The sequence below is a fragment of the Micromonospora sp. DH14 genome (genome assembly GCF_029809455.1).
GTDB lineage: Bacteria > Actinomycetota > Actinomycetes > Mycobacteriales > Micromonosporaceae > Micromonospora > Micromonospora parva.
The window spans coordinates 1-227319 of sequence record NZ_JARVKT010000012.1; the positions used below are offsets into that span (position 1 = coordinate 1).

Genomic DNA, 227319 nt, shown 5'->3' on the forward strand with positions numbered 1-227319 from the left:
GCCGCCCGCGGTGTCGACCACCTCGCCCAACTGGTCAAACGCCGACTACGCGCTTGTCAGCAACAGACCGATCTCCTCGCCGGTTTCTTCGCCAGCACCGGCATGACCCTCGAACCCGAACCACCGAGATAGCCCGAACCTTGGCCCTTCAACCTCTGTAGCAGACGACGCTTATGTGGCTGGCTGTTGCCGGTGACGGTAGAGCAGCATGGCGGCGGCTTCAGCTTGGGCGTGTTAGACGTCGAGTTCGACGATAACGGAGGTGCAGACGTCGGTCATGGCGGCGGAGGAGTGGCCCAGGAGTTCTGGGTATCTTTGAGGTTGGCGCCGGCGGCTTCGAGGTAGGTGGCGGCGCAGTACCGCAGGTCGTGCGGTGAAGCGTTGCGGGTGAGATTGCCGGAGTCCGCCGAAGTTTCGTCTCTCGAGACACCGATCCCACAGGCAACGTCCTGAGCTGGCCCTCTAAGCTGGAGACCTCTTCGGCGGACCTGAAGAGGTCCCAAGGGACAAACAGACCTGCCTCGGCGAAGACGAGCCTCGGTGACGCAGGCCGTCGTCCGGATGAGTCGGGACCTGCCCGCCGTGCTGGGGCCAAGGTCCTATCGGCCTACCTGAAGCCCGCCAGGGCCGCCCAGGCGAGGAGCGACTACTCGGGTTGGACGAGGAGGTCATCAAGCTCCTGACGTGCGAGGACAACTCGATGGTCCTCTGCGCCGTGTATCCGTCCGAGGTCGGCAAGGACTTCCTGCAATCGTCGCACCGCCTGAGCGCGGTTGCCGTTTTGGCGGTGGTATCGCGCAAGGTCCGAGCGCGCATCGAAGACGTCCGGATGATCGGCTCCTAGTGCGCGGATCAGATCCGGCAGAAGGTCTGCGAGAACGTCGATTCCGCCGCTCAGGTTGCCGCTGCGGGCGAGGTATTGCGCCAGACTCTGGCGCGTCGAGAGGGTGTTGGTGTGGTCCGGGCCCAGTGCTCGCTCTTCGGCTGCGAGGATCTCCCGGGTCTGCCGTAACGCTTCACCGGGGTCACCCATCTCGGCGATGATGTGCGCTATCGCTCCTCGCGTGGCGAGCGCATTCATGGCGTCGGGACCCAATTGCTGCTCACGGTCGACGAGGATCCGCCGGTATTGAGCGAGGGCCCCTGGGAGATCCCCTCGTCGTCGCGTGCACGAGGCGAGATTGTATTCCGGCAGTCACATTGCTGGAGGATCCGGTGGTCGGCGACCTGCCCCGCCAGGTCGTCCTCGTCTGCTTCACGGAACGCGCCGGGCGAGTTCGGCTGCGAGTCGCGGCTATCGGTCGCTGACCAGCGCGGATTCTTCGTGCGTCATCGTCGGCGACGGTAGTCGGTAAACCCACTTCGTCGCTCTCATTCCCGCCGCGCGTGTGCGGGTGCCCGGCGTTGTTCACGCTCAGCCGGCCGCCGGCTCGGCGTCCGCTCCGTCGAGCCGCAGCTCGGCTACGAACTCGGAGAAGGTTTCGGCGACCGTTCGCCAGATGTAAGGAGCAGAGCTGGTCCAAACATCGCTGGCGACGACTCGTGGATCAGCCGAACTCGTTCGGTAGTCGAGCGCAATCGCGGTGTCGTCACCGGCGTACTGCGCCACGGCGATGAAGAAGGCGCGGTCGACGTCAAGCCACGGGAGTTCGACCGGACCCGTTGCCGTCGATTCTCGCGCGAATCGGAACAGCTCCGCCATTTCGTCATCCTGGATCAGGCGGTCGAGCGACCGTGACTCCTGATCCATCTGCTCGGTGCTGCCGAGAAAGTCCAACGGATCGTGGAACCAGGGCATGAGCCGAGCGACAGCAGGCTCGCCCGGATGGTTCCACCTGCCCTCCCGCAGGAGAACGAGTAGCAGGTCAGGAACAACGAGACCGCGGACCCGAGCCGTCGCGGAATGGTCGTCGTGCACGCTCGTCCCCTTCGTGGTCGGCGCGGCCCCCTCGTTGTCTCGTCGAGTATCCGCTCATGCCGCAGGTCGGGCCCACGGTTTAGCGAACCGCCCCGGATCATGAACAGACGACGGTGTCGACGAAGCGACCAGAGGCGGTTGGGCAGCGAACGTCCAACGTGGACTAGCGGCGATACCGCGTCGGGCCCGCAGGGTTGGGTGCGCGCCGGTGCAGTCGCCAACCGATGGTGGACAGCCGCAGTCAACGGGACGGCGGTTAGTTCGCGGGAAGCAACCGGCCTGTCTCCCTGCCCTGTGCGTCGAGGAGCACCAGGGTCTGACCGTCGAATCCTGCTCGTCTGGCCGTCGCGAGCCATCCTCCGACCGACACACTGTCGGCGCAGAACATCAGTGTTGTTCCTCTTGCGGTCGTGAGCAGTGTGCCGCTGGTAGCGGTGATCCACCGACCGCCCTCGTCGTTGCAGCCGTCGGATCCGTGCCATTCACCGTCGGTCGTGAACTTCACGTATGCGGCCTTGTGTCCCGTCAGGGGTACCCAGCGACCCGCCAGTCGGTGTCGGTCCACCGGAACTAGCTTCGCCGGTAGGGCGACCGCTGGTGTCAGGGCTCGGCGGGCCTCGTCGGTGATCACTGGCGGTTCCAGTGCCTCGTCGGCCTTGTCGGGCTCGGGGGTCGGTGTCGCCCCGGGGATCAGTCGGGCGACCGGTTGTGCTCGTGCGTCTAGGAGCACGGGTAGTCCTGCGCCGTCGAACTGGTAGGCGGTGACGCGGCGAAGCCATTCGGGGGTTTCTTGACTGGCCTTTGCGCAGCCGGGGAAGCCTTCGACTGCGGCCGTGGTAGCCGTGAAGATATCCGCGAGGAAGGTGCCGTCGCTGCTGGCCTGCCAGGATCCGCCCAGAGTGCCGCAGCGGCTGCCGATCAGGTCCAGCTCGCGGTCCGCGAGGCGCAGGATCGTGCCCGCGCCGGGGTCGGCAACGTCGACGATCGTCCAGGAACCGATCAGTGACGCCGGCGTCAACGGCGCCACAGGCCCGCTGGTTCCCGAGATCGGCTGCGGACTCGCGCGCTCCGGGTGGCTCTGCCTGCTACATCCGGCGAGCAGCACGCCCATCACGACCAGCGTCGCGAGGTAACCCTGTCGTACCACCTCGGCTCCTCCGGTCGGGCTCTGGTCAGGCTCTGGGTCTCGTGTAGCGAGATACCGAACCGCCTGCTCCTGTTCAACGGCCGGGAGGGACATCGGGTGCGCCCGCAGTTCGCGAAAGCCCCACCGGCAGGCCGGACCCGCACGAAGTCGCCGACGCCCAGGGTGGCGAGCACCCGAAGACGACGTTGAGGACGGCTTGCCTATCCACTGTCGCAGAGATGTCGACGTCGAGGTGAGAGCGGCGCTGAATTCAGCGGGCCACGTCCCGGTGATGTGGTCTTCGAATCCGCTGCCTGACGGCGGTGGCTGACTTACCGGGTGGCGTTGGGTCGGGAGTTGTTGGTCGCTCGTCGGCCTCGTGATGTGGTCGATGTTGCGGGGCGGTGGATCGCCGAGGCGTTGGGGGAGCACGGGTTTGTTGGCTGGTAAAGGCTCGGACTGTGCAGCGGCAGGTCGACGGCATGGTGCAGCAGGTTGCCTTGCAGCCCGAGTCGTACAATCGCGCCGGTGGGCTCATCTCGATCTCTACCCATGTGGCGGTGCGGCCATGGCGTGGTCGATCACCAAGCTCAACACGAGCCCCGGTGAACATCAGCTCAGTGCGTGATCGGTCGCGCATTCGTGCAGCTGGCCGCCGTTGAGGGCGGCAGCCGTCGCATGCGTCGTGATCTGCGCGACCTTGGGCCGCAGCCGGTATGGGCGTTACGCTGCGCCGGTGGCAGAGCTACCGCGGACGTGGAGCGTTCCGGTGGTACGGGCGGACTTCACCGATGACGCCGTCTGGATCCAGATCAAGGAGTGGATCGCGGCGCCGACCGAGGAGGGCTTCGGCGCGGACGTCGACTTCATCGAGGACCGCGCGTTGAACGGACTGGACGAAGCCGCCATCGCAGCCGGCTACGCGTCGAGCTACCCGCACGAGTACCGGCATCCGGTGCTGTTCGTGGTCGATGCTGTCGCCGTAACCACGCCAGAGCACCCCGTGCTGGTCATCAACCTGAACTCCGGGGTGGCCGCACGACCGTTCCGGGCGCTGCTGTGGCAGGTGCTGGGTCGAACCCGACGCGTCGGAGCAGTGTCTGCGTCTGTCCGGGGCCGGGCGTCGAAAACTTCTCCAGCGACGAGTTGAAGTCAGTCTCCCACTGCCTCATCGCGCCGTTCAGCAGGGAGGAGCAGTGACGGCCTTCAGCTGCACCAGGGTGGCGTCCCGTAGCGCCATCGCCAGGTCCTGGACGAACGCCTGCCAGGTCGCCGCAGCGAACACCACCACGCCTCGGTTCAGCGACGTCTCCTCGACACGGCGGCCGCGGCCGCCGTCACCGACGGCGCGATGAACGACGACCATGTTCTGACAGTGCTCGAGCGCATTGACGAAGTTGCGCACCGTGTCCTGAACGTCCATACGACCCCCTGTCCGATCTGCGAGAAGCCCTCAAGGCTGGATGGATTCTCGCGCCTACTGCAACGCCGGGCAGACCCGCAGCGGCGCGCGTAGCGTCGCCGGCGTGCAAGTGCTGCTGACCCCCGTGGACCGAAACGGGCGCGGCTGGCGGATCGAGGTGCTCGCCGCGGGCGATATAGGTGGTGGAGGATCATGTTCGGGATGGGCGACGTCGTGGAGGTGCGGAGCCCGGTCGACGTCACGCAGCTTTGCGCCCGGCTGGGCCACGTGGATGTCGTCCAGTTCAGTGAGCCGCTCACCGAGGCTGAGTATCGGTCGGTGGCCATGCTCCTGGGGGATCATCCAATGGTCCCGCTACGTGTCTACGGGTTCGATGACGACCTTGCGACGCTGCGGTTCCTGCGCTGGTTTCCACATGTTCGCCGGTTCAGTGTCGCGGGCCTGTGGCACCTGACCGATCTGACCCCGTTGGATCAGTTGAACGCAGACGTGGAGTTCCTCGACATCGGCGAGACCCGAAAGCCTCTCGACCTAGCTCCGGTTGCCCAGTTTCGTCGGCTTCGCCGACTGCGGGTCGTCGAGCACCGGCGTGGTCTTCACGAGCTGCTGCACGCCAACCCGGGCCTGCGGGACCTGTCGCTGTGGCGGCTCCCCGTCGACCACGTCCTGCCCGTCATTGCCCTGCCACACCTGCACGCCTTGGCTCTGACCCTCGGCTCGTCGACGAACAGCGAATGGCTCACCCAGATCCCCACACTTCGCTACCTGGCACTGCGCCAGGTGCGAAAGCTCAGCGACCTCACACCGGTGACACGGCTGCGCGCGCTGCAGTGGCTGTGGCTGGAAACGCTCACCGTCGACAAGCTTCCGGACTTCAGCTCCAGCACCATGCTGACACGGGCCGAATGCCTCGGGATGCGTCACCTCCGCCACCCGGCAGCCCTCCAAGGCCTCGCCGCGGCACCACAGTTGCGGGAACTCCTGGTCGCAGCGCCGCACCTGCCAGTCGACGCGGTCGTACCCTTCGTTGATCACCCGACACTCGAACGCGCCGAGATCGTGCTGGGCAGCCAACAGCGCGACCGCGACGCCGATGGCCTTCTACGTCTGCCACCACCACGTCCGGACAGGCAGTTCGCCGCGATGCACGAGCTGACCCGCATCCTGTAACCCAGGCTCCTGCACGTCCGCGGGTGGCCTGCCCGCTCGGGCAGCCCCGCAATTCCTGCACCGACCGCAAAGCCCGGACTGGTCGCGACGATCCGAACACTCCCCGGCGCCACCGGTCACGCTGGGTGATGTCGCTGCCTGCGGTGAGCGCCGAGGTTGCTTCTCCGGAAGCGCCTGACTAATCTCAACGCCTGTCTAGTTTTTGATTGCCGGTGCGGCTTCCGCCCTTGCCGGGATCTGCCCGCGACGAACCCACCAGGTTGAGGAATTCGTATGAAGCTGATCGTTTTCGGGGCCAGCGGCGGCACCGGACGCCTCGTGGTCTCCGGCGCGCTCGACCGCGGGTACCAGGTGACCGCGGTGGCCCGCCACCTCGACGGGCTGCCGTCACATCCCGATCTCGCGTTGCAACCCGCCGACGTGCTGGCCGGTGGCCGTCCGTTGCGGGAGATCGCCGCCGGGCACGACGCGGCGATCTCCGCGATCGGCAGCACGGCCCGGAATCCGAACGGCATCTACTCCAAGGGTGGCCAGGCGGTAGTCACTGCGCTGCAGGACGCGCAGGTGCAGCGGTTGATCGTTGTCTCCTCCGGCGGGGTGGAGCCCAAGGACCCCGGGTTGCCCTGGTGGTTCCGGCTGATGATTCCGCTGTTCCTGCGTGAGTTGTACGAGGACATGGGCGTGATGGAGGACATCGTGCGGTCTAGCCGGCTCGACTGGACTCTGGTCCGCGCCGGTTACCTCACCGACAAGCCGGCCACCGGGACGTTCCGGGTCGAGGACGGGAAGAACCCGCCCGGTGGGTCGCGGCTCAGCCGCGCCGATCTGGCGAACTTCCTGCTCGACCAACTCGAGACCAGCCGGTGGAGCAAGGCTGCCCCGACGCTGACCTATTGATCTCATCGTGGGTTCAGTTTCTACGTACGGCGAGAAGGCACGGCGAGGATTTGATGCTAACGACGGCGGAGCATTCCGAGCAGGCGAGCCCGGAGGATCTGCTGACGCTGGGGGAGGTCACCGCCTGTACCCGATGGCGGTCCCCGCTCTGCGTTTCTATGAGAGCGAAGGGCTGATCGGCGCAGAGTGCAGTGAGGGCAACCAGCGTCTCACCGCAGGGACACGCTGCGCCGCGTCTCGCTGATCCTCGTTGCTCGGCGACTCGGCATTCACCTTGCCGGTGAGGCCAGCCGCTGACCCCCGGCACGCCACGCTGCGTGCCGGGGGGCTTCATGACGCGGTGTGCCGTCGCGCAGCTGCCGACAGGGTGAGCGAGAGCAGTTCGAGCAGACGGCTTTCAGCATCATTGCAGCCGAGCAGGTGCCGGCGGTCTTGGGCGCCGACGCGTAGGCGTCAGGCTGGCGGGGCGATGACGTTGCGAATGGCCGGGCCGGCCAGGCGCAGGACGTCGTCGAGGTCGGCGTCGGCGATGTAGGGCATCCGCAGCAGGTAGCGCTGCGCGGCGATGCCCATCATCATGGCGCCGGCCAGGGAGGCGCGCAGGTGGGCCTCCGGATCGTCGACGGTCGCGGCGATCGCGTCGACGACCTCGGTGGTGATGTGACGCCGCAGCAGTTCGGCGGCTTCTTCGCTGGTCATGCTCGCGCGCACGAGCACCGCCATCGGACTGTTCGGGTCGGCGGCCCAGCTGCTCAGCATGCCGTGCATGAAGTTGTGCACGCTCTGCGCCGGATCGTCGGCGGTCAGCTCCGCGATCGGGATGTGCCAGTGCACCGCAGCCCGGAACAGCTGCTGCTTGCTGCCGAAATACTGCAGGATCGACGACTTGTCGACCTCGGCCGCCGCGGCGATCCCACGGATCGTGGTGCGCTCGTAGCCGAGCTCGGCGAACAGGGCGCGAGCGGCCTCCAGGATGCGACGCCGGGTGCGCTCGCCCTTGCGTTCACCCTGCGGCGCCTCTGCGGCGGCCTCGGTCATCGTGCAGCACCCTTCCGTACGTCGACGTCCGATCGTACAAGCCGGCACACCCCTACTTGAAAAACTAGACAACCGTTGAGATATTGTCGCGGCCTCACAAAACTCAACACCCGTCTAGTTCTGGAGTTTCTGATGTCCATCCCCGCACGATCGGCTCCGCCGCGCACCTCCACCCCTCCGGCCCTCGCGCTGATCGTCATCGCGGCCGCGCAGCTGATGGTCGTGCTGGACAGCACGATCACGAACATCGCGCTGCCGAGCATCCAGAAGGACCTCGAGGTGTCCGCCTCCGGCCTGTCCTGGATCGTCAACTCCTACGTCCTGGCCTTCGGCGGGCTGCTGCTGCTCGGCGGGCGCACCGGCGACCTCTACGGCAAACGGCGGGTGTTCCGGATCGGCCTGACCGTGTTCGCTGGCGCGTCCCTGCTGGGCGGCCTGGCCCCGAGCGTGGAGTTGCTGATCGCCGCCCGGGTCCTGCAGGGCCTCGGCGCGGCCGTCATCGCGCCGACCGCGTTGTCGCTGATCGCGACCACGTTCCCCGAGGGTGCCGCCCGTAATCGGGCGATGGGTGTCTACGCCGCGATGTCCGGGCTCGGCGCCACCGTTGGCCTGCTGCTCGGCGGCGTGCTCACCGACTACCTGAGCTGGCGCTGGGTGATGTTCGTTAACGTCCCGATCGGCGTGCTCGTACTGCTCGGTGCCCGCGTGCTGGCCAGCGGCGAGAAGCTGCACGGCGAACTGGACGTGCGCGGCGCGGCCACCGCCACCGGCGGCCTGACCGCCCTGGTCTACGCCATCACCCAGGGCGGCGACCGCGGCTGGACCGACCCCGTCACCCTCGGCATGTTCGCCGTCGCGGCAATCCTGCTGATCACCTTCCTGCGCTCGCAGAGCAGGAACCGGCACCCGCTGCTGCCGTTGCGGCTGCTGCGTAACCGCAACCGGGCCGGGTCCTACGTCACCATGCTGTTCATCGGCGCGGCCATGTTCGCCACCTTCTACTTCCTGTCGCTTTTCATGCAGCAGGTCAAGGGCTACAGCCCGGTTCGTGCCGGGTTCGCCTATCTGCCGTTCAGCCTCGGCATGGGGATGGCCGCCGGGATCGGCTCACGCCTGGCCGGCCGATTCGCGCCACGTACGCTCGCCGGCCCCGGCCTGGTCGTCGCGGCCGGCGGGATGCTCTGGTTCAGCTTGCTCGAACCGTCCTCGTCGTACTTCACCCACCTGATGCCGGCCATGTTCATCACCGCCCTCGGCCTGGGCGCCAGCTTCCTGCCGATGACGCTCGGCGCGATCTCTGGCGTCGACCGCAACGACACCGGCATCGCCTCGGCCATCCTCAACACCGCCCAGCAGATCGGCGGCGCCGTCGGCCTAGCCGTCCTGACCACCGTCTCCACCAGTGCCGCCGATGACAAACTGCCGCACGCCGACGTCGCGTTCTTCCGCGCCCTGGCCACCGGCGACCAGCCCCTGATCCAGCGGGCGGCCGACGCGGTGTCCCACGGCTACACCGTCGCGTTCGCCTCCGCCGTCGGCTTCCTACTGGCCGCGCTGGTCATCGCCGTCACCACGCTCAACGCAAGCCCCCGGCAGCGCACCGAGGACGCGGTGCCCGCACACATCGGCTGACACGCCGCTGCGGTGTCGCTCCTTCGGCGACACGTACGCGGACAACGGACTGGTGGCGGTGTCGAAGTGAGCTGCTGGAGTCCGGTACACAACGGTTCCTGCCCGGCGGAAACGGTGGCCGCCACATGTATCACGACGCCCGAGCTTGCCGATGGAGTCGCTGGGGCTACATCGGCACCTGGCGGAGAGGGCGGACGACGGCTGATGGGGCGGTGTGGAGCGGCTCCGGGAACTGGGTGTTCTCGGTGGCGAGCAAGTTCACGATGCGGGCGAGCATGTCCTTGTCGTGCTCCAGAGAGTGGATGTGCTCCATGGCTTCGGCCAGCCGACGCTGCGGTATCGGGGCATAAGGGCCGTTACTCGTTGCGGGAGATCCTGAACTCGATCTTCCACAGAACCGGACCGGGTGTCAGTGGGCGTATCTGCCGCATGACACCGAACCCACAGGGTGTCCGAGCCAGGCTGAACGCCTGGTCAACCGGCAGATCCTAATCGAGAGCCAACCCGGCCTATTCACCCTCAATCCGGAACGGATATAACCTCCCGGACCGCCCTCTGGCGGCGAGCGGACGAAGTGCGTCGGGATGCTGACGAGTCGTCCTTCTTCTGCCGCTGATAAGGCGCGGCGATCGTGCGCGGTCTCCCCGATCACCCGATGCGGCTGCGGGAGCCAGCGCTGGTGCCCAGCAAGGCCCTGGGCCGGCAGCTAATGGTCGGCGGTCTGGTACGAGCCCGGTTTGGGGGAGCAGGTTGGGAGCAATGGGCTGCCCTGAACGGCCCTGAACTGCGTCCAACGGCATCGAACGGCGCTCAACTGCATCCACCCCTGCCTGCGGTTTCACGTTGCCGCAGGTCAGAGTCGGTGCGGCGTCCTGTTTCACCGCGGAGTGCTCTGCGGTCCCGCGCAATGGTTGACAACTCTCTATGTCGCCTGGCAGGGGAGTGTGTGCAGGTCAAGGCGGTAAGGGGTTGTTGATTGGCTTGGCCTTGCAACTGGGAGCAGATTGGGTGCAGGTTGGCGAAGAGGTCTCCGCGCCCGAAGTGCTCACAGATGCCGGGCGGAGACGAGGGGCTTTGACCTGCGGTTATGGAGATTGAGCGGTGCTCCGTGACCTCCCAGTGGATACCGAAGTGGTCAGGTTCGTTGCTTCCCGCCTGGCTGGTGCCAGCTCTCGTCTTGGAGCCCTCCGGCAGGGCGACCCTCCACCGTGCAGCTGCGTGGTCGCCAGTCGCTCGACGAGCGGCGCGCCTGGGATTAGCGGTGTGCTACGCCGCAGGCCGCCGCGTGGGAGCAACTGCGCTGGACGCGAACGGTCGCCCGGTACTGCCGCGTGATGATTGCCGCCGAGCAGCCGGACGCCAAGGCGGCGACCGGACTTCGAGATCAAGATGTGTCGTGTAACAGTCAGCTTCACCGTGCGACGTCGACGAGCATGGCGAACGCGCATCTGCGGAACCAGTCAGCCAAGGGGGAGACCGAGGGCTAATACGCCTGCCCGGTCATAAACAGCCCGACTGCGCAAGTGATCTGTGAGCTCGATCACCGTGACCAAAGTCGATGCAAGCTGCAGAGTGACAAATTCGAACTACTCAACGTAAGACGGAGCTGCGTTATTGGTCCGAGTTCTGCCGAGATAAACCGATCACAGCTACCGTCCGCATCCAGCTATGTCCGATAGGTGCGATCGTGCAGAAGGTGTGCCTTGATCCCTCTTGGTGACTGCCTTACCGTGGGGAAATCGGGCGGTGACGATGCGCCTACATCGTCACCGCCCTCCGTCCTCACTCATGCCTAAGGGAGGTCACCTATGAGGACAGGTGCAAGGTTACTGCTGTCGGCGCTACTGGTGCTATCGGGCGTCTTGGTGGTTCCTACCGCCGCCGCTGCGAACATCTCAGAGCCGGCGGCTCCGATGCCCGCCACGTCGAGGGTTGACGAGGAGACGGGCAACGCCAAGAAGTCCATCCGGGTAGTCACCCCTAAGAAAAAGGGCGAGATCGCTCGCTTCTCGGTCAGCAACTCCCGCCTTCTCCAGGATCCACCGCTCGGTGGCTGTGACTACAGCGATGTAACCGGCACGATCAATGCCACTTACCTCGATGGAGTCTTGGCAACCACTGAGTCAGATTGGAGCGCCAAGGTATTGTGCTACACCACCGCGCCGGGTCAGTCGATGGCCGGCATCAGTGTGGACTCCACCTGGTGGCACAACGGAGTGAACATCGCCAACGGCAACACGTTCACGTGCACCAACTGCAACCTGGCGAACTCCACCGGCGCTGACATCTGCGCTGGCGTCACCTGTGCCGGAAGCTACTTCGCAGGCTCCCTGGTGACGCTCACACTGCCGGCGGGCTGGCAGTGGACGGGGGTTCCGTCCGATTGCCTGGCTCTATCACCGCAGGCCATTACTTGCTCGGCAGTCAGCAGTGTCGTCACGGTGCCGGCATCGAACTGATCCACCTGCACATACCCTTTCCGCCAGTCGAGCCGATGCTGCTCGGCTGGCGGGAGCAGGTAGCCTAGAGCCGGAAATCTGCGTCAATGCAGGGGGCGGACACATGGACAGACACGAAATCCTTACCGGGTTGATTCGGCAATACTTCGATGCGATGGGAAGCCCGGCCAGTGATGACCTGCTGAACCGTCTTGGAGCGAGCGGAACTGAGGGCTTCGCTCTCGGCCTGGTGGCCGCGTCCGCTCTGCCGCCAGGGGAGCTTAGCCAAGCGCGCGCTGGCCTAGAACCTTTGCTTGAAGATCTCGATTGGCTGGAGCGGCGTCGCGCAACCGCAGCCCGGCCCGAGATTGCCCCGGCGATCCCGGTTAACCGCGCGCTGGAAGGCCACGAGCAGTCTCGCCCTCCTCGCTCCAACGCCACTGAAATACCGATGTTGTTGCACGTTCAATCATTGGCTGGTGAACGGCTCGTCATTGACGATAAGCCCGCCGTGCTTGTCAGTCTGGAGGTCTGGTCCTCGTCCATGAGATTGCGGCTGGCCTACCCGAGCCCGCACCTTCCGGCAGCAGACATATTGCGGAGCCACCGCCCTTGGCGGGCCTGGGACGACACAGGAACACAGTACCGTGAGCGAGGAAGCGAGTCGTCTGACGCTCAGGGGTTTCTCGTGGAGTCCCGAGTGTTCGACGCTCCGCCACCTGCCGAGGCCACGCTCCTGTCTGTCGCAGCCGAACACGCAGCAGGAAACAACCAGTTCACCATTCCGCTCCGCCGGATTGCGTAGCTGAAACATCGCACCCGGCATCCTCGTAGCCGCGCGGCGGAAGGTGCCGGCATCCTGCTCCGTTTTGAGGATCTTTAGCAGCAGCGATGCACGGGCACCGGTCGCCGCAGCGGTGTGGCCGGTGCCGGTTGGTGCGTCCGGAGCTGACCGGGATGGCGGCGGCTCTGTAGAGCCGGGCGAACGGTGCTTCGGAGCGGAGCCGGTTGGGTCGTCGCCTGCCGTGACGAGCAATTGCCCGGCGGTGTAGACGCCGACGCCGGGCAGCGCGGACGAAATCCGGGGCGGTGGCGGTGACCAGGCCGACAGTTCGGTTTCCAGGTCGTCGATCTCGGCTTGTAGGGCCTGCCAGCGGTGGGCGACGGGGTATCTGCTGTCGTATCCCCGTGGTGTGGAGTGCGTGCCATGGGTGTGCTGTACGACTACTTTCGGGCCAAGGTCGACGCTGCGGCTGTCAGGTTGATGAAGGATTTCGAGGGCGGACCGTTGGCTGTCAGCCTCGGCGGCATAGCTGTGGATGTGGTTGATCTGAAGGGCATCGAGCCGACCGTGATCCTCGGCAAGCTTGTGAGCCTCGTTCGACAGGTCGACTGGGATGTGAGCCTGGTCGACCTTGAGTTGTTGTGGAGCGGGGACGAGCAGGACGGGCCGTGGTTGATGTCGCTGGACCGGGCCGCGCGGGACACCCTCGCCTCTATCAGCAATGCCCAGGTGCGGGAGTTGTCGGCGCGATGGGGGCGGATTAAGGAGCTGGCGTGGAGTGGGCCACTGTCTGACGACGAGATGCTGCCTGTGATCGAGAAGGTTGCCGCGCTCGCTCAGCGCGCCCGAGACGCCGGCGAGGATCTGTATTGCTGGTGCTGCCTGTGAGGGGGCGGTGCCGGGCCCGGATAGGGGGAGCAGACTGGGAGCAGCAGGGTGCCCTGAACGGCCTTGAACTGCGTCCAACGGCGCCGAACGGCCCTCAACTGCATCTACCACTGCCTCCCGCTCCACGTTTCCCCAGGTCAGAGCGGGTGCAGCGTCCTGTTTCCCGCGGAGTGCTCTGCGCTTCTGCGTAGCTGTCGACAGCGCTCTATGTCGCCTGTTAGGGGAGTGTGCGCAGGTCAAGGCGGTAAGGAGTCGTTGGTTGGCCTGGCCTTGCAGCTGGGAGCAGATTGGGTGCGGGTTGGCGAAGTGGTCACCGCGCCCGAAGTGCTCACCGATGCCGGACGGAGACGAGGTGCTTTGACCTGCGGTGATGGAGGTCGAGCGGTGCGGCGTGACCTCCCAGTAGAGGTCGAAGTGGTCAGGCGTTGTTGTTCCCGGGAGGGCTGGCGTCGGCCGGCGTCCCGGTTTCGCCTAAGGTCGCGTCGGTGGGCGTGCTGCAGATCGATGTGGAGCGTTGCGGGGGAGCATGCTGGAGTCCGCCGCTGCTCTGACCAGGCACTTCAAGCTGGTGAACTCTTCGGCGAATCCGAAGGCGTCAGCGCTGGCACCGCTGCGGAGGCGGTAGGGGCGGCGGCCGCTCATCTGGGCTTGTGCGGAGCCAGCCGTTAGGGGGTGTTAGCTTACGGCTCCCTTGATCAGGAGAAGTGAGACTTCTAATGCATGACTCTCAGGCCGCCCTCGGTCCCTCTGTTGGTTCGAAACCGCGGCGTCGGTGGATCGGTTTGGCGGCGGCGTCGGTTGTTCTGCTCGCTCTGATGGGTGGCGCCGCGTTTTACTGGCAGCTAGCCGGCCGTGGGGATGAAGACCCGGGGGTGACGGGATGCCGGTCGGCGGGGATGTTGGTTCGCGCCGAGAACGGGCAGATAGCGCCCGCTGATGAGCTGCGGCGATTGGGTGAGCTGTTCGAACGCTCGGCTCACGAGGACGTGAAGTCTGCGGGCGTGACGGCGGTGGGAATGGTGCAGCGTGTGCAAGACCCCCGCAGTACGGGTCCGGGAGGGGACTTCCTTCGCGCCCAGTTGGGTCAAGCCATTCCGGCGATGATCGCTGCCTGCGGTAACCACCAGGTCGCCGTGAAGGCATAGCACGGGTCGGTATCAATTGCCTCTGAGCGGTGGCGTCGGTCCAATGCAGGGCCTTGCGCAAGCATCGATCAGGAAGGGCAGTGGGATTCGCGGGGTTTCTTCTCGCGACGTGAGTGGCGTGGTGCCTCTGCACTCACTCGTTGATCTGAATGTGGGGTGGGGCCGGGCACCGCGGTGCCCGGCCCCCACCCCACGGTGGTTCACCAGTCGCTAGCGATCTGTGCGCGGGTGCTCAGCAGGCCGTTGGCGGCACCGGGGTACATCCAGAGGACCCCGGTCGAGTTCTCCCTGGCGATGACGTCCGGCTTGCCGTCGCGGTTGAAGTCGGTGAGCCCGAATGAGGTGTAGCCACCCCAGCCGATCCCCGCCTGCGTTACGGTGCCAGCCGGAAAGTCGTAGAGCCGCAGGATGCCGGTGCTCGTCAGTCGGGTGTATACGTCTGGTGTGGCGTCACCGATGACGTTGGCGATACCGAACGTTGTGAAGTCCGTCGTCCATCCTTCGCCGATCGCTAGCCTGGTCGCCTTGCCGCCCTTCAGGTCGCCGGGGTAGTTCCACATCTCACCGGTCGAGCTCACGGTGATGACGTCTTGGTATCCGTCTCTGTTCCAGTCGACGACGCCGAAGGGGCGGTAGCTGCACCAGCCGGTGCCGAGGAACGTTGGCTGAGGGCTGAGGTCATCGGCTGTGCCGAGGAAGGCTTGAAGGTTGCAGGAGGTGTTGTCTCGAACCACTAGGTCTTGGTATCCGTCGTGGTCCATGTCCGCGATGCCGAACATGGTGAACTGGCTCCACCCCGTGGATATGAGGCGGGGGGTGGGGTTCAGTTGCGTGTTTTGCTTGCGATACCTCCACAGGTTCCCACTGGTGTCGGCGGCATAGACATCGGTCTCGGCCGTACCAGTGCCGGGCGGCGTCCACATGGTCGCCCCGAACGGCGTGAGAGACCCGGTCTTGGTGGTGTTGCTCGCCCCTACCTGCGTGGCTGTGAGCGCTCGTTTCCACACCTGGAGGTTGCTGATTTTTCCCGCGTAGAAGGCGGTGGGTGCAGCCTGGTACTTGTACCGACCCACCACGAACTTTCCGGTGCTCGGCCAGGTCGGCGTCGCGGTGAACAGGGCGGTGCCCTTCAGCACGCCGTTGACGAAGAGGGAAAGCGTCCGGGTTTCGGCGTTGTAAGTGGCGACCAGGTGCGTCCAGACGCCCAGTGCAGTGCCGGCTGGGGTTACGACCTGCGCGTAGGACCAGCCGCTGTCAGCGTTGCCCATGCCGAAGCGCCAGGTGTTGTCGGCCTCGTTGTTCCAAAGAAGAAAGCGTGACGCGCTTGCTCCATCCTCGGACGCGATGACTCCTCCGGCCGCGGTTGGCTTCACCCAGGCCGAGAGGCTGAACGACTTTGTCGTATCGATCAGGAGCTCGCTTCGTGACAGCTCACCCTTGAGACCGGTGTTCGGGGCCGCTGTTGCGGGGTCCATGTTCAGCATGAGGCTTGGGCTGAACATGTCCCCGCTGCGCCATTGCGCGCCACTGGTGGTGGCGGTGAGGGTCTTGCCGCCGGTGGAGTCGACAGCGCTCGTGGCGGCTCCGTCGCTGCCGTTGGCGGTGCCGTCGTTAAATAGCCAGGTGTGTTGTGAGGTGATCAGCGATTGGGCCGGCTGGGCCTCGATGGGGTTAGGGCTGGTCGTCGGACGCACGAGCCAGGATGTGGCGGTTCCGCTGGCGCCGACGGCCCACAGATCCGGATTGGTGTCGCTGTTGATGTTGGCGGCTCGCAGGGTCAGATTCGCTGCCTTGTTCCAGTTCACGGTAGCGAGGGTGCGGGTGCTGTAGGTGAGTTGGGCGGTGTCGAAGTCGAAGCTGAGGTTGGTCCAAAGGTGCAACCCGCCGGTGGTGCGGTTCCAGAGAAACATGGTGGTGCCGGTAGCGGTTTGGGCGGTGGCGAGTGTCCAGTTGTTCCAGTCGGTGCCACCGGTAGGGGTCAGCGCGGTGGTACGGGTGGCTTGTTGGTAGCCGCCGGGATACCCGGTCGGGTAGTAGGTGAGGTAGTAACCGCTGGTGCTGTTGCCGCTGGTGCCGATGAGGTCCGGGTATGGGGAGTCGACGTGGCGGGTGTCGCCCGCGTTGACGATCTGGATGGGCGAGGTACCGGCTTCGTCGAGGAGTGACTCGCGCTGGATCAGGGCTTGTTGGTCGCCACCTCCCTCCGGCTGAATCACGGAGCCGTCACCGTTGGCGTGCAGCATGACCCCGTTACCCGCAGTGGGGTGGTAGACCAGGATGTCCTGCAGACCGGTGCCAAAGAAGTGACCGGAAAGCACCTGGGAGCCGTCGTAGTCGGCGGCGGTGCTTTCAGTGGCGACGCCGGTGCCCTCTGCGCCGATATTGGTGATGTTCGGGTTGACGCCGAGCCCTCCGTTGTTCTCGGCGAGCCAGAGCCCTGACGACAGGTTGTTGGTCGCTCCTGGGGTGATCAGGTCCGCCTTGCCGTCGCCGGTCATGTCGCCGTCGGGGGCGGCTGCGGCCGGGTCGGCATTGAACATTTTCAGCGCGGTGTCGCCGGCGTTGCCGCCAGCGGAGATGCCGGTAACGACGAGGGTGTTGGTGTATCGGGTGGGCTTAAGCGTGATTGAGGCGTTGCCGGCCGACGCGGCGATGATGATTGGTGGGGCGCTGTTCAGCTGGTAGCTGTAGCTGGTGGGGGTGCTGCCGCTGCTCGGCGCGGTGACCGCGAAGGTGACTGGTTGGCCGACGACGATAGGAGCGTCGGGGGAAGACAGTTCGACCTCGGGCTTGCCGGTGCGAGTGGGGTCGAACGTGAACTTGCAGGTGACCGACCAATCGCTTGGAGTGCGGAAGTCGGTGGCCTGGACCCTCCAGGAAAAGCTGGTCACCACGCCCGTGCCGGGAACCGTGTAGCCCGCGTACTTCCGCAACTCGCTCTGCGGAATGACGAGGACGGCGGTGCTGCCGGAGGAGGCGGTGAGCTTGCTGGGGTCTGATGTGGCGACGCTCGCGCCGTCGCTGGTGCGGGTGACCTTGAAGCTGACGCCGAGAACGCCACCGTTGCGGTCGGAGACCGGCGCGTACAGCGACACCGAGGAATCGCCGACCACCGTTGGTGTTGCCGCCGTGCATGAGGTTGTCGGGGAGGTCTTCAGGCCGGTTGGCGTGTTGGGCTTGTGGTTGTAGAGGATCTCCAACGTGGGACTGTTTTCCTGGAACTCCTTCCAACTCTTGGCGTCGCTGGCCTCATTGGCGGCCTTCATCCAGAGCGTTCTCGTTCCCCTCTTGTCCGCCACGTCCCGTTCTACCTGTGCTTTGACATCGAAGGAGACCGGTAGGGCCTCGCATCCGCTGTATCCGTAGGCGAAGCTCTTGCTGGCCGCGAGCGGGCCGTTGCTTTGGTCGTCCCAGAAGTTCCAGGTCGCGTTTCCCGCGCTGAGCGTCGTGGCTGGGGCGTAGACGTTGACCGTCTTCGCCGTGCAGTTCCACGACCGGGTGTTCGTGATCTTGAAAGTCGCGGAGCTGATTTCGGCGTTGGCGAGTGTGGCGTGCGGGATGGCGAAGTTGATGAGTGTGTTGGAACGTTGCTCTCCGGAGTTGCCGACCTGCATCCGGTTGTACGGGTCGGGCGTGTTCATCCAGTAGTTCGATGATGGGTGCTGGTAGGAGATGCTGGCCCACCCGCCGCGGCCGGATCCCGTGGGCGTCCAGTTGAATGTGGGGTCGATATAGACGGGGTAGACGGTCTTCGTGTCGGTGAGGAGCCTCCGGTCCGGGGTGAGTTCAAGTTTTCCGGTGCTGATCTTCACCTTGATCGGAGCAGTTCGGGCGGTGCGTCCCGGAGTGATGGGGGACGAGGTCGCCGCGCCGCGGGCGGCGGTGCCACCGGTGGCGTCGGCGGAGGAGTCCCACATGATCGGGGCGGGAGCGGTGATGACGGGCATACCGGATCGGTCTCGGCCGGCGATGTTGCCGTCCGCGTCGGCGGAGAGGGCGAACCCGGTGGCCTCGGTACTCATAGCAAGGGTGGTGAGCTGCGGGTTTGCCGCCGCCTCCGGGGTATGCACCACGAAGACGTGGGAGAAGGCGCCGTCCTGGCCCACGGTGACGTTCAGGTCGACGTCGGGAAGCACGCCCGGGTAGGTGGCCGTGGCCCCGGACAGGGTGGGGGTGGGGAGTGGTAGCGGTGCGCCAAAGGTCAGCGCGCGGTCGCCGGAAATCATCTCCGCCAGAGGTTCCGTGCCCCCTGGGGACAGACGGACCTCGTTGGTGGTCAGCGTGGAGGTGATGCTGCCGTCGGCGTGCCGGACGAGCGTTGGATTCAGCGCCTCCCACTTGCCGTCGACCCAGCTTCGGGTCGGCCCGGCGGACTGGGTCAGCTGGATTTGGCCATCAGGCCGAGCGGTGACGACGGATGTCGACGTGCCAGACGCGGTTGCCTCGACTGGCTGGCCGGTGCGTCGAGCCTCAGCTACCGCCTGGTCAATGCCCAGCGACGGGGGAGCGGAGCGTTGCGCCGACTGGGCGCTCGCTGGCTTGGCCACGGCGGGTGCAGGGTTGTGGCAGTTGACGGCGGCGGTGAGGAACAGGCTTGCCGCCACCGCGGATGCTGCTACTCGCGTCCGTTGTAGAGGACGGTTTCCGGGCATGAAGAGGGGTCTCCCCGTGGGTCAGAGGGCGTGCCGGTGCACGCTCAGTGGCGGGCACAGTGAAGCAGCCAGGTCGGCATGCGGGAACGCCGTGCGTCGGACCGGGGTGTCCCTTTAGGGGACTCTTCGGCAGGTCTGACCAACCCCAGACGATCTTTCGTTATGGTCCCGTGACCTGCGCTGCCTCGGGACGTGAAACATTGTTCGCGCCACGGGGGTGTGCGACCTGACACCCTGCGTGGTTTTTGTCGGTCATCACTCAGGCTGGGGTTCGCATGGTCAGGCACGGTGGATCACGGCTGCTGACACAGCGCAGGCGTCTGGTCGCGCTTTTCTCAGTGGCGGCGGTCGCCGCAGGAACGCTGACGGGGACGCCGGCGACTGCGAGCCCGGACGGTCCCGCCCGGCCACCGGTGCCGTCACCGGGCAGGTCGGTCAAGGGTGTCAAGCCCCTGCCCAGCACGTTCGTGACCCCACGCGACGCGGCGAAGAACAACTACCGGCCCACGCGCACCACCTGGCCGAAAGCGGCCGCCGCCCAGGTCGACCTGCTCACCCCCAGCGCCCGTACCTCGGCCCCGGTCAAGACCCACGCCGAGGGCACCCCGGTCTGGGTGCAGCCGGTAACCAAGCCAGGCGCCGCCTACGACGGCCCGACGCACGTCGACGTACGAGTGCTCGACCGCGCGCTGACCGAATCCGCTGGCATCGACGGCGTACTGGTCAGCGTCGCATCCTCGGCGACGCCAGCCTCGACGGCGGTCAAGGACGCATCGGTACGGGTCGGCATCGACTACGACGACTTCGCTGAGGCCTACGGCGGCAACTACGGCCTCCGGCTCAAGCTGGTCCGACTGCCTGCCTGTGCACTGACGACCCCGAAGCTGGCACAGTGCCGCACCGTCGAGCCGTTGGCCGCGACCAACGACGCAGCGGCGAAGACGGTTTCGGCAGAAATCCCGGTCAGTTCCGCGTCGGCGCAGGCCGGCTCGGCGAGCTCTGCCCCCTTTGTTCTGGCGGCGGTGGCCGGCGCTGGCGACGAGGGTGGTGCCGGCGGCACCTACGCGGCAACGGATCTGAAGCCGTCAGGTTCATGGAACGCCGGCGGCAGCACCGGGTCCTTCAGCTACTCCTACCCGTTGACGGTCCCGCCGAGCCGCTCGAAGCTCGCACCGCAATTGGCCCTGTCGTACGACTCGAGTGCCGTCGACGGGCAGACCTCCGCCACCAGCGCTCAGGCGTCCTGGGTGGGCGACGGCTGGTCAACCCCCCGCAACTACGTCGAGCAGACCTTCGTCTCCTGCGAAGACGAGCCGGGTGGCAGCGCCTCGCCAAAGGAAACCTTCGATCGCTGCTACACCGGACCCATCCTGACGCTGTCGCTGAACGGCTCGTCGACGTCAATGATCTGGGATGCCGGCAAGAAGACCTGGAAGCTGCGAAACGACAACGGCTCGGTCGTCACCCAGGTGACCAACTCGAACAACGGCAGCGGCACGTACAACACCGACTACTGGCGGATCACGGAGCCCGACGGCACGACATACGAGTTCGGCCGCAACCGGCTGCCCGGTTGGGTCGCCAACAAACCGGAAACCAAGTCGGTGGACTACGTACCGGTCTACTCGCCGCACGACGGCGACCCCTGCTACAACTCCGCCGGCTTCGCCTCCTCAGTGTGCACCATGGCCTACCGATGGAACCTTGACTACGTCAAGGACGTCCACGGCAACGCCATGGCCTACTACTACAAGCAGGCCACCAACTACTACGGCCGCAACGAGGGCACCACCGACGTCCCCTACATCCGTGACAGCTGGCTCACCCGCATCGACTACGGCTTCACTGACAACAACGCCTTCGGCACCGTGCCGAACCAGGTTGTCTTCACCACCGGTGACCGCTGCCTCTCAGGTACCTGCCAGCCCTTGAACGCCGCCAACAAGGCCAACTGGCCCGACGTACCGTTCGACCTGATCTGCAATGAGGGAACCGACTGCAAGTCCTGGAGCCCCTCCTTCTTCTCCACCGTTCGCCTCACCTCCATCCAGACCCAGCAGTACGACACCGCCACCAGCAAATATCTGCCGGTTGACTCATACGCGCTGGCCCACACGATCCCGCCCACCCTCGACGTCACCGCCCCGACCCTCTGGCTGAGTTCCATCACCCGCACCGGCCACGACCTCACCTCCGGCGGATCGACCACCCCGATCAGCCTGCCCTCGGTGTCGTTCACCAGTGTCAAACTCCCCAACCGGGTCGACACCACAGGTGGCCTACCCTCATTCTTCCGGCAGCGCGTCGAGACCGTGACCACCGAAACCGGCTCGGTCATCACCGCCAGCTACGAGCTACCGGAACCCTGCACCGCGCCCGTCAGCGTCAGTCCGGCCTCGAACACCAAGTCCTGCTACCCCGTGTACTGGACCCCCGAAGGACTCACCGACCCGCTGCGGGACTGGTTCCACAAGTACGCCGTCACCCGTGTCACGGCCACCGACCCAACCGGTGGAGCCCGGATCACGTCGACGAATTACAAGTACCTCAACGGCGCGGCGTGGCGCTATGACGACAATGAAGTGGTCAAGGCCAAGTACCGCACCTACGGCCAATTCCGCGGCTACGGCAGGGTCGAGACCCGCAACGGTGATGGGGTCAACGATCCGTACACGCTGACGACGTCCACCTACTACCGCGGCATGTCAAAGAACAACAACAGCACCGTCGTCAACGTCACCGACTCCGCCGGAGGAGCCCACGAGGACGTCGACCAACTCGCCGGCCGCGAGCTCGAGACCACCACCTACCGTGGCGACGGAGGCCCGGTAGAGACATCCGCAGTCACCTCCTACTGGGTGTCCGAGGCGAGCGCGACGCGGTCCCGCGCAGGCCTTTCCGCGCTGACGGCCAACAAGATGGCGCCGATCCAGACCTGGACCCGCCAGGCAGTCACCACCACCGGCGCCACCACGTGGCGCTACAGCCAAACCGACAAGGCCTACGACACGTCCGTCGACTCGCCGACCTTCGGGCTACTCAGGCACTCCTACGACCACACCGTGCCGACCAACCCGGCCTACGACCGGTGCACCACCACCGAGTACGCGCCCGCCAACGCAGCCAAGAACATCACCGGGCTGATCAGTCAGGTCGAGACCGTGTCGGTGGCCTGCGGCGGCTTCACCCAGGGATCACCCGCCTCCCAGCCCGGCAGCATCAACACCCTCACCGCTCCGGCCGCCGTCAACCGGCCGGCGCAGGTCGTCTCGCACCTGCGGACCTACTACGACGACCCGAGCTTCGCCACGGCTTTCCCGCAGACCACCGCACCGACCGCGGGCAACGTGACCATGGTGCGCAAGGCGTCGGACTACGTCTCCGGCGCCTACGTCTACCAGACCACCGACCGCGCCGAATTCGACTCCTACGGCCGGAGCACCGCGTTCTACGACGCGAACGGCAATAAGACCACCACCACCTACACGGACAACACCGTCGGCCTCACCACCGGCATCTCCACCACCAACGCCGAAGGCCACACCTCCTCCACGACCGTCACGCCGATGCGGAACCTGACCACCGTCGCCACCGACGCGAACCTGGTGTCGACCCGTCGGCAATTCGACGCGCTCGGTCGCATCAAGGCGGTATGGGCGGCAGGCCGTGCCACCAGCAACCCGCCCCACCACCGCTACACCTACACCGTGCAAAAGACCGGACCGACCGCGACGACGACCGAGACGTTGAACAACATCGGCGGCTATGCCACGTCCACGGTCATCTACGACGCCCAGCTGCGGGTCCGCCAGACGCAGACCACCAGCCCGACCACCGGCCGCCTCATCACCGACAACTTCTACGACAGCCGAGGCTGGGTCCGCGCCACCTACAACGGCTGGTGGGACGCCGCCAACAACCCCGGCACCACCCCGGTCTCCGCCACCGACCTGAAAAAGACGGTCTACAACCAGACCTTCAACACCTACGACGGAGCCGGTCGAATCACCCTGACCGAAAGCGCCCGCGACAACCAGGTCGTCTCCTCCACCAGGACCGTCTACAACGGCGACCGCACCACAGTCATCCCACCGGCCGGCGGCACCACCACCGCCACCATCACCGACCCGATGGGCCGCACCGAGAAGGTCCTCCAGTACACGTCGGCGCCAACCCTGAACCGCCCCGCGAACGCCGTCACCGGCACCTACTACCTCACCGGCGGAACCACCGTCGCCACCAGCTACGGCTACGACGAGCACGGCAACCAGTCGAGCCTCACCGACGCCGACAACAACCCGTGGAGCAGCCAATTCGACCTGCTCGGCCGGGTGACCAGCAAAACAGATCCGGACGCCGGAACCAGCAGCACCAAGTACGACGCGGCCGGCAACGTCACCGAATCCACCGACGCCCGTCTCAAGACCGTCTCGTACACCTACGACAAGATCAACCGGAAGACCGGTAGCTACGCAGCCGCCGCCTCCGCCCAGACATCAGCAAACCGGCTCGCGTCATGGGTGTACGACAACGACAACTCCGCGGTCCTGAACATGGAGAACCCCGTCGGCAAGCTGACCACGGTCACCGCCTACCGCCAGGGCGCCGCCTACGTCACGCAGTACAAGGGATTCACCGCATTCGGCGCTTCCACCGGGGAGGCGATCACGATCCCCGCCGCCGACGGAGTGCTGCTCGCCAACACCTACAACTTCGGCCACAAGTACCTCGCCGTAACCGGCAAGCCGTACAGCAACACCTACGAGGCCAAGGGCGGCCTGCCGTCGGAGACGGTCACCTACGGCTACACCAGCGCCTTGGAGTTGCCCAACACGGTCGGCAGCCTCCTGGGGGCCTACGGCAATTCGACCTACTACGACGCCTGGGGCCGGGTCACCGGTGGCGGGATCAACGCGAGCAACAGCCAGGCGACGCTCCTCAACGTCTACGACGAGCACACCAGTCGACTGAAGCAACAGAAGATCACCAAGACGACGACCACCACCAAGGACGTCGGCCAGCGCAACTACGAGTACGACCTGTTCGGCAACATCATCAAGCAGGTCGAGACCCGCTCCGATCCCACCGCAGCCGCTGAAACCCAGTGCTACTCGTACGACTCGCTGCGCCGAATGACGTCCGCCTGGACAGCTAAAGACGGCTGCGCGACCAAGCCGAGCACCGGTAACCGCTCGATGATCGGCAGTGGAATCGGATCCACCAGCGCCTACTGGACCGAGTGGAACCTGGACTCGCTGGGCAACCGCAAGACCCAGAAGCAGTACTCCACCAGCGGCGGCACCGACACCACTACCGATTACGCCTACAACGGCAACGGGAAGAAGCAGCCCCACACACTGACCAGCACCACCACCACCGGCGGCCTGACTGGCACTACCGCCTACAGCTACGACCAATCAGGCAACATGGTCACGCGCAGCGCGGGCCAGGGTAGCCAGACACTCACCTGGGACAACACCGGGGAGCTGACCGCCGTCACCGGCGGCACCGGCGGCACCAGCTCGTTCCTGTACGGCGCCGACGGCAACCTGATGATCCAAAAGGATCCGGGGAAAACCACCCTGTACCTGCCAAACCAGCAGATCACCCTCAACACCACCACGCAGACCCTCACCGGCGTGCGGTACTACCCGCTACCCAACGGCGCCACCGCCATCCGCACAGGCACCGGCACCAACTACAGCTACATGCTCCCCGACCACCAGGGCACACCGAGCCTCTACCTCAACAACACCGCCCAAGTCCCGACCTGGCGCCAGTACACCCCCTACGGCAACCCACGCGGAGCCACCGTAACCGCCCCAGACAACCGCGGCTTCCTCAACCAACCACTCAACACCAACACCGGCCTGACCCAGGTCGGCGCACGCAACTACGACCCCACCATCGGCCGCTTCGTCTCACTCGACCCCCTGCAGGACCTGGCAGATCCACAACAGTGGAACGGTTACGCCTACGCCAACAACTCACCAGTCACCTCCAGCGACCCCAGCGGACTGATCCCGGCAGACTGCGCCGAATTCGACTGCTACGGCTACAGCCCGACCACCGGCTGTCCCGGAGGCTGCGGCACCCCCGAGAACGAAGCATGGGGTGCGAGCAACGGCAGCACTGGAAGCGCGCCCACCAAGCGAAACGACGTCCGGATCCTCGCTCGCACCATCCGCGTGCCCGAGACCGTACCGCTGGAGGAATTCACCCGTCGCTGGAACGAACAGCGCGGCGAATGGTTCGGACGCGAGTTCTTCTCCAACGCTGAATTGCAGGCCAACGACGAACGCGCCCTCGCCATGAACATCTGTCACGAGATGGGCCGCCCTGGAGGGTGCCAACAGTGGATTGAAGACCTCTACAACCCGTACATCGACTTCCTTGCCGCGACCTTGCCTAGCGACGACCTCATTCCAGGTGGAGCTGGAGCACTCGGCGCTGTGGGAAGCGCGGGACGCGGAGCTGGGCCCGCAGGCGGTGGGAAGCCCCCTGCTGCGGGCGGTTGCAAGAGCTTCAGCGGAGACACCCAGGTGCTGATGGCCGATGGCACTACCAAACGGCTGGACGAGATCGACGCCGGCGACGAAATCCTCGCTGCCGACCCGGAAAGCGGCGAACACGGGCCACGGGTGGTCGAGCATGTCTGGGTGCACCCCGACGAACTGATCGACCTTGAAATAGGCGGATCGGTTCTCACCACTACCGGAGACCACCCCTTCTGGAACCACTCCGACCGGCAATGGCAACGGGCCGACCAGCTTGACCGAGGCGACCTGGTGTTAAGCCCTGATGGTCCCATTCGAGCCGTTGGTGGTGTACGCCCCGCGTCGACTCGTTCCGCATTGGCCTACAACCTGACTGTAAGCGGTATTCACACGTACTACGTGCTCGCCGGCAACATTCCGGTACTTGTGCACAACACCAATACGCCGATCGGATGCGGACCCAACGGTGAAGCAATTTATGACATCCCCGCCGGCTCGAGCGGCGGCCCGGGCGCGAACCAGCGAATCCCGCCTCGGATGCTTCGGGACTATGATGTCGGCGTAAACGCCGCACCGGGAAGCACTGCGCCGCTGTGTTCATACTGCCGAACGAACTCGGCGACATCGATCGATCATGTCCAGCCACGCAGCAGGGGCGGCGATCTAACCGACGCGAACACGACCCCAGCCTGCACGGCTTGCAACAGCTCCAAGGGGGCACGGGTTGCCCCCGTTAACCCTCCAGCAAACTACACCGGCCCGTGGCCGCCGCCCTGGTGGCCGTCTGGGATGCGCTAGTGGGCGGTTAGAATTAACGACGTGGACCTGGCGAGCTGAGGCTAACCGCTCATGCTGGCCGGGTTCCCGCCTTTTGGTGGCTCTCTGAGGGGGCAAGTCCGTTGACGGTTGTAGACCATGGTGCAGATAGTGATTCCGCTAACGGAGTGCCGGAGGGAGAACTGTCATGAAATTCGTTACCCACGAGGCGCCTGTTCTCAGGAGTGAGAGCAATTACATCTCCAGGGTGGATCTAGAGCGATTTGGATTCCCAGGCCTGTTTGAGCAGGTGTGGCTCCGCCAACGGGAAGATGGGCTCTTTGAGCTCTGCTGCATCCCGTTTCGTATCTACGGTTTGGCACTTCGAGATGTGGTCCGGGCGACGCCAGATGGTTCTCTTGTGGTCGAAATTGCTCAGCCCTCCGGGGCGAGGGTGCTGAGAGTCCTTCTAGCCCCGGACCAAGGGCATTTGGAGACTGGGCGTCAGAGGATTGAGACTGCCACTCGCGACGCGGGCTTGCTCTTTGAGTGGAGCGGCGACCGCCACATCGCAGTGGACGTCCCGGTCGGTGCAGACGTCGATAGGTTGCTTAGGGTGGTTTTCGAGGAGGAGAACGCTGGGGCGAACTGGGAGTGGGCTGATGTTGAGCCCTTCCGATGACACCCGGCGATGAAGGTCGAGCAGTGCGGCGTGACCTCCCAGTAGAGGTCGCAGTGGTCAGGCGTGTTGCTCCAGGGTGGCCGTCGCCGGCCGGCGTCTCGGTTCGCCTAACGCCACGCCTGTAGGTCTGGTGTGGATCGATGTGAAGCATCGCGGGCGAGCCTGCTGAAGTCCGTCACGGTTCCGTCATTTGAGACGCCGATCCCATGGGCGGCGCCGTGACCAGGCCCTTCAAGCTGGAGACCTCTTCGGCGCACCCGAAGGCGTCAGCACCGACACCTCCGCTCAACAGGCCGGCGCTCACCCTTTCCATCGGCGGCCAGGAATGTGCCCGCTAGCGGCCAGCTAGTTCCCCGCCGCGGTGGTGGTTGGTTAGTTGAAGGGCTTGACCCCTTGTCCGTTGGAGCCACCCTCGACACTGGAACCGTCAGACGGCGTCACAGATCCGGCGACCGAAAACCACCATGTATCCGCCGTACGTTGAGTAAGGCCGGTTCTAGATTCTCGCTGGACCCCGGTGGTCGCGCTACGGCCCCGCCGCGCTGACCTCGCGCGGCATCCGTTCGACGAGGGCAAGATGTTCCGCGGGATCGGGGCTCTCGGCGAGTGGTTGGCCGGCGCGGTCAGCTCGACTGCGGTCTACCTACGCTGCGTATCGGGCGGCCTTCCGGGGTCAAGCCGAAGCGCAGGATGGTTTCGCGCTGCGTGTCGTCGAGGCCGGTGACCGGCCAGTCTCGCAATGCCCGGAGGGCGAAGCCGTCGCCGCACACCACCGCTCGTAGCAGCTCGGCAGGGTCTTCTTCGCGGGCCAGCATTGCCGCCCAGTGCCGGGCACCCCGCCGGCTGAACGTCGCCAACTCTCGCAGGGCCCGTCGATCGCCCCGCCGTTCGTAGAGCATGGCCAGCCGCCGCCGGACGTAGGTGTCGTTGGAGTTGATCGCGTGGTGCAGCAGTCCCTCAAGGTCGTCGGCTTCGAGTAGGGCGTCGGCGCGGTTCCGGGACGGGCTGATGAGGCCGACCTTCAGCGTCGGGGTTGGCGGCGACGGAGGTGTTCGAGGAGGCGGCGGCAGAACCCGGGGCGGTCGGCGTGGCGGCATAGACAGCCGGGACTCAGCCTGTTTCGCCCGCTGCGCGAAAGCCGACGCCTGCGGGAAAAGGAGCCTATCGCGGGCCTCTTGCGCCAGTCGGCTGAATTCTTCCCGGCCGAAGTCGGCCTCTGCCAGCGCGGTCCACACCCCTGCAGGGAGCGGCTCGTAGTGCCGCTGGAGGCGGGCGTAATCCAGCAGTGGATCGAACAGCCGGTACCCGGTAGCGCGGGGCAGCGGCGGCGCCAGCGCCCACACGGCGTCTTCCAGCGGAGTTGTCGCCTTCCGTAACGCTGGCTCGAACCAGTCGTCGATGCTCGGCGGCCGTGTGAGATAGCACGCCGAACAACTCTTTAGCAGGTCACGCACCAGCGGCGCGCCGCCCGGCACGCCGATGCCAAGCCGAGCCAAATCGATCGCGGCGGTCAGCACCGCACTCGTCTGCCGCTCATGCGCGTTACGCCACAGCCCGAGCGCCCACTTGGCGCCCGCGAGTATCTGCGACGGGCTGAAGCCGGTCTGCTGGAGCGCGGCGGCCAGCACCCGGTCCGCGGCGGCGAGACGGGCAGCTTCATCTAGTTCCGCCCCGGTCCAATCCTCACTGACGTGCACCACAGCGCCAGCCCTTCTGGCGAGTTCCCGGAGCTGCCGGGGCGACTCGGTCTCCGGCTGATGCCACATGGTGACAACAACGACCCGCCGTCCGACCGCTCCGCGCTGGTGGAGCGCCGCGAGGGCGATCTCCGCGAGCTGAGGAGGGTTGTCCGTGAGGTCCAGATTATCCAGCCACAGGACGCAGTCTCCAGTCGGATCGTCCCCGTCGCTCAGTCGCTGGACCTGGCGTCGGTCGCGCAGATCCACAAGAAACCAGTCGCCTAGTTCTCGCGACACCGCCTCCCACGCCGAGCGTGACTTACCGGTGCACGACCGCCCCACCACGAGGACCGCACCCGACTCCCGCTGCACCGCCGCGCGCAAGGTGCCCAGCAATGCGTCGTCGTGCTCCCGCGTGACATAGGTCGGAGGCACCTGCGGCTCGCGCCGGCCATGCATCCACAGCGTCAGCGGCGACGTCGACGGCGGCAGGAACGCGGCCGGGTGGACGCCCATCTCCACGGCTTCGCGGTCACGCACCAGTGGCCAGAGCGCAGCGCCAGCCGGCCGGACGGGCCTGTCCAGTACCTGGCTCCGCGGCCGTCCCGCCTCCTGCGGTCGATTTGCCGCCCGGGCGGCCTGAAGCAATTCCCGCCACCAGGGCCACAGGCGTTGCGGGCGCTGAGCCCTGCGCTCAGCGATCGGCTGCAGGTACTCGATTAGAAACTTGATGGCACGCTCACTGCGGGGCACCGACCTGCCGCGGAACCAGTCGCTCAGCGTCTTCTCGTTGAGCGTGATCCCTTGCTCGTCCGCCGCTCTGATCAGCATCTGGCGTCCCGGGAGCCGGGCACCGTCGTACAGGGCTTGCAGTTCCGCGGCGAACCGGACCACCTCCGCTGGCGCCTCCCTGACGATCTTCACGCGCCCGGTTCCTGAACATCAGCGCCGGCTCCGGATCGGATCCGGACCGGACCGGATATCGCCATGCCTGGCCTGCGCATACGTGAACCGTAGCCGAGAGAACCCAACCGGAAAACCTCCCGAAGAGGAGAACAGAAGACGCCAGCCGGCCGGCTTGCTCCCTGTTCCTCCGACTACGGGAGACACCCATGCCCAGCAATACCGGCAACACCCCGAGCACCAGGTGCCAGCTGCTGCTCGCCGCAGTCCGCGGCCTTGCGGCTGGAACGGCCCGCGCGATCGCGAGCTGGGTCATCGAGCAGATCCTCGGCGGGCACTGAGTCGTGCGCGGCGCCGCCCACTCCGGCGGCGCCACGCGCCTTCAACTCGGCAAGCAGGCCGTTGGGCCAGTCTGCACCTCGCCAATGCGCCGCGACGCGACCATCCGTCCGTCGCCGTCGCCGTCGCCGTCGCCGTCGCCGTCGCCGTCGCCGTCGCCGCCGCGGCTGAGGGGCTGACGCCTTCACGGAACCGGCCTGCGTGACGGGAGACCGTGTTCGCCCGTCAGCCGCCAGCGGTCTCATGCGGAGTTTGGGGGAGCGGGTTGGGAGCAGACCGATGCGCTGAACGGCGCTGAACAGCGCTTTCTCCTAGCCCGCTCCCCCGAACCCGGGCTTGTGACCGGGGCGCTGCCGGCAGGTTGAGATGAACGGTCCTGCAGGTTTTCGGCAACGGATCGTGGGTGCTGACCAGAGCGCGTCGGCTGACGCCGGCAACCGGCAAGCGACCGCTAGCCTCGCGACCTGCTCCCACCGCCCGATCCCTGACCGACCGCGCTCTCGATGCCGCGCCTTGTCAGCGGCAAATGAACGCATAGAGGATGTGACCTGAGTGGTTGTCCGAACGGTCGCTAGACAACAGCTCGTGATTTTGGTCGTGTGGGATCACGGTTCACGGAGGGAGACATGCGTGCACCTCGCCAAACGGCTCAAGTGGACGTTTAGTAGCCCACGATTGCTCGGCTTCCTCAGCGTCTTTGATGTCACTGGTCGGTACCTAGAAAGATCTACCCCTGCCGTTGCCCGGCCGGGTCGAGTGGCTCAAGGGTCCGGAACGCCCCTAGCTCCTGCCGACACCGACTTCCCCGGAGCCGTAGCGGCTCTAGAGGCTGCCGTGCGGGGCATGCAGGAAAGAAATCAACAGATGCGTCGGGTCGTCGATGACATGCGCGCTCAGCTTGAGGAAGCTCTACGACACCAGGACCTGCCGACGATCCCTCGCCAACGCGATGAAAGCCCAATTCCCGTGCAGCGACAGCCCGAGGAGTTCTACACCGGTGAGGAGCGCAACTGATGACGAACCCGTCGTCCACCACGCCGGCTGGACCCGAACAGTCAGCGGCAAGTAGCGGTATAGCGCCAAGCGTGGACGCAGCCCTACGAGAGTGGGACGCCCGCTTGGCTGTCGAGAGTCACCGAAGACTGCTCCTCCAAGGCCAACGATATGGGCTTGCCGCACTGACGCTCGTCTTGTCCGCAGTAGTCGCGCTGGCCGCGCTCGGCCAGCCCTGGGTTGCCGGCTTGCTCGCCGGGACGAGCCTGTCCGCCGTTGTCGCGGCTTTTGTCACGGGGGTATACGTCCCACGGCCGTCAGTATCAGCTCTCAACCATCCCAATGAGGCCGCTCAGCCATCAGCTGAGGAGCTGAAATAGGCATTCTTCGAGATTTCTGGTCCCTCTGCGCCGAGACACGCCTCGAACCAGCTTCTTGTTGCTCGCTTCAGGCGTCCTGGCGCCATCAACTTTGGACAAGCAGGTGGGTGCTACACGCGAGCCTCTCCGCGGTGAGTGGCGCCGCTGAGCGGGTTGTTCAAGACATCGGCGCTGCCCTCGGCGGTCGCACCGGAGTCGTGCCCAGCCACTTGTAACGTAACCCGACGCCCTGGCTCGTGAAGATCGCCGGCTGCACTGAGACGGATCTTTACGAGGCGCTGCAGTCATCGCTGTATGCGCACGCAGCCAGCGTGTTCGCAGGGCATAGACCTGCACGAACGCGGTGGGGCCGAAGAAGGCGGAGCTGCGGATCAGAAGGTCTCGGGTTCGGGTTCCTTCAGCCGGTCAAGATGAAGATGCGGTCGGACTGCGGAACCGGCTCGCTCCCCTTCTGCTGGCCGCCGTGCGGTGGTTCGATCACGGGATCCCCATGTCGGTAGGTGCCGATACCTTCCTGTCGTGATGATGGATGGTGTGGGCCGGGTGTCGACCGCAGATGAGGAGGCCCGGTTCTGGAGGTTGGTCGAGTCGGCGTGGGCGATGTGCGGGCCCGAGCCGGCTCGCCTTCGGCAGGAGCTGGTCGGGCGTGATCCAGCAGCAGCGATGACACCAATGGGCTCTATGCCCTCGATGCCTGGATGGATCGGTTTCTGGCACAGCTGCGGTGGCTGTGCGTCGACCTGTCGAGTGCGGAGCTGACGGTAATGGATCGGGTGGTCGAGCGGAAGCTGTATGACCTCGACCGGCAAGAGGTCCATGAGCACACCGACGGCTCGGATGACGGCTTCCTGGCCTGCCGCGGGTTCATCGTTGCGGCAGGCCAGGAGTTCTACAACGCGGTCCGCGCTGACCCGGCGATGGCGGTGATGGACGCGGAATGCGAGACGATGTGCTACTTCTTCGCCCACGTGCACAACGAACGGATCGGCCGCTACCCAAACACCGGCTCGGGCATCTCCCGGGAGCCTGGCCGCAATCCGGGCGGGTGGTGACGAGCGTCCTTCGTCCGGCAGGGGCATCGAAGGGACTCCGGGTTGCACCAGCCGGAGACGGCTGCGGCCGTCTCGTTGGGCCGGTTGGTGGACGCCTGGGGCAGCGGGTCGGGAAGCTTCGGGATGGCGAGGGGACTTACTGGTTGGCGGGGAACCAGTCCAGCAGGTCGTTCGAGGGCGCGCCTATGCGGCTCGGTTGTGGCGCCGGCTCGGCGTAGCTCCTCGACGAGGATCCGGATGTTTGTGCGGGCCATCAACGGCATGACGTTGTCCTTGCAGTCCATGCCCAGCCACGGCCCGGCCACGTCGTCTTGAACGTCGGAGACGCGCGATACTGGCGAGGTGCCCGGCTTCGTTGAGACGAACGTGCGGCTGCCCCCGTGCGCCTTTGAGGCTCTCGAAACTGTCGTGGCAAGGTGGGGCGTCTCGCGAGACCAAGCTGTCCGCCGGTTGCTGGATGAGTACATCGAGGCGCAGGAGGCTCGGGAGGCGGAGGATCGGCTTACCCATATCTCCACGGCGCTTCGTTACCCCTCGCTACGGCCTCGGTGGTCAGGCGATCCGGCTAGCGGATGGCCGGAACCCCGTAGGTTGCGGCTGCGGGTGCTGCCGGAGGTGGTCAACCGATCCCGTTCGATGTCGCTGCGGCTGCCGGGGCAGTCGTTCCGGGGACACCACGACTATCAGGCTCGGGCCTTGACTGACGCCGTCATGACGGCCATCGCCATGCAGGAGCAGTTCTCCGACGACTTCTTGGACGGCTTGCGTCCGCTGCTCCGGCAGAGGGCAGCGCTCGGGCTGTGGAAGTTGGCGGTGGCAGTGACCAGCACAGCGCCTGAGATTGCCGTACATGTGGCTGCAGAAGAAGCGCGGTCACATGTGGGGAACCTTGAAGTGGAGCTGGACGCCGACGCGGCTAAGGCACAGCGCAGGTTGTTGTTGGTGGACGAGGCGCTCGATGAGCAGGTCGCCTGGCATTCAACAGTCCGATTTCATGTGGCGGTGAACATCGCGCGCGACATGCTGAGCGGCCCGCTGGCTGACGACAATGAGCAACTGCTCTACGAGCAGCGGACCGCGTGGGATGAATATCGCGGGGACCTGCGCGGCGGCGGTGTCGACCATGACCGGTTCCTTAGAGGGGTCGGCTCCTACGACTGGTCCGGTCGAGGCGGATCCGCGGTGTGGCGGGCCGAGCGCAGGGTGGAGATGCAGGACTTCGAGGACTGGCTCGTCGCCCTCACTGCGCTCGACCCGGCTACGCGGCGGATACGTCCGCCTGGATGGCTGGTCCGTGTCCCTCCCGGGTGGCAGGCCGTTGCGATGCCCGCCTCGGCCAAGGAGCTGCCGTCGTATACGGCCTGGGCGGCAGAGGGGCGTCTGCTTGCCTTTCCTGTCGGGCACAAGACGGTGATGTGGCCTCTGGCCTCTAGTCTCAAGCCGCCTGGATGGACGCCGGTCCCCGGCATCGAGCCGCTCCTCGCCAACGCCAGAGGACTGCGCCCGGATCAGGTCAGCAGCTTCGTTGAGGCCATCCTGGTGGACTGGAGCGGTGAGCACGCTGACGAGGACGACCCTCTCGCACCGCAGTTCCGGCTTCGCCTTCCCGCCGACCGGGCGTATGAACTGGACCTGATCGACTCGACCGAGCGCCAGAACAGCATGGCTGAGGCGCGCGCCGCGACTCTGCACGACATCTCTGAGATCATCGCCAATCTTCCAGAGCATCTACGGCATCACCGGGATGCGCTGGAGCTGGTGAGGTGCAGCGCCCACAAGTTCGGCCGCTTGGCCAAGCAGCTTGGCATCGAGTTCACACCTACTCGAGCGACGTGGGTGTGGCCGGGACGGTCGGTGGCTGATGAGGTGCTCGCGAAACCCCCGGCGGAGGTGGTGCAGATGCTGACCCACGCGGCTCAGAAGGCCTGCTCCCGGGCACTGCAGGACTCGATGGATGAGGCCTGGCACCGCGCCTTCGACCATCACCCGCCCGGTTACTGGCCGTCAGGCGGAGGCACCACGCCGATCGAGCAGCTCTCAGGTGTGACACCGACCAATACAGACCGCACCCCCTCCTCAATTGAAATGGAGGTCGACGCGGACGTGCCGTTCTGACCGCAGGACGAGCCGGCCGAGACCCCAACCGGTAGGAGTGATGCGCATGAGCAGGGTGGACGAGTCGAACCACGGGTCGCAGCAGCATGACGCGATGTGGGACCGACTCTGGCGGGCTGCCTGTCCCGCACTGAAGGTGATCGCCAGCGGCCTCGTCAGCTGGGCCCTACGCAAGATCTTGGGGTGAGACCCTATGGGCGCCGAGCAGTGAGGGCTCACCACCCGAGTCGCTGCAGCCAAGATCCGGGCGAATGTGGCCTGCGGCCGGGCGTACGCGAGGTACGCCCGGCCCGGGCCGATGAGACCGACCGAGGCTATGCCCGGACTATGAGCGGCTGGACGCCCGGGTCGAGGACGAAGCGGGATGACGGTACGGGACGATCGGCTTGCCGTGGGGGCGAGGCCGCCTGGCGGGACACGGGTCCGCATCCACGATTGAACTCTTCGCCGCCCGCTGATACCGCGGCGGCTCATCACTGGCCAGGGCCTTCTTCACGGTGTTGCGAGACATCCTCAACCGCCGTGCGATGGCCTGAATCGCCATGCCCTCCGACCGCCGCAGCCGCCGGATCTCCGCTGGCCGGGTTGTGTTGCGTTGTTAGCCTGCGTGGCCGGAACCGCAATACGCACTGCGCCTCTTCCGCCCATGGGCGACGCTCGGGCGACGCGCGCCGGAAGGCAGGAACTCCCGTCACTCTCCGTAGATATCCGGCGCAGGCGTCGGCTCGATCCCGCGATCACCCGGTCAGGTGTGCACAAGCTAAGGACATATAGCGAACCCGGGCCCCCGGGACAGGCGGTGACATTGCCACGGATCACCGTTGGCGTTCAAGTGCAGCCCGCATCAACGCGACCAGACTGCTGAGATTCTTGTTGTCGGCCGATTGTAGTGCTGCATAGTAGGCGACACGATCGCTAACTAGGTCAGGTGCGACGCTCGCACTTAGCAACTCCCGCGCGGCTTGATCGACAACTAGACGCGCGAGCCGACCGTTTCCGTCGAGAAACGGCGCGATAGCAACCAGCCCGTAGTGTAGCCGTGCAAGAGAGTAGAGGATGGTGTCGAGATTTGTTCTGGTGGCGCTCACATAGGCGCTCCGCCACCACGAAAGTAGATCCGCCAGCCGAGCTGGAACCTCCTGCGGTGGTGGAGGCACGAATATTGACTCTCGCTGTGATCCCATAATTGCCGTCTGTATCCCACGAAGCTGACCACCGATTACGTCCTGTGGACCTGAAGAAAACATCGCTCGGTGGATCACCAGAAGCATCGAGATGCTCAGCTGTGATATCGCGCTTCGGCCTTCGTCCCACGGGCGATTAGCTTCCTCCGTGTTTCGCAGAAGCTGATAGATTGCATCCTGCCGTTCGGCGCTGAAAAATGCAGCCTGCTCTTCCGGTGACATGGGCCGACGCAGGTACTCAAGCCTCAATCCATATCCAATTGGCGAGTCAAGGAGATGGCGCATCCGCTCCAAATGGAAAAATTCATCAGCCGGGCCGCCAACCGCCTGGAGCGCGGCGCGCTGGCCGACAGTTAGATGCTGATTGATGAAAAAGACTAGACCCGACGCCTGGTTTGACGCCACACCTTTCCGATCTTGAATGAATTTTCCTCGGATCACACTGAATGCTGGCTGGGTCGACGGAAAGTACACGGCCGCGACGAAAAGGCGTCCTCCGCGGCGGGCAAGAATGTCCTTCTTGCCGTCGGGACCGCCCAGAGTCGCCTGGGGATCAATGTCCGAGTATCCGCTGATTTGCAGGAGACCTGCGCAGAGGCGTTCGGCCTGGATGGAGCCGAACCGCCAATCCCGTAGCGTTACCTCGGTTGTCACACCAGAAAGTGTACGGTACCGACCGTCAGGACCCCGCGCCCAGATTCCTCAGCTGGTCAAACTGATCGATGGCCGCGGGGCATTGAGGTCAGCGCCCGTGCTATCGGCCATTGAAGTGCCTGCATGCCAGCTTCACGGAGACGGTAGCGGGCAGCTTGGCGGTTGTTCCCGCCGCAGGACCTCCGAAGTCCTACCCAGAGGCATTGACCAATCTTCTACATGCCCGCCGGACAACAGCAATCCCGGACGACTCGATGCGCCCTCTTCTGCAGCTGAAAATGCGCGTCTGGCTGTCCGTGATCGCCACGCCCTGCGCCCTGCCAGATTGTAGGTGTGTGGAGCATGCAGCCATTGGTATAGGTATTCAGAGCGGATGGTGCCGGCGAGCAGCCTGTGAGGGTTGCGGCGAAGCCGAGAGTGCCTCTAATTGCCCCGAATCAGTGGATTAGCGCCTCGCTCGATCCTCACCGAACCGTTGTTGGTGTATGTCGAGGTCGCTGACTTCGCCCTGCGGCCCGCATCGAACTCCGCAGGATACGTCGGGCTACTCTCTGAGCCATGAGCAATGTGGCCGGCGCGAAGGCAAGCCGTGAAGAAGAGATTGCCTTCCTGGCGCTCGAGCAGGTACTCGGGGTCGACATCAGCCTGGCGGATGCTGGTGCTGGCGACAAGAAGCCTGACGGATCTTGGATTTACCCCGGTAGTCAGCAACGTACGGGCATCGTGGAGGTCACCTCGCCCCCCGCCGCAGAGCTGATGGGTAGATGGGCTCGAGCCAAGAAGAAAGGGCGGCCACAGTTCGAGAGCGGATCGGTCCCCTTGCGCTGGAACGAGCTCACGGAGGTGTGTGCCGAGATGCTTGCGGAGGATTGGGCCCGTGAAAACATCGAGAAACTTGTGGCTCAATCGGCCGATGAACGGCATCTCTTTCTTTTTGCGCGCTCACACAAGGACGGCGGTCACTATTTTTACCGGCTGTCGGATTCATATGACGACGGAATAACTGAACACGTCGATGACCTTGTCCTTCCCATGGGCATTTCGGACGTCTGGTTCCGAGGCCGGGCACAGCGGGATCTCGGCCAACCACATGGCCTAGCGGAACTCCGGTTGGCAAGGTTTCAAGCAGGGGTCGGTTGGCACCGCTACGTGGTGTGGATCGAGGAACTGCACCTGCCTTCCGTCAATCGGCGTATCGCTGATGATGACGTTCCTGCAGATCAGCGATTTCCAAAGGACCGATCTGTCAAGCCAGCCGGTGGCTGAGGCCCGTCCGAGTCAGAAATACAGTGAAGTACCTGAAAAATCTTATAGATTGTGTCTGGCGACTTACTCATCCGCCGCGAGCCGCGCGCTACGGAACGTCAGGGCGCTCGGTCGGGTCGGTGTTCGGCCGGTGGGTGCGGTCGGTGGTCAGCTGGCTGCGCATTCCATGGCCGCTCGATCCACTGATTGGCGTCGATTTAGGGGGTGAGGTTGGGAAAACGTTGCATCGTAAGGGTTTCGTTGGTTAGGTCTGCTGGGGTTCCGCGGGATGTGTCGGGTCCGAAGTGCTCACCGACGGCGGACAGAGACGAGAGTTCTGACCTGCGGCGATGCGATCAAGCGGCTCGGTGTGACCCTCCCAGTAAAGGTCGAAGTGGTCAGGCGTTTCTGCTTCCGGGAAGGCTGGCACCGGTCGGCGCCTCGGTTCGCCTAGGGTCATGTCTGTAGGCGTGCGGCAGATCGATGTGGAGCGTTGCGGCGAACTTGCTGGAGTCCGCCGCAGTTCCGTTATTCGAGACACTGATCCCACGGGCACCGTCCTGAGCAGGCCCTTCAGGCTGGTGACCTCCTCGGCGGACCCGTAGGCGTTACCTGACCCAAGCGGTCATCTTCGCTACGGCTCACGAGACGGTGCCGGCGTGGCGGTGCACAGGGTGCTCTCATGCTACGAACGCGACTCCCGCAGAGCTGTCCTACGTCGATGTATTATGGGATCGGCTTTCGCCCAGGGCTGGGTGGTGGTCCGTTCGTACTATCGAGGCCATGCGACGGTCGGAACCTGTGCCGGTCGGTGTCCAGAGGACGCCGACCGACGTTGAAGGCCACGATGGCCCGCTTGCCGAGTTTTCGGCCTTGCGGCAAGAGATTCAGGAACTTATCAAGGCGCAGCAGCAGCTTCTCTCGCTACAGCTCACCGTCTCCGCAACGATTTTCGGCTTCGCCATCTCTCGCTCAGGGATGAGGGCCTGCTGCTGATTCTGCCGTTCACGTCATACCTGCTGTGTGGGCGCCTGGTTGCTGCACACTTCGGTAAACTCCGGGCGGCGCACTACATCATGGAGGAGCTCAGTGGCAGCATCCCGGGCGGAGTCGGCTGGGAGAGCTGGCTTCGACGGCGGCAGTCACGCGATCCGTACTTTCTCGGTTCCACGCTGCCCCGGCTGCTCACTTTTGTCGCGACCAGTGTGCTCGCCCTGTGCTGGACCTTGGGATATGTCTTTGGGCGTGACGATATCGGAACGTGGCCGAGGATCGGCCCCGTGACGGCCTGGATCCTCGGGATTGCGGCCACCGTCTTCTCAACCATGCTCCTACTGCAGATGGCGAGGCGGGCGACCCTACGAGACCGGTAGCAGGGCAGGAGTGCTCCTGCATCCGCCTACCGTTCAGCCACAGGAAGGGGCCCGGCCCCCTCGCGATGAGAGAGTCGGGCCCGTCCGGCTACTCGCATGCATCGCCTACTTCTGGCACCGCCCGCTGGCCTGCCCCTCGGCAATGACCTTGTCGACGCCCTTGGCGTAGTCCGCCATCGACTCGGCGTCCGGCTGGTACCGCCACTGCCCGTCCTCGTACCGGATCTCGGACATCCCGGCGGCGATCGACCGCTTGAAGTTCACGACCGCCTTGTCCTCGCCCTCAAGCCGGGCCCCGGTGATCTCGAAGGTCAGGCCGGTGATGGTCTTGCACTCGGTGTGCAGGCGGGCGTACTCGTCGCGGGTGATCGCCGCCTTACCCTCCTTGGTCCAGAGGTCCCATGCGCCCTTCCAGTCGCCGGCCGCGTAGGTGTCGTACTCGTTCTGAGCTAGCGCTTTGGCCGCCTCTACCGTCTTCGGCTCCTGCGGCTTGTCGGCCTTGACCTCGACGGAGGCGGCACTTGGGGCGGCGGGGGTGGTCGGCTCGGTGGTGTCCTCGTTCCCGCAGCCAGCGGTGAGTAGGGCCAGTCCGAGGGCTCCAACGGCGATGATGGTCTTGCGCATTCGCGTCTCTCCTGGTCATGGGAAGTGCAGGCCAGTCGGCCAGCGTGGCCGCGATCGGTCGTGAACCGTCGCCGCACGCGGCGGGTCGCGGGTGATCATGGCAGGTAGCTGCGACAGATCAGCGGTGGGGCGTACGGTCGCTGGTCACCAGGGGGCCAGACCGCATCGATGTATGGCTCTGCTGTCGTCGCGGTGGCGTCGGTATGGATCCCGCGAGCTGAGACCCAGATACCAATGGCGAACCTCTGAGGAGGGCCTCCTGAACGGTGACCTCTTCGGCCGAAGAGGTCACCACCACAGCTAGACTTGCGTGAGCTTTAGAGTTGCGGTGAGCGTCAACGGCGGTGGGGCAACGGGTTCGGACACGTTATTTCCCCACGAAGCGTGATTTCTCTTCGTGTTTCGAGCGATCCCCGTCCCGTTGGACGGGGATTTTTGCTGTGGTGGCGAGGAAGCTCCCCGCCGGGGTGAGCGGGTAGATCGCGGTCTCGGCTTCGATGGTCCACGCGTGGTGGTCACACACAATGATCATGTTGTTGGTGCGTAAGTAGGCGGCCAGCTTTTCCGGGTCGGGGCTGCGCAGTGCGGGATGGCGACGGTGTAGCCCGCGGTCGTGTCGGATGCGGTCGAGCAGGTGGTCTTCCCGAATGTAGAGGATCGTCGGTTGGGCGGAGGTCCTGGTGCGGGTGCTCGTGTGTCCGTGGCGGCAGCGGTAGCCGGGTCGGCCGTGGACCCAGTGGGAGTCCATGATCCGGCCGCACACGCCGCAGCAGATCACTCCGGCCAACACGTAGCAGCGGGGGATGCCATCGACTGGGGTCGGCGCGGTATAGATTGCCTGGACGGCGACGAAGTGTTCTTCGCTGACCAGCGGAGTATGCGCGATCTCGCGGGAGATCACCCAGTCAGTGGAGGCGCTCCACCGTTGGATCTCGTGGTGTCGATCGAAGGTTCCCTCGTCAGGGAGGGCATCACGGTCGGTGCGTTGACGGTTCCAGACCTGCCGCCCGGTGTAACGGGGGTTGGCCAGGATCGCCGCGACAGTGGTCAGCATCCACTGGCGGCCGCTGCGGTGGGGGTTACGCGCTGGGTCGGCGCCGGACGGGCATAGGACGCCGTTGTCGTTGAGGGCGCGAGCGATGCTGGCCACGCTCCGGCCGGCAAGCCGCTGCTCGAAGATCCACCGTACGTGGGGTGCGGTGGCAGGGTCGGGCTCCAAGCGGTGCAGGCGCCGTCCCCAGGCGGCGTGGGCGCGGTTCGGATGAGGGCCGGCGTCGGCGAGCCGGTAGCCGTAGGGTGGCCGGCCGCCGAGGTGTCGGCCCTGCATCTCGGCCTGAGCGCGCATGGCCGCGGTGGTGCGATGCCGGGCTCGGGACACCCCCCGTTGGGAGTGCACGCCGAGCAGGTCCAGCAACGCCAGCTGCCGCGGGTTGTCGAAGTCCACCGGCCCGTAGGTTTCCGGCAGCCACAGCTGCACGCCGTGCCGAAGGAGGGTAGGGGTCAACTGTTCAAGCTGTTGGCCGTGGAAGGCGCGCTCGTACTCGCCGACGACGATCGCGTCGAATCCGCGTGCCGCGTCCGTCACCGCGTCGAGCAGCCGTGCCGCCTGCGGCCGGTCCGGCCAGGGCACCCGACGGGAGAGGCCCTCGTCGAAGAACTCCACCACGATCCGGCCATGATCGGCGACCAGGTCTTCGGCGTAGTTACGCTGCCACCGGCACGACGAGGCCCGATCCTGAAATTCGACAGTGGACATTCGACCGTAGAACGCGAACCGCAGTCCGTCCGCGGACGGGGTGAACCGCTGTGGCCGTAACTTCCGCTGCCTGGTAGCCCACGACGCAAGCACGCTCGGTTCCGCAGCTGTCGTCCTCATCGCCGTAGAACCTCCACGATCCGAAGATGTTTGCGGGCGGTGTATGACTGTGGTGCAGATCGGCTTGCGGTAGGCGCACACGGCGTACGGCATGGCTTCAACTCGACGAGCTGAGCACTGTCAAGAACCCCTCTGGCGCCTTCGTGAAGCCCATGCCGGGTACACCCCGGCCAGCCTGGTGGCAACGACGTCAGGAACTTTCCCTCCCTCGCCCCCGACTGTTTAGACATCGACGGTTGTCAGAGGGGTTGCTGATGAGACGACGGACAGTGTTGACGGGCGGTGCGGCCGCGAGCGTGGGCACCCTGATCGGTGGACAGGCGGCTGCGGCCACTCCGCTCGGTGCGAAGGGGCCTCTGCGGGTACGCATCGTCCTCTTTGACGGTGTCGAGGAGCAGGACTTCATCGCGCCGCAGGAAGTGTTCTCGCTGGCCGGGTGGTACAGCAGCAGACCGATCGACACCGGTTACATGGTGCTCGGCAGACCCCGTGTCGTTACCGCCGCGTTCGGCACCCGTGTGACGGTCGACCGCGGCTGGCGGCCTGAGGAGGCGGACCTGATCATCGTGCCGGGTGGCGGCCGTCCGGGGGAGCCCGGCATCTGGGCCGAGATTAACAACGGGGCGCTTCCGAAGGCGCTCGCGGCGGCCCGACGTCCGGGGCTCACCATCTCATCGCTCTGCACCGGTGCGATCATTCTCGCCGCGGCGGGCTTGGTCACCGGCCGTCCCTGCACCACCCACACCGTTGCGAAGAAGGAATTGGCCGCGCGCGGCGGCGTTGTCAAGAACGCGCGCGTCGTCGACGACGGTGATCTGGTCACGGCGGCCGGCATCACCTCCGGCTTGGATCTGGCGCTGCACCTCGTCGCGCGGGAGCTGAACGCGGACGTCGCCGTCCAGGTCGAAGAGGCCCTTGAATACCAGGCGCGGGGCACGGTCTGGACCCGGTGAAGCGTCAGCGGTCGCCGCGCGGCAACCGCTGACGCCCTAGTTTCACCTCGGACGTCGGGCTGGAAGGTCTCCGCGCGAAGTTGACGTCTCGTGCTCACCCACCACCGCCCAACGTGCTTCGTGTGCGACTCCCAGGCCGTCTCGATCTTCGGGAAGGGCCGACCAGCGATCGCAGATGCGCTCAGGTCAGCAGAGTCCGCCAGTAGAACCAGAACTGCTCGCCGATGAGCACGAGGATGATGAGGTACCAGGCGGTGAGAACGACCGTGTGGTAGCGCAGCAGTGTGCTTGCGCGGGGGGCGAACGGCTGCTCATGGTGGATGTTGTACAGGGTGACGTACCAGAAGATGGCGATGGTGACGACCCAGACCACCATGCAGTACGGGCACAGCGCGCCGATGCGGTAGAGGCTTTGGAAGATCAGCCAGTGCACGAAACCCAGGCCGAACGTCACGCCGAGTTGCAGGCCGAGCCAGAACCAGCGCGGCAGTCGGGCGCCGGCCAGGACTGCGACCCCGGTGGTGGTCACCACGCTGAAGCCGACGATGCCGATCAGCGGGTTGGGGAAGCCGAAGGCTGCCGCTTGCGGGGTGCTCATCACCGACCCGCAGGACAGGATCGGGTTGATGCTGCAACTGGGTCGATAGCTCGGATCGGTGAGCACATTAATCTTCTCGATGGTCAGGGTCAGCGCTGCGGCGGCGCCGATCGCACCGCCGACGGCCAGGACCCAGCCGATGATCCGCGCGGCGAACGGCACCGTTGGATCCGGTGGGACGGCCGTCGGGCCGGGAGCAGTCGTGCGCTGCCCGCTCATCCGGCGAGGGCCGCGTCGACGGCGGCCTTGAGCCCCACGTACGTGGGCTGGCCGTCGAAGCGTTGGCCGTTGACGAAGAACGTCGGGGTGCTCTGAACTCCGGCGGCGGTGCCGTCGCTCTGGTCGTCGCGGATACGGGTCGCGGTGGCCGGGTCGTCGCGGTCGGCCCGGAACTTTGCCATGTCGAGGCCGATCTGCTGGGCGTAGCCCTCGAAGACCGCTGACTGGTCCTGCTGCTGCCCACCCCACGTGGACTGGGTCTCGAACAACTTGACGTACATCTGCTCGAACGTGTCCTGTCGCGCGGCGGCCTCGGCGGCGCGGGCGGCGTTCTGCGCGTTGGCGTGCTGTGACAGCGGGAAGTTGCGGACCACGTAGGTGATTTTGCCGGCGTATTCCTGGCGGAGCTTCTCCACACCGGGGAACGCTTGCCCGCAGGAGGGGCACTCGAAGTCGAGGAACTCGACGATGGTGACTTTGCCGTTCTCGGCGGCGGTGAGCCGGTGGCTGTCTGCCCTCACGATCCGGTCGCCGGCCGCTTGCTGGGCTTTGTCGCTGCTGTTCTGGACGTAGACGAAGAGCCCGGCGAGGCCGACCAGCACGACCGCCAGGAGCCCGAAGGTGATCCTGCTGTTGGTACTCACGCGTCGGGTACGCATCGACTTGGCCGCTTTGTTGGCGGCGGCCTTCCTGGCGAGGTCCGATCCGATATTGCCTGCCCTGCCACCGGCGGTGGTCGGTCTCTTGGTCCGGTCGCGCTTCTTGGACATCGGTGGATCCTCCAGCCAGGTCTTCGTCACGCACCGTCCGTTGCTACGAGCCGGTGTTGACTTGTTGGTCGTTCGAGACGGTGCCGGAGTTCCGGCTCATGAGAGGAGCGGTCAGATCCGGACCGTCATCGAGAGGGTCGGAAGGGCGCCGGACGCGGTGTGGAGCGCGAACGACAGCCGCCAGGTGTGGCCGGGAGTGAGTGCCACATGTCCGATCGCGGTATGAGGGGTCAGCGCCAGAACTTCGACGTCGGTCCGTAGCTCGGGAGCGGCGGTGTCCTCTGCCGTGGCCGCCCAGTCGCGGATTTCATCCGCCGGACCACCACCACTGTTCCAGCAGAGGTGCAGAAGGGTGTTGGCCGCGTCACGCTGCAGCCACGCGTGCAGAGTGTGGCCATCCCCGCTGAGGACCACCGACTGCCGCTTGGGGCAGAACGTGCCGTCGTAAGCTGCCTGGGCGTTAACCGCCGGCACGCTCACCGCGGCGACCAGCGTCGCCATGAGGGCGGACACGGCGAGCACGGCCGGCCATCGCTGGTGCCGTTGCGGAATGGCAAGCGCCTCATGACGGTCGCGGGCAGGGGGCGCGCAGCTGAGGACATGCCCGAGGTCCTGCGCCTTCCCGGTGGTGCGGGCGGCGGTCTCGTGACTCACCCGCAGTCCCGGGCCGTGCCGCCGTCCGTGCCGCGTTACCGCTGCGGCGGCCGTGGCAGTGGGGGCCGCCGACCGCCGTCGACGGGTTGGCCGCTGTCGAGGGTTGGGGTAGCAGGGAGCAGGGCCGGTTCGATCGAGGTCCGGCTCCGCGGACTCGCCGGGGAATGACGGCACCTCGGTCTCGTCGATGGAGATTTGCTCAGGTGGCTGGGGAACACGCCGGGTGGCCCTCATGAGCAGGCAGACCGTCACCGCCAGACCCACCGCCAGGATGTGTACCCCCGCCATGCGTCTCCTTCCGCCGCCGCCTCGGTACGGCACAGGCCGGCCGCTGGTGGATCGGCCGACGGTCCACTGGATCCTCACCCACCAGACGCGGGATTCGGCCGCCCAGTCGGCGGCCGGGCGGCCGAACTCCGTCAGTGCGTCAACTGCCCGCTGGCGCCGGGGAGGTGGGGACAGCGGCGGGACGCCGTCGTCGCGACACCGCACCGATGACGACGTCGATGACGAGGAAGGCGAGCAGGGTCAGCCCGAACAATGGCAGCGCCCACCCGATCGCCGCGATCACCGGTACGCCGATGAGCAGCGCCCAGAGCGGCAGACCCCGGACGCCGCCGCGCGCCGGCGGGGTGCCGGCGATCGCCCGGCGGTCGGCGCGGGTGGGCCGGCGCTGCCACCACATGCGGTACCCCCAGACGATGACGCAGAGCAGGCCGAGGGCGAGCGCGGCGAGCAGGATCTGGTTGACCAGGCCGAAAAGAATCCCCATGTGGGCCTGGATGCCGAGGCCGCTCAGTTGCGCCAACAGGGGCCAGTCGGCGAAGTCGCTGCGGGCGGTGACCGTACCCGTGGCGGGGTCGACGGCGACCCTGTCCTTCGCGACCGGCCAGGTGTTGTCGACCTGCGTGACGGTCCAGGCCGAGCCCGGCTCCGCCGCCGGGGCGATCTCGACCGGGCCGGAGAGACCGACGGCGCGGGCGGCCGTCGACACCTGGTCGAAGGTTGCCGACACGACGACGCCACCCGCCCCGGCGGCACCGTGCTCGTGGGCGCCACCGGTCTCGGCTGGCACGGCGGGATCGGCGGTGAGGCTGGTGGAGATTTCCGGAGCGCGGGCCTGGAGCGCGTCGAGGCCGGCGCCGAAGTTCGCCCCGGCGTAGCGGGACCAGGTCAGCCCGGTCGCGGAGAGGAACAGCAGCCCAATGGTGAGCCAGATGCCGGTGGTGGCATGCCAACCCCGGGTGCGGCGGACGCCCTTGCCGGCGGACAGGTCCGGCACGAGCAGGTGCCGGGCGGTGGCCCGGGAGGCGCTGCGCCGACGCCACCACAGGATGACCCCGCCGAGCGCGATCACCCACAGCCAGCTCGCGGCCAGCTCGGAGTAGTGCCGGCCCACCACACCCAGGTGCAGGTTGCGGTGCAGGTCGTCCAGCCAGGTGGTGGCCGGGGTGGACCCGAACCAGGTGGTCAGCTGTCCCTTGACCTGCGCGGTGTACGGGTCGACGTAGACGGTGTGCTGCTTCTCGCCGAGTTCTGGCAGGGAGAACGTCACGCGGGTGGTCTGGTCGCCGTCGCCGGGCTGCACGGTGGCGATGCTGCCGTCGGGGTGCGCGTTTCGTGCCGCTCCGATCTGCTCGGCCAGCGGCAGCGGACGGTCACCCACCTGGGCGACGGTCAGTTGGTCGCCATAGAGGAGTTTGTCGAGTTGCGGGGTGGTGGTGTACGCCAGGCCGGTCAGTGCGGCGACCACCAGGAACGGGGCAACGAGGATGCCGGCGTAGAAGTGCAGCCGCAGCAGCAGCGCGCCGAACGGGGACGTACGCCGAGCCGGTCGGGCCGGTGTTTCGGCGGCTGTGGCGGGTTCCGGCGTCGGTGCGCCGGACAACTCGGTGAGAGACATGTTCGTCCGATCGGAATGTGGCGAGAAGCACCCGGTGGGTGTTCCTCCTGCTGGCATGGTCGCCCGGTGGTTCGTCGCGTCAGCTCCGGCCCAGTGAGGTAGTCGGCCAAATCGCCCCGGCGGTTCCCACCAATGTGGCGGACCTGGATGGGGATCCGGGTCAGCGCTGGTCGGGCCCGGCCTTGCCCCGTGGATCACTGTCGGCTTGCCCTGCCGCGGCGAGGAGCGCGTTGTATCGGGCGAGATCGTCCTCCTCGCCGTTGGCGTCCGCCCGGTCGGCCGCCCGGTCCAGGCGGGCCTGTTCGCGCTGGTCGGCGCGGATCCACTGGCGGATGAGGACGATCATGACGACGACGGCGGGTAGCTCTCCGAACGCCCAGGCGATGCCGGCACCGAGTTTCTGGTCGGCGAGCAGCGACGACGCCCAGGTGGGGTGCACGGCGATGTACCAGTCGGGCGCGATCAGGGTGGTGGTCTGCATGAGGACCAGGCCGAAGAAGCCGTGCGCCATCATCGACGCCAGGTGGATGATCACCAGCAGGGGGTGGGGGAGGCGTCGGCGGCCGGGGTCGACACCAATGAGCACCCAGAACAGCAGATAGCCGGCGACCACGAAGTGGGTGAGCATCGCGAGGTGGCCGAGGTGGGAGCGCATCAGGACGCCGAGCAGGTCGCTGAAGTACAGGCCGAACAGGCTGGCGGTGTAGATGCCCAGGGCGACGAGCGGGTGCGTGAGCATTTTCGTGAGCGGGCTGTGCACCGCGATCAGCAGCCACTCCCGGGCACCGCGTACCTGCGGGTCGGCTGGCCGGCGCAGGGCGCGGAGGGCGAGGGTGACCGGTGCGCCGCCGACCAGCAGGATCGGCACCAGCATCGACAGCACCATGTGTTGGGCCATGTGGGCGCTGAACAGCACGTACGCGTAGCGGGCGACACCAAGGTTGGTGCTCGCGGCGAGCAGCAGCAGCCCGCCCACCCAGCTCGCGGTACGAGCGACCGGCCAGCGGTGCCCATTGGCGTGCATCCGCCGCGCACCAGCCAGGTACCCGCCGATCCCGACAGCGCAGAGGGTCAGGAAGAACATGTCCGGCAGCGGCTGCCCGAGCAGGTTCCCCGCGGTTGGCGCGGCGGGCATCGAGAAGCCGAGCAGTTCGGTGATCGGGTCGGCGTCGATGCCGGAGACGGGGATGGGGGTGGGGCTGCGCGACAGCGCCACCGCCAGCCCGACGGTGGCGGCGAACACGATCAGTTCGCCGGCGGCCAGTCGGCCGAACGCCCGGGGCCTCCCGGCGCGCAAGGCTGGCAGGGTGCGGGAGCGGTGTGCCGCGCCGAGCGCGCCGAGGATCAGCAGGGCGGCGAGCTTGCCGAGGACCAGCCAGCCGTAGCGGGACTGCCAGAGCTGCTCGACCGTGCCGAGGCGGACGGCGGCGTTGGCCAGTCCGCTCACTGTCACGGCGACGAAGCAGCCCAGGGCGAGGCGGCTGTAGCGGGCTGCGGCGTCTGCCAGTAGTCGGCTGCGCCGCACCATCAGCAGGGCGACGAGCCCGCCGACCCACGTCGCGGCGGCGAGAACGTGCAGGGCCAGGCTGGTGACCGCGATCTGATGGTTACCGGCTCCGGCGGAGTGCCCGGTGAAAGCCGGGGGCAGCACCGCGACCAGGGCCAGGATCGTGACCGTCGCGGCTAGCCCTCGGGACACCCCGGCGCGGGCCAGCACTGCCACGGTCAGGGCCAACCCCGCCTGCAGCAGGAGCGACTGGCCTTGCGAGATGGTGGTGGCGAAACTGACGACCGTTGCGGGCTTGAGCGTCTCCAGCGGCTGGCCGAGCAGATCCGAAACCGTCAGCACCATCAGCGACAGCGCCGCCACCGCCCACCCGAGCGCAGAAACGCTCGCCCGCCGCAGAAGCAGGTAGCCGTGCGGCGAGACGCTGCGCCCGTCGCCCGGAAGGAGGAACGCGGCGGTCACCAGCATGCCGACGGTGACGGTGGCGAGGCCGTCGGAGAGCAGGCGAACGACCGGTAGCGTCCACGCTGTGGTCGGTCCCGCGTCGGGCAGGCCCGGGATCGCGGCGGTGAGGGCACCTCCGACCCGCAGGCCGAGCAGCAGCAGAGCGACCCCCGAGGCGCAGATGGCGACAATGGTCAACCAGTCGAACGCGGTGGACCGGGGCCCGCCGGTGGCCATCGTCACCGGCCCCGCTGGTGCCGAGACGATGGTCTGGGCGTTACCCGGATCGTGGCCGGCGAGCTGCTGGGAATCTGTGTCGGACACGTGTTGACCTTGACCTGTGAAGTGGTGACGTGACGCAACCGCGGGAGTGCGGTCCGGTCAGCGACGGGCCTTCCGTCGCCAGAGCAGCCCGCCAACCACCACGACCAGGATGGCCAGCGCGCCGCCGGCGACGAGAACGCCAACGCCCGTCCCATCGTCGTCCTGCACCGACGCGGCGGCGGACGGTGCGTCGGTCGTGGTGCTGACGATCGGCGCGGCGCTGGAGTTGGGGTCGGCCACCGTGAACGGGTACGACCCCTGGACCGGGTGACCGTCGGTGGAGACGACCCGGTAAGCGACGGTGTAGGTGCCGTTGGGCAGCGCCTCGCTCACCTGGACCGACCCCTTCGCTCCACCGACCACCGGGTCGCCCGTGGGTACCTTCCGCTTGGCGGCATCGGTGAGCACGATGGTGGTGAACGTCGGGTCGAGCCGTTCGACGAATTCGAGCACGATCTCGGTAGGGGCGCTGGACAGGGTCGACTCCTGAACCGGCGCCGCCGACCGCAGCGTGTTGTGCGCCCAGGCCGGGCTGGCCGGAATGAGTAGCGCCACGAGGACGGCGAGCATCGCCGCGCCGAGCCGGACGACGGTGGGGCGGGACGGCGGCACGGTCATGGCGACACTCCGGTTGGCGCGATTCATCCGAGCACCTGCTCGCCGACCCATCCTCCCGGTGGACAACCGGGAGGGATGGCGAAGACAGCGGACCCGATCGGGGTGGTCCACTCGTTGAGCAGGTCCCGCTCGGCCAGCCGGCGCTGGATCGGCAGGTACTGCCGGGCGATGTCCGCCTGGTACGAGGTGAAGATCAGCCCGCTGTCCGCGTGACCCTCCGCGGTCGGCACCCCGTCGTAGTTGTAGGGCCGGCGCAGGATCTTCAGCCGATCGTCGGTGACGTGGGCGCGGGTCATGTGGGAGAAGTCGGGGATGACGGTGAGGCCGTCCGGGCCGGTGGCGGCGAAGTCGGGTTCGTCGTGCTCGGCGGTCCCGGTCAGCGGGGCGCCGGTGTCGAGTCGCCGCCCGACGGCGAGTTCACGGTCGGTCCGGCCGAGGAGATCCCAGGTTTCCATGTTCATGCTGATGCGCCGGACGACGAGGGTGGTGCTGTCGCGCAGCCATGCAGGTCCGTCCGGAACCCAGACGGCGCTGTCCAATGGCGCCCCTGGGCGGGGGTTCGCCGTGCCGTCGAGCTGGCCGAACAGGTTGCGCTGGGTGTGGCCGCCCGGCTCGACGCCGGGACTGCGGCGGAAGCCCTGCTGGACCCACCGGACTGTGGCGAATGGCCGGCTGTCCTTGATCAGGACCCGCTGGGCGTGGGCGACGGTGATGGCGTCGTCCGCGCAGATCTGCAGCAGCAGGTCTCCACCGGACCAGGCCGGTTGGAGACGGTCGATGCGGAACGCGGGAAGGTCGCTGAGCGACGCTGGCCGCCGTTCGTCGACGCCGGCGGCACGGTACAGGCCGGGCCCGAAACCGAACGTCACTGTCAGCCGGGCGGGCAGCAGCCCGAGTTCGGCCTCGGTGTCGGCCAGCGCCGGCTTGCCCTGGGTGAGGCGGGCGGCGTCGTCGGTGAGCAGCCGCAGCATCCGACCGAGCGCGGCCCGGTCGGTGTCGGCCCGCAGCGTGAGTGCCACGAACGACGCGTGTGCTTGCGGTTCGGTGGCCACGCCGGCCTGACGGACACCGTGGAACGGCTCGACCAGAGCACCGACGCTCGCTACCGGCGTCGTGTCGGCGGTAGCGACCGATGATGGTCCGGTCTCTCCAGCGCGGGCTGCGGCAACGGCGGCCCCACCGGCCAGTACCCCGCCGGCGGCCAAAGCCCCGCCGGTGAGCAGGCCACGCCTGCTCACCGGCCGGACAGGTGGCGTCTGTGTCACGATGCCGGGCTCATGCTCATCCCCGGCGTGGCGCTCATGCTGGGCATGGGCTCGCCGTGCCCGGGTGCGTAGCTCTCCTGGGCGCCGGTGAACGGCTTGGCCACGGCGCTGAACTGCTGGGTCTTACCGTCGGCGAAGGTCAGCGTGAAGGTCAACTCGTCACCAGCCTGAACGGGCTTGGTGAGGTTCATCAGCATGAGGTGGTCGCCGCCGGGCTCCAGCGCATGCGTGCTCTTGGCCTTGATCACGATGCCGCCCTGCTTGGCCTGCATGACCATCTTGCCGTCCTTCATGGCCATCTCGTGCAGCTCCATCGGCGACAAATCGGTCGTGGCACCCGTCACCGTGACATCCGTGTCGCCGTCGTTGACCAGGGTCCCGAAGGCCGCCGTCATGCCCTTGTCGGCCGCCTTCACCCACGGGTCGCGAATCGCGACCACGCCAGCACCGGCACTGGCCGACACGGACGGGCTCGGCTGCGCGGTCGACGACGAGTCGGATGAGCCGCACCCGGCGGCACCGAACGCCATGAGCGCAGCGACGGTGGGCAGGATGATGGCCGAACGTCGGCGCAATCCGATGGGGCTGGTGGTGCGCATGAATTCTTCCTCCGATGGTTGCTTGCTGCTTCGTTGGTCGGTCGCCGCAGCCCTAAAGTTCCGGGCTGGCACGTAATCGCCGTCACCCGCTCGTAGCCGCTGCGACGGACGCCCCGACGTGGTGGTGGGCCCGTGCGAGCAGGTCAGGCTGCTGGTCGGTCGCCGACCTGCGCGGTGCCCGGGTGCGGTGGCACCAGTCGCAGCCCTGGCGGGGTGGCCGGCGGCTCGTCGCCGGCGGCCAGGTGCCAGGCAGGGCGACCGGTGCGGCCCCGCGTCGGAGGCCCGTCCAGGCGCCGCCTGGTCTGCGACAACGCGACGACGATCAGGTACCCGGCGAGCAGGAAGCCGTGGCTGACCAGCCTGGAGGGTTCCACTCGACCGGTCATCAGGTCATTGACCGAGAGCAGCAACAGGGTGCCGACGAAGGCACTCAGTGTCGGCAGTAGCCCGGTGGGGGGCGTACGCCGGGCCGCCACGAAGAGAAACCCGGCGCTGACGGCGATGTTCCAGGCGGCGGCCTCGTGCCACAGGTGCCCGGAGCCGATCGTGCTGACAGGGTCGTGGACGTGCGTGGCGGACGGCCCGCGGCCGATCTGGGTCAAGCCCAGCACCAACTGAAGCGCGCCGATGAGAGCGAGCCCGGTTCGCAGGGGGAGCACGAGGCGATCTCGCAGTCGTCGAGGCGCGGGGAGCGTGGCGAGGATGACGTGGCTGAGGTCGGGCACGGGCGTGCTCAGCCTGACGCGAGCCCGCCGGGTCGCCGCCGCGGCCTGGTCGTACCACCGCCGGCAGGTCGCGCACCCGTCAAGGTGAGCGTCGGCCCCTGCTTTTTCGGCGGGGGTCTCCTCGCCGTCCAGCTGCGCCGACAGGATCTCACGCCACTGCTCGCACCCCATGTACCGGTAGTCGGTCGAGGGGGCGTCTCGGTTCCCCCGGAAATCGGTGGTGTGGCACAGTCGCGCTGGTCGCCGTCAGCTGGCTGCCCTGCCGTGCTGTCGCCGCACCGGCTGAGGGTTCGCGTTCACCGCGACTACCAGATCTTCCCGAGCGCGGGCGACCCGGGAGCGGATGGTGCCGACCGGGCACCCGCACACCTCAGCGGTCTCGGCGTAGGACAGGCCGAGGATCTGGGTCGCCACGAACGCTTCGCGTCGGTCCGGCGCCAACGAGAACAGGAGATCGTCGAGCACGACCGCACCGTCGAAGGTGCTGCCGCGTGCGTCCGGGGCATCGTGCCAGTCCGACAGTTCAATGGTGCGCGGACGTCTCGTCGCCGCGCGGACGTGATCCACCGTCACCTTCCGGGCGATCCCGAGCAGCCAGGTCTTTGCCGACGAGCGCGCGGCGAACGACGGCAACGAGCGCATCGCCCGCAGATACGTCTCCTGGGTCAGATCGTCGGCCTCGGCGGGGCTGATCAGGTTGGCGACGAACCGCCACACGTACTGCTGGGTCGCCCGGATGAAGCGGGTGGCCGATTCCTGGTCGCCCCGGCCCGCCGCGAGAGCCCAGGCGGTGATCTCCGCGTCGTCGTCGGTCACCTGGTACCTCCGTGTCCGGTTCTGGCCGGCGTGCTGAACACCACGACCCGATCAGGGGTTGACGACGTTGTCGTAGGTTCCGGATGAGCCTACGTCACCGTTCCGCTTATCGATACGGACGAACTCGATCAGTGGATCAATGTGGGGCGACTGTTGTCGCCTTCTGCTCCGTCGTCTCGGCGGCCGTCAGGTTTGTCGGTAGCCAGCGGAACAGGCGCAGGCTGTTGAGGACGACGAGCAGGCTGGAGCAGGCCATCGCGGCGGCGGCGAGCATCGGGGTAACCAGTCCGACGGCGGCCAGCGGGATCATCAAGCTGTTGTAGGCGAACGCCCAGAACAGGTTGACCTTGATGGTCCGCAGGGTCGCCCGGGCCAGGGTCAGCGCGTCGACCACCGCGGTGAGATCCACGGTGCCCGCATGTGCGCGGACGATCGTGACGTCGCTGGCCTCGATGGCGATGTCGCTGCCGGTCGCGATCGCCACGCCGAGGTCGGCTTCGGCGAGAGCGGCCGCGTCGTTGACTCCGTCGCCGACCATGGCCACCGTCGCGCCCTCGCCGCGCCCTCGCCGCGCAGTCGCCGCACGGTGGCAGCCTTTGCCTCGGGCGTGACCTCGGCGATGACCTCCGTCAACCCCGCCTGCGCGGCGACGCTTCGCGCCGCGGCGAGGGTGTCACCGGTCAGCAGGACCGGTCGCAGGCCAAGTTCGCGCAGCCGTCGCACCGTCGGCCCAGCGGACTCCCGCAGCGTGTCGGCCACGGTGATCCAGCCCCGCAGCTCGCCGTCCCATGCCACGTAGACCACCGTGTCCGCCGAGCCCGTCACCTCGTCGACACCGATGCCGTCCAGGGCCAGGAGCCGGGCGTTTCCGACGGTGACCCGCATCTGGTCGACGGTGCCCCGAGCCCCGAGCCCCGGCTCGGCGCGGAAGCCATCGGCCTGCGGCAGGTCCACCCCCTGCTCGGCCCCGGCGGCGATCACGATGGCGTGCGCGACCGGATGCTCGGAACACGCCTCGACCGCTGCGGCCAAGCGCAGCAGATCGCCGCGGCCCACCCCGGGCGAGGGGTGCACGCCGGTGACCCGCATCCGGCCGGTGGTCAGGGTGCCGGTCTTGTCGAGCACGATGGTGTCGATGCGGCGGGCGGACTCCAGCGCCGCCACCCCGCGGATCAACACACCGAGTTGCGCGCCGCGACCGGTGCCGACGAGCAGCGCGGTGGGTGTGGCCAGGCCGAGAGCGCACGGACACGCGACGATCAGTACCGCCACGGCCACCCCCACGGCCGTCGCGGTGGGGGCGAGGACCAGCCAGCCGGCGAAGGTGGCCAGGGCGATCACCAGCACGAACGGGACGAAAATCCCGGCGACCTCGTCAGCGAGGCGCTGTATCCGGGCCTTGCCTGCCTGTGCCTCGGTCACCAGCCGGGTGATCTGCGCGAGCCGCGTGTCGGCGCCGACGCGGCTCGCCCGCACGACGAGCCGACCGCCGGTGTTCACGGTGGCGCCGGTCACCGCCGAGCCCGGGCCCACCTCGACCGGGACGCTCTCCCCGGTGAGCAGGGCGACGTCGACCGCGCTCACACCAGCCTCGACCACCCCGTCGGTGGCGATCTTCTCGCCGGGGCGGACCACGAACAGGTCACCGACCCGCAGGTCGGTGATCGGGGTCCGCCGTTCGGTGCCGTTCGCGTCGAGGACGGCGACGTCCTTCGCGCCCAACTCGGCAAGCGAACGCACAGCCGAACCAGCCCGGTGCCGGGCCCGCGCCTCCAGCCAACGTCCGGCCAGCAGGAAGGTCACCAGGGCCGCGCCGACCTCGAAGTACAGCGGATGGTCGTGCCCGGAGAACCAGGACAGGCTCATCCGCAGGCCCGGCCGACCGGCGGGGGTGCCCACCAGGGCCCAGAGGCTCCACAGGAAGGAGACCAGTGCGCCGAGGGAGACCAGCGTGTCCATCGTGGCGGCGCCGTGGCGGGCGTTGATCAGCGCTGCTCGATGGAACGGCCAACCCGCCCAGGCGACGACCAGCGCGCTCAGCGCGGCAACCACCCACTGCCAGTACGAGAACTGGATAGCTGGTGCCATCGACAAAGCCAGCACCGGGGCGGCGAACGCCGCCGCGACGACTAACCGCTGTTGAGCGTCGCTCGCCGCCGGATCGTCGTTCTCAGCATTGGTCGTGGGCGCGGGGGGCCGGGCGGTGTAGCCCATCGCCGTCACGGTCGCCACCAGGTCAGGCACCGGAACAGCCGAGGTGTGCTCCACCGTGGCGGTGGCGGTGGCGAAGTTGACAGTGGCCCGTACGCCGCCGATCCGGTTGAGTTTGCGCTCGATGCGGTTGGCGCAGGCCGCGCAGGTCATGCCCCCGATCGCCAGGGAGGTGAGTAACCGGTCGACGGTGGTGGTCACGCGGGGGTGTCAGCCAGTTCGAAGCCGGCCTCGTCCACCGCCCGCTGCACCTCGGCGTTGGACAACGCTTCGGCGCTGACGACGGTGACGCTGCCTGCCTCGACATCGACCTCGACGCTCTGGACGCCGGGCAGTGTGGTGAGTTCGGACGTCACGGCCTGGGCGCAGTGTCCGCAGGTCATACCCCGAACCTGGTACGTCGATTGCACGAGAGACCTCTTTCGACTCAGCCGGATCCGCACGATGTGCGGTGAGGAACGGAGGTGACACCTTGCCCCGGTGTCGACCCTGGGTGGCGCACCGCGGATGGTCCTGCGGTGGCATTGCCCGGCTCCGCCCCATGGTACGCGGTGAAGGTCGAAGAGGTTCAACGGATCGTGCTCATTCGCGGGACATGCGATCGAGAACCAACACCGCCTCTCGACGCAACCTGCCGCGCTGGACGTCCCGTTCTCGGGTGGCGAGGGCGGCCTCCAGCACGTGGGCGTCGAGAAGGGGGCGGTGCACGCACAGGCCGGCCGGGCTCGGCGAGAACGACGGCTGCGCGCGTACCAGTCGGAGGCGATGCGCCTTGGCGTTTCGCCCGGTGGGGCTGCGCAGGCGCGGGCCGGGGCCGAGGATCGTGTCCAGCCCGGCGGGGGAGAGCAGCATCGACGTGCCCACACCGACGGATTCACCGTCGGCGAGCCGGCGGGCGATCCGTCCCGAGTGCTCCTGGCTGGAGCCGAGCAGGTCGAGCCGGGAGCGCACGGCCATCCGGAGCCGGTGCGCGACGAGTGGCCCCGTGATCGTCGCTGGTGTCTCGGCTGCGGGTGGCGTCCACTACCGCTCGTAGCGGACCGCTCCGTCGTCGTAGAGAAGTGCCCCGGTGGCCTCCGGCAGGAGGATCGCGGTGGAGTCCGGCGCACGCGTGCCGGCGATCCCGTCACCGAGCCAGAGCCGGAGGACACCGGCCACGTCACCGGCGACGTACGTCCCGTACGGCGTGCGGACGAAGGTGAGGTAGCTGCCGGGCAGTCGAGCGAGCGCGCCGAACGATTGGTGCCGTACGGCATGGCCTACCTGCTCGGCGAGGAGCCGGGGCGGCAGGGGGCAGGCGCCGAGCAGCACCGTCCGGAAGCCCGGAACGTCAACCAGGTGCAGGGCTCGCTGCGGCCACCACCCGCTGAGCCAGGGGTTGCCGGAGATCGGATCGGGCACCACCCGACGGGGACCGGTCGGCCACCGCTCGTCGAGGACATCCGAGGGGCGGTGACTCACCACCCCGCACCGGATGCGGGGCCTGCCGGAATCCAACCTAGGCGGAGGCTACGTCGTCCAGAGCGCCCGAGCGGGCGAGACCGACGATGTCGCTGAGCTGGCCGCCGCTGAGCCGGATGGCGTTGCCGAAGTCATCGGTGATGACGACTCGCTGCTCGGCGGGCGCCTCCGGGTCGATGTACAACTCCGGGCATCCGCAGTTGCAGTTGCCGCACAGGGTGAGGACATGTACCAGGCCGTCGGCTGCCATGTGAGCCTCCACTCGTCGGACGTCGTGTCCACAGGCTAGGGCGCATCGATGCGCTCCTGCCGTGACCGCTCGGCAATTGCCGGCGGGCGGCTATCCCCGCTGAGGCGGGAACCCGGTGGCGCTGCCGACCGACTATCACTGAATGTGTGGGGCGGGCTACCGGCGTGGTTTGCCGAGGGTCCGGTTGAGAAGACCCAACAGCAGCGCTGCCGCACCGAGGACGACACCGGCCACGGCGACAGCCAGCGCGACCCCGGCCGGGCGGTCGGCGACGGCCGCCGGCGGGGCCGCGGTGATCGGCATTCCGTGTTCGTCGACGCCGCCGGCCGCCGCCTGGGTCAGGCGCAGGACGATGGCGGGGTTCTCCGGCTCGGGGCCGCCGGCCGGAGGTTCCTCGATCCACCGTGAGATGACGCCGTCGGCGTACGTCTGGAGGGCCTTGAAGACGATCCGGTCGCCGGTGGTGGGCAGCGGTCCCACGGAGACGCTGAACTCCTGGAACTGGTTGCCGTCGATGGCGTCTTCCGCGGTTGCCGCCGTCCAGGTCACCGAGGTGATCGCCTCGGTGACAGTGGCCGAGCCGACCTTGACCGGCGTGGCGAGCGGGCCGTCCTCGACTGTCGCGCGCCACCCGGCCAGCTTGTGGACCGCCGCCGAGGTGATCGGTGTGCTCTGGGGCATCACGATGCGCACGCTCGTCGTCGCCGCTTCGGCGCGCTCGTTCGGCACCCGGAACGTCAGGGTGGTGAACCCGCCCGGCGCGGCCTGCGCGGGACTGACCGAGACGTGCGCCTGCGCCGGGCCGACCGGCACGATCGCCATCGCCGCTCCGGCGAGCACCGCCAGGGCGATCCGACCCGGTAGGTGCCGTTGCATCGATCATCTCCTTCTGCCTGCGGGTGCCTTCGCCGGCTCTCTGCCGCGGCTATCGCGCGGGGTTCATCATGGCGGGGAGCCCGCCGGGCGGCGTGCTGGGGGTACGCCAGGCGATGTGGCCGTCCGGTCGGACCAGGAGGCCACCGCTGTCGAGCAGGCCGCACTGGTGCAGGAAGGCCGCCCGCGCCGATCGCGGCAGCACGCTGTCGAGGCGGTGGACGGTCAGCGGAAACCCGCCGGCCCGCGCCTGCTCGGCCGCGGTCGAGATCCAGGCAGCTGCCGGGCCGGCAAGCAGGGTGAGACCGTCACCCGTCACCAGGTCGAGGGTGGACCGGGTCTGTTCCCGATCGAGCCAGACGTGGGGGAGGCGGTGACCCGGCCGGGCGGTGGGGACGTAGTCGGCCACCGGATCGGCTGCGGGCGGGTCCGTGCCATCGGCGATCACGGCGGCGGAGGTGTAGTGGTAGCCGAGGACGAGTCCTTCGCTGGGCCGCCCGCGCGGCGGCGCTCCGCTGTGGTGCGCGTCGATGGTGTCGGTCAATCGCAGGTGGCTCTCGGCGGCGCTGGCGAGGGCGACCGGTCGGCGTTCGGGTTCGTAGGTGTCGAGCAGGGCCGGGGTGGCCCAGCCGTGGTGGACGGCGGCGAGTTTCCAGGCCAGGTTGTCGGCGTCGGCGATGCCGCAGTTCATGCCGAAACCCCCGTAGGGGTTGTGACATGCGCGGCGTCGCCGGCCAGGAAGACCGGGCCGTGCCGGAACCGGTCGGCGACCTGCGCCGCGGCGTGCCACACCTGACGGGCGACCACGGTGACCGTCAGGTCGGGCAAGCCTGCGGCGGCGCGGATCAGCCCGATGCAGGCGGTGTCGTCGAGACTGTCGAGGTCAACGTCGTCACCGTCGGCGATGAGGTTGAACAGCCACCGGCGCTGGTTGTCGACGGCGAGGAACGCGCCGTGCAGGCCGGGTTGAGCGATCGTGTAGACGGCGCTCGGCCGGTCGGCGATGTGCTGGCCGAGGTCGGCGTCGAAGAGGATGTTCAGGTTGCGGGAGACATCGGACGGGCCGTTCATCGCGATGCCGAATCGTCCACGAATACCGCTACGGGCGCCGTCTGCGGCGACGAGATACCGCGCGTGCAGCCGCTCGTGGTGACCGCCGACGGACAACTCCACTGTGACTCCATCGCGGTTCACGGTGAGGTCGACGAGTTCGGTGCCGAACCGGATCCGGTCGGGCTGAAGCCGTTGCGCGTGGGCGCGCAGCAGCGGTTCGAGGCGGTCCTGTGAGCAGAGCAGCGTGTAGGTGGGGCTGGGCACCGGCGGTCGAGCGCCGGGGCCGGTGACGATGCGTGTGCCGGACGGGTCGGTGAGGGTGCGGCCGCTGTAGAAGGCCAGGTGCTCGCGCGGCAGGCCGGCAGCGGTGATCTCCTTCTCCAGCTCCCAGGAGTGGAAGATCTCCATGCTGCGGATGCTCAGGGCCCTGCCCTTGGGAAAAGCGGCGGTGTCGGGGTGCTGCTCGACCAGCACGGCCGGGACACCGAGCTGTCCAAGGCGGATCGCCAGGCTCAGCCCGACCGGGCCGCCGCCGACGACGAGCACGGGGATCATCAGGTCTCCTACGGCAGGGGCCGGTGGGGGTGCGACCGCCGCACCCCCACCGGCCGGACCGACCGGCGTCGCTCAGGGTTTGAGCGCCGCGGTCAGTCGTTCAGTGTTGGTCTTGAAAACCCCGAGCAGGTCCAGGTCGGGGCCGGGGTAGTTGACGATGTCGACGCGGGTGGCGCCGGGGATGTCGGGGTTGGCGCCGGGCAGGTGGGAGTTGGCCAGCACCAGGACTGGTTTCTTCGCGGTCAGTTCGGCGAGCTGACTCGGGCTCACCGGCTGCGGCCCGTACGTGCCGGCCACGGTGATCCCGGCGAACTCACCCCAGTACGCCATGAACAGGTGCGACACCGCGGTCGGCGCCGGGTTGGGCAGGGCGGCCTTCGCCTGGGCGGAGAGCTTCGCGTACTCGGTGGTGAAGGTGGAGTTCCAGGCGGTCGCCGCGTCAGCGGTGCCGAACAGACCGGCGAGCCGGGACACCTCCGAGGTGATCTTGCCCGGGGTGTTCTCCAACTGCACGGTCACGAGCTTTCCGGAGCCACCGGCCGCGTCCTTGAGCCGGACGGCGAAGCCGTCGAACTCCGCGTACAGGATGTAGTCGGCGCCGGCGACGGCGGCGAGGTCGCTCGGCTTGGGGTCGTAGTCCGGTGGGTGCTGCACGTTGGCCGGCGCGACCACGGTGATGTCGGTGGCCCCGGCGGCCTTGGCCAGCGCGCCGACCCAGCTTGTAGACGCGACCACCTTAGGCCCCTTCGCTGCTGGCGTCGCGCTGCTGCCCGGTGCCGGGTCGTCAGTGCTGCCACACCCGCTGGCCAGCAGGGACAGGGTCGCCACCGCGGTCAGTGCGGCGGCCCGGATCAATCGCATCGCGTGCTCCTTCAGGAATCAGGTAGGTGAGCAGGGTCAACGTCCCCGCCACCAGGACGAGGACGGGACCGGGTGGTTGGTCGATCAGCAGGGCCACGGCGAACCCGGCGGTGTTGCCGACCACGCCGAGTGCCACCGCCCAGAGCACCATCGACCGCAGCGACCGGCCGAGATTGCGAGCGCCCAGCGCCGGGAGGATGGTCAGCGCGTCGACGAGCAGCGCTCCGGTCAGCCGGATCGACGCGCCGATCGACACGGCGACGACGACGAGCAGGGCGAGCAGCAGCGGGCCGGCGGCGACACCGGAGCACAAGGCCACCTCGCGGTCGAACAGCAACAGGGCGAGTTGCCGGCGCCACCGCCAGAACAGCACGTGCACCACGACGGTCAGCGCGCCCAGGACGATCAGGTCGATCTCGCGGGTGGCGAGGATCGACCCCCAGAGCAGTTCGAACGCTCCGGTGGCGTTGACCCCGGACACCGACAGCACGAGCAGCGCGGCGGCGATGGCGAAGGTCATCAGCAGGCCCATGGCCCCGGGCAGACCGGTCGGCCGCCGGGCGAGGGGGGCGACGCCGGCGCCGGCGAGGGCGCAGGCGGCCAGCCCGCAGAGCATGGGGTCGAGGCCGGTGAGCAGGCCGACGGCGATGCCGAGCAACGCCACGTGCATCATCGCGAACCGCACGGCGATGATGTCCAGGCCGATGATGAACACCCCGACGATCGGGAGGCCGACGGCGGCGATCAGCAGACCGATGGCGGAGCGCTGCACGGCCGGCAGGGAGAGCAGGTCGAGAAAGCCGTCCACGGGATCAGATCACCCGCAGCTTCCCGGCGGCCATCTCGGCCACCCGATCACAGGCCCCGGTCATCGCCCGGTCGTGGGATACCACGATCACCGTCACCGGAAGCTTCGCCAGCAGGGTGGCGACCTGCTCCTGGCCTTCGAAGTCCAGCGCGGCGGTGGGTTCGTCGGCGAACAGCGCCCGCGCCCCGGCGGTGACCGCGCCGAGCGCACGGGCCAGGAACACCCGCTGCAACTGCCCGCCGGAGAGGGTGTGCAGCGGGCGGTGGCCGAGCCCGCCGACGTCGAGCTGACCGGCGGCCTCACGGGCCGCATCTGGGTGCCCGCCGCTATCGAGTAACTCGTCGACGAGCAGTGGGAAGCGGCCCGGCGCGAGGCGCTGCGGCACCCAGGCCACGTCCCGACGGCGCCGCGCCCAATCCGCGCCGCTGCGGGCCGGCTCGCCGCCCACGGTGACCGTGCCCCCGGTGGTGGGGTGCAGCCCGAGCGCGGCCCGCAGCAGGGTGGTCTTGCCGGAACCGTTCGCCCCGGTGAGGGCCACATGTTCGCCGGCGGCCACGTCGAGGTCGACCGCGTCGACCGCGGTACGCCGCCCGTAGCGGCAGGTAACCGATGCGAAGGTGATGGCGGCGGTCACTCGGCCTGCCCAGCAAGGCGTTCACGGAGCCACCGCTTGTCGACCTTGCCGGCGGCCGACAGGGGCAGCGTGTCGAGCACGGCGAGCCGCTCGGGCAGCTTGGCGTGTTCCAACCCGTGCACGTCGGTGAGATAGCCGGCCAGATCGGTGAGCGTCGGGGCGACCGCACCGTCGCGGACGGCGATGCAGGCCGCCATCCGCTCGCCCATCAACCGGTCCGCGACGCCGACGCAGGCGACCTGCCGCACGGCTGGATGCTGAGCGATGAGCAACTCCACCTCGACCGGGGAGAGGTTCCGTCCGCCCCGGATGATGATCTCGTTGCGCCGGCCGACCACGTGCAGGAAGCCGTCGGCGTCGACGCGGCCGAGGTCGCCGGTGCGGACCCACCCACCCTCGACCCGGTAGCGGTCATCGAACTCGGGATCGACGTAACAGAGCGGGCTCATCGGCCCGAGGCCCCAAATCTCGCCGACCTCGCCGGGCGGGACGTCGGCGTCGTCGTCCCCGACGATCCGTACGGTTGCCACCGCCGGGTTGGGCCGGCCCACCGCGTCGTGCACCGCCGTCGGGGGGTCGAGGGGGTCGGTGGTGCAGTTGACCCCGTCGGCGGAGCCGTAGCAGTTGACGAACGCCGCATCGAAGCGGTTTCGGCAGGACTGCACGGTGGCCGGGTCGACCCGCGACCCGCCGGCCACCACCGCCCGAAGCGACGACGTGTTCGTCGTCGGCAGTCGGGGGTGGTCGAGCATCATCGTGAACATCGTCGGCACCCCGAACACCAGCGACGGTTGGTGCGTGTCGATCAGCTCCAGGGCGCGGCCGGCGTCGAAGCGGGACTGCACGAGCAGGGTGCCGCCGTGCCGGGCGATCGTCACCGCGCTACCGGAGGAGCCGAACGACGAGGCGAGGGGCACCAGGAACAGGTTGCGCATCGGCTCGTCACCGTGGTGCAGGGCGGCGATGAACGCACCTCGCCCACCCGCGAGGGCATCGTGCGAGTAGACGATCATCTTCGGGGCGGCCTCCGAGCCGGAGGAGACCAGGATCCGCGCGGGCGCCGACGACGCCGCGGCAACCGGTGCGGCCAGCGGCGGTGCGTCGGCCAGCCAGCCCTCCAGGCTGCCGGGCCCGTCGAGCCCGGCCACCAGCACGGTACGCAGGTCAGGCAGCTCCGGTCGCAGCGTCGCCAGGGCTTCGGCGTAGTGGTGGTCGCCGACCTTGTGCGCGACGACCGCGACCGCCGCCCGGGAGCGGCGCAGCAGGGTGAGGGTGTCGCGGCGGCCCCGCCCGACGGGGTACGGCAGGACGACCGCGCCGATCGCGGCGGCGGCCAGGTCCACCGCGACGGGCCGCCACCCGTTGGGCAGCTGTACCGCGATCACCTCACCGGGCTCGACCCCGTTGCGTTGCAGGGCACCAGCCAGCCGCAGCACCGCGGCCTGTAGCTGCGCGTACGTGGTCTCGCCGTCGTCGTCGATCACCGCGATTCGGTCCGGGTGGGCCGCGGCGTGTTCGGCGAACAGGTCGTAGAGGGTGCGGCCGGGGTAGTGGCCGGCTCGGGTCCACCAGTCGCGCAGCGGGGCGGGCACCAGGTCATGGACGGGTAGGACGGTCATGACGTGAACCTCCACGGTGGGCGGACGAAGGCGCAGCCGTCGATCTCGATCAGGCCGGTGGCAATCGGGTCGCCGGCCAGCTCACCCGGCTCGGGGCACACCCGCACGGCACGCACACCGACCGCCTGCAGCCGGGACACCGCCTCCCGTGCGGTAAGGGTGGCCGTGTCGCCGAGCACCGTCGCTGCGGCGGTGACATCGCTGCCGGCGGCGAGCATGATGTGCCCGTCCGCGACGGGCGTCGGCATATCCCACTGCCCCCACACGGGCCGGGCCGTGGGTAGCGGTCCTTGCAGGACGCCGGCCGCTGACAGCAGCGAGGTGTCCACGCGCTGCCCGCGCCGGTCCCGCTGCCGAGCGACCAGGGCGGCCAGGACTCCTTCGGCACAGACCAGGCCGCCGAGGACGTCCAGCAGGGTCATCAACGACCCGGCCGGCGGGTCGCCGGCCGGGCGCAGTTGTTCGCCGAGCCCGGTGTACGCCTGGGCGACGAAATCGGTGCCCGGCGGCGCGTCCGCACCGCGCGCGCCACCCCAGCCCGAGGCGTACGCGTACACCAGGCCTGGGTTGCTCGCGGTGAAGTCGGTGGAGTCGAGGCCGAACTCGGCGGCTTTGCCGGGCGCCCAGTTGTGCAGGAACACGTCGGACTGGTCGGCAAGGTCCCGTACGGTCGACCGGCCGGAGGCGGAGCGCAGATCCACCTCGACGATTCGTTTGCCCCGGTTGAGTGCCAGGAACCGCGCTGAGCAGTCACCGACCATCGGCGGCATACCGCGCAACGGGTCGCCACCGGCGGGCTCGACCCGGGTCACCTCCGCGCCGAGCAGTCGCAGCACATGCCCGGCGAGCGGCCCCTGGATGCGTCGGCCCGCCTCCACCACCCGCAGCCCGTGCAGCGGGAGCCGGCCCGCCGGCAGGTCCGACAGTGCGCCTGCGGGGGCGCCGGCACTGATCCTCCAGGGTGCGGCGAACCGCCCGTCGGGGTCGGCGTCTGCGCGGCGTGCGGTGAGCCCTCGAACCTCCTGCACGGCTACCCCCGCCTCCTGCGCGCTGGCGCACAGCTCCCGGAACGGCCGGCGGCGGGTGATCTGGTGCAGTGCGGGCGGGATCGGTGCGGCGGCGGTGGCGTAGCGCAGCACGAAGGCCCGCCAGCCCCGGGCCACATCGCCGGGTGTGGCACCGAGGGCGGTCCACCAGTGGCGCCACGGTTCCGGGTCCAGGGTCTCCACCTCGAACGCGACTCCGTCGAGGGACGTGAACGGTGGTGGCACGCCCGGACCGCTCACCGCGCCGGTGTCGTCGGTGTCGCGGGTACTCCCGGCGGCGAGGTACTGCGACACCGTCAGCAGTGCCGCGCCGGCCACGCTCACCCGCACCGACCCGGGTCGCTGCCCCCGCAGCCCTGCCAGAATGGCAGCCAGTGCGCCTTGCGCGGCAACCACACCGGCCACTGTGGACACATAGGTCACGCCGAGGCGGGCTGGTCCGCCGGTCGCCCGGCCGTGTGCGGCCATCAACCCCAGGGCGGCCTGGGCGGTCACCTCGTCCAGTAGCCGACCGGTCGGATCCGTCCAGTCGGTCTGGACATCGACACCGTCCACCCGTAGCGGGCCACCGGGACGGTGGCGCGCGCCGAGCAGGGACAGGTGCTCCACAGCGACCGCGTCCGCCGCTGTCGACGCGTCTCCATCGACGAATGTCCCCGTGAGAGGCACCGTGTCCAGCTGCCCGTCCACCACCAGATCGCTACGCACCGGCATCGCCGACATGCGCTACGTTGATCGCCCGCATACCTCAATAGTCGTGCCACGCATCGAGGTAGTTCCCCGCGATCTTCGGGAGTTTGCCGATGACCGAACCGCTTCCCCGCACCGATCTCGCGGGCCGTGTCCGCACCTTCGTCGCCGACAGGGTCATCCCCGCGGAGACGCTTCTGCTCGCGGGCGGGGAGGCGGGCACGCGGACCATGCGGGCATTGCAGCACGAGGCACGAGAGGCCGGCCTCTGGGCGCTGCCGCTGCCGACGCACCTCGGTGGACACGGTTTGGACCTGAGCGCCTACGCACCGCTGGCCGAAATCGAGGGACGCTCCGATTGTGGGCCGACGGCGCTCGGCTCGGATCTGCTGCTCGATGCCCTCATGCTCGACCGGCACGCCACCGCGACGGTCCGGGAGCGCCACCTCGCGCCGATGACCCGCGGTGGGAGTGGGCCGAGCTTCGCCATGACCGAACCGGGTATCGCCGGCTCCGACCCCTCCGGGCTGGGCACCACCGCCACCCTCGATGGCGACAGCTGGCGGATCACCGGTCGCAAGTGGTTCACCTCCCGTGCCGCGACCGCCGCGTTCACCACAGTCGTCTGCCGCACCGCCGCGAACGTCGACAACCGCAACGCGTTCTCCCTGCTCGTCGTCCCCACCGACGCGGCGGGCTACCGCGTCGTACGGGAACTGCCCGTTCTCGGCGCGGGCGGCCAGTACGAGATCGTCCTCGATGACGTGCGTGTCCCCGCTGATCATCTCCTCGGTGAGCCCGGCCAGGGGCTGCGCATCGTCGGTGAACGACTCGCGCTCGGCCGGACCCTGCGCTGCCTGCGCTGGCTCGGTCAGGCCCAACGCGCCCACGACCTCATGCTGACCCGGCTGACCACCCGCCACGCCCACGGCGGCCCTCTTGCCGAACAGCAACTCCTGCACAGCCTCGTCTTCGACAGCCACGCCGATATCGCCGCCGCCCGTGCCCTCACCTACGCCGCCGTCGACGCCCTCACCAACGGCGGCGACGCCCGCATCGCGGTCGGCACCGCCAAGGTCGTCACCGCCCGCGCCCTGCACGCGGTCGTCGACCGGGCCATCCAGGTCCACGGCGCCGAAGGGCTCACCGACGACACCCCACTGCCGATGCTGGCCCGCACCGCCCGCGCGGCCCGGATCCTCGACGGCCCCGACGAACTGCACATCACCACGGTGGCCCGTCGCCTGCTCAGGGTTTCACGCTGAGCGCTACCAGGGATGCTCCCGCACCCGTCCGGTCAGCACGGCGAGGATGGCAGTCAGGAAGTAGCTGCCCCACACCAGCTCGTGCCGGGTGCCGACCCCGCCGGTCAGGTCGTAGCAGCCGTCGCGCAGCACTCCGTCGTCGTCGAGGTGGTGGTCGGTCACGGCGTCCGCGATGGCGCGAGCCGCCGCACCCCAGCCACCGTCCCCGGTCACCTCGGACAGGGTGAGTAGACCGGCTGCGGTGATCACCACTGCTGAGGTGTCCACCGGTGTTCCGGGTCGACCGAGCACCGTGGCTGGAACATCGTGCCCGACCTGGTCCAGCCACCATTGGGCCGCCCGGCAGCCGGCCTCGGTGAAGTCGCCTCCCCACTGCCGCGCACAGGCGGCCAACCCCAGCACGCCCCACGCCTGCCCGCGCGCCCAGACAGCCGAGGACGGCGCCTCGTCGACCGGTGCGCCGTCGGCGTGCAGGAGCACCTCCGGCCGGATCCGGCCGTCAACGCCCACCAACACCTGCACGTGCCGCTCGGCATGGGCCCGGGCCAGCCTGTCCAGGTCGTGCCGACCCGCATGGGCGGCCATCGTGAGCAGGGACACCGTCCCCGCCAGGGCATCCACACCCGCCTTCGGCGCCGGGCCAGCGCCGAAGGCGTCACCGACCGGGATCAGTCCCAGGTTGCCGTCGAATGCGCCCGCCAACGCGTCCGCACCGTCGAGCGCGATCCGGCGGGCGAGAGCGTCCGCGCAGATGCGGTGCCCCTGGGCCGCGCCGTACCAGAACGTCATCCCCCGGGTCACCGTGGCATCGGCGGTGCGAGGGGCGAGTCGATGCGTCCACTCCCGTGCGGTGGCCTGGTCGGCGGGCAGTCCGGTGACCGCGGTCCGCAGCCACCACCAGCCGGCCCAGAACCCGCCCGTCCAGGACCCTCGGCGCGTCGACACCCATGCCCCGGAGACCGGATCCGCGTACAGCGGGAACCGGTCACCCACCTGCCCGGCGACCATCGGAACCCGCCGCAGCAGCGCCTCCAACGCCGTCTCGTAGCGGTGGTCGTTCACGCGGCGACCGGCTCACGGGCGCTGGCCGAGCGAACCCGCACCGCCAGCGCCGCCGTACCGGCGAACACCGCGCCGACGACCAGCCACGCCACACCCCACCCGCCGACGTCCGCGCACCAGCCGACCGCCGCCGGCCCGACCACGAAGCCGCTGAAGAAGCCCAACGACACCAGCCCCGACGCCTGCCCCAGCGCCTTGCCCCGGCGCAGCACCATCAACATCGACACCGCGTTCGCCGCCGTCGCTGATCCGCCGACCACCACCGCGCCGACCCACACCAGACCCGACCAGAGGTGATCGGCGGCGAACACCAGCACCACCCCCACGACGGCCGCCGCCGCCAGCCAGGCCAACGCCACCACCACATCCGGCGTACGGTCCGCCCACCGGCCCCACCACACCCGCGCGAGCAGGCCCGTCACCCCGAACGTGGCGAGGAGTAACCCGGCCGCACCGGTGCCCAGGTCCAGCCGCTGTGTCGCGTACAGCGGGAGGTAGGTGTTGACCGCCGCCAGCCCGGTGCCCAGCAGCAGCGAGAACGCCACCAGCCAGGCGAGCCAACCCGACGGCCTTGACAGCCGCCACCACCGCCCGATCGCCGCCTGCCGCCCGGACGCCGGAGCCCACCACCACACCGCGACCACCACCGCCAGCGGCACCACAGTCGACACCCGCAGCGCCACCCGCCACCCGGCCATCGCCGCCACCGCCGGCAGGACGAGACCGCAGGCGAACGCCGCCGCCTGCACCCCGGCCTGCTTCACCCCGATCGCCGTACCCCGGCGCTCCGCCGGAACCGCCTGAGCCACCAGCACGTTCGTGGCCGGATTGGCCAGGGCCTGACCCACGCCCGCCACCGCCACCGCCGCCAGCAGCCACCCGTAGCTGGGTGCCACCGATGCGCCGAGCAGAGCCACCACCACCGCCCCACACAACGCGACCAGCCCTCGTCTGGCTCCCCACAGGTCGATCAGGTGACCGGCCAGGAGCGACACTCCCGCCGCGACGGCAAATGACACCGTCACCAGCCCACCCACCGCTGCCCGGGACAGGCCCAGATCGGCCACCAGGAACGGCGCCAACGCCGACGTGGCGTACAGGACCGTCATAGACGTGGCCATCGCCGCCGTCGCCACTCCCGTCGGGGCCCACCAGCGACCAGTCGTCATCAACGCACCCCGTCCCGATCGCGCCATGCCCGTCGAGAGTGAGTCGGCCGACGGCGGGAACCAGTTCCCGGCTTTAGGGGTCAGATTCGCAAACGTCCGTTCAGGGCACGTTGATCGTGTACTCGGCGGTGTGCACCTTGCCGGCAGTCTGGAAGTCGAAGAAGGCCCGGTACCGGCCCGAACTCGGTGCGGTCAGCCAGAACTTGACAGTCCCGTCAACCAACTCCGGCTCGGGGTGGACGTGTACGTACCCGAGGTCGCCCTCGCGTACGACGACCAGGTGCCCGTACGCGCCCAGGTACCGCTCCAGCTGCGCCGGTACGGTCGTGTCGGCGCTGACCTGGAACTGCATCGGCGCCGTCACCCCCACCGTCGGGGTGCCGTTCATCGCCACCGTGTACGGACCGGCCGTCGCCTCGGCCTGCGCGGGCGGCAACGCAACGGGGGTGTGTGCGCCAGGTACGGTGTGGTCGACGCCCAGCACGAGCGGGATCTGCGCGCCGCTCGGCGCGGTGACGGAGAAGTCCGCGTAGAGGCGGTAGCCGCCGGGCCGGGCCAGCGTCAGGGGAACGCTCCAAGTGCCGTCGGGCGCCATCGTCGGGTGCAGGTGCTGGTAGCCGGATAGGTCGCGACCCACCACGATCATGTGCAACGGCTTGTCGTGAACGACCGCGAAGCGGGTCGCCGCCTGCCGGTCGGTCCCCACGATCCGGAACCGGTAGTCGGCGCGTACGCCGGGCGGTTGGGACCGCTCCAGTGGTTGCAGGGTGTACCCGTTGGCGCTGACCGTCGTCCCGGTGGCCAGTGTCTCGCCGGTTGAGCCGTCACCCGGATGGGTGTGGGGTCCGATCCCCGGCGCGTGTTGGTGCCCATCACCGGCGGACACTGCCTGCCCCGAGGCCGGCGACCCGCCCGCTGGCTGGCGTGCGCTGGTAGCCGCTGGGCTCTGGCCGGCGGTGCCCATGCGGGCCAGCCCAAATCCGGCCAGCAGGGCCAGCACCAGCCCACCGACGAGCAGCGCCAGGTGGCTGTTGCTCAGCCGCGATCCCGGTGCCATGGCGGCGACGTCCACATCAGACGGTGATGCGGGGGTGACGAGCCCGGACGGCGACTCACCGTCGGTTCTGGCGAGGGGATCTGCCTCGCGATCGGTCGGAACCGGATCGACCGCGACACCCGTTCGGGCCACGACAGCCGTGTTGCCCTTGCGCGCCGCAGGTACGGTGCTGGGTCGCCGCTTGCGGTCGGTGGCGGGCCCATTGGCGCCTGTGGTGCCGGCGGCCTTGCCGACGACGGCCTTGTGTCCGGAGCGGGCGCCGGTCTTGCCGACGACGGTCTTGTGTCCGGAACGACCACCGGGGCTGCCTCGGCCGGCGGACGCGGGCGAGGTGCGGCTCCGGCCGGTGGGCCTTGCCCTGGGCGCGGAGCGGCGACGCCAAGCGATCAATCCGGCAGCCGCTGCCGCGACCGCCGCCGCCATGCCGGCCCAGGCCATCGCTCCGGGGCCGTCGTCGTCACTCGACTCGACCGGAGCAGCCGCCGCCGGTGCGGTCACCGACTCGGCCGCTGTGGTCGGCACCGCAGACGCTTGCCCAGGCGCTTTGTGCTGGTCGATGGCGGCCAGCAGCGCCGGGTCCGGCTGGTTCGTCGGCGGGTTCCACCCCTGCGGCGCCGCCGTCGCCCGACCGTCGTAGCGGAACGTCATGGTGCCTCGCACGGTGTCGCCGTCCGAGGCGACCGACAGGTAGCTCACCGAGTACTGACCCTTGGCGGGCAGATGCGCGACGGCTATCACCGCCGGGAATCCTGTCGTGTATTCGCGGGGCTCGAACTGCCCGTTGACCAGGAAGTACTCCCGCACCGGTTTGTCCAGCGGCTTCGGCTCCCCGTACGTCCAGCCGTTGTCGACCCGGCTGCCACCCGGGGCGGTGATGGTGAAGTACGCGTTGGCGGCGACCTTCTCGGTGAAGAACAGCTGCACCGACGTCAACGGCCCACTCACCGTGGCGCCGGCCACCGGTGTGGACATGGCGAGAGTCCCGTGAGCTGCGGCCGGCGGAGCGGACGCGAGCAGTGTGACCGCCGTGGCGAGAGCGAGCGCGAGCAGGCCCGAGACCAGCCGTCGAGGAGCCTGAGGGAGACGACGCATCTGAATATCCTCACCGTGGCGAGGCTTTTCGCAAGGGGTCGCGATCTTTTTCCTCAAATAGCAAAAGTTGGATACGGTCCGGTTCCAGCTCTGTGTCGCACTTGTGAAAGGCTGTGCCGCCGCCCTGCCGGGCTGGCCGGGCGGCTCCGCTGACCGGTTATGCTCGCGGGCGGCGCTGGTTCGCCCGGTCATCAGCTGGCCGGGCGTCGTAAGAGGGAACCCGGTGAAAATCCGGGGCTGCCCCGCAGCGGTGAGCGGGAACGACCGCCGTCATGAGCACTGGGCCAGTGGCCTGGGAAGCGACGGCCAGTAGGAGACCGGCCAAGAGCCGGTCGGGCCCGCGAGTCCGAAGACCTGCCGGCGCTGCGTACACGACCGTGTGCGCTGCCGTCGGCCTCGCGGGTGGGCTGAGCGGGTGACGCGCCGGGTGCTGTGCGCCGGTGTGTCCTCGTCAGCGTGTGCCCGTGTTCCGGCGGTGTGGTTTCCCGAGGGACGGACTACCGCTGTGCACGACATCATCACGATCGCCGGTCGACCACCGTCGGCGTCGCACCTGACCCTGTCGCAGATCATGGACCAGCATCACACCAACCTGATGGGTACGGTCCACGGCGGCCGGATCCTCAACCTCATCGACTCGGTCGCCGGGGTGGTCGCCGCCCGGCACTCCGACGGGCCGGCGGTGACCGCCGCGATCGACGAGACCGCGTTCCTGCGCGCGGTGCGGGTCGGCGACGTCGTGCACGTCGACGCCCGGATCACCTGGGCCGGTCGCAGCTCGATGGAGGTGGCGGTCAAGGTGACCGCCGACCGATGGGACCGGGCGGTGCCGCCCACCGACGTGGCCACCGCCCACCTGGTCATGGTCGCCATCGACGACGACGGCCAGCCCCGTGCGGTGCCGCCGCTGCTACCCGAGACCGACGGGGACCGGCGGCGGTACCGCGAGGCGGAGATCCGCCGCGAGCACCGGTTGGCGCTGCGCCGGGCGCTGCTCGACGGCGCCGAGGAGGGCTGAGACATGTTCGGTCTCACCGTCGCGGCGCTGGCCGGCTACCTGGCCGCGATCGTCGTCCTCATGGTCACGCCCGGCCCGGACATGATGTTCGTGCTGGCCAATGCCGCCCGTTACGGCACCCGCGCGGGGGTGGTGGCCGCGCTGGGCGTGGCCACCGGGGAGGCGGTGCACATCGCGGCGGTCGTCTGCGGACTCGCCACGCTGATCTCCGCCTCGCCGGTGCTGTTCGCCGTGATCCGTTGGGTCGGTGCGGCGTACCTGATCATCCTCGGGGTGCGGGCCCTACGCGGCGCCGGCGTCGCGCCCAACGGCGAACCGGAGCAGGGCGCTAACTCCGGGCGGGCCTTCCTGCGTGGGTTGGTGACCAATCTCCTCAATCCTAAGATGATCCTGTTCAGCGTGGCGTTCCTGCCCCAGTTCGTCGACCCGGACCAGGGCAACGCCACCGCTCAACTGGTGCTTCTCGGTGCGGTCTTCGTCACGGTGCAACTCGCCGTTGACATCGCCCTGGGCGCTGGTGCCGGGCGTCTCGGCAGTCGCATGGTCGACGGTCGCTGGTCGCGGCGCATCAACCGGATGTGCGCGGCCGCGTTCGTCGCGCTCGGGGTACGCCTTGCGCTCGGGTCGTAGCGACGGTCGGTGACCGCCGCCGTGGTCCCGCTGTCGCAGTGGACGTGGCGTGGTCATGCCTGATAGGCAGGCGGGTGTGCGCATCGTTTCCCTGCTGCCGGCGGCCACGGACATCGTGGCCATGCTTGGCCTGACCGAGCATCTGGTCGGGCGTACGCACGAGTGTGACTGGCCACCGGGGGCCTTGGCCGACATCCGGGCGGTGACCGCGACCTCCCTGCCCGAGGCCTTGACGAGTCGGGAGATCTCGGCGGCGATCGCTGGTGACGCGCACCGAGGATCGTCGTTGTACCAGCTCGACGTCGCCATGCTGGAGGGGTTGAAGCCGGATCTGATCCTGACCCAGGATCTGTGTGATGTGTCTGCGGTCTCCTATGCGCGGGTCAACGACGCGGTCCGGCTGATCGATTTCGATACCAGGGTGGTGTCCCTGGAGGCGAGGACGATCAGCGGGATCCTGGACACGGTCGACGCCGTGGCCGCCCTGACCGACACCGGGGGCAGGGCGGCGCAGATCCGGGCGGACGCCGAGCGTCGACTCGCCGCGTTGCCTGGCCCGTCGTCCGACGCGCCGACGGTGCTGTTCGTCGAGTGGCTCGACCCTCTGATGCCGGGCGGGCACTGGGTGCCCGAGCAGATTGCCTTCGCGGGCGGCCGGTCGTTGCTGCTCGGTCCGGGGGCGCACAGCACCCCGCACCTGTGGTCGGTGGTCGCCGACCTGGCCCCGGACGTGGTGGTGTTCGGGCCGTGTGGCTTTACGCCCGAACGGACCATCGGCGAGCTGTCCGTGGCGGCCGGGCAACCCGGTTGGGCCGACCTGCCCGCGGTTCGTCAGGGGCAGGTGTGGGTGGTCGACGGACCCGACTACTTCAACCGCCCTGGTCCCAGGGTCGTCGACGGCGCGGAGATCCTCGCCGCCATCCTTGCAGGCCGCCCGGATTCCCGCGCTCGGCGGGTTTCCGTCGACGCAGGTTGACGCTGCTGTGCACTCGACGCGGGAATCGGATGCGCGTTGTCGCACACCGCGGTGGGGCGGCGTGCCGCCGCCCCACCGTGCGCTCAGGTGAGCGTGCTGCGGATTTCGGCGGCGGCGGCGACGAGGCGGGTCAGGGCCTGTTCGACCTCCGGGTAGCCGCGGGTCTTGAGGCCGCAGTCGGGGTTGACCCAGAGTCGGTCGGCGGGCACCGCCGCGACGGCGCGGCGTAGCGCGTCGGTGACCTCTGCCTGTTCCGGTACGCGGGGGGAGTGGATGTCGTACACGCCGGGGCCAACTCCGCGCTGGTAGCCGGTGGTGCGCAGGTCGTCGAGGATCTCCATCTTCGACCGCGACGCCTCGATGCTGGTGACGTCGGCGTCGAGGGCGTCGATCGCGGGCAGTACCTCGCCGAACTCGGAGTAGCACAGGTGGGTGTGGATCTGGGTGGCGTCGGCGACCCCACTGGTGGCGAGCCGGAACGCCCGGACAGCCCAGTCCAGGTAGAGACGCTGCTCGGCTCGGCGCAGTGGCAGTGTCTCCCGCAGCGCGGGTTCGTCGACCTGGATGACGCGGATGCCGGCGCCTTCCAGGTCGCGGGCCTCGTCGCGCAGGGCGAGAGCGACCTGGTTGGCGGTGTCGGCGAGGGGTTGGTCGGTGCGGACGAACGACCAGGCCAGGATCGTCACCGGTCCGGTGAGCATGCCCTTCACCGGCCGGTTCGTCAGCGACTGCGCGTAGGTGGACCAGTCGACAGTCATCGGGCCGGTCCGGGTGACGTCGCCGTAGATGATCGGGGGGCGTACGCACCGGGAGCCGTACGACTGCACCCAGCCGTTGACCGTGGCGGCGAACCCGTCGAGCTGCTCGCCGAAGTACTGCACCATGTCGTTGCGTTCCGGTTCGCCGTGCACCAGCACGTCCAGCCCGAGTCGTTCCTGCACGGCGATGACGTGGGCGACTTCGGCGCGTATCCGCTCGGCGTAGCCGGTGTCGTCGAGCCGACCGGCCCGGTGCTCCGCGCGAGCCTGCCGCAGCTCCGGGGTTTGCGGGAAGGACCCGATGGTGGTGGTGGGCAGCGGTGGGAGACCCAGTCGGGCCTGCTGGGTGGCGGCCCGTTGGGCGTACGGGCCCCGTCGTACGTGTTCGGGTCGCAGCGCGTCCAGGCGGGCTCGGACTCCGTCGTTGCGCCAGGCCGCCGGTGCCGCCGGTGGGGGAGGGGGTAGCACGCCGACGCCGTCGCGCAGGGCGCGTCCGAGAGCGACGACCTCGTCGACTTTCTGTCGGGCGAAGGCGAGCCGCACACGCAGTTCCTGGTCCAGGTCGGGTTCGGCGGCCAGGTCCACAGGTACGTGCAGCAGGGAGCACGAGGTTGACACCGCGACGTGGTCGGCCAGGCCGGTCAGCGCGGCGCCGGTCGCGGCGGCGGAGCGCAGGTCGGTGCGCCAGATGTTGCGTCCGTCGATCAGGCCCGCGACGATCGTCTTCCCGCGTAGTGGGCCGGCGGCGGCGAGGCGGTTCAGGTTGCCCGGCCCGGCGACCAGATCGATGCCGACCGCCTCGACCGGCGTGCTTAACAGCGCCGGCAACGCGTCGCCGAGGTCACCGAAGTACGACGCAACAAACAACCGCGGCCGGTGCTTCAGGACACCGAGCCGGCGGTACACGACGCGCAGCGCAGCGATCTCCTGCGGAGTGCGGTCGGCGGCGTACGCGGGTTCGTCGAGCTGAACCCATTCGACGCCGGCACCGGCCAGGGCGCCGAGGATGTCCTCGTAGACAGCGACGAGGTCATCGAGCCGGTCGAAGGGCCGGAAGCCCTCGGGCGCGTCCTCGGTGGCCTTGGACAGCAGGAGGTAGGTCGCCGGACCGACCAGCACCGGCCTGGTGGTGACGCCGAGCGCCTTCGCCTCGCCGTGATCCCGCACCGCCTTGTCCGCCCGAGCGGTGAACGGTGTGCCGGGGCCGACCTCCGGCACCAGGTAGTGGTAGTTGGTGTCGAACCACTTCGTCAGCTCCAGCGCCGGCTCCCGCTCCGTGCCACGAGCCATGGCAAAGTAGGTGTCCAGGTCGCCGAGGCCGAGGCGGCGGAACCGGTCGGGGACCGCGTCGACCAGGACGGTGGTGTCGAGTACCTGGTCGTAGAAGGAGAACGTGTTCGACGGGATCGCGTCCAGGCCGGCGTCGCGCAGCGTGCGCCACACGTCGGCGCGGAGGCCGGCGGCAGTCTCTTGGAGGGCGTTCGCGTCGATCCGGCCCGCCCAGTAGGACTCGACGGCGTGCTTGAGTTCGCGGTGCGGACCGATGCGGGGATAGCCGAGCACGGTGCTCAGCCCGAACGATGTGGTCACGAGACGGGTGTCCTTCCCTCGAGGTCTACCCCCGACCACACGGGAAGAAACGGCAGGGCACCGGCCGACGACCGGGCCTCGCCCAGGCCCTCCCGAGAGGCCGACGGCGGCGCACGCGGACGCGTACGCGGTGCGGGCAGGTCTTCGGACTCGCGGGCGCGACCGGCGTGCACCGATCTCCTACTGGCCGTCGCTTCCCAGACGCTCACGCGTCCAGTGCGTATGACGGCGGTCGTTCCCACTCACCGCTGCGGGGCAGTCCCGGTCTTGCACCGGGTTCCCTCTTACGACGCCACACCATGACAGCGGGGCGAACCAGCACTGCCGCCCATCGTACGGCCTGCTAGCTGATCCTCAGGGCCGCAGTCATCGGCAGGTTTCCCTGTCGTCCGCCCGCCACCGGGCCGGCCGGGAATCCGGGTGCCCGGACTCCCGGCCGAGGCCCGCTACGGCGGGGAGATGGACGGGGCCTGCCCGGAGCCGAAGCGCCATCCTTCGACAGTGCCCTGCGCGGGGTTGTAACTGCTGGCCCCGAGTGTGCTGTAGGACCAGGTGCCGCCGGGTACGGCGTGCCAGTACGACCAGTACGCGCTGGCGGGCGGCGTGTTGACACACGGTTCGGCGGCGGGGAGGGGGTAGCCATTGATGCGACAGACGAATGCCAGCCCCCACCGTTGCGTACCGGTGACGGCGAAGCCGGCCCCCTGCAATGCGGCGAGGCCGGTCGGCGGGTCCCCGAGTCGGCAGCCGGTCTGCACCCCGAGACCGAACGCGGTGAGGTCGACCACCACCGTGACGCCCGCCCCCGGCGCACACGCTGCCGCGTGCGCGGCACGCGGAACCGGATCGACCGCGACCAGGCCGGCGCCGGCGACGACGGCCGCGAAGAGTAGCGCGAACCGCCGGCAAGCCGTCACCCGCAGGGCGGTCACCACGGCGCACACGCCAGGACGGGCGCGGTCAGCTGGGCACCGCTGGCCGATAGAGTCGCGTACCCGGTGGCCGCCATGCCGGGTACGGCCTGCGCGGTGGCCCGAGCGGCGGTGTTCGCGTCGAACCCACCCGAGGTGTACGCGATGGCACCATGATTGGCGGATGCCCCCGTGCAGTTGACCTGCAGGCTGATCAGGTGCTGGCGAGCGCGCAGCCACGGCAGTGATCGTCCGGCGGCGGACAGCGCCTGGGCGGCGAGTCCGGTGCTGTTCGCGTTGGGCACGCCGTTCGCGGAGAACGAGCCGTCGCTGTTCTGCACGGAGACGAGCCACTGCGCTGCCGAGGCCGCGACGAGTGGCCGGTCCGCCGCGAGCAGAGCCTGCACGGCCATCGCTGTCGCGTCGACGTCGCTGACGCAGGTCGCCTTCCCGAAGAGCAGCGGGAAACCGCCGTCGGCGCACCGGCTCGCGGCCAGGAACGTGACCGCCGCCGGTGGTGCGCCCCCGGCGCGGTCCAGCGCCAGCACCGCGAAGGACTGAGTGAACGCGTTGCTGTAGTCGCCGAACGCGGAACGGTCGGAGTATCGACCCGATGGTGTCAGCAGGCCGTTGAGGCGGGTGAGTAGGTCGACTCCGCCGAACGCCGTCGGGTTGAGGCCGCGGACCTGGGCGCCGAGGGCGAGTTTCGCCGTCGCGCCCGCGTACGCCTCGGTGCCGTCGCCGATGTAGCCGGTGAGTACGGCGGGTTGGGCGAGCCATGACACGGCGTTGGCCGCAGTCGTGTCGGCTACCTTCGCCGCGGCGAAGGCGAACACCGCGTCGAGGGTGAGCCCCTGGTCGGGGTAGGCGACGCCGTCGAAGGTGACTTCGAAGCGTTCACCGTCTACTGCCTGGCGGGCGAGCCACCCGGCGGCGGCGTCGACCCTGTTGAGGGTCGGCGGTGATGCTGACGCAGCTGACGGTGGGCCCGTCAGAGTCAGCGTGAGGGCGGCGAGCGCTGCGGTCACGAGGACGCGTGCGCGGTGCCGGAGGGGGCGGTTGACCATGAAACGGCGCCTTTCCGGGCTCCGATGGTCCGAGTCGACCCGACTCCGGCCGGGTGGCTCCGACCCGTGGGCCACGACGGGTGGGGGATGGTCCTGACGTGCGCGGACGGGTACTCGGGCTCGCGGCGTACCTACTGCTCGCCGCCTACCGTTGCGGGCCAGCGCCGGATTTCGACCGGACTTCCCCCGTCAGCACACAGGTATGAAGGTGTGGCGCACAGTGTCGCCACCTGCGAAGGCCTCCGTCAATGTCCGTGATCCGACGCCGCCCAAAACCCGCTGCTCACGAGACCGTGACGCTGCGGGATGGCGACAGACAGGAACCGGCCATGGCATCACGGCCTACACGAGCGAGCCCCTTCACCGGTGCCGGCTGACGTCACTTGTCGAGTCGAGGATGCGCGCATGCCCGGCGTCGACGCGCCGCTGGCCGGTACCGGTTGCGGCGTCACTCAGACGGCTTTCAGCGGGTCGGTGCTGCCGGCCGGCGCCGCGCTCACCACCAGTCGCGCTGCACGCCTGGTGTTCCATTCAACGAGGCCGATCATGAGCGCGACCAAGCCGCCAGGGATGACGACAACTCCAGCGCCGAGCCACGACCCGATCACCATGGCCGTCACGCAGGCCGCCGGCTGCGCCCAACCCGGCAGCTTGTTCCACCATGCGCGGCGCAGCACGGCGCGTGACCACTGTTCCATCACCCTGGCCACCGCAGGGTCTGGGTGGAGTTCTCTGTGGCCGGCCCTGCGGATAGCCTCCCGTCGCTCTCCGCTCGGAAGCTGACGGAACGCCTTCACCGCAGCCCGCCTCTCGTTCCGGGTCACGTCAAAGAGCATGTTTCGCACAACGCCATGATGCCGGAACTCGTACCCCTCGAGACGCCCCCGATCGAAGCCTCCCGCCACCTCGCCCGCGACCAGGACCCGGTTGACCACCTCGCCGACGAACTTTCCGCCGGACACCGTCCTGGTCTACCGCGCTAACCCCCCGAGCGTCGGGCTGAGCACATCCGATTCAGCGCAACCAGAGACCAGGTTGGACTGCTTTCTCCGCCGTGCCAGCGCGTGCCGCAACCCTGGCCTGCCGCCCGGCCCAGGGTGGGCGCCACTCGATCCGATGTTCCTGCGATCAATCACGCGCCCTAACGACACTCGCGCCCTTGTTGCAAGATAATGGCAACAGCCACACTAAGGCAGCAATGAGAGGACGTACCCCATGGCCGTGTACAACCTGCCCGACCTGCCCTACGACTACGGCGCACTCGAGCCCGCCATGTCCGGCGAGATCCTGGAGCTGCACCACGACAAGCACCACGCCGCGTACGTCAAGGGCGCCAACGACGGGCTCGACCGGCTCGCCGAGGCCCGCGACAAGGGTGACTACGCGACGCTGGTCGGGTTGGAGAAGACGTTCGCGTTCAACCTGTCCGGGCACGTCCTGCACTCGATCTTCTGGAACAACCTGTCCCCGGACGGCGGTGACCGCCCCGACGGTGAGCTGGCGGCGGCGATCGACGAGCACTTCGGCTCCTTTGACGGCTTCGCCGGTCAGTTGTCGGCGGCGACGAAGGGCGTGCAGGGCTCCGGGTGGGGTGTTCTGGCCTGGGAGCCGCTGAGCCAACGGTTGATCGTGGAGCAGGTCTACGACCACCACGGCAACGTCGGGCAGGGCTCGACCCCGGTTCTGGTCTTCGACGCCTGGGAGCACGCCTACTACCTGCAGTACCGCAACGTGCGCCCGGACTACGTGGACCGGCTGTGGAACCTGGTCAACTGGACCGACATCACCGCCCGTTTCGACGCCGCCCGCGCAGCCACCCCGAAGATCTGACCCGGCGTGAGCGGGTACACCCCCGAGGCGGCCGAGATCGTGCAACGCGCCGCCGGGGTCATCGCGGCCAAACACCGCGGTGACCTCGCCGGCGCCGAAGCGCTGATGTCGGCGTTCAGCTCCGAGCAGGCCCGTACCCTCGGCTTCTACCTGCTGGCCGATCTCGCGCTGGGCCTGGTCAAGGCGCAGAGCGGCCAGTCCATGGACGACCTGGTCCGGGAACTGTCCCTGTTGCTGGCCGACACCGCCCAGTCGCCACCAGCTTGACCGTCCGCGGGGCCCCACAGATCTGCGGGGCCCCGCGGGGCCGCTGTAGCTTCCCCATCGCCCGTCGGGAGACGGCCCATGCGCAGAAAGATTGACCACCTGGTCATGACGATCGACGGCCGGGAGGTGGCTGTCCTTGCCGTCGCGGATTTCCTCCGCCTTGATGCCTGCCGGCGGCAGCTCGGCGCGAGCGAAGCCCAGGCGCACCAGCTTCGCCAGCAACTGCACGATGCCCGGCGTCGCCTCGCCCGCCTGGAGGGCCGCCTCGCCGGGACCGCCAAACACGAAGCACAGGCCCAAGACTCAGAAGTGCATCCTCGCACTGCCGAGCCTGTCGACGATTCGTGCGGGTAGCCGGCCCGACGTTGACGTAACCAGCGGCCGGCTCACCCGCTGCCGCTGGTCACGTCGACGGGACGCAGGTTTGTCAGACGCCGTAGCGCAGGTAGATGGTGTCGCCGACGGTCACGATCGTTCCGCGGGTCGCGGTGGCCGCGGTGCCGCCGTCCCTGGACACCTTCCAGGTCGAGGAGCCGCTGTTGGCAAGGCCGTTGATAGCGGTGATGGTGCCGGTTCCGCTGGTCGGGATGAGGGCGGTGACGCACCCGCTCGGAACGGCCGCGCCGACGGCGGCGTCCAGCACGGCGCCGAGGGTGGTGGTGGCGGCGGTCGGCGTCAGCGTGACCGCGCACGGCGTGATGCTGCCGCTGCCGTTGTCGATGATCACGGCGAGCCGGGTGGCGGTGCCGGCGGTGAATCCGCTCGCCGCGACCCAGGTGGGCGCGCCAGTGGTGACCGGGGTCGGGGGAGCGGCGGTGTAGCCCGCGCCGGCGAGCGCGCGGACCGCGTCGATGGAGGCGTACGCCGACGGGGTGGTGTTGGTGGGCAGGTACTTGAACCCGCCGCCGCTCAGCTGCTGCGCGCGGAGGAAGTCGATCGGGGTCTTGCCGGCGGTGGTGGTGAAGTCGGTGCCCTGGCTCGGGATGCCGCAGGCGTTCAGGCCGGAGACCGCCCAGGCGTTGGAGTCGGTGTTGATGCCGAACATCGAGGTGAAGGCGCCGGAGGCGTTGACGAGCTTGCTCTTGAGGAAGTTCTTCGCCTGCACGACGTCGGTGTCGGTGTTGGGCACGCCGGCGGCGCAGAGGGCGGCCATGGCGGCGCCGGTCATGTCGATGTCGCTGGCGGTGGCGAGTTGGGTGGGGTTGCCCTCGGCCTGGGTGAAGGTCCAGCCGCCGTCGGTGTGCTGGTTGTTGCGGATCCGGGTGATCGAGAGGTTGAGCAGGGCCTGTGGCACCCGGGCGGTGCCGGCCTGGGTCTTCGCGCCGGCCAGGGCGAGAGTGCCGAAGACGGTGCCGTTGAAGTTGGCCGGCGGGCCGTAGTAGCCGGCCGAGCCGGTCTGCCAGTAGGCGATGGTGTCGGCGATCAGGTTGCGGGTGGGGGAGACCCGGGCGGGGTCGATGCCGGCGGCGTAGGCGTTCAGCACCCCACGCTCGTAGTCGGTGACCACCGGTGTGGTGCTCGGCCAGGACGCGGCGGAGAGTTGGTTGCGGTAGACGGTGCGGGCGTTCTTGGTCGTGTCACCGCTGGGGTAGACGTCGACGGCCGCGACGCCGGCGGGGGCGAACGCGCTGAACGCCCACTCGTTGGACAACCCGCCGCTGGCGTAGCTGCCGTCGGCGGCCTGCAGGGTCCGCAGGTAGGCGACACCGTTGGTCTTGGCGGTGGCGATCTGCGCCGCCGTTGAGGTCGCGGCGGCGGGCGCTGCACCGGCGGTGACAGCGACGACCGTGGCGATCAGCGCGGCGGCGGGAACTGTCGCGAGACGTCTCCGGGGACTGCCGGAGAATAGGCGCGAGGACATCGGGTCTCCTTGGGGGTACGGGGGCACGACTGCCTCGACCCGGGACCCAGCGGGAAAGCCGGCGGAGCGGGGCGGGCCGGCCGCAGGACGCGTGGGACGGATACCGCAGGTGCTGCGTCACCACGTGGGTAGTCGGGCTCGGGACGGCCAACCGTCCTCACCGTTGCGCGTCAGCCCCGGGTTTCCACCGGGTTCCCCCACGCGATGACGCGGTCACCGTATGGGAGGAGGCCCCTACCGCGCGCTGTTAGGTACATGACACGTTCTCGCGTTGACGGCGTGGTCGCGGTTGTGGTCCGATGACCCCGATCCAGCAGTCAGGGGAAGCCGGTCAAAGTCCGGCGCTGGCCCGCAGCCGTAGGTCCCGTTCTCGGGACGAGTCGGATTACCTGGCTGGATAGTGCACCGCAGCGCCGTCGAGGTACACGGCGCGGAGTCAGGTTTCCGGGGTTTGTCCTCGGGGTCCGCGTCCGCGCCTGCGCCGCTAGCCCCCGAGAGAGTCGCCATGTCCTCACTGGTCAGTCGCACGTCGCGCGTTCCTGCGGCGTGGTTGGCGGTTGTCGCCGCAGCGGTGCTCGGCGCGGTGACGCTGGTGGTGCCGACCTGCGCGGCGATCGCCGATCCGCTGGAGTCCTGCACCCCGACCCAGGGCGCGATCGTCGCTGTCGACTTCGGCGCCTGGGGTGGACCACTGTTGCGCGGCTGCGACGCCACCCCGACCACAGGTCTGGATCTGCTGCACGAGGCGGGCTTCACGACGACCGGCACCGCCCACGACGGGCCTGGGTTCATCTGCCGGATCGGCTCGCCCGACTTCGACGCCGGTGCCGAACGCCCCACGCCGGCCGACGAGGCGTGCCAGTTGACCCCGCCGGCGACGGCCTACTGGTCCTACTGGATCGCCCCGGCCGGGCAGGACCACTGGACCTACAGTCCACTCGGTGCGATGTCGCAGCGGCCGGGCCCGGGTGAGGTCGAGGCGTGGGTCTTCGGCGGCACCGACATCGGCGGCACCACCGGCGCGCCGAGCTTCACCCCCGCGTCGGTACGCGCCAGCGGCCCGACCCCGACCCCGACCGCAACTCCCACACCGACCACGACTCCGACCGAGCCGGCGCGGCCGACGGAGGCCCAGGTCAAGGCCGTCGCGAGCTACCTGGTGGGGCAGCTCACCGACGGCGACCACGTCGACAACGGCGGGGTCGACTACTACCGGACCATTGCCGTCGCCACCGCCCTGGCCGGGACCGGCGGTCAGGAGCAGACCCTCGCGAAGATCGTCGGCTACCTCCGGGCACACGTCGACGACGCGATCTTCCCGAACGGCGTCACCGCGCCACCGCACACCGCCAACGTCGCCAACCTCGCGCTCCTCGCCACGATCACCGGCGACGACCCCCGGGCGTTCGGCGACCGGGACCTGATCGCCACGCTCACCGATCGGGTGTGCGCCGCGACCGACTTCGACGCCGGCTGCGCCGCCGCCGGTGACTTCGCCGGATCGAGCGGACCGTTGACCCACGCGACCGCGCTGCTCGCGCTCAAGCGGGCCGGCGTCACGCCGCCGGCCGTGACCGTCACCCGGCTGACCGCGCAGCAGTGCGCCACCGGGGCCTTCGGCGGCCTGTGGCTCAGCCCGGGCGAGTTCTGCGACCCGGACCTCGCCGCCACGACCCTCACCGTCCTGGCGCTGCACGCGCTCGGCGGTCAGGATGGCCCGCTGGGTTCGGCCAAGGCGTTCCTGACCGACGCGCAGGAGGCCGACGGCGGTTACCAGCCGTACACCGGCGCGGGGATCACCGACACCTACTCCACCGGGTACGCCGCGCAGGCCCTCGCCGTGCTGGGTGCCGCCGACCGGGCCGCGACCGCCACCGGTCTCCTGGTCGGTCGGATCGTCACCGGCGGTGGGCTCAGCCCCGACCCGAGCAACCCGGACGCGGACCTGGCCGCCACTGCCGCTGCGGCGCTCGCACTGGCCGGCAAGAACCTGGCCACAGTGGGTCAGTCGCCGCCGCCGGCCGGGCCGCGACCCGACCTGGTCAAGGGGGTGTCCTACCTCGTCGCGCCGACCAATCTGATCGACGGCAGGTACTACGAGTCGTTCCCCGGCTTCCCCGACTTCGGGTTGAGCATCGACGGCGCCTACGCCCTGGCCGCCACCGGCGGGAACGACGCCAAGCTGCGGGCGATCGTCGAGTTCCTGCGCGGCGGCGGCGCGGTCGGCGACAGCGGATTCACCGTCGACACGTGGCTCGGCATCGGCACCGACTACGCCGCCGGCGGCGCGATCGGCAAGGTCGCCCTCCTCGCCCAGGTCACCGGCTACGACCCACGAGCCTTCGGCGGACACGACCTGATCGCCGCGCTGCGTGACGTGACCTGCACCAAGATCGATGAGCTGGCCGGCTGCGCCGGGGCCGGCAACTACCGGTACGCCACCTCGGTGTTCGGGCAGTCGCTCGGCATCATCGCGCAGCAGCGGGCCGGACAGGGCGAGGCCGCCGCCAAGCCGGTCGAGTTCCTCAAGGGCCTCCAGCGCGCCGACGGATCGTTCCCCAGCCTCATCCCGGCGGCCGACGCCGACCGCGACGTCGACAGCACCGCCATGGCCGCGATGGCTCTCGCGCCGCTGACCGACGACCCGGCCGCGGTCGACGCCGTCGACAAGGCACTCACCTGGATCGCCTCGGCGCAGAAGGAGCACGGGGGGGTCCCCGGCGCGGCCGGCGACTCCACCAACTCCACAGCGCTCGCGATCCAGGGCCTCACCCTGCGAGGCGACACCTACGCCCGACAGGTCGACAAGGCCCTGTCGTTCCTGGCCGGCCAGCAGAACGACGACGGTGGGTTCACCGTCGCCGCCGGAGGCCAGGCCGGCTCGGACATGCGAGCGTCCACCCAGGTCGTCGGCGGCGCGACAGGCATCTCGTTCGCCGCCCTCACCCGGGATGTGCACGAACTGCCGGGCCCGGACCCGTCCGGCACCCCGACGACCAACCCAACTCCGACACCGACTGCGAGCCAGTCGTCGTCCCCGTCGGCGGCCCCCAGTGTGTCTGCGCCGTCGGCCGGCACCGGTGGGCACTCGTCGGGCAACCTGCCCCGCACCGGCTGGTCGATCGTCACGATCACCCTGCTGGCGCTGGTGCTCGTCGTCGCGGGCATCCTGCTGCGGGTCTCCGCACGCCGTCGCGCGGTCTCCAGCACCGGCGGTCTGTCGTGACGGCGCGCAGGTGGGGCCGTTCGTTCGTGGCGCTGACGATCGTCGCCGCGCTGGTGGTGACGCCCGCGCAGGCGCTGGCCGACCCGCTGCCGATCGGGCAGTGCACCACGTCGTCCGGTGTGATCCTCGCCGTCGACTTCAGCAAGTGGGGCGGGCCGCTCCTGCGCTCCTGCGGCACCACCCCGACCACCGGTTACCAACTACTCAACCAGGGTGGTTGGCGCACCACCGGGACGCAGCACGACGGGCCGGCGTTCATCTGCCGGATCGGCTACGCCGGTCACCAGGGCGGCACCCAGTACCCCACTCCCGCCGACGAGAGGTGTGCTCTCACCCCGCCGGCGAGCGCGTACTGGTCGTACTGGCACGCCGACCCGGGGCAGAACACCTGGGTCTACAGCCAACTCGGCGCGATGAGCTACAAACCCAAGCCGGGCAGCGTCGACCTGTGGATCTTCGGAGCGACCGACATCGGCGGCACCCAGGGACGGCCCACGGTCAGCCCGGACAGCGTCAGAGCGCGCAACAACACGCCGATCGGCGCGGCCACCACTGCGCCGCCCCCGGCCGCGCCACCCCCGGCCCCACCCGGCGGCGGCAACCCGCCCGCTGCCGGCAACCCGCCCGCGCCGGGTGCCCCCGGGGTCGGCAACCCCCCACCCGGCCTGCCCCCGACGGGAGCGCCGGCGTCGATCCCGGTCGGTGGTACGCCGACGCCTCCGGCCAGCCCGACGCCCTCCGCAGTGCAAGTGCCGTCCGGGCCGCCTAGCGCGACCCCCGACGGACCCCGCGTCCTGGACGCGGCACCCACCGCGACGGCTGCCCGCCAGGACACCGGCTCGGCGCTGCCGGCGCTGATCACCGTTGGCCTGCTGGCCGTCCTCGCCCTGGTCGGCGGTGTCGTCGGCTGGCGGCGACGCCGCACCTGACCCGATGCCCTCGACCCGGACCGGTCTCCTGCACCGCCTCGCGGTTGCCCGGCTGCCCCGGCCCCTGCACCCGGTGGCCTGGTGGCTGTGGGCGCTCGCGCTGGCGACCGCCGCGAGCCGCACCAGCAACCCGTTGCTGCTGCTTCTCATCTTCGCGGTGCTCGGCCTCGTCGTCACCGTCCGCCGCACCGACGCCCCCTGGGCGCGGGCCTTCCGCTACTACCTCTACCTCGCGCTGATCATCATTGCGATCCGGGTGGTGTTCCGCACGGTCTTCGCCTCCGGCATCACCCCCGAGGACCACATCCTCTTCCGGCTCCCGCACCTGCCCACACCCGACTGGTACGCGGGCATCCAGATCGGCGGCCCGGTCTCCCTGGAGGCGACCCTCTCCGCCGCCGTCGACGGGCTCCGATTGGCCTGCCTGCTGTGCTGCATCGGCGCCGCCAACAGCCTCGCCAACCCCAAACGGGCCCTGCGGGTCCTCCCCGGAGCCCTGTACGAGCTGGGTGTCGCCGTCACCGTCTCGCTCAGCGTCGCACCACAACTGGTGGAAAGCGTCCAACGCGTCGCCCGCGCCCGCCGTCTACGCGCCGGACGGACCAAGGGTTTCGGCGCCGTACGGGCCATCCTGATGCCGGTCCTGCACGACGCCCTGGACCGGTCGCTGCGACTGGCCGCAGCCATGGACTCCCGCGGCTACGGCCGGGTCGGTACCACCACACCCGCCTCGCGACGGCTCACCGGAGTCCTCATGCTCACCGGCATGGCGGGCCTGTGCGTCGGCGCGTACGGACTGCTCGACCCAGGGGTTCCCCGCCCAGTCGGGCTCGGTGGCCTCGGTGGCGGCGTGCTGCTCTGCGTGGCCGGCCTCGCCCTCGGCGGGCGTCGGGTCTCCCGCAGCCGGTACCGGCCCGACCCGTGGCAGTGGCCGGAGTGGACGGTCGCCGGCTGCGGCGTCATCACTGCTGTCGTGCTCAGCGCCGGCAGCGGCTACGACCCGGCCGCGCTCAACCCGAGCCTCTATCCGCTGCACTGGCCCAGCCTGCCCGCCCTACCGGCCGCCGCGATCCTCGTTGCCGCCCTCGCCGCGATCGCCGCACCGACACCGCCGCGTCCGCACCGCCCGGAGCCCGAACCTGTGGGACGCCGCGCCGCCGACACCGCAGGAGCACCCTCATGATCCGCTTCGAGCGTGTCAGCGTCACCTACGACGGCGCGCCCCGCCCCACCCTGCGCGACGTCGACCTCGACATCGACGAGGGAGAGCTGTGCCTGGTCGTCGGACACACCGGCGCGGGAAAGTCGACACTGCTCGGCGCGATCAACGGCCTCGTCCCGCACTTCACCGGCGGCACCCTGCAGGGCAGCGTCCGTGTCGCCGGCCGGGACACCGCGCACCACCCGCCGCGCGAGTTCGCCGACCTGGTCGGCGTGGTCGGGCAGGACCCGGTGGCCGGGTTCGTCACCGACACCGTCGAGGAGGAATTGGCCTACGGAATGGAGCAACTCGCCCTCGACCCACCAGTCATGCGAACCCGGGTAGAGGAAACCCTCGACCTACTCGGCCTCGCCGACCTGCGCCGCCGTGGCCTGCACGAACTCTCCGGCGGCCAGCAGCAACGCGTCGCGATCGGCGCCGCGCTCACCGCCCACCCACGCGTGCTCGTCCTCGACGAACCCACCTCCGCGCTCGACCCGACCGGCGCCGACGACGTCCTGGCCACCATCACCCGACTGGTCCACGACCTCGGCGTCACCGTCGTCCTGGCCGAGCACCGCCTGGAGCGCGTCCTGCCGTACGCCGACCGGCTCATCCACGTCGCCCGCGACGGCACCGTCCGCCACGGCGACCCGGCCACCCTCATCGCCGGCACCACCGTCGCGCCACCCGTTGTCGACCTCGGACGCCTGGCCGGCTGGTCACCGCTACCCCTGTCAGTACGCGACGCCCGCCGGCACGCGACAGCCCTGCGCGACCGGTTACCCCCGACCCCGCCGCGACCACACCGACACTCCCACGCCGACGCCCGCAACGCCCTGACCGCAGCCGGCGTGATCGTCCGCCACGGAGCGGTCGTCGCCGTCCGCGGCGTCGACCTGACACTGGTCCGCGGTGAGATCACCGCGCTGATGGGCCGCAACGGCTCCGGCAAGTCCTCGCTGCTCTGGGCCCTGCAAGGCTCGGGTCGCCGGGACGGCGGCAGCATCGCCGTCCCCCAGACCCCAGACGGCACCCTCGATCCGGGACGGGTCAGTGCCAGCCAGGCCCGCCGACTTGTCGGCCTCGTCCCGCAGACCGCCACCGACCTGCTCTACCTGGACACCGTCAACGCCGAACTCGACCAAGCGGACCGCGACGGCGCCGCACCGAGCACCGCCCGGCGTCTCCTCGACGCCATCGCCGCCGGCATCGACGGCGACAGCCACCCCCGGGACCTGTCCGCCGGGCAGCAACTCGCCCTGGTTCTGGCCATCCAACTCGCCGTCACCCCCGGCGTGCTGCTGCTCGACGAACCCACCCGTGGCCTGGACTACCAGGCCAAGGCCGCGCTGACCCGTACCCTCGACGACCTCGCCGCGCAGGGACGCGCCGTCGTCGTGGCCACCCACGACGTCGAGTTCGCCACCGCCACCGCCGACCGGGTCGTGGTCATGGCCGACGGTGAGATCGTCGCCGATGGTCCCGTCCCGACCGTGCTCACCGCGTCGCCGACGTTCGCCCCGCAGGTCGCGAAGATCCTCGCGCCGCTGCCGTATCTGACGGTCGGGCAGGTCGCCGCCGCCCTCGACAATCCGGAGGTACGTACGTGAGCACGCTGACCGTCGCCGTCCGCGTGCCCGGCCGCGCGGTGCTCGCGATCACCATGGCGTCGTTCCTGGGCTTCGTCGCGTTCCTCTGGCCGTTCGTCGTCGCACCGGGCACCTTCGGCTCCACCCAGACCCCGCCGCTGATGTTCGGGGTGCTGCTGCTCCTCGTCCTCGCCGTCATCTTCGCCGAGATCGCCGACGGCCGCATCGACGCGAAGGCCCTCGCCATGCTGGGCGTGCTGTCCGCGATCAACGCGGCCCTGCGACCACTCGGCGCGGGCACGGCCGGCATCGAGACGGTCTTCTTCATCCTCGTCCTCGCCGGTCGGGTCTTCGGACCCGGTTTCGGCTTCGCGCTCGGCTGCACGTCACTGTTCGCCTCCGCCCTGCTCACCGGGGGAGTCGGACCCTGGATGCCGTACCAGATGTTCGGCTGCGCCTGGGTCGGCATGTTCGCCGGCCTCCTGCCCAGGCTCCGGGGGCGGGCCGAGATTGTCCTGCTTGCCGCCTATGCCGCCGTCAGCGGGTACTTCTTCGGGTTCATGCTGAACCTGTCGTTCTGGCCGTTCTCGCTCGACCCGACCAGCTCCATCGCCTACCAACCGGGTCTACCCGCAGGGGAACAGCTCCAGCGGTACCTGACCTTCTTCACAGTGACCTCGCTGGGCTGGGACACCGGACGGGCGGTCACCACAGCCGTCCTCGTCGCCCTCGCGGGACCAGCCGTGCTGGGTGCGTTCCGACGCGCGGCCCGCCGGGCGCACTTCCAAGCGGCACCGACGTTCACCGCCGCCGCCGTGTCGACCTCGGCCCACTTTGAACCAGCCTCCGCTGGTCATGAATCTCAGACTTGATTGACGACATTGCGACGACAAACGGAGGAAGGTGTCCCCTGACCTGGCTCGATCTGGAGGTGGGCAACACCCCAACCTTGGTCGGAACTCGAAGGTAGACCAGGATCCAGACAGAGTCTGAGCACCGAGACCAACAGGCCTCGCCTGCGGAACAACCCGTCGCAGTCGATGACTACTCCGATGAGCCCTACTCGGCCGTCCTCCGCCGTCAATTGCGAGACCGCCAGAACATCTTCCCAATGGTCACGGGCGAGTACGTCGGAGCCAGCCCGTCGTCGCAGCTATTCTCCCGGCCTGCAGGTGTGGGTGGGAGGAGAAACGATGTACCTCGCGGAGTTGGAGCTGTCCGGATTCCGTGCGTTTACCAAGGCCCGAATTCCATTACGACGCGGTGTGACCGTGTTGCTGGGTGAGAACAGCGCTGGGAAGTCGGGCGGTATGGACGCCCTGCGGCTTGTGACGGATCCACTTGATGGCCGGCGTTCGCTGTGGGCTGACCCTGACGATGTGTGCCGTACCGGGGAACACGCCGGTTTCACACTCCGCATGAAGCTGCGCGGCACCGTGGCGGAACTCGCCCCCTATAGCGACGCATTCACGTCACCGGCGGCCATTTCTGGTGAGGCCGAGGCGTGCTACGCCCTCACCTACGAACCACCCAGCGCCGCGGAGACGCGGGGCAGAACGAGCTGGACGGTCGGCAGCGGCGCGGTGGCCGACGACCCTGACCCTGGCGCGCGGAACCGGCTACGCCACGTCTACCTGCCACCGTTGCGCGACGCCATCCGCGAGCTGGGATCGGCCGGTACCTCCCGGATCCGGGCGATCATGGCGCGCCTGTTGGACGACGAAACCTTCGTCGATGAGCGCGGAGATCGCCACGATCGCGAGCGCTTCCAGACCGCGGTCGGCGACCAACTGCGCAACATCGAGGCCAATCCCGTCCTCCAGCGAGCCGCGCAGATGGTCAACGAACCCCTCGCTGAGCTCACCAGTGGCGCCCATGAGCAGGTCACCGATCTTGGCTACGGGCGGGCGGACCTCGCCAGTCTGGTGAAAGGGCTGCGGATACGCATGGCGGATGCCGGGGTGGTGCCTCGTGAGCTGGCCGAGTCCGGGATGGGGTATGCGAACCTCGCCTACATCGCCACCGTCCTGACCCACCTGCATGCGGCGGCCCAGGCTGACCTGACGCTGCTACTCCTCGAGGAACCAGAGGCACACCTGCATCCACAGCTGCAGGCGGTCCTGCTGGACTACCTCTCCCGTACCGCACATAACTCCCAACAAGCGCCTGGCAACGGTTGGCTGGGCCGCATCCAGGTGGTGGTCACCACCCACGCGCCGCTCTTGGCGGCACACACCGACGTGGCGGACATCGTCGTGCTGCAACGCCGCCCGGTCAGCCCGAGTGAGTCTCGCCCCGTCGACCCCTCTGCGAAGAGCATGCCGGTCAGGTTCACCGCATCGGCGGTCGCCGTAGCCGAACTCGGCCTGCCGCCCAGCGACGAAGCGCGCGTGAACCGCTACCTCGACGCCACCCGCAGCAGCATGCTGTTCGGCCCCCGCACCATCCTGGTCGAAGGGATCGCCGAGGCCATCCTGCTACCCGCGATGGCGAGGAAACTGTTCAACGGACGAGATTGGACGCGCTTCGTCGGCTCCACCATCATCGCGATCGACGGTGTCGATTTCGCCCCCTACCTGCGGATGCTGCTCACCATGACACCGTCGGGCCGCATCGCCGAGCGCGTGGTCGTGCTCACCGACACTGATCCCGGCAAGCGCCATGACCCCCTCGGAAAGCTCCACCGCCTGATCGCAAGCCTCAACGCGACCGACGCCGCCACGGTTTTCGCCGCGCCCAGCACGCTGGAACCAGAACTTCTGGAAGCGGGCAACGCTGGTTTCTGGCCCGCCTGGGCCGCGCAGCGCCCAAGCGCGGCCCGAAGGTCAAAGCCAAGATCGACGCTGCTGACGATGCCGACGAACGAGCCCGCATCCTGATCGCCGCGATGAAGAACACCAAGCTGCGCAAGGGCGACTTCGCGCAGGACTTCCTCGACCAGACCATGAGCGGCGACCACCCGTTGCAGGTGCCGCCCTACATCCGGGAGGCGCTGACATGGCTGGTGGCAACACCATCATGACCGCACCGGCCACCGCCATCGCGGACGACCTGCACCAGCGTCGCGCGTCAGCTATCGCCCAACAGGACACCGTCGTGGCCACTACCGCACCCCGCGCGGTCCTCGCCTGCCCGGGCGCCGGTAAGACCCGCACCATCGTCGGCCGCACGCCGTAGCGCGGTAAGCATCGTCGCGTCGTGTTTGCGGAAGAAGACCCAGCGTGCTGGAGATCTGCGGCGGCGTCGGGAGTTGGAGCAGCGGACCACTGGGTGGACGGTGTCGCTGGACCTGGCGGGCAGCACGACGGGCCTGGTCCCGGCGGTGGGGGTACCGCTGTTGCGGCTGCTAGCGGAGGAGTCCGGGCTGCGGGCCGGGTTGTCTCACGCGTTGCACCGGACGGGTTTCCACCCGGTCCACGACCGGGGTCAGGTCGTGACCGATGTCGCGGTCGCGCTCGAGCACGGCGCGAGGAATGTGGCCGCCGCGACCAGGGTGCTGGAGCAGGCTCAGGTGGTGTGCGGGCCGGTCGCGTCGACGGCGACGGTGTGGCGGGTCTTCGATGAACTCGATGAGCCGGCGCTGGCCCGGCTGGCGGCGGTCCGAGCCACGCAGCGCCGGAAGGTGTGGGCCGTGTGGCCGCCCGCCCGGCTGGTTTCCCCTGGCTGGACGTGGCCGGGCAGGCGTGGGACGGGTGGATCGTGGTCGATGTCGATGCGTCGCTGGTCGAGTCGCATTCGGACAGACAAGCCCTTGCGTACCAGATTCCGTCTGACGTAGATCTGGCCGTGAATCGCCGTCGGTGTCGCCTGCGACCCTCACCGCTCCGTCCAGACTGGATCTCTGCCATGACCGCTCGCCGCGCTTACCCGTCCGACATCTCCGACGCCCGCTGGGGCGCTGATCTCACCGACCCTGCTCGCCTGGCAGCAGGCCCGCATCGACCGGCGACCCACAGGCGGGCCGGCCCGCACTGACGTCCGAGAGGTGTTCAACGCCATCCTCTATGTCAACCGGACCGGGATCGCCTGAAAGTACCTGCCTCATGGCTTTCCGCCACACACCACGGTGTACTACTGCTATGGCGCCTGGCGAGACGAAGGCATCTTCGCCCAGCTCAACGTCGACCTGACCGCCCTGGCCAGGGTGAAGGCCGGCCGCGATGCGCAGCCCACCGCCGCGGTCGTCGATACACAGAGCGTGAAGACGTCCACGAACCCGCCGACCAACACGCAGGGAACCGACGTGGCCAAGAAGATCGTCGGACGCAAACGCAGCGTAGTCACCGACACCCTCGGGCTGCTACTGGCCGTCATCGTCATGGCCGCCTTCGCAACCGAAAACACCGCCGGAATCTTTGCCTTGGAGCAGTTCAAGGCCACCCATCCCACCGTGACTAAGACGTGGGTGGACGCCGGCTTCAAAACCAAGTTCGTCGAACACGCCGCTACTCTCGGTATCGATGCCGAGGTCGTACCGCGCAACACCGAAACGCGAGGCTTCCACGTGGTCAAACGCCGCTGGTTCGTGGAGAGAATGCTGGGCTGGCTGATGCTGTACCGCAGACTCGTCCGCGACTACGAGACCCTCCCGGCCAGCTCCGAAGCCATGATTCACATCGCGATGATCGACAACGTCAGCCGCCGCATAACGGACGAAGCCACCCCTACCTGGCGAGGTGCATACTAGTAGATCAAGAACAAATCGAACGTCCTCTCACTGGACGTTTGTTTCGCGTTCGCGTCAGTAGCGGCCGATTTACGTCTCGACCTCGTCAGCGCAATATGCCGGACCTGGCCTGGAATAACCACATCCTGGTCAGCTCTGCCTTGACCAGAATCAGAGCATTTCAGCCCGCGATCGCGTCTGATTCACTTTCGCCCGACATCGACGTACATGAGGTCCGTCGATCCGTCCCCAGACGCCGTACGCCTGAATCATGACCGCGCGACGAGCCTATCCGTCCGACCTGTCCGACGCCCGATGGGCCCTGATCGCACCCCGCCTCACCTCCTGGCACCAGGCCCGCACCGACGCCGGCGTCAGCGGACGCACCCCCACCCACGACCTGCGCGAGATCTTCAACGCCATCCTGTACGTCAACCGCACCGGCGTTGCCTGGCGTTACCTGCCCCACGACTTCCCGCCCCACCCGACGGTCTACGGCTACTTCGCCGCCTGGAGCAAGGAAGGCATCTTCACCGAACTCAACTACCAGCTCACCGGCCTCGTCCGCGACCACCACGGCCGCACCATCGCACCGACCGCGTCCATCATGGACAGCCAGAGCGTGAAGACCTCCACCAACGTCCCGCTCTCGACACAGGGCATCGACGCCGGGAAGAAGATCGTCGGCCGCAAACGCGGCATCATCACCGACACCCTCGGCCTACTCCTCGCCGTCATCGTCACCGCCGCCAGCGCCAGCGACAACACCATCGGCATGGACCTACTCGACCGGGCCACCACCGCCCACCCCACCCTCACCAAGACCTGGGCCGACGCCGGCTTCAAGAACCGCGTCGTCGAACACGGCGCCGCACTCGGCGTCGACGTCGAAATCGTCACCAAAGACCCACAGGTCAAAGGCTTCAGCGTGGTCAAACGCCGATGGGTCGTCGAACGCACCATCGGCTGGCTCATGCACCACCGACGACTCGTCCGCGACTACGAAACCCGTCCAGACAACTCCGCCAGCATGATCACCCTCGCCATGATCGACAACCTCGCCAAACGCCTCACCACCGAAACCACCCCAACCTGGCGAGACGACTAAAACCACAACACACGCAAAATACGTGAATCAGACGTCCTCTGAGATCACCAACCCCGCGTACGGCCTGCTCAAGGCTGCGGTCCTCACGCGCCGACAGCGCGACGGGCCGTGCCGGAGTCAGGAGCCGAGGCCGGCGGCCCGCGCCATGTAGTCGGCGTACCAGCTCGGCCAGCCCGGGTCCTCGTGACCGAGCACGGCCTCGTGCAGGCCGTGCGCCACAGCGGCGTCGCGCAGAGCCTGTTCCACCTCGGGAACCGAGCCGTAGACGACGTGGGAGACACGTCCCGGATGCCGCGCGGTGACCTCCTGGAGCACGAAGCCGTTGCCGTCCGGGTCGCAGAACGACGCGAACGAGCTGTACGACCGCCGATCAGGCTGTGGGCCGGTCACCCGATCGCGGGTGCCGGCGTGGTGGAAAACGCCACCGGCGTCGTGGAAGACCTCGCTCACCTCGATCCCACGGGCGACCAGCTCCGCCCGGGCGGCGACGACATCATCCACCACGAGGTGTACGCCCTGCACCGATCCCGGTGCGGCGTCGGACACTCCCTCCCCGATGATCAGTGAGGAAGCCGAGCCGGGCGGGGTGAAGTGCACGACGCGGAAGCCGTCCGGGGCGACAAAGTCCACGTCCTGCCGGAAGCCAACCTTCTGGTAAAAATCCCTGGCCCGGTCCAGGTCTGAAACCGGCAGGACGATGACCTCGAGCTTGAAATCCACGATCTTCACTCCTTCGCCGCGCAGGACGCCGTTCGACGTCCGGTCCTCACCGTCGCGCACCGGACTCGGGTGTCGCCCCAGGGAGAACCCCTGGCAGGTGCCCTGGCCCTTACCGGCCTGGCGCGAATCGTGGCCGCGTGGAGGAATTCGGCGACAGCGGTCCCGGTGATCGTCACGCTGCCTGGTCTTCGACGACCAGCGCCAGGGCAGGCCGACGGGTCGGGCTGATCGGAGTCCAGTGCCTGCGCCAGGGTGTCTCCCTGGGGCGATGGAACGGCGCGGCCGGGAGAGTCGTCCGGGTAACCGCCAAGACCGGCAGAGAGCTGACCCTCGGATGTCTTCCCTCCTTCGCATCTACCTCGTCCGTGGCCTCGTCGCGATCGGCTGGGCCGCCGGATTCTCGGCCGTCAGCGATTCGCTCACGGTCACTACCGTCGTTCTTCTGATCGCCTACCCACTCATCGACGTGGTGGCCTCGCTGCTCGACGCCCGCGAGGATCCCGGCACCCCGGCCCGTCAGCTACAGATCTTCAACACCACGCTCAGCGCCCTCGCGGCCCTCGCCCTCGGGCTGGCAGCCGTCAGCGGGATCGGCGCCGTGCTCTTCACCTTCGGCGTCTGGGCGATCGTCTCCGGCGTGGCTCAGTTCACCGTCGCCGTCCGCCGCAACAGCCCGGAACTCGGCCGCCAGTGGCCGATGCTGATCGCGGGCGCCCTCTCGGTCATCGCTGGTGCGACGTATCTGCCCGCCGCCCTCGGCGCGGAACCGAGCCTCGGCATGCTGATCCTCTACACCGCGGCCGGCGGTGTCTTCTTCGTCCTACAGGCCGCGACCCTGGCCTGGCGGCTCCGCCAGCGGACCGTGCGGGTCTGATCGACTTTCGACGCCGTGGTGGTGAAGCCCAGCTGCCCTCACGGCACGCCGCCGGCTAGCGGGCGCCCTGACGGCCGACATCGTGGCCGCGCTGTGGCCCGAGTGGTGCGACGGCCTAGTCTCGGTGAGCGGTTATCTGGTCGCCGGCCAGACGCGTGCGGGCGCATCCAGGCACCATCAACGAAGGGCGCAGATCGACCCGAATTCCACGGGGTGGTCAAAGTAACCCGTGAGCTCGTGGGTCGGTCTGCGGTCTGCCCGTCAAGTTGAGCCGGAATGCGCCACTCGCTTACTACCAGCTCGGGATGTGACCGCTTCGAGCCGTGTTTTTGCCGCCACTCCGGCGCGACCGTCACCGAAAGCTTCTACCGACCGACGCTGGCCAGCGCCCCGGCGAGGCGCAGTCATCACGGACCGGATCGGTGATGCCAAGCCCGTGCAGCCTTAGCTGGAGTTGGTCGAATCGGGAGCGGCGTTGCCGCCGCTGCTGGCGGCGGTGCGTTGACGAGGACCTGCACCAGATCGTGCAGTTGTTGGACGAAAGCGCCTTGATCCATACCGGTGAGTGCCGGGGTCGCGATGATCTTTCGCATCAGCCACACTCCGGCGATCAGGGAGAGAAGCAGTTCCGCGCGTGGGGCGGCATCGGGCCCGGTCAGGTGCCGTCCAGCGAGCGAAGACGGTGAACGCGTGGCCATCTGTGTTCATCAAACTCTGTGGTGGCCGACGCCACAACGTCGAACCCGGCTAGCGCCGAACGTCTGGGGAGTTACGACGCATCATGAATTTCGATCGCATGACCATCGAGCAGAGACAGGATCGCCTGGCAGCCCTGTACACCGAACACGCCGGGCCGCTGCTGAAGTTCCTGCGGCGGCTCACCAAGGGTGAGCGAACGTCGGCCGAGGATTTTCTGCAGGAGACGATGATCCGCGCGTGGCGAAACCTGGAAACCGTGCCCACCGAGTCTGTAAGCCAACGGCGCTGGCTGTTTACCGTCGCCCGCCGTATCGCTATCGACGCCATGCGGATGCGTCACGCCCGGCCCAACGAGACTTCGTTGCATGACTACACCAATATTTCGGCCACTGACGACACGAGTGAGATAGTGCTTGCGGCCGATGCGCTACGGCAGGCCGCCCGCGACCTGAGCCCCGCTCACCGGGCCGTCCTGTCCGAACTCTACTTCGTCGGTTGCACGATTCAGGAGACCGCTCTCAAACTCGGCCTCCCGGTCGGCACGGTCAAATCTCGGGCGCACTATGCGCTGCGCTGCCTGCGCGCGGCATCCTTCACGGCCGCCGCCTGACGGTGCCGTAGCCGGGGCGGCGGGAGGGGCACCGCCGCGGCGTATTTCTTCTCAAGTGTCGCGGCACATCAAGTTCATCCAACGAGCCAGAACCCCGACAACTTTGTCACCAGCAGGCCGGGCCTGAATGAACGAGCCGGCCGGTCGGCCCGTCTTGAACGGTGAGGCACAGAGCCCTCAGCAGATGTAGACCGAAGTCCGGACGAGTCGATCGACGTTGGGAACGTCCATGAATGAAAGGTTTCAGGTTTTGCGATTCTCAGTCCTCGGCCCGGTGCCTGCGTGGCGCGGCGACCGTGAACTCAATCTCGGACCGCGGCAACAGCGGCAGATTCTCGCGCTGCTACTGATCCAGGCGGCCGTAACGTCACCGGGCACGAGTTCGTCGAGATGCTCTGGCGAACCCGAGGCACCCGCCAGCTCTCTCAACAGCTTCCACCGGTCCCTCGGTTCGCTGTGGCACATTGTCGAGCCGGGACTACCCGCCCGCGCCGAAGGCTCGATCTTGGTACGGCGCGACGTGGTCCACCGTCTCATGGCGACGCAGGCGTGCATCGACCTCCTCACGTTGCGCCGGCTAGCTGCCGAGGCCCACGAAGTCGAACGGCTGGGCCTGCGGCACCTGGCGATCGAGCGTTATCGGCAGTCCCTCGGACTGTCTCCAGGCCGACCAGGTTCCAACTCCAGGGCCGACCAGGTTCGAAAGGATGTCAATGCCGACGATCGACATGCCCTCCAGCTGAACTTTGCGGTCGCCGGAACGTCGTACAGCACATGACCGAAACAGCGAACACGCCGACCGCCGCGGCGATGATGGACCGTCTCGAGCGCAACAGTGGACGCCACCCCGGCTATCGCCGCCTACAGGCACGCGGCATCTGCTGTCAGGGTGTCTTCACGCCGTCCAACGAGGCCGCCGAGTACACCACCGCAGCGCACCTGCAGGGCGGGCCCGTTCCGGTGACCGTGCGTTTCTCCGCGGGCGAGACCGACCCCGCAGTGCCGGACACCGCGCGGGTCATCCGCAGCCTAGCCGTCCGGTTCCACCTGCCCCAACAAGACAACACCGACCTGCTCGCAGTCTCCCTTCCGGTCTTCCTGGCGCCGACCGCCGAAGACTTCTACGAGATGCTCGACGCCGTACGACTCGACCCGGTCACCGGCGGCCTCGACCCCGCTCGGGTCGGCGCGTACATCGGCAAGCACCCCCAAACCGCAGCCGCGTTCGGAGCCATCGACACTGCCCCACCTGCCAGCTACGCCACCCTCGGCTACTCGGCGCTGCACGCCTACATCTGGGTCAACAAAGACGGATTGCGGCAGCCGGTCCGATACACCTGGGATCCGGACGAGAAGATCACGCGACTGTCCGACGAAGAGCTTGCCGATCGCGGGCCGCACTACCTCACCGAGGAAATCCATGACCGTTTGAGCCGAGGCACCGCCGCGTTCTCGCTGCGGGTTCAGCTTGCCGCTGAAGGAGACCCGACGCACGACTCGACTATCGCCTGGCCGGATCACCGCAAAATGATCGTGGCCGGGCGTCTCGAACTCACCTCCGTGGTCGACGACCCGGACTCCCGGGACGCGTACGCCTTCGATCCGACCCGGCTGACGTCCGGCATCGAACTCTCCGATGACTCACTGCTTCACTACCGCAAGACCGCCTACGCCGAGTCGCACCGCCGGCGTGCCACGGAGGGCCGCTGACGACGGCGTTGATCGCTGGCTGGGCGCCACATGCTCGGGGTACGCCGATTTGGTGAGTATGGGGAGGCAATCGACCGTGCGTTCGTGCCCTTGACCGCGACGCCGCTCGGGGATCTGCCGTTTCGCGCGCCAGAGTCAAAGGGGCCGGTGGCGAGGCTTTACGGATCACGACGGTTGCCGCCGGTCCGCATCAGGTGCGACGTATGCTCGCGCTGATTAGGGATGCCCGCAACGGATGTGCTGGCCACCCTCCAGGTGGCCAGCCCCTCCGAGGTCGAACAGGACTGCCGTGCAGGGCGGGATGGACCCCGGTTACCTGATGTTCTGCGACAGCGCCCGGCCGTTCGCCTGCACCTTCGCGGAGACGTTCGAGCAGATAGTGGTGCAGATGGCGAGGCGGTCGGTTTCAGAGGGCGTGCTACGGCGGCCACCGCGCGCCGCCCGACAGCACCCAGGCCCGACCGCGGGTGCGGACTGGGCCGTGGCCGAGTTCGACCTCCCGGCTCTGGCCGAAGCCGGCTACGACCGTGCAGTTGCACGGCCTCAAGAGCCCGACCCAGCAGGCCGCCGCCCGCGAACGCCTCGCGGTGAGTCACCCCCGCTTTCATGGAGCTTCTTGATCATGGTCTGATCGCCGTGGGGGAGCAAGTCGTCCGTGGCAGCACCGAAGAAGTACCCCGACGAGCTACGTCATCGCGCTGTGCGCTTGCATCGCGAGTCGGACTCGAAGCGCGGGTCGAACTACACGCAAACGCTCCCGACGAAGCCGGTGCACCGGGCCGGTGGAGCTCTCGCGGGTCACAGTGATGGCTGCGGCTGCGGCTGCGCCGTCGCCTTGGGCGCGATCCCAGGTCGTGTCGCCGCCGCAGGTGCGGCGCTGGCGATTGAGGAAGCGGCCCACCGCAACAACCAAGATCAGCCGTCAATGTGACACCGCCGACCCCTGGTGCCGGAGAAGCGGGATTCCGGACCGAGGCCGAACTTCGGTGGCGGCTCCCGGTTGTCACGACGGGCCGAGGCCGTTGAGGAAGGTCTCCACGACCAGGTCGGCCGCCCGTGGGGGAGCCGTTTCGGGGAAGTGGTGGGCGGCGGTCTCCACCAGCTGGTCGAGGACCGCCCGCGCCCAGGCGGGAGAGGTGTCGGGGCGAAGGTAGCCCTCATCGGAAGCGCGTTGGAGGAAGTCATCCAGTCGCTGACTCTGCTGCTGACGTCGACTGTCGGCGGCGGGATCCGCGCGCATCATGCGGCGGGTGTCGACGGGCCAGTCACGGCTGACCGGAATGATCCCTTCCACGTAGCGGTGCAATGCGACCGCTACCGGTGCCTCCGTAAGCCGTGCATCGTCGAGGACTCGCTCCGCGGAGTCGAGCTTGGCCTGGAAAACAGCGCTCAGCAGGGCTTCGCGATTGGCGAAGCGGCGGTGCACGGTGGTCCGGTCCACTCCCGCCGCGCTGGCGATGGCGGAGATCGAGGTGCTCGGGTCTTCCGCCAGCAGGCGGGCCCCGGTGCGCAGGACGGCAGCGAGGTTGCGGGCGGCGTCAGCTCTCATGATAGCTCCAAGCGTAACAGTGGTAGTAGATAACCTCACGATCATCATCGCCGATGAGCTGTTCGAGTCCGTTAGTGCTACAGTCAAGTCGTGGTTAGGTGAAAATCTACTACGCCTATCTCGCGGCACAGGCAGGCTGAATCCGAGTGGGTTCAGTTCTAGACAGAAGGAGGTGCCATGGCACGGACATGGCTGATCACCGGCGGTTCCCAGGGTCTCGGGAAGGCCCTGACCCTGGCGGCACTCGGGGCAGGCGATCGAGTTGCGGTGACCTCGCGCAACCCACATTCGCTGACAGACCTGACTCGGGAGCACCCGGAGCGACTCCTGACCCTGCTGCTGGACGTCACCTCGCCTGAGGCGTGCCGCAAAGCGGTCGCGGCGGCCGTCGACAAGTTCGGTTCCCTCGACGTGGTGATCAACAATGCCGGTTACGCCGCCAGCAGTTCGGTGGAGGACTTCCCGGAGGATGAGTTCCGGGCGCAGGTTGATGCGAACCTGTACGGAACCGTCAATGTGACCAGGGCGGCGCTGCCGGTCATGCGCCGCCAGCGTGCCGGACACATCGTGCAGATCTCGTCCATCGGCGGGCGGGTCGGCGGCACCCCGGGCCTGAGCGCCTACCAGACGGCGAAATTCGGCGTCGAGGGCTTCTCTGAGGTGCTGGCGAACGAGGTCGCCCCGCTGGGCATCAAGGTGACGATCGTCGAGCCGGGCGGCATCCGTACCGGTTGGGCCGCCGGGGCCGCGACGGCCTCTGGTCACCTCAGCGAGGGCTACGAGCAGACCGTCGGCGCGTGGTTGGAACGGTTCGCGTCCTACGCCGGCAACGAGCCTGGTGACCCGGCCCGGATGGCAAAGGCGATCGTCGACATCCTCGACGTGCCGGAGCCCCCGCGCCGACTGCTGCTCGGCAGCGACGCCTTGGAGATCGCGTTGAACTCGGGCGAGGAGCGCAACACGGAGGCCCGGACGTGGGCCGAGGTCAGCCGTTCCACGGACCACCCGGTTAAGTCCTGACCGCCAGAGCCCGGCGACCTGCGGACTGTTCGTGCCGAGCATGCGCTCAGGTCGCTTGTCGCGGCTCGGTGTGGAGGGCGCAGCCGTGCCCCGAAATTCCGTGAAAGTGTGGGGTGAGACGCAATGACAAAGACACTCTTGGTGACCGGAGCGGGTGGAGGCCTGGGTCGGCACCTGGTCGATGCCGGGCTGCAGGCCGGGCACAACGTGCTTGCGACGGATTTGACCACCGACGTCCTGCCGGTGCCCGACCAACAGCAGGACCGGTTGCGCGTACTCGCCGTCGACGTGACCTCCAGCGCTGACGCACGGACGGCGGTCCAGTACGCGGTCAGCGAGTTCGGCCGCCTCGACGTGCTGGTGAACAGCGCCGGATACCGCAGCGTCGGCTCGATTGAAGACATGCCGGAGGACGAGTTCCGCCGGACCGTCGAGATCAATTTCTTCGGTGCGGTCAACATGGTGCGGGCCGCCCTGCCGGTGTTACGCCCACAGCGCTCCGGCAGCATCGTGAACGTCTCGACGATTGGCGGCCGACGACGCGCCCAGGCCGGCCTGGCGGCATATCAGGCGGCCAAGTGGGCGCTGGGCGGTTTCACGGAGATCCTCGCGCGCGAGGTGGGGCCGATCGGCATCCACGCCACCCTGGTCGAGCCGGGCGGCATTCGGACGCCGTGGGCGGCTGCCCCGATGTCCGTGCCGCCGATGCAGGACGAGTACGACGAGACAGTCGGGGTTTTCGCGCGGACATACCGCAACAATCAGGACGTACAGCGCGGCGACCCCGCAAAGATGGCGCGTGTGATCCTGCGGATCACGGAGGAGCCGCAGCCGCCGGTTCGGCTACTCCTGGGCTCGGACGCGGCCTGGCTCGCGCCGCTGATCGCCGAGGCCAGGGCCACGGAGGACGCCGCGTGGCGTGAGGTGAGCCAATCCACGGATCTCGACGGTCTCGGCGACTTCGCCGAGACCTCGGTCGCCGAGATGGTCCGCCCCCCAACCTCCCCAACCAACTAGGGCGCAGGCTCCACCGCGCCTGACACCCACTCACCCTTCACCAGAAAGACGTGATTGATGATTGTCCGCGACAAGCTCTACATCGGCGGTACCTGGATGACGCCCAGCAGTTCGAGCCTGCTGGAGATCCGCTCCCCGCACGACCAGTCCGTGCTCGGCCAGGTGGCCCAGGCCGCCAACACCGACGTGGACGCGGCTGTCGCCGCCGCCCGTGCGGCGTTCGACAACGGGCCGTGGCCGCATACGATGCCGGAGGAGCGCCAAGAGATCATCCGCCGCTACGACGCGCTGCGCGCCGCGCGGGCCGACGAGATTGCGGCAGCGATCTCGGCCGAGAACGGATCGGCCGGCTGGTTCACGAAGGCCGGTCAGCCCTTCCTGACCCGGCAGGTCAACGCCTACCTGAAGGCGGCCGAGGAGCTCGGCTGGGAAGAGGTCGTCGAGCCCTCCGATCCCACGGTGGCTTTCGACACCATCGTCCGGCGCGAGGCGATCGGCGTGGTCGCCGCGGTCATCCCGTGGAACTCGCCGTTCTCCGCCGCCACCGCCAAGCTGGTGCCCGCGCTGCTGGCCGGTAACACCGTGGTACTGAAGGTCTCCCCGGAGAACTCGCTGAGCATGATGTTGCTTGCCGACCTCTGGCACGAGGCCGGCCTGCCCGATGGCGTGCTCAGCATTCTGCCAGCGGACCGGGAGACCAGCGAATACCTCGTCTCGCACCCGGACGTTGACAAGATCTCGTTCACCGGGTCGACCCGGGCCGGCCGTCGTATCGCCTCGATCGCCGGGGAGCACCTCAAGCGGGTTGGCCTGGAGCTGGGCGGCAAGTCCGCCGCCATCATCCTGGCCGACGCCGACCTGTCCGCGGTGATGCAGGGGCTGCGCTTCGGTTCCCTGGGCAACAACGGCGAGGCCTGCATCCTGCAGACCCGGATCCTGGCTCCGCGTAGCCGCTATGACGAGGTCGTCGCGGCGCTCAAGGAGATGGTGGAGTCGCTGAAGGTCGGAGATCCGTCCGAGCCGGACACCTTCGTCGGCCCGATGATCCGGCCGGACCAGCAGCAACGCGTGATCGACTACATCAAGCTGGGTATCGCGGAAGGCGCCCGCCTGGTGACCGGTGGCCCCGAGGTGCCCCAGAGCCTGGAGCAGGGCAACTACGTCACCCCGACCGTCTTCGCCGATGTCAAGAACAGCATGCGCATCGCGCAGGAGGAGATTTTCGGCCCGGTCCTGGCTGTGATCGCCTATGACGACGAAGACGAGGCAGTGCGGATCGCCAACGACTCCGACTACGGTCTCTCTGGTGGAATCTGGACTACGAGCCCCGAGCGGGCCCTGGACATAGCCCGCCGGCTGCGTACTGGCACCGTCACAGTGAACGGCTCGCCGATCAGCTTCGACGGCCCGTTCGGCGGTTACAAGGCCAGCGGCCTCGGTCGCGAGTACGGCAAGGTCGGCCTGACCGGCTACGTCGAGCACAAGACGGTCACCCGCCTGCGGTGACAGCCGACGGTGGGCTTTGAATCGCTGGTGCGCCCCGGTCCCCGCCGGCCGCATCCGTGGCGCTCACCACCTGCGCCCCCGCTCGGCCGCAGGCAAGGTGCCCCAACTCCTCGCGACTTTCGTCGGGCAGGAAATCCAGTGCCAGGCTCCGGAGGATATAGCCCAGCGGCGGCGCGCAGGTCTCCTTCGAGGATTAGCCTCGGTCTTTCACTCGAGTGGGAATCCATAGCTGCTGTTCGATGAAGTTGGTTGGCGTTTCTGTTCCTCCGTGTTGCTGGTTGGGGCGTGGGTCTCGAAGCAGCCGGTGGGTCGGGGTAGTGCGGCGAGCTTGTTGAATGCGCTGGTCGGGGCGTCGGTCCAGGGCCAGTTGGCGGCGATGGCGAGTCGTGTCCGGCGGGCGGTGCGGGTGATTCGGGCTGCGACGTGCAGGAGCCGGTAACGCAGCTTCTTGGGCTCGGCTGTGGCCAACTCGCCGTCCAGGAGCAGGTTCTGGGTCCAGGCGAGCAGGTCGATACCGGTCAGGGCGAGTTGCAGCCAGGCCTGGTTGATAGCGAACACCCGGGACGGGAACCGGCCGAAGCCGGTGTTCTTGCCGGTGCGGATGCGGTCTTCGACGCGGGCGTGCGCGCGGTGTCGGGCCTCCAGGTGCTGGATGCTGCCGCCGCCGGGTGGGGTGTCGGTGGCGACGACCTGATGCCGCCAGCCTTCGATGGTGTCGAGGACAGTTGGGCGCCGGGGTGCGGGCGTTCCCGGCGGACCCGGAACCGGGTGCCCTCCGGCCAGCCGGCGGCGTCGACTAGGCCGGTGATCTCGCAGACCTGCGCGTGATCTCGCACGTCACCATCGGTGTCGACGGCGGGGACCCAGCCGGTCGCAGCCCGGATCGCCGCACGCACACCTTCGGTGATCGCGGCACCGACGGAGAACCGGATGTCCAGGTGTTGCTCGCGCAGGCCGCGGATGTGAGCGCGGAAGCCATGGCTGGAACCAGTCGAATCGGCGCGCAGCAGGATCGGGGTGCCGTGCCGGCGGGCGTCGGGAATCTGAACGAGTGCCTGGTTGAGCGAGCAGGCCAGCGTGTATGTCTCCGGCAAGGACGACCCTGGCAAGCGGCGAGTCTTCGACCACCCTGGCCTGCGCGTGATGGCCGCCTCTCCGGAGCACATCTTCGCGGTGAAAGCGCTCGCGGCGCGAACCCGCGACGTGGACGACCTTCGCGCCCTGGCGGCGCTGGCCAAGGTAACGACGGTGGACGACGCTATACGTCTGTGTGCCGACTTTTACCCCGACGAAGCGATCTCGCCACGAGCAATGGGAGTTATCCGCGAACTTCTCGGATGATTCGGACCCCTGGCAGCGCGGCGGTCAACGTGATCACTTTCGATGGCTCAGGCCTCTGAGCAGGATCCTTACCTGTTCGCCAAAAGCGCGCAAAACGTGACCGTGCAGCGCGGCGCTTGCTCAGAATCCTATCGGCGGTTGTTCGCCTCGGACATGGAACAGTTGGTGCCGTCGGGGGAGAGGTGTTTCGGGAATCTGCCGTTCCTGTTCAGGGTCAGGGACGTGCGACGGCACGATGGGCACATCTGACGGCTGCGTAGACGCCTGCACTGCCGTGGGATATCACGATCCGCCGTGTGACGAGTCGTTCCCGAGCCATTGCATTCTTTCTGGGCGCCGTAGCTGAACAAGCCATACGTCTCTTCACCGTAATGCTTCGGCAAAGTCTTGATCTTCGTGAGCTTCAGGCGCAGACAACAGACGTCACAGTGGGCCAAGGGTAGCGACCTTCCGTAGTGGATGCTCCCGGCACCGATCGGCGTCCACGGGGGATTTGCCAATGCATCCGCGGTAACGCTTCAAGGCTGATGCGCGGGGGAGCCGTGAGCAGATGCTGCCCGAGGCCCGATCGGGGTCCCCTCTACTCAGGGACAACGCATGTTGAGCCATGCACGGGAAGTATCGATCAGGGTGCGCAGGGTCAAGTGGGTGATGGTCTGCGAGAAGCAGGTGCGGGGTGGCCTCCAGGCCTGCCACGGCCTGGTATGCCAGCCTGCTCGTCAGGGCTTATGCCGTCGCCATGACTGGCTGTACTACCCCAGCTCCGACACCGCGACGCCGGCGACTCATCCGGATCCAGACCCTCGCCCTGGCGGTGCGAGCGCAGATCTGCGCGTTGCGGGAACCTCGTTGCATGGCGTTGGTCGGCGCCGGATGCTCTGGCGCTGTGCGCGGTTGTGGTGAATTTCAGAGTTCGACGAAGGCGGGGAACCTGGTGCGCCTGCTACCGAAGAACGCGAGCGGCACGGGTTGCCGTCAACGCCGGTCGACTGAGACTCACCAGGACCCCTGCGGTGGGGCTCAAGCTTGATGCCTGCACGTTCATTCTGGTCAGTCGATAACCGAGCCAGCTGGCTGGCAAGATTGGACCATACGCGGCCCGACTTCGATTCATGCTCACTCGTGGTAATGGGCGCGCGAGGTTGAGCCAACCCTGAACGTGTCGTAATCTATGAGCATATGCACCCGCATATGGAGCACCGGTGATACGTACAAGAGTTCGAATCCCCCCTCGGACACCAAATGTCGTGGAAAATCACGATAAATAGGACAGCCCGGCTGTCCTATTTGGTTCTACTTAGTACCAAATGTGGTAAACCTTGGAAGCGGCTACCCGGCTATGATTGGCCGCATCTGTCCGATTCGGTGACAGGAAATGGCGTCTCTTCGGCGCGCAGACGTCGTAGATTCACGGTGGTGAGCATGCCGGAGCTGCGGCTCACCGTCGGTACGGGTCGATGATCTCCTTGGGGTGCAGCGCGGGGGCGGTGAGCTCACGCAGTGTCGGCGAGGTGAGGTAGAACCTGCCCCGGGTTTCGCCGTGCTGTTCGAGCATGCCTGCCCGGACGAGGGCGCGAAGGTCACGGGTTGCTTGGTCGTCGGTGAGGTCGAGGCCTGGAGGGAGGACCGGCAGCCGGCAAGATCGTCGTGACGGTCCGATAGTCCCTCGCCCGGCCCATCGCCCACTGGTGCGGGTCGTCCCCGCACATCCAGCGGCACCACCGGATATAGGCTACTCAATCTATAGGGATGGTGGGTAACATCCCGCCATGGCCAGCGCGCTGTTCGATTTTCCCAACCCCGTGAACGAGGTATCCGCCCGACTCGTTGCCGGTGGGGTGGTCATCCTGTCCACGGTGGCGATCGTGCTGGACCAGCCCTGGATGACGGCGCTGATCGTGTACGGGTTCGTCGCGCGGGTGCTCACCGGCCCCAAACTCAGCCCGCTCGGCCTACTCGTCACGCGGGTGATCACGCCGCGGCTACCGGTGCGGGCCAAGCTCGTCGCGGGGCCGCCCAAGCGGTTCGCCCAGGGGATCGGCGCTGTGCTGGCCCTGACCGCCACTGTGCTGGCACTCGGGTTCGGGCAGCACCTCGCGGCATACCTCGTCCTCGGCGCGGTGATCGTGGCGGCGACACTCGAGTCCGTGTTCGCGTTCTGCGTGGGCTGCGCGATCTTCGCGGGGCTCATGCGGATCGGATGGATCCCCGAGGCCGTCTGCGCCGAATGCGACGACATCTGGAGTCGCGTGCCGGCGAACGGATAGCAGGGCGTCGGATTAAGCTTCCGCCCGACCGTATACGTCGCCCGGGTCGATGGTCCGGGCGACGTGGTGCGCCTGCCGGCGGCCCGGTGGTCGGTGTGCTCAACAGCGCGAGTGCGCGAGGGCTGATGGCGCGCGGGATGCCAGTGAGTTCGGCGCCGGGCGCTGGCAGCTGACTGAGCGGCGGGACAGGAGCTCATCGAGGCGCATGCCCTGGACCGTGGCTTCGCCCGCGCCTTCATCGCTCAGCTCCCCGAGGAAGCCGGCTTCACGGCCGATCGCACACGGACGCTGCGCATGCTGGCCGAACTCGTGGACCGTGCGCGAACGACAGGAGAGCTTCGGGCCGATTTCGTGCTGGAGGATCTGATCTTGGCGCTGATGGCGGGCGTGTGTCGCATCCCGCGACGACGGGCATGCAGCCGGTCGGCCCCTCCGCCGTACCGGCCGTCGGCGAGGTGTTCACACCGACCGGGCGGCAGGCCGCCCCCGTACCCCGGGCGCTGGACACCGCCGAAATGCCCGAGCACGTGGCCTCCTACGCGTCGGCGGCGCGCCGCGCGGTCGACGCCGGCTTCGACGGGGTGGAACTGCACGGTGCCAACGGGTACCTGATCTCCCAGTTCCTCTCCAGCGCCGCCAACCTGCGCACCGACGCCTACGGCGGATCGGTGCGCAACCGGGTCCGGTTCGCCGTGGAAGCCGCGGCCGCCACCGTCGACGCGGTCGGCGCTCATCGCACCGGCATCCGCTTGTCGCCGGGCGCCGGCCTCTGGGGTACGGCGGAGACCGACATCCTCGAGCTGTACACCGCACTGCTCGCCGAGCTCGCCACCCTCGATCTGGCCTACGTCCACCTCGAGGCCAGCACCGACGAAACCGTCCTGCTCGGGCTGCGCCGCACCTGGCTCGGCGCGTTGATCGTCAACCCCGTGTTCCCGCTGGGTCCGCGCCAGGCGGACCGGTCTGCGGCCGACCACTGGCTGGCGCTCGGCGCGGACCTGATCAGCTTCGGTCGTGCCTACATCGCCAACCCGGACCTCGTGGAGCGGCTGCGCCTGGACCTGCCCGTCGCGCCGCATGACGAGGCGACGTGGTTCGACGGCGGCGACACCGGCTACCTCACCTATCCGACCTACCACCACGTGGCCCCGGCCCGGGGGTGACGAGGCGCGACGGTTCGCCGTGGTGGCCCCGGTCAGCGGCCGGTGCCACCGCGGCGCAATCGGATCGCGGTGTTCGACACGCGCCGACACTCACAGCAGCCGGCGGCGGGTCAGGACCCGGAAGGCCAGGTAGCCCGGTGGTACCGGGAGCCAGAACGTCGCGAGGCGGTAGATCAGGGTGCCCGCGACGGCGACGTCCAGCGGCAGCCCGTAGAGCAGCAGGCCGGAGACGAGCGCGGCTTCGGTGGCGCCGAGTCCGCCGGGGGTGGGCGCGGCGGATGCGACGCCCTCGCCGACGAGGCAGACCAGGATCACCGGGGGCAGGTGCGTCAACGGGACCGAACCGGTGGCGAGCAGCGCGAGATAGAGACTGAGGCCGTAGGTGAGGGTGAGCGCCGTCGACGCGACGACGAGCCGCCGTAGCCCATGCTGGTGGCGCAGGTCGCGCAGCGCCGTCACGACCTGGCCGGCCGCCGCGCGTCCGCGCCGGCGGGCCCGGGGTACGGCGAGCGCTGCGGCGAGGACGAGCAGCACGGCCAGCGCGCCCAGTAGCAGCGGCAACGCCCTGGTCGCGTCGCGGGTGAGAATACGAGCCGGCTGGCGGGCGAACGGCAGCAGCACCGGCAGTAGCAGTAGCACCGAGAACACACCGGCGGTACGGGAGACGGCCACGGCGGTGCCGGCTTCGACGGCGGCGAGCCCTCTCTGGTGCAGGTACCGCAGGCTGAGGGCGGCGCCGCCGATGCTGCCGGGAGCGAGCCGGTTGGCGAACGACGCGGCGACCTGCACCAGGGTGGCCTCGCCCAGCGGTACCCGGCCGGCTGCGGCCAGCCGGAGCACAAGGCCGCTGAGCAGGTAGGTCAGGGCCGAGCCGAGCAGCGTCGCCGCGACCGCGACCGGGTTGGCGTGCACGATCAGCCGCACGGCGGTGCGGATCTCGCCGAGCTGGGGGAGCAGCAGGTGCACGACCAGTCCCAGGACCAGTACCTCCAGGACCGCACGGCGACTGATCCGGACCACCTTCGCCGCCGGGCGGTCACGGCCGGGGCAACGCCGCAGGATCTCCTGGCGTAGCCGGGCCAGCAGGCCGGGATGGCCGCGTACGGCGCCACGGCCGGCGTGGGACAGCACCGCGGGTTGCAGGAAGGGCACGCTGTCCGCGACCACCGCGACGCCCAGGCGGTCGATCGCCTCGGCGACGACGCTGGCCGGGGCGACCCGGCTGGACAGGGCGACCATCAGCTCGACGACATCGCGTGCCTGCTGCTCGTCCGAGGCGTCGTCGGTGCCGAATCCCAGGTCCACCAGGTAGGCGCGGTCGCCGCCGACGAGCACGTTCGCGGCGCGCAGGTCGCGATGCGCGATGCCCGCCCGGTGCAGGCGCGCCACCTGCTCCCAGGCGTCGCGTACGGCGACGAGCGGGATCGGCCCGACGAGGGCGTGCAGCGCGGCGGCGTCGATGAATTCCTGTACCAGGACGGCGTCACCGCCGGAGGTGGCGGCGGTCGTGACGACGGCCGGTGTCCGGACGCCGGCGCGTTCGGCCAGCAGGGTCAGGCACGTTTCGTGTTCGCTCTGCTGGCGGGCGCTCAGGTACGGCGGCGCGTCGGCCACGTGCCGGTAGCGCATCCGCCGGTAGAGCTTGTAGAACCAGTCCGCGTCGCGTTGCTCGCCGCCGGTCACCTTGGCGAACAGGTGCCGCCCGTCGGTGGTGACCGCCTGCCACGGCTGCGAGCCGCGGGCGTCGCCGTGGATCGGCGTCAACCGTGCCACCTCGATACCGCGCCGCCGCAGCGCCGCTCGCAGGGCGGGCACCGACCGTTGCGGCCCGACCTCGCCGATCGTGAGCCGGGTCAGACAGACCGCGAGCCAGCCGACGAGGATGCCGCCGACCACGTCGATCGGTAGATGCGCCCCGACGTGGATCCGCGCGACGGCGACCAGCCCGATCACCACCCAGGCCGCCCGGCGCCACCGGGGGCCACCAGCCCGCGCCGCGACGAGCGCCAGGGCGGTGGCGACCGCGACGTGTCCCGACGGGTACCCGAACCGTCCGGTGATCGTCTCGCGCAGGACCACGTCGGAGAGCAACGCCGCCGGCCGCCCCCGGGCGACCGTGACCTTGACGGCACCCGCGAGCCAGTACGCCAGATTCCCGGCCAGCAGCAGAGACCACGCGGTGCCGACCCGGCGTGCGATGGCGGCTGCCGCGGCGGCGACGAACACCGCCGGGTACGAGCCGAGCTGCATGACCAGGCTCAGGGCCGGGCTCAGCCCTGCGGGGAGGTGGTTGAGCAGGGCGAAGAGGTCGTTCTCCCAGGGCGGTGCCCGATGGCTGCGCACGCCCGCGCTGAGCGCCGTCAGCAGGCACGTCGAGACGGTCAGGCTGACCAACAACGCCGGCGACGGGCGATGCGTACGCGTTCCCACCGATCCTCGGCCGCCCCTCCGTCCGGCGCAGTCCCTGCCTTCGTGCCGAACCCTAAGGGCGGCCCACCCACCCGATGGTCGTGTTCACCGCTGACCAACCCATCGGGTGGTGGCGGTGGGGCCCGCCGGGGCCGGTCGGTGAACGGCGCGGCCAATCGCCCGCGCGCGGTGGAGCGGATCGGTAGCGTCGTTCGCGGGGGTGGCCAGGGACCGCGGAGTGCGCAGTGGAGCGAGCAGACTACGGGCGCGCGGCGTTCTGGGCTGGACCACTGCCGGAGGCCATGGCCGCCGTCGGTGCGTCCACGGCCGGGCTCACCGGGGAACGCGCCGCCGCCCTGTTGCGCGAGCACGGACCCAACCGGGTCGCCACGGGCGCGAGGCGGGGCTGGCGGCTCCTGCTGTCGCAGTTCACCAGCCCGATCATCCTGATCCTGATCGCCGCGACCGTGCTGTCGATGGCCGTCGGGGACCTGATCGACGGCGGGATAATCCTGGCCATCGTCGCCGCCAGCGGTGGCCTCGGCTTCTGGCAGGAACACGCCGCCGGACGGGCCGTCGACGCGTTGCAGGCCCGGGTGCGGGTGGACACGGAGGTGGTCCGTGACGGGCATGAGGTGTCCGTACCGGTCGAGGATGTCGTCGTCGGTGACCTCGTGGTGCTGCGCGCCGGGGACGTCGTTCCCGCCGACTGCCGGATCGTTCAGGCCGGTCGGTTGCAGGTCGACCAGGCGGTGCTCACCGGAGAGTCGTTCCCGGCGGCGAAGTCGACCGACCCGTCCCCGGCGGACGCGGAGCTGACCGCGCGCGGCAACGCGCTCTGGATGGGCACGCACGTGGCCAGCGGCACCGCACGCGCGGTGGTGATGCGTACCGGCCGGGACAGCACCTTCGGAGCGGTGTCCCGCCGGGTCGCCTCCCGCCCCGCCAGCACCGGTTTCCAGCGCGGCCTGACCCGCTTCGGGCTGCTGCTGGTGCGGATCATGGTGGTCCTGCTGGTCGGCATCTTCGTCGCCAACCTGCTGATGCGCCGCCCGGTCATCGACTCCCTGCTGTTCTCCCTCGCCCTGGCCGTCGGGCTGACCCCGCAGATGCTGCCGGCGATCGTCGCGGTCAGCCTCTCCGCCGGCGCCCGCGCGATGGCCGCGCACCGGGTCATCGTCAAACGGCTCGACGTCATCGAGGACTTCGGCGCCATGACCGTGCTCCTGACCGACAAGACCGGCACCCTCACCGCCGGCACGGTCACCCTCACCGGGTGCCTCTCAATCGACGGCGAGCCGGACGCCGAGGTGATGAGGCTCGCGAGGCTCAACGCCGGTCTCCAGCGGGGATTTCCCAACCCTGTCGACACGGCGATCATGGCAGAGCAGCCACCGGCCGACCCGGGCGTCCGCATCGCCGAGGCGCCCTACGACTTCACCCGCCAACGCCTGTCCCTGCTGGTACGCGACGACGACGGGCCGGTCCTGGTCACCAAGGGCGCACTGCGTGCGGTGCTCGACGTCTGCGCCACCGCACGCACCGCGGCCGGCACAGTGCCGCTGGCCGAGGTGGGCGACCGGGTCCTGCGCCGGTTCACCGCGCTCAGCGACCAGGGAAACCGGGTGCTCGGCCTCGCCGTGCGGTCCATGCCCGGCGCCACCGCCGTCACCGCGACCGACGAACGGGAGATGACCCTGGTCGGGCTGCTCGTCTTCCAGGACCCGCCCCGCGCGGACGCCGCCGCCGCGATCCGCCGCCTCGCCGACATGGGCATCGCGGTCCGCCTGGTCACCGGCGACAACCGGCACGCCGCCCGGCACGTCGCCGCCAGCGTCGGACTCGCCGGCGAACCGCTCGTCGGCGCCGACCTCGCCGCCTGCCCCGACGACCAGTTACCGGAACGGATCGCCGACGTCAACGTGTTCGCCGAGGTGGATCCGTTGCAGAAGGAACGCATCCTGACCGCGCTGCGACACCGCGGCCACGTCGTCGGATTTCTCGGCGACGGCATCAACGACGCCCCCGCGCTGCACGCCGCCGACGTCGGCATCTCCGTCGACACCGCCGTCGACGTCGCCAAACAGGCCGCGGCGATCGTGCTGCTCGACAAGGACCTCGACGTGATAGCCGACGGCGTGCGTCTCGGCCGGCGCACGTTCACCAACACCCTGAAGTACATCCGGGTCAACACCAGCGCATCCTTCGGCAACGTCGTCAGCATGAGCATCGCGACGCTCCTGCTGCCCTTCCTGCCGCTGCTGCCCCGTCAGGTCCTGCTGCTCAACTTCCTCTCCGACATTCCGTACATCACGCTGTCCAGCGACCACGCCGACCCCGAGCAGCTCCAGCGACCCCGTACCGTCGACGTCGGGACCATCCGCGGTTTCATGCTGGTGTACGGGTCGATCAGCATCGCCGTGGACCTCCTCGTGCTCGTCGCCCTGCACTGGTGGTTGCACGTGCCGACCGACGTCTTCCGCGCCGCCTGGTTCGTCCAGTTCACCGCCACCGAGATCATCGTGCTGCTGATGCTGCGTTCCAACCGGAGCGTTCTGCGCAGTCGTCCCTCCGGGGCGCTGGCCGGCACCGGGTTGTTGCTCATCGGGGTCACCGTCACGCTGCCGTTCAGTCCGCTCGCCGCGCCACTCGGACTCGCCGCGCTTCCGCCGGTGGTGCTGGCGACCCTCGCCGCGCTCACGGTCGTCAACGTCGCCACCAACGAGACCGCCAAGCACCTCGTCCCGCCCGACCCGCCCAGCAACGCTGGCACCAGGGGTCAGGTGGTGAGGTGACGCCACGCGCGACGTCGCAGGGCCTGCTGTGCCGGGTCGGCGACCGGCGCGGCGGCCAGCAGCCGCGAGGTGTACGGGTGTCGGGGGGCTCGCTGCACGGTGTCCGCGGGGCCTTCCTCCACGACCCGACCGCGGTGCAGTACCGCAACCCGGTCGGCCAGTTGCTCGACGACTGCCAGGTCATGGCTGATGAATAGGCAGGAGAAGCCGAAGCGCCCCTGTAGCGACCGGACAGCTCGAGGATCCGTGCCTGCACGGAGACGATGATCAGCGGAGGGTCGACGTTGCCGACCGCGTCCAGCAGCAGGGCGCCCAGGCCGGGCATGCTGAAGACCCGCTCGGTGATGACCGACCCCGAGGAACGACAGTGCGGCCTCTGCGCCGATCATCGACGGGGTCTTCGCGCTGCACCGCGGGCAGGTCCTCGCCGCTGGTCGGGGAATCCGGGTCGGGCAAGAGCGTCACCGCGATGGCCGCCCTGGGCCTGCTCCCCGCCACCGCCCGGGTCAGCGGCAGCATCGCCCTCGAGGTGCTGTCGAAGCCGAGTTGCTCGCCCAACTCGGTGAGCTGGAGTGTCGCCTCGTGGCCGGGGCGAGGGTCGGCCTCGTCGAACAGGCCGATGGTCAGGAAGCCGAGCTTCCGCAGTGGCGCCGACTGCTTCGACACAGGTGTTCCACTCAGCGTCCGCCTCCGAGGATGCTCGCCCAAGGGCTCGAAATCCTATCTGGCTGACAGGAAATTCGATCGCATGCCGCCTGTTCGGCTCACCTCCCGCCGGGTCGTCGGTGGGAGGCCTAAGGCCTGTTTCATAAGGGCGGTCGAGCCGAGGCGGAGTCCGGGCGGCGATCCGGCAAGGCGCGGTTTCGTCCGGATACCGATGTTGTATCCGGACGGAACCGCAACGCCGCCGGTCGTCGTCCGGGCCCGCCGCAGGCCGGCCAGTTCTTGTGAAACAGGCCTTAGAGCTGACCGTGGTTGGGGGGAAGGGCGTCACCGATCTCGTACGCGCCGAGGTGGTGGTATTTCCAGTCGACCGGGTCGTGGACGCTGTGGGTGCGGGCGTTGCGCCAGTGCCGGTGCAGGTTCCAGCGCTCGTCGGTGGCGCTGGTGCCGCAGAGACCGAACAGCTCACTGCCTGCCTCGACGGCGACCTCACTGGCGAAGGCCTTCGCCGCGGCGACAGCCAATGACCCGGTCGCTGCGGCTGTCGCGTCGGTGGGAACGAGTCCGACCTGTTCCAGGACCCGGGCTGCGTCGGCGAGTAGCGCTTCCGCTGCCCGTACCCGGGCAGAGAGTCGGCCGTACCGGTGCAGGACGTGCGGGTCACCGACCACCGACTCCGCGCCCGCCCGGATCGCCTCACTGCTCGGACGAGCCCGTTCGCGCAGGTAGGCGCGAGTGTCGTCCAGCGTGCCGCGAGCTATGCCCGCCTCGATTGCGGTGTGTACCAGTTGGGCTCGCGCGCCGAGTTGTTGCGGCACCGAGTATGCCGTGGCGTAATCCAGGACCAGTTCGGGGTCCACCACGACAGCCTCCAGGGTGGTGGTGCCGCTGATCGTGGCTCGCTGCCCCATCGCGCTCCAGTCCGTTTCAACGGCGAGGCCGACCGCATCTCGGGGCACGAGGGCCAGCCTCAGCCGGTCCCCGTCGTCGAGGGCGCTGACCGCGACCCATTCGGCCGTCAGCGCACCTGTGCAGTAGTACTTACGACCGTTGAGTCGCAACTCACCGTTGCCACCGATGCTCAACCGGGTGGTCAGGTCCTGGGCGTGCCGGCCGCCGCGTTCTGCCAAGGCGCTACCGATGCGCCGGCCCGCGAGCGCGTCGGCGAACACGCGCGTGAGGATCGCGGGGCCGCCCCACACCGCGAGGATGTCGACGACCAGAAAGTGCCCCTGCGGAATCTGCGCGATTGCCGGATCGACGCTCGCCAGGACCCGGATCACTTCGGCCAGGGTGCAGGGGCCGAGGCCCGGCCCTCCGTGCTCAACCGGAACGGTGATGCCGAGCAGGCCTGAGTGGTCGAGGCTGGCGAGAGCATCCCAAGGAACATCTGTCGCGCCGGCTCGGTCTCGCTCGACAGCGCCTGGCCGCAGAGAATCCGCGACCCGGTGTGCCGCCGCCACCGCCTCATCGTGAGTGCGAAGAAGAGGCACGCGATGATCGTCCACCCGCGCACCGTAGCACCGATGATCGTTCCGATAGCCTAGTAAAGCGGTAGGTCTTAAGGTTTAACTGGTATCCGAACTCAAACCTCAGGCTGGTGCTGGTGACCTGGCAGAGTGGAGCCCTCGGATTCGCCGCAGGCCTGCTGATCTCTCTGATCACCTCCCCGGTCGGCGTGTCCGGCGCCGTGTTCCTGCTTCCGGTGCAGCTCAGCCTCCTGCACGTGCCGAGCCCGGCTGTCACCCCGACCAACCTGCTGTTCAACATCGTCGCCGGGCCCGGAGCGCTCCTGCGCTACCGACGTGCCGGCGAGCTGGCCGGTCCGCTGACCTGGCTCATCCTCGCCGGCACCCTGCCCGGCGTCGTCTTCGGCGCTTGCGTCCGCGTCTTCGTCATCCCCGGCCCGCGCGCCTTCCGACTCGTCGTTGCCGCGGTCCTGTTACCCCTCGGCATCTGGCTGATCGCCCGCGCCGCATGCTCAGGGACTCCCGATCGGCAACCGCTCAGCCGCCGCACCATCCTCGGCCTTGGCGCAGTGGTCGGCACCATCGGCGGCATCTACGGCATCGGCGGCGGCTCCCTGCTCGGCCCCCTCCTCGCCGGTCGTGGCACCCCGATGACAACTATTGCCCCTGCGGCGTTGGCCTGCACGTTCCTCACCTCGATCGCGGGTGCCGCCAGCTACTGCCTGCTCGCGCTCGCAACCGACGGCGACATCGCACCACACTGGACCCTCGGCCTGCTCTGCGGTGCCGGCGGGCTCATCGGCGGCTATGTCGGTGCCCGGCTGCAACCACGACTGCCCGAACGCGCACTTCGGCTGCTGCTCGGCAGCCTCGCCGCAGCCCTCGCGGTCCTCTACCTCAGTCAGGGCATCCGCTGACCGGGCCCTCCGGCCAGGTCAGCCGGTGGCAGATCCACATAGGTTCCGCGGCACAGCCTCAGGTGCGCAGCAGTGGCAGCAGTTGGTCGCCCTGGCGCGTGATTTCGGGAAGGTAGGGCGTGTCGGAGAGCACGAAGTGGGTGACGCCCAGCCGCTGGTATTTGCGCAGCGAGCTCGCCACGTCCTCGGCGGAGCCCACCAGCCACGTGGTGCCCGCTCCGCCGCCACCGTATCTGCCAGGGGCGGTGTAGAGGTTGTCGTCGAGGATCTCTCCGCGGGCGGCGAGGTCGAGCAGCCGGCGCTGACCGACGGCGGTCTGCCAGTTCTGGTCGCGTACCGCGCCCGTGCGTTCGGCCATGTCGGCGACTTTGGCTTCGGCATCGGCCCAGGCCTGTTCGGTGGTGTCCCGCACCAGTGTGGTGACCCGCAGCCCGAACTCCAGCGGGGCGTGCTCGCGTCCCAGTTTCTCGCTGAGCTGGGTGAGTCGCTCGATCCGATCGGCCACGCCGTCTAGTGGCTCGCCCCAGAAGAGTTGGACGTCTGCCTCGGTGGCGGCCACCTCTTCGGCGGCGGGGGAGGCACCGCCGAAGTAGAGCCGGGGATGTCTGCGTTCGCCGCTGACGACCGGTCGGAGCGCCAGGGTGGAGCCGGTCACGGTGAAGTGCTCGCCCTGGTAGGTGACGCTCTCCTCGGTCCACAGCTTCCGGACGATCTGGAGGAACTCTCTGGTGCGGGCGTAGCGGTGGGCCGGGTCGCTCTCGCCGTCGCCGTAGGCCGCCAGGTCGTCCTTGCCGGAGACGATGTTGATCAGCGTTCGGCCACCGCTGAGGTGGTCGAGCGTCGCGGCGGCGGAGGCGAAGTTGGCGGGCCGCCAGTAGCCGGGTCGGATCGCGATCAGCGGCTGGAACGTGGTCGTCCGGGCGGCGAGCGCGGTGGCGACCGTGAACGTGTCGGGCCGTCCCCAGCCGGTCCCGATGAGCGCGCCGCCCCACCCGTGCTCCTCAAGAGCCCTGGCGTGGCCGGTGAGGGTATCCAGGCTGTTGTGGTTGTCGATCACGTCGTCTCCCCGGTGGCCGGGGTGGACCTGGTTCGGGATGTACCAGAGGAACTCGGAACTCATCGGTGGCGGCCTTCCAGTTCGGTGGAATGGCGGCAGCGGTCATCGCCCGCAGCGGGCGGTGACCGAGCCACCTGCGGGGTGAGCCGGGTCAGGGTCGGGTCACGCCACGCCGGCCCGCTGTGCGCCGATCGCGGTGGTGTGCTGGTCGGCCCACTGCGCCGCGATGTCGGACACGTCTGCCAGCTGCGACTCGAGCACGGCGAGCGGTGGCGCCGGGACCTGTGCGCCCAGCTCGACGAGCACGTCGCGCAGGGCCGACGCGGCCGCCTCGGCGTGCGCCGGTGCGGCGGCCACGGCTATCGGCACCGCGACCACCTCGGCCAGTTCCCGGTGCCCGAACTGGTCCAGGAAGATCTTCAACAGCCCGGTGTAGCTGCCCTTGTACGTCGGTGTCGCGACGACCAGCAGCCGCGCCGACCGGACCGCCGCGAACGGATCAGCATCGGTCTTCGCCCCGTACGCCGGTTCCGGTCCGAAGGACACTCCGACGATCTCGGCCAGCTCCAGCACCTGGACGGCGCTCGGTGATTCGTTCAGCCGATCCAGGAGTGCCGCGGCGACCGCCTCGGCGGTGCCCCGGGTACGCGACCCGGCACGAGGGTTACCCACCAGCACGACGACGTCCGGGGTCGACGACGGTCTGTCGCTCACCGGGCCACCTCGATTCGCCGCGCCGATGACCTGCCGCCACGGTTGAGCGGCGCCCCGGAAGAGTTGGACGTCGGCCGGTCGTCGCCGCGGTGACCGGGCTCGACCTGGTTCGGGTTGTAGCAGAGGAACTTTGGGCTCATCAGTGGGTCTCCCCGCTTCGGGGGCGGAGCGGCGATGGCCGCCCCGCCCCGGTGGGTCCGGTCAGCGGAACAGTCGTGGTGCGTTGCGCAGCGTGTGCGCGGCAACGTCGCGGCCGAGCCGGACGCCGGCCTCGTCCGCGGTACGGGTGTGGATGCCCGACCACACCCGGGCGTCGACGTTCTCCCTGGTGGGTCGCTGCCAGTCGCGGTAGGTCCGGGTGGCGCCGGGCTGGCTCGGGCTGGTGATGGTGTACGGCACCCGGGCCTGCGGTCCCAGCAGGGCGGTGAGCACCTGCTCGGCGGCCCCGGAGTAGGTGTTGTGCCCGCTCGGGTAGTCCGGGTGCGCCGGCGTGGTGTGCAGCGGCGTCCAGGCCGGATCGCCGCCCGCGTCGGCCCGGATGGCGGTGACCGGTCGCCAGCGGAGGTGGGCGTACTTGGCGTCGGAGGTCGCGATCTGGGTGTCCACGAGCGCGACGTGGAAGATGGCCACGAGGCTCGCCCGCCCGGCGACCGGCCCGGTGGACTGCGCGAGCGCGGCGCGCAGGATCCCGGTGTAGAGAGTCAGTGAGGAGCCGAGCCAGAACGTCGCCGTGTCGGTCTGCTGCGGTGTGCGTACCGCGCTGTCCACCGCCCCGTACGCCCGGACCTCGGCGAGGTCCGCCCGGTAGCGCTCCGAGTTGAGCGCGGGCGGTGGACCGGGCCGGTACCGGTCCGCGCGGTCGAGCAGGAAAGGCCGGGCGAAGCGGGTTCCGGCCTGCTGGGCGGGGGAGAAGCTCGGTGGGGTGGGCTGCCAGCTACCCGGACCCGGTTCGGGGTTCGGATACGCCGGGTTGACCGAGGCGGGGTCGAGCCCGTCGCCCGTGCGCTGGCCCAGCAGCCGTTGTGCTTCGGCACGGCCGGCGGCCGCGCCCCGGTCCTTGGCCCGCCCGTCGGGGATCCGGCCCAAGGTGGTGTGCAGTGCCGTGTCGAGCGCGGCGGCACCGTCGGGTATCAGGGTGCTCAGCGCGGTATGGACGGCGGACGCGAGCGCGGCGTCCCGGTAGTGGCGGGGGTTTCCGGTGGGCGCGGTGCGGGTGGCGCGGGCCGCGGCAAGCCAGCTGATCGCCCACGCGCGGCTGTTGGTGACTTGTGGCCGGGTGCCGGTCGCGACGGCGGCAGCGGTGGCGTCGTACCACTCCAGAGCGGTGTCGGTCGTTGTGGTGGCGGCGGCCGGCGCTGCGGGCAGTCCGGCGACCAGGACGGCGGCCGTGATCAGCGTCACGCCGTGGCGCCAGCCGCGGAGGCTCGACAGGGTCATGATGCGGTGTCTCCTCGCGTGGGAGGGCTGGAACCGGAGGGAAGGCGACGCGCCACGGCTGCTCACCGGGCCGGCCCGGCGGCGCGTGGCGTCGTCCCGCCGCGCCGGCGGTGCGCCGGGTCGGCCAGTGACGGCGGCTGGTAGCCAGCGTCGGCCGGGTTCAGGGTGGTGCCGGGCGGGACGATGGCGTCGATCCGGTCCAGCACGTCCTTGGACAGCGTCACCTTGGCGGCGCCGAGCTGTGACTCCAGGTGTGCCAGGGTGCGCGGTCCGATGATCGCCGACGTGACCGCCGGGTGTTCCAGGACGAAGGCGATGGCGAGGTGGATGAGGGAGAGTCCGGCCTCGTCGGCGAGCGTGGCCAGTTCCTCGACGGCGATCAGTTTGGCGGCGTTGGCGGGGAGGGTCGGGTCGAAGCGGGCCGGGAGCCTCTCGGCGCGTCCGGAGATGGGCGCTGTCAGCCCGGAGTGGTAGCGGCCGGACAGCCAGCCGCCGGCGAGAGGGCTCCATGGGATGACCGCCAGCCCGTACTGCTGGGCCACCGGTAGCACCTCGCGTTCGATGCCGCGGGCCAGGATGGAGTACGGCGGCTGCTCGCTGACGACCCGTTCCCGCCCGCGCCGCTCTGCGATCCACTGGCCCTCGACGATGGCCGACGGCTCGAACGTGGACGTGCCGATGTAGCGGACCTTGCCCTGGCGTACCAGGTCGGTGAGCGCCCCGAGGGTTTCGTCGAAGTCGGTCTCCGGCTCCGGCCGGTGTGCCTGGTAGAGGTCGATCCAGTCGGTGCCGAGCCGGCGCAGGCTGTTCTCGACCGATCGGACGATCCAGCGGCGGGAGTTGCCCCGGTGCTGCGGGTTGTCACCGACCTGCCCGTGAAATTTGGTGGCCAGGAAGACGTCGTCACGCCGCCCGCCCGCGAGGGCCTTGCCGACGATCTCCTCCGACTCGCCGTTGGAGTAGACGTCGGCGGTGTCGATGGCGTTGATGCCCTCGTCGAGGGCCCGGTGGATGATCCGGATGCCGTCCTCGTGGTCCGGGTTGCCCCGTTGTCCGAAGTTCATCGCGCCGAGGGTCAGGGAGCTGATGCGGACGCCGGTGCGTCCGAAGGGTCGCTGGTCGACCATGACTTCTCCTTCGTGTCGGGTCAGCGGTTCGCTGTCGCCAGCGGCCGCGTGAACTGGTTGGCAGGTCGGGGCAGCCCGTAGTGCTCGCGCAGGGTGGTCCCGGTGTACTCGTTGCGGAACAACCCGCGGCGTTGCAGGATCGGCACGACGTGCTCGACGAACGTCTCCAGCCCGGACGGCAGCACGGGAGGCATGATGTTGAAGCCGTCGGCCGCGCCACTGCGATGCCACTCCTCGATGGCGTCGGCGACCTGCTCCGGTGTGCCGGCGAAGGTCCGGTGCCCGCGTCCGCCGCCGAGCCTGCCGATGAGTTGGCGGACGGTCAGGCGTTCGCGCCGGGCCAGCGTGACGATCAGTGTGTAACGGCTCTTGGCACCCTCGATCTCGTCTTCGCTCGGCAGGTCGGCGGGCAGTTCCCTGTCCAGGTCGAGGTCTTCCGGGGCGATCCGCAACGTCGTGGCGAGCTGCTGCCGGGCGTACTCCGGTTTGATCAACCGGTCCAGCTCCTCCTCCAGCGCGCGGGCCTCGGCCTCGGTGGACCCGATGGCCGGCACGATGCCCGGCAGGATCTTGATGGTGTCCGGGTCGCGGCCGGCCTGCGCGGTACGCCGCTTGAGGTCGTGGTAGAACGCCTGCGCCTCGTCGAGCGTCTGTTGGGCGGTGAAGACGGCCTCCGCGTAGCGGGCGGCCAGGTCCTTGCCGTCCTCGGAGGACCCGGCCTGTACCAGCAGGGGATAGCCCTGCGGGGAGCGGGGGACGTTGAGCGGTCCGGCGACCCGGAAGTGCCGCCCGGAGTGCTCCGGCGGGTAGAGCAGTTCGTCGTCGCCCCACCGCCCGCCGTCCTTGTCGCCCAGCGGCGCGGCGTCGTCCCAGCTGTCCCAGAGCTTCTGCGACACCTCGATGAACTCGGCTGCCCGCTCGTACCGGTCCCGGTGCGCCGGCAGATCGTCGAGGTTGAAGTTCCGGGCGGCCTTCTCGCCGGCGGTGGTGACGATGTTCCAGCCGGCCCGGCCGCCGCTGATGTGGTCCAGCGATGCGAACCGGCGGGCCAGGTTGAACGGCTCGTTGTACGTCGTCGACGCCGTCGCGATGAGCCCGATGTGGTTCGTCGCGCCGGCCAGGGCGGTGAGCAGCACGGTCGGCTCCAGCGTGCCGCCCGGACGTCGACCGATGCTGTTCCACAGCACCGGGCTGTCGGCGAGGAAGAGCGAGTCCAGCTTGCCCCGCTCGGCGATGCGCGCCAGCCGGGTGAAGTGCGCGACGTCGGTCTGCGCGAACGGGTCGCTCTCCGGCAGCCGCCAGGCCGCCTCGTGGTGGCCGACGCCCATCAGGAACGCGTTGAGGTGCAGCATGCTCATCCTTCCGTCTCGTCGACGCCGAGCGCCCGCAGCAGGGTCTCGCGGTACGCGAGGAACTGCTGCTGTCGGTACGACCGCGGTGCCGGCAGGTCGATGGCGAGGTCGACGGCGATCCGCCCGCTGTCCAGCAGCAGCACCCGGTCGGCCAGGGTGATCGCTTCGTCGACGTCGTGTGTCACCAGCAGCACCGTGGGTCGGTGCCGGGCATGGAGTACGCGCAGCAGGGCGTGCATGCGCAGTCGGGTCAGCGCGTCCAGCGCGCCGAACGGCTCGTCGGCGAGCAGCAGGTCCGGCTCGGACACCAGCGCCCGGGCCAGCGCCACGCGTTGCTGCTCGCCGCCGGACAGCTCGCTGGGCCAGGCCTGTTCCCTGCCCGACAGGCCGACCTCGCCGAGCGCCGCACGGCCGCGCTCGATGGCGTCCGGCCCGCGCAGGCCGAGAACGACGTTGTCCAGCACGCGCTGCCATGGCAGGAGTCGGGCGTCCTGAAAGACGACCGAGGAGTTCTCCGGTACGTCGGCCAGGCCTGACCCCGTGGCATCGCCATCCAGGCCGGCGAGCGCACGCAGCAGGGTGCTCTTGCCCGAGCCGCTGCGCCCCAGCAGCGCGACGAACTCGCCGGTGCCGATCTCCAGGTCGAATCCGTCCAGGACCACCCGGTCCCCGAATCCTCGCGCCAGGCCCTGCACTCGTACCGCGCGGGAGGCGGTCAGTCCGCCAGCGTGCGTCGCCACGACAGCGCCCTCCTCTGCGCAAGCCGCACCGCGCCGTCGGACAGCAGCCCGAGCAGGCCGTACAGCACGAGTCCGACGATGATGACGTCGGTCTGGCCGTACTGGCGGGCCAGCTCCATCATGTAGCCGATGCCGCTTGTCGAGTTGATCTGCTCGACGACCACCAGGGACAGCCAGGCCCCGACGACCGCGAACCGCATGCCGAGCAGGAAGCCGGGCAGCGCGCCGGGAAGCACGATCCGGCGGATGAAGGCGGTACGCCGCAGCCGCAGCGATTCGCCCAGTTCGACGTACCGGCTGTCGATGGTGCGTAGCCCGTTGTGGGTATGGATGTAGACGGGCACGAACACGCCGAGCGTGATGGTGATGACCTTCATCTCCTCGCCGATGCCGAACCAGAGCACGAGCAGCGGAATCAGCGCGAGCGCCGGGATGGCCCGCTTGATCTGGATCGGCCCGTCGAGGATGGCCTCGCCCCACCGGCTCAGACCGGCGAGTACGGCCAGGAGCGTGCCGACGGCGGTGCCGATGGCGAGGCCCAGGCCGGCCCGTTGCGCCGAGACGGCCAGGTTGTCCTGTAGTCGGCCGTCGGCGATGAGGTCACCGGCCGTGGTCACCACGGTCCAGGGCGCCGACAGGGTGCGGGGGTCGATCCAGCCGGCCGCCGAGCCGGCCGTCCACACCGCCAGGAGCAGGGTCGGACCGATCGCCGCCCCGAACGGGATGGGGCGGCCCGGCTTGAGCCGGCGTCGCGGCCGGCCGGTGGGAGCGGCGGCGTCCGACCGAGGTCGGGCCAGGGTCGAGGCGGTCACTGGGCACCTCCGGCAGTCAAGGCCTGCGCGCCCACCGACTCGTACCGTCGGTCGTACAGGTCCTCCGCCTTCAGGGGCTTGTTGCCGGTCTCCTTCGCCAGCAGGTCGATGGTCTCCTGGTGCCGGGCGATGGCCTCGGTCCAACTCACCGGGATGTCGGCCACGCCGCCGTTCTGGACCAGCCACCTGCCGTCGTCGGCGGTCAGGCCCTGGTCCTTGACGTAGTACCGCTCGATCCACTCGTCGGGATTGGCCTCGCGCCACCGCCAGGCCCGCGCCCACGCCTGCACGTACTCGCGGATCGCCGCCGCCTTCGCCGGATCACCGAGCACGGTGACGGGCGCGTACAGGTGACCGGGGTCGTCGCGCAGGCCGTGCGCGATCGTCGTGGCGCCGTCCCGGGTGTACTTGGTCTCGTACCGTTTGATCTGCACCCCTCCGATCGGCGCGACCTCGACCTGGCGGCTGGCGAGCGCCGTGTTGTAGACGTCACCGGTGCTCGGCAGCTCGACCAGCTTGACGTCCTTCTTGGTAAGGCCGGCCTTGTGGAGCACCCGCAGCACCAGTGCTCCCTGCGCCTGCCCGGGGCTGTACGCGATCTTCTTCCCGCGGAGGTCGGCGAGGGTGGCGACCGTCAGGCCGGGTGCGACGCCGAGCCGGTAGATGGCGTGGTTGAGCGGGTCCTGACGGAACTTCGAGGCCACGATCTTCGTGGGGATGCCGGTCCAATGCGAGTGGATCGGCGGGATGTCCGCCACCGAGCCGATGTCCAGCGCCTTCGCGCGGAATGCCTCCAGGGTCTGCGGGCCGCCGCTGATGTTCGCCCATTCCACCTCGAAGCTGAACTTGTCCGCCTCGCCGGAGAACTCGATCGCCTTCTGGTGCTCCTTGTCGCCGACGACCAGCTTGGTGCCCTTCGGTACGGCCTCAGGCAGCGGCGCGCCCGCGGCCAACGCCACGTCGGGGGTGTCGTCGCCGGCGCAGGCGGTCAGGCCCAGTGCGACCGCGCCGAGGGTCGCGGACAGGAACGCCCGACGGTCCAGGAGGGAGGGTGACGTCACTTACAACTCCTTCGTCGCTGGTTGCAGGGCGGCGTAGCGCCCCATGTGGTAGAGCAGAGGAGCACCGTCTCGGTGACTGGCGACCAGCGGCTCGGCGATCACGATTGCGTGGTCGCCCGCGGGCACCCGTTGGGTCACGCGACAGAGGAGCCACGCGACCGGCTCGTCCAGTAGCGGCACCCGGTGCGGCCCGTACCGCCACGCTGGATGTGCGGCGAACCGGTCGATGCCGCTCGTCGCGAAGGTCCGCGCGACGTCCTCCTGGTTCTCGCCGAGCAGGTGTACGGCGACGTGCTCCGCGTCGGCGATTGTCGGCCAGCTCGACGACGATCGGGCCAGGCAGAACGACACCAGCGACGGCCGTAGCGACACCGACGTCAGCGAGGTGGCGGTGAATCCGACCGGTGGCTCGCCTGCGGCGGTGACCACCGCGACTGAGGCGGCGTGCCGGCGTAGAAGAGCACGGAAGGTGTCCGGGTTGACCGGAGTCGTGGGTTCGGCGATGACGGTCATGGCTGTCCTCCTGGGTCGATGAAGACAGCTGCGTGCCGCCACGAGTACGCGTGGACGTAGGGCGGCGAGCAACCGTCGATCGGTGCGAGGAGTCGGCTGCCGGTCGTCGTCGAGCCGGCGGCGCGAGTGGGGAAGAGGGGAGCGCGGGCTCAGCGGCAGCAGCCGCAGGCGGTGGTCCAGCCACGGCAGCATCCCCGCGACACCGCGATGGCGGTGCCCCGAAGCAGGGTGTGTTGGCTGGTCACGGATACGACGCTAACCCACAATTCCTACGTGTCAAGTGGGATTTCAGGCCCTGGGACTCGTCGGCGATACGCCATCACGACATCCAGCACCAGCGATCCCGGCGGATCCGGCCTGGCACCACCCGGTGCCGCCTGGCTCCGGGGGCTTGAAATCCTACTTGTTTGGTAGGAAAATCGGTCCATGCTGCCTGTTCGGCTGTTCACCTCCCGCCGGGTCGTCGACCTGATGCGGGTCGCCGCGCAGCTCTGTCGCGTGGCGACCCTTCCGGCCTGAGCGGGCGGTCCCTGCCCGTCGGGCGTCGTCCCGCCGGCTCGCGTCCGGCAGCTCCACACCCGTTTCCGAGCGGTCGCACGTCAACGAGAGGGATCGGTCATGACCAGTGATCTCGCACCAACCGCACCCGCCGACGCCACACAATCCACCCGCACGTTCGCCGATGACTGGCAGGAGTGGCACCGCAGGCACGAGGAGGCGCGGGCGGACGGCCACGGCTTCCTCGCCGTGGCCGGACTGCACTGGCTCGCCGCGGAGCCGCAGCGGTTCCCCGGTGTGCCCGGAACGTGGCACACCGGGACGGGCGGGCCGGTGGTGACCGTCGCCGACGACGAGGAGATCGTCGTCGACGGCCGGCGCGTCCGGGACAGGCATGAGTTCGGGGCGATCGCCGAACGCTCCGGCATCACGGTAAACATCGACGGGGGCGTCCTCGAGGTGGCCCGGCGGGGTGGGCACGACATCCTCCGACCTCGACGCCCCGACCACCCGCTGCGGACGCGCTACCGGGGCACCGCCACCTACCCGCCCACCGAGCGGTGGGTGCTCCAGGGGCAGTTCGTGGCGTTCGACGATCCCCGACCGACCACCGTCGGCGCTGCCGTGGAGGGCCTCCAGCACGTCTACGACGCGCCCGGTCGGATCGAGTTCAGCGTCGACGGGCTGCCGCTGAGCCTGACCGCGTTCAACGGGCTGACACCCGGCAGTCTCTCGGTGCTGTTCACCGACAGCACCTCCGGCGTCACCACCTACCGGGCCAACCGGTCGCTGGCGGTCGGGGCGCCGGACGAGCACGGCCGGGTGACGCTGGACTTCAACCGGGCCGTCAACCTGCCGTGCGCCTACACCGACTTCGCGACCTGCCCGCTGCCACCGACGGAGAACCGGCTGCCGGTCGCCGTCGAGGCCGGCGAAAAGATCCCGTTCGAGCGGCTGACGGCCGACCTCGCCGCCCGTTCCTAGCGCTCCGTACCTCACCCCTCGGGAGGAACGCATGACCTCGTCCACCGACGACCCGACGGACGCCGACGTCGACGCGCTGCGCAGGTTGCTGCGCCACCAGGCCAGCACCGTCACGGTGGTCACCGCCCCCGGAGCGCCGCCGGTGGGTTTCACCGCGACATCGTTCACGTCGGTGTCGCTGACGCCGCCGATCGTCTCGTTCTGCCTGAACCTCGGCGCTTCCACGTGGCCGACGCTGGCGCAGGCCCGGCACGTGGCGGTGCACCTGCTCGCCCACGGCCAGCACGAGTTGGCACAGACCTTCGCCACGAGCGGCATCGACCGCTTCGCCGCTCCGACCCGCTGGCGGCCCGGGCCGAACGGACTGCCGATCCTCGACGGCACCCTGGCCTGGCTGGCGTGCCGGGTCGTCGACCGGGTGGTCGTCGGCGATCACGTGGTCGTGCTGGCCGAGCCGGAGCTGCTCCGGCACGCCGACGTCGGCTCCCCGTTGCTCTACCACCGGGGTCGCTACGCCGGTCTCGCGGACGCACCGGACGGCACGGCCCGTCGCGCCGCCGCCTGACCATTGGGCCGGTGTCTCTCGCCGGTCAAGGTCGACAGGATCGTCAGCGTGGGCCACCTGTCGAGAACCTCGCGAGGACTTGGAGGCTTGCTATGCGTGCGATCGTCGCCGCTCCGGACGTCGTCGAGGGGTTCGGGGCTATCGATGTCCCCGAGCCCGTACCCGGGCCGGGGCAGGTGCTCGTCGAGGTGCGGCACGCCGCCGTCAACGCCGGCGAGATCCGTCACCTCGATCTCTGGCCGGCCGGACGAGTTCTCGGGCACGATGCCGCCGGCGAGGTGCTGCGCGCCGCCGAGAGTGGCCCTGGTCCCCGGGTGGGAGACCGGGTGCTCGCCTTCGGGCCGGGGGCGTGGGCCCAACGCGCGGTGTTCGACCTGGACAGCGTCGCGGTGGTTCCCCCCGACGTCGACCTGTCCGAGGTTGCCGCGCTGCCGATGGTCGGCCTCACCGCGCTTCGAACACTGCGTGAGTCCGGTCCGCTGTCCGGGCGTCGCGTGCTGATCACCGGGGCGTCCGGGGGAGTGGGCCGGGTGGCCGTCCAGCTGGCTCGGCACGGGGGAGCGTACGTGATCGCCGCGGTCGGGTCGGCGGTCCGGGGCGACGGGCTGGCGGCGTTGGGGGCCGACGAGGTGGTGGTTGGCCTGACGGGTGTCGGCGACCCGGTCGACGTGGTGCTGGACACCGTGGGCGGCGCCCAACTGGTGGCCGCGTGGGGCCTGCTCGCGCCGGGCGGGGTGCTGCACAGCATCGGCTGGGCATCCGGTGAGCCGGCTGTCTTTCCGGTGAACTCCACCTTCGCCCCGGGCGCATCCCGGACGCTACGGTCCTTCGGCGACGCCTCCGCCCCGGCCGCCGATCTGGCGCTGCTCATGGACCTCGTGGCTCAGGGGGGTGCTGCGGGCGCCGATCGGCTGGCGCGGCTCGTGGCGTCGCCTCGGGGTCGCGATCGAGGCGCTGCGGGAGCGGCGGGTGCCGGGCAAGGTCCTGCTCGACCTGGATTGACGCACCCGAGCGGTGACGTGTCCGGCGGATTCGGTCCCGGCACAGCGCGGGTCCAGGTCGACCCGCCGGACACATTCCCTGTAAATCCTATAGCCATAGTAGGTATTGCGTCAACGAATCGGCGTCCTCACGTGCGATAGCCGACATCCGTCGGGCGATTCGTTGACACCACCGTGCGGGAAAGGTGGACTCGGCTCATGTCCAGCGAGCTGCGGCTGACGATCCGCGGCCACATCGACTTCGGTCGGGTGTGGTCGAGTTCCTGTCTGGCCTGACCGGCACCCCGCTTACCCGGCCCGCCCCACCGGCCCGCCGGGGTGGCGCTCAACGCCGAGCCGACCGCCGAGCCCTCCGCACCGACCCGTGACGACCCGCGCCCACCGCGCCGGGCCGCGTGTCGGCGTACCCGAACCGCCCGCCTGGACAGGAGACCTCGCCATGCCCGCCAACCGTCTGCGAACCCTCGCCGCCGCCGCGCTCGCCCCGCTGCTCGCCGTCGTCGCCGGCTGCTCCACCGCCGCCACGCCGGCCGCCGAAGCCGCCGGTCAACCCCGCTCCGGCGGAAGCCTCACCTGGGCCGTGGAGACCGAGCCGATCACCCTCAACCCGCACCAGTACGCCCAGGCCAAGGCCCGCCTACTGGTCTGGAACACCTTCGAGTCCCTGCTCACCTACGACAAGCAGGGCAAGCTGGTGCCGTGGCTGGCCACCGGCTGGCAGACCGCCCCGGACGGGTCGTCGTACACGCTGACACTGCGCGACGGCGTCACCTTCTCCGACGGCACGCCCCTGGACGCCGGGGCGGTGAAGGCGAACATCGACAAACTCCGCGAACCCGGGTACGCCCCCGCCGTCGCCGCCGTGCAACTGCGCAACCTCAAGGCCGTCGAGGTGGTCGACCCGCGCACCGTACGGCTCACCCTCACCAAGCCCGACGTGCTCATCCTCGATTTCCTCGCCTCCCCGCAGGGCGCCCAGATCTCGCCGAAGTCGTTGCGCGAGGCGAAGAACCTCAAGGCCGGCGGCGTCGACGTGGTCGGCACCGGACCGTTCGTGCTGGACCGCTACGTCCCCGGTCAGGAGTTGCACTACCGGCGCAACCCCGGCTACGACTGGGCGCCGCCCAGCGCGACCCACACCGGCCCCGCCTACCTCGACGAGATCACCTACCGGTTCCTCAAGGAGTCGGCGGTCCGCGTCGGCGCCATCACGTCGAGTCAGGTGCAGCTCGTCGAGGGTGTACCCGCCACCGACCAGCCACTGGTCACCGGCAACGCGAGACTGCGACTGAGCCGCGAACTCAACTCCGGCTCCGCCTACTCCTACTACTTCAACAGCTCCCATGCCCCCTTCGAGGACCTGCGGGTCCGGCAGGCGTTCCGGGAGGCCATTGACGTCGACACCGTGCTGCGGTCGGTCTACCGGGACACCGCCACCCGTGCCTGGAGTGTGATCAGCCCGTCCAGCCCGCTCTACGACAAGAGCCTCGAAGGCGGATACGGCGGCGACGCCGCCAAGGCGAACACCCTGCTCGACCAGGCCGGCTGGACTGCCCGGGACGCCGACGGCTTCCGGGTGAAGGACGGCAAGCGGCTCACCGTACGGCTGGTGCAGTCCGCGCCCTTCGTCCGGGACCGTCGCGACGTCCTCGCCCAGGCCGTGCAGGCCGCGGTCAAGCAGAGCGCCGGCATCGACCTGAAGGTCTCTCTCGTCGACCAGGGCACCGCCAACGAGGCGTTCGAGCGCAACGAGTACGAGGTGTTCGACAACTCCCGGGCCGACACCGACGCCGGTGCCGCGCTCAACCTGCTGCTGCACTCGAAGGGCGGCATCAACCGCGCCCGGGTCAACGATCCGCGCATCGACCAGCTCCTGGAATCCGGCCAGGTCACCGCCGACCCGGCGAAGCGGGCCGACATCTACGCCGAACTGCAGCAGCGCGTCGTCGCCGAGCAGGCACTGTTGCTGCCGCTCTACGCTCCGGCCGACCAGATCGCCGCCAGCACCAGCGTCGGCGGGGTGCGCTTCGAACCCACCGCCGGCGTACCAGCCAGCGCGTACGACCTGTGGATCGGGAAGTGACAGCCCTGCGCGCGGTGGCCCGTCGGATCGGTGCCGGCCTGGTCGTCCTCTGGGTCGCCGCGACCGCCGCCTACCTGGCACTGCTGGCCGCTCCCGGCGACACGGTGGACAACATCATCGGCGACGGCGCTGACACCCCGGACATCCGCGCCGAGATCATCGCCCAGTGGGGTCTGGACCGGCCCGCCATGGTGCAGTACGGCGACTATCTGGTGCGGCTCGTCAACGGTGACCTGGGCCGCTCCTACCTGTTGCAACGTCCGGTCTCCGACGTGATCGGCGAACAGCTCCTCCCCACTCTCGCGCTCGCGGTCGCCGCCGCCGGGCTCGGGGTGCTGCTCGCCCTGGTCATCGCGGTGGCCACCGCCGGGAACCGGCGACCGTGGCTGCGCCGGCTCAGCTCCGGCACCGAACTGCTGCTGGTCTCCACCCCGTCGTTCCTGATCGGGCTCCTGCTGCTCAGCGTGCTGTCGTTCCGGTTCACGTTCTTCCCGGTCTCCGGTGATCAGGGGGTCGGCGCGCTGGTGCTGCCCGCCGTGACCCTGGCGCTGCCCATCGCCGGGTTGCTGGCCCAGGTGCTCCGCGACGGCATCGACAAGGCACTCGACCAGCCGTTCGTGCTCACCGCCCGGTCGCGAGGCGTCCGGGAACGGGGTGTGCTGCTGCGTCACGCGCTGCGGCACGCCCTGCTGCCGGCCGTCAGCCTTGCCGGCTGGGTCTTCGGCATTGTGATCGGCGGCACCGTCATCGTCGAACAGGTCTTCGGTCGGCCCGGCCTTGGCCAGGTCATCCTCTCGGCCGTCTCCAACCAGGACATGCCGGTGGTGCTGGCCGTGGTCACCCTGTCCGCCGCCGGCTACGTCGTGGTCAACACCGCCGCCGACCTGGCGTACCTGCTGGTCGACCCGCGCCTGAGAAGGAGCTGACCGATGACCGTCACCCTCGGCCCGCTATCCAGCGACGCCCCCGCGCTGGCCCGCACCGCCCCGCCCACCCCGGTCGTGCGAAGAGGCCGTCGGCCCAGGCCCGGCCTGCTCGTCGCCGGGGCGTACCTGATCCTGCTGGTCATCGCGGCGGCCTGGCCTGCCGCGCTGGCCCCGGCCGACCCGCTCGCCGCCGACCCGCTCGCCGTGCTGTCGCCGCCCAGCGCGGCGCACTGGTTCGGGACCGACCACCTCGGCCGCGACGTCCTGACCCGGGTGGTGCACGGCGCCGGACACTCGCTCACCATCGGTGTCGCCGCCACCGCGATCGCGGTGACCGGTGGCGTGCTGCTCGGCCTGCTCGCCGGGCTCACGCACCGGGTCGCCGACGAGGCGCTCAGCCGCACGTTCGACGCGCTGTCGGCGTTCCCCATGCTGCTGCTGGCGCTGCTGTTCATCGCCATCGCCGGCCCCGGCACGGCCAGCCTGATCGGCGCCATCGGTATCGCCACCCTGCCGCACCACGCCCGGGTGGTTCGTGGTCAGACGTTTTTGGTCCGCCGCTCCGGCTTCGTCGAACAGGCCGTCACCTTCGGGCAGTCCCGGCCGCAGCTGGTGCTGCGGCACGTGCTGCCGAACGTCGTCGGCCCGGTGCCGGTGCTCGCCGTGATCGGGCTCGGTGAGGCGATCCTGGCCGCCGCCGGGCTCAGCTTCCTCGGCATGGGCCCCCAGCCGCCGTCGCCGGAGTGGGGCGCGATGCTCTCCGAGGGGCGCAACTACCTCCAGGTGGCGTCGTGGATCAGCATCCTGCCCGGCCTGGCCGTCACCGCCACCGTGGTCTCGTTGACCGTCGTCGGCCGGCACTGGCAGGCCCGCTTCGACGGGCGGCGGCGCTGATGGCGCCGCTGGTCACGGTCGGGGACCTGCACGTCGACTTCGACACCCCGACCGGCCCGGTGGCCGCGGTGCGCGGGATCAGCTTCACCGTCGAGCGTGGCGAGTGCGTGGCAGTCGTCGGGGAGTCCGGCTCCGGCAAGAGCGTCACCGCCCGTACCCTGGTCGGTCTTGCCGGCCCGGGCGCACGGGTCCGCGCCGCCCGGCTCGACCTGGCCGGGGAGGACGTGCGGACGCACCGCGCACGGGACTGGCGTCGGGTCCGTGGACGCCTCGCCGGGCTGGTCCTCCAGGACGCGCTGGTCTCCCTCGACCCGCTGCGGACGGTGGGCGCCGAGGTCGGCGAGGTGCTCACCACCCACGGCATCGTCGGCCGCCGGGAACGGGCCGGTCGGGTCGCCCACCTGCTCGACCTGGTCCACCTGCCGGAGCCGGAGCGTCGGGCGCGACAGTATCCGCACCAGCTCTCCGGCGGGCTGCGGCAGCGCGCGCTGATCGCCTCGGCGATCGCCGGGGAACCGGCCCTGCTCATCGCCGACGAACCGACCACCGCGCTGGACGTCACCGTGCAGGCCCAGATCCTGCGGCTGCTCGCCGAACGGCGGGCCGCCGGGGTGAGCCTGCTGCTGGTCAGTCACGACCTGGCCGTGGTCGCCCAGGTCGCCGACCGGGTGCTGGTCATGCGCGACGGTCGCATCGTCGAGCACGGACCCACCGACCGGCTGCTGCGGGCACCGGAACATCCGTACACCCGGCAGTTGCTGGCCGCGGTGCCCTCCGCCACCTCGCGGGGCCGCCGGCTCGCCGGGGCACCCCCGCCCGGGGGCGCACGGGCGGCGCTGCCCGCCCGGCCCGAGGTCCGCGCCGACGACACAGTGCTCGACGTAAGCGGCCTCACCAAGAGGTACGGCGAGCACACCGTCGTGCAAGACGTCTCCTTCACCATCGCCCGGGGCGAGACGCTCGGCTTGGTGGGCGAGTCCGGCTCTGGTAAGAGCACCGTCGCCCGGATCGTCACTGGGTTGCTCGACCCCGACGCGGGCGCCGTCACCTTTGAGGGAACCGCGTGGGCCGGCGTGCCGGAACGGGCCCGCCGCCCGCTACGGCGCAGATTGCAGCTCATCTCGCAGGACCCGCTGAGCTCCTTCGACCCCCGCTACCCGGTGGGGCGGGTCGTCGCGGAGAACCTCGACCCGGACGTCAGCCGCGCCGACCGCCGCGAACACGTCGTCGAGCTGCTGCGTCGCGTCGGTCTCGGCGCGGACCTGCTCGATCGGCACCCTCGACAGCTCTCCGGCGGGCAACGGCAGCGGGTCGCCATCGCCCGCGCGATCGCCCCGCGACCGAGTCTGATCATCTGCGACGAACCGGTCTCCGCCCTCGACGTCTCCGTCCAGGCGCAGGTCCTCGACCTGCTGGCCGAGCTACGCGCCGTCGACGGCACCGCGCTGCTGTTCATCTCGCACGACCTGGGCGTGGTGCACCACCTGAGCGACCGGGTGCTGGTGATGCACGACGGGCGGGTGGTCGAGCAGGGACCGGTCGGCGACGTCTTCACCTACCCCCGACACGACTACACCCGATCGCTGCTCGACGCGCTGCCCACGCTCGTCGCCGCCGGCCGACCGCAGGAGGAACGCCCATGACCGAGAAGACCCTGCACCTGGCAGTCGCCCTCGACGGCCTCGGCTGGCACCCGGCCGCCTGGCGTCTCTCCCGCGCCGGTGCGTCGGCGCCGCTGACCGCCCGCTACTGGGCGGCCCTCGCCGGGGAGGCCGAGCGCGCCGCCCTGGACCTGCTCACCTTCGAGGACAGCCTGGACCTCCAGTCGACGCGACCCGACGGCCCCGACGGCCGGGTCGACCAGCTCCGCGGACGCCTCGACGCGGTGCAGATCGCGGCCCGGTTGGCCCCGCTGACCCGGCACATCGGGCTGGTGCCGACCACCAGCACCACCCACACCGAACCGTTCCACCTCGCCACCGGGGTCGCCACGCTCGACCACCTCAGCGGCGGCCGGGCCGGCTGGCGGCCCCGGGTCTCCGCCCGGCGAGCCGAGGCCGGTCACTTCGGCCGTCGGGAGATCCCCGCGCTGGATCCGGCCCGGCTCGACGACCCGGAGATCGTCCGACTCGTCGATGACCTCTTCGCCGAGGCCGGCGACGCCGTCGAGGTGGTCCGCCGGCTGTGGGACAGCTGGCAGGACGACGCCGAGATCCGGGACGTCGCCAGCGGACGGTTCGTCGACCGGGAACGGCTGCACTACATCGACTTCGTGGGTCGGTGGTTCTCGGTCAAGGGCCCCTCCATCGTGCCCCGCTCCCCGCAGGGCCAGCCGGTGGTGGCCGCGCTGGCCCACTCGTCGGTGCCGTACGCCTTCGCCGCCCGGCACGCCGACGTCGTCTTCGTCACCCCGACCGACGCCGCGCACGCCGCCGCGATCGTCGCCGAGGTCCGGGCCGCCGAGGCGGCCGTCGGCCGGACCGAACCGCCGCTGCGCGTGCTCGCCGACCTGAATGTCCTGCTCGACGAGTCGCCGACCCTCGCCCGCCGACGCGGTGCGCGTCTCGACGAGCTGCACGGCCAGGAGCCCAGCTCGGACGCGGCCACCTTCACCGGAACGGCGGCCGACCTGGCGGACCTGCTCGCCACCTGGCAGCGCTCGGGTGTGGACGGTTTCCGGTTGCGACCCGCAGTGCTTCCCCACGACCTGACCTTGATCACCCGTGCGCTGGTGCCCGCGCTGCGGGGACGGGGTCTGTTCCGCACCGGATATCCCGGCGGGACACTGCGCGACCTGCTCGGCCTGCCCCGACCGGCCAGCCGGTACGCCGTCGCGGCGACCGCCTGATACCTGGAGACCGCCATGCCCAAGCAGATCATCCTGGCCGCGCACTTCCCCGGCGTGAACAACACGACGGTGTGGAGCGACCCCGACTCCGGGAGCCACATCGACTTCTCCTCGTTCGTCCACCTGGCCCGCACCGCCGAGCGCGGCAAGTTCGACTTCTTCTTCCTCGCCGAAGGGCTGCGCCTGCGCGAGCAGCGCGGGCGCATCCACGACCTGGACGTGGTGGGCCGTCCGGACACGTTGACCCTGCTGGCCGCCCTCGCGAGCGTCACCAGCCACCTGGGGCTCGCCGGCACCCTGAACACCACCTTCCGCGAGCCGTACGAGCTGGCCCGCCAACTGGCCAGCCTCGACCACCTCTCCGGTGGTCGCGCCGCCTGGAACGTCGTGACCACCTCCGACGCGTTCACCGGGGAGAACTTCCGCCGGGGCGGTTACCTCGACCGTTCCCTGCGCTACGAGCGGGCCGCCGAGTTCCTCCGGACCGCCCGCGAGTTGTGGGAGTCCTGGCCGGCGGAGGCGATCGTGGGGGACCGCGACGGCGGCCGGTACGTGACGGAGGCGGACCCCGGCGCGTTCGCCCACCACGGCGACCAGTTCGACATCGCCGGGCACTTCACCGTGCCGCGCAGCCCGCAGGTGCACCCGGTGATCCTTCAGGCCGGCGACTCGCCTGACGGACGGGAGTTCGCGGCGTCCAGCGCCGACGCGATCTTTTCCCGGCACGGCACGCTGGAGGACGGCCAGGAGTTCTACCGGGACGTCAAGTCCCGGCTCGCTCGACACGGCCGCCACCCCGACGACCTGAAGATCATCCCCGGGGTCACCTTCGTGCTCGGCGACACCGACGCCGAGGCGCAGGAACGCGCCCACCACATCCGCCGCCAGCAGGTCAGCCCGCAGACCGCGATCCTGCTGCTGGAACAGCTGTGGAACCGGGATCTGTCCGCGTACGACCCGGAGGGCCCGTTGCCCGTCGAGGATCCGGACGTGAGCGCCGACGCGATCAGCCGAGGCCGGGCCGGCATGTACCCGGACCCGGTCGGCACCGCCCGCCGGTGGCGCGCCCTGGCCGAGGAGAAGGGCCTCGGCATCCGTGACCTGATCATCGAGGTCACCGGTCGGCAGTCCTTCATCGGCACCCCCCGACGGATCGCCGACCGGATGAACCACTTCGTCCAGTCCGACGCCGCCGACGGATTCATCCTGGTGCCACACCTGACCCCTGGCGGTCTCGACCAGTTCGTCGACCAGGTCGTCCCGCTGCTGCAGGAACGCGGCGTCTTCCGCACCGAGTACACCGGCACCACCCTGCGCGACCACCTCGGTCTCGGCCCCGCCCGCCCGGTCGGCCGCGTCGGTGCGGCGTGACCACGCTCGTCACGGTCTGCCGCCGGCGGTGGGACGACACCGACGCCGTCGCCCTGCGGGCCGCCATGACCGCCGAACTGCGCCACCGGTACGCCGACCGCCCCGACGACCCGATCCACCTGCCCACGGCCCAGGTGCTCAGCCCGGGCTCGGTCGCGTGGACGGGCGTGGCGTACACGGCCGACGCCACGCCGGTGGGGCACGCCGCCCTGCGGTGGCAGGGTCCCGACCTGGAGCTCAAGCGGATGTACGTACCGCCCGCTCATCGGCGGCGCGGCATCGCCGGGAGTCTGCTCGACGCGGCCCGGGAGGCCGCCGGTCAGCTCGGCGCGGTACGGATCGTGCTACAGACCGGCGACCGCCAACCCGACGCGATCCGCCGCTACGAGCAGGCGGGTTACCAGCCGATCCCGGTCTTCGCCCCGTACGACACCCTGCCGTACTCGCGCTGCTTGGCCCTGACGGTGCGCCCGACCCTGACCCTGCCACCGAAAGTGACGGTCCCCGCATGAAGTTCCTGCTGATCACCCTGATCACGCATCTGCCCGACCCGGTCACTGGTGAGCGCCGCACCACCACCGAGAGGTTCCGGGAGGTGGTCGGCACGGCTGTCCTCGCCGAGGAACTCGGTTTCGACGGTTACGGCGTCGGCGAGCGGCACGAACGGCCGTTCATCTCCTCCTCGCCTCCGGTGGTGCTGAGCCACATCGCGGCCCGGACGTCCACCATCCGGCTCTTCACCGCCGTCACGACGCTCAGCCTGCTCGACCCGGTCCGCGCGTACGAGGACTACGCCACCCTCGACCACCTCTCCGGCGGCCGACTCGAACTGATCATCGGCAAGGGTAACGGCGCCGCGCAGGCCCAACTGTTCCACGTCACGGCCGAGGACCAGTGGGACCGAAACCGGGAGGGCTACGAGCTGTTCCGTCGGCTCTGGCGAGAGGACCGGGTCACCTGGTCGGGGACGTACCGGCCGTCGCTGACCGAAGCCGAGACCTGGCCGCGCCCGCTGCAACAGCCCATCCGTGTCTGGCACGGCAGCGCCACCAGCCGGGAGTCGGTCGACCTGGCCGCCCGCTATGGCGACCCGCTCTTCTCCGCGAACGTCACCAACCCCATCGGGCCGTACGCCGAACTCATCCGCCACTACCGGGACCGCTGGGTCCACTACGGCCACGACCCGGCCGACGCCCTGGTCGGCGCCGGTTCGGCCGGCTTCTACGTGGCGCGTACCTCCCAGGAGGCGATCGAGCGGTACCGGCCGATCTTCGACGCCCGGGTCGCCGCGTTCCAGCGGCTCGGCGTACCGACGGTCTTTCCCACTCTGGAGGACGCCATCGAGCGCAGCTCGATCCTGGTCGGCAGCCCGCAGCAGATCGTCGACAAGGTGCTGCGCTATCACGCGGAGTTCGGCCACGAGGTCATGCACCTTCAGGCCGATCACGACGGGCTGACCGACAAGCAGCACCGAGAGAGCCTGGAGCTGTTCCAGGCCGAGGTGGCGCCGGTGCTGCGTCGAGAGATACCAAGTCGCCCCTTCGCACCGGCGGTGACCGCCGCGCCGGCGGTCTGAGAGAGACGGGAAACCCACCATGCCATCCACGCCACTGTCCGTCCTCGACCTGTCGCCGGTGCCCGCCGGCGGCACCGTCGCCGACGCCCTGCGCAACACCGTCGACCTGGCCCGCCGGGTCGAACAATCCGGCTACCAGCGCTACTGGTTGGCCGAACACCACCTCGCCGCGGGTGTCGCCAGTTCGGCACCGGCGGTGCTCATCGGGCAGGTCGCCGCGGCCACCAGCGCCATCCGCGTCGGCTCCGGCGCCGTCCAGGTCGGTCACCGCACCGCCCTGTCGGTGGTCGAGGAGTTCGGCACCCTGGCTGCGCTCTACCCCAGGCGGATCGACCTTGGACTCGGCCGGTCCGGGCAACGCCGGGTCGAGGCGGCACGGGCCGTCACCGCCCCCGCCGACCCGCCACGGGTCGAGGCCCGCGTCGTCGACGGACTGCTGATCCCGCCGCCCTTCTCCTACGCCAGCGTGCTCGCCTCACCGCGCTTCGCGCTGGCCAGCGCGCTGCTGCACCAACCGGGCGCGCAGCCGCCGGCCTTCGCCGACCAGGTGGCCGATGTCCTGGCCCTGCTGCGCGGCGACTACACCGACGAAAACGGTCTGGACGCGCACGCCGTGCCGGGGGAGGGCAGCGACCTCTCGGTGTGGCTGCTGGGCAGCAGCGGCGGCGAGAGCGCCCAACTCGCCGGCGCGCTCGGTCTGCCGTTCGCCGCGAACTACCACGTCAGCCCCTCGTCGGTGCTCGATGCCGTGACCGCCTACCGGGCCGCGTTCCGGCCCTCGTCGGTGCTGGCCCAGCCGTACGTGGTGGTCTCCGCCGACGTGGTCGTCGCCGACACCGATGAGACGGCGCGTCGGCTCGCCGCGCCGTACGGGCCCTGGGTACGCAGCATCCGCAGCGGTGGGGGCGCGATCCCGTTTCCACGCCCGGAGCAGGCCGCCGCGCTGCCGTGGACCGACGAGGACCGTGAACTCGTCGCCGACCGGGTGGACACCCAGTTCGTCGGGTCGCCCGGCACGGTCGTCGAGCGGCTGCGCGTCCTGCGGGACGTCACCGCCGCCGACGAACTGCTGATCACCACGATCACCCACGCGCACGGCGACCGGGTCGGCTCGTACGAGCTGCTCGCAAAGGAGTGGCGCGACTGACGACGTCCGACGTCGACTTGCACCCTGTGCGCTGTGTCGGGGCGCTAGTGCTGTGACCGGAAACGTTGGCCGGGTTGGGTGACACGCCGGTCAATGGTTGTGGTGGTGGCTGGTGGAGGGTTCAGGCTGTCGGGATGGCAGAACCTGTCCGGGCTCGTCGGCTCAGTGATGACGAGGGCCGGCGACTACAGCAGATCGTGCGGCGTGGGACCGGGTCTCCGATCCGGTTGCGCCGGGCGATGGTGATCATGGCTTCGGCCAGTGGGAACACCGTCGCGGCAATCGCCCGCCTGGTGCAGGGGGACGAGGACGCGGTCCGTGAGGTGATCCACCGGTTCAACGACATGGGCCTGGCCTGCCTGGACCCTCGGTGGGCGGGTGGCCGTCCCCGCCGAATCAGTGAAGACGACGAAGCGTTCATCGTCGCGACGGCCAAGACCAGACCGCAAGCGCTCGGCCAGCCGTTCACCCGGTGGAGCCTGCGCAAACTCGCGGACTACCTGGCTCACAACCACGGCCCGCGTCGGGTGCTCGTGGGCCGGGAACGGCTGCGGGAGTTCCTGCACCGCCACGACATCACCTTCCAGCGGACGAAGACGTGGAAGGAGACCAACGACCCGAACGCTGAGGCGAAACTCGCCCGGATCGAGGCGGTGACCACGGCGTTCCCGGACCGGGTCTTCGCCTTCGACGAGTTCGGTCCGCTGACGATCCGGCCACACGCTGGAGCGTCCTGGACTCGGGCCGGGTATCCGGACCGGCTCCCGGGTAACTACCACAAGCTGCACGGGGTCCGGCAGTTCCACGCCTGCTACAGCGTCGGCGACGACACCCTCTGGGGTGTCGTGCGCCGGCGAAAGTCCGCGGCTAACACCCTGGCAGCGCTCAAGAGCATCCGGGCCGCCCGCCCTGACGGCGCGCCGGTCTACGTCATCCTGGACAACCTCTCCGCGCATCGCGGCGTCACGATCCGGCAGTGGGCGGCCCGGAACCGGGTCGAGTTGTGCTTCACCCCGACGTACTCGTCGTGGGCGAACCCGATCGAGGCGCACTTCGGACCGCTGCGGATGTTCGTCGTGGCCGGGTCGAACCATCCCAACCATCCCGCCGCGACCCAAGCCCTGCACAACTACCTGCGCTGGCGCAACGCCAACGCCCGTCACCCCGACGTCCTCGCCGCCCAACGCCGCGAACGAGCCCGGATCCGCTCCGAACGACAACGCCGCTGGGGACAGACCCCCGCCAAGACGGCGGCCTGAAACCGGCCAACGTTTCCGGTCACAGCACTAGGCGGCGCTGGCCGCTCGATATCGTGGCCGTTGGCACCAAGCCTGGAGGCGCCTGAGCGAGGCCTGCGATGCTCAGCCTGTCGGAGCCGCGAGATGCCACTCCGTCACTCGTGAAACACGATGAAAACCTCGGATTGGACTGCCCTCGCTGGTCTTGCCTTGACCGTGGTCGGCATCGGCTTCCGATGTGGACAACGTGCGTGGCCGGTACGTCAGGAGCTACACCAAAAGCCGTAAGCGTGTGCGCGAGCACCAGGCGAAGCTGAGCCCGGACGCCTGGACTAGGACTGATTAGGCCTGGCAGCGGCACGACGTCCCGTTGCTAACTAGCGACGGCTGGATCCCTTCCATCCCGGTCGGCCTTGATCGCGTTTGGCTCATATGGCTCGAGCGCTTCGACGAAGGGCTTGACTTATCGTGCGATGGCTAGGCCGAACGGGACTGGTCCAAGAGCGGTGACAAGGTGGCGAACCATCAGGACAAAGCTCTCCGGCCATCTGGCGGTAACCACGTCGCCGAGGTCGATGATCCACTCTCGCGGCCACCCGAGGTCGAAGAGTAGATCGGCGACGACGTCCTTGGCCTCGGGGTCGTTGCCGGACAGGAACGCCGAGAGCGGCATCGGTAGGCTCGTTGGGTTGGCCATCAGGGGCGCTGGCCCGACCGTGTTCAGAGTCTTGACGACCTTCGTCTGGGGCAGTGTGTATTGGATCTGCTCGGCCAGGCTGCTCGTGGGGTAGAGCAGCGATTTGGCGAAGCCGTCAGGGCCCTGCTCGACGGCGTTGGCGATGTCGACGAGAACCTTGCCGGACAGCGCTGGGCCCAGACCTCGAAGCACGTTGAGTGACACGGCGCCAGGTAGACCGTTGATCACGACGTCGCCCGACTGGGCGGCGTCGGAGACATCGGTGACGGACACGTTGACGTCGCGTACCCGAGCCCACTCCGATACTGCCGAACCTCGCGGATCCCTGGATCCGATGATGATCTTATGCCCAGAGTCCTTCAATTTGTCGGCGAGCGCCCGGGCCACGTTTCCGGATCCGAGGATCGCGATGGCGGTCATGGTCTGACTCCTTCACGTTCATGTGGTGGTACTCGCTTTACGCCGGCCTGGGATCGGCGGCGCGACTGATCGAGCCGCCTCGGACAAAGCTAGAGCCGCTACCGTTGATCAGGCAGTACGCACTTCAAAGTGCCCAACGCACCCGGGGGATGCCATGGCGACTCATACCGCTGCTTACCGACGTGAGCAGGCCCGAGCTGCGTACCTCGCTCGCCTTGCGAACTGCCCGACGCACCGGCTGCTCGACCGCATCGGCGATAAATGGGTCAGTCTGGTGCTGAAGGAACTCGCCGACGGCCCGCGCCGCTACGGGGACCTGGCGCGCGCCATCGCCGGGGTTACGCAGAAGATGCTGACTCAGACCCTGCGCCTCCTCGAACGTGACGGATTGGTGTCGCGGGTGGTCACCGCTTCAGTGCCCACACGTGTCGACTACCGGCTCACGCCGCTCGGGGAGAGCTTGCTGCCTGTGATGCACGTGGTGACGCAGTGGGCTGAAGAACACATCGATGAGATCGACGCCGCGCGTCGCTCGTCTGGCGCGGGTAGCTAGTGGACGGTGGCGCGGGCGGCTGTGTCGATAGGTCGGCGACCGGGCCGGGTTGAGAGACTGCCACGGCGTGGGACGCGTCGATCTCGACCGTCGTCGACCCGGCCCGCTTGGCCAGGAAGCGCTGCAGGTCCGGCGGAATGCCCTTGTCCTGGGTGGTGATCAGGGTCCATGACGGGATCGTCTTCCAGGCAACCTTGGTCACGCTCTCGGTCTGGGCCGCTTCAGTGGCCGGCCGCTGCGTTACCGCCATCAGCTCAGCGGTGTCGGGGTCGACGTCGGCGGCGAACACCGCCGGGAACTGGTCCTGGTCGACGTACTGCTCCATGGTCGTGCCGCCGTCGTCGAGAGGAATCGGCACCATCTTGACGGAGGTGAGGAGCGCACTTCCCGGGAACTTGGTGATCAAGTCGGCCGCGCTCTCGCCAACGTCCGGGCTCAAGCTGGCGACGTACACCAGAGCCTTGACGTTGGGGGCGCCCTCCGCAGCCTCGGTCATCACCGCTCCGCCGTACGAATGAGCCGCCATCACGACCGGGCCGGACACCGAGTCCACAACGGCCCGAGCGTAGGCAGCGTCCTTCTGCACGCCGCGGAGCGGGTTCGCGACGGCAATGACCGGGTAGCCTCGACGTTTGAGGTTGGCGATCACCCCATTCCAACTCGATGAGTCGGCGAAAGCGCCGTGGATGAGTACGACGGTTGGCATTCCTGCCTCCTGGGCAGACTTGTCAGAAGCGGCGTTCATCTGTCGGCTCCTTTCAAAGGGCCCCACTATCCGCTGAAGGTGGTAGCGCAGGCCGGACGACGAGGATGTTTGGTGGCGTCTTCGATGGCAGCCGCGGAACAGCCCGCAATTGCCGACGGAACGTCGCAATTGACGGTGACCGGACCAACCAGCGGGTGCTGGAAGGTCTTACGCAGGGTGTGCTCGGCGCCCACCTCGTGAGGCCCACAGCCGGGCGAAATCCTCGCTTCCGGCGAGGAGCTCGGCCACCGCCGACGACGCGCGACACCGTCCCGTCAGCCGTCCGAACTCGTTCCGAACGGATCCGAACGCCTGGTCGCTGCCCTGACCACGCCAGCGCGGCTACGGTCTGGGCCGAGCGCCCTGACGACAGCGGGCGCTGGGACCTGACGGGGGCGAAGTGTCCGAGCGCGCCGCGACGTATGCCGAGGTGTTCGCGGTGCGCGAATACCGCCACCTGTTCGGGGCGTACCTGCTGTCTCTGGCCGGTGACCAGCTCACGGCCGTGACCGTGGCGTACCTGATCTTCACCGAGACCGGCTCCGCCGCCCTGGCCGCGGCCGGCTACGCGAGTTCCTACCTCGCCTGGCTCACCGGCGGACCGCTGCTGACCGGCCTCGCCGACCGGTTCCCCCGGCGAACCGTCATGATCGCGTGCGACCTTGGCCGCGCGGCGCTCATCCCGCTGGCGGCGCTGCCGGCCCTCCCCGCGCCGGCCCTGGTGGTGCTCCTCTTCGTGGTCAACCTGATGCGGCCACCGTTCGTGGCGGCACGGGCGGCGCTGATGCCGGAAGTGCTCGACGGTGACCGCTACGCCGTGGCCAATGGCGTGGACAACATCTGCGCCCAGGTCGTGCAGGTGGTCGGCTTCGCCGTCGGGGGGAGTCTGGTGGCGTTGCTGTCGCTGCGCGGCGCCCTGCTGGTGGATGCCGGCACGTTCCTCATCTCCGCCCTGCTGATCACGATCGGCGTACGGTCCCGGCCCGCGCCCCGACCGCCATCGCGCCCGACCCGCCGTGGCCGGGCGATCGGTCTGCGGGTGATCTTCACCGATACCCGGCTGCGGTCCTACGTGCTCGTCCTCTGGACGGCCAGCGCCTTCACCTACGCCGCCGAAGGGCTGATGGCACCGTTGGCCCGGCAGTACGGCGGTGGCGCCGGCATCGTCGGCCTGTTGCTCGCGGCGGCGCCGTTGGGGATGGCCGTCGGCGGAGTCGCCCTCACCCGGTTCTGCCCACCGGCGGCCCGGCCACGACTCATTCTGCCCCTGGCCACGGTGTCGAGCGGGGTGCTGACGGTGGCCTGGCTGGTGCCTCCGCTGTGGCTGATGCTGCTGCTGTTGGTGCTGGCCGGCGCGGCGAGTGCTTTCGCGATCCCGCTCAACGCGTTGTTCGGCCGGGCGGTGCCGACGGAGTACCGGGGACGCGCGTTCGGGGTGGCCATCACCGGCCTCAGTGGGCTCCAGGGTGCGGCGATGGTCCTGGCGGGTCTGGCCGCCGACCGTTTGTCGGCCACCACGGTGATCGGGTTCAGCGGACTGTCCGGCGCGGTGGCGGTCCTCGCCTTCGTACCGCGGTGGCCGCGGCAGCCTGCCTCCACGCCGGTGACGTTCGAGTCTCCGGTCGAACAGGTCCGAACGACTTCGAACGCCGACAGCCCTACCGCCGAAGCGAGCGGCGGCCGACGCTGAGATCACCTGGCGGGCACGGGGGCCGCCACCTACAGGAGAGGGGAAGCGCATGCGCAACGTCCGCAACCGTGGCATCAGCTGGACCTGACCGTGACGCTCCATTTCCTTTGGAGCGCCTCCGGAGCCATCTGATGGCCGGAGGAGACCGACCCTTGGGCCGAGAGGAGGTGGGGGCGATGCGTAAGGGCGACTGCACCATCTGAGTTCCGTGTGAAGCGCGGTGGGTGGCCGCCGGCCGGCGACCACCCACCCACCCCTCGACGCTGGAGAAGCCATGCACAATCCGGGTGACCACCCGCTCACCATGGGTCAACTCTCGATGTGGCGAGCCCTCTCGGTACGGCCGCCGGAGCAGCTGTGGGAATCCAACATGGACTTCGTCTGGTCGACTCCGCCCGGGACCTCCGAGGAGCAGGTGCGGCAGGCGCTCACCGCGCTGGCCGTGCGGCACGAGTCGCTGCGCACCGTGTACCGCGCGGCGGATGATCTCGGCGGCGTGCGGCAGGTGGTCCTGCGCGACCCGATCGTGCGGTTCGGCGAGGCGTCCGTGCGTGACCCGTTCGACCTGGCCGCCGCGCCGGCGTGGCGGGCCTGGGTGCGCACCCCCGACGACTGTGGATCACCTCAGGTCCACGTGCTGATCCACCACCTCGCGGCCGATGGCGCGGCGGTGCGGATCCTCGAGTCCGACTTTCACGCACTGCTGCGCGGTGAGCGCCCGGCCGACGCCCCCGCGCCGCGCGAGGTGGCCGAACGCCAACGCGCCGACGCCTTCCGGGCCAGGCTGGTCGCGGCCGGCGAATACCGCCGCCGGATCGAAGCCGCCGCCCCACGGGTGCCGGTGTCCCGGGGTCCGCTGGTACGGGCGTGCGCACACACCGGTATCCCGTACGGCGCGGTTCGTGACGCGGCGCGGCAGCTGCGGGTCACCCTGCCCGCCCTGCTGCTCACCGTGTACGCGCAGGCGTTGGCCGCAACCACCGGCCGACCCGATCAACTGCTGTGGCAGATGTCCTCGAACCGGATGGACCCCACGGCGCGGCGCCTGGTGTCCTCCATGACCCAGTGGGTGCCCATGCTGGTCGAGTGCGGCACCGACGGGCCGCTGCGCCCGCTGGCCCGTGACATCAACGTCGCGGCGGTGCGCTCTCTGCAGCACGGTGTGTACGACCCGTACGCCGTCGAGGCCATGGACTTCGACCACGGCAGCTTCTTCACCTGCATCCCGGCGCCGGCCGATGCCGCTTTCGACCCCGCGCCGCCGGAGCCCCGGCGGATCGAGTTCCTCGCTCCCCGGGCGTACAGCGGAGCAAGTTTCTACGTGCTGGCGCACGTGTACCCGTCCGTGCAGCTCACCATGCGGGTGATGCGCAGCGGGTACGGGCGCGACGAGGTGGAACGCTTCCTGGGCACCATGACCGACCTGTTGCTGCGCGCGGTCAAGGACGCGGCATGAGCAACGGTCTGTGGCGACACCGCAACTTCATGGTGTTGTGGTCGGGCCGGACCCTCAGCGAGGTCGGCGATGCGGTCTCGCTGCTGGCCATCCCGCTGCTGGCCGTCACCGTGCTGGACGCCTCCGCCGTGGAGGTCGGTGTCCTCAGCGCCACCCGGATGGTGGCCTACCTGTTCCTGTCCCTGCCCGCCGGGGTGTGGGTGGACCGGATGCGCAAGCGCCGGGTCATGGTGGTCTGTCACCTGGTACGAGCCGGACTGGTCGCCACCGTCGCCGTCGGCGCGTGGGCCGGCTGGGTCACGATGGCGCACCTGTGGACCGTGGCGTTGCTGGCCAGCGTCTGCACCGTGTTGTACGAGACCGCGCACCAGAGTTTCCTGCCGTCGATCGTCACCAAGGACCAGTTGCTCGACGCCAACGGCAAGCTGACGACCACGTACTCGGTCTCGCAGATCGCCGGCTACGGCGTGGGCGGCGTGCTGGTGTCGGCGCTGGGCGTGGCACGCACCGTGGGCGTCGACGCGCTCGCCTACGTGGTGAACGCCATGGCCCTCCTACTGATCCGGGGCGCCGATGAGTCGCCGACGGTGGCGCGGCGTCGGGACTTCCGCCGCGAGTTGGGCGACGGCCTGTCCTTCGTGTTCCGCCACCCGGTCATGCCCCGACTGGTGGCGGCCTCGGCCTCGTTCAACCTGTTCAGTCAGATGATCTTCGCGTTGGCGGTCCTGTACCTGGTGCGCGACCTGCGGCTGAGCGAAAGCATGGTCGGTGTGGTGCTGGGGCTGACCACGCTGGGCGGGATCGTCGGCGGTCTGACGTCCGCACGGCTGGCGCGCCTGGTGGGCACGTCCCGGATCATCTGGATCGCCCCGCTGGGGATCGGCTGGACGGTGCTGCTCGTACCGGCCGCCCAGCCCGGCTGGGGTCCGGCCGCGTACACGCTCGGCATGGCCGGAATGGGGATGGTGTTCGCCATCTACAACTCGGCGGCGGTCAGCTACCGACAGCGGGTCTGCCCGCCGGATCTGCTGGGGCGGATGACCGCATCGGTCCGCTTCGTGATCTTCGGGGTGATGCCGGTGGGTGCCCTGGCGGGTGGGCTGCTGGGCAACTGGCTGGGGGTGCGACCGACGCTGTGGATCGCGGCCGTCGGAGTGTGGGCGTCCGGCCTGCTGCTCTACTTCTCGCCGCTGCGGCGGCGGCGTGACCTGCCCGACGAGGCCGATGAGCCAGCCGGCGGGCAGCCGACGACGAGCTTCCCGGCGCCGCGTGAGCGGGCGCCGGTCGACCCGGCCGGCACGGCCATCGGAGGTGTACGAGGTGCATGACCAGCCGTTCGGCCAGCGCATTCTCTCCTGGACGGGCGGGCCGGCGAACCCCGACCGGTTCGTCGCTCTGGGCGGGTTCCGACTGCCCGCGGAACCCGACCCGGCCGCCCTGCGGCACACCCTCGACGCGATCCTGGCCCGGCACCCCGTGCTGGGTGCGGGGCCGGTCCCGCTGCGCACGGTCGACGACGTGTGGGCCGCCGCCGCCGCCGGCCACTACTCGCCCGACGCGAAATGCCTGCTCTGGGCGTACCTGGCCGGTCGGGAGTTGCTGCTCGTGGCGCACCACAACGTGTCCGACCCCTGGTCGATGCGGCTGCTGCTGCGCGAGGTGCTGAAGCCGGGGACCGGGCCGGCCCCCTCTTACCACGCCAGCACGTCGACTCCGGCGCCCAAGCGGGTCAACCGGTCCGTGCCGTTCTGGCGGGAGATGCTCGCCGACGTACCGGCCCTGGTCCCGGGCCAGGGCTCCGGCGACGACGGGGGCACGGCCGAGATCAGAACGCCGAGCGGCATCACCCAGCAGCAGGCGGCCGAGGTCGCCCGGAGCGTGCGCAGCACCCCGTTCGTCGTCCTGCTCACCGCGTTCGCACAGGCCCTCGGCCCGCTCAGCCCCGGCGAGGCCGTCGTCCCCGTGCTGACGCACGGCCGGCAGCGCTCCGACTGGGACACCGTGGGGCTGTACATGAACGCACTGCCGGTACGGCTCCGCACGCCGACGGTGGGCGCGGTGCACCGCGCGTTTGCCGAGGCGTACGCGCACGAGATCCCGTTCCCGGTGCTGCTGGACGCGGTGCCGCAGGCCGACGCGCTGTTCGCCGACGGCGGGCCGGGCCTGGCCCAGTTCGAGGTGATCCAGGTGCCGGAGGGCGCCGGGATCGAGCCGCTGACGATCCCGCCGGGGCTCGGGCTGGGCGGGCCGTTGCTGCCCGTGAACGGAATGACGTTCTGGCTCGAGCCGGGCGCGGGCGGCGCCTACACCACCTGCGTGCGCTACCGCCGCTCGCACCGGGAGGCCGACATGCAGGCGCTGGTCGGTCGATTCATCGACAGTTGGGAGGAGATCCGTGCAGACGCGCAGCGAGCTTGAGACGATGTTGACCCGGCTCTGGAGCGAGAAGTTGAACGTCACACCGGTGGGTGTCGACGACGACTTCTTCGCCCTCGGCGGCGATTCGTTGCTCGCCGCCGACCTGCTGATGGACCTCTACGATCAGCTCGGCGTCGAGGTCGACGCGGCGGTGCTGTTCCTCAAGCCGACTATCGCCGAGCTGGTCGATGAGGTGCTGGCCGCATGAGGACCCCGCCGTGTGGGTACGCCCGCCCTCCGGGGCGGGTCGACCTCGCCGACCCCGACCTGCATGGCGGCGGCGACCCCCACGCCGCGTGGCGGCTGCTGCGCCGGTGGGATCCGGTGAGCTGGCAACCGGTGCAGGACAGGTCAGGTTTCTGGGCGGTCACCCGCCACCGCGACGTCAGCACCGTCCTGGCCGACCATGCCCGGTTCACCTCCACCGGTGGCGTGGTGCTCACCATGCTCGGCCGGCCCGAACCGGCGCAGAACCAGCAGTTCGCGGCGAGCGACCCACCGCGGCACGGCCTCATCCGGGGGCCGCTGCAGCGGCAGCTGACCGCGCGGGCGGTAGCCCGACACGAGCCGGCCATCCGCTCCTTCGTCCGGGAGATGCTCGGCCCCGCCGACGGGCTCCTGGACTTCGCCTCGCTCACCTCTGCCCTGCCGATGGCCTTCCTGGGACCGCTGATGGGCATCCCGGCGGCGGACTGGCCCGCCCTGGCCCGCTGGGTGTCCATGTCGGTAGCCGAAGAGGACCCGGATGTCATGCTGCCGGGCGGGCCGTCCGCGACCCTCGACCGTGGACACCGGGAACTGTTCGCGTACCTGCTCGACCTGGTGATGTCGCACCGGCGGCGTCCGCGCGGCGACCTGGTGGACCTGCTGGGGGCGATGCCGCTGCGCGCAGGGGCGATCGTGGCCAACTGCTACAGCCTGCTGCTCGGCGCCAGTGCGGCCTTCCCACACGTGCCCCGCGCGGTCCTGGCCGAGCTGATTCGCACCGGGCGTTACGAGGACTGGGCCCGGCGACCCGAGCGGATCGGCCGCGCGGTGGAGGAGGCGCTACGGTTCACCTCACCGGCCGGGCACTTCATGCGACTGGCGACGAGCGACACCACCCTCGGCGGCGTCCGCGTCGCGGCGGGCGACGCCGTCGTGGTGTGGCTCGGGTCGGCAAACCGTGACGAGTCCGTTTTCCGCGATCCCGACACCCTCGACCCGGACCGTCACCCGAACCGGCACCTGGCCTTCGGGGAGGGGCGGCACTACTGCCTGGGGGCGGCGGTCGCCAGGCTGACGTTGCGCGTCTTCTTCGAGGAACTCTTCGCCACCTTCTCCTCCTTCGAATCGGCCGGCGAGGTCGAGCGCGTACGGTCGATCTGGTTGGGCGGGATCAAGCGGATGCCGGTCCAGGCCGGCCGGCGGTGATCCCCGACGCGCTGGCCAGCCAGCTGCGCTCACGCCGGGAGACGCTGGCCGTGGTGGATCCCGAGCAGTCCCTGACGTACTCCGATCTGGACGGCTTGAGCGGTGCGGTCGCCGCCCATCTCGCGCAGCAGGGGGTTGCCGTCGGAGAACCGGTCATCGTGCACACCCGGTTGTCCGGCTGGGCCATCGTGGCGATGCTCGGCGTACTGCGAGCGGGCGCGCGTTACGTGCCCATCGACACGGCGTTCCCCGCCGCCCGCCGCGAATTGATGGCCGCCGGCAGCGGTGCGCACGTCACGCTCACCGAGAAGCTGCTGGCGACGTTGCGTCCGGTCCGCTTCGACTGGCAGGACGGGCCGGACGCGTACACGCTGTTCACCAGCGGCTCGACCGGCGTGCCGAAGGCCGTCACGGTGACTCGGGCGGCGCTGAGCTACTCGACCGGGGCCCGGCTGGAGTACTACGGTCACCCACCCGAGCGGTTCATGCTGTGCTCGTCCATCTCCTTCGACAGCTCCGTGGCGGGCATCTACTGGACGCTGTGCACGGGAGGCACCCTGGTCATCCCGAGCGACCGCCCGTTCGACGTGCGGGCGATCGTCCGGGCCGGCGCCGCATACCGGCCCACCCACACGCTGATGGTGCCGTCCCTGTACCGCCTGGTGCTGCGTTCGCCGGTGCCCAGCCTGACAACCGTGATCGTGGCCGGCGAGAGCTGTCCGCCCGGCCTGGTCGACCTGCACCACGAGCGGATGCCCGCCGCGACGCTCTACAACGAGTACGGGCCCACCGAGTGCACCGTCTGGAGCACCGTGCACCGCTGCGCGGTGGGCGAGGACCCGGTGCCCATCGGCCGTCCGATCCCCGGCACGACGGTCTCGATCGACGACGGCGAGCTGTGCATCTCCTCGCCCGGCGTGGTGTCCGGTACGCCGACGTACCGCACCGGGGATCGGGTCAGCATGGGCGCCGACGGCCTGCTGCGGTACCACGGACGCGTTGACGAGCAGCTCAAAATTGGTGGGATGCGGATCGAGCCAGCCGAGATCGAGCACGCGCTGATGGCCCACCCGGCGGTGCTCCTCGCCGGCGTCGCCGTCCCCTACCGGGGGGTCGCGTACGTCGTCTGTGGCGAGCCGGTGGAGCAGAAAACCCTGCGTGCACATCTGCTCGACCGGCTGCCCGCCGTAGCCGTGCCCACCGTGTTCGAGCAGGTGGAGTCGCTGTCCAGACTGCCCAACGGCAAACTCGACAGGCGTGCCCTGAGTCGGTCCGAACCCCCTCGACATGACGGCTGAGCCCCGCGCGCCCGCGCACGTTTCCCGGTGATGGCCGCCTACGCGAGCACCGCCCGGATCGATGAGCTGAGTGCCACCGAGTACCGGCACCTCGACCGCGGCGGCCCAGCATTGGAGCACCGTTGGCTCGTCAGCGGCCTTCGCCTCCGCCGACGGCTCGGGCCGCTTCTTGCGTCCGGTCTGGTCGTTCAATGTCGCGGTCATCATGGCACCTCCTCACCAGGCGCAACGCCTGGCAGGTCAGGCCGGAAACACCGTTAGATCCACACTCCCGAGGCGGGTGGCCGTCGTTCGGTGACGGCCACCCGCCTCGAGCGGGTTGGTGTGCGATCGTCCGGCCGGTGCCGCCTCAGCATGGCGGTCGGTCGGGCCGGTCGAGTCATCCCCTACCAGCGCCACCAGTAGTACAGGGAGTTGTTGGCCGAGCGTGCCGGCGGGGCGCCCCAGCCCTGCGACCAGTTGGCCTCGTAGTAGTTCTTGTAGCGCTGGTAGTAGTTGCCGCTCACCACCTGGTGGACGTTGCTGTGTTCGAGTCCCTGGTTCGCGTCGTAGCGAAGATAGTGGCCGGCGGTCATGCCGAGCGCGGACTCGGTTGAGATGATGTCGTCGTCGTCCGAGCCGATCAGGGTCCAGTCGGTGCCCTGTGCTGACTGCGGACTCTGGTAGAGCGCGTTGAGCAATGCGGAGCCGGGGGACATCTCGGTGCACTGCCGGTAACCGTAGATGGCTGCGCAGGCGCTCGCCCGGTTCGTGCCGCGGTGTGGCGTGCCGATGGTCACGACGTCCTCAATGTAGAGATACGGGGGCCACCCGCTGCCCTTGGCAGCCACACCGGTCAGCGCCGAGCGGACGATGAGTCCGCCCATGGAGTGAGCTACGACGTCGACCGAGATGTTGTTCTTCGAGAAGGAGGTGTAGATGTTCCAGGCCAGGAGGCGACCCAGCTCGTAGATGGACACATCGCGATCTCCGTTCTCCCGGATGACCGTGTTGCAGCCGTTGTCGCCCTTGTAGAAGCTCACCGTGTGGTACGAGCCCTTCCACCCCCACGAGCGCATGGCATCCGCCATCGGCTTCCAGTAACCCTCCCAGCAGTGGTGGCCGGGATCGCGCCCAAGCAGGTCAAAGGTGAACCCGGGCACGAAGTAGACAGGTTCGTTAAAGCTGTCGTCGCGAGCGGGTGCGGCGTGCGCGGCAGCGCCGGTGCCCACCACTCCCACGACCGTAGCCAGTGCTGCTGTCGCGACGAGCGCCAACATCTTCTTCAGCAAGTCCGACCTCCGAGCGATGGATGATAATGATGGTCTGCTCATCGCAGCATCGGAGGGGAAATGATCTCAAGCATCGATGCGTGCGGAACCGTGCCGAACAGTCCCGGACGCGGTATCTGAACCTGCTGGTCAACGCGCTCTCCGGGTATGAGCGGTGGCTGTCGTGAGAGGACGGTTGGTTGTGCCAGCAACTCCACCGCCGAGTCCGGATGAGGTCAGCAGCACCGCGGAGTTCATCGCGGCCCTACGCCGACTGAGAGACTGGTCAGGGCAGACCTATCGGCAACTCACGCGTCAGGCGGAGACTGCCGGCGACATCCTGCCCGCGAGCACGACGGTGACCATGCTGAGCCGCTCCAGCCTCCCCCGAGAAGAGTTGGTCTCGGCGTTCGTCCGGGCTTGCGGGCTCGACGAAGCCGCTGCCGCTCGCTGGGTAGCCGTCCGTGGTGCCCTCGCGTCAAAGTCCGCGTCCGGTGGGGGCACACCGCCGATTCCACACCAAGGTCGGTGGCACGCTCCCGAACGCGACGTCGTTCCGGCCATGCTGCCCACGGACATCGCCGATTTCACCGGCCGCGAAGAGCACGTCACGGCGTTGTGTCAGCATTTGCTGGGCCTGGATCAGGACACCCGTCGCCACTATGCCACGCCCGTCGCGACCATCAGCGGTATGGGCGGCGTGGGCAAGACAACTCTCGCAGTGCACGTCGGGCATCGGCTGACCACGGCGTATCCGGATGGCCAGCTCTATGTGAACCTGCGTGGAGTCGAGACGTCACCGCTGCGGTCCGGCGACGTGCTGGCAAAGTTCCTCCGCGCGCTGGGCGTGGACAGCCGGATGATTCCCGCCGACGAGGCCGAGCGCGCCGAACTGTTCCGTACCCACCTTGCCAGCCGGCGGGTGCTGCTGTTGCTGGACAACGCCGCCAGCGAGGAGCAGGTCCGACCCATCATCCCGGGGACCGCGACATGCGCGGTGATGATTACCAGCCGATCGCGGCTGGCGGGCATCGAGGGCGCGCGGCGACTCGACGTGGATGTGTTTTCATCGGCCGCCGCGCTGCGGCTGCTGGCCGCTGTCGCCGGGGGCGACCGGGTCGCCGCGGAGCACCTCGATGCGACGCAGATCGTCACCCTGTGCGGCGGGCTACCGCTCGCGATCCGCGTGGCTGGTGCCCGGCTCGCCGGCCGACCCGCCTGGCGTCTCGGACATCTGGCGACGATGCTCGGCGACGAGCGACGACGCCTGGACTGGCTGGCAACCGGCGACCTGGCCGTTCGTGCCTCGCTGACGTTAAGTTACCAAGCGCTCGATGAGCGGACACGTGGGCTGTTGCGCCTTCTGAGCGTCTTCGACCTGCCGGACTTCCCAGCGTGGTTTGTCGCGGTCGTGCTCGAGGAAACGCTGGCGAGCGGCATCGCACATGCCGAGGCGCTGGTGGACGCCCAACTGCTCACTGCCGCCGGCGCCGATGTCTGCGGCCAGCAGCGGTACCGGATTCATGATCTGGTCCGGCTCTTCGCGAGGGAACGCGCCGCTCAGGAGGAGACCGGCGAGGCCGTGGCGGACGCCCTGCGTCGTGGTTTCGGTGGGTGGCTCGCCGTCGCCGAGCGGATGGCTAGGCACATGCCGGGGCCCTGCTACGCGGCGATCAGCGGTCCGGCCCGGCGCCCGCTGATGGACTGGTCCCACCCGGACCTGTCGGCTCCCGATCCAGGACTGTGGTTCGACGCCGAACGGGCGACGGTGCTCTCCACCATCCGGCAAGCGTGCGTGCTCGGTTATGACGACGTCGCGTTCGACCTGGCCGGATGCATGGAGAAGTACTTCGACGTGCGCGGCATGTACAGCGACTGGGCCGACGTCAACACCGAGGTCATGTCCGTGTGCCAGGCCGCAGGCAACCATCTGGGTGAGGCGGTCATGCTACGCGGACTCATCGATCTCAGCACGTGGGTCGACGACCAGCCGGCCGGCGACGCCATGTCCCGCCAGTATGACGAAGCGGCGCGGCTGCTGGAGATGTTCACCCAACTGCGGCACGAGCCGGGCATGTCCGACGCCGCGGTGATGTGTGCGTGGGCACTCACGGCCGCCGGCGACTATTCCGCGGCCGCTGCCCATGCCAGTGAGGCTCTGCAACTCGCCGAACGGTCAGATCATCGAGGCGGCCGGGTCCGAGCTCGGCTCGCGCTGTCCCTCATCAGCTACGAGCAGGGACGATTCGCTGACGCCGCGCTGCTCACCGAGATACTCGACGAGGCACGTGCGTTGAACAATCCGCGCTGGGTCGCGACCGTACTGCAGTTCGCCGGCACCGCGCTTGCCGATCTCGGTCACTTCGCGCGCAGCCAACAGATGCTGCACGAGTCGCTGAGCATCACCCAGCGCTACGGCGATACCTACACCGAGGTGTTCACGCTTGTCGCCTTGGCCCGCCTCGACCTGCGGCGGGGATCGTCGACAGGACGGGAGACGGCCGAGGCGGCAGTGACGCTCAGCCGCGAATACAACATGACCCACCACCTAGCCGAGGCGCTGCTCCTTCTGGGCGAGATCGAGTTGGCCGAGGACCATCCCGCGGAGGCGATTGACCGCCTGGAGGAGTCCGTCGCGCTCTGGAGGACACGTGGCTGGCATTCGCTGCACGCCACGGCACTCGAACGCCTCGGCCACGCCTACGCGCGCACTGGTTCGCCAGCCGCCCAACAAGCGTTCGACGAGGCCCGTGCGATCTCCGCCCGCCTCCTCGTCACCGCCGAGCAGGCCTCACCACCGACTCTCCTGCCCCCGCCGGACGCGCACTGAGACTTAACCGGAGAGCGAAGCTGGCGTAGGGAGTGGTCGCCAGCAGCGGGCCAACTGTCGGAGGGTGCGCGGTCAGCCGAGTTCGGTGGTGTTCCGAACACAGCCGAACGCAGAATCCGTTGTGACGCTTCTCGACAGCTGATGCGATGACCACACATTTCCGAACCGCCCTCTTCGAGAGGAACGTGATCACGTGCGATCCACCATAGGGCTGCGGCGCGTACTCGTGACCGCTTTGGTCGTCCTGCTCAGCCCGGTCGTACTCGTCCAACCGGCGCACGCCAACGCGGAACGCTGCGTGGACAACTGGAGCGGCAACCTGTGCCTGCAAACGACTAACTCCGGTGCCACCGTGTCCAGGGCCAAGGCCATTCTGAGGTTCCATTCCTGGTACTGCGGCGGCCCGTTCGGGGCGGACCGGGACGACACCGAGATGTACTTCACGCTCTGGGGGACCCGGAGCAACGGTTCCAGCTTCGCCATGAGCGGCTCGGGTGCCTGCGACGTCAACGGCACATACGCCAGGCCGGCGGAGGCGGAGTACAAGACCTTCGTCGTCAACACGACGTTCAGGTCGCGGTCCACGCTGTGCCTGCGGGCCGACTTCCAGTCGTCCACGTCCGGCGACGGCAACTACGCCTGCTACATCGTGCCGTGAGCAATGTTCCCCCGTACCGACGGAAGGTCACCTCATCATGCGTCTGACGGCGCGCATCGCGACGGTGCTCTCTTTGGCTGCTGCCACCGTGGCCACGGCGGCAGCGCCGGCCGCAGCGGAGAAGTTGACAGCATACTGCGGAGACACCTATGGCCCTGATAACGGTTGGCACCGATGTGGGATCGCAACATTCGACGACCCCGGCAACATCGAGAAGATAACGGTCATGGACCAGAACAGGGACGGCCACAGCGTTGTCGCCGTCTGGCAGAACCAGTCGACCGGTGCGTACAGCAACGTGTGGCACGTCGACGGCGTCGGGAACAGCACGGTGGAATACGTCGACTACCTCGCCGAGGGCACGCCGGTGCGTTTCAAGGTGTGTGCCGGTGAAGGCGGCAGTCTGCAGATTCTCAGTTCGACCTGCAGCCAGTGGATTCACCTCACCGCGTAGCCCATCCGGAGGAGCACCCCTATGCGTTACCACCATCGTCTTGCCGCCCGGCTCGCGCTCGTCGCCACCGGGATCGTCGCCACCCTGCTGCTCGGCGCGGCCCCAGCATTCGCCGCGGAGGGCGACATCAGGGTCAGCAGCTCGTCCTCGCCCTACAGCGAATGCACATATGACGGATTCGACGGCAGTTGGAGCGGTGACGCCAGCTCGTCCGGTTCCAGGATCACGTTCAACATCTGTTGGAGCGGTAACCATGCCGTAGTCGACGGCGCGGTGTATGACACCGCAGCGGACGGCCGGGCGGGCCGGGCCTGGCTGCAGTACCAATACTGGAACAACCCCATCGAAGGCTGGCGTTGGCACGCGCCGGTCCTACTCGCCACCACGTCCGGCGGCCAGGGTGCCGTGCGGTACTTCAGCGGCACCAGCGAACTCTTGAATGTTCGCAACTACCAGATCAGGACCTGCGCCGGGCCTGGCACCGACCGGTGCAGCAACTGGCGATAGCCCGTTACCTCAAGATGGTCTCCAGCCGGAGACTCCTTCACCGCCCGGCTCGGTATGACGCGCCACCCCACCGTACGGCTGATCGGGGGTGTCGTCGCCGAGCCGGGCAGCGTCGGTAAGGGCCGCCGGGACGGGCTCGCAGGACCGCAACCTACCGGACACGGCAGTTGCGACTGCGATGGCTTCTCGCAGGAAGCGGATCGGTGTCGAGCGGCTGTGCGCGGAGTCTGGCCGGCTGACTCCGCCGCGCTCCCCATGGCCCGGAGACGGCAGTCGAGCGTCTTCCCGTGACAGGCCAGCCTGGATGGCCCCGGCCGTACGAGGTTCGGCGGTGACCGCGACCTGCAGTGCTGTCAGCGCGCCTTCGCTGTGACCGGTGAGGCGTACCGCTCGCGATTGACCTCGGGTTCGCCTGCGAGTAGGCGTGTGAGGAGATTTCCCCCATCCTCAACGCTCTGCGCACCGACACGCCTATCGGCGGGCAGCCCGGCCCCGACCAGGTCCGCCAGCGGCAACAGACGATGTACCCAACTCGATCAGGTCAACATCGATGCGGGCCAAGACCATCAGCATGTCTACCTGGACACTGGTCCCGACGGTGGCGCCTTCACGCCCGACGGTGCTGCGGAAGGCTCTGGCGGTTGAGTGATCGCCTGCACTCTGCGGTGGGGTGGCGCTGACGCCTGAGGTGCAGCCCGGTGGTGCGGAGGGCTACTCGTACGGGTCCTTGGGGGCGATCACCTGTCGCCAGGTTTCCACCTCGATATAGGGGATCTCTTCGTCGTTGATGGGGTCACGGGTCACGCGGTCCGTGTAGCGGCCGGTGACCTGGATCCAGGTGTCGTCGGCCAGACCGGTGGGGGCGTTGCCGGCCATTCCGAGTTTGACGGGTCGGCCGTCGGCGGCGCAGCAGGACAGGATCATGCGGGCGAGGATGGGTTGTCCATCGGGCCCCGGGGTGATGAAGCCGGTGAGCTGGACCCGTCGGTTGCCGATCGACTGGCCCTTGTCGAACAGGGCTCGGGCGGCGTAGTCGAAGACGTTGATGGTCGCCGGATCCCCGGCGGGCAGCGGCGGGTAGTCGTAGTCGTAGTCCTGCTGAGCGGTGAGTGCGGTGCCCGCTTGGCCGGCCGCGTACGAGCCCAGGGCGGGTGGAGTCACGAGTAGCAGCCCGAGAGCGGGAAGGAGAAGCAGCCAGGCGACTCGCGGTTCGTGGTGGGTGTGCTCGTCGTGTAGGTCTTCGGTCGTTGATCCGCTCGGGCTCCGCTCGTCGCTCTCCGGTCGAGTCCGGCCGGCGGGGTCGCTCTGGGCCTCGGACCCGTCCGCGTGGGGAAGTAGGTCGTACCAGAGGGTCATCACCGCGGCGACGATCAGCAGGAGGCTGGCGGCGATGAGGAACGGTCGCAGCCCTTCCTTGACGTAGCGCAGGTAGAGGTCCGTGACGCTGGCGTGCAGAACTGCCGCGCCGAAGAAGATCATGACGCAGGCCTGGGCCATCCGGTTCACAGCAGCACCATCCCGGTGATGACGGCGACCGCGACGGCGACCGTGAAGGTGGCCGGCGCGAATCGGGCGGCGAAGCGCCGGCCGAAGATGCCGGCCTGCATGGAGATGAGTTTCAGGTCGACCATCGGCCCGACCACCAGGAAAGCCAGTCGAGCGGTGAGGGAGAACTGCGACAGGGAGGCGGCGACGAACGCGTCCGCCTCGGAGCAGATCGACAGCAGGACCGCGAGCGCGGCCAGGGCGAGCACGGAGAGCACCGGCTGGTCGGCGAGGGTCTGCAGCCACTGTTCGGGGACGACGACGTTGATGGTGGCCGCGGCCATCGCGCCGATGACAAGGAACCCGCCCGCGTGGGCGATGTCGTGCCGTACGGCGGACCAGAACGCTTCCCCGCGTCGCAGCCCGTCCAGGTCCGGTCGGTGCGGGAGCCGGATCCAGTCGGTGCGGCCCAGGCGCAGCCAGAGCCACCCCATGATCATGGCGACGACGAGGCTGGCGATCGCGCGGGCAAGGACCATCTCAGGGTTGTTGGGGAAGGCCACGGCGGTTGCGGCGAGGACGATCGGGTTGATCGCCGGTGCTGCGAGCAGGAACGCCAGTGCCGCCGCAGGTGTGACACCGCGGCGGATCAGGGAACCTGCGATCGGTACGGCCCCGCACTCGCACCCCGGCAGGATCACCCCTGCCGCACTGGCGACCGGTACGGCGAGGGCCGGGTGTTTCGGCAGGGCCCTGGCCCAGAACGACCGGGGTACGAAGACCGCGATGGCGGCGGACAGCAACACACCGAAGACGAGGAATGGCACGGCCTGCACCATCACCGAGACGAACACCGTCGTCCAGGTCGCCAGCGAGGGTGCGGACAGCAACCTTGCCAGGGGCTCGCGCAGGAAGATGAGCAGGACGAGCACGGCGGCGAGGATCTCGACCGAGCCGATCCGTCCGGTGAACGGAAACGGGGACCGGTGACCGTGGTCGTGCTGGACGGTGTCGGGGCCTGGCGGCGTGTCGGGGGCGCCGGCTGTTCCTGTGCTCGATGAGGTGGTGGGCTCGGATGCGGCCACGCCGCCCCCTTCTGTGCTGGGCATGTGGAGATGGCGTCGAACCGGTTGCCTGCCCGCGCTCCGAGGGCTGTGGTGCGCAACGTGTGTGCCGACCTTTGGTTCGCTCACACACCAACAGCGATGTGAGTGTATTGAGAGCGACGGGCCATCGTCGCGAAACCGCGGGGTCCTCCCCTGAGAACGGGTCCCGAGATGACGGGGCGTGTGAGGGAATCCTTCGTGGTGTTGGTAGTCGATGTCGATAGATGATTGGACGTTGTGATCTCTCCGTGACATCACCAGCACTGCTGGACCTGGACGCCGGCCGGTCTGCGTTACCCCGCAACAGGCCAGGGGTAGGGGGACGGTGCGGCCACGCTCATGCACGACGACGCATAATGGTCTGACGGGCAGCGAGGCGAAGTGTCGGAAGCGGTAGGCCGGCGGCGCCCACATCACGGGAGGATGGCGGCCACGGTGAACCAGACGGTGCCTAATGTGACCCGGAACACCCGGCAGCGGGCAGAGGTGCTGGCGCTGCTGCGCGAGGTCGAGGGCTTCCACTCGGCGCAGCAACTGCACCAGATGCTGCTGGCGCGCAAGGCGGGCGTGGGTCTGACGACCGTCTATCGGACATTGCAGCTGCTGGTGGACGCCGGCGAGATCGACTCGACCCGGTTGCCGGGTGGCGAACAACTCTTCCGCCGATGCAGTCAGAGCAAGCACCATCACCACCTGGTCTGTCGGGATTGCGGGCGTACGGTCGAGGTGGCCGGGCCGGCCGTGGAGCGGTGGGCCGACCAGGTTGCCGCACAGCACGGGTTCGTCGACGTCGGTCACACCTTGGAGATATTCGGCACCTGCGCCGCCTGTGCGCGCTGAGCGGTCGACGGATCATCTGATCGAAGGCGACGGGGGTCGGAGGGCTCGGCCCTGGTTGCTCTAGGAGGTCCGAGCGTCATTGCGGTGAGCTGAATCAGGCGAGCCCCGAACTCCTTATCGAAAACGGGACCCATTAACATGTGGCTGAACCCGTATCGAGGAGACCTCTCATGGCCGTGCCCAAGCGCAAGATGTCCCGGTCCAACACCCGCCACCGTCGCGCCCGGTGGAAGGCGACCGTGCCGCAGTCGACGCCCTGCCCGTGTCCGCGCAAGGAGATGGTGCTGTCGCACCGCGCCTGTACGCACTGCGGCCTGTACAGGGGTCGTCAGGTGGTGGATCAACCGTGACGGAGCGGCTGCCGGTGACGGTGCTGTCCGGGTTCCTCGGTGCGGGCAAGACCAGCCTGCTCAACCACGTGCTGGCCAACCGTGACGGGTTGCGGGTGGCGGTGATCGTCAACGACATGAGCGAGATCAACATCGACGCCGCGTTGGTGCGTGACGGCGGAGCGTTGTCGCGGACGGAGGAGCGGCTGGTCGAGCTGACCAACGGCTGCATCTGCTGCACGTTGCGCGACGATCTGCTCGACGAGGTGGCCCGGTTGGCCCGGCTGGGTTGCTTCGACTACCTGTTGATCGAGTCCAGTGGCATCTCCGAGCCGATGCCGGTGGCCGCCACGTTCGCCTTCGGTGTGGAGGACGGGCAGGTCCTGGATGACCTGGCTCGGCTGGACACCACAGTGACGGTGGTCGACGCGGCGGGCCTGCTGGCCCGCGTCGAGGCGGGGGAGACCCTCGAGGCGGGCGGGCTGGCCGCGTACGAGGGGGACGACCGGAGCGTCTCCGATCTGCTGGTCGACCAGATCGAGTTCGCCGACGTGCTGGTGGTCAACAAGACCGATTTGGTCGCCCCGGAGGATCTGGCGGTGGTGGAGGCGCTGCTGACCCGCCTCAACCCGGCCGCCCGGCAGGTGCGTGCCGTGCATGGCCGGGTGGCCCCGGCGGAGATCCTGCACACCGGCCGGTTCGACCTGGAGCGGGCCGAGACGGCGCCCGGTTGGGTCGCCGAGCTCAACGGTGGGCACGTGCCGGAGACCGAGGAGTACGGCATCTCCAGCATCGTCTTTCGCGACCACCGGCCGCTGCACCCGCAGCGACTGTGGGACCTGCTGGCCGGCGGGCTGGACGCGTTCGGTGTGGTGCGCTCGAAGGGCTTCCTGTGGCTGGCCAGTCGCCCGGACGTGCAGGCACTGTGGTCGCAGGCAGGCCCCTCCGGCCGGTGCGATCCGATCGGCGTCCCCGTCGTGGTCTCCGGGGAGTGGCCCGAGGACCCCGACGAGCGGATCGAGCTGGAGTCCCGGTGGCATCCGGTCTTCGGGGACCGGCAGCAGGAACTCGTTCTCATCGGTGTCGACCTGGACGGCCAGGGCCTGCGGGCCGCCCTGACCGCCTGCCTGCTCACCGGCACCGAGATCGCCGCCGGAGAGCCTGCCTGGCGGGCGCTGCCCGACCCGTTCCCCGAATGGGACCTGAGCGACCTGCACGAACACGAGCATGTCGATCCGGTTCAGGTCTGACCCATGGCAGTCACCCTGACTTCGGGTGATGTTGTCCCCGGCGGCGGCGGCGCGCTCGTCGGCGTTGGCGGGACCGCCCGCGGGCTCGGCGCCTGCAAAGAACGAGAGGGATTGGCAGCCCCGCCGGAGCGCTGCTGACGGTCGCCCGCGAGCTGGTTGCCCTCGGCGACCGGCTCGCGGGCGAGCGTCAGCTGCCATGCCCGGTTGTGACGGGGGCCGTCGACCTGTCACGGCACCGGTCGGTCCAGTCGACCGGCACCTCATGGTCACGCGCCCTGCGGCCCCCGCCGGGCGTACTTCTGGCGGAACTTCTCGACCCGGCCGGCGGTGTCGAGCAGGCGTTGCTTGCCGGTCCAGAAGGGATGGCTGGCGGAGGAGATCTGCACGTCGATGACGGGGTAGGTGTTGCCGTCGGTCCACTCGATGGTGTGGTCGCTGGTGGCGGTGGACCGGGTGAGGAAGACGAAGTCGGCGCCCTTGTCGCGGTAGACGACGGGTCGGTAGTCGGGATGGATTCCGGGCTTCATGCGGGTTGCGCTCCTTCGGTGTCGGTGTCTGCCAGTTCTTCCACCACAAGGGGGAAGCAGCCGGCGAACGGATCGTGGTAGGTACGCCACGTTTCTTCGCCGTCGGCGAGTTCGGCGTCGGTGAGCAGGCACCGGGCGAGGGTGCGGTGCAGCTCGACGGGGTCGACGTCGAGGCCGATGAAGACCAGGTGCTGGTGGCGGTCGCCGTAGTAGGGGTCCCACTCCATGGCGGCGGCGAGGCGGCGTTGGTCGTCGACGTGCTCCCAGCGGTCCTCGGGCAGGCTTGCCAGCCAGTGTCCGAGTGAGCCCATGGCCAGACCGCCGCCGGCGAACTCCCAGGCCACCACGGTGTCGGGTTGGCTGGCCAGCCAGAGGTGGCCTCGGGAGCGGATCATCTCGGCGTTGACCTGCTCCAGGACGTCGTGCAGGCGTTGCGGGTGGAACGGGCGGCGGGCGCGGAAGACGGCGGAGACCACCCCGCAGTCGGATTCCGGGTCGTGTGTGCCCAGCGTGTAGCCCTGCAGGCCGCGGGCGAGTACCCCGGGGGTCTCCGGTCGGTGCCGGTGGGTGTGGCGCAGTTGGTGGGTCAGCGTGCTGGCGTCGACGCGGTCACCGTCGATGCGGATGTGCACCGCCCAGGGCGCCATGCGCTGCAGCAGGACCGACAGCCGGCTGGTGTCGAAGGCGCCTTCCCGGGACTGTCCCCAGAGCACCAGGGTGTCGGCGTACTCGATCTGGCGGACCACGACGTCGGCGAGCGCGCGGTGGTCGTCCTCCGCGGCCTGGATGCCGAGTGCGGTGAGGTCGTCGGTGCTGGCGAGACCGTCGAGCAGGTGTTCGGCGTCGAGGACGGTCACGTATGAGTCGACGCGGATGAGGTCGGTGATCGGTGCGCCGTCGACGAGGCAGTGGGCGCAGGCGGCGGCGACCGCCTCCGGCTCGACCACCTCGGGCAGCATGAGCACCAGGTCGTGGCCGGGATGGCTGCGGGCGAGCCGTACGAGGGTGGGCAGCACGTCTTCGCGCAGGGTGCAGGAGACGCAGCCGTGCCTCAGGTCGACCTGCTCGTCCTCGACGATGCCGGTGCCGGTGCGCACCACCCGGCGCACGACGCCGTCGCGGATCCCGCTGAGGTCGTGGCGTACCAGCAGCAGTGACTCGTCGGCGGCGAGCAGCGCCCGAGCGACGGCGAAGGTCGCCGCTGGCCAGAACCCGGACAGCACGGTCAAGGACGGGCGGGTATCCGCGTCCGTGGTCGCGACGTGCGTCGGTGCCTGTGGTGACGACGACATGGCACTCCTTTCGACGTAATTGAAAACGATTGTCATTTAAGCACATCAGGGATGACGGACGGCCGGCGGGTGCGCCGGCCCAGCTGGGGGTCGCCGGCAATCGACCCGCTGCGGGTCTGACCGAACGGATGATGTAAAACTGAAAACCGTTGTCGTTATCGTCAACCTCAGCAAGGAGCGTGCACTGTGTCCCGACGTTGTGACGTCACCGGCGCGAAGCCGAGCTTCGGCAACGCCGTGTCCCACTCCCACCGGCGCACCCGCCGCCGGTGGAACCCGAATCTGCAGAACCACCGCTACTGGCTGCCGTCGCAACGGCGATGGGTCAGCCTCACCCTGACGACGAAGGCGCTGAAGACCGTGGACCGCAAGGGCATCGAGAAGGTCGTCGCCGAGCTGCGCGCCCGTGGGGTGAAGCTCTGATGGCCCGCCAGACCGACGTACGACCGATCGTGCGGCTGCGTAGCACCGCCGGCACCGGCTACACGTACGTCACCCGCAAGAACCGTCGCAACGACCCGGACCGGCTGGTCCTGCGCAAGTACGACCCGGTTGTACGCCGACACGTCGAGTTCCGCGAGGCACGCTGATGGCCAAGAAGAGCCTGGTCAACCGGCAGACGCGCCGCGAGGAACTGGTAGCCCGGCACGCCGAGGGGCGGGCGGAGTTGAAGCGGCTGGTCGCCCATCCGGACACCGACCCGGAGGTACACGCCGACGCGGTGCGCCGGCTCAGCCGGCTGCCACGGGATTCCAGCCCGGTGCGGCTGCGCTCACGTGACCAGATCGACGGCCGCCCGCGCGGCGTGCTGACCCGGTTCGGGTTGTCCCGGGTGCGGTTCCGCGAGCTGGCTTTGCGTGGCGAGCTGCCCGGGGTGCGCAAGGCGTCCTGGTGATGGCAGCACATGTACCACCGCGCGCAGGTACGCGCGGTGCTGAAAGGGGAGGTATGAATGCGACTCTGAGGGTTCGCGGTTTCGCGGCCCTGGTTGCCGGGGCGGTGGTGGTCGCCGGCACGGTGCTGGCGCCCACCGCCGCGTCGGCGGCCGAGAAGGTGGTGTTGTCCAAGGGGCACACCGACGCGCTCGACGTGCACTACGAGGATGGCACGCTGTCGTTGAAGGTGAACGACGACACGGTCAGCCCTTCGGTGACGCGGATTCCGGCGGACGTGACGTTCCAGGTTCTGCCGCAGGCGGCGATGGCAGTTCCGGACGATCCGCGGTTCGCCTTCCTCGGGCCGGCGGGCAGCCAGGTCTGGTTACTCCCGTTGACCCAGGACCCGGATCTGCTCTGGCCGGGTTGGAACACCACGACGCTCGACTCAGGGGTGTTCGAGGGCAACAAGGTGCGGCTGAGCCTGGTCGACGTGCAGGGGCCGGGCAGCGTCACGCTGTTCACGCAGGACTCGTTCGGCGGTCCGATCATCAAGTTCCGTTCCGACGACGGTCTGCCGGACGCGATCGACGTGCCGGTGCACACGCACGCGCACTCGAACTGGGCGTTCGGCGCGCTGGGTAGCTACACCCTGACGTTCCAGGCCGACGCGACGTTGACCAACGGCACGACGGTCAGCACGGGACCAGTGGACTACTCGTTCGTCGTCGGCGAGCTGTCCGGCGGTGGGCCGGAGGTCCGCCTGTCGGTCAGCGGCATGGCCGCCGAGTACCAGCCCAACGACACGGTGACGCTCAACGCGGTGCAGACGCCGCAGACCGAGCTGGACCACTACCACTGGTTCAGCAGGTGCCCCGGCACGGGCGACTGGGCCATCATCGCGGGTGAGGCGGGTGCGAGCTACTCGTTCACGGCCACCCGTGAGCTGAACGCCTGCGAGTACGTGGTCAAGCTGTACGGCGACGCCCACGACGTGGTGGCGACCAGCGAACCCGTAGCCCTCTGGGTGGCGTTCCCGCCGCAGGAGCCCGGCACCTCGCAGACGATCACCGCGTCGATCGACGAGACACAGGGTTCCCTGGTGATCAGCGTCAACCCGGACGACCGTGCGGTAGTGCTGCCACCCGCACAGCTGACCGCCGGCGGTGACCGGTGGGAGAGCACCGGGGAGCTCCGCCCGGTCACGGTGACCGACACCCGTGCCGGCCGACCGGGATGGAGCGCGTCCGGGCAGATCCCGGCGGACTTCGCCGGGCCGGACGGTGCGACGTTCAGCTCCGGCTACCTCGGCTGGACCCCTCGGGTCATCGCCCAGGGTTCCGGGCAGGGTGTCGTCGCCGGTCCGGAGGTCACGCCGTACGTCGTCGGGTCCGGCGGCGGTCTCGGCAACAGCGCGGTGCTGGGAGCAGCGCCGGGCGGTGCCGGCTGGGGCACCGCGCAACTGGGTGCGGGTCTGCGGCTGAGCCTGCCCACCGAAACGGCTGCGGGGACGTACTCCGCGACCCTCACCCTCACCGCGATCTGATCGCCCGAACCCGTCCGGTGACCCGGCGCTGAACCGCCACCGGACGGTCGCGGGGTGGGTGGGCCGTTGCCGCGACCCGCCCACCCCGCCTCACCCCTCGCATCCAGGAACGGAACCCATGCGCCTCTTCGCCGCGATCGCCACCGGCATAGCCCTGCTCGGCGCGGCTCCGGCACCGCCCACGCCCCCCGCACCGCCGGCATCCGTCGCGACGTGGGGGGTGGCGCCGTCGAGTGCCAAGGGCCCGAACGGTCGGCCGGCGTTCACCTACAAGCTCGATCCCGGCGCCACAGTGACCGACTACGTCGCAATCACCAACCACTCGGTGCGCCCGCTGACCCTGAACCTCTATGCCAGCGACGCGTTCACCACCGGGCAGGGCGGTTTCGACCTGCTGGCCGGTGGCCAGAAGCCCACCGACGTCGGTGCCTGGGTCCGTTTCACCGGCGGCACCGTGACCATCCCGTCCACGTCCCGCGTGGACATCCCGTTCACGCTCACCGTGCCGAAGAACGCCACGCCCGGGGACCATGCCGGCGGGGTCGTCGCCTCGCTCGCCGCCACGGCACCAGACGCACAGGGCAACCAGGTCGCCGTCGACCACCGGGTCGGCGCGCGGATCTACCTGCGGGTGAGCGGCGAGCTGCAACCGGCGATGACCGTCGACAACCTTCGGGTACGACACACCGGCTCGCTGAACCCCTTCGCCGGTGGCACGCTCACCGCTACCTTCACCGTCCGCAACACCGGCAACGTCCGGCTCACCGGGCACCCCACCCTCGCCGCGGCCGGCCCGTTCGGCATCGGCCTGCGCTCGACCGACGGGGCGGCCCTGCCGGAGATCCTGCCCGGCGGCGAACTGACCACGACGGTACGCATGACGGGCGTGCCGCCACTGTTCCGGCTGGCAGTGAGCGCCGCCGTCACGTCCGCCGCCGTGGGTGACCAGGTCCTCGACCCACAGCCCGCAGCCGACACGGCTTGGGTCTCCGTCTGGGCGGTGCCCTGGCCGCAGCTGGTCCTACTGGTCCTGCTCGCACTCGTCGGCTGGGCGCTGACCGCCGTCCGCCGGCGGCGCGCCCGACAGCTCGCCCGGGCGGTAGCGGCCGCCCGGGAGGAGGGTCGTTCCGAGGCCGGCCGGCAGACCGAGCAGACGCCGGGCGGCGGTGCGGCAGCGGCTCCCGCCACCAGTCACGTCGGCCGGCGAGACACGACATAGATGAACCACTACGAAGCCGTCTGGGGAGCAGGCAATGAGGATGAGAACCATGCGCGCCGGTGCCACCGGTATCGCGCTGGCCGTACTAGCGTTGGCCCTTGGGAGTGCGCCGGCGGCTGCGGAACCGGCGGCGGTCACCGCGGCAGGCGCGGACCTGGTGTCCGTCGCGCTCGACGGTGACTCGATGTCGCTGCGGCTGCGCGACGCCGCGCAGGTGTCCAGCGACGCGATCGGACACGACCCGGCCGACGTGGTGCTCGGCCCGGACGGCGGGCTCGCCGGCCGAGTGCCGGCCGGGAAGACGTTCGCCTTCCTCGGTTCGCCGGGGCAGGCCGTGTGGTCACTGTCCGCCGGCGACAGCGGGTTCCCCACGTTGGACACCACCGGAGTACGCCCCGGCGTCTTCACCGACGACACGGTGGCCCTCACCGTGCGTTCGGTCGAGGGCCCGGGAACGTTCACGGCATACACCCTCACCGGTCTCGGCACGGCGACCCCGCTCTTTGGCAGCGGCCCGGGTCTGGCGCGGACGGCGAAGCTGCCGGTGGCGACGCGTACCGGCGGCGTGGTCTGGGCCTTCGACGCGGCCGGTGACTACCGGCTGACCCTGACCGGCTCGGCCACCCTGCGCACCGGCCAGAAAATCAGCACCGAGGCGACGTACCAGGTGCGGGTCCCGGCCATCAGCCCGGTCGAGCAGGCGCCGCTACCGGCTGCCGCCAAATCGGCGCCGCGCCCGGACGAGCAGTCGGCAGCGCGCGCACTCGCCGCACCCCCAGCGGCCCCGAAGCCCGCCGCCACGCCGAAGTCCGTCGCGGCCCCGCCGGCGGCGGCCGCGAAGGCGGCGAACACCACCGCCACGGGTGCCCGACAGGTGATTGCCGACGGGCACGTCGACATGGGCCCCCAACTGTCCGGAGACACCTGGACGATCCGGATCAAGGACGACCGGACCAGCCCTCCCGTCTGGCGGGAGACCGCCGACGTCGTCCTGCAGGTCAAGGACAACGCGAAGATCACGGTGCCCGCCGGTGCCGATTTCCTCGGCAAGCAGGGCGACGCCGTGTGGCTGCTGCCGCAGTCCCAGCAGGCGGGTATCGTCTGGCCCGGCTGGAACACCCAGCACGAGTCCGTCGTGTCGGGTGTCAAGGGCAACGTCACCTGGACGCTGAAGGGCGTCAACGGGCCCGGCCGGTTCGCCCTCTTCCTGACCGGCTCGTTCGGCAAGGCCGACGTGCTGTTCGACTCCGCCAAGGCGTTCCCGCAGCAACTGAGCGTTCCGCTGAACACGCACGCGCACGGCAACTGGGCGTTCAGCAAGCCCGGCCTGTACCGCCTCGCCGTACAGATGGACGGCACCACCAGCGCCGGCAAGGCGGTCACCGACACGAAGACGCTCACCCTCGCCGTCGGCGACAGCACCGACCCGAACGGCGGCTTCGGCTCTGGCAGTGGCAGTGGCGCTGACGATGACAAGAACGGCGGTGCGGCTCAGGGCGGTGGCGGGCCCCTGCCCCGGACCGGTGCCGGCTGGGTGATGACCGCCGGAGCAATCGGCATCGTCTCCGTGGCGGTCGGGATTCTGCTGGTGGCCTTGGGCCGTCGCCGCCGTGCCGGCCTCTCAACGGCAGACGCATGAGCCCGCTGGTCGTGCCACGGCTGCGACAGGCGATCCTGCCGCTGCTGATCATGGGGCTGATCGCCGGCTGCCGGTCGGAGGTGGCACTGACCGCCAACGACGACCGGCTCCAGGTCATCACCACCACCGGCATCCTGCGGGATCTGGTGAGCAACGTCGGCGGCGAGCGGGTGGCCGTCAACTCGTTGGTGCCGGACAGGGCCGACCCGCACAGCTACGAGCCGTCGCTGCGAGACGTTCGGGATGTGGTCTACGCCGACGTGGCGTTCAGCAACTACCTGCTGTTGGAGGAGCAGGCCGTCATCAAGGCGCTGGACGCGAACCTGCGCGACGGCGTACCGAACATCTCGCTGGCCGAGGGCGCGGTGAAGTACGCAGCGGAGATCATCCCCCTGGTCGAGGACGTATCACTGGACACCATCTGGCTGGGCATGCGGGTACGCGGCACCGGTACGGCGCAGGGCGCGAACCGCTCCTCCGACGTGCTGCTCAACGCGACCGCCGCGGACGGGCCCGGCCGGGTGCTCGCGTACCTGACCGAGTCGTTCGGCAACCCGTCCTTCTACGTCGACTCCGGTGACGGGTTCGACGCCGCCAACGGCTACCGAGACGACACCGCCACGCTGCCGCCCGACGCCCACACCCACATGAGCTGGGCGTTCACCAAGCCCGGCATCTACCGGCTGACCATGCGGGCGCAACTGGCGGTGACCCCCGAGACAGCGCCCGTCCCACTGGGGGAGCAGGTGTTCACCTTCGCCGTCGGAGTGGACCCGCACTCGGTGCCGGGCATGGCAGGCGCGGAGGTGCTGAACTCCGGCCACGCCGACGTCACGGTCGACCTCGACGAGCGGCGGCTTTACCTGTTCGCCGACCCGGAGGGCAGCGGCGAGGCCAACCAGCGGGTGTACGACCCAGCCAGCACCGTGATCGAGGTGCCCAACAAGGCGCTGCTGGAGGTGCCCGGTGACCGCCGTTTCCGGTTCCTCGGCCGGCCTGACACCCAGGTCTATCAGCTTCCGCAGGCGGTGCTCGGCAGGCACGTGCACGGCGAGATCGACCCGCATCTGTGGCAGAACGTTCGTAACGCGATCTCCTATGTGGAGCTGATCCGGGACACCCTTATCGGTGTCGACCCGCAGGGCGCGACGGACTACCGCACGAACGCCTCGGCCTACATCCGGGAACTGGAAACGCTCGACACCCAGGTCCGCGACACCATCGCCCGCATCCCGCCGTCGCGCCGGCACATGGTCAGCACCCACGACGCGTTCGGCTACCTGGGCCAGGCGTACGGGGTCCAGATCTCCGGTTTCGTCACCCCGAACCCCGCCACCGAGCCGAGTCTCGCCGACCGCCGCCGGCTCACCGAGACGATCCGCAACTTGAAGATCCCCGCCGTCTTTCTGGAACCCAACCTGGCGGCCCGATCCACCACCCTCACCGAGGTGGCCCGGGAAGAAGGCTTGCGGGTCTGCGCGATCTACGGCGACACCTTCGACCGGAACGTCACCACCTACGCCGACATGATGCGGTTCAACGCCGAATCGCTGCACGACTGCCTGACGGACAAGTGATGGAGGAGCCAGTGACGGCAGGACGGGCGCGACGCCGCCCTCGTACGACCAGTGCCAGCCTGCGCTGCGCGGTAGCCACGATGATCGTGCTGGCCACGACGCAGACCCCGGCCCGGGCCGAGGAGCCGACACCCGGCCTCGGCCAGTCGATCGCCGTTGACCAGCCCCTGGCCACCGGCCGGGCGGAACTGGCCACCGGCCACGTCGACATCGGTCCCCGCTACGTCGACAATCAGTGGAAACTGCTGATCCACGACGGCACGCAGGCGCGACCGGTGTGGCGAAACCCCGACGAAGCCCTGCTTCGGGTCTCCGACGCCGCGCTGCAGACCGTTCCCGACGACCCGGCGTACGCCTTCCTCGGCGTCGAGGCCGGCAAGCGGGTGTACGTGGTGCCGCAGACCCAGAACCAGAATGTCGTCTGGCTCGGCTGGAACACCCAGGACCCCCGGGTGATGCGGACCATCGACCGAGGCGTCACCCTCACCCTGCTCGGCGTACGGGGACCGGGAAACCTCACGACCTACCTGCAGTCAGGCAACTTCGCCGCGCCCCAGCCACTGTGGCGCTCCGCCGACTCCACCGCGCAGCCCTTCTGGGCCGAGGTCAACACCCACACCCACGCCAACTGGGTGTTCACCGCACCCGGCGTGTACCTAGTCGCGATCCGGGCGTCGGCCGACCTGATCAACGGTGAGACGGTCTCGGCGACCCGCACGCTGCGCTTCGCCGTGGGCGACACCACCAGCGCCGACGAGGCGTTCGCCGTCACCGCGGACATCCCCACAGCAGCCGGGCAGGCACCAACCGGCGAGGACCGGACCGCAGACGACGAGCCAGCCGGCAAGCCCACGACACTGCTGCTCATCGCGCTGGCAGGCGCGGCCGCCCTGCTCGCCGTCGGACTGGTCCTCCTGCTGCTACGCGGACGCGGCGCGAAGCGCCGGGCCGAACAGGAACGTGCCGCCGCGGTGTCGGAGGGGCAGCGGTGAGAGCACTCGACATCGACGGGTTGGACGTGGACCTCGGCGGCCGGCCGGTCCTGCGGGACATCCGGCTGCACCTGGACCGGGGCGAACTGGTCGGGCTGCTCGGGCCCAACGGCGCCGGGAAGACCACCCTGCTTCGCGCCATCCTGGCACTGACTCGTACCTGCGGCGGCACAGTGACGGTGGAGGGCAAGCCGTCGCGTCCCGGCCGGTCCGAGATCGGTTACGTCCCTCAGCGCCACGAGTTCACCTGGGACTTTCCCACCTCGGTGGAGCAGGCCGTGATGAGCGGCCGGACCGGGCGCCTCGGTCTGCTCCGTCGGCCTGGGGTCACCGACTGGCGGGCGGTCGGCGACGCACTGGATCGGGTACAGCTGACCGGGTTGCGGCACCGGCCGGTCGGTGAGCTGTCCGGCGGACAACGTCAACGCGTCCTGGTCGCGCGAGCCCTCGCCCTCGCTCCGCACATCCTGCTGCTGGACGAGCCGTTCACCGGACTCGACATGCCCACGCAGGAGTTGCTGGGTGACTTGTTCACCAGCCTGGCGGCAGAGGACCGTGCGGTGCTGATGACCACTCACGATCTCGTCGCGGCGGTGGACTCCTGTTCCCGTCTGGTCCTGCTCAACGGCCGGATCATCGCCGACGGGCAGCCGGCGGACCTGCAGGACGCCGAGCTGTGGACGAAGACCTTCGGGGTGAGCGCGACCTCCCCGCTGCTGAAGCTCGTGAGGGCAACCTGATGTCGATCACCGATTTCCTCACCGACCTGCTCAACCCCGACCTCGCGTTCCTACCCAAGGCGCTGGCGATCGCGGTCATGTCCAGCGTCGTCTGCGGCGTCGTCGGCTGCTACGTCGTCCTGCGCGGCATGGCGTTCATCGGCGACGCCGTGGCGCACGCGGTCTTCCCGGGGATCGCGGTCGCCTTCGTCCTCCAGGGCAGCCTGGTGCTCGGTGGCGCCGTCGCCGGTGTCGCCACCGCCCTGCTGATCGCGATCTTCTCGCAGAACCGACGGGTCAAGGAGGACTCGATCATCGGTGTCTTCCTGGTCGGCGCGTTCGCCCTCGGCATCGTGATCATCTCACAGGCCCCCGGCTATGCGGGGTCGCTGCAGCAGTTCCTCTTCGGTTCGATCACCGGTATCCCGGATCGGGACCTGTACGTCGTCGGTGGCGCCGGCCTGGTCATCCTGGGCCTGGTGCTCGCCCTGCACAAGGAGTTCGTCGCGGTCTGCCTGGACCGGGAGATGTCGCGCGCCATGGGGCTGTCCGTCTTCTGGCTCGACATCGTGCTCTACGTCCTGGTCACCCTGGCCGTGGTGATCTCCCTGCAGACGATCGGCAACATCCTCGTCCTGGCGCTGCTGATCACCCCGGCGGCGGCAGCCCGTCTGCTCACCGACCGGCTCGGCGTCATGATGCTGCTCGCCCCGCTGATCGGCGGCGTATCGGCGATCGTCGGGCTGTACCTGTCCTGGAGCTACGACACACCGGTCGGCGGCACCATCGTCCTGGTCGCCACCGCGGTCTTCCTGGCCGCCTGGCTGTTCGCCCCGCGACACGGCCTGCTGACCCGACGGTGGCGACGCCCCGGCGGGCACGAACTCGACGACGAACATCCGAGCCCCCGTCCAGCTCTATCGCAGGCAAGGTAAGACGATTATCATTTGCAATAAGCGTTGGTCCACTCGGGACCCTCGCGTGGAGAGGAGTCTCTTCGTGCGTAGCACCATCCGTCATCTGCTGACGTCGGGCGTCCTGGGCGTGGCGTTGGTCGCCACGGCCCTGCCCGCCCAGGCCGCCACCACGTCTCTCGTGGTGTTCGACACCGGCCATCTCGACCTCGTCGATGTGGCCTACGAGGCCGGCACGCTGGAGGTCGGCGTCCATGACGAGGGCAATGACATCGAGTACGGGGCCGACGAGGTCAAGCTGATCGTCAAGCGCCAAGCCAAGGCCACCGTCCCCGCCGACCCTGCCTACGCGTTCCTCGGCACCCCGGGCGTGTCCAAGGTCTGGGTCCTGCCGCAGATCGAGAACACCGACCTGATCTGGCCGGGCATCGCTGCCGAGGAGATCGAAGCCGGCGTCTTCGCAGGAGACGCACTGACGCTGGCTGTGCAGTCGGTCACCGGTCCCGGTCAGCTCGCGATCTACACCGAGAATGCCGTCGGCCAGCCAACCATCCTGGCTGACAGTGGTGACGGCCTCCCGGACGCCATCACTGTGACGGTGGGTGACCACATGCACGCCAACTGGGCGTTCGACAAGGCCGGCACCTACTGCGTGACCGTGCGCGCCACCGGCGTCCTGGCCGCCACCGGCCAGCAGGTGACCTCCGAGCCCGCCACGCTGCGCTTCACGGTCAAGGCGTGAACGCCATGCGTACCCGCAACCGGCTCTTCGCCGGTCTCCTCCTGACCGGCGCACTGCTCGTCGGCACCGCGGCGCCCGTCGCAGCGGCACCGGTCGTGCTCTCCAGCGGTCACGTCGACGTGATCGACGTCGACTACACCGCCGGCGCGCTCACCGTCAATGTCCTCGACGGCACCGGCGCCGTCGAACGCAACCCCGCCGACGTGCTCTTCCAGGTGCCGAACACCGCCAAGATCACCGTGCCCGTGGGCTCGGCCTGGTCCTTCCTCGGCACTGGTGGCCAGGCGTGGGTCCTGCCGCAGTCCAGCACCGCCGGACTGCTCTGGGCCGGATGGAACACCACCGAGGTGCCCAGCGGCATCTTCCAGAACAACCGGGTCACCTTCAAGCTCACCAGCGTCTCCGGCCCCGCGGGCTTCAGTATCTACACCGTCTCCGGCGGCACCCCCACCGTGCTCTTCGACAGCGGGAACGGCCTGCCCGACAGCCTCAACGTCAACTACAACACCCACGCTCACGCCAACTGGGGCTTCGATGCCGCCGGCACGTACGCCGTCACTTTCGAGGTCACCGGCAAGCTCGCCGCCACGGGCGCCACCGTGAGCTCTGGTGCCCAGACCTTCACCTTCGAAGTCCTGTCCTGATCCGTTACACCGAAGCTGACCTGCCAGAACCACTGTCGACATCCGCTCCGGCGGGAGGCGTGTGCCGAGGCGGAGTCGGCCTGCGCGGCGCCTACTTCTGGTAGGCGCCGCGCGTCGGCGTGTGCCGCAGAGCAGGGGAAGAAATGGAACTTCCGCCAATCTCGCCCGGTTCGCTGAATGGTTGGTGATTACGCAGACGCACATGCACAACTGACTATATAAGGACGTTCGCCCGGTCGTTAGTCCAGCGCCCCTTGGCGGGCGTCGGAACATCGGTTACGTTGAAGCAGGCCGTCGTCACGAAGGGTTTCGGCGAGAGGGGTGGCGGGCGTCCGTGGCGCCACGACTCGCCTGAGGAGTCGCATTGCCTTTTTATCTGGCTCCGCAAATTGATCCGACGCTGCGGTCGGCGCTCGACGAAACCGTCCTGTTGGTGCAGTTAGCCGACGCGATGGGGTCTCCACTCGGCGTGATTCTGCCACAGCAAGTGGCCGACAACGTCGCCGCATTTCGCTCAATCCTTTCCGACCACCGTCTCTCCGGCCAGATCTATTACGCGCACAAGGCCAACCGATCCAGCGCCTTGGTGCGTGAACTCGCCGCCACCGACGCGGGCATCGACGTGGCGTCGCTCGCCGAGCTGCAGCACGCGCTCGGTGCCGGCTTCGTACCGCAGCGGATCATGGCGACCGGGCCGAAGAACGAGCAGTTCCTCTGGCTGTGCGCCCGCACTGGAGTCACCGTCAGTGCTGATTCGGTCGGCGAGTTGGCGGCGCTCGCCACACTGGTCACTGATTGGTCGTTGCCCCGCGTACGGGTGATGACACGCCTGTCGGGCTTCACCTCGACAGGCGTGCAGCTCGGCAGTCGCCGCAGCCGCTTCGGGGTGCCGGCCGCCGCGGCGAGCGAGGTTCTCGACGTGATCGAGAAATACGCCGACGCCCTGGATCTGGTCGGACTGGCGTTTCACCTCGACACGATCGGGCTGCCGGAGAAGGCGGTCGCGTTGGAGGGCTGCCTCGGGGTCCTCGACGAGTGCCGCCGACGCGGTCTGCGGCCATGGTCGGTGGACATCGGCGGTGGGTTCGGCGTGAACTATCTCGCTGACGGCACGCAGTGGGAGCAGTACACCTCCGCGTTGACCGAGGCGGTGCTCGGCAAGCGAGCGCCACTGACCTGGAACGGGCACCGTTACGGGTTGCGCGCCGAAGGTGACCACGTTCGGGGCTCGCTGAACCTGTACCCCGCTCACCGGCCCGTCTCCGGCCCCGCGTACCTCGATCGGCTGCTGCGGACAACCGCCCCCGATCAGCGCCGCCCACTCGGCACACTGCTGTTGGACAACATGTACGACCTGCACGTCGAGCCGGGTCGGGCCTTGCTCGACCAGTGCGGCCTGGTGCTGGCCAGCGTTCTCGAGGTCCGTGACGAGGCCAACGGCGACACGATCGTGCGCCTGGACTGCAACGCACGTGATGTCAGCCTTGAGGAACACGGCGTGCTGATGGACCCGGTCGTCGTGCACCGGACGACTCCGGCTGGTCCGGGGCCTACCGGGGTGTACCTGTTCGGCAACCTCTGTCTCGAAGCGGATCTCGTCACCCGACGCAAGGTCTTCCTGCCGTCCCGGCCCCGCCCCGGTGACCTGCTGGCCTTCGTCAACACCGCCGGCTACCTGATGGACTTCAGCGCCACGCACGCGCTGCGCCAGCCGATCGGCCGCAAGGTCGCGCTGTATCGCGACGACGGCGCGTGGCGTTGGTGCCTCGACGAGCAGTACTGGCCCGTTCACCATCGTGCGGAGGCACCATGAGGTTCGAGAGCATGACCGAGGCCATCGGCAACACCCCGCTGGTGCGTATCGACCCCGCCGTGCACGGTCTACGCAACATCGACCTGTACGCCAAGATGGAGTTGCTCAACCCGTTCGGCTCGCTGAAGGACCGCGCCGCGTGGAACATGGCCCGACCCCTGCTCACCCAGGCCGTTGAGCGCGGCGACACCGTTGTTGAATTGTCGAGCGGCAACACGGCCAAGGCCCTCGCCGTCATCGCCGGGATGCACGGGCTGACTTTCAAGAGCGTCACCAACCGGATGAAGGTCGCCGAGATCAAGGACCTGCTGCTGCTGCTCGGCGCGGAGATCGACGAGCTGCCCGGGCAGGCCGAATGCCTCGACCCCACCGACACCGACGACCCGCTGACCAGGATGTACCACCGCCTCGCTGGATCGGGTGGCTACTTGCACACCGACCAGTACTTCAACGAGCTCAACGTGGACGCGCACCTGAACGGCACCGGCCAGGAGATCGTGAAGGACCTCGACGGCCGAGCCCCGGACTACTTCATCGCCTGCGTCGGAACGGCCGGCTCCTCCACCGGCGTGGCGGCCGCGCTGCGCCAGCACAACCCTGACGTATGCGTCGTCGGGCTGGTGGCGCACAAGTCCGACTTCATCCCGGGGATCCGCACGATCGACGAGGTGCACGAGGTTGGCCTCTTCGACCCCGGTGTCTACGACACGATGGAGACGATCACCGCCGACGACGCCATCGATGGTCTGCTGACTCTCGTACGTCGGTGCGGCACGCTCGCCGGGCCGACCGGTGGCGGCGCCTACCAGGGTGCCGTCCGTCATCTGCGCGCCGTCGACGCGCAGCTCACCGAGCGCCGCACGGCGGTCTTCATCGTGTGTGACCGCGTCGAGAGCTACATGAGCTATCTGCGGGAGCGGCGCCCCGAGCTGTTCGGTCGGCCGCCGCGGCGCAACTCCGTCCGCACGGTGACCGACGCGGACGTGCGGCAGGCGGCCACGGTGGATGTCGCGGAGGCCGAGCGGTGGATCGCCGAGCGCCGGGGGCTGGTGGTCGACCTACGCAGTCCATTCGCGTACCAGGCGTTACACATCGACGGCTCGATCAACATCGTCGACGAACTCTTCGCCGAGCTGTTGCACGGTGGGCTGCCGTTCGGTCGCCGCCAACCGGTGCTGCTGGTCTGCCCGGTGGGGGAGAAGTCCGCCCGTTACGCCGCTCTGCTGACCCGGATGGGCCATCCGGACGTGCGCTCGCTCGACGGCGGGATCATCGCCTGGCGTGACGCCGGCGCCGAACTCGTGCGCGATTGACATGGACGTCCTCGACGAGCTGCGCCCGTGGCAGGAGAAGCTGCGCGACCAATTCCCGCTCATCACCGCCAACCCCGATGTCACGTACCTGGACAGCGCCGCCACATCTCAGAAGCCGCAGGCCGTCCTCGACGCTGTCCTGACTTACCTGACGACTGGCAACGCCAACGCCGCCCGGGGCACGTACCCGTGGGCGAACCGGACCACCACCCGCATCGAGCAGGCCCGCGATCGGCTGCGCGGCTTCCTCGACGATCCGGAGCCGGAGCGATCCGGAGTCCACTTCGTCAGTGGCACCACTGAGGGACTGCGCGCCATCGCCCGTGACTGGCTCGCTCCGCAGCTGCGCGACGGCGACGAGATCATCGTCCCGTTCGCCGATCACGCCGCCAACAACGCGCCCTGGCTGGAAGTCGCGGAGCTGCTCCGTCGTCAGAGCGTCGCCATCGTCGTGCGGCCGATGCCCTACGACGCCGCCCACGACTACGACACCGGCCGGCTCGCGGCGATGATCAACGACCGGACGCGTCTGATCGCGGCGACCCACGTGCACCACGTCTACGGCAACGACATGAACGTGCACAGGCTGCGTTCGGTGGTCGGACCGTCGGTCCCGATCTGCCTCGACGCCGCGCAGGGAGTGGGGCACCTGCCGCTGTCCACCGCGACGGCCGACGTCGATTTCGTGGTGTTCTCCGGGCACAAGGCGATGGCGCTGCCGGGCACCGGCGCGATCTGGGCGCGCAACCAGCGGGGCCTCACCTACGAGCCAGCCGGCTGGCGCGGCTCACCCAACACCAGCGGCATCATCAGCCTGGTCGCCGCGCTGGACTGGCTCGACGCCGCCGGCCTGGATCGCATCGCCCTGTGGAACACCGGCCTCGGCGCACGGCTTACCGACGGGTTGCGCACGTTGTCCAACGTCGAGGTGCTGGGCTGTCAGAGCAGCCTGGCCGCTGACAGCCCGACGCAGCAACGCCAGGGCATCGTGGCCTTCCGCCACCGCCTGATCGGCTCCAACGATCTCGGGTTCATCCTGGCCGCGCATGGTCTTCTGGTCCGCGCGGACGGTCACTGCCAGGGTGACCAGGGCGAGGAGACGGCATCCGTACGGGTGAGCCTGCACGTCTACAACACCGCCGAGGAGGTGGACCGACTCCTGTCGGTCCTGGTCGAGCTCGACGACGATTGACGGACACGCCGCGATTCGCCGGTTCCTCCGTCTCGGCTCACCTATCCTGTCGGAAACGGCTCTCGTTATCGTTAGCCTTCCCGTCCGTGCGTCGTCCGGAGTGCACCCATGGCAACGACCGCCGGCGCGCCTGCCGCCGAGCTCGACCCCACGCAGATCGTCCGGTGGCGCAAGACATGGTCTCAGGTCATGGAAGGATTCGTGCCGCACCTCGCGAGCCTTGAGGAAACGCTTTGCCGGGTCGCCGAGGCTGTTCGCGGCCGGGCGCCCGGGCGGGTGCTGGACCTCGGCGGCGGACCAGGGCTGCTGGCCGAGCGAATGGCCCGGCGGTGGGCTGACGCAGAGGTCATCCTCATGGACATCGATCCCGTGCTGCTCGCGCTGGCGCGTGGAGCCTTGGCGGGCGAGGTGCGGGCGTTGGACGGAGACCTGTCGACGCCGCGCTGGGTGGACCGAACGGGTGGCGGCTACGACCTGATCACGGTGGTCATGACCCTGCATTACCTGCCGCCGGCCCAGGTGCGCGCGTTCTACGACCACGCGCGACACTGCCTGACCCCCGGCGGGCTGCTCATCGTTGCGGACCTGATGCCCGACGAAGGGCTCCCGTCCCTGATGAGCGCGCTGAACCCCGCCCCGAACGAGGCCGCCGCCGAGTTGGCCTGGGCGCACTGGTGGAGCGACATCGCGGACCTGGAGGTGCTGCGCCCACTGCTGGCGCAGCGGGCGGCGATCTTCGGGAACCGCCTGCCGGCCGAGTTCACCGCTCCAGCGTCATGGCACGCGACCGCCGCTCGTGAGGCCGGATTCGACCAGGCCGGGATCCTCTGGCGATGTGGCAGACATGCGGCGCTGGCGGCCGTGGCCTGAGAGTCGACCGGCGGGTCCCTGCGGGCTGGGGGTAACGCCTGGACACATGGTCATCTCGCTATTAGACGATACTTAGCGAAAACGATTACCGTTCCGGATCTCAGGAACGGAGTGTTTTCGTGAAGCATGGACAACGCACGATCATCGCCGCAACGGCAGCCGCCGCGCTTGTTCTTCTTGGCGGTTGTGGCTCGGGTGGCGACGCCGCCGAGGGTGGTGGCACCGCCTCGGCCGGCACGAGATTCGCCGTGGTCGCCACCACCCCCGAGGTGGCCGACTTCGTCCGCGCCATCGGCGGCAGCGACGTCACCGTCACACAGATCATCAAGCCGAACGTGGACCCGCACGACTACGAGCCCACCCCTGCCGACATCCAGGCGATCGGTAAGGCCGCCATCGTCGTCAAGAACGGCGTCGGTCTCGAGGAGTGGCTCGACCAGACCATCGAGTCGGCCGGCTTCAAGGGCACCGTCGTCGACTCCAGCCAGGGCGTGACCCTGCGCGAGGGCGGCCACGAGGAGGGCGAGGAAGGCCACGAGGAGGGCGAGGGCGCGCACGAGGGCGAGGAGCACGACCCGCACATCTGGCACAACCCCTTGAACGCCAAGACGATGGTCGCCAACATCGAGAAGGGCCTCGCCGCGGCCGACCCCGCGCACGCCGCGACCTTTGCCGGCAATCTGAAGAACTACACTGCCGAACTCGACAAGCTCGACGCGGACAACGAGGCCGCCTTCGCCAGGATCCCTGCCGACCAGCGCAAGCTCGTGACCAACCACGACGCCTTCGGCTACTACGTCGACCGGTACAAGTTGCAGTTCGTCGGCTCAGTCATCCCCAGCCTCGACACCTCCGCCGAGCTGAGCGCGAAGCAGCTCAACGATCTCGTGGCGAAGATCAAGGCGACGGGTACGAAGGCTATCTTCGCGGAGACGTCGCTGCCGCCCAAGAGCGCCGAGGCGATCGCGAACCAGGCCGGCGTCAAGGTCATCGGCGGCGAGGACGCCCTCTACGGCGACAGCATCGGTGCCGAAGGCACGCCGGCGGGCACCTACCTTGGTGCGGAGCGGCACAACACCCAGGTCATCGTCTCGGCTCTGGGCGGCTGACATGGGCGATGTCGCGGTGGCCGACGCCGCCCTCCGCTTCACCGAGGTGAGCGTCGGCTACCACGGCACGCCCGTGCTCACCGACGTCAACCTCGACCTGGTCGCCGGGCAGCGCCTGGCCCTGATCGGGCCCAACGGTGCCGGCAAGTCCACGCTGATCAAGTCGATCCTCGGCCTGGTGCCGGTCCTCGCCGGTACACCCACCGTGCTCGGGCGCGCGCCGGCCCAGGCCCGGACCCGCACCGGATACGTCCCCCAGACCGACACCCTCGATGCCGACTTCCCCGTGACCGCGGGCCAGGTCGTCATGATGGGCCGCTACCGGCGCATCGGCTGGTGGCGCCCCACCCGCAGCGTCGACCGTCGAACCGTCCACGAGGCCCTCGACCGTCTCGGCCTCGCCGACCACGCGAAGACCCACTTCGGCGTCCTCTCCGGTGGACAACGCCAGCGGGTGTTGCTCGCCCGCGCCATCGCCACCGAGCCACGACTGCTGCTCCTCGACGAGCCGTTCAACGGCGTCGACGCGGTGAGCCAGGACGCCATCGTGTCGGTCCTTCGCGACCTCAGCGCGGTCGGAACCACCCTGGTGCTGAGCACCCACGACCTGACGGTCGCCCACGAACTCGCGGACACGGTCTGCGTGCTTAACGGGCGACAGTGGGCGGTCGGCCCGCCCGACGAGACGTTGACGTCCGATACGTTGCGCCGCGCCTGCGGTGGGCACGCCATCGAGTTGAGAGACGGCCGGACAGTGCTGGTGGAGCCGTGATCGAGCCGTTCACCGTACCGTTCATGGGCCGTGCCCTGGCCGAACTCACGCTGCTCGCCCTCATCTGCGGACCGGTCAGTGTCTTCGTCTTCGCCCGCCGCCTGTCGTTCGTCTCCGACGCGCTGACGCACACCGTGTTTCCCGGCGTCGTCATCGGGTTCCTGGCCGGCGGCATCGAGGGCGTCGTCGTCGGGGCGCTGGTCGCCGGCGTGGTGACCGCTGTGGTGTTGACAGTGCTCAGCCGTGGCGGGGCACTGTCCGATGATGCCTCCACCGCCGTGGTGCTCACCGCCATGTTCTCGATCGGTGTGGTGCTCGTGTCGCGGCGCTCCTCGTACACCTCGGATCTGACGTCGTTCCTCTTCGGGCGCATCCTGACGGTGACGCCGCGACAGATCGCGGAGACCGCTGTGCTCGCGGTCGTCATCCTCGGGCTGTTGCTGATCAGCGCCCGCGCTCTGATCTTTCGGACCTTCGACCCGGCCGGCGCCGCCGCAGCCGGCTTCCGGATCGCCGGGCTCGACCTGCTGCTCAACATCATCGTCGCGCTCGTCGTCGTCGCCGCGGTACGCGCCGTCGGCACCATCCTCGTGGTCGCGCTGCTCATTGTGCCGGCCGCGGCCGCCCGCATGCTCACCACACGCCTGTCAATGATGGCGGTGATCGGCACCGGCCTCATCCTCATCGCCGCATATGGCGGCCTGCTGGCCAGCTGGACCGCATCGGTCGACCACGGCATCGCCCTGACCTCGGCCTCCGCCGTCGTCCTGCTGCTCGTGCTCGCCTACCTGCTGCTGCTCCCACTGGGCGCGCTGCGGTCAAGGCGTAACCACGGGCGGATCGTCTCCGACGCAAGGAGGTCCCCGCATGAACTGGTGGGATGACGCGCTGCACCGGGCCACGGCCGAAGTGCTACTCGCCGGCGCGCTCGCCGGACTCGTCGGCGTTCATGTCGTGCTCCGCCGGCTGTCCTTCTTCACCATGGCACTGACCCACGCCACGTTCCCCGGGGTGGTGGCCGCCTCCATCATCGGCGTCAACATCATCGTCGGCGGCGTGGCCGCGGGCGCGATCGTCGCGCTGGGCGTCGCCGCGCTCAGCCGTCACAGAAGCCAGAACACGGCTGCGGCGACCGGCGTCATGCTCTCCGGTGGCTTCGCGCTCGGCGCCGGGCTCGTCGCCACCCAGAACGGCTTCAGCCGAGACCTGACATCGTTCCTCGTCGGATCGATCCTCACCGTCAGCCCTCAGGATCTCGTGACCACGGCGGTCGTGCTCGTGGTCGTCGCGGTCGTCCTGCTGGCCTGCGCCCGTCCACTGCGGTACACCGGTTTCGACCGGTCCGGCGCGCAGGCGGCCGGCTTCGCCACCGGTGTCTGGGACGTCGTATTGCTGCTCGCCATCCAGGTGACGGTCGTGACCGTCGTCCCCGCCATCGGCACGATCCTCGCCCTCGCCCTCATCGTCGCGCCGGCAGCGGCGGCGCGCCAGTGGTCGCGCCGGCTGAGCATCATCACCGCACTGGCTGTCACGCTCGGCGCTCTCAGCGGGCTCGGTGGTCTGTACGCGTCGAGCCGCTGGGATGCCGCCGCTGGCGCGAGCATCACCCTGACCGCCACCGCGGTCCTGGCGCTGTCGACCGTGCTGTCCCGGCTGGTCAAATCCAGGCCCACAGCGACCACCGGCCTCCGGGCGGTCCCCGCGTGAGCGCCACACACTTCGACGAGACGAGGCGCACACTGGACCGCGCGGTCGTCGTGTTACGCGCCATGGCGTACGAGCACCGGATACGCATCCTCGTCCTGCTGCAGGACGGCGAACAGACACCGGCGTCCCTGGCGGAGGCGATGTCCGCGGACTCGACGCTCATCGCCCGCCACCTGCGGTACCTCAAGGAGGCCCGGTTGATCCGGCGCAAGCGTCGCGGGCGGGAGGTCACCTACACGCTGCAGGGGGAAGCCACCAGGCGACTCATCACGGAAGTGCTGCACCACGCCCAGCACTTAGTCTGACCTCGTACACGGCTCTCGGCCACCGCAGCTAGACCTGCGCGAGCCTCAGCGTTGCGACGAGCATCATCGGCGGTGGGGCAATGGGCCGTGTCGCCCCTCTGACACACTATTTCCACACGAACTATGATGGTTGTTCGTGTTTTGCGTGATCCCCGTCCCGTTGGGCGGGGATTTTTGCTGTCGTGGCGAGGAAGTTCGCCGCCGGGGTGAGCGGGTAGATCGCGGTTTCGGCTTCGATGGTCCACGCGTGGTGGTCACACCAATGATCATGTTGTTGGAGCGTAAGTAGCCGTTCAGCTTGGGCTGCGCAGTTCGGGATGGCGACGGTGTAGCCCGCGGTCGTATCGGATGCGGTCGAGCAGATGGTCTTCCCGGATGTAGAGGATCGTCGGTTGGGCGGAGGTCCTGGTGCGGGTGCTTGTGTGTCCGTGGCGGCATCGGTAGCCGGGTCGGCTCTGTATCCAGTGGGAGTCCATGATTCGGCCGCACACGCCGCAGCAGATCACTCCGGCCAACACATAGCGGCGGGGGATGCCGTCGGTAGGGGTCGGTGCGCTGTGGATTGCCTGAATGGCGACGAAGTGTTCTTCGCTGACCAGCGGAGGGTGCGCGATTTCGCGGGAGATGATCCAGTCGGTGCAGGCGGTCCACCGTTGGATCTCGTGGACCCGCTCAGCCCGGGCGACGCTGAACGCCCCGCCCGGCCGGCGAAACGTGTAACCACCGGAGCCCCGTGCCGACCGTGCGGGGCATTGAAACATCTTGATGAGTCATATATAGTAACCGACAGGAAAGCGCTTTCCTAGACCGACTTTGGGAATGTTTCCGAAGCGGTAGCAACCTGCTCCGTTGAGAAGACGACGCGGCGGCGCGCGTCCTACCTGCGTCAGGCAACTACCTGATCCCACCCCTGTCATCCGGGCCGGCGTGTGCGCTGCTGCGCGGATGCGAGCGCGAGAAGGATTGTCATGAGCATTCAAACCGTCCCAGAGGTCGCCCGCCGGCGGCGCCGGGCGCCAGCCCTCGTTCTAGGGCTGAGTGTATTGCTGCCATTTCTGTTGGTGCCTGGTCAGGCACACGCCGCGATCCCACCGCAGGATCCCGGGGTCACATTGCGCACCTACAACCTCGGAATCGATCGGTCCGGACTCTGCACGCTCAAGCCCGGACAGACTCCCAACGTCGACAAGCTGATGCCGGTGATCGACTGGTCGACCCAGGCCGACTTCGGCGTCGCCGACAGGTTCCACACCCAGGTCGTCGCGAACATCAACATCACCACGGCCGGCTCGTACGTGTTCCGGCTCACCAGCGACGATGGCTCCCGCTTGCGCATCGACAGAAGCACCGTCGTCGACAATGACGACGCGGACAGCACGTTCACGACGGTCATCGACCACGACGGCCTTCATGGCGCGTCGCCGAAAGACGGCACCATCGACCTGTCCGCCGGCTATCACAAGCTGCGAATCGAACATTTCGATAACACCAGTGGGCAGGCGCTCAGACTCGAGTGGCGGCCACCGGGATCCACACAGTTCTCGCTCGTGCCGACCACGGCGCTGAGCACCGAATCCGGAGTGACCCGGGTGACCGCACCTGGCACCAAGGAATGCGTCGAGGGGGTGGACAGCCCGGGGGACGGGCTGCCACTGGACGCGGTGCATCCCAACTACACGCTGACCAATCTGCGTCCCAGCGGGTTCGAGCCAAAAGTCACCGGGATGGACTGGCTGCCCGACAACAGGCTGGCCATCACCACGTGGGGCGGCGACTACGGCACCACTACGCCGCTTGGCGAGGTCTATGTGCTGGGCAACGTCACCGGCACCACCTCTGCCGCGCAGGTGACGGTGAAGAGGATCGCCACAGGGTTGCAGGACCCCATGGGAATCAAATATGTGGACGGCAAACTGTACGTCGCGGAGCGGTACGGGCTGATCGAGCTGACCGATGCCGACGGCGATGACATCATCGACAGCAGGCGAACGGTGGCGACCTGGCCGTTCGGCGGGACCTACCACGAGTTCGCGATCGGCCTGCTGTACAAGGACGGCTACTTCTACCTCAACCTGTCGGTCCAGATCACTCCTGGCGGACGCTCCACCAAACCGCAGCTCGCCAACAATCGCGGCACCGCGATCAAAGTCAACAGGGCGACCGGACAGGTCGAGTACACGGCAAGCGGATTGCGTACCCCGAATGGCATAGGCTGGGGCCCCGAAGGCGGCATCTTCGTCACCGACAACCAGGGCGACTGGCTACCGGCCAACAAGCTGGTGCATCTCAAGCCGGGCCGGTTCTTCAACCACTACAACGATCCGGCCGGTCCGTTCGACTCGAACGCGGTCACACAGCCGGTCCTGTGGCTGCCGCACAACGAGATCGCGAACTCGCCGAGCACGCCGCTCATGCTCACCCAAGGCCTGTTCGCCGGCCAGATGCTGTTCGGTGATGTGACCTATGGCGGGATCCAACGCGGGTATCTGGAGAAGGTCAACGGCGAGTATCAGGGTGCGGTCTTCCGCTTCACCCAGGGACTCGAGGCCGGCATCAGCCGGATCACCCTCGGCCCCGACGGTGCGATCTACGCGGGCGGCATCGGCGGTGGACAGGCCAGCAGCAACTGGCGTCAGCAGGGCAAGCTCACCTTCGGTCTGCAAAAACTCACCCCCAGCAGTAGCAACGCCTTCGACATCCTGGCGATGCGGGCGGTCGCCGGTGGCTTCGAACTCGAATACACCCAGCCGTTGTCGGCCGCAACGCTGAGCTCGCTGGCGTCGCGGTACGCCGTCCGGCAATGGCGTTACACCCCGACCTCCAGCTATGGCGGCCCAAAGGTCGACATGGAAACGCTGAGCGTCACTTCGGCCATCCCTTCGGCCGACGGCAAGAAAGTCACGTTGCGGATCAACGGCTTGAAGTCCGGGCGGGTCGTGTACGTGCACTCGCCACGGCCGTTCAGTTCGGCATCGGGGCACTCCCTGTGGAGCACGGAGGCCTGGTACACGCTCAACTCTCTGCCCGGTGGCCCCTACGAAGCCGAGCATGCGGCGCTCAGCGGCGCGACCGCAGGGTCCGAACATTCCGGTTACAGCGGAACCGGTTACGCCGACTTCGCGGCGACCGCCAACACCGGCGCACACACCGAATGGACAGTCAACGCGCCGAGTGCGGGAACCTATTCGCTGGAATTCCGTTACGCCAACGGCGGACCCGTCGACCGGCCTCTGGCCATCGCGGCCAACGGCACGACTGTCAGCCCAGCGCTTTCGTTCCCGCCGACGGGTGCGTGGAACACCTGGCGAACCGTATCGCTGAGCACAACGCTACCGGCCGGGCAGAGCAAGATCCGTGCGACCACGACGGGCGCCAACGGCGCCAACCTCGACCACGTCGTCGTCGCTCCGGTATCTCGCATCCCCCTGTTCGACGGTACCGGCCTGGCGGCATGGGAGAACACAAACGGCGGCCCTGCGACCTGGCCGGTGGCCGGCGGATCTATGGAATCGCTTGGCGGAAACATCCGTACCAGAGCAAAATTCGGCGACTTCAAGCTGCACGGCGAGTGGCTGCAACCCGACTACCCGCCTGAGGTCACCGGACAGGCCCGCGGCAACAGCGGATTCTACCTCCAGGAACGCTACGAGATTCAGGTGCTGGACTCCTACGGTGACACGACACTGGCCAACAACGAGGCCGGAGCCATCTACCTCAGGCGTGCTCCCGACCGGAACATGGCCACCGCGCCCAACACATGGCAGACGTTCGACATTACGTTCCGCGCGGCGCGGTTCAGCGCGACAGGCGCGAAACTCGAAGACGCCAGGGTCACGGTGGTGTGGAACGGCGTTGTTGTCCACAACAACGTCGCCATCAGCGGACCCACCGGAAACGGCCAGCCCGAAGGGCCGTCGCCTGGCTCCATAGCCTTGCAAGACCACGGCGACCCCGGCGCGAATCCCCGCTTCCGCAACATCTGGATCGAACCGCTGAGTTGACGCACACTCTGGTGTCGCCGCCGGTTCCGTGCGGCGGCACCAGAGTCCTGCGTGTCCGCCGGACCGGGCCACGTTGTCGGAGTACGGGTCGGCGGCGGTGATGAGGTAGACGTTGCACCCGGTCGCCTGCTGGATCATCTCGGCGAGGACCCGGGTGTTACCGGTCGTCAGGGTTCGGCGACCGCCGTAGTGGTACGAACCCGCCCGGGCGAGTTGCGCCGTGATCGTGGTGGTAACTCCTCGCCGGGGAAGAAACGCTCGCACAAATCTAGCGCGGCGTCGATGTCGCTGACGCCGATCGTCCGAGGTTACCGCGCCAAACGATCGTCCAGCTGATGGAGCAAGTCGTCGATCGCGTCGCGGTGGCGATCGTCGCAGCAGCTCACCAGCAGGACCTGCAAAACATTGCGGGACGAGGACAGTTGATGTTGTATTGCCTACGGCAGCGGCTAGGTCGGCTGCGGCCCGAGGAGGCTGCGGTGCTTGCACTGCTCGGCCGGTGGACCGCCAAACACCGAATGTGGGTGCTCGCTGGCTGGAGCGTGATCACGCTGGCCGGTGCGATGCTCGGAGGTGCGGTTTACGACCGGACCCAGTCGGTGGACAGTCTGCGACCCGACGCGGAGTCCATGGTCGCGCAGTCGCGCATCGACCGGCTCGACCCGCAGGGGGAGCGGATCGTGGCGGTCATCGCGGGCCGCGACTTCAACGCCATGGCACTGGTGGACAGCGCCACGCGGGTGATGTTCGACATCCGCGCGATCCCGGGAGTTGCGTCCGTCACCGATGCCTACACCGCAGGATCTTCGCAGGTGGCCGCCGATGATCAAAGCTCGCTCGTCGTCGTCGAGCTGCGCCCGCAACTCAGCGACGACGAGGCGCTCGCGGTGGCTGACCAGGTGGCCGCCGCACTGCGCCGCATCGACGCCCCCAGGGTGCTGGTCGGTGGGGAGCTGCTTGCCGAGCGGACCTTCGGCGAGCAGGCCGTCAAGGACGCCGCCATCGGCGAGTCGATCGCGCTGGTGGTGCTCTGCGGCGTTCTCACCGTCGTGCTCGGCGGGCTGATCGTAGGCAGTCTGCCGCTGGCGGCCGCCCTCGCCGCGGTTGCCGCAACGCTGCTGGCGCTGAGCGGGCTCGCCGAGGCGATGCCGGTCAGCGAGTACGCGGTCAACGTCGTCACCCTGCTCGGTCTCGGTCTCGCCGTCGACTACAGCCTGCTGATCCTTGCCCGGTTCCGGGAGGAACGCGAGGCGGCCCCTAAGGCATCGGTGGCGGAGCTGCTCGCCGCGACCACCGCGACGGCCGGACGTGCCGTTCTCGTGTCCGGTCTCACCGTCGGTGCGGCACTGGCTGGTCTTTTCGTCTTCGCCGAGCCGCTGCTGGCGGCGATGGCGCTGGGTGGAGCGCTGGTCGTCGGCATGGCCACGGTGATCGGGCTGACCCTGGTCCCCGCGCTGATCGCCCTGGCACACCGGCGTATCCCGCCGCCGCGAGGCGCCCGGACACGGTCCTCGGCGGGCAGCTCCCGTCGCCCGGCGCCGGGTCGGCCGGGCCTGCTGGCGCGGCTGGCGGCGTTCTCGCAGCGCCGTCCCGCCGCGGTGGCGTTGACCGTGACCGCCGGCCTGCTTCTGCTGGCGTCTCCGTTGTTCCAGATCACGCTCGCCAACTCCGACGCACGGTCGCTGCCGGCCGCCAGCGAGGAGCGGTTGGCGTACGAGGCCGTCGAACGGGACTTCGCCACCTGGGCCGCGCAGCCGGTCACCGTGCTCATCGAGGCCGGTGCCACCGAGCCGCCGGTGCCGGCGTTGCTGCAACAGCTGCGCGACCTCACCGGCGAGAAGGAGCTCGACCTGCGCTCGGACCTGCCGGCCGACGTCACCGTGGTGGACTTGCGCCCGGCCGGCCCGGCGAGCGGCGAACCGGCCCAACGCCTGGTCCGTGACCTGCGGGCCCTCGACATGCCGGTGCCGCTCCTCGTCGGGGGGCCCGCTGCCGAGCTCATCGACGCGCGGGAGTCGACGACCGCGCGGCTGCCGATCGCGGTGGCCGTCATCGTCGTCGCGACCGGGCTGCTGCTGGTCGCCTTGACCGGCTCGGTCGTCGTACCGGTCAAGGCCATCTGCATGAACATCCTGACGCTGCTGGCGACCCTCGGCGTCCTGGTCGCCGTGTTCCAGTGGGGATGGGGTTCGGCCCTGCTCGGGTTCGAACCCTGGGGGGCCCTGGACATCACCACACCGCTGCTGCTCTTCGTGTTCATCTTCGGGCTGTCGATGGACTACGAGGTGTTCCTGCTCGCCCGGATCAAGGAGGAGTGGGACCGCCGTACCGCCAACGGCCGGATCGACAACGACCGGGCAGTCCTCGCCGGCATCACCGCGACCGGTCCGGTCGTCACCACCGCGGCCGTGGCGCTGGGTATCGTCTTCCTCGGCTTCGCCCTCGGCGAACTGATAGCGGTCAAGGAGATCGGTGTCGGCATGACTGTGGCCGTGCTGCTGGACGTCACCGTGGTCCGTGGACTGCTGCTGCCCTCTGTCATGTCCCTCCTCGGCGCGGCGAACTGGTGGCGTCCCGGCCGCCGTGCGACGCCCGCTTTGTAAGACGTCAGTTCAGTGAGTGAGTAGCTAACGTAGGCAGATCAACGAGCAGGCGACGCTGACCACGCCTTCGTAGATGTCGGCCGGGTGTTCGTAGAAGCTGCGGAGACGTCGGAAGCTGTGAAGCCGGGAAAGGTCCATTCGACGACCCAGCGCAGCTTGCCCGGCCCTGAGCCGTGGGCGCTGCGGCTCCGACCCAGCGAGATGGGGAAACCGTCTACTTCCGCATCAACGTCTGCGCCCGGGTGAGGTGACCAACTGAGTGACGACAGACGCGCGCAACGCTGCACGTCCATGGACTCTGGCGGACCGTTCGGGCAGCGCAACCTACTCGCCTACGGTGTGTTGCTGTTGCTGCTCGCATCCCGGTCAACCGCCGGGCGCGCCGACAACGCTCGACGTTGCCTGGTAGGGGAGTGTGCGCAGGCCAGAGCGGTAAGGAGCCGTTGGTTGGCCGACCTTGCAACTGGGAGCAGATTGGGTGCAGGTTGGCGAAGTGGTCTCCGCGCCCGAAGTGTTCACCGACACCGGACGGAGACGAGGGCTTTGATCTGTGGTGATGCGATGGAGCGGTGCGGCGTGACCTTTCAGTAGTGGTCGAAGTGGTCAGGCGTTGCTGCTCCCGGGATGGCTGGCGCCGGCCGGCGTCCCGGGCCGCCTGAGGCCACGTCTGTAGGCGTTCTGCAGATCGATGTTGAGGTTGCGGTTGAGCTTGACACCGATCCCACGGCAACGTCCTGAGCAGGCTCTTCAGGCTGGAGACCTCTTCGGCGGCACCGAAGATATCAGCCATGATGCCTTCGATCGTCCAGTCGGGACGTTCGGTCATGCCGACGAGCGTGCGTGGATCAGGCACTTCTGGGCTCTGGTACGTACGTGGCCGCGACGGGTGTGCGTACTCTCCATCCGAGAGCTCGATAGTGACGGTGACTGTCGTCAGTAGCGACCGGGACACCCGGTGTCCGTGCCGAGTTGGAGGGCGTGCGGCGCGCGAGTGAGCGCATGACCGCGTTGCCCAGTCCGCGCTCCGGTGTGTAGGTGCGGTATTCGACCTGGTCGACGATCCCGAATGCGTCGGCGGTCGTGAGCCTGCCGGATGCGGCGACCGCCCCTCAAGGTCGAGAACGATAGCGGTGACAACATCGCCGGGGGTCTGAAGCCGTGCGGTGTACGGCGATGGAGGAGTTGTGTCGGAATCGGCCCGGTAGGTCGTCGTCATGTGGTCGCCGGCGTCGGCCAGCTTCCACTGTGGCAGGAGAGCGGCACCGGCGCCCACATCACGAGGGTGGCCCCGCGCTGTGGCTCTGGGCTGACTGATGGCCGTCGGTCTGGTGATCTGCCCACTTGCGGGTCCACATTGCGAGGTCGCGTACCCGGCGCTCGGCTTTCTGCCGGGCCGTGGCCTCCCACTTCGTTGCGTTCTTCGACGCGAAGTCGTCCAGGACATGGCGCTCAGTCGCGGTCCAGGCGGGAAGCTGCGCTATCCACTCTTCTGCCTGCTCGGCGCGGTGGCCGCTACCGATCAGCCATGGGCGGGCTGTCCGTTGTCCTGCCGGCGGCAGGATTGCCGTGCGTGCCTTGACAGGAAGGCGGAGCAGCAGGACAGTCGACATATTCATAGATGCTCAGCTATCTACGGCGAGGTGTGCCATGCGGAAGTCGCTGGCTGCTGTGGCCGCCACCGCTGTTGCCATGGTCGCGATGATGGCCGCGATCTCACACGCCAGTGCGGCGAACGCGGCGGCCGGGTGTCGGGTGAACTACGTCGTCACCAGCCAGTGGACCGGTGGCTTCCACGCCGACATCGCGGTCACCAACTTGGGTGACCTAGTCAACGGGTGGACGCTGCGGTTCGCGTTCCCTGCAGTCGACCAGCGGCTCACGCAAACCTGGAGCGCCACCTGGGCCCAGGCGGGCCAGCAGGTCAGCGCGACCAATCTGGGCTGGAACGCGACCCTGGGCACCAATGGCTCCGCGAACATCGGTTTCGTTGGCTCCTGGTCGGGCAGCAACCCCATACCGGCGTCGTTCACGCTCAACGGCGTCACGTGCACCGGCGGCGTCCTGCCCAGCGTGACGCCGACCCGGACGACCACACCGCCGGTCGCTGACTATCCGGCGATCGTCACCTGGCTCAGCCCGACCGCCGGCGCGGTGTACACCACGCCGGGAGCCGTCCCGCTGGCGGCGACCGCGACCGTGGGAGGCGGACACAGCATCACCTCGGTGTCGTTCCGGGTGGACGGCGTCACGGTGGCCCGGGGAGTGAGGGCGACCGGTGACCGGTACGAGGCGCTGTGGACACCACCGATCGGGGAGCCCGGCACCAGCACCACCTTCGTGCTGTACGTCTCGGCCGGCACCGACCAGTCGTTGTCTGGCGCTGCGCCGCCGTTGCTGGTCACGGTGGTGACACCGGCGTCCACCGGCACCAACCACCCGCCGGCGGTGGCGTTGAGCACCCCCGGCGGGCAGACCTACTTCCTCGAGCCGACGACCGTCACGCTGGCCGCCGACGTCGCCGACACCGATCCCGGGGATCTCGTCAGCCGGGTGGAGCTTTACCTCGGCGCAACCCGGCTGGCCGTGACGCCGACCAACAGCGGACAGCGCTACCAGTTCCAGACGGCCCTTGCGGCCGGCACGTCGTCCACCTTCACCGTGCGGGTCCACGACTCCCACGGCGGCATCGGCATCTCGAACCCGCTGACCTTCACCATCCGTTAGCGCCTCGGCCCTCCGTTGAGGGCTGACCAAGGTCCTTCCACTGGCCGTCGATACGTTTTCGAGTCGGTACGGCGCTCAGGGTCAGTTCGACCAGGCCATCGGGGGTTGGCGGTCACCGTCGTGGTGGGCGAACCTGCGGCGGTCGCCCCGAACAGCCTGCTGGAACTTTGGCCTGCGCCATGGCCCTCGTCCCGAACTTGTTGCAACCCGCTGAAGTCCAGGTGTGAGAAAGCATCTCCTTCGAGATGATCCGCTAGCCAGACCAGCTGGCCGTACTGTTCCCGTCGTGCCAGACGTAGCGAACTCTCTGCGCCTTCGCTGGGCGGTCCTGGGGCCGCCCCTTGCGACGGTCGTGATGCTTGGCGTCGTCGTTGTGGCCGGCGCCGCGAGGGGGAGTGATCCGGCGCTGTGGGTACGTCCGGCGGTGCTGGCTCCGGGTGGCCCGCTGGTGGCGTTGTGGTGGCACGTGGTGGCCGTCCGCGGCATCGGTGGTGGGCGCTTTGTGCCGCTCTGGCAGTGACGATCGTTGTTTACCTATTGCTGTACCGGCTGATCCTCAGCGGGCTGCCGCTCGCGTGGGACGGAGTAGTCAGCTTCGCGGTCGCCGGTCGCCGATCTGTGCTGCCGGAGGGGGATGAGGCGGCTACACGCCCTGCACGTGCCCGAGAGGGCGGAGGTCACGCCGATCCTGCGCGACCTCGACCACCCGGCCGGCGAGCTGTCCCAAGGCCGGAGCTTGTCGGGGTGGCGTACCGCCCAGATGCGCTTGATCCGGTCGCCTACGACCTCGAAGGCGTACACCGATACGGTGACGCCGTCCTGCTGGGCGATCAGGCCGGGTTGGCCGTTGACCGTACGCTCCAGAATCGTCAGATTCCGAAGTCTGCCCTCGAGGTGGATCAGGGAGCGGCCGATCTGCTCGGCGCCTTCGATCGGGTGGAGCACGGCGCCGACAATGCCGCCGCCGTCGGCGATCGCCGTCGCGTCGGGGTCGAGGAGCCGATGAGGGCGTAGATGTCCTTGGCTTCCCATGCCTGTTTGAAATTCCTGACGATGTCGGCGCGTGGGGCTGTCGAGGTCGCGTGGGTCTATGCCGCGGCAACGCGACGGCGGGCCGAGGAAGCCAACTGCCGGCACGCCGCAGGAGACCCGCAGCTAGACTTGCGCGAGCCTCAGCGTTGCGCTGAGCGTCATCGGCGGCGGGGCATTGGTTCGTGTGGCCCCTCGGACACCAATTTTTTTCTACGGTGTGCGCTGAGATCCACTTCAGCGCGCACCGTTTGCGTTTCAGGCTGGTGGTTCAGCCGGAGACCTAGCTGCCGGGAGACCTCGGCCGGTTCGGTGTCAGGCATGGTCTGCGTCGCCGACGGGTGGCGGTCAGCTGCGTTTCAGGCCGGCGAAGATGACCGCGAGCGTACGAGTCTGCAGCTGCTCGTCCCACCCACCGTGCAGGGCTCCTTGGCACAAGCCGGCAAGGAGTGCCATCACCTCGGGTAACCGAACCGTGGCCGCGACGTCTCCGGCGGCTCGGGCTTTTTGCAGCAACCTGTCGACCGCGTCCTCCAATTGGTTGACCGCGTCCGGCAGTCGGATGTCCACCCCGGAGCCGGCGAGCAGGTCGACGACGGTCTTCTTCGCTGCGGCCTGCGCCACCATGTGGGTCAAGAAATCGAACAGGTCCCGCTGGTCGGCGTCCTCGACAAGCTGCGCCAGCAGCCGCTTCATGATTGCGGCGAGCAGGTCGTCCTTCGTGGGGAAGTGGCGGAAGACCGTGCCGATGGCGACACCGGCTCGTCGGGCCACCTCCTCGGTGGAGCCGCGGGGACCGAACTCGGCGAAGACCGCCTCAGCGGCGTCCAGGATGCGTGCGCGGTTGCGCCGCGCGTCGGCGCGCAGTGGCGTGCCCTCTATCAAAATGAGCCTCCACTCACTATCCTCGACGCAAGTCGAGTGTCGACTCATTATCGGGGGAGGGTCATCGTGACACCAAGAGCAATCTTCGACAGGATGCGCGCCCACTGGCTCGCGAACCAGCCCACCTACGAGGCTGAGATGCTCGCCGACGATGTCGTGATCGAGACGCCGTTCGCCGCACCCGACCGCCCGACGCGTACCGAGGGCAAGCAGCGGGTCCTTGAGTACACACGAGCCAGCCAGGCGGCTTTCCCTGTCCGTTTCGACGACTGCCGCAACGTGGTCGTGCACGAGACCGCTGACCCCGAGACGGTCGTGATCGAGTACGAACTGGTCGGCACGCACACCGCGACCGGGGTAACCGCCTCGGCGCCCTTCATCGCGGTGATGCGGACTCGAGACGGCAAATTGGCCCACTGGCGCGAGTACCAGCACACTCTCGCCATCGCTCAGGCCGTCGGTCAGGCACCGGGCTCATGAGGGGCCAGACCGCCGATGGTGATGGCAACAGGAACCAGCCGGCAGTCGACTGCCTCGAAGTTGGCGCCCTGGTCAATGAACGTAACCTGGGCGTACTGGCAGGCGACCAGCTCTCCCGCGTCCGGACACATCGCCGAGACGACCTCGGCCGCAGTATCCGCGGCGTCCTGCGCCGGCCCACGCTGACCCGGCCCGGACCGGGGTGCGCGGGCGGCGCCGGTGCCCGTCCCGGCTCAGCCCCGCCGGCCGGGAAAGTTGACCGGCTTCGTCCTCTGGCACGCCGAGGTTGCGGGCGTACACGGCGCGGCCGGCGGTGATGCGGTCGGCCACGTCTTCGGAAGCGTTCATATGCACGATCCCGGATCTTCGGCCGAGCCGATGATGAGGTAGAGGGCCCGTCGCAGCTGTGCGACCTCGGCCGCCGGGGTGGGCCGGACCGCGTCGGCCTCACGAGCTTCGGCGCCGGCAGCGACAGCCGCCCGCGCCGCATCGCCCTTCGGGGTGATGGCGACGATGCGGACCCGCCGGTCTCGCGGGTTGACGCGCCGTGAGACGAGTTCCATGCGCTCGAGCCGGTCGATCTCCGCAGTGAGAGTCGCGGGATGCTGTCGTACGCGGCGACATCGTGGGCCGGAACGACCTGCAGCACGCGGCTGAGGGCGATGCTGCGCTGCAGGCCGACCCGGACGGTGTTGGCGTCGACATCGGCGACGCGGCGCATCAACCACGGGCGTTCCGCACCACGGGGGATGCCGTCCATCTGCCAGGTGAGGTCGCCGATGAACGCATACCGCTTACCGGAGGTCAGCGTGACGAACACGACGACCGAACCCGGAGTGTGGCCCGCGGCGAGGGCCACGATCACCGAGCCGTCTCCGTAGAAGTCGAAGCTCGCCGGAAAGCCGAGATACTCCGGGCCGTCGAAGGCGTACTCCCGGATCTCCAGGCCTTGCGACACCGCGCGGAACACCCTGCCGTGCGAGTCGTCGGCGCCGTAGCGGATCTCCGACCCGTTGATCCAGACCGGCACGCGCAGGGAGTCCAGGCCGCTGACGTGATCCCAGTGCACGTGCGTGACGAGCACGCCCAGAAGCCGGGACCGGTCATAGCCGGCCGCATCGAGTTGCTGCGCCGCGGTCCGGCTGGGCCGGTGGGGAGCACGCTCCATGCGCGCCAGCATCTTGATGTGCTCCGCCACGTGCTCGCCGAACCCCGCGTCGATGAGCAGGTCCCCCTTCGGGTGGGAGATGAGCACGGCGGTGGCCGCGAAATCCCGCTTGTCCCGCACGGACCCTCCGGTCACGGCGAACACCGCTCGCGTCGTGTATGTGCCGGTGGGCAGACGGTACAGCGCCATGTCCGTCGGCGGAGTCGCCTCGGGCGGCCGGCCTGTCCAATCTGGGGAAGGTGATATGACGCCCGATATACGGCCGGGCGGTGGCGTGCCGCGCGCAGAGACCTGAGCGAGAATGGGCCAGTTCGAACCGCATCCCTGGAAGGACCCTCCCTTGGCTGGTGGACTCGTAGCCCTGCTGGATGACGTGGCGGTGCTGGCCCGGGCCGCTGCCGCGTCGATCGATGACATCGGGGCGGCCGCCGCGAAGGCCGGCGCCAAGGCTGCGGGTGTCGTCGTCGACGATGCTGCCGTCACGCCGCAGTACGTGCGGAGCCTGGCGGCCGAGCGCGAGTTGCCGATTATCAAGCGCATTGCCGTGGGGTCGCTGCGCAACAAGTTCTTCATCATCCTGCCGGCGGTGCTGCTGCTCAGTCAGTTCGTGCCTTGGCTGCTCACTCCGATCCTCATGCTCGGCGGCGCCTACCTCTGTTACGAAGGCGCGGAGAAGGTGTGGGCCAAGATCGCCCATCACGGTGCCTCCGGCGCGGGCGAGGAGAAGGTTCAGGACGAGACGACACTGGTGTCTGGGGCGGTACGAACCGACCTGATCCTCTCGGCGGAGATCATGGTCATCAGCCTTAACGAGGTGATCGATGAGGCGTTCTGGTCCCGCCTGGTGATCCTGGCTGTCGTCGCCGTCCTCATAACCGTCCTGGTGTACGGCGTGGTGGCCCTGATCGTAAAGATGGACGACGCCGGGCTGCGCCTGTCGCAACGTTCCGGCGCCGTCGCCACGTTCGGCCGCGGTCTGGTGAGGGCGATGCCGGTGGTCCTCACCGTGCTGACGGTAGTCGGCACCGCGGCGATGCTGTGGGTGGGCGGGCACATCCTGCTGCTAGGCACGAACGAGCTGAACCTGCACTTCCTGTACGAGGCCGTGCACCACGTGGAGGTCGCCGCCCACGACGCCACGGGTGTTCTCGGCGGGCTCGTCGGCTGGCTCGTCAACACGGTGGCCAGCGCGATCCTCGGGCTGATCGTCGGAGCGCTGGTCGTGCTGGTCATGACTCTCACGCTCCACCGCCGCACATCCAAGGCTGCGGCTGCGACTGCGACGGCCACGACTCGTACTGACGGCACCATCCCCGCGCCGCTGAGCCGTGCAGCTCAACCGCGCGACGCTCCTGCGGACCGAGCGCCGCGCGGTTGACCGCGACATCTAGCTTGCTTCCCGGCCAGGCGACCCATCGCCCGGTGGGTCGCCGAGGTGCTACCAAGGAACCGTGGCTGATCTGACAAGCTCCCTCCACGCCGCGTCCCTGGAGACTCCGCGCCTGCTCCTGCGCCCTTGCCAGGACGACGACCTGGACGGGTTCGCCGCGATCAACGCGCAGCCCGAGGTGATGCGCTACATCCATGACGGCAACACCCTGGACCGCGCCGCGACCGAGAAGCGCCTGGCCGTCTATCAGCGGCATTGGGACGAGCACGGCTTCGGCTTGTACGCGGTTCAGATCAAGGAGACCGGTGAGCTGGCCGGTTTCACCGGACTGGCGGTGCCGACCTTCCTGCCCGAGATCATGCCGGCAGTGGAGATCGGTTGGCGGCTCGGCCGTACGCACTGGGGTCGGGGCCTGGCCACCGAGGCGGCCCAGGCGGTCGTCGCCCGCACTCGTGCCGAGCTCGACCTCCGGCGGCTGGTCAGCATTCACGTCGTCGGCAACGATGCGTCCGCTCGGGTGATGGTCAAGCTGGGCATGTCGTTGGATCGCGAAACGGTGCAGCCGGACACCGGCCGCCGGGTCCGGGTGTACGCGATGGACCTGTAGCGCGGCATCGGGGCATGAGCCCCGCGCTCAGCGTTGGCCCGGGCGACCTGCGAAGCGCGTCACGATTGACGAAGCGCCTGAGCGATCTCCTGCCGCAACAGTGCGGCCTCGTCGTCGCTGTCGCACAGCAGCAGCACCGTGAGCTCTGGCCGACCGACCGGAAACGCCCAGTGCCGCACGGCCTGCGACAGGACCCGGAACAGCGTGTTCCGGTCGTCTGCACTGTTCGACAGCATCCGGGACACGTTGTCGACGACGATCAGGTACCCGTCCGCGGGCAGCCAGTTCAGGTCACGAAGACAGTCGGACAACGCGTCCCAGTTCCAGCCGAAGTAGCCGGGGAAGAGCAGCGCGTCGGAGAACTCGTAGAAGGCGAGGTCCGCGTCCGCCATCCTCGTTCCGTCAAGTCGGGCGACGACGAACCTGCCCGTTGCCGGTAACACCGCCGCCAGCTCGACCAGGGTAGTGCGTGAGCAGACCACGAGGTGATCGGCGGAGTCGTTCCGCCCACTGCTCGTCATTCAGCCCAAGCTACGCGACGGCGTTCGATGAGGCTCCGGCATGCCGGGCACGCCGACATCCTGCGGGAGCTGATCGACGGTTCCACCGGTCGGTAGGGGCCCGCAGCTCCCGGGGCGACCGCGAGCCGATCGCCCCGGGGTGTCGTTCGGCGGTTTGCGACGTACCCGTAGACCGGGGTTGCGGGAATGAGCTCGACGACGCTGCCGGTGGCGCGGGACTGCTCTGCCGCACAGGTCGTCCCACGACTCCGTCGGCCAACTGGAGGCCAGCGTTGTCATTGCATCGATCCAGCGGACGCCGTCACGAACGTTTCCGCGCAGCGTTTCGCGCGCCTGCGTGTCCCCTTTGCGGGCGAGCGCCTCCAAGACGCCGACAGCAAGGTTGAACTGATTGTCGTCATCGGTCGGGAGGCCCGGGAGGCCGCGCTGAACCACGTCGACATGGCGGTGCTGCATTGGGGTTTCCCCCGGAGACGGGTGCGGCGCCGGCAGTTCGGGCCGTGACCGCGCTGCTCGCCGAGGGGCGAGTGAACTGGCTCAGACCCGGGTGATCCGTACCGCGTCGGCGACCACGAGCCCGGTGCCGCTGGTCCAGCGACTCACGCCGACCTTGTTGCCCGTGCCGGCAGCCAGGGTGAACACGCCGATCGAGACCCACCTACCGCCGTTGATCCGCTGATTGACGAAGACGGACCTGCTGCCTGTGGTGGTCTCCACAAGGTATGGCGTCTGGTTGTTGTAGCCCGCGTCGGCGGGGTACCAGACTGAGATCTCATAGCTTCCGGTCGCCGGGATGGTCGACCGGAACCAGGCGACGTCGCTGGACGACACCGGACTGGTGAACCGGTAGTCGGTGCCGAACCGTTGGCCGGAGTAGGCCGACGTGCCCCATTCGGTGCTCGCGGCGAAACCGCCCGAGGTGCTGTTGTCGATGGTCGTGGTCCGCTGCTGCGGCGGGGTCTGGGTAACCCTCACGTCGAGGTAGTTGCGGTCGATCTTCATCGTGACGCCGCCCCACGTCTCGGTGACCTCCCCGGCGTACTGGTGTATGCGCTGCTGGTCCGCGTAGTAGGCATCGGCGTTAGCAATAGAGGGTCGCCGCCGACCCGGCGCCGAGGTGGCCAGGGGTGTTGTCGCGGCGCTGATCGTGCGCCGCCGGATCGCCGTGACCACGGTCGCCCGGACCCGCAGCCGGTGGTTGCCTGCCCGCTGTGAGCGTTGAGTAGCGCCGAGAGTCAGCGTCCCCGTGGGGGTCGCCGAAATCACGGGGGACAGACAGGCCCGACCGCGAAGTGTCGGCCGGCGGCTCAGGCCGGGCTGAACTGGATGAGGACCGACGCGGTCGGCAGCTCGTCCGGAGCGGGTGGCGCCTCGGTGCGCCAGGCCAGCCGTACGCTCCATCGGCGGCCCGGCGGCCCGGCGGCCCGGCGGCCCGGCGGCCCGGCGGCCCGGCGGCCCGGCGGCCCGGCGGCCCGGCGGCCCGGCGGAAGGCGGTAGGCGTCGGCGATGCCGATGTTCTCGACCGCCACGTAGCCCGGCGTCGAGCTGACCCATTGATCGAGCTCGTGCGGTGAGGGTGGAACGTCGCGCCGGTCGTTGCTGTCGTCGATCATCGCGAACAGTCGATAGTCGACATCGACGTACAGCTCGGTGTGCTCGACCAGCGCCGCCATGCTGGCCCCTCCCCGTTCGGTGGACTACGAGGGTAACGATCTCCCGCCGACCGTGAGTGTCCGCACACTTACTCACCCTGAGCGTCGCTGCCGCTGTCGGACCTCGGGGCCTGAACACTTTCCCGCCTGATCGGCAATGTCAGGGTGAAGCGCGGACTTTGCCGAGGAGGGCCATGGCTTCGGATGCGGATTTGATAGGCCGCTCGCTGGATGGCGATGTCGACGCCTTCGTGGAGGTGGTTGAGCGTCATGAGGCCGCCGTCGGTTCGTACCTCGTTCGGCGGGTTGGGCGGGATGCGGCTGAGGACCTCCTGGGCGAGGTGTGGGTTGCGGCGTTCGAGTCGCGGCGATCGTACGACCGGTCGTACAACGATGCCCGGCCGTGGCTGTACGGGGTGGCATTGAATCGCCTGCGGCGCTACTGGCGGTCCCGGCCGGCCGAGGACCTGGTCGCGGACGTGCCGGACGTGGCTACTGGATGGGATCCGTGGTCGGCCGTGGACCTCGGCGTGGACGCCCGGGCGGTGCTCCGGTCGGCCCTGACGCGGCTCAAACCCGAAGAGCGGGAGGTCCTGAGGCTCGTCGCCTGGGAGGACCTGACCGCAGCCGACGCCGCGCGGGCTCTCGGCATACCGGCCGGCACCGCGCGGCGGCTGCTGAGCCAGGCCAGGACGGCACTGCGCGACGCCCCGGGGGTGTCCGCGCTTCTGAAGGACCGCAACAGCGGGAAGGAGAGACACCGATGACCGACGAGCTCGATCTGGTCGGTGCGTTGGGCAGCGCAGAACCACTACGCCCGGAGGCGTATCAGCGGGCCCGGGCGGTGCTGCGGGCGGCTATGGCCGACCCCGGAACCGTGCGGCCGCTGGGTGCGATATCAGCGGAGGACACGACTATGGAGACGACGTCAACCATGGAAACGACGACAACCACGCGGGACCACGAATCCAGCCCGGCGCTTCAGCGTCGCCGCCGTATCGGTATCGCGGGCCGATGGGGCATCGGCGCCGGGGTGGGGGTCGCCGCCGCGGCGGCAGTTGTCGCGGTGGTGCTCAACTCGCCGGCGACCGGGGGCGTGGAGGCCGGCAAGGATTCGTCAGCCGCCACCTCGGCCTCGACCGCAGTCGACGGGTCGGCCGAGCGTACGCCGCTGATGACCCTGGCCGGGTCCATCAAGACGGTCACCCCGGCGGCGGGCGACGCGTGGCTGGTGAAGGCGACGCAGGTCGACGGCACCAAGACCATGCAGGTCGTCTACACGCTGTACACCGACGGTCATGCGATCTATACGGGCAACAGCGTGAAGGACATCAAGCGTGCGATCGCCCGTCACCAGGACCAGATGACCGACGGCGGCTACGCTCCGCTTCTCAAGGCGGCCATCGCCGCGGCGGACAGCAGCCCGGCCGACGGCCGGACCCAGATGCTCAAGGCAGCCAACGATCCGCTGGTGGGCCTCGACCCCGCAGCGCAGAAGGCGGTGTGGGACAAGCAGCAGGCGCACGCCCAGGTGATCATCAAGCAGAAGGGCGGCAACGCCGAGCCGAAGCCGTACAGCCCTCAGGCCGTTCAGCGGCACTTCGACAACGCCCTGTGGACGTACAGCACCCAGGCGCTGTCCGCTGGCGACGGCAACACGCAGGTCCGGGCCGGTGTGCTGCGTCTGCTGTCCACCATCTCCGCGGTCAGCGTCAAGAACTCGACCACCCACGGCAAGGCCACGCTGACGATCACCGCCGGCCCCGAGGTGTTCGGCGGCCAGGGCAGTGAGGTACTGACCATCGACGCCACGACCGGCATGCTCGTCAAGGACGTCTCCACCGTGCCGGGCCTCCCTCAGGCCTCCACGACGTACGAATCCTCCCGCGTGACGAAGGCCGACCTGTAAGCCGGGAGTTGTCTGAGACGCCCATCCCACCGTCGGTGCCGTGACCAGCCGTCGTCGGTGGTGACCTCTTCGGAGGTCGCCACCGCAGCTAGGCGTGTGCGAGCTTCAGAATCGCACCGAGCGTTATCGGCGATGGGGCAACGGATTCGGACGCGGTATTACCCCACGAAGCGTGATGTCTCTTCGCGTTTCAAGCGATCCCCGTCCCATTGGGCGGGGATTTGCTGTTGTGGCGAGGATGCCCTCCGCAGAGGTGAGCGGGTAGATCGCGGTCAGGACACCGACCCGGACCGTCGGACGGCTGACGTAGGTGGTCGTTGTTCGCCGATGTTGGCCGCCTACTACTGCTCAAGATGGGACGCTGGCACGTGGACTGGGCAGCGAGCCGGGGGAGGGTGGCATCGGGATCACGGTGAACGGCCTCTGATGCGTACCGCTTTGATCGTAGTAGTGGCGCTGGTGGCGGCGGTGGTCGTGGACCTGATCTCCGGCGTGCTGGTTCGCCGGGTAGCCCCTGGCCGTTACCGGTGGTTGTTGGAGCCGTTGCGGCATACCTGCCGGCGGCCGGCAGCGGCGGTACTGCTGGTGGGGGCGCTGTACTACGCGCTGCCGTTGGAACCGGTCGGGTGGCAGCGTCATCTGCGGCACGCCGTCCTGGTGGCCCTGGTTCTGTCCGCGGCTTGGTTGGTGATCAGGGCGTTGCACGTCGCCGAGGCGGTCGCGTTCAGCCGGCTGCCGGGTGACGCGGCCGCCAGCCGACGGGTCCGGCGGGCTCGGACGCAGATCCGTCCCGTGCGGCGGCTCACCGTCGCCGTCGTCACGATTGTCGCGATCGGCCTGATACTGATCACCTTTCGGCCGGTACGCCTCTTCGGTGTCTCCGTGTTGACGTCGGCGGGGGTGGTCGGGGCATTGATCGGCCTGTCTGCCCGTACCGCGCTGGGCAACGCTTTCGCCGGTGTCCAGGTCGCCTTCGCCGACGGGCTGCATGTCGGCGACGTGCTGGTGGTGGACGGTGAGTGGGGCCGGGTTGAGGAGGTGAAGCTCACCAATGTGGTGATCCGGCTCTGGGACGAGCGGATGCTCATCCTGCCAACGACGTACTTCACCGAGCGGCCGTTCCAGAACTGGACCCGAAACGAGTCTCGGGTAATAGGCAAGATTCAGCTCCATGTCGACCACACCGCCGACCTGGACGACCTGCGTCGGGAGACGCGTCGGCTGGTCGAGTCCTCATCGCTGTGGGATCGCGACCAGTGGGTGCTCCAGATGGTCGATTCCACGCCGCAGACGGTCGTCATCCAGGTGCAGGCCTCGGCCGCCGACGGTGCCAGCGCCTGGGACCTGCGCTGCGACCTGCGCGAGGGGCTGATCTGCTACCTGCGCGACCACCATCCGCAGTGGCTGCCCCGCACCCGTAGTCAGTATCAGCCCTGAACAATGCTCCAGGACTCGCGTCCGGCCACCACGGGGTGACGCCCGCTCACGTCGCGCTGGCCTGCGTGCTGAGGCAGGACATGGTTGCGGCCATCCCCCGATCGTTCACCCAGAACACACCCGGGAGAACGCGCGAGCACGCGACCCGCACCTGACCGAGGAAGCATGACGGCATTGGACAGGGCATTCCCGCCACCTGCCGGCCCGCAGCCCTGGAGATGTTGTAAGGCGCTGACCAGCGGGATCCTGCGACTGGGTCCTCGCACCGTAGCGCGACCCCGGCGGCGTGCGCCCGCTCAGCTCGCGCCGCTGGACCGCTCCCTTCCCTTCTCGTCCCGCCAGCCGCCGGGTTGGGGATGGTAGCCGTAAGCGGCAGCCCGGACTGTTTCCGCGTTCTCCAGCCCTGAGCCAATCGCACCGCCGACAGTGGCCAATGAACTGGTGATCCAGGCGAGCCTCAGATAATCGCTGGCACTCACCTGCCGCTGCAGAATCTGCTCGAACACGGATGTGTCGATCAGCAGCGCCCCGACGAGCACCGTTCCCACGAACAGCACCACGTAGGACACCGCCGTGGCCAGACTGAGAGTGAGGATCGTACCCAGGTTGAACAGCCGTGCCAGCTCAGCCGGCGTCTCGCGGCTCGGCTTCTCCCACAGGTCGTGCGCAACGATCAACCAGGCCACCAACGCGCTCAACCCGAGCACCATGATCACAGCGAGCCGGAGTCCGCCGAGGGCATCGCCCATCTGCCAGATGGTGTCCGTGGTGAGCGCGAACGCAGCCGTGCCGAACGCGCCGACCAACAGCTTGGACAGGCCCAGCAGGGCCCGTCCAGGACGGTTGGCGCGAACCATGCCGGTCAACAGGCGCGCCCGGCCGATCAGCCCCGAGGCGAGGTAGCGCCGCTCACCAGCATCGGTCCCGTCGATCACCCGACGGACGGCGGGAAGGTGCCGCGTCGTCTCGGCTGGTGCCCGATCGGCCGGCGGCACCCGGTGGTCGGAGGCGTCGGCCAGCAGTTGGCCCACCAGATCCGGGAAGGCTACGCGGACCGAGCGCATTTGCCGCAGTCCCAGCGCGGGCAGGGAAATCATCCCGACTTGGCGCCGGCCGGAGGTCTGCGCGACCAGGGGCGCCCGCCCGACATGCAGTGGCAGGTCGGTCAGGCAGATGGCGACGTCCCACCGATCGTCCGTACGCCGCCTAGCAAGATCGTCAAGCAGCGCCTCCGCGCCGCCATCACGGCGCGGCGCCACCTCCCCCCAGCCTTGCCGGACGGTCCACCGCACGTCCGCGCTCACCCGCTCGGTGAGCCCGCTGACCAACTCCGCAGTGAGCCTCCCAGCCACCCGGGCCGGCTGGTCCGGTGGGGTTGCCACCAGTCCCACGACTATTTCCGGGCGATGCCGTTCGCTGTGGGTCACCGCTGCTCCTCACCGGTAGCCGGGCACGGCCGGCGACGGCGAGAACCGGGGGCGTCACGCGCCGTCGCGACAGCTCCCGTGCCGACCGACATGGTGGTAGAACCAGGTCGCCGAGGGGAACGCCTCAACCGCCGTGCAGCGCCAACGCGACGCCTGCGTCGAACCGGAGGCCCGCCCACGCAGCCTAAGAGACCATCCCGAAGGGTGTAGCTGATTCGCCGGGCTTAGGTCTCTTCGAAGGCGATGGACGCCCGGCAGGCCGGCCACGCCGCACATCGGCCAACAGGCTGGTGACCTCCTCGACCGGAGCCGAAGAGGTCACCATCGCAGCTCGACTCGCGAGAGTGATGCCGAGCATCATCGGCGGTGGGGGAATGGGCTCGGACACGTTATTACCCCACGAAGCGTGATTTCTCTTCGCGCTCCGAGCGATCCCCGTCCTGTCGGGCGAGGATTTCGCTGTGCGGGACAGGCCGCCCACCGTTGCGGCTCGGGCCCGGACGCGCGGCTGCCCTACCGGGCAGCGGCGAGCGTCAGGCGGAGAGTTCGGCCGAGATCAGCGCGGCCAGTTCGGTGGGCTGAGAAAGGAACGGCGAGTGTGAGGAGTTCATCCGCAGCACCCGTTCGGCTCGTTTGGCCATGAGTTCCTGGGCGAAGGGCGGCAGGGCGTTGTCCGCCTCGCAGACGATGTAGGTGCTGGGAATGGTGTGCCACGCCGCCTGGGTCAGCGGCTGCTGCGTCGATGCCCAGGCCTGGAGTCCGAGTCGCCCAACGGCCTGTTCGGCGATTTCCGGATCGACGTCGCCATAGAAGACCTCTCGGGGCTGCGACGGCTTGATGTAACCCTTGCCCTTGAGTTCGGCCCGCTCGTGTACCTCCCACCACGGCGGAGCAATACCGCCGGCGGTGGAGAACAGCGAATCACCGACATCCGGTTGGAAAGCAGCGAGATAGACAATCCGGCGTACGTTGTGCGCAGCGCCGAGCGCTTCCGTGACCGGGGCACCGCCGTAGGAATGGGCGACGACCACGACCGGGCCGTCGATAGCGGCGACGGCGGTCTTGACCACGGCCGCGTCGTCGTAGAGGTCGCCGAGGGCTGCGGCGTCGTTGCCGCTACTGGGCAATGAAACCGTGTGGATGTCGATATCCGGGAGTTGCTCGACGAGCGACTGCCAGGCCCAGGGCCCGTGCCAGGCGCCGTGCACGAGAAGAAGCGACGGAAGTGTCCTCAAGATGTACTCCTGCCCAGGATGGACGGACGTGATCGTGTTGGAATTCGCTGATGCCTGCGCGGTGGTGTGGTGTGGTCACCGCGGTGTGGAACACCGAATCCGATCGGCGCCAGCGGAAATATATGCCGCTACTTCCCAGTAGTCAGATGCGGTCGGCTATGAGCCGAGCCACAAACCTGACGCTGGCGATTGTCGTCGTGGGTAACGACACATTTCCTGGGCCTCCATGCCGATCCAAGGGCCGTAGTGACCATTGTTCATCTGCCACGGCGAGGGGCTGACCACCGAGTCTGTCGACGTCACGGATGGGGCGAGTGCGGCGGCGCTCGCTGAACGGCTGACCACGACACTGGCGCAGGCCGCCGAGCGGTGGGGTTACCGGCGTTACTGGGTCGCCGAGCATCACAGCTTTCCCGCCTCAAGCAGCCCGGCGCCTGCCGTTCTCCTCGCCCACCTCGGTGCCGCGACCCGCTCCATCCGGCTCGGGTCGGGAGGAGTCATGCTCACCAACCACGCACCACTGGTCGTGGCCGAGCAGTTCGGCGTCCTGAACGCCTTCCACCCCGGTCGCATCGACCCGGGTGTCGGCCGATGCTCACCTCGTTGATCTACGACCCCTCCGACCGCGTACGGTCCTTTGCCCTCGTCGGCGAAGAGTTCGGACTTGAGGCAGGCGCTTGCTGACCGGTGGCGCCGCTGAACTCGCGGCAGCGTGATCGCGAACCAGACGCGCCTCGGGACCGGTCCCCGGCAAGCACAGGTCGGCGATCCTCTTCAGGTTCTCGGCTCCTGGGTGGGCCGGCGCGGGTTGCGTGACCGTGCCCGTTTGGGACGGCGTGGCCACCGATGCGGCCGCGTACGGTCAGCGGTTGTCGTTGGGTCCCAGCGCGTCGCGGCGCCAGGTGTACCAGCCACGGCAGAGCACGTAGGCCGCGATGGTGGTCAGCGACACGAATCCGTCGGCGATCAAGGTGCGTACCGCGTGGGGGACATCCAGGATGAAGGCGGCCTGGATGGTGACCGCGATCTTGTGGAACATCAGGAGTTCCCACATGCCGCGCTGCTTTCGGGGTGCGACCGCCAGCAGAGCCCACATCCCGGCGAAGACGATGTAGGCGCAGGTTCGCCAGTACTCGGTCAGGATCAGGTCTTCGGAGACGTCGCCGAGGCGGGTGACGCCTTCGACGAACGGCACCAGGGTGGCGGCTGCCGTGATCGCCATCAGGATGCGCCCGGTCCGATCCTGCCAGCGGGTCGGTGTCGTAGCGGCGGTAGCGACTTCGGTCTGGGCGGTCATGTAGCTTCCCTGTCTGCTCGATCACGTCGTACTCGTGGGCCGGTCGAGCATCCGTCAGCGGGGCGCGGCACCGCGTCGGTGGTAATTGCGTAGTCGCCCGTGTGGTGGCGTCGCGAGCACGCCTGCTGTTTTGTGTATGGGCCTGCGGCAGGCGGACCGGCTGTCCGGCTGGCGCGGACAGGCCCAGCCCTCATGATGGGTGTGCGGCGCGACCCCGCAGCTACGCAGTTGTCACCGACGCGATGGCAGCGCCGGCCGCGACATGGTCGTCCCCATGAAACGTCGCACCGTGTTGAAGGTCTTCGGCTGGGGAGCCGGGGGCGCCGTCGCTCTCGGCGGTGGTGGCTTCGGTGCCTACTACCTGAGCGCGAAGCAGGACACCGTCGGAAAGCTCGCCTTCGACACGGCATTGTCGGTTCCTCCGCTGGCCCCGTCGCAACGCGGTGCGTCCGGAGCCCAGGTCTTCACGCTCGGCATCCAGCCGGGCGAGACCCGGTTCAAGGACGGGAAAGCCACCCGCACCTGGGGCGTGAACGGCACCTACCTCGGCCCGACGATTCGCGCCCGGCGCGGCGAGCGGGTCGAGTTCGCGGTGCGCAACGGCCTCGACGAGGCTACGTCCCTGCACTGGCACGGTATGCACCTGCCGGCAATGATGGACGGCGGCCCGCACCAGACGATCTCGGCTGGCGGGACCTGGGAACCGTGGTGGACGATCGACCAGCCCGCCGCCACTCTCTGGTACCACCCACACCTGCACGGATCGACCGCCGACCACACCTACCGAGGCCTGGCCGGGCTGTTCATCCTTGACGACGAGCAGACCGAGGCGCTCAACCTGCCGTCCGAGTACGGCGTCGACGACATCCCGATGATCGTCCAGGACCGCGCGTTCGACGGCGACCAGCAGTTCGTGCAACGGGAGCCGCTGGCGGGCTCGCTGGGTGTGATCGGTGACGAGATTCTCGTCAACGGCACGATCGGGCCGTACGTCGACGTCACGACCCGGCTGGTGCGGCTGCGCCTGCTCAACGGGTCCAACGCGCGCCTGTACCACTTCGGGTTCTCCGACGACCGGCGTTTCTCGCTCATCGCCACTGACGGTGGTCTGCTCGCCGCGCCGTGGGAGACCGATCGTCTCTACCTCTCGCCCGGGGAACGCGCCGAGATCGTGGTGGCCTTCGAGCCGGGGGAGCGGGTCGAGATGCGCGCCTACCCCGCCGAGCACGGCGGTGTGCTGGGACGGCTCGACGGCTTCCACGACCGGTTCGACATCTGCCAGTTCCGGTCCGCCGCCTCGCTGTCCAACGACACCACCGTTCCCGCCGTGCTCGGCGTCGCCCCGGATCTCGTCGACGAGGTGGTCGCCCAGGAACGCTCGTTCGTGCTCGCGTCGAACCAGATCAACGGCCGACCGATGGCGATGGACCGCATCGACTTCGGTGTCCGCGAGGGCACCGTGGAGGTGTGGGAGGTGACGAACGACAACGGGTACCTGCACAACTTCCACGTCCACGACGTGCAGTTCCAGGTGCTGACTGTCGACGGCGGGGAGCCGGATCCATCGCTGCGTGGATGGAAGGACACCGTCCTGCTCGTACAGGGCCGGCGTTACCGCCTGGCGCTGCGCTTTCGGGACCACACCGACCCGAACAGGCCCTACATGTACCACTGCCACCTGCTCGCCCACGAGGACGACGGGATGATGGGTCAGTTCGTCGTCCTCGGCGAGGGCGAGCAGGTTGGCAATCCACCAAGCCGGCACCAGCACCAGTGATCAGGGCGCCAGGATGACCTTGCTGGCGACGGTGCGGGGTGTGCGATCGCATCGGTAGGAGTTGTCTATCCGTCTGGTCCGTGCCGGGCGCGAACAGTGCGATTCCGGGCGTCTCCGCCGGCCACCGACACGGGTAGCCTGTCTGGAGTGCGATCCGCCGCTGTTTCCCGGGGCTCAATCGTCGGCAGGGACGTGGAGCGCAAGGTCATTGACGATCTGCTCCAGGGCGCGCGGTCGGGCCGTGGTGGGGCGCTTGTGGTGCGCGGCGAGGCCGGCATCGGCAAGAGCACCCTGCTGGCCCACGCCCGCGACGCGGCGTCCGACGCACGCGTCATCCAGGCGTCCGGCGCGGAGTTCGAACGGGAGTTGCCCTTCGGCGCGCTGCACCAGCTGTGCATGCCGGTCCTCGATCACCTCGGTGATCTGCCCGCCCGGCACGCCGACGCACTCCGGGTCGCCTTCGGACTCACGGCGGGTGAGCCCGACCTGTTCCACATCGGCGTGGCGACCCTGGGTCTGCTGACCGCCGCGGCCCGGGCACATCCCCTGCTGTGTGTGGTCGACGACGCCCACTGGCTGGACACGGCGTCGTCGAAGGCGCTGGCGTTCGTCGGCCGGCGGGTGGCCGCCGAGCCCGTCGTCATGCTGTTCGCGCTGCGGATGCCCGCCCCGGACGAATTGCACGTGCTACCGGGCCTCGACGTTGGTGGGCTGAGCGACGCCGATGCGCGAAGCCTGCTCGCGGCCCGACGGCACCTGCTCCTCGACGAGCAGGTGCTCAACCGTCTGCTGGCCGAGGCTCGGGGAAATCCGTTGGCGTTGCTCGAACTGCCCACGGCGGGCGGCTTCGGGCCGTCGGGTGCCGACCCGGTGCCGACCCGGATCGAGCACAGCTTCCAGGCCCGGCTGTCGGATCTGCCGGACGAGGCCCGTCACCTGCTGACCGTGGCGAGCGCCGACCCGACCGGCGATCCCACGATCCTGTGGTCGGCCGTACGCCTGTTGGGCATCGACGTGTCGACCGCCAGCGCCAGCGCTGCCACGACTGGGCTGGTCGAGTTCGCCAGCGGCATCCACTTCTGCCACCCGCTGGCCCGCTCCGCGGTCTATCGAGCCGCGTCGGGGCCCGAACGACAGCAGGCGCACCGGGCGCTGGCCGAGGCGACAGACGCCGGCACCGAGCCGGACCGGCGGGCGTGGCACCGCGCCCAGGCCAGCGTCGGCCCCGACGACGACGTCGCCGCCGAACTCGTACGATCGGCCACCCGCGCCCGGGCGCGCGGCGGTATGGTGGCCGCTGCGGCCTTCCTGGAACGGGCGGCCGAGCTGTCCCAGGAGCCCGCCGGCCGGATCGAACGAACGCTCGCCGCGGCGCAGGCCGCCCTTGTTGCTGGCCGCCCCGATCGGGCCGCGGCGCTGGTCCGGGCGATCGAGCACACCGCGCTCGACGAGTTCCAGATCGCGCACGCCGACGTGGTGCGCGGGCGGATCGCCTTTCAGAGCGACCGGGACGTGAGCGGCCCGGAATTCATGATCCGCGCGGGGGAACGGCTGGCCACGCTGGATCCGGCGCGGGCCCGCAGGTGCCTCGTGGACGCGATCGAGACGAGTCTCCTCGTCGGTCGGGCGAGCAGCGTGCAGGACCTGGTGCTGGCCGCCGCACGGTCGATATCGGTGACCGTCGCACGTCCGGCGGACGTGCTGGATGCGCTGGAAGCGCTCAAGACGGCGGGATACGGCCGCGCGATCCCGTTGATCCGGCAGGTCCTCGATGCCCCCGACGGTCCGGGATGGACCGAGCATCCCGCCCTCGCCCTGATGCTCGCGGCGGAGACGTGGGATCCGCACCGGTATTCGGCGATCGTCGATTGGCTGGTACGGACCGGCCGCGAGTCCGGGTCGCCACTGCTGCTGCGTCTCGGGCTCGCGCAGAACGGCTCGTACGGCGCGCTCACCGCCGACCTCGGCCTGGCGATGGCGTCGATCGCCGAGGAGGAGGCGATCGCTGACGCGACCGGTGGGTCGCCGATGCCCTACCACCGGATCCACCTGGCGGCCATGCGTGGTCGCCGCACCGAGGCGCTGGCGCTGTTCGAGAGTGCCCGGGTCGCGGCAACGACCAGCGGTAGCGGTCTTCTGATCGGCAACATCGACTGGGCGTCGGCGGTGCTGCACAACGGCCTCGCCGACTACCCGGCCGCGCTGGCCGCCGCGCGACGGGCCGTCACGGACGACGCTCTCTTCCTCGCCAGTTTCTCCCTGCCGGAACTGATCGAGGCGGCGGTCCGCTGTGGTGACTTCGACGCCGCCGCGGTGGCGCTGGAATCGCTCGTCGACCGCGCCGACGCCAGCGGAACCGAGACCGGCCTGGGCATCGCGGCGTACGCCCGGGGCCTGGTGACCGGCTCGGAGGAGCAGTACCGGGCCGCCGTGGCGCACCTGGGACGAAGCCCCTTGTTGGCGTATCGGGCCAGGGCCCATCTCGTGTACGGGGAATGGTTGCGGCGCGAGGGTCGCCGACGGGATTGCCGAGAGCACTTGCGCACCGCGCACCGCCTGCTGTCGGAGGCGGGGATGGACGCCTTCGCCCGGCGGGCCGCCGTCGAGCTGCGCGCCACCGGGGAGCGGCCACGCCAGCGGTCCCCACACACGTACGACCAGCTGACGATCCAGGAGCTGCACATCGCCCGACTTGTCGCAGCCGGCGCGACGTCCAACGAGGTGGCCGCGCAACTGTTCATCAGCCCGCGCACGGTGGACACCCACCTGCGCAACATCTTCCGCAAGCTCGGCATCACCTCGCGCCGGCAACTCCGAGGCCGGCCCGACCTCGGGGCGTGACCCGGCCGAAGTCATCGACATTCAAGCCCTGATACGTCTGATCTATAAGTCCGCAGCGATGCACTGATCCTGCCGATCCTGCATGGCCCACCACCACCTTTCCCTGGCGGGATCTCCATGTTCCGGCCCCCCGATCACCCGACGAACCCTGCTGTCCGCTCTCGGCGTGGGAGGGGCCGCGGCTGCCGTCAGCATCTACTACCACTGGGGGTCCTCAGCGTCCTGGCCTTCGCCAACGAGTGGGCGCAGCTGTTCGTCGACGCGAGTGCGAAGTTCGCGGGCCGATGGCCGAGCACCACGACGGGTTCTCCATGTGGAACAGCCAGGCCAACGCATGGAACTCCGCGCACCAGGCGATCGTCACCATTGATCCGATCCGGGTGAGGATGCCGATTCTCGCTCGGGCCCCGGAGGCTGTGGTGGGCACGCTCAGCGCCCAGGTCCGGTGCGGCTGGCGGCTGTCCGCTCTGCCGAGGCCGGGCCATGCATCAGATGTCTAGGTCCTGGTTTCCGCGCCGTGCCGGTCGCAATCGCCCGGAGACGACTTACAACTCCCACTGTTTGCCCGTTGACGTTACACGGGCGAAACGCTTAACGTCTGATGTCTGCGACGGGTGGTGCAACACCAGCTACCCCTGATCATCGGAAGGGATCGTTGTGTTCCCATCCCGCGCTCACCCGTCGCCCGGTTGGTCGCCCTGTTGTCCCCACGGCAACACCAACCGTTGTTCAACACCGTCACCGCCGTCTGAACTTCGAGCAGTCGTGCCTGACGCGCTTCACCGTGACCAGGTGGTCGCGGCACAGCGCCAGGCGTGACTTACCAGATACGGAGAGACCACGATGAACCGGAGAGCACTGCTGAGCGTGGGGCTGACGATGGCCCTCGGAGCCTCGGCCACCTTCATGGCCGGCTGTGGAGAGGACGCGGGGACCGGGGCCGGCGCGGGCGGCGGCAAGCCGCTCGTCGGCGCCGACTACCCGCGCTCCGACACCGACTTCTGGAACTCGTACATCAAGTACATGCCCCAGTTTGCCGACGAGTTGGGCGTCGACCTGAAGACGACCAACTCGCAGAACGACATCGCGAACCTCATCTCCAACACTCAGGCCTTCATAAGCCAGGGCGTCAAGGGGGTGGTGATGGCGCCGCAGGACACCGCCGCGATCGCCCCCACCTTGAAGCAACTGGAAGACAAGAAGATCCCGGTGGTCACCATCGACACCCGGCCGGACACCGGCAAGGTGTTCATGGTCGTCCGTGCCGACAACCGCGCGTACGGCACCAAGGCGTGTCAGTTCCTCGGCACCAAGCTCGGCGGCAAGGGCAAGGTCGTCATGCTTCAGGGTGGTCTTGACTCGATCAACGGCCGGGACCGTACCGAGGCGTTCAACGAGTGCATGAGCAAGGAGTTCCCCGGTATCAAGGTCTTCGGTGAGGCCACCGACTGGAAGGCCGACCTGGCGGCGTCGAAGTTGCAGACCCGCTTCGCGTCGGACCCGGACATCAAGGGCATCTACATGCAGTCCTCGTTCGCGTTGTCGGGCACGCTGCAGATCCTCAAGCAGCGTGGCCTGCAGGTGCCGCCGACCGACCCCAAGCACGTCTTCGTCGTCTCCAACGACGGCATCCCCGAGGAGCTGAAGAACATCGGCGCGGGCCTGATCGATGCCACGGTCAGTCAACCGGCCGACCTGTACGCCAAGTACGGGCTGGAGTACGTCAAGGCGGGGATCGAGGGCAAGACGTTCCAGCCCGGTCCGACCGACCACGGCAGCACCATCATCCAGGTACGCGAGGGTATGCTGGAGGACCAGCTTCCGGCGCCACTGGTCACGCTCGACGGTGCGCCCATCGCGGGCCAGCCCACGCTCAAGTTCGACGACGCCTCCCTGTGGGGCAACACGCCGTGAGCGTCAGTCAGCAGGACTCGACGCACGGGTCGGCCGCCAACGGCCGGCCCGTCGTCGAGGCCGTGAACATCACCAAGCGATTCGGGTCGACGCTGGCCCTGTCCGACGCGGGCATCGTGGTCCGTCCCGGTGAGACGCATGCGCTGGTCGGCCGTAACGGTGCCGGCAAGTCCACATTGGTCAGCATTCTCACCGGGTTGCAGGCCGCGGACTACGGCGCGGTGGCCTTCGACGGTCGCCCGGCGCCGCAACTGGGGGACCGCGACGGCTGGCGGGAGCGGGTGGCGTGCGTCTACCAGAAGTCGACCATCATTCCTGCCCTCACCGTGGCGGAGAACCTGTTCCTCAATCGGCACGCCCGCGGTCCGGGTGGTCTGATCAGCTGGTCGAGGCTGCGCCGTGAGGCCGAGCGCCTGCTCGAGGCGTGGTCGGTCGAGGTGGACGTACGCCAACCGGCCTCGACCCTCTCGGTCGAGCAGCGGCAGTTCGTCGAGATCGCCCGGGCGCTGTCGTTCGGCGCCCGGTTCATCATCCTCGACGAGCCGACCGCCCAGCTCGACGGCGCCGGGATCAACCGGCTGTTCACCAGGATCCAGGACCTGCGCGCGCAGGGCGTGACCTTCCTGTTCATCAGTCATCACCTGCAGGAGATCTACGAGATCTGCGACCAGGTGACGGTCTTCCGGGACGCCCAGCACATCCTCACCGCGCCGGTCGCCGACGTGACCCGTCCAGCGCTGGTCGCTGCGATGACCGGTGAGGACGTGACAATGCCGGTGGCCGATCATCGGCCCCTTCCGCCCGACGCGCCGGTGCTGCTGTCCGTGCAGGACCTGGTCACGTCCTCCGGCGCCGAGCTGTCGCTGCAGGCCCAGGCTGGCGAGGTCGTTGGCATCGCCGGTGGAGGCGGAAGCGGCAAGGTCGAGGTTGCCGAGGCAATCGTCGGGCTGTCTCGACCGGCTGGTGGGACCGTCACCCTCGACGGCCGTGTCCTGCGTCCGGGCAGTGTGCCGGACGCCCTCGCCGCTGGCGTCGGCTTGGTGCCGCAGGACCGGCACCGGGAAGGTCTGGTGCCACTGCTGTCCATCGCGGAGAACATCACGATGACCGTGCCGGGTCGTATCGAACGACACGGTGTCATCTCCCCGGCCCGACGCGACGCCCTGGCCCGGAAGGCGATCGCCGATCTCGCGATCAAGGCGGCCGGGCCGCAGGTGCCGGTCTCTGACCTGTCCGGCGGCAACCAGCAGAAGGTCGTCATGGGCCGGGCCCTGGCCAGCGATCCGAAGCTGCTGGTCCTCATCACCCCGACCGCCGGCGTTGACGTGCGGTCCAAGCAGACCCTCCTCGGTGTCGTGGAGGACGTACGCCGCCGCGGCACCACCGTCCTGGTGGTCTCGGATGAGCTCGATGACCTGCGCATCTGCGATCGCGTGCTGGTCATGTTCCAGGGACGGGTCGTCGATGAGATGGCCCACGGCTGGAGCGACAACGATCTGGTAGCCGCCATGGAAGGTGTGGATCTTCACCATGTCTGAGACGCTGTCCACCGCCACGCCCTCGCCCGCGTCGGCTCCACCGCCGTCCACACCACCGGCGGTCTCGTCACGCAGCCTCGCCATCGCGCGCCTGCGCGACCTTGCCCTGGTTCCGGCGATCATCGCGGTTGCGATCGTCGGGTCGATCGTCAGTCCGGTCTTCCTCAGCTCCGACAACATCATCAACGTGCTGCAGAGCATGTCGGAGATCGCCATCGTGGTCCTCGCCCAGACTCTCGTCCTGATCACCGGCAGGATGGACCTGTCCCTGGAGTCGACCTTCGGCCTCGCGCCGGGCATCGCCGCCTGGTTGATCATCGACCCTGCCCTCACCCGAGGGCTGGGGCTCAACGTGTTGCCGGAGTTCTGGGCGGTGCCGGTCGTCCTCCTCGTCGGTGCTCTCGTCGGCGCCTTCAACGGACTACTCATCGTCCGCTTCGGCCTCAACGGATTCATCGTCACCTTGGGCATGCTCATTGTCCTGCGAGGGCTGCTCACCGGGATCTCCGGCGGTCAGACCTTCTTCGCGCTTCCGGAATCGATGACCTACCTCGGCTCGGCCTCCTGGTTCGGGGTGCCCGCCTCGATCTGGGTGTCTTTGCTGCTGTTCGCCGCTGGGATCGTGGTCCTCGGCTACACCCGCGTCGGCCGGGCGCTCTACGCGATCGGCGGCAACGAGGACGCGGCGCGGGCGGCGGGTATCCGCACCGATCGGGTGCTGTGGATCGCGCTCATCGTTGCCAGTGTCCTCGCGGCGCTGGCCGGCCTGCTGATCAGCGGCCGACTCGCGGCGGTACCGGCGGCCCAGGGCACCGGCGCGATCTTCCAGGTCTTCGCCGCTGCGGTGATCGGCGGTGTCAGCCTCAACGGTGGCAAGGGCAGCGTCTTCGGCGCCTTCACCGGTGTGCTGCTGCTCTTCATGATCATCAACGTGCTGACCCTGGCTGGGGTGCCAGCGCAGTGGACGAACTTCCTCAACGGCACCGTCATCCTGGTGGCGCTGGTGGTCTCCCGCATCACCGGAGGCAAGGCGCAGACATGAGGTTTGCCGGGCCGTCGGCCAGACCCATCGCGAGGCAGACCCACCCGTCCGGTCGCATCGAGACCGGCGTTCAATCTCCTGGGAGTTTCGGTGAGTGAGCACATCACGTCCGTAGACACCGTGGACGTTCGGTTCCCCACGTCCCTGCACCGGGACGGGTCAGACGCGATGAACCCGTTTCCGGACTACTCAGCCGCGTACGTCGTCCTGAAGACCTCGGCAGGCGCCGAGGGGCACGGCCTGGTCTTCACGGTGGGTCGCGGCACCGAGATCCAGGTCGCAGCCGTCCAGTCGCTTGCACCGATGCTTGTCGGTCAGCCGGTCGACGAGCTGACCGCCGACCCTGGGGCACTGACCCGACGGCTCGTCGGCGACAGCCAGATCCGCTGGCTGGGCCCGGAGAAGGGGGTCGTGCACATGGCCGCCGGTGGCCTGGCCAACGCGGTATGGGACCTCGCCGCCCGGCGGGCGGGAAAGCCGCTGTGGAAGCTGCTCGCCGACCTCACCCCGCAGCAACTCGTCGCGCAGGTTGATTTCCGCTACCTGCGCGACGCGCTGACCGAGGACGAGGCGCTATCGCTGTTGCGTGCCGCCGAAGGCGGGCGCGCCGAGCGGGAGCGCCAGCTCCTCGCCGAGGGATACCCGGCGTACACCACCACCCCCGGTTGGCTCGGATACGACGACGAGAAACTTGAGTGGTTGTGCCGGGAAGCGGTCGACGCCGGGTACCGGCTGATCAAGCTCAAGGTCGGCGGGAACCTTGCCGACGATGTACGCAGGATGGGCATCGCCCGGATGGCCGTCGGGCCGGACGTCCGCATCGCGGTCGACGCCAACCAGATCTGGGGTGTGCCCGAGGCGATCAGGTGGATGCGCGAACTCGCCGAGTTCGACCCGTACTGGATCGAGGAACCGACGTCCCCGGACGACGTGCTCGGACACGCCGCGGTACGCAAGGCCCTCGCTCCCGTCAGGGTGGCCACCGGCGAGCACGTGCACAACGCGGTGATGTTCAAGCAGATGTTGCAGGCCGACGCCGTCGACGTGGTGCAGATTGACGCCTGCCGGGTCGCCGGCGTCAACGAGAACCTGGCCATCCTGCTGCTCGCCGCGAAGTTCGGGGTTCCGGTCTGCCCGCACGCCGGGGGAGTGGGGCTGTGCGAGCTGGTGCAGCACCTGGCCATGTTCGACTTCGTCGCCCTCAGCGGCAGCACCGAGGACCGGGCCATCGAGTACGTCGACCACCTGCACGAGCACTTCACCGACCCGGTCCGGCTCAATGGGGGGCGGTACCTTGCGCCTACCGCGCCGGGCATGAGTGCACAGATCCTCCCGGCCACACTCACCGACTACCGGTTCCCCGACGGCCCGCAGTGGGCCGCCGCAGCGGGGGAACCGACGGCATGATCATCGATGCGCATCATCATCTGTGGCGGCCCGAACGTGGTTACGACTGGCTCGACGCGCCCGAGCTCGCCGCCATCCGCAGGCCGTTCACCCCGGCTGACCTGATCACCGAACTGACCGCGTCCGGCGTACACGGCACAGTGCTGGTGGAGGGCGGGCGCTGTCACCCCGACGAAACGGTCGAGTTCCTCGGCTACGCCGCCGACACTCCGCCGATACTCGCGGTGGTGGCCTGGCTCGACGTGGCAGGCGGCGACGTCTCCGCCACCATCGCGCGCTACCGCGCACATCGCGGTGGTGAGTTGCTGGCCGGAGTGCGCTCGCAGGTGCAGGGCGAGGCGGACCCCGACTACCTCGACCGACCCGAGGTGCGCCGCGGGCTCGCCGAAATCGCCGCCGCCGGGCTCGCATTCGACCTGGTGATCCGTGCCGACCAGCTACCGGCAGCAGCCCGCGCGGCTAGGGAACTGCCGCACCTGCGGTTCGTCCTCGACCACCTGGGCAAGCCTCGGATCGACGAGGGTGCGGCAGGGTTGCGCAGCTGGAGCGGGCCGGTGGCCGCCCTGGCCGCCAACCCCAACGTCACCGCCAAGCTGTCCGGCCTGATCACCGAGGCCGGACCCGGTTGGTCAGCGGACGACCTGCGCCCGTTCGTCGAGGTAGCGGTCGCCCAGTTCGGGCCCGATCGTCTGATGTTTGGCTCGGACTGGCCGGTCTGCCTGCTCCGGTCGGACTATCCGGGCGTACGCCAGGCGCTGGAGACCGCTCTTCCGCCGCTGTCAGCCGCCGAGCGGCAGGACATCTTCGCCGCTACCGCCGTGCGCACCTATGGCCTGGCCGAACGGGCCGGGCGGCTCATGCCGACAACGTGACGACACCGACCCGGAGTCACGCGTCCGCCGCCGTGGCGGCAAGCGCCGTACGCAACCACGCTTCGGAGGTGTTGACATGCACCAGCGCGCTCGCCTGAGCGAGCAGTTGGTCGCGCGAGCGCAGCGCCAGGTAGATCGCCCGGTGTTCGTCGATCGTCGTGTGCGCCGCGTTGCCCTCTATCAAACCGCGCCACACCCGGGCCCGCACCGTCCGACTGGACAGGCCGTCGAGCAGCGAGGTCAGGGTCTCGTTGCCGGTGGTCGCGATGACGGTGTGGTGGAAGGCGGTGTCGAACTGGATCAACTTCTCGGCGTCGTCGGCCGACGCCCGCATGTCCTCGAGAATCCGGGCGAGCTCGTCGAGCTGCGCGTCGGTCATCCGCAACGCCGCGACGCCGGTAGCCACCGGTTCAAGCATCCGGCGCACCTCCATGACCTCCAGCAACGTGTCGTCGCGCAGCAGCTCCACCGCGACGCCCAAGCCCTCCAGCAGGAGCCGGGGCCCGAGACTGGTGACGTACGTGCCGTCACCGCGCCGTACGTCGAGCACGCGGGCCGACTCGAGCACCTTCACCGCCTCACGAACCCCGCTGCGCGACAGCCCGATCTGCGCGGCCAGTTGCGGCTCGGGGGGCAACCGTGCGCCCGGCGGCAGCTCACCGCTCTGGATCATGCCTCGGATCTTGGCGATCGCGTCGTCGGTCAGTGCCATCCCCGCCCCCTTCGGGCCGGCCCGCCACCTGCCGCCGGCATGACGCAGCGGCGTTCGGCGAGTACCGGAACCCATCACCACTATAGAGACGTACGACGTTTGGTGCAGTCGAGGCTCCGTCGGCTGGATGCCCTCGCGCGCGACGGACGGTGTCGGACTCGCCGTGTGTCATCGCATGCCGACCAGTTCGGCCCGTGTCTCCCGGAAGGTGGGTGATCCGATGCAGTACCGTCCCCTTGGCCGCACCGGGCTGAACGTGTCGATGCTCGGCTACGGCGCCTCGCCGCTTGGCGGCGTGTTCGGCGAGATCGATGAGCGGGAGGGCACCCGCGCCGTCCGGACCGCCCTCGACCTCGGCGTGAACATCATCGACGTGTCGCCCTACTACGGTGCCACCGTCGCCGAGACGGTGCTCGGCCGAGCCCTCCGCGGAGTCGACCGCGAAAGCTACGTCCTGGCCAGCAAGGTCGGCCGCTATGGCGAGTCGACGTTCGACTTCTCCGCGACACGCGTCACCGCCAGCGTCGAGGAGAGCCTCACTCGGCTCGGCACGGACCACCTCGACCTCATCCAGTGTCACGACATCGAGTTCGGCGACCTCGACCAGATCATCGACGAGACGCTTCCCGCCCTGGCCGAACTCCGTGCGGCGGGGAAGGTCCGATTCCTCGGCATCACCGGGTATCCGCTGGCCGCGCTCACCCGGGTCGCGGCCACGGTGCCGGTGGACACCGTCCTGTCGTACTGCCGCTACACGCTTCTGGACCGTGCGCTGGCCGCCGTCGTACCCGACCTCGCGGCCTCCGGTACGGCGGTGATGAACGCGTCGCCACTGGCGATGGGGTTGCTCTCCCGACGCGGCGCCCCCGCCTGGCACCCCGCGTCCCCGGCGGTACGTCAGGCCGCCGCCGCCGCTGCCGAACTCTGCGCGCGACATGGCGTCGACATTGCGCAGGTGGCGCTGAGATTCGCCGCCGCGCCGATGGAGTTCGCCACCACCTTCGTCGGGTCGGCCAGCGCGGACAACATGGCCCGCAACGTGCGCTGGGCGCTGTCGGAGACCGACCCCGAGCTGCTTCAGGACATCGAGAAGCTGCTCGCTCCGGTGCTCAACCACAGTTGGCCCAGCGGCCGGCCGGAAAACAACACCCCTGCGGCGGGAGTCGCTGGCCGACCTCTGGCCGGGGCATCGGCGGGCACCCCCGCAACAGATCTGGCACCTGAACGAGGAGGCGGCGTGAACCGCAGCGCACACTATGTCGGTAGCGAGACCTTCGTCGTCGAGGAGACCGACGACGTGCCACCCGGCCCGGGCCAGGTGCGCGTCCGGGTGGCGTACACCGGTATCTGCGGCACCGACCTGCACATCGCGCACGGCGCGATGGATCAGCGGGTACGCGTGCCGGCGGTGATCGGGCACGAGATGTCGGGTCGCGTCGTCGAGGTCGGCACGGACGTCGACGGTCACCGCGTGGGCGATCCGGTGACCGTGCTGCCGCTGGACTGGTGCGGTGAGTGCCCGGCCTGTCGCGCGGGCCACACCCACATCTGTCACCGCCTGAACTTCATCGGCATCGACTCGCCGGGCTCCATGCAGCGGTACTGGACGGTGCCCGCGCGGGTCCTGGTACCACTGCCCGAGGACCTACCCCTGGCGCACGGCGCGCTGGTCGAGCCCACGGCGGTGGCCGTGCACGACGTTCGGCGGTCCCGGCTCGTCGCCGGCGAGCACGCGGTCGTCATCGGTGCTGGTCCGGTCGGCCTGCTCATCGGCGTGGTCGCCAGGGCGGCCGGCGCGATGGTGACCGTGCTCGAACTCGATCCGCGTCGGCGGGCGCTCGCCGTCGAGCTCGGCATGTCCGCCGTGGACCCGGCCGCGGTCGACGCCACACAGTACGTGCAGGAGGTTACCGGGGGAGCGGGCGCCGACGTCGTGTTCGAGGTGTCCGGCTCCGCGTCCGGCGTCCGCACCGCTACGGACCTGCTCGCCGTACGCGGGCGGCTCGTGGTCGTCGCGATCCACCCCCAGCCTCGTGAGGTGGACCTTCACCGGATCTTCTGGCGCGAGCTGGAGGTGATCGGCGTACGGGTGTACCAGCACGAGGACTATGCCGAGGCGGTCCGGCTGGTACACGGCGGGCAGGTGCCCGCGGACCGGCTCATCTCCCGCATCGTGCCACTGGACGAGGTGGCACAGGCGTTCCAGGCGCTCGCCGCCGGCGGCGACGTGAAGGTGCTCATCGACTGTGGAGGAGACGCGTGAACCCGTTCGACCTGACCGGACGCTTGGCCGTGGTGACCGGATGCCGCCGCGGCATCGGTCTGGCGATGGCGGAGGCACTTGCGGCAGCGGGCGCTGACGTGATCGGCGTCAGCGCCACGCTGGAGGAGACCGGCAGCACCGTCGCGGAGCGGGTGGCGGCCCATGGTCGCTCGTTCGTGCCGTACCGCGCGGATCTGTCGGACCACGACGCCGTTCGTGCACTCGCCAGGTGGCTCGGCGAGCGGGAGCAGCCGGTCGACATCCTCGTCAACAATGCCGGCACGATCCGGCGGGCCCCGGCCGCGGAGCACTCCGACGAGGACTGGGCCCACGTGTTGGAGGTCAACCTGACCGCCCCGTTCGTTCTCGCCCGCGAAGTGGGCCGGGACATGGTCCGACGCGGCACCGGAAAGATCATTTTTACGGCGTCGATGCTGAGCTTCCAAGGGGGCGTGACAGTCCCCGGCTACGCCGCCGCGAAGTCCGGGATCGCCGGAGTGACGCGCGCGTTGGCCAACGAGTGGGCGCGCCACGGGGTCAACGTCAATGCCATCGCACCTGGTTACATCAGTACGGACAACACCGCGGCGCTGCGGGAGCAGCCCGAGCGCAACAGCGCGATCCTGGAGCGGATCCCGGCCGGACGGTGGGGCCGACCCGAGGATCTCGCCGGAGTCACTGTCTTCCTGGCCTCGGACGCGGCCGCCTACGTGAACGGCGCCATCGTCCCGGTCGACGGCGGCTGGCTGGCCCGCTGAGGTGTCGCAGCGCTCCGCCAGCCGGGTGTCGCGTCTCGCCACGCCCGACCCGAGGCCCCTCCGTTGGAAAGCTCGTTGGGGTCGAACGACGCGTGTGGCCTGGGGAACCGCACCGACCAACTCCGGCTGCTGACGACGGTGCTCGACGGAGCGCCCGTGCCCGCGCCGGAACCCCTCGGGGAGCCGTCGGAGGTGTTCGACCTGTCAGTGGAAGACTCTTCACCGAACAGTTGTGCGGGCAGCCACCCCTGACTGTGCGTCTAGCCGCGGCCCTGCTGAACGCCGATGCCACCCGTACCATCGAAGATCAATAGACGGCGCCTGCTGAGGTACGAAGCCTCCTGATCGTGACCGTGGTGGTCGTCCAGGCTCTGGGCCACCACCACGTCGCGGTGCGGTGCGCCACGGCGACCGTCACCAGGATCAGCGCGGCCGGGGTGGCGCGGTGCTACCACGGATGACGAGGGCCGTGCCGAGTTCGTACCGCTCCTGGGCGGCCAGAACGCGGCCGTCAGCCATGGCCAGCGCGAGTCGAGCGGCAGTGGCCCCGATCTCGCCGAACGGCTGTCGAACCGTGGTCAACGGCGGTGCCAGCCACGCTGCCTGATCGACATCGTCGAAGCCCACCACGCTGAGGTCGTCAGGAATCCGCAGGTTGGCCTCCCGCGCCGCGGCGTAGACACCGAATGCCTGAAGGTCATTGCCACAGACGACAGCAGTTGGCGGGTCAGATCGGTTGAGTAATTGAGCACCGTGTTCACGACCGTCTTCGAAGGTGAAGACACCGCGTCGTTCGAGGGTGTCGTCGAACGGGACGCCGGCGGAGTCCAGCGCGGCTCGGAACCCGTCGAGGCGGGCCCGCGCCGACAGGTCGGCGACCGGTCCGGTGAGCACACCGATCCGCCGGTGACCGAGCTCGACAAGATGCCGAGTCGCGGCGAGAGCACCGCTCCAGTTGTTCGCCCCGACGGCGGGCGTCGGAAACAGATCGCCGGTCGGGTCGATGGCGACGAGCGGTATGCCACTGGTGGCGAACTGCGCCCCGTGCTCGGCGGTGACCAGGGAGAATACCGTGATGACGGCGGTCGGCTGCCGTAGCAGCAGCGGCTCGACCCAGGGTTCTCCCGCCAGCACGCGCCGGTGGACATCCGCGAAGCCGACAGTGCAGTCCCTCGCGCCGGCGACCTCATGGATGCCTTGCAGGATCTCCATGGCGATCGAGGGCATCATCCGGTGAAAGACCACCTCGATGCAGAGGGCGGACCCTCTGGCGTGTCGTCGGCGGTATCCGTGGTCACGGAGCAGCGCCTCTACCCGCTGCCGGGTCTGCTCGCCCACGCCCGCCCTACCGTTGAGAACCTTGGAGACCGTGGGCGGGGACACCCCGGCGAGTTCGGCGATCGTGGCAATGGGCAGGTCGCCGCGGCGGAGCTTGCGGGAGCGCTGGCGTTGACCGTCCTCGATCACAATGTGAAGTCTACGACTGGACGAAGGTCGCGCTCAGCCCGCCCACTCCGTTGTCGGGCGCTCAGACGAATCAGTGTCCTTCCGAGGGCGGTCCGGTAGGGGTAACCCGTCAGCCATGGTCCGTGAGCTGCGGAAATGATAGCGATAACATTTCGCGGCCGGGCTTCCGGAGAAGATCACCGCTCAGCTCACATGCCCTTCGCCGAAAACTTTCGCGAAATCTCACCGTCACATCTTGACGATCACGAAGCCATCCATCAGAGTCAATGTCGGGCCATGTTGGCGCACCGTCGGGAGCTCGGACGCCAGCATCGAAGCATGTCAGCGCGGGATGCCACGGGCAGCGTCTGTTAGCGCTAACACGATCTTCGTCGCCGAACCGGTCATCGTGCCGGTATGGCCCAACCCCGATCGATCAGTGCCGGTGACCCGTGTTGTCGCGTCCCCTGCGGGACTGCGCGTGTCGGCGGCAACCGCCTGACCCAGCCCCGGTGACCCGGCTCGCCACACCGGCAATACCGCCGCCCCGTCGATCTTCACCCTCAACGGCGCCACGTGCGCCCGGTAGGCACCGCAGCGCCGTTTCCCCGGTGCTCCCCGACCGAGGGCCCCGCACGAAGGGGCCGTCCCCACCCGCAAAGGAGTCACGTCATGGCAAGACGTTCGTCCATCGCCAGCGCCCTGGCAACCGCTGCAGTGCTTGTCGCGGCCATGGCTGGCGCCGCGCTCACCAACGAACCGGGCGCCGCGTCGGCCGCCAAGGTCAGCCCACTGGCCGCCACCGCCGGCTGTGGCAAGGCCCCCACCTTGGGCAACGGTACTTACACCGTCCAGAGCAGCGGAAAGAGCCGCAGCTTCATCCTGAAGCTTCCTGACGGGTACGACCGAAACCGCCAGTACCGCCTGGTCTTCGGCTTCCACTGGTGGGGCGGCACCGCCGTCGACGTCGCCACCGGCCAGACGGTCCAGCGGGACGTCTGGTCGTACTACGGGCTGCTGCGGCTGTCGAACAACAGCACGATCTTCGTCGCACCGCAGGGCATCAGCAACGGCTGGGCCAACTCCGGCGGTGAGGACGTCACGTTCGTCGACGACATGCTCCAACGAATCGAAGGTGACCTCTGTGTCGACACGACGCAGCGGTTCTCGGTCGGCTTCAGCTATGGCGGCGCGATGAGCCACGCTCTGGCCTGTGCCCGGCCGAACGTCTTCCGCGCGGTCGCCGTCCAGTCCTCGCCCGGCACCCTCAGTGGATGCAGCGGCGGTACCCAGCCGATCGCTTACCTCGGGGTCCACGGCATCGGGGACAACATCACCAGCGGACGGGCGTTGCGCGACCGCTTCGTGCGAAACAACGGCTGCACGGCGGCGAGCCCACCGGAGCCGAGGGCCGGCAGCCTGACCCACACGGTCTACAACTACTCCGGCTGCCGGGCTGGCTATCCGGTGGCGTGGGCTGCGTTCGACGGTGGGCATATCGCCGCTCCCCAGGACGGCGCCGGTGGTGACAGCGGATCTCGGACCTGGGTCCCCGGGGAGGTGTGGCGATTCTTCACCCAGTTCGCGGGCACCCCGCCGACGACCCCGCCGACGACCCCGCCGACGACGCCTCCAACGGGCGACTGCTCTGCGGCCTACCAGACCGTGAACCAGTGGCCGGGTGGCTTCCAGGCAGACGTCACGGTTACCGCAGGCGCCGCCATCACCGGATGGCGAGTCAGTTGGACGTTCGCGAGTGGGCAGAGCATCACCCAGATCTGGGGCGGTCGTAACGCCCCCAGCGGCAGTACTCAGAACGTCTCCAACGAGGCATGGAATGGCAGCCTCGCCACTGGCGCGTCCACGACCTTTGGTTTCACCGCCAACGGCTCAGCGACGACACCATCTCTCACCTGCACCCGCCTCTGATTCGGGCGGCCCTAGAAACAGGAGAACGTCGATGAAGAGATCGAGAAAGGCCAACGGAGCCCTGGTGTCGGCCGGCGCCGTCCTGCTGGCCTCGGCAGCGGTCGCGGTGGCGGTGCCGGCGGGTGCCGCGGCTGCCGGGTGTTCGGTGGACTACAGCGTGTCGTCGCAGTGGCAGGGCGGATTCGGCGCGAATGTCACCATCACCAATCTCGGTGACGCGGTGACGGGTTGGACGCTGACCTGGCGCTACGACGCGGGACAGACGGTCACGCAGGCGTGGAACGCGACGGTGACGCAGAGCGGTGCCGCTGTCACCGCGAAGAATGTCGGCTACAACGGTGCCTTGCCGACCAACGGGGTGGTCTCGTTCGGTTTCAACGGCTCGTGGACCGGCAGCAACCCCGCTCCGGGCACGTTCGCGG

The 227319-nt window shown here is 68.9% G+C and carries 193 protein-coding genes, 8 pseudogenes and 5 riboswitches; of the genes and pseudogenes, 121 read left to right on the forward strand and 80 right to left on the reverse strand.

The window, feature by feature from the left end; genetic code table 11:
* Positions 1-646: 646 nt before the first annotated feature.
* The 3 genes from QCZ28_RS17340 to QCZ28_RS17350 form a co-directional block, all read right to left on the reverse strand.
* The gene (locus tag QCZ28_RS17340; protein ID WP_279517605.1) at positions 647-1081 is read right to left on the reverse strand and encodes a tetratricopeptide repeat protein; all 435 of its coding nucleotides are present in this window, start codon (positions 1079-1081) and stop codon (positions 647-649) included.
* Between the two features lie 333 nt (positions 1082-1414).
* Positions 1415-1918, reverse strand: a complete 504-nt coding sequence (locus QCZ28_RS17345; protein WP_279517606.1) for a hypothetical protein — start codon at positions 1916-1918, stop codon at positions 1415-1417.
* Between the two features lie 256 nt (positions 1919-2174).
* Entirely contained in the window at positions 2175-3029 is an 855-nt protein-coding gene (locus QCZ28_RS17350; protein ID WP_279517607.1) for an META domain-containing protein, read from the reverse strand.
* 751 nt (positions 3030-3780) lie between these two features.
* Here QCZ28_RS17350 and QCZ28_RS17355 point away from each other — a divergent pair.
* Positions 3781-4194, forward strand: a complete 414-nt coding sequence (locus tag QCZ28_RS17355) for a hypothetical protein (protein ID WP_279517608.1) — start codon at positions 3781-3783, stop codon at positions 4192-4194.
* A 30-nt stretch (positions 4195-4224) separates the two neighbouring features.
* On the opposite strand, the gene QCZ28_RS17360 is transcribed toward QCZ28_RS17355, so the two are convergent.
* Entirely contained in the window at positions 4225-4467 is a 243-nt protein-coding gene (locus tag QCZ28_RS17360) for a hypothetical protein (RefSeq protein ID WP_279517609.1), read from the reverse strand.
* A gap of 201 nt (positions 4468-4668) precedes the next feature.
* Here QCZ28_RS17360 and QCZ28_RS17365 point away from each other — a divergent pair, with 201 nt between their 5' ends.
* Both QCZ28_RS17365 and QCZ28_RS17370 read left to right on the forward strand, forming a co-directional pair.
* A complete protein-coding gene (locus QCZ28_RS17365; RefSeq protein ID WP_279517610.1) occupies positions 4669-5637 on the forward strand; it encodes a hypothetical protein in 969 nt (322 codons plus the stop codon).
* A 273-nt stretch (positions 5638-5910) separates the two neighbouring features.
* Positions 5911-6534 (forward strand): SDR family oxidoreductase, encoded by a 624-nt coding sequence (locus QCZ28_RS17370; protein WP_279517611.1) that lies wholly within the window; start codon positions 5911-5913, stop codon positions 6532-6534.
* Positions 6535-6987: 453 nt separating this feature from the next.
* Here the strand turns inward: QCZ28_RS17370 and QCZ28_RS17375 are convergent, their stop codons facing one another.
* Complete coding sequence (locus QCZ28_RS17375; protein ID WP_196928547.1) at positions 6988-7572, reverse strand: TetR family transcriptional regulator; 585 nt, start codon at positions 7570-7572, stop codon at positions 6988-6990.
* Between the two features lie 132 nt (positions 7573-7704).
* Between QCZ28_RS17375 and QCZ28_RS17380 the strand changes: the two genes are divergently transcribed.
* The 5 genes and pseudogenes from QCZ28_RS17380 (at position 7705) to QCZ28_RS17395 (ending at position 13314) form a co-directional block, all read left to right on the forward strand.
* Positions 7705-9204, forward strand: a complete 1500-nt coding sequence (locus QCZ28_RS17380; protein ID WP_279517612.1) for an MFS transporter — start codon at positions 7705-7707, stop codon at positions 9202-9204.
* 333 nt (positions 9205-9537) lie between these two features.
* Positions 9538-9638: pseudogene (locus QCZ28_RS34515) on the forward strand (transposase); the annotation flags it as partial.
* Between the two features lie 1374 nt (positions 9639-11012).
* On the forward strand, positions 11013-11663 hold the full coding sequence (locus QCZ28_RS17385; protein WP_279517613.1) for a hypothetical protein: 651 nt from the start codon (positions 11013-11015) through the stop codon (positions 11661-11663).
* A 103-nt stretch (positions 11664-11766) separates the two neighbouring features.
* Complete coding sequence (locus QCZ28_RS17390) at positions 11767-12447, forward strand: hypothetical protein (protein WP_279517614.1); 681 nt, start codon at positions 11767-11769, stop codon at positions 12445-12447.
* A 402-nt stretch (positions 12448-12849) separates the two neighbouring features.
* Complete coding sequence (locus QCZ28_RS17395; protein ID WP_279517615.1) at positions 12850-13314, forward strand: hypothetical protein; 465 nt, start codon at positions 12850-12852, stop codon at positions 13312-13314.
* Positions 13315-14659: 1345 nt separating this feature from the next.
* On the opposite strand, the gene QCZ28_RS17400 is transcribed toward QCZ28_RS17395, so the two are convergent.
* Complete coding sequence (locus QCZ28_RS17400; protein ID WP_279517616.1) at positions 14660-19063, reverse strand: LamG-like jellyroll fold domain-containing protein; 4404 nt, start codon at positions 19061-19063, stop codon at positions 14660-14662.
* Between the two features lie 323 nt (positions 19064-19386).
* Between QCZ28_RS17400 and QCZ28_RS17405 the strand changes: the two genes are divergently transcribed.
* Positions 19387-26406, forward strand: a complete 7020-nt coding sequence (locus QCZ28_RS17405) for an RHS repeat-associated core domain-containing protein (RefSeq protein WP_279517617.1) — start codon at positions 19387-19389, stop codon at positions 26404-26406.
* Positions 26407-26572: 166 nt separating this feature from the next.
* Positions 26573-27046, forward strand: a complete 474-nt coding sequence (locus QCZ28_RS17410; protein WP_279517618.1) for a DUF4265 domain-containing protein — start codon at positions 26573-26575, stop codon at positions 27044-27046.
* 623 nt (positions 27047-27669) lie between these two features.
* Here the strand turns inward: QCZ28_RS17410 and QCZ28_RS17415 are convergent.
* A complete protein-coding gene (locus QCZ28_RS17415) occupies positions 27670-29649 on the reverse strand; it encodes a hypothetical protein (RefSeq protein ID WP_279517619.1) in 1980 nt (659 codons plus the stop codon).
* Positions 29650-29837: 188 nt separating this feature from the next.
* On the opposite strand from QCZ28_RS17415, the gene QCZ28_RS17420 reads away from it, so the two are divergent.
* The 3 genes from QCZ28_RS17420 (at position 29838) to QCZ28_RS17430 (ending at position 34507) form a co-directional block, all read left to right on the forward strand.
* Positions 29838-29969, forward strand: a complete 132-nt coding sequence (locus tag QCZ28_RS17420) for a hypothetical protein (RefSeq protein WP_279517620.1) — start codon at positions 29838-29840, stop codon at positions 29967-29969.
* A gap of 2135 nt (positions 29970-32104) precedes the next feature.
* Entirely contained in the window at positions 32105-32392 is a 288-nt protein-coding gene (locus tag QCZ28_RS17425; protein ID WP_279517621.1) for a hypothetical protein, read from the forward strand.
* Positions 32393-32995: 603 nt separating this feature from the next.
* Positions 32996-34507 (forward strand): hypothetical protein, encoded by a 1512-nt coding sequence (locus QCZ28_RS17430; RefSeq protein WP_279517622.1) that lies wholly within the window; start codon positions 32996-32998, stop codon positions 34505-34507.
* Between the two features lie 448 nt (positions 34508-34955).
* On the opposite strand, the pseudogene QCZ28_RS34520 reads toward QCZ28_RS17430, so the two are convergent.
* Together QCZ28_RS34520 and QCZ28_RS17435 are read right to left on the reverse strand one after the other, a co-directional pair.
* A pseudogene (locus QCZ28_RS34520) lies at positions 34956-35078 on the reverse strand (helix-turn-helix domain-containing protein); the annotation flags it as partial.
* 244 nt (positions 35079-35322) lie between these two features.
* Entirely contained in the window at positions 35323-36345 is a 1023-nt protein-coding gene (locus QCZ28_RS17435; RefSeq protein WP_279517623.1) for a Fic family protein, read from the reverse strand.
* A 558-nt stretch (positions 36346-36903) separates the two neighbouring features.
* Between QCZ28_RS17435 and QCZ28_RS17440 the strand changes: the two genes are divergently transcribed.
* A complete protein-coding gene (locus QCZ28_RS17440) occupies positions 36904-37611 on the forward strand; it encodes a hypothetical protein (protein ID WP_279517624.1) in 708 nt (235 codons plus the stop codon).
* Between the two features lie 762 nt (positions 37612-38373).
* Positions 38374-38586, forward strand: a complete 213-nt coding sequence (locus QCZ28_RS17445) for a hypothetical protein (protein ID WP_279517625.1) — start codon at positions 38374-38376, stop codon at positions 38584-38586.
* Positions 38587-39068: 482 nt separating this feature from the next.
* On the opposite strand, the gene QCZ28_RS17450 is transcribed toward QCZ28_RS17445, so the two are convergent.
* Positions 39069-39587, reverse strand: a complete 519-nt coding sequence (locus QCZ28_RS17450) for a hypothetical protein (protein WP_279517626.1) — start codon at positions 39585-39587, stop codon at positions 39069-39071.
* A 367-nt stretch (positions 39588-39954) separates the two neighbouring features.
* Positions 39955-41556: a recombinase family protein gene (locus tag QCZ28_RS17455; RefSeq protein ID WP_347815112.1), complete on the reverse strand. Its 1602-nt coding sequence runs from the start codon at positions 41554-41556 to the stop codon at positions 39955-39957.
* 203 nt (positions 41557-41759) lie between these two features.
* Here QCZ28_RS17455 and QCZ28_RS17460 point away from each other — a divergent pair, with 203 nt between their 5' ends.
* Positions 41760-42416, forward strand: coding sequence for a DJ-1/PfpI family protein (locus QCZ28_RS17460; RefSeq protein WP_279517627.1), 657 nt, complete (start codon positions 41760-41762; stop codon positions 42414-42416).
* Between the two features lie 181 nt (positions 42417-42597).
* On the opposite strand, the gene QCZ28_RS17465 is transcribed toward QCZ28_RS17460, so the two are convergent.
* The 23 genes and pseudogenes from QCZ28_RS17465 to QCZ28_RS17580 all read right to left on the reverse strand — a co-directional run bounded on the left by QCZ28_RS17465 (position 42598) and on the right by QCZ28_RS17580 (position 64943).
* The gene (locus tag QCZ28_RS17465; protein ID WP_279517628.1) at positions 42598-43176 is read right to left on the reverse strand and encodes a vitamin K epoxide reductase family protein; all 579 of its coding nucleotides are present in this window, start codon (positions 43174-43176) and stop codon (positions 42598-42600) included.
* Between the two features lie 53 nt (positions 43177-43229).
* Positions 43230-44003 carry a thioredoxin domain-containing protein gene (locus QCZ28_RS17470; protein ID WP_279517629.1) on the reverse strand — a complete coding sequence of 258 codons (774 nt, stop codon included), beginning with the start codon at positions 44001-44003 and terminating at the stop codon, positions 43230-43232.
* 111 nt (positions 44004-44114) lie between these two features.
* Positions 44115-44657: a hypothetical protein gene (locus tag QCZ28_RS17475; protein WP_279517630.1), complete on the reverse strand. Its 543-nt coding sequence runs from the start codon at positions 44655-44657 to the stop codon at positions 44115-44117.
* Between the two features lie 427 nt (positions 44658-45084).
* Positions 45085-46560, reverse strand: coding sequence for a PepSY domain-containing protein (locus QCZ28_RS17480; protein WP_279517631.1), 1476 nt, complete (start codon positions 46558-46560; stop codon positions 45085-45087).
* A 160-nt stretch (positions 46561-46720) separates the two neighbouring features.
* Entirely contained in the window at positions 46721-48835 is a 2115-nt protein-coding gene (locus QCZ28_RS17485; protein WP_279517632.1) for a cytochrome c oxidase assembly protein, read from the reverse strand.
* Between the two features lie 57 nt (positions 48836-48892).
* Positions 48893-49453, reverse strand: a complete 561-nt coding sequence (locus QCZ28_RS17490; protein WP_279517782.1) for a copper resistance protein CopC — start codon at positions 49451-49453, stop codon at positions 48893-48895.
* A gap of 23 nt (positions 49454-49476) precedes the next feature.
* Positions 49477-50691, reverse strand: a complete 1215-nt coding sequence (locus QCZ28_RS17495; RefSeq protein WP_279517633.1) for a Dyp-type peroxidase — start codon at positions 50689-50691, stop codon at positions 49477-49479.
* A 23-nt stretch (positions 50692-50714) separates the two neighbouring features.
* Positions 50715-51317, reverse strand: coding sequence for a copper chaperone PCu(A)C (locus QCZ28_RS17500; protein ID WP_279517634.1), 603 nt, complete (start codon positions 51315-51317; stop codon positions 50715-50717).
* 143 nt (positions 51318-51460) lie between these two features.
* Positions 51461-52213: a zf-HC2 domain-containing protein gene (locus QCZ28_RS17505; RefSeq protein WP_347815113.1), complete on the reverse strand. Its 753-nt coding sequence runs from the start codon at positions 52211-52213 to the stop codon at positions 51461-51463.
* 75 nt (positions 52214-52288) lie between these two features.
* Complete coding sequence (locus tag QCZ28_RS17515; RefSeq protein WP_279517635.1) at positions 52289-52858, reverse strand: sigma-70 family RNA polymerase sigma factor; 570 nt, start codon at positions 52856-52858, stop codon at positions 52289-52291.
* A 136-nt stretch (positions 52859-52994) separates the two neighbouring features.
* Positions 52995-55222: pseudogene (locus QCZ28_RS17520) on the reverse strand (heavy metal translocating P-type ATPase).
* Positions 55223-55266: 44 nt separating this feature from the next.
* Entirely contained in the window at positions 55267-55500 is a 234-nt protein-coding gene (locus QCZ28_RS17525; RefSeq protein WP_279517783.1) for a heavy-metal-associated domain-containing protein, read from the reverse strand.
* 151 nt (positions 55501-55651) lie between these two features.
* Positions 55652-56026: a hypothetical protein gene (locus QCZ28_RS17530; protein WP_279517636.1), complete on the reverse strand. Its 375-nt coding sequence runs from the start codon at positions 56024-56026 to the stop codon at positions 55652-55654.
* 66 nt (positions 56027-56092) lie between these two features.
* Positions 56093-56530, reverse strand: a complete 438-nt coding sequence (locus tag QCZ28_RS17535) for a hypothetical protein (RefSeq protein WP_279517637.1) — start codon at positions 56528-56530, stop codon at positions 56093-56095.
* Positions 56531-56567: 37 nt separating this feature from the next.
* Positions 56568-56780 (reverse strand): hypothetical protein, encoded by a 213-nt coding sequence (locus QCZ28_RS17540; protein WP_091285924.1) that lies wholly within the window; start codon positions 56778-56780, stop codon positions 56568-56570.
* Positions 56781-56936: 156 nt separating this feature from the next.
* Positions 56937-57656, reverse strand: coding sequence for a YcnI family protein (locus QCZ28_RS17545; protein ID WP_279517638.1), 720 nt, complete (start codon positions 57654-57656; stop codon positions 56937-56939).
* A gap of 49 nt (positions 57657-57705) precedes the next feature.
* Entirely contained in the window at positions 57706-58344 is a 639-nt protein-coding gene (locus QCZ28_RS17550) for an FAD-dependent monooxygenase (RefSeq protein WP_279517639.1), read from the reverse strand.
* Positions 58341-59261: an FAD-dependent monooxygenase gene (locus tag QCZ28_RS17555; protein WP_279517640.1), complete on the reverse strand. Its 921-nt coding sequence runs from the start codon at positions 59259-59261 to the stop codon at positions 58341-58343. The genes QCZ28_RS17550 and QCZ28_RS17555 overlap by 4 nt, the downstream gene beginning before the upstream one ends.
* A gap of 72 nt (positions 59262-59333) precedes the next feature.
* Positions 59334-60122 (reverse strand): zinc ABC transporter substrate-binding protein, encoded by a 789-nt coding sequence (locus QCZ28_RS17560; RefSeq protein ID WP_279517641.1) that lies wholly within the window; start codon positions 60120-60122, stop codon positions 59334-59336.
* Complete coding sequence (locus QCZ28_RS17565) at positions 60046-60930, reverse strand: metal ABC transporter permease (RefSeq protein ID WP_279517642.1); 885 nt, start codon at positions 60928-60930, stop codon at positions 60046-60048. Before QCZ28_RS17565 ends, QCZ28_RS17560 begins: the two co-directional genes overlap by 77 nt.
* 4 nt (positions 60931-60934) lie before the next feature.
* Positions 60935-61564 (reverse strand): ATP-binding cassette domain-containing protein, encoded by a 630-nt coding sequence (locus tag QCZ28_RS17570; protein ID WP_279517643.1) that lies wholly within the window; start codon positions 61562-61564, stop codon positions 60935-60937.
* On the reverse strand, positions 61561-63183 hold the full coding sequence (locus tag QCZ28_RS17575; protein WP_279517644.1) for a class I adenylate-forming enzyme family protein: 1623 nt from the start codon (positions 63181-63183) through the stop codon (positions 61561-61563). The genes QCZ28_RS17570 and QCZ28_RS17575 overlap by 4 nt, the downstream gene beginning before the upstream one ends.
* Positions 63180-64943: a CoA transferase gene (locus QCZ28_RS17580; RefSeq protein WP_279517645.1), complete on the reverse strand. Its 1764-nt coding sequence runs from the start codon at positions 64941-64943 to the stop codon at positions 63180-63182. The genes QCZ28_RS17575 and QCZ28_RS17580 overlap by 4 nt, the downstream gene beginning before the upstream one ends.
* An 89-nt stretch (positions 64944-65032) precedes the next feature.
* Here QCZ28_RS17580 and QCZ28_RS17585 point away from each other — a divergent pair, with 89 nt between their 5' ends.
* A complete protein-coding gene (locus QCZ28_RS17585; RefSeq protein WP_279517646.1) occupies positions 65033-66184 on the forward strand; it encodes an acyl-CoA dehydrogenase family protein in 1152 nt (383 codons plus the stop codon).
* 3 nt (positions 66185-66187) lie between these two features.
* Here QCZ28_RS17585 and QCZ28_RS17590 read toward each other — a convergent pair whose 3' ends face one another.
* From QCZ28_RS17590 to QCZ28_RS17600, 3 genes are all read right to left on the reverse strand, one after another.
* A complete protein-coding gene (locus QCZ28_RS17590) occupies positions 66188-67246 on the reverse strand; it encodes a hypothetical protein (protein WP_279517647.1) in 1059 nt (352 codons plus the stop codon).
* Positions 67243-68415 (reverse strand): MFS transporter, encoded by a 1173-nt coding sequence (locus QCZ28_RS17595; protein ID WP_279517648.1) that lies wholly within the window; start codon positions 68413-68415, stop codon positions 67243-67245. The genes QCZ28_RS17590 and QCZ28_RS17595 overlap by 4 nt, the downstream gene beginning before the upstream one ends.
* A gap of 100 nt (positions 68416-68515) precedes the next feature.
* On the reverse strand, positions 68516-70564 hold the full coding sequence (locus QCZ28_RS17600; protein ID WP_279517649.1) for a copper resistance protein CopC: 2049 nt from the start codon (positions 70562-70564) through the stop codon (positions 68516-68518).
* Positions 70565-70743: 179 nt separating this feature from the next.
* Positions 70744-70941, forward strand: a riboswitch (cobalamin riboswitch).
* Between the two features lie 128 nt (positions 70942-71069).
* On the opposite strand from QCZ28_RS17600, the gene QCZ28_RS17605 reads away from it, so the two are divergent.
* The 3 genes from QCZ28_RS17605 (at position 71070) to QCZ28_RS17615 (ending at position 73188) form a co-directional block, all read left to right on the forward strand.
* Positions 71070-71582, forward strand: coding sequence for an acyl-CoA thioesterase (locus QCZ28_RS17605; protein WP_279517650.1), 513 nt, complete (start codon positions 71070-71072; stop codon positions 71580-71582).
* A gap of 3 nt (positions 71583-71585) precedes the next feature.
* Positions 71586-72212, forward strand: coding sequence for a LysE family translocator (locus tag QCZ28_RS17610; protein WP_279517651.1), 627 nt, complete (start codon positions 71586-71588; stop codon positions 72210-72212).
* Positions 72213-72288: 76 nt separating this feature from the next.
* Positions 72289-73188 (forward strand): ABC transporter substrate-binding protein, encoded by a 900-nt coding sequence (locus tag QCZ28_RS17615; RefSeq protein WP_279517652.1) that lies wholly within the window; start codon positions 72289-72291, stop codon positions 73186-73188.
* A gap of 83 nt (positions 73189-73271) precedes the next feature.
* On the opposite strand, the gene metE is transcribed toward QCZ28_RS17615, so the two are convergent.
* From metE to QCZ28_RS17635, 4 genes are all read right to left on the reverse strand, one after another.
* Entirely contained in the window at positions 73272-75536 is a 2265-nt protein-coding gene (gene metE / locus QCZ28_RS17620) for a 5-methyltetrahydropteroyltriglutamate--homocysteine S-methyltransferase (protein ID WP_279517653.1), read from the reverse strand.
* Positions 75537-75653: 117 nt separating this feature from the next.
* Positions 75654-75871, reverse strand: a riboswitch (cobalamin riboswitch).
* 111 nt (positions 75872-75982) lie between these two features.
* Positions 75983-76471, reverse strand: a complete 489-nt coding sequence (locus QCZ28_RS17625; RefSeq protein ID WP_279517654.1) for a hypothetical protein — start codon at positions 76469-76471, stop codon at positions 75983-75985.
* Entirely contained in the window at positions 76465-77514 is a 1050-nt protein-coding gene (locus tag QCZ28_RS17630; RefSeq protein WP_279517655.1) for a terpene cyclase/mutase family protein, read from the reverse strand. Before QCZ28_RS17630 ends, QCZ28_RS17625 begins: the two co-directional genes overlap by 7 nt.
* An 87-nt stretch (positions 77515-77601) precedes the next feature.
* Positions 77602-77763, reverse strand: a riboswitch (cobalamin riboswitch).
* A gap of 203 nt (positions 77764-77966) precedes the next feature.
* The gene (locus QCZ28_RS17635; protein ID WP_279517656.1) at positions 77967-78476 is read right to left on the reverse strand and encodes a hypothetical protein; all 510 of its coding nucleotides are present in this window, start codon (positions 78474-78476) and stop codon (positions 77967-77969) included.
* A gap of 253 nt (positions 78477-78729) precedes the next feature.
* Between QCZ28_RS17635 and QCZ28_RS17640 the strand changes: the two genes are divergently transcribed.
* From QCZ28_RS17640 to QCZ28_RS17650, 3 genes are all read left to right on the forward strand, one after another.
* Positions 78730-79344, forward strand: a complete 615-nt coding sequence (locus tag QCZ28_RS17640) for a superoxide dismutase (RefSeq protein WP_279517657.1) — start codon at positions 78730-78732, stop codon at positions 79342-79344.
* 6 nt (positions 79345-79350) lie between these two features.
* On the forward strand, positions 79351-79611 hold the full coding sequence (locus QCZ28_RS17645) for a superoxide dismutase (RefSeq protein ID WP_279517658.1): 261 nt from the start codon (positions 79351-79353) through the stop codon (positions 79609-79611).
* 78 nt (positions 79612-79689) lie between these two features.
* Complete coding sequence (locus QCZ28_RS17650) at positions 79690-79965, forward strand: hypothetical protein (protein ID WP_279517659.1); 276 nt, start codon at positions 79690-79692, stop codon at positions 79963-79965.
* Between the two features lie 73 nt (positions 79966-80038).
* On the opposite strand, the gene QCZ28_RS17655 is transcribed toward QCZ28_RS17650, so the two are convergent.
* The gene (locus tag QCZ28_RS17655; RefSeq protein ID WP_279517660.1) at positions 80039-81472 is read right to left on the reverse strand and encodes a hypothetical protein; all 1434 of its coding nucleotides are present in this window, start codon (positions 81470-81472) and stop codon (positions 80039-80041) included.
* A gap of 105 nt (positions 81473-81577) precedes the next feature.
* Positions 81578-81700, reverse strand: a riboswitch (cobalamin riboswitch).
* A gap of 52 nt (positions 81701-81752) precedes the next feature.
* A riboswitch (cobalamin riboswitch) is annotated at positions 81753-81884 on the forward strand.
* 93 nt (positions 81885-81977) lie between these two features.
* On the opposite strand from QCZ28_RS17655, the gene QCZ28_RS17660 reads away from it, so the two are divergent.
* From QCZ28_RS17660 to QCZ28_RS17710, 11 genes and pseudogenes are all read left to right on the forward strand, one after another.
* Positions 81978-84698, forward strand: coding sequence for a prenyltransferase/squalene oxidase repeat-containing protein (locus tag QCZ28_RS17660; RefSeq protein WP_279517661.1), 2721 nt, complete (start codon positions 81978-81980; stop codon positions 84696-84698).
* Positions 84699-84724: 26 nt separating this feature from the next.
* Positions 84725-85627 carry an LPXTG cell wall anchor domain-containing protein gene (locus QCZ28_RS17665; RefSeq protein WP_279517662.1) on the forward strand — a complete coding sequence of 301 codons (903 nt, stop codon included), beginning with the start codon at positions 84725-84727 and terminating at the stop codon, positions 85625-85627.
* 4 nt (positions 85628-85631) lie between these two features.
* A complete protein-coding gene (locus tag QCZ28_RS17670) occupies positions 85632-86810 on the forward strand; it encodes a CbiQ family ECF transporter T component (RefSeq protein WP_279517663.1) in 1179 nt (392 codons plus the stop codon).
* The gene (locus QCZ28_RS17675) at positions 86807-88441 is read left to right on the forward strand and encodes an ABC transporter ATP-binding protein (protein ID WP_279517664.1); all 1635 of its coding nucleotides are present in this window, start codon (positions 86807-86809) and stop codon (positions 88439-88441) included. Before QCZ28_RS17670 ends, QCZ28_RS17675 begins: the two co-directional genes overlap by 4 nt.
* A complete protein-coding gene (locus QCZ28_RS17680) occupies positions 88438-89292 on the forward strand; it encodes an ECF transporter S component (protein WP_279517665.1) in 855 nt (284 codons plus the stop codon). Before QCZ28_RS17675 ends, QCZ28_RS17680 begins: the two co-directional genes overlap by 4 nt.
* A 321-nt stretch (positions 89293-89613) precedes the next feature.
* The gene (locus QCZ28_RS17685; RefSeq protein WP_279517666.1) at positions 89614-91299 is read left to right on the forward strand and encodes an AAA family ATPase; all 1686 of its coding nucleotides are present in this window, start codon (positions 89614-89616) and stop codon (positions 91297-91299) included.
* A gap of 8 nt (positions 91300-91307) precedes the next feature.
* On the forward strand, positions 91308-91442 hold the full coding sequence (locus QCZ28_RS17690) for a hypothetical protein (protein ID WP_279517667.1): 135 nt from the start codon (positions 91308-91310) through the stop codon (positions 91440-91442).
* A complete protein-coding gene (locus QCZ28_RS17695; protein WP_279517668.1) occupies positions 91418-91597 on the forward strand; it encodes a hypothetical protein in 180 nt (59 codons plus the stop codon). Before QCZ28_RS17690 ends, QCZ28_RS17695 begins: the two co-directional genes overlap by 25 nt.
* A gap of 256 nt (positions 91598-91853) precedes the next feature.
* Positions 91854-92198 carry a hypothetical protein gene (locus QCZ28_RS17700; protein WP_279517669.1) on the forward strand — a complete coding sequence of 115 codons (345 nt, stop codon included), beginning with the start codon at positions 91854-91856 and terminating at the stop codon, positions 92196-92198.
* Between the two features lie 68 nt (positions 92199-92266).
* Positions 92267-93107 (forward strand): annotated as a pseudogene (locus QCZ28_RS17705) (IS5 family transposase).
* A gap of 250 nt (positions 93108-93357) precedes the next feature.
* Complete coding sequence (locus tag QCZ28_RS17710) at positions 93358-94194, forward strand: IS5 family transposase (RefSeq protein WP_279517670.1); 837 nt, start codon at positions 93358-93360, stop codon at positions 94192-94194.
* Between the two features lie 117 nt (positions 94195-94311).
* Here the strand turns inward: QCZ28_RS17710 and QCZ28_RS17715 are convergent, their stop codons facing one another.
* Positions 94312-94914: a VOC family protein gene (locus tag QCZ28_RS17715; protein WP_279517671.1), complete on the reverse strand. Its 603-nt coding sequence runs from the start codon at positions 94912-94914 to the stop codon at positions 94312-94314.
* Between the two features lie 334 nt (positions 94915-95248).
* Here QCZ28_RS17715 and QCZ28_RS17720 point away from each other — a divergent pair, with 334 nt between their 5' ends.
* Entirely contained in the window at positions 95249-95788 is a 540-nt protein-coding gene (locus QCZ28_RS17720) for a DUF308 domain-containing protein (RefSeq protein WP_279517672.1), read from the forward strand.
* A gap of 407 nt (positions 95789-96195) precedes the next feature.
* Here the strand turns inward: QCZ28_RS17720 and QCZ28_RS17725 are convergent, their stop codons facing one another.
* Complete coding sequence (locus tag QCZ28_RS17725; protein ID WP_279517673.1) at positions 96196-96486, reverse strand: hypothetical protein; 291 nt, start codon at positions 96484-96486, stop codon at positions 96196-96198.
* A 98-nt stretch (positions 96487-96584) separates the two neighbouring features.
* Between QCZ28_RS17725 and QCZ28_RS17730 the strand changes: the two genes are divergently transcribed.
* From QCZ28_RS17730 to QCZ28_RS17740, 3 genes are all read left to right on the forward strand, one after another.
* The gene (locus QCZ28_RS17730) at positions 96585-97097 is read left to right on the forward strand and encodes a sigma-70 family RNA polymerase sigma factor (RefSeq protein ID WP_279517674.1); all 513 of its coding nucleotides are present in this window, start codon (positions 96585-96587) and stop codon (positions 97095-97097) included.
* A gap of 229 nt (positions 97098-97326) precedes the next feature.
* Positions 97327-97875 (forward strand): hypothetical protein, encoded by a 549-nt coding sequence (locus QCZ28_RS17735; RefSeq protein WP_279517675.1) that lies wholly within the window; start codon positions 97327-97329, stop codon positions 97873-97875.
* Positions 97872-98807, forward strand: a complete 936-nt coding sequence (locus tag QCZ28_RS17740; protein ID WP_279517676.1) for a catalase family peroxidase — start codon at positions 97872-97874, stop codon at positions 98805-98807. Before QCZ28_RS17735 ends, QCZ28_RS17740 begins: the two co-directional genes overlap by 4 nt.
* A gap of 1003 nt (positions 98808-99810) precedes the next feature.
* Here QCZ28_RS17740 and QCZ28_RS17745 read toward each other — a convergent pair.
* On the reverse strand, positions 99811-100356 hold the full coding sequence (locus QCZ28_RS17745) for a TetR/AcrR family transcriptional regulator (protein ID WP_279517677.1): 546 nt from the start codon (positions 100354-100356) through the stop codon (positions 99811-99813).
* A gap of 177 nt (positions 100357-100533) precedes the next feature.
* Here QCZ28_RS17745 and QCZ28_RS17750 point away from each other — a divergent pair, with 177 nt between their 5' ends.
* The 3 genes from QCZ28_RS17750 (at position 100534) to QCZ28_RS17760 (ending at position 103899) form a co-directional block, all read left to right on the forward strand.
* Positions 100534-101376, forward strand: coding sequence for an oxidoreductase (locus QCZ28_RS17750; protein WP_279517678.1), 843 nt, complete (start codon positions 100534-100536; stop codon positions 101374-101376).
* A gap of 123 nt (positions 101377-101499) precedes the next feature.
* Positions 101500-102393, forward strand: a complete 894-nt coding sequence (locus tag QCZ28_RS17755) for an SDR family NAD(P)-dependent oxidoreductase (protein WP_279517679.1) — start codon at positions 101500-101502, stop codon at positions 102391-102393.
* Between the two features lie 57 nt (positions 102394-102450).
* Complete coding sequence (locus tag QCZ28_RS17760) at positions 102451-103899, forward strand: aldehyde dehydrogenase (RefSeq protein ID WP_279517680.1); 1449 nt, start codon at positions 102451-102453, stop codon at positions 103897-103899.
* A 300-nt stretch (positions 103900-104199) separates the two neighbouring features.
* On the opposite strand, the pseudogene QCZ28_RS17765 reads toward QCZ28_RS17760, so the two are convergent.
* Positions 104200-104963, reverse strand: a pseudogene (locus tag QCZ28_RS17765) (transposase); the annotation flags it as partial.
* Here QCZ28_RS17765 and QCZ28_RS17770 point away from each other — a divergent pair.
* The 4 genes and pseudogenes from QCZ28_RS17770 (at position 104959) to QCZ28_RS17780 (ending at position 108670) form a co-directional block, all read left to right on the forward strand.
* Positions 104959-105240, forward strand: a complete 282-nt coding sequence (locus tag QCZ28_RS17770; RefSeq protein ID WP_279517681.1) for a hypothetical protein — start codon at positions 104959-104961, stop codon at positions 105238-105240. The pseudogene QCZ28_RS17765 and the gene QCZ28_RS17770 overlap by 5 nt on opposite strands.
* A 1769-nt stretch (positions 105241-107009) precedes the next feature.
* The gene (locus QCZ28_RS17775) at positions 107010-107507 is read left to right on the forward strand and encodes a DUF4395 domain-containing protein (RefSeq protein ID WP_279517682.1); all 498 of its coding nucleotides are present in this window, start codon (positions 107010-107012) and stop codon (positions 107505-107507) included.
* A gap of 237 nt (positions 107508-107744) precedes the next feature.
* Positions 107745-107855 (forward strand): annotated as a pseudogene (locus QCZ28_RS34525) (TetR/AcrR family transcriptional regulator); the annotation flags it as partial.
* A 41-nt stretch (positions 107856-107896) separates the two neighbouring features.
* On the forward strand, positions 107897-108670 hold the full coding sequence (locus QCZ28_RS17780) for an alkene reductase (protein WP_279517683.1): 774 nt from the start codon (positions 107897-107899) through the stop codon (positions 108668-108670).
* Between the two features lie 90 nt (positions 108671-108760).
* Here QCZ28_RS17780 and QCZ28_RS17785 read toward each other — a convergent pair whose 3' ends face one another.
* On the reverse strand, positions 108761-111100 hold the full coding sequence (locus QCZ28_RS17785; protein ID WP_279517684.1) for a lysylphosphatidylglycerol synthase domain-containing protein: 2340 nt from the start codon (positions 111098-111100) through the stop codon (positions 108761-108763).
* A 224-nt stretch (positions 111101-111324) separates the two neighbouring features.
* Between QCZ28_RS17785 and mgtA the strand changes: the two genes are divergently transcribed.
* Entirely contained in the window at positions 111325-113874 is a 2550-nt protein-coding gene (mgtA, locus tag QCZ28_RS17790) for a magnesium-translocating P-type ATPase (protein WP_279517685.1), read from the forward strand.
* On the opposite strand, the gene QCZ28_RS34530 is transcribed toward mgtA, so the two are convergent.
* The 3 genes from QCZ28_RS34530 to QCZ28_RS17805 all read right to left on the reverse strand — a co-directional run bounded on the left by QCZ28_RS34530 (position 113859) and on the right by QCZ28_RS17805 (position 116045).
* Positions 113859-113996, reverse strand: coding sequence for a hypothetical protein (locus tag QCZ28_RS34530; RefSeq protein ID WP_347815114.1), 138 nt, complete (start codon positions 113994-113996; stop codon positions 113859-113861). The two genes, mgtA and QCZ28_RS34530, sit on opposite strands and share 16 nt — an antisense overlap.
* Before the next feature lie 145 nt (positions 113997-114141).
* Positions 114142-114540 (reverse strand): hypothetical protein, encoded by a 399-nt coding sequence (locus QCZ28_RS17800; protein WP_279517687.1) that lies wholly within the window; start codon positions 114538-114540, stop codon positions 114142-114144.
* Between the two features lie 293 nt (positions 114541-114833).
* Positions 114834-116045 (reverse strand): acyl-CoA dehydrogenase family protein, encoded by a 1212-nt coding sequence (locus tag QCZ28_RS17805; protein ID WP_347815115.1) that lies wholly within the window; start codon positions 116043-116045, stop codon positions 114834-114836.
* Between the two features lie 98 nt (positions 116046-116143).
* Between QCZ28_RS17805 and QCZ28_RS17810 the strand changes: the two genes are divergently transcribed.
* Entirely contained in the window at positions 116144-116923 is a 780-nt protein-coding gene (locus QCZ28_RS17810; protein WP_279517689.1) for a sulfite exporter TauE/SafE family protein, read from the forward strand.
* A gap of 58 nt (positions 116924-116981) precedes the next feature.
* Here the strand turns inward: QCZ28_RS17810 and QCZ28_RS17815 are convergent, their stop codons facing one another.
* The 10 genes from QCZ28_RS17815 to QCZ28_RS17860 form a co-directional block, all read right to left on the reverse strand.
* Entirely contained in the window at positions 116982-118043 is a 1062-nt protein-coding gene (locus tag QCZ28_RS17815) for an LLM class flavin-dependent oxidoreductase (protein WP_279517690.1), read from the reverse strand.
* A gap of 99 nt (positions 118044-118142) precedes the next feature.
* A complete protein-coding gene (locus QCZ28_RS17820; protein ID WP_279517691.1) occupies positions 118143-118694 on the reverse strand; it encodes an NAD(P)H-dependent oxidoreductase in 552 nt (183 codons plus the stop codon).
* Positions 118691-118834 carry a hypothetical protein gene (locus QCZ28_RS17825; RefSeq protein WP_279517692.1) on the reverse strand — a complete coding sequence of 48 codons (144 nt, stop codon included), beginning with the start codon at positions 118832-118834 and terminating at the stop codon, positions 118691-118693. Before QCZ28_RS17825 ends, QCZ28_RS17820 begins: the two co-directional genes overlap by 4 nt.
* 61 nt (positions 118835-118895) lie before the next feature.
* Positions 118896-120131, reverse strand: a complete 1236-nt coding sequence (locus QCZ28_RS17830) for a vanadium-dependent haloperoxidase (RefSeq protein WP_279517693.1) — start codon at positions 120129-120131, stop codon at positions 118896-118898.
* Positions 120132-120193: 62 nt separating this feature from the next.
* A complete protein-coding gene (locus tag QCZ28_RS17835; protein ID WP_279517694.1) occupies positions 120194-121258 on the reverse strand; it encodes an aldo/keto reductase in 1065 nt (354 codons plus the stop codon).
* A gap of 20 nt (positions 121259-121278) precedes the next feature.
* The gene (locus QCZ28_RS17840; protein ID WP_279517695.1) at positions 121279-122616 is read right to left on the reverse strand and encodes an LLM class flavin-dependent oxidoreductase; all 1338 of its coding nucleotides are present in this window, start codon (positions 122614-122616) and stop codon (positions 121279-121281) included.
* Positions 122613-123350, reverse strand: coding sequence for an ABC transporter ATP-binding protein (locus tag QCZ28_RS17845; RefSeq protein WP_279517696.1), 738 nt, complete (start codon positions 123348-123350; stop codon positions 122613-122615). The genes QCZ28_RS17840 and QCZ28_RS17845 overlap by 4 nt, the downstream gene beginning before the upstream one ends.
* The gene (locus tag QCZ28_RS17850) at positions 123326-124162 is read right to left on the reverse strand and encodes an ABC transporter permease (protein ID WP_279517697.1); all 837 of its coding nucleotides are present in this window, start codon (positions 124160-124162) and stop codon (positions 123326-123328) included. The genes QCZ28_RS17845 and QCZ28_RS17850 overlap by 25 nt, the downstream gene beginning before the upstream one ends.
* On the reverse strand, positions 124159-125223 hold the full coding sequence (locus QCZ28_RS17855; RefSeq protein WP_279517698.1) for an ABC transporter substrate-binding protein: 1065 nt from the start codon (positions 125221-125223) through the stop codon (positions 124159-124161). Before QCZ28_RS17855 ends, QCZ28_RS17850 begins: the two co-directional genes overlap by 4 nt.
* The gene (locus QCZ28_RS17860) at positions 125224-125736 is read right to left on the reverse strand and encodes a flavin reductase family protein (protein ID WP_279517699.1); all 513 of its coding nucleotides are present in this window, start codon (positions 125734-125736) and stop codon (positions 125224-125226) included.
* 618 nt (positions 125737-126354) lie between these two features.
* Between QCZ28_RS17860 and QCZ28_RS17865 the strand changes: the two genes are divergently transcribed.
* From QCZ28_RS17865 to QCZ28_RS17925, 13 genes are all read left to right on the forward strand, one after another.
* On the forward strand, positions 126355-127218 hold the full coding sequence (locus QCZ28_RS17865) for a DUF1684 domain-containing protein (protein ID WP_279517700.1): 864 nt from the start codon (positions 126355-126357) through the stop codon (positions 127216-127218).
* Between the two features lie 31 nt (positions 127219-127249).
* On the forward strand, positions 127250-127783 hold the full coding sequence (locus QCZ28_RS17870; protein ID WP_279517701.1) for a flavin reductase family protein: 534 nt from the start codon (positions 127250-127252) through the stop codon (positions 127781-127783).
* 92 nt (positions 127784-127875) lie between these two features.
* Positions 127876-128925, forward strand: a complete 1050-nt coding sequence (locus QCZ28_RS17875) for a zinc-binding dehydrogenase (RefSeq protein WP_279517702.1) — start codon at positions 127876-127878, stop codon at positions 128923-128925.
* A gap of 298 nt (positions 128926-129223) precedes the next feature.
* Entirely contained in the window at positions 129224-130867 is a 1644-nt protein-coding gene (locus tag QCZ28_RS17880) for an ABC transporter substrate-binding protein (protein WP_279517703.1), read from the forward strand.
* Positions 130864-131793, forward strand: a complete 930-nt coding sequence (locus QCZ28_RS17885) for an ABC transporter permease (RefSeq protein ID WP_279517704.1) — start codon at positions 130864-130866, stop codon at positions 131791-131793. Before QCZ28_RS17880 ends, QCZ28_RS17885 begins: the two co-directional genes overlap by 4 nt.
* 3 nt (positions 131794-131796) lie before the next feature.
* Entirely contained in the window at positions 131797-132687 is an 891-nt protein-coding gene (locus QCZ28_RS17890; protein ID WP_279517705.1) for an ABC transporter permease, read from the forward strand.
* On the forward strand, positions 132687-134330 hold the full coding sequence (locus QCZ28_RS17895; RefSeq protein ID WP_279517706.1) for an ABC transporter ATP-binding protein: 1644 nt from the start codon (positions 132687-132689) through the stop codon (positions 134328-134330). Before QCZ28_RS17890 ends, QCZ28_RS17895 begins: the two co-directional genes overlap by 1 nt.
* Complete coding sequence (locus QCZ28_RS17900; protein ID WP_279517707.1) at positions 134327-135535, forward strand: LLM class flavin-dependent oxidoreductase; 1209 nt, start codon at positions 134327-134329, stop codon at positions 135533-135535. Before QCZ28_RS17895 ends, QCZ28_RS17900 begins: the two co-directional genes overlap by 4 nt.
* A gap of 15 nt (positions 135536-135550) precedes the next feature.
* Positions 135551-136906: an NtaA/DmoA family FMN-dependent monooxygenase gene (locus tag QCZ28_RS17905; RefSeq protein ID WP_279517708.1), complete on the forward strand. Its 1356-nt coding sequence runs from the start codon at positions 135551-135553 to the stop codon at positions 136904-136906.
* On the forward strand, positions 136903-137418 hold the full coding sequence (locus QCZ28_RS17910) for a GNAT family N-acetyltransferase (protein ID WP_279517709.1): 516 nt from the start codon (positions 136903-136905) through the stop codon (positions 137416-137418). Before QCZ28_RS17905 ends, QCZ28_RS17910 begins: the two co-directional genes overlap by 4 nt.
* Positions 137415-138482: an LLM class flavin-dependent oxidoreductase gene (locus QCZ28_RS17915; protein WP_279517710.1), complete on the forward strand. Its 1068-nt coding sequence runs from the start codon at positions 137415-137417 to the stop codon at positions 138480-138482. Before QCZ28_RS17910 ends, QCZ28_RS17915 begins: the two co-directional genes overlap by 4 nt.
* Positions 138483-138501: 19 nt before the next feature.
* On the forward strand, positions 138502-139629 hold the full coding sequence (locus tag QCZ28_RS17920; protein ID WP_279517711.1) for an LLM class flavin-dependent oxidoreductase: 1128 nt from the start codon (positions 138502-138504) through the stop codon (positions 139627-139629).
* 134 nt (positions 139630-139763) lie between these two features.
* Complete coding sequence (locus QCZ28_RS17925) at positions 139764-140888, forward strand: IS630 family transposase (RefSeq protein ID WP_279517712.1); 1125 nt, start codon at positions 139764-139766, stop codon at positions 140886-140888.
* Between the two features lie 442 nt (positions 140889-141330).
* Here QCZ28_RS17925 and QCZ28_RS17930 read toward each other — a convergent pair whose 3' ends face one another.
* Complete coding sequence (locus QCZ28_RS17930; RefSeq protein ID WP_279517713.1) at positions 141331-141984, reverse strand: NAD(P)-binding domain-containing protein; 654 nt, start codon at positions 141982-141984, stop codon at positions 141331-141333.
* Between the two features lie 154 nt (positions 141985-142138).
* Between QCZ28_RS17930 and QCZ28_RS17935 the strand changes: the two genes are divergently transcribed.
* Positions 142139-142537, forward strand: a complete 399-nt coding sequence (locus QCZ28_RS17935) for a helix-turn-helix domain-containing protein (protein ID WP_279517714.1) — start codon at positions 142139-142141, stop codon at positions 142535-142537.
* Here the strand turns inward: QCZ28_RS17935 and QCZ28_RS17940 are convergent.
* Positions 142425-143282 (reverse strand): alpha/beta hydrolase, encoded by an 858-nt coding sequence (locus QCZ28_RS17940; RefSeq protein WP_279517715.1) that lies wholly within the window; start codon positions 143280-143282, stop codon positions 142425-142427. The genes QCZ28_RS17935 and QCZ28_RS17940 overlap by 113 nt on opposite strands.
* 400 nt (positions 143283-143682) lie before the next feature.
* Here QCZ28_RS17940 and QCZ28_RS17945 point away from each other — a divergent pair, with 400 nt between their 5' ends.
* From QCZ28_RS17945 to QCZ28_RS17975, 7 genes are all read left to right on the forward strand, one after another.
* A complete protein-coding gene (locus QCZ28_RS17945; RefSeq protein ID WP_279517716.1) occupies positions 143683-144972 on the forward strand; it encodes an MFS transporter in 1290 nt (429 codons plus the stop codon).
* 274 nt (positions 144973-145246) lie between these two features.
* Positions 145247-146428, forward strand: coding sequence for a condensation domain-containing protein (locus tag QCZ28_RS17950; RefSeq protein WP_279517717.1), 1182 nt, complete (start codon positions 145247-145249; stop codon positions 146426-146428).
* Positions 146425-147756 carry an MFS transporter gene (locus tag QCZ28_RS17955; RefSeq protein ID WP_279517718.1) on the forward strand — a complete coding sequence of 444 codons (1332 nt, stop codon included), beginning with the start codon at positions 146425-146427 and terminating at the stop codon, positions 147754-147756. The genes QCZ28_RS17950 and QCZ28_RS17955 overlap by 4 nt, the downstream gene beginning before the upstream one ends.
* Positions 147749-148846, forward strand: a complete 1098-nt coding sequence (locus QCZ28_RS17960; protein WP_279517719.1) for a hypothetical protein — start codon at positions 147749-147751, stop codon at positions 148844-148846. Before QCZ28_RS17955 ends, QCZ28_RS17960 begins: the two co-directional genes overlap by 8 nt.
* The gene (locus QCZ28_RS17965; RefSeq protein WP_110568593.1) at positions 148824-149054 is read left to right on the forward strand and encodes a phosphopantetheine-binding protein; all 231 of its coding nucleotides are present in this window, start codon (positions 148824-148826) and stop codon (positions 149052-149054) included. Before QCZ28_RS17960 ends, QCZ28_RS17965 begins: the two co-directional genes overlap by 23 nt.
* Positions 149051-150259 carry a cytochrome P450 gene (locus QCZ28_RS17970; RefSeq protein ID WP_279517720.1) on the forward strand — a complete coding sequence of 403 codons (1209 nt, stop codon included), beginning with the start codon at positions 149051-149053 and terminating at the stop codon, positions 150257-150259. The genes QCZ28_RS17965 and QCZ28_RS17970 overlap by 4 nt, the downstream gene beginning before the upstream one ends.
* The gene (locus QCZ28_RS17975) at positions 150256-151557 is read left to right on the forward strand and encodes an amino acid adenylation domain-containing protein (protein WP_279517721.1); all 1302 of its coding nucleotides are present in this window, start codon (positions 150256-150258) and stop codon (positions 151555-151557) included. The genes QCZ28_RS17970 and QCZ28_RS17975 overlap by 4 nt, the downstream gene beginning before the upstream one ends.
* Positions 151558-151943: 386 nt before the next feature.
* Here the strand turns inward: QCZ28_RS17975 and QCZ28_RS17980 are convergent, their stop codons facing one another.
* Entirely contained in the window at positions 151944-152828 is an 885-nt protein-coding gene (locus QCZ28_RS17980) for a hypothetical protein (protein WP_279517722.1), read from the reverse strand.
* Between the two features lie 541 nt (positions 152829-153369).
* On the opposite strand from QCZ28_RS17980, the gene QCZ28_RS17985 reads away from it, so the two are divergent.
* The 4 genes from QCZ28_RS17985 (at position 153370) to QCZ28_RS18000 (ending at position 157256) form a co-directional block, all read left to right on the forward strand.
* Positions 153370-155637: an NB-ARC domain-containing protein gene (locus QCZ28_RS17985; protein WP_279517723.1), complete on the forward strand. Its 2268-nt coding sequence runs from the start codon at positions 153370-153372 to the stop codon at positions 155635-155637.
* A 193-nt stretch (positions 155638-155830) separates the two neighbouring features.
* Entirely contained in the window at positions 155831-156295 is a 465-nt protein-coding gene (locus QCZ28_RS17990; protein WP_279517724.1) for a hypothetical protein, read from the forward strand.
* Between the two features lie 37 nt (positions 156296-156332).
* Positions 156333-156749, forward strand: coding sequence for a hypothetical protein (locus QCZ28_RS17995; RefSeq protein WP_279517725.1), 417 nt, complete (start codon positions 156333-156335; stop codon positions 156747-156749).
* 21 nt (positions 156750-156770) lie between these two features.
* Complete coding sequence (locus tag QCZ28_RS18000; RefSeq protein WP_279517726.1) at positions 156771-157256, forward strand: hypothetical protein; 486 nt, start codon at positions 156771-156773, stop codon at positions 157254-157256.
* A 711-nt stretch (positions 157257-157967) separates the two neighbouring features.
* On the opposite strand, the gene QCZ28_RS18005 is transcribed toward QCZ28_RS18000, so the two are convergent.
* Positions 157968-158762: a TIGR03943 family protein gene (locus tag QCZ28_RS18005; RefSeq protein WP_279517727.1), complete on the reverse strand. Its 795-nt coding sequence runs from the start codon at positions 158760-158762 to the stop codon at positions 157968-157970.
* Positions 158759-159700 carry a permease gene (locus QCZ28_RS18010; RefSeq protein WP_279517784.1) on the reverse strand — a complete coding sequence of 314 codons (942 nt, stop codon included), beginning with the start codon at positions 159698-159700 and terminating at the stop codon, positions 158759-158761. Before QCZ28_RS18010 ends, QCZ28_RS18005 begins: the two co-directional genes overlap by 4 nt.
* Before the next feature lie 570 nt (positions 159701-160270).
* Here QCZ28_RS18010 and QCZ28_RS18015 point away from each other — a divergent pair.
* From QCZ28_RS18015 to QCZ28_RS18025, 3 genes are all read left to right on the forward strand, one after another.
* A complete protein-coding gene (locus tag QCZ28_RS18015) occupies positions 160271-160687 on the forward strand; it encodes a transcriptional repressor (protein ID WP_279517728.1) in 417 nt (138 codons plus the stop codon).
* 170 nt (positions 160688-160857) lie between these two features.
* The gene (gene rpmF / locus QCZ28_RS18020; protein WP_279517729.1) at positions 160858-161037 is read left to right on the forward strand and encodes a 50S ribosomal protein L32; all 180 of its coding nucleotides are present in this window, start codon (positions 160858-160860) and stop codon (positions 161035-161037) included.
* Positions 161034-162266, forward strand: a complete 1233-nt coding sequence (locus tag QCZ28_RS18025) for a GTP-binding protein (protein ID WP_279517730.1) — start codon at positions 161034-161036, stop codon at positions 162264-162266. Before rpmF ends, QCZ28_RS18025 begins: the two co-directional genes overlap by 4 nt.
* Before the next feature lie 266 nt (positions 162267-162532).
* Here QCZ28_RS18025 and QCZ28_RS18030 read toward each other — a convergent pair whose 3' ends face one another.
* Positions 162533-162793 carry a type B 50S ribosomal protein L31 gene (locus QCZ28_RS18030; protein WP_279517731.1) on the reverse strand — a complete coding sequence of 87 codons (261 nt, stop codon included), beginning with the start codon at positions 162791-162793 and terminating at the stop codon, positions 162533-162535.
* A complete protein-coding gene (locus tag QCZ28_RS18035; RefSeq protein ID WP_279517732.1) occupies positions 162790-164085 on the reverse strand; it encodes a GTP-binding protein in 1296 nt (431 codons plus the stop codon). The genes QCZ28_RS18030 and QCZ28_RS18035 overlap by 4 nt, the downstream gene beginning before the upstream one ends.
* 186 nt (positions 164086-164271) lie before the next feature.
* Here QCZ28_RS18035 and rpmB point away from each other — a divergent pair, with 186 nt between their 5' ends.
* From rpmB to QCZ28_RS18150, 23 genes are all read left to right on the forward strand, one after another.
* Positions 164272-164508 (forward strand): 50S ribosomal protein L28, encoded by a 237-nt coding sequence (rpmB, locus tag QCZ28_RS18040; protein WP_203118037.1) that lies wholly within the window; start codon positions 164272-164274, stop codon positions 164506-164508.
* Positions 164508-164675 carry a 50S ribosomal protein L33 gene (gene rpmG / locus QCZ28_RS18045; RefSeq protein ID WP_013287204.1) on the forward strand — a complete coding sequence of 56 codons (168 nt, stop codon included), beginning with the start codon at positions 164508-164510 and terminating at the stop codon, positions 164673-164675. The genes rpmB and rpmG overlap by 1 nt, the downstream gene beginning before the upstream one ends.
* Complete coding sequence (gene rpsN / locus QCZ28_RS18050) at positions 164675-164980, forward strand: 30S ribosomal protein S14 (RefSeq protein ID WP_279517733.1); 306 nt, start codon at positions 164675-164677, stop codon at positions 164978-164980. The genes rpmG and rpsN overlap by 1 nt, the downstream gene beginning before the upstream one ends.
* 53 nt (positions 164981-165033) lie before the next feature.
* Complete coding sequence (locus tag QCZ28_RS18055; RefSeq protein ID WP_279517734.1) at positions 165034-166506, forward strand: choice-of-anchor M domain-containing protein; 1473 nt, start codon at positions 165034-165036, stop codon at positions 166504-166506.
* A 118-nt stretch (positions 166507-166624) separates the two neighbouring features.
* Positions 166625-167725, forward strand: coding sequence for a DUF916 domain-containing protein (locus QCZ28_RS18060; protein ID WP_279517735.1), 1101 nt, complete (start codon positions 166625-166627; stop codon positions 167723-167725).
* A gap of 49 nt (positions 167726-167774) precedes the next feature.
* Positions 167775-169364, forward strand: a complete 1590-nt coding sequence (locus QCZ28_RS18065) for a TIGR03773 family transporter-associated surface protein (protein ID WP_279517785.1) — start codon at positions 167775-167777, stop codon at positions 169362-169364.
* A complete protein-coding gene (locus QCZ28_RS18070; RefSeq protein ID WP_279517736.1) occupies positions 169361-170941 on the forward strand; it encodes an anchored repeat ABC transporter, substrate-binding protein in 1581 nt (526 codons plus the stop codon). The genes QCZ28_RS18065 and QCZ28_RS18070 overlap by 4 nt, the downstream gene beginning before the upstream one ends.
* Before the next feature lie 80 nt (positions 170942-171021).
* Positions 171022-171933 carry a choice-of-anchor M domain-containing protein gene (locus QCZ28_RS18075; RefSeq protein WP_279517786.1) on the forward strand — a complete coding sequence of 304 codons (912 nt, stop codon included), beginning with the start codon at positions 171022-171024 and terminating at the stop codon, positions 171931-171933.
* On the forward strand, positions 171930-172673 hold the full coding sequence (locus tag QCZ28_RS18080; protein ID WP_279517737.1) for an anchored repeat-type ABC transporter ATP-binding subunit: 744 nt from the start codon (positions 171930-171932) through the stop codon (positions 172671-172673). The genes QCZ28_RS18075 and QCZ28_RS18080 overlap by 4 nt, the downstream gene beginning before the upstream one ends.
* Positions 172673-173587, forward strand: coding sequence for an anchored repeat-type ABC transporter permease subunit (locus QCZ28_RS18085; RefSeq protein ID WP_347815116.1), 915 nt, complete (start codon positions 172673-172675; stop codon positions 173585-173587). The genes QCZ28_RS18080 and QCZ28_RS18085 overlap by 1 nt, the downstream gene beginning before the upstream one ends.
* 64 nt (positions 173588-173651) lie before the next feature.
* Positions 173652-174308, forward strand: coding sequence for a choice-of-anchor M domain-containing protein (locus QCZ28_RS18090; RefSeq protein WP_279517738.1), 657 nt, complete (start codon positions 173652-173654; stop codon positions 174306-174308).
* Positions 174305-174952: a choice-of-anchor M domain-containing protein gene (locus tag QCZ28_RS18095; RefSeq protein ID WP_279517739.1), complete on the forward strand. Its 648-nt coding sequence runs from the start codon at positions 174305-174307 to the stop codon at positions 174950-174952. Before QCZ28_RS18090 ends, QCZ28_RS18095 begins: the two co-directional genes overlap by 4 nt.
* Positions 174953-175316: 364 nt before the next feature.
* Complete coding sequence (locus QCZ28_RS18100; RefSeq protein ID WP_279517740.1) at positions 175317-176765, forward strand: Y4yA family PLP-dependent enzyme; 1449 nt, start codon at positions 175317-175319, stop codon at positions 176763-176765.
* Positions 176762-178078 carry a pyridoxal-phosphate dependent enzyme gene (locus tag QCZ28_RS18105; protein WP_279517741.1) on the forward strand — a complete coding sequence of 439 codons (1317 nt, stop codon included), beginning with the start codon at positions 176762-176764 and terminating at the stop codon, positions 178076-178078. Before QCZ28_RS18100 ends, QCZ28_RS18105 begins: the two co-directional genes overlap by 4 nt.
* Positions 178047-179270, forward strand: a complete 1224-nt coding sequence (locus tag QCZ28_RS18110) for an aminotransferase class V-fold PLP-dependent enzyme (protein WP_279517742.1) — start codon at positions 178047-178049, stop codon at positions 179268-179270. Before QCZ28_RS18105 ends, QCZ28_RS18110 begins: the two co-directional genes overlap by 32 nt.
* A gap of 108 nt (positions 179271-179378) precedes the next feature.
* Positions 179379-180140: a class I SAM-dependent methyltransferase gene (locus tag QCZ28_RS18115; RefSeq protein ID WP_279517743.1), complete on the forward strand. Its 762-nt coding sequence runs from the start codon at positions 179379-179381 to the stop codon at positions 180138-180140.
* Between the two features lie 248 nt (positions 180141-180388).
* Positions 180389-181249 carry a metal ABC transporter substrate-binding protein gene (locus QCZ28_RS18120; RefSeq protein WP_279517744.1) on the forward strand — a complete coding sequence of 287 codons (861 nt, stop codon included), beginning with the start codon at positions 180389-180391 and terminating at the stop codon, positions 181247-181249.
* 1 nt (position 181250) lies between these two features.
* Entirely contained in the window at positions 181251-182021 is a 771-nt protein-coding gene (locus QCZ28_RS18125; protein ID WP_279517745.1) for a metal ABC transporter ATP-binding protein, read from the forward strand.
* Positions 182018-182905 (forward strand): metal ABC transporter permease, encoded by an 888-nt coding sequence (locus QCZ28_RS18130; RefSeq protein ID WP_279517746.1) that lies wholly within the window; start codon positions 182018-182020, stop codon positions 182903-182905. Before QCZ28_RS18125 ends, QCZ28_RS18130 begins: the two co-directional genes overlap by 4 nt.
* Positions 182889-183728 carry a metal ABC transporter permease gene (locus QCZ28_RS18135; protein WP_279517747.1) on the forward strand — a complete coding sequence of 280 codons (840 nt, stop codon included), beginning with the start codon at positions 182889-182891 and terminating at the stop codon, positions 183726-183728. Before QCZ28_RS18130 ends, QCZ28_RS18135 begins: the two co-directional genes overlap by 17 nt.
* Positions 183725-184033: a metalloregulator ArsR/SmtB family transcription factor gene (locus QCZ28_RS18140; protein WP_279517748.1), complete on the forward strand. Its 309-nt coding sequence runs from the start codon at positions 183725-183727 to the stop codon at positions 184031-184033. Before QCZ28_RS18135 ends, QCZ28_RS18140 begins: the two co-directional genes overlap by 4 nt.
* A 968-nt stretch (positions 184034-185001) precedes the next feature.
* Positions 185002-188034, forward strand: a complete 3033-nt coding sequence (locus QCZ28_RS18145) for a family 16 glycoside hydrolase (protein WP_279517749.1) — start codon at positions 185002-185004, stop codon at positions 188032-188034.
* 479 nt (positions 188035-188513) lie between these two features.
* Positions 188514-190637, forward strand: a complete 2124-nt coding sequence (locus QCZ28_RS18150; protein WP_279517750.1) for an MMPL family transporter — start codon at positions 188514-188516, stop codon at positions 190635-190637.
* A gap of 24 nt (positions 190638-190661) precedes the next feature.
* On the opposite strand, the pseudogene QCZ28_RS18155 reads toward QCZ28_RS18150, so the two are convergent.
* Both QCZ28_RS18155 and QCZ28_RS18160 read right to left on the reverse strand, forming a co-directional pair.
* A pseudogene (locus QCZ28_RS18155) lies at positions 190662-190816 on the reverse strand (IS5/IS1182 family transposase); the annotation flags it as partial.
* A gap of 1095 nt (positions 190817-191911) precedes the next feature.
* Positions 191912-192247 carry a hypothetical protein gene (locus tag QCZ28_RS18160; RefSeq protein WP_279517751.1) on the reverse strand — a complete coding sequence of 112 codons (336 nt, stop codon included), beginning with the start codon at positions 192245-192247 and terminating at the stop codon, positions 191912-191914.
* A 37-nt stretch (positions 192248-192284) separates the two neighbouring features.
* Between QCZ28_RS18160 and QCZ28_RS18165 the strand changes: the two genes are divergently transcribed.
* The 3 genes from QCZ28_RS18165 to QCZ28_RS18175 all read left to right on the forward strand — a co-directional run bounded on the left by QCZ28_RS18165 (position 192285) and on the right by QCZ28_RS18175 (position 194375).
* Positions 192285-193361 (forward strand): cellulose binding domain-containing protein, encoded by a 1077-nt coding sequence (locus QCZ28_RS18165; protein WP_279517752.1) that lies wholly within the window; start codon positions 192285-192287, stop codon positions 193359-193361.
* A 286-nt stretch (positions 193362-193647) separates the two neighbouring features.
* Positions 193648-193881, forward strand: coding sequence for a hypothetical protein (locus QCZ28_RS18170; RefSeq protein WP_279517753.1), 234 nt, complete (start codon positions 193648-193650; stop codon positions 193879-193881).
* Between the two features lie 224 nt (positions 193882-194105).
* On the forward strand, positions 194106-194375 hold the full coding sequence (locus QCZ28_RS18175) for a hypothetical protein (RefSeq protein ID WP_279517754.1): 270 nt from the start codon (positions 194106-194108) through the stop codon (positions 194373-194375).
* A gap of 363 nt (positions 194376-194738) precedes the next feature.
* On the opposite strand, the gene QCZ28_RS18180 is transcribed toward QCZ28_RS18175, so the two are convergent.
* Positions 194739-195275 (reverse strand): helix-turn-helix domain-containing protein, encoded by a 537-nt coding sequence (locus QCZ28_RS18180; protein ID WP_347815117.1) that lies wholly within the window; start codon positions 195273-195275, stop codon positions 194739-194741.
* 93 nt (positions 195276-195368) lie between these two features.
* On the opposite strand from QCZ28_RS18180, the gene QCZ28_RS18185 reads away from it, so the two are divergent.
* Complete coding sequence (locus QCZ28_RS18185) at positions 195369-195755, forward strand: nuclear transport factor 2 family protein (RefSeq protein WP_279517755.1); 387 nt, start codon at positions 195369-195371, stop codon at positions 195753-195755.
* A gap of 344 nt (positions 195756-196099) precedes the next feature.
* On the opposite strand, the gene QCZ28_RS18190 is transcribed toward QCZ28_RS18185, so the two are convergent.
* Together QCZ28_RS18190 and QCZ28_RS18195 are read right to left on the reverse strand one after the other, a co-directional pair.
* Positions 196100-196318: a hypothetical protein gene (locus QCZ28_RS18190; RefSeq protein ID WP_279517790.1), complete on the reverse strand. Its 219-nt coding sequence runs from the start codon at positions 196316-196318 to the stop codon at positions 196100-196102.
* A 203-nt stretch (positions 196319-196521) separates the two neighbouring features.
* A pseudogene (locus tag QCZ28_RS18195) lies at positions 196522-197340 on the reverse strand (MBL fold metallo-hydrolase); the annotation flags it as partial.
* Between QCZ28_RS18195 and QCZ28_RS18200 the strand changes: the two are divergent.
* Together QCZ28_RS18200 and QCZ28_RS18205 are read left to right on the forward strand one after the other, a co-directional pair.
* Entirely contained in the window at positions 197264-198301 is a 1038-nt protein-coding gene (locus QCZ28_RS18200) for a DUF808 domain-containing protein (protein WP_279517756.1), read from the forward strand. The pseudogene QCZ28_RS18195 and the gene QCZ28_RS18200 sit on opposite strands and share 77 nt — an antisense overlap.
* A gap of 73 nt (positions 198302-198374) precedes the next feature.
* Entirely contained in the window at positions 198375-198920 is a 546-nt protein-coding gene (locus QCZ28_RS18205; protein WP_279517757.1) for a GNAT family N-acetyltransferase, read from the forward strand.
* 59 nt (positions 198921-198979) lie between these two features.
* Here QCZ28_RS18205 and QCZ28_RS18210 read toward each other — a convergent pair whose 3' ends face one another.
* Positions 198980-199441, reverse strand: a complete 462-nt coding sequence (locus tag QCZ28_RS18210) for a barstar family protein (RefSeq protein ID WP_279517758.1) — start codon at positions 199439-199441, stop codon at positions 198980-198982.
* 186 nt (positions 199442-199627) lie between these two features.
* Here QCZ28_RS18210 and QCZ28_RS18215 point away from each other — a divergent pair, with 186 nt between their 5' ends.
* Positions 199628-199945: a hypothetical protein gene (locus tag QCZ28_RS18215; protein ID WP_279517759.1), complete on the forward strand. Its 318-nt coding sequence runs from the start codon at positions 199628-199630 to the stop codon at positions 199943-199945.
* A 33-nt stretch (positions 199946-199978) separates the two neighbouring features.
* Here the strand turns inward: QCZ28_RS18215 and QCZ28_RS18220 are convergent, their stop codons facing one another.
* Together QCZ28_RS18220 and QCZ28_RS18225 are read right to left on the reverse strand one after the other, a co-directional pair.
* A complete protein-coding gene (locus tag QCZ28_RS18220; protein ID WP_279517760.1) occupies positions 199979-200614 on the reverse strand; it encodes a hypothetical protein in 636 nt (211 codons plus the stop codon).
* A 134-nt stretch (positions 200615-200748) separates the two neighbouring features.
* Positions 200749-201114, reverse strand: coding sequence for a hypothetical protein (locus QCZ28_RS18225; RefSeq protein WP_279517761.1), 366 nt, complete (start codon positions 201112-201114; stop codon positions 200749-200751).
* A 173-nt stretch (positions 201115-201287) separates the two neighbouring features.
* On the opposite strand from QCZ28_RS18225, the gene QCZ28_RS18230 reads away from it, so the two are divergent.
* The 3 genes from QCZ28_RS18230 to QCZ28_RS18240 all read left to right on the forward strand — a co-directional run bounded on the left by QCZ28_RS18230 (position 201288) and on the right by QCZ28_RS18240 (position 204439).
* The gene (locus QCZ28_RS18230) at positions 201288-201860 is read left to right on the forward strand and encodes a sigma-70 family RNA polymerase sigma factor (protein ID WP_279517762.1); all 573 of its coding nucleotides are present in this window, start codon (positions 201288-201290) and stop codon (positions 201858-201860) included.
* Positions 201857-203002 (forward strand): hypothetical protein, encoded by a 1146-nt coding sequence (locus tag QCZ28_RS18235; protein ID WP_279517763.1) that lies wholly within the window; start codon positions 201857-201859, stop codon positions 203000-203002. Before QCZ28_RS18230 ends, QCZ28_RS18235 begins: the two co-directional genes overlap by 4 nt.
* Positions 203003-203428: 426 nt before the next feature.
* Positions 203429-204439 carry a mechanosensitive ion channel domain-containing protein gene (locus QCZ28_RS18240; protein ID WP_279517764.1) on the forward strand — a complete coding sequence of 337 codons (1011 nt, stop codon included), beginning with the start codon at positions 203429-203431 and terminating at the stop codon, positions 204437-204439.
* Between the two features lie 296 nt (positions 204440-204735).
* Here the strand turns inward: QCZ28_RS18240 and QCZ28_RS18245 are convergent, their stop codons facing one another.
* Entirely contained in the window at positions 204736-205866 is a 1131-nt protein-coding gene (locus QCZ28_RS18245) for a hypothetical protein (RefSeq protein WP_279517765.1), read from the reverse strand.
* A 533-nt stretch (positions 205867-206399) separates the two neighbouring features.
* Positions 206400-207101, reverse strand: a complete 702-nt coding sequence (locus tag QCZ28_RS18250) for an alpha/beta hydrolase (protein WP_279517766.1) — start codon at positions 207099-207101, stop codon at positions 206400-206402.
* Between the two features lie 253 nt (positions 207102-207354).
* Between QCZ28_RS18250 and QCZ28_RS18255 the strand changes: the two genes are divergently transcribed.
* Positions 207355-207708: an LLM class flavin-dependent oxidoreductase gene (locus tag QCZ28_RS18255; RefSeq protein ID WP_347815118.1), complete on the forward strand. Its 354-nt coding sequence runs from the start codon at positions 207355-207357 to the stop codon at positions 207706-207708.
* A gap of 255 nt (positions 207709-207963) precedes the next feature.
* On the opposite strand, the gene QCZ28_RS18260 is transcribed toward QCZ28_RS18255, so the two are convergent.
* Positions 207964-208398 carry a hypothetical protein gene (locus tag QCZ28_RS18260; protein ID WP_279517767.1) on the reverse strand — a complete coding sequence of 145 codons (435 nt, stop codon included), beginning with the start codon at positions 208396-208398 and terminating at the stop codon, positions 207964-207966.
* Between the two features lie 274 nt (positions 208399-208672).
* On the opposite strand from QCZ28_RS18260, the gene QCZ28_RS18265 reads away from it, so the two are divergent.
* The 8 genes from QCZ28_RS18265 (at position 208673) to QCZ28_RS18300 (ending at position 219789) form a co-directional block, all read left to right on the forward strand.
* A complete protein-coding gene (locus QCZ28_RS18265) occupies positions 208673-210175 on the forward strand; it encodes a multicopper oxidase domain-containing protein (protein ID WP_279517768.1) in 1503 nt (500 codons plus the stop codon).
* Between the two features lie 147 nt (positions 210176-210322).
* Positions 210323-213016 carry a helix-turn-helix transcriptional regulator gene (locus QCZ28_RS18270; RefSeq protein WP_279517769.1) on the forward strand — a complete coding sequence of 898 codons (2694 nt, stop codon included), beginning with the start codon at positions 210323-210325 and terminating at the stop codon, positions 213014-213016.
* A 311-nt stretch (positions 213017-213327) separates the two neighbouring features.
* Positions 213328-213516, forward strand: coding sequence for a hypothetical protein (locus QCZ28_RS18275; RefSeq protein ID WP_279517788.1), 189 nt, complete (start codon positions 213328-213330; stop codon positions 213514-213516).
* 343 nt (positions 213517-213859) lie between these two features.
* Positions 213860-214930 carry a sugar ABC transporter substrate-binding protein gene (locus QCZ28_RS18280; protein ID WP_279517770.1) on the forward strand — a complete coding sequence of 357 codons (1071 nt, stop codon included), beginning with the start codon at positions 213860-213862 and terminating at the stop codon, positions 214928-214930.
* Positions 214927-216468 carry a sugar ABC transporter ATP-binding protein gene (locus tag QCZ28_RS18285; protein ID WP_279517771.1) on the forward strand — a complete coding sequence of 514 codons (1542 nt, stop codon included), beginning with the start codon at positions 214927-214929 and terminating at the stop codon, positions 216466-216468. Before QCZ28_RS18280 ends, QCZ28_RS18285 begins: the two co-directional genes overlap by 4 nt.
* Positions 216461-217510, forward strand: a complete 1050-nt coding sequence (locus QCZ28_RS18290) for an ABC transporter permease (RefSeq protein ID WP_279517772.1) — start codon at positions 216461-216463, stop codon at positions 217508-217510. The genes QCZ28_RS18285 and QCZ28_RS18290 overlap by 8 nt, the downstream gene beginning before the upstream one ends.
* 90 nt (positions 217511-217600) lie before the next feature.
* The gene (locus QCZ28_RS18295) at positions 217601-218917 is read left to right on the forward strand and encodes an enolase C-terminal domain-like protein (RefSeq protein WP_279517773.1); all 1317 of its coding nucleotides are present in this window, start codon (positions 217601-217603) and stop codon (positions 218915-218917) included.
* Positions 218914-219789 (forward strand): amidohydrolase family protein, encoded by an 876-nt coding sequence (locus tag QCZ28_RS18300; RefSeq protein WP_279517774.1) that lies wholly within the window; start codon positions 218914-218916, stop codon positions 219787-219789. The genes QCZ28_RS18295 and QCZ28_RS18300 overlap by 4 nt, the downstream gene beginning before the upstream one ends.
* Positions 219790-219805: 16 nt before the next feature.
* On the opposite strand, the gene QCZ28_RS18305 is transcribed toward QCZ28_RS18300, so the two are convergent.
* Positions 219806-220501: a FadR/GntR family transcriptional regulator gene (locus tag QCZ28_RS18305; RefSeq protein WP_279517775.1), complete on the reverse strand. Its 696-nt coding sequence runs from the start codon at positions 220499-220501 to the stop codon at positions 219806-219808.
* A gap of 220 nt (positions 220502-220721) precedes the next feature.
* Here QCZ28_RS18305 and QCZ28_RS18310 point away from each other — a divergent pair, with 220 nt between their 5' ends.
* Together QCZ28_RS18310 and QCZ28_RS18315 are read left to right on the forward strand one after the other, a co-directional pair.
* Complete coding sequence (locus QCZ28_RS18310) at positions 220722-222764, forward strand: aldo/keto reductase (protein ID WP_279517776.1); 2043 nt, start codon at positions 220722-220724, stop codon at positions 222762-222764.
* Positions 222761-223522, forward strand: coding sequence for an SDR family oxidoreductase (locus QCZ28_RS18315; RefSeq protein WP_279517777.1), 762 nt, complete (start codon positions 222761-222763; stop codon positions 223520-223522). Before QCZ28_RS18310 ends, QCZ28_RS18315 begins: the two co-directional genes overlap by 4 nt.
* A gap of 423 nt (positions 223523-223945) precedes the next feature.
* Here the strand turns inward: QCZ28_RS18315 and QCZ28_RS18320 are convergent, their stop codons facing one another.
* On the reverse strand, positions 223946-224989 hold the full coding sequence (locus QCZ28_RS18320; protein ID WP_279517778.1) for a LacI family DNA-binding transcriptional regulator: 1044 nt from the start codon (positions 224987-224989) through the stop codon (positions 223946-223948).
* Positions 224990-225640: 651 nt separating this feature from the next.
* Between QCZ28_RS18320 and QCZ28_RS18325 the strand changes: the two genes are divergently transcribed.
* Positions 225641-226897, forward strand: a complete 1257-nt coding sequence (locus QCZ28_RS18325; RefSeq protein ID WP_279517779.1) for a cellulose binding domain-containing protein — start codon at positions 225641-225643, stop codon at positions 226895-226897.
* A 31-nt stretch (positions 226898-226928) separates the two neighbouring features.
* Positions 226929-227319, forward strand: a 391-nt coding sequence (locus QCZ28_RS18330) for a cellulose binding domain-containing protein (RefSeq protein WP_279517780.1), incomplete at its 3' end; no start/stop codon positions are given.

What these genes read in the sequence shown, in the direction of transcription:
- QCZ28_RS17560 (WP_279517641.1), bottom strand. Translation starts at nt 60,122, where the DNA reads ATGCGATTGATCCGGGCCGCCGCACTGACCGCGGTGGCGACCCTGTCC.
- QCZ28_RS17730 (WP_279517674.1), top strand. Translation starts at nt 96,585, where the DNA reads ATGACCATCGAGCAGAGACAGGATCGCCTGGCAGCCCTGTACACCGAA.
- QCZ28_RS17985 (WP_279517723.1), top strand. Translation starts at nt 153,370, where the DNA reads ATGCTGCCCACGGACATCGCCGATTTCACCGGCCGCGAAGAGCACGTC.
- QCZ28_RS18160 (WP_279517751.1), bottom strand. Translation starts at nt 192,247, where the DNA reads ATGTCGACTGTCCTGCTGCTCCGCCTTCCTGTCAAGGCACGCACGGCA.
- QCZ28_RS17905 (WP_279517708.1), top strand. Translation starts at nt 135,551, where the DNA reads ATGCCCAAGCAGATCATCCTGGCCGCGCACTTCCCCGGCGTGAACAAC.
- QCZ28_RS17370 (WP_279517611.1), top strand. Translation starts at nt 5,911, where the DNA reads ATGAAGCTGATCGTTTTCGGGGCCAGCGGCGGCACCGGACGCCTCGTG.
- QCZ28_RS17745 (WP_279517677.1), bottom strand. Translation starts at nt 100,356, where the DNA reads ATGAGAGCTGACGCCGCCCGCAACCTCGCTGCCGTCCTGCGCACCGGG.
- QCZ28_RS17350 (WP_279517607.1), bottom strand. Translation starts at nt 3,029, where the DNA reads ATGGGCGTGCTGCTCGCCGGATGTAGCAGGCAGAGCCACCCGGAGCGC.
- QCZ28_RS17640 (WP_279517657.1), top strand. Translation starts at nt 78,730, where the DNA reads ATGGCCGTGTACAACCTGCCCGACCTGCCCTACGACTACGGCGCACTC.
- QCZ28_RS18145 (WP_279517749.1), top strand. Translation starts at nt 185,002, where the DNA reads ATGAGCATTCAAACCGTCCCAGAGGTCGCCCGCCGGCGGCGCCGGGCG.
- QCZ28_RS17660 (WP_279517661.1), top strand. Translation starts at nt 81,978, where the DNA reads ATGTCCTCACTGGTCAGTCGCACGTCGCGCGTTCCTGCGGCGTGGTTG.
- QCZ28_RS17995 (WP_279517725.1), top strand. Translation starts at nt 156,333, where the DNA reads ATGCGTCTGACGGCGCGCATCGCGACGGTGCTCTCTTTGGCTGCTGCC.
- QCZ28_RS17440 (WP_279517624.1), top strand. Translation starts at nt 36,904, where the DNA reads ATGAGCAATGTGGCCGGCGCGAAGGCAAGCCGTGAAGAAGAGATTGCC.
- QCZ28_RS18210 (WP_279517758.1), bottom strand. Translation starts at nt 199,441, where the DNA reads ATGACGAGCAGTGGGCGGAACGACTCCGCCGATCACCTCGTGGTCTGC.
- QCZ28_RS17470 (WP_279517629.1), bottom strand. Translation starts at nt 44,003, where the DNA reads ATGTCCAAGAAGCGCGACCGGACCAAGAGACCGACCACCGCCGGTGGC.
- QCZ28_RS17915 (WP_279517710.1), top strand. Translation starts at nt 137,415, where the DNA reads ATGAAGTTCCTGCTGATCACCCTGATCACGCATCTGCCCGACCCGGTC.
- QCZ28_RS18125 (WP_279517745.1), top strand. Translation starts at nt 181,251, where the DNA reads ATGGGCGATGTCGCGGTGGCCGACGCCGCCCTCCGCTTCACCGAGGTG.
- QCZ28_RS17755 (WP_279517679.1), top strand. Translation starts at nt 101,500, where the DNA reads ATGACAAAGACACTCTTGGTGACCGGAGCGGGTGGAGGCCTGGGTCGG.
- QCZ28_RS18015 (WP_279517728.1), top strand. Translation starts at nt 160,271, where the DNA reads ATGGCGGCCACGGTGAACCAGACGGTGCCTAATGTGACCCGGAACACC.
- QCZ28_RS17825 (WP_279517692.1), bottom strand. Translation starts at nt 118,834, where the DNA reads ATGAGCCCAAAGTTCCTCTGCTACAACCCGAACCAGGTCGAGCCCGGT.
- QCZ28_RS17740 (WP_279517676.1), top strand. Translation starts at nt 97,872, where the DNA reads ATGACCGAAACAGCGAACACGCCGACCGCCGCGGCGATGATGGACCGT.
- QCZ28_RS17650 (WP_279517659.1), top strand. Translation starts at nt 79,690, where the DNA reads ATGCGCAGAAAGATTGACCACCTGGTCATGACGATCGACGGCCGGGAG.
- QCZ28_RS17420 (WP_279517620.1), top strand. Translation starts at nt 29,838, where the DNA reads ATGCCCAGCAATACCGGCAACACCCCGAGCACCAGGTGCCAGCTGCTG.
- QCZ28_RS17340 (WP_279517605.1), bottom strand. Translation starts at nt 1,081, where the DNA reads ATGAATGCGCTCGCCACGCGAGGAGCGATAGCGCACATCATCGCCGAG.
- QCZ28_RS17920 (WP_279517711.1), top strand. Translation starts at nt 138,502, where the DNA reads ATGCCATCCACGCCACTGTCCGTCCTCGACCTGTCGCCGGTGCCCGCC.
- QCZ28_RS18030 (WP_279517731.1), bottom strand. Translation starts at nt 162,793, where the DNA reads ATGAAGCCCGGAATCCATCCCGACTACCGACCCGTCGTCTACCGCGAC.
- QCZ28_RS17580 (WP_279517645.1), bottom strand. Translation starts at nt 64,943, where the DNA reads ATGCCGGTGCGTAGCGATCTGGTGGTGGACGGGCAGCTGGACACGGTG.
- QCZ28_RS17840 (WP_279517695.1), bottom strand. Translation starts at nt 122,616, where the DNA reads ATGAGCATGCTGCACCTCAACGCGTTCCTGATGGGCGTCGGCCACCAC.
- QCZ28_RS17720 (WP_279517672.1), top strand. Translation starts at nt 95,249, where the DNA reads ATGTCTTCCCTCCTTCGCATCTACCTCGTCCGTGGCCTCGTCGCGATC.
- QCZ28_RS17555 (WP_279517640.1), bottom strand. Translation starts at nt 59,261, where the DNA reads ATGATCCCCGTGCTCGTCGTCGGCGGCGGCCCGGTCGGGCTGAGCCTG.
- QCZ28_RS17670 (WP_279517663.1), top strand. Translation starts at nt 85,632, where the DNA reads ATGCCCTCGACCCGGACCGGTCTCCTGCACCGCCTCGCGGTTGCCCGG.
- QCZ28_RS17450 (WP_279517626.1), bottom strand. Translation starts at nt 39,587, where the DNA reads ATGCGCAAGACCATCATCGCCGTTGGAGCCCTCGGACTGGCCCTACTC.
- QCZ28_RS17935 (WP_279517714.1), top strand. Translation starts at nt 142,139, where the DNA reads ATGGCGACTCATACCGCTGCTTACCGACGTGAGCAGGCCCGAGCTGCG.
- QCZ28_RS18300 (WP_279517774.1), top strand. Translation starts at nt 218,914, where the DNA reads ATGATCATCGATGCGCATCATCATCTGTGGCGGCCCGAACGTGGTTAC.
- QCZ28_RS17375 (WP_196928547.1), bottom strand. Translation starts at nt 7,572, where the DNA reads ATGACCGAGGCCGCCGCAGAGGCGCCGCAGGGTGAACGCAAGGGCGAG.
- QCZ28_RS17365 (WP_279517610.1), top strand. Translation starts at nt 4,669, where the DNA reads ATGGGCGACGTCGTGGAGGTGCGGAGCCCGGTCGACGTCACGCAGCTT.
- QCZ28_RS18065 (WP_279517785.1), top strand. Translation starts at nt 167,775, where the DNA reads ATGCGCGCCGGTGCCACCGGTATCGCGCTGGCCGTACTAGCGTTGGCC.
- QCZ28_RS18305 (WP_279517775.1), bottom strand. Translation starts at nt 220,501, where the DNA reads ATGGCACTGACCGACGACGCGATCGCCAAGATCCGAGGCATGATCCAG.
- QCZ28_RS17950 (WP_279517717.1), top strand. Translation starts at nt 145,247, where the DNA reads ATGCACAATCCGGGTGACCACCCGCTCACCATGGGTCAACTCTCGATG.
- QCZ28_RS17875 (WP_279517702.1), top strand. Translation starts at nt 127,876, where the DNA reads ATGCGTGCGATCGTCGCCGCTCCGGACGTCGTCGAGGGGTTCGGGGCT.
- QCZ28_RS17530 (WP_279517636.1), bottom strand. Translation starts at nt 56,026, where the DNA reads ATGGCCGTGCGCTCCCGGCTCGACCTGCTCGGCTCCAGCCAGGAGCAC.
- rpsN (WP_279517733.1), top strand. Translation starts at nt 164,675, where the DNA reads ATGGCCAAGAAGAGCCTGGTCAACCGGCAGACGCGCCGCGAGGAACTG.
- QCZ28_RS17900 (WP_279517707.1), top strand. Translation starts at nt 134,327, where the DNA reads ATGACCGAGAAGACCCTGCACCTGGCAGTCGCCCTCGACGGCCTCGGC.
- QCZ28_RS17725 (WP_279517673.1), bottom strand. Translation starts at nt 96,486, where the DNA reads ATGGCCACGCGTTCACCGTCTTCGCTCGCTGGACGGCACCTGACCGGG.
- QCZ28_RS17815 (WP_279517690.1), bottom strand. Translation starts at nt 118,043, where the DNA reads ATGAGTTCCGAGTTCCTCTGGTACATCCCGAACCAGGTCCACCCCGGC.
- QCZ28_RS18055 (WP_279517734.1), top strand. Translation starts at nt 165,034, where the DNA reads ATGAATGCGACTCTGAGGGTTCGCGGTTTCGCGGCCCTGGTTGCCGGG.
- QCZ28_RS18240 (WP_279517764.1), top strand. Translation starts at nt 203,429, where the DNA reads ATGCGTACCGCTTTGATCGTAGTAGTGGCGCTGGTGGCGGCGGTGGTC.
- QCZ28_RS17925 (WP_279517712.1), top strand. Translation starts at nt 139,764, where the DNA reads ATGGCAGAACCTGTCCGGGCTCGTCGGCTCAGTGATGACGAGGGCCGG.
- QCZ28_RS18325 (WP_279517779.1), top strand. Translation starts at nt 225,641, where the DNA reads ATGGCAAGACGTTCGTCCATCGCCAGCGCCCTGGCAACCGCTGCAGTG.
- QCZ28_RS17675 (WP_279517664.1), top strand. Translation starts at nt 86,807, where the DNA reads ATGATCCGCTTCGAGCGTGTCAGCGTCACCTACGACGGCGCGCCCCGC.
- QCZ28_RS18135 (WP_279517747.1), top strand. Translation starts at nt 182,889, where the DNA reads ATGAACTGGTGGGATGACGCGCTGCACCGGGCCACGGCCGAAGTGCTA.
- QCZ28_RS18265 (WP_279517768.1), top strand. Translation starts at nt 208,673, where the DNA reads ATGAAACGTCGCACCGTGTTGAAGGTCTTCGGCTGGGGAGCCGGGGGC.
- QCZ28_RS18165 (WP_279517752.1), top strand. Translation starts at nt 192,285, where the DNA reads ATGCGGAAGTCGCTGGCTGCTGTGGCCGCCACCGCTGTTGCCATGGTC.
- QCZ28_RS18035 (WP_279517732.1), bottom strand. Translation starts at nt 164,085, where the DNA reads ATGTCGTCGTCACCACAGGCACCGACGCACGTCGCGACCACGGACGCG.
- QCZ28_RS17610 (WP_279517651.1), top strand. Translation starts at nt 71,586, where the DNA reads ATGTTCGGTCTCACCGTCGCGGCGCTGGCCGGCTACCTGGCCGCGATC.
- QCZ28_RS17410 (WP_279517618.1), top strand. Translation starts at nt 26,573, where the DNA reads ATGAAATTCGTTACCCACGAGGCGCCTGTTCTCAGGAGTGAGAGCAAT.
- QCZ28_RS17955 (WP_279517718.1), top strand. Translation starts at nt 146,425, where the DNA reads ATGAGCAACGGTCTGTGGCGACACCGCAACTTCATGGTGTTGTGGTCG.
- QCZ28_RS17385 (WP_279517613.1), top strand. Translation starts at nt 11,013, where the DNA reads ATGAGGACAGGTGCAAGGTTACTGCTGTCGGCGCTACTGGTGCTATCG.
- QCZ28_RS17390 (WP_279517614.1), top strand. Translation starts at nt 11,767, where the DNA reads ATGGACAGACACGAAATCCTTACCGGGTTGATTCGGCAATACTTCGAT.
- QCZ28_RS18070 (WP_279517736.1), top strand. Translation starts at nt 169,361, where the DNA reads ATGAGCCCGCTGGTCGTGCCACGGCTGCGACAGGCGATCCTGCCGCTG.
- QCZ28_RS17425 (WP_279517621.1), top strand. Translation starts at nt 32,105, where the DNA reads ATGGATCGGGTGGTCGAGCGGAAGCTGTATGACCTCGACCGGCAAGAG.
- QCZ28_RS17880 (WP_279517703.1), top strand. Translation starts at nt 129,224, where the DNA reads ATGCCCGCCAACCGTCTGCGAACCCTCGCCGCCGCCGCGCTCGCCCCG.
- QCZ28_RS17750 (WP_279517678.1), top strand. Translation starts at nt 100,534, where the DNA reads ATGGCACGGACATGGCTGATCACCGGCGGTTCCCAGGGTCTCGGGAAG.
- QCZ28_RS17575 (WP_279517644.1), bottom strand. Translation starts at nt 63,183, where the DNA reads ATGACCGTCCTACCCGTCCATGACCTGGTGCCCGCCCCGCTGCGCGAC.
- QCZ28_RS18060 (WP_279517735.1), top strand. Translation starts at nt 166,625, where the DNA reads ATGCGCCTCTTCGCCGCGATCGCCACCGGCATAGCCCTGCTCGGCGCG.
- QCZ28_RS18275 (WP_279517788.1), top strand. Translation starts at nt 213,328, where the DNA reads ATGTGGAACAGCCAGGCCAACGCATGGAACTCCGCGCACCAGGCGATC.
- QCZ28_RS17405 (WP_279517617.1), top strand. Translation starts at nt 19,387, where the DNA reads ATGGTCAGGCACGGTGGATCACGGCTGCTGACACAGCGCAGGCGTCTG.
- QCZ28_RS17865 (WP_279517700.1), top strand. Translation starts at nt 126,355, where the DNA reads ATGACCAGTGATCTCGCACCAACCGCACCCGCCGACGCCACACAATCC.
- QCZ28_RS17655 (WP_279517660.1), bottom strand. Translation starts at nt 81,472, where the DNA reads ATGTCCTCGCGCCTATTCTCCGGCAGTCCCCGGAGACGTCTCGCGACA.
- QCZ28_RS18075 (WP_279517786.1), top strand. Translation starts at nt 171,022, where the DNA reads ATGATCGTGCTGGCCACGACGCAGACCCCGGCCCGGGCCGAGGAGCCG.
- QCZ28_RS17970 (WP_279517720.1), top strand. Translation starts at nt 149,051, where the DNA reads ATGAGGACCCCGCCGTGTGGGTACGCCCGCCCTCCGGGGCGGGTCGAC.
- rpmG (WP_013287204.1), top strand. Translation starts at nt 164,508, where the DNA reads ATGGCCCGCCAGACCGACGTACGACCGATCGTGCGGCTGCGTAGCACC.
- QCZ28_RS17685 (WP_279517666.1), top strand. Translation starts at nt 89,614, where the DNA reads ATGTACCTCGCGGAGTTGGAGCTGTCCGGATTCCGTGCGTTTACCAAG.
- QCZ28_RS17835 (WP_279517694.1), bottom strand. Translation starts at nt 121,258, where the DNA reads ATGGTCGACCAGCGACCCTTCGGACGCACCGGCGTCCGCATCAGCTCC.
- QCZ28_RS18185 (WP_279517755.1), top strand. Translation starts at nt 195,369, where the DNA reads ATGCGCGCCCACTGGCTCGCGAACCAGCCCACCTACGAGGCTGAGATG.
- QCZ28_RS18225 (WP_279517761.1), bottom strand. Translation starts at nt 201,114, where the DNA reads ATGGCGGCGCTGGTCGAGCACACCGAGCTGTACGTCGATGTCGACTAT.
- QCZ28_RS17395 (WP_279517615.1), top strand. Translation starts at nt 12,850, where the DNA reads ATGGGTGTGCTGTACGACTACTTTCGGGCCAAGGTCGACGCTGCGGCT.
- QCZ28_RS17830 (WP_279517693.1), bottom strand. Translation starts at nt 120,131, where the DNA reads ATGACCCTGTCGAGCCTCCGCGGCTGGCGCCACGGCGTGACGCTGATC.
- rpmF (WP_279517729.1), top strand. Translation starts at nt 160,858, where the DNA reads ATGGCCGTGCCCAAGCGCAAGATGTCCCGGTCCAACACCCGCCACCGT.
- QCZ28_RS17890 (WP_279517705.1), top strand. Translation starts at nt 131,797, where the DNA reads ATGACCGTCACCCTCGGCCCGCTATCCAGCGACGCCCCCGCGCTGGCC.
- QCZ28_RS18310 (WP_279517776.1), top strand. Translation starts at nt 220,722, where the DNA reads ATGCAGTACCGTCCCCTTGGCCGCACCGGGCTGAACGTGTCGATGCTC.
- QCZ28_RS17585 (WP_279517646.1), top strand. Translation starts at nt 65,033, where the DNA reads ATGACCGAACCGCTTCCCCGCACCGATCTCGCGGGCCGTGTCCGCACC.
- QCZ28_RS18290 (WP_279517772.1), top strand. Translation starts at nt 216,461, where the DNA reads ATGTCTGAGACGCTGTCCACCGCCACGCCCTCGCCCGCGTCGGCTCCA.
- QCZ28_RS17360 (WP_279517609.1), bottom strand. Translation starts at nt 4,467, where the DNA reads ATGGACGTTCAGGACACGGTGCGCAACTTCGTCAATGCGCTCGAGCAC.
- QCZ28_RS17695 (WP_279517668.1), top strand. Translation starts at nt 91,418, where the DNA reads ATGGCTGGTGGCAACACCATCATGACCGCACCGGCCACCGCCATCGCG.
- QCZ28_RS18235 (WP_279517763.1), top strand. Translation starts at nt 201,857, where the DNA reads ATGACCGACGAGCTCGATCTGGTCGGTGCGTTGGGCAGCGCAGAACCA.
- QCZ28_RS18260 (WP_279517767.1), bottom strand. Translation starts at nt 208,398, where the DNA reads ATGACCGCCCAGACCGAAGTCGCTACCGCCGCTACGACACCGACCCGC.
- QCZ28_RS17690 (WP_279517667.1), top strand. Translation starts at nt 91,308, where the DNA reads ATGAAGAACACCAAGCTGCGCAAGGGCGACTTCGCGCAGGACTTCCTC.
- QCZ28_RS17760 (WP_279517680.1), top strand. Translation starts at nt 102,451, where the DNA reads ATGATTGTCCGCGACAAGCTCTACATCGGCGGTACCTGGATGACGCCC.
- QCZ28_RS17550 (WP_279517639.1), bottom strand. Translation starts at nt 58,344, where the DNA reads ATGAACTGCGGCATCGCCGACGCCGACAACCTGGCCTGGAAACTCGCC.
- QCZ28_RS17545 (WP_279517638.1), bottom strand. Translation starts at nt 57,656, where the DNA reads ATGCAACGGCACCTACCGGGTCGGATCGCCCTGGCGGTGCTCGCCGGA.
- QCZ28_RS17505 (WP_347815113.1), bottom strand. Translation starts at nt 52,213, where the DNA reads ATGGGGTGCGAGCAGTGGCGTGAGATCCTGTCGGCGCAGCTGGACGGC.
- QCZ28_RS17940 (WP_279517715.1), bottom strand. Translation starts at nt 143,282, where the DNA reads ATGAACGCCGCTTCTGACAAGTCTGCCCAGGAGGCAGGAATGCCAACC.
- QCZ28_RS17595 (WP_279517648.1), bottom strand. Translation starts at nt 68,415, where the DNA reads ATGACGACTGGTCGCTGGTGGGCCCCGACGGGAGTGGCGACGGCGGCG.
- QCZ28_RS17600 (WP_279517649.1), bottom strand. Translation starts at nt 70,564, where the DNA reads ATGCGTCGTCTCCCTCAGGCTCCTCGACGGCTGGTCTCGGGCCTGCTC.
- QCZ28_RS18000 (WP_279517726.1), top strand. Translation starts at nt 156,771, where the DNA reads ATGCGTTACCACCATCGTCTTGCCGCCCGGCTCGCGCTCGTCGCCACC.
- QCZ28_RS17895 (WP_279517706.1), top strand. Translation starts at nt 132,687, where the DNA reads ATGGCGCCGCTGGTCACGGTCGGGGACCTGCACGTCGACTTCGACACC.
- QCZ28_RS18230 (WP_279517762.1), top strand. Translation starts at nt 201,288, where the DNA reads ATGGCTTCGGATGCGGATTTGATAGGCCGCTCGCTGGATGGCGATGTC.
- QCZ28_RS18215 (WP_279517759.1), top strand. Translation starts at nt 199,628, where the DNA reads ATGAGCTCGACGACGCTGCCGGTGGCGCGGGACTGCTCTGCCGCACAG.
- QCZ28_RS17540 (WP_091285924.1), bottom strand. Translation starts at nt 56,780, where the DNA reads ATGGCAGCCGACGGCCTGGTACATGTCCTCACCCTGTGCGGCAACTGC.
- QCZ28_RS17735 (WP_279517675.1), top strand. Translation starts at nt 97,327, where the DNA reads ATGAATGAAAGGTTTCAGGTTTTGCGATTCTCAGTCCTCGGCCCGGTG.
- QCZ28_RS18105 (WP_279517741.1), top strand. Translation starts at nt 176,762, where the DNA reads ATGAGGTTCGAGAGCATGACCGAGGCCATCGGCAACACCCCGCTGGTG.
- QCZ28_RS18280 (WP_279517770.1), top strand. Translation starts at nt 213,860, where the DNA reads ATGAACCGGAGAGCACTGCTGAGCGTGGGGCTGACGATGGCCCTCGGA.
- QCZ28_RS17500 (WP_279517634.1), bottom strand. Translation starts at nt 51,317, where the DNA reads ATGCGCACCACCAGCCCCATCGGATTGCGCCGACGTTCGGCCATCATC.
- QCZ28_RS17870 (WP_279517701.1), top strand. Translation starts at nt 127,250, where the DNA reads ATGACCTCGTCCACCGACGACCCGACGGACGCCGACGTCGACGCGCTG.
- QCZ28_RS17930 (WP_279517713.1), bottom strand. Translation starts at nt 141,984, where the DNA reads ATGACCGCCATCGCGATCCTCGGATCCGGAAACGTGGCCCGGGCGCTC.
- QCZ28_RS17710 (WP_279517670.1), top strand. Translation starts at nt 93,358, where the DNA reads ATGACCGCGCGACGAGCCTATCCGTCCGACCTGTCCGACGCCCGATGG.
- QCZ28_RS17380 (WP_279517612.1), top strand. Translation starts at nt 7,705, where the DNA reads ATGTCCATCCCCGCACGATCGGCTCCGCCGCGCACCTCCACCCCTCCG.
- QCZ28_RS17775 (WP_279517682.1), top strand. Translation starts at nt 107,010, where the DNA reads ATGGCCAGCGCGCTGTTCGATTTTCCCAACCCCGTGAACGAGGTATCC.
- QCZ28_RS17630 (WP_279517655.1), bottom strand. Translation starts at nt 77,514, where the DNA reads ATGGTCAACCGCCCCCTCCGGCACCGCGCACGCGTCCTCGTGACCGCA.
- QCZ28_RS17490 (WP_279517782.1), bottom strand. Translation starts at nt 49,453, where the DNA reads ATGACCGTGCCGCCGTCCCGCCCCACCGTCGTCCGGCTCGGCGCGGCG.
- QCZ28_RS18190 (WP_279517790.1), bottom strand. Translation starts at nt 196,318, where the DNA reads ATGGAACTCGTCTCACGGCGCGTCAACCCGCGAGACCGGCGGGTCCGC.
- QCZ28_RS17455 (WP_347815112.1), bottom strand. Translation starts at nt 41,556, where the DNA reads ATGCCGTACGCCGTGTGCGCCTACCGCAAGCCGATCTGCACCACAGTC.
- QCZ28_RS17445 (WP_279517625.1), top strand. Translation starts at nt 38,374, where the DNA reads ATGCGACGGTCGGAACCTGTGCCGGTCGGTGTCCAGAGGACGCCGACC.
- QCZ28_RS18115 (WP_279517743.1), top strand. Translation starts at nt 179,379, where the DNA reads ATGGCAACGACCGCCGGCGCGCCTGCCGCCGAGCTCGACCCCACGCAG.
- QCZ28_RS18085 (WP_347815116.1), top strand. Translation starts at nt 172,673, where the DNA reads ATGTCGATCACCGATTTCCTCACCGACCTGCTCAACCCCGACCTCGCG.
- QCZ28_RS17480 (WP_279517631.1), bottom strand. Translation starts at nt 46,560, where the DNA reads ATGTCTCTCACCGAGTTGTCCGGCGCACCGACGCCGGAACCCGCCACA.
- QCZ28_RS17860 (WP_279517699.1), bottom strand. Translation starts at nt 125,736, where the DNA reads ATGACCGTCATCGCCGAACCCACGACTCCGGTCAACCCGGACACCTTC.